We start from the raw sequence: 230,686 nt of genomic DNA on the forward strand, positions 1-230,686 counted from the left end.
AGGGTGATGAGCATAATCCCCACTCGGCGTTTCGCAGCGCGCCATTTGCCCCAGCGGCTCGTCCAGCGCTGAATATTACCGGTGTGAAGACCTCAAATTTCACACCGAGCCAGACCGAAGAAGGCGATTTGCACTACGGTCACGGTGAGGCAGGAACCCACGCACCAGGTATGAGCCAACGCCGTATGCTGGAAGTGGAAATTGACGTACTGGACAAAAACAACCGCCTGGCCGAGCGCAACCGTGCCCGCTTTGCGGCCCGTCAGCATCTGGTGCTGAACCTTGTTTCAAGCCCGGGCTCCGGTAAAACCACGCTGCTGACCGAAACGCTGATGAAGCTGAAAGATAGCGTGCCGTGCGCCGTTATTGAAGGTGACCAGCAGACGGTGAACGATGCTGCCCGTATTCGCGCCACAGGCACGCCCGCCATTCAAGTCAACACCGGTAAAGGTTGCCACCTTGACGCACAAATGATTGCTGACGCTGCGCCGCGTTTGCCGCTTGACGATAACGGCATTCTGTTCATTGAGAACGTCGGCAACCTGGTCTGCCCGGCCAGCTTCGACCTCGGCGAGCGCCATAAAGTGGCCGTGCTTTCCGTCACCGAAGGTGAAGACAAACCGCTGAAATATCCACATATGTTTGCCGCCGCATCGCTGATGCTGCTCAACAAAGTGGATCTGCTACCGTACCTCAATTTTGACGTTGAAAAATGCATCGCCAGCGCCCGGGAAGTGAACCCGGGAATTGAGATTATCCTGATTTCCGCCACCAGTGGTGAAGGGATGGATCAATGGCTCTCCTGGCTGGAGACGCAGCGATGTGCATAGGTGTTCCGGGTCAAATCCGCACCATTGATGGCAACCAGGCCAAAGTCGACGTTTGCGGTATTCAGCGCGACGTCGACCTGACGCTGGTCGGTAGCTGTGATGAACATGGCCAACCGCGCCTCGGCCAGTGGGTACTGGTCCACGTCGGTTTTGCCATGAGCATCATTAATGAAGCTGAAGCGCGCGATACGCTCGACGCGCTGCAAAACATGTTTGACGTTGAGCCGGATGTCGGCGCGTTGCTGTACGGCGAGGAAAAATAAATGCGTTTTGTTGACGAATACCGCGCACCAGAGCAGGTGATGCAACTGATAGAGCACCTGTCTGAACGTGCCGCCCACCTCCCCTACACGGCTGAACGCCCACTGCGCATCATGGAAGTTTGTGGTGGTCATACCCACGCTATCTTCAAATTCGGCCTCGACCAGTTGCTACCGGAAAACGTGGAGTTTATTCATGGTCCGGGTTGCCCGGTTTGCGTTCTGCCGATGGGTAGAATCGACAGCTGTGTAGAAATCGCCAGTCATCCAGAAGTCATTTTCTGCACCTTTGGTGATGCGATGCGCGTCCCGGGTAAGCAAGGCTCCCTGCTGCAAGCCAAGGCGCGCGGTGCAGATATCCGCATCGTCTATTCACCGATGGATGCGCTGAAACTGGCACAGGAAAACCCAACGCGTAAGGTGGTGTTCTTTGGTCTGGGTTTTGAAACCACAATGCCAACGACCGCTATCACTCTGCAACAGGCAAAGCAGCGTGATGTGCAGAACTTTTACTTTTTCTGCCAGCACATCACGCTTATCCCTACGCTGCGCAGCCTGCTGGAACAGCCGGACAACGGTATTGACGCCTTTTTAGCACCAGGCCACGTCAGCATGGTGATTGGCACTGATGCCTATAATTTCATTGCTTCAGACTTCCATCGTCCGTTAGTGGTCGCCGGTTTTGAACCGCTCGATCTCCTGCAAGGCGTGGTGATGTTAATTGAGCAGAAAATTGCCGCGCACAGCCAGGTAGAAAACCAGTACCGTCGCGTGGTACCGGACGCCGGTAACGCGTTAGCGCAACAGGCCATCGCCGAGGTGTTCTGCGTCAATGGCGACAGCGAATGGCGCGGTCTGGGCGTTATCGAATCCTCTGGCGTTCACCTGACGCCTGACTATCAGCGCTTTGATGCCGAAGCCCATTTCCAGCCAGCGCCGCAGCAGGTGTATGACGATCCGCGCGCGCGTTGTGGGGAAGTGCTGACGGGCAGATGTAAACCACATCAGTGCCCATTATTTGGCAAAACGTGTAACCCGGAGACCGCTTTTGGCGCCCTGATGGTCTCCTCAGAAGGCGCATGTGCCGCCTGGTATCAGTATCGTCAGCAGGAGTGTGAAGCATGAGCAGCGTACAACTCGCCCACGGTAGCGGCGGTCAGGCTATGCAGCAGTTGATCAACAGTCTGTTTATGGAGGCATTCGCGAATCCGTGGCTGGCGGAACAAGAAGATCAGGCACGTCTGGAACTGGCGCAACTGGTCGCTGAAGGCGATCGTCTGGCGTTTTCAACCGACAGCTATGTTATCGATCCGTTGTTCTTCCCGGGCGGTAATATCGGCAAGCTGGCTATCTGTGGTACGGCTAACGACGTGGCGGTCAGCGGCGCGATCCCGCGCTATCTCTCCTGCGGTTTTATCCTCGAAGAAGGTTTACCAATGGAGACGCTGAAAACCGTCGTTAACAGCATGGCGGCAACCGCGCGCGAAGCGGGTATCGCCATCGTCACCGGCGACACCAAGGTTGTACAGCGCGGCGCGGCGGACAAGCTTTTTATCAACACCGCCGGAATGGGCGCGATCCCCGCCAACATTCACTGGGGCGCACAGACCCTGAGCGTGGGCGATGTGCTGCTGGTCAGCGGTACGCTTGGCGATCACGGCGCAACTATCCTTAACCTGCGCGAACAGTTGGGTCTTGATGGCGAACTGGTCAGCGACTGCGCGGTATTGACGCCGCTTATCCAGACGCTGCGTGATATTCCTGGCGTGAAGGCGCTGCGTGACGCCACCCGTGGCGGCGTGAATGCGGTAACGCATGAATTTGCCGCATCATGCGGGTTTGGTATTGAGCTGTCTGAAGCGGCCCTACCCGTGAAGCCCGCTGTGCGTGGCGTTTGCGAACTGCTGGGACTGGATGCGCTCAACTTTGCTAACGAAGGTAAGCTGGTGATTGCCGTTGAGCGTCAGGCCGCTGAAACGGCGCTTGCCGCGCTGCGCGCGCATCCATTAGGACGCGATGCCGCAATGATTGGCGAAGTGGTAGAACGCAAAGGTGTGCGTCTGGCCGGACTTTACGGCGTGAAACGAACCCTCGATTTACCACACGCCGAACCTTTACCTCGTATATGCTAACTGCCCATTAGCAGCAACGTGTAGGCCGGATAAGCGAAATCGCTATCCGGCAATAATTTACGACTTATACCTATAATTCATTTACCGTTTTCGCACCGTTCTGCGGTGCTTTTCCTGGAAAAGCAATATGTCGTATACACCGATGAGTGACCTCGGACAGCAAGGCCTGTTCGATATTACTCGTACATTATTACAGCAGCCCGATCTCCCGTCTCTTAGCGAGGCGCTTTCGCAGCTGGTCAAGCGTTCAGCGCTGGCCGACTGTGCGGCTATTGTCTTATGGCAGGCACAAACGCAGCGTGCGCGTTATTTTGCGACGCGTGAAAATGGTAAACCCATCGATTACGAAGACGAAACGGTACTGGCCCATGGCCCGGTACGCCGTATTTTGTCTCGCCCCGATGCGCTGCACTGCAACTATCATGAGTTTACGGAAACCTGGCCACAGTTGGCTTCAGGTGGACTGTATTCTGAATTTGGCCACTACTGCCTGCTGCCGCTGGCGGCGGATGGGCGTATCTTTGGCGGTTGCGAGTTCATCCGTAATGAAGATCGTCCATGGAGTGAAAAAGAATATAACCGTCTACAGACCTTCACCCAGATAGTCGGCGTCGTTGCTGAACAAATTCAAAGCAGGGTCAGCAACAACGTCGATTACGATCTGTTGTGCCGCGAGCGTGATAACTTTCGTATCCTGGTCGCCATCACCAATGCGGTACTCTCCCGCCTGGACATTGACGAACTGGTCAGCGAAGTCGCCAAAGAGATCCATCACTACTTCGACATTGATGCCATCAGCATCGTGTTACGCAGCGATCGTAAAAACAAGCTCAGCATTTATTCCACCCACTATCTGGATGAACATCATCCAGCGCACGAACAAAGTGAAGTGGATGAAGCAGGTACGCTTTCCGAACGCGTGTTCAAAAGCAAAGAGATGCTGCTGATTAATCTGAGCGAACGCGATACGCTCGCTCCTTACGAACGGATGCTGTTCGAAACCTGGGGCAACCAGCTACAAACCCTGTGTCTGTTACCGCTGATGTCGGGCAATACGATGCTCGGCGTACTCAAGCTGGCACAGTGCGAAGAGAAAGTTTTCACTACCGCCAACCTCAAGCTATTGCGCCAAATTGCCGAGCGTGTGGCAATTGCCGTGGATAACGCGCTTGCGTATCAGGAGATTCACCGCCTGAAAGAACGTCTGGTAGATGAAAACCTGGCGCTGACTGAACAACTCAACAATGTAGAGAGTGAGTTCGGCGAAATCATTGGCCGCAGCGAAGCGATGTACAGCGTACTCAAGCAGGTCGAAATGGTGGCGCAAAGCGACAGCACCGTCCTGATTCTGGGTGAGACCGGAACGGGTAAAGAGCTGATCGCACGGGCCATTCACAACCTGAGCGGACGTAACGCCCGTCGGATGGTGAAGATGAACTGCGCGGCAATGCCTGCCGGATTACTGGAAAGCGATCTGTTTGGTCATGAGCGCGGCGCGTTTACCGGTGCCAGCACGCAGCGGATTGGTCGTTTCGAACTGGCCGATAAAAGCTCGCTGTTCCTCGACGAAGTGGGCGACATGCCACTGGAGCTACAGCCTAAGCTGCTGCGCGTTTTGCAGGAGCAGGAGTTTGAACGTCTGGGCAGCAATAAACTGATCCAGACCGACGTACGCTTGATCGCCGCCACTAACCGCGATCTGAAAAAGATGGTAGCCGATCGCGAGTTTCGTAACGATCTCTACTATCGACTGAACGTCTTCCCGATCCATCTGCCGCCGCTGCGTGAGCGCCCGGAAGATATTCCGCTGCTGGTAAAAGCCTTTACCTTTAAAATTGCTCGCCGGATGGGGCGCAATATCGACAGCATTCCCGCCGAGGCGCTGCGTACGCTGAGCAGCATGGAGTGGCCGGGCAACGTGCGCGAGCTGGAAAACGTGGTAGAACGTGCGGTTCTGCTTACCCGAGGCAACGTACTGCAACTGTCCCTGCCGGATATTGCCCCTTTGATGCCATCTACGCCTCCGGTGGCAACCGAAGTCGCACAGGACGGCGAAGATGAATACCAGTTGATCATGCGCGTTCTGAAAGAGACCAACGGCGTGGTTGCCGGACCTAAAGGCGCGGCACAACGGCTGGGGCTGAAACGCACCACGTTACTCTCGCGTATGAAACGCCTGGGCATTGATAAGGATGCGCTGGTTTAACGGTTCGCCCGATAGCGCCACGCTTATCGGGCATCTGAATTACTTCTTACGCTGGTATTTCTCTGGCAATTCCGGGACAGGGCGTTTGTCATCAATCAGATGACGTACGGTTAGGATCGGATGACGCCAGAGCATTCTTGGCCCAGCCCAACGCATAATTTGCTTCATCTCTTCGCGTTTGGCAGATTGATAGCAGTGCACCGGACACTGCTTACAGGCCGGTTTTTCCTCACCAAAGACGCACTTATTGAGGCGTTTTTGCGCATAGGCAAACAACGCATCGTAATGCCCCGGCTCGTCTGAAGCCTGCGGACACTGGCTTTCATACAGCGAGATCATTCTCTGGATCGTCATTTTTTCACGTGCAATACGTTTGCCGGACATAATGCCTCCACAATTAAGTTGCATAAATAATACACCTTATCCATAGAGGCAACCAATAGCCGTTAACAATTCCAGGAAGAATGACTAAATTGCCCGGCGTTTATAAGGACGGTAGTGCGGTAGCCAAAAGTTATCGTTGATGCTCTGCAGCAACACCTCGTCGCTTATCTTCTCTGCCACACCGGACTGCTGTGCCGCCTTACCGACCTCAAAAGCAATGCTGCGAGTCACGTCGCAGATTGTCCCAATCTCCGGCAACAGAGCGCCTTCCCCGTTACGAACCAGCGGAGAAGCATCGGCCAGTGCGCAGCTTGCCGCCATCAGCATAGCGTCTGTTATGCGCGTCGCACCACTGGCGATAGCCCCCAGACCGATAGCCGGGAAAACATACACGTTATTACATTGCGCAACCGGAATGGAGCGCCCATTAAATTCAACTGCATCACAGGGGCTGCCGGTCGCGATGATGGCCTGTCCCCTGGTCCAGCGAACAATATCTTCTGGCCGCGCTTCCATTCTCGAGGTGGGATTCGACAGCGGCATAACAATCGGGTGATCGCAGTATTGATACATCGTGCTAATCACCTCCTGCGAGAACAATCCGGCCTGGCCCGACACACCCAGCATCACCGTGGGTTTGACATTATGAATCACCTCCAGTAATGACGGCGCCTGCCCCTCATACTGCCAGTCAGATAAGGCCTCGGGAGGTTGTGCCAGCGGTTGCTGGAAATCCGCTAAAGCATGATTGGTGGTCATCACCAGACCGTCGCGATCCACCATAAAAATTGTCCGTCTGGCTTCAGACTGGCTCATCCCTTCACTGATGCGACAGGCAATGATATGCCGGGCTATGCCACATCCGGCTGCGCCCGCTCCCACAATCACGATCGGTTGCTTGCAGAAATCGCGGCCGCTGCCACGACATGCGGCAAGTAAGGTCGCCAGAGCTACCGACGCAGTGCCCTGAATGTCATCATTAAAGCAGCACAGATCATCGCGATAACGCTCCAGCAGAGGCACTGCGGTATGTTGAGCGAAGTCTTCAAACTGCAGCAAAACGTCAGGCCAGCGCCGTTTTACGGCCGCAATAAACATGCCAATAAATGCGAAGTAGTCTTCACCGGTGATACGCGGATGACGCCAGCCGATATAGCGCGGATCGTCCAGCAGTCGCGTATTGTTCGTCCCGACATCCAGTAGAATGGGGAGCGTATTAGCCGGATTTACCCCGCCACATACGGTATAGAGCGACAGTTTTCCGATAGGGATCCCCATACCGCCTACGCCCTGGTCACCCAGTCCCAGAATGCGTTCGCCATCTGTAACGACGATGACCTTGATATTGTGCCGTGGAATATCATGCAAAATATCGTCAATACGATCGCGATCGGGCCATGAAATAAAGACGCCACGCGCACGACGATATATCCAGGAGAACTTTTCGCAAGCGGCCCCGACTACCGGGGTATAAACGATGGGCAGCATCTCCGGCAGATGCTTTTTCAGCAGGTAATAAAATAACGTTTCGTTGGTATCCTGAATATTACGCAGATAAATATGTCGAGCGTTGTGGGATTCAGCCTCAAGATATTGTTGATACGCCCGCTCGGCTTGTTCATCAATATTCTCAATGGCGCAAGGCAGTAGTCCACTCAGATTAAAGTCATGTCTTTCTTGCTGCGTGAAGCTACTTCCCTTGTTCAATAACGGAGACTCAAGCAGTAACTTCCCCGTAAACGGGACGTATAAAACATCGTTTGTCACGTTGCCATCCATAAATTACAACCAGATAAAAAAATAAGAGCCTGCATTAACAGGCTCTCGGGATTCAAATCAGGACATAGTTGGCAACCAGCATCGCCGCGATACCGGCCAGCGCTGGAAGCAGCGTTCTTCTGACGATCATAAACGGTGAACATTCCCCTGCTTTGCTTACCGCAATAATGATGCCAGCCACAGGAGACATTGAGCGCCCCATTCCCGCCATCAACTGCATTGGCAGAATCATATTGACAGCGCTCTCACCAAATTTTGCCGCAATGGAGGGAGCCAGGCCGGAGAAAGAGAAAAAGGCGGCTACGCCAGAGCCTGTCAGGACGGCGGTGACGCCCACCAGCGCGGTCATCACCAGCGTCATACTGGTAAAACCCAGGCCTGCGTTTTGCACTGACTGCAACAGGTAGTCCACCGCGCCAATTTTCTGCAGCCCCTGGGCATAGATATCCGCACACACCAACAAGGAAACAATACTGGTAAACATGCTGCCCATGCCTTTGAAAAAGACCTGTAACCCTTTACAGCAGTTTTTGAAATCTCGGGTAGCCACCAGTTCGAAGAAAAACGCGACGACCGCGCCAAGGATCATTGCCGTGACCACGTCAATTTTGATGGATTTGATCACCAAAGGGCTAAAGACCAGCACCAGTGCTACAGGCAGGACCGGTAACAACGCGTAAATAGCGGGTGCCTTGCGGCCCTCTTCTTCTGCTTGCACGACGCTTTGCTCGCCTGATATGAAGCCATCCTTTTTGTCGAAATACTTCGCGGTGAAGTAAATCACTACAGCAACGGCCAACATCACCACCACCGCCACCGGCATCTGGTAATGAGCGAAGTAGATAGCGCTTTCCATGCCAGCATGCTTGGCCGCCAGATTCGCAGTACCAACCGCAGGCCCTAGATCCATAAATGCGCACAGACCGATCATCGCGGCTGCAGAAGCTTTACTGACCCCAAGACGAACCAGTACCGGGAAGAATGTCACCAGCAGCAACATCGCCAGCCCCGCCGCACTTGAAATTGCCACGTGCAGAAGCTGTGCGCAGATGTACCCCAACGCGAGGATCAGGTAAGGCGCTTTAATCACCTGTAGCGGACGAATGCACATATTCACCATCGCATTCGACGCTTTGATGTGATCCATATAGCTGGCAAATCCACCCGCCGCCATGATGATAAGACCAATACCCGCAATTTGTGTGGTCAGCGATTCTTTGGCAAAGCTAAAGATGTCCAGCCAGGTTGACCCCGTGGATTTCGCTTTATCATAGAGAATGCTGTTTTCAGGATAAAACAATACGGTAATGGTCAATAATGCCAGTCCAGCGAGTAATAAAACAGTTTGCGGCTGATAGTTTTTTACAATTAACCATGCTGCAATAACTGTTATCACTATTGCTATAATAAACGCTGTCATAATAACAATTCCTATGCCATACAAATTTGGTAGGGTTACCCGTCATATCATCATTGCTTATGTAGGATAGTAAAAAAGCGCCTCCATATATAAGCAGTTATAATATGTACGTAAATTTATCGTATTACACACTCAAATATTGAGATTTAATTGTAATGGGTTGTATGGTTATAAAATACGGGAAAGATATTTTCCCACCCCTTTTTGTGAGTAAGATCGCAACTTATATGAGTATGGTCATATCTTCCAGGAAGAGCTGGATGCGGGTTTCCAGGATATTCATTCAATGATTGACGTCGAAAGCGTATTACCCTATAACAACGTTGATATTCAACAGCAATCGGGTGTTATCCATGTATAATAAAAACACATTAAGTCTGGATGAGTATAACTTACTTACTCTTAATATGGGTGATCTAACTGAATCTGAGTGCCGACTTAATGAGTACATTAATAAACACTTCAATGAACTGCCTTACCATGGCATTGTTGATCTCTCGCAAAATGCGATGGTAAGCAAAGCAACTATTGGCCGATTTTTAAATAAAATGGGGTTTACGGGTTATGCTGCTTTCCGTAAGGCATTAGACATCACGCTGTCAAAAAATAAAATATCCGCACCGTTTGAGAAAAACATCAAACTGCGTAACAATCCTGGGATTACCACTGAAAGTATCGTTACCGATTTCACCTACAAAGTATCAGAATTATTTAATCAATTTAAAAATAATATCGATATTGAGAGCCTTAATGCATTTATCGATCTGGTGCTGAACAACAAACGTCATATTTATGTCGTCGGCCCTTCATCGTCTCATGCCATGGCAACGCATTTTTGTACACTGCTAAAGTACTTCCGCAGTAACATCTCCCTGTTACCGACGGACATCAGCGAACTCCCCAAATGTCTCGTCAACATTGAGGAAGGAGATGTCCTGATTGTTTTCTCTTACTATCGATTTAACCGGGTCGCCCTCAATATTGCAAGATGGTTCAGAAAAAAGAATGCCGCCGTAGTGTTGGTGACCAACTCAGAGGCGAACCCTTACGGTAAGTTCTGCGATCTGCAGTTTGTTCTCCCAAGCGACGTACATTCCATTTTTCAAAGCCGTATTCTTGGCTTCTTTTTTATCGAACTCATTCTACATCTGGCTTATGAGAAAGGAGATAGCGAGGGGAATTTTGCCCAACTGGAAGAATTATTCGTCTTTTTCGAAACATTTTCGGCATCGTCCCACAATACTTAGTGCCACCAACCGCCAGGAGAGCTATCCCTCCCGGCGACATGACGAATCAGGCAATATCTGCGGTTTTCACGCGATCGAACTCAGCGATAGTCTCAGCGATTAACGCGTCGTTAGCCCCGATATATGACAGCGGCTCGCAGGCGGCAGCAATTTCCGCCCCAGATAATGACGCGCGGATTTCCGGGCTAGCCTGTACGATCTCCATGAAGCTGTACTCGCCGGTTGCATGCTTCAGCAGATTTTTTACCAGGTTATAGGCGGACTCTCTGCCAATTTTGGCGGCAAGCTTCATCGTCAGCGACTCAGACATAATAAAGTGCTTTGAGCAGTCAAAATTAGCGCGCATCTTATCTTCATTAACAATGAGATGCGAAAGCAGATTCTTTGCGCGTGTCAGGCTGGTCGATAACGCATTAGAGGCCTCCGGGAGGATCGTCCAGTTTAATACCCGCATTGAGGCAGCTCGTACATCCTGTTGATCCAGCATTGCTGGCGCGCCGGAAGCATACATCCACCCCATTCTTGCCAACGTTTGCACCATATTACTGGCGCGTGGATTAACTTTGTGTGGCATGGTGCTGGATCCGCCACCGCCCTCTCCTTCGAGTACTTCTGCAATCGGCGTGCGTCCCATGGTTTCGACATCGTTGGCCAGACGACACAGCGTGCCGTGAACAAGAGCAAAAAACTGCACAACCTCAACAACCGCATCCTGGCTGGCATTATTAATCCCGCAGGGCACGTTCAGACCCAACGCTAACATCAGCCGCTGGCGCGTTTCCATTCCCTGCTTACCTACAGAAGCCAGATTCCCCACCGCACCGCCAAAAAGTCCGGTTACGGCACGCGGATACAGCTGCTGTAGTCGTGTCAGGTGGCGGTTTATCTCCGCCAGATAACTGCAAACATGAAGCCCCCACGTCGTTGCAGAGGCATCCACCGAATTGGTACGCGCAACCATTACCGTACGCGCGTGTCGTAACGCCATCGCTTTCATGGCTTCGCCAACATCAAGCAATTGCTCACGCAATAGCCGCAGCGTTTGCTGCAATCTCATCGCCATGCCTGAGTCGAGTAAATCCTGAGTGGTGCATCCCCAATGCAGAAACTGACTGACCAGCGGTGTTCCGCTGGCGGAGATCTGATCGATCAGCGGCTTTATCGCCATGCCGACCGTTTGTGTTTCCTGCGCCAAGGCTGGCCAGTCTATCTGTATTTCCCGACAGGTTTGTTCAATTTCAACGGCTGCTTGTTCAGGAATAATTCCCAACTCACTTTGCACTCGAGCGACCGCCGCCTCAAAACGCAACCAACAACGCAGCAGATTGTCGTCAGACCATATTTCCCGCATCTTATCCTGAGTGAACAATGATGAATAAAGGTCAGAATCAAATACCGTTGTTTGCTTCCCGTACATACAGCGCCTCTCCGGCTAGTGAATGCGTGATAATAGAAAATTTGATTAATCAATTTTGCGGGATTTGTCTGCCAAATTATAGGGGAAAATAGTATTCCCACCTCAATAGTAATCATGAGAATACAACATTCCCATTTTCAGCTTTTCTACCCAGTAGAAATGAGACGTACTTCACAGTAATTTTCATGATCATATATTGTTGAGCCGTAACATTTTAAAAGCCCCATAATTAAATATTAGAACCATTAATACAATAGTAAAAACAGAGATATTTATGCGTGAATAATCACATTTTATCACGAGAAAAAATGATTCCCATATCACTACCATTCCTTTTTCACGAACAATTATCCCGCTGTAAACTTTATTTATGGTCAGGAAATCAATGCTGGTTTGAGGGATGATATGAAGCTAAAAAATTATTCACTAATATTACTAATGGGTATGAGTTCCTCGGCGTTCGCCTTAAATGTGTATAATAAAGATGGAAATACGCTGGACATCTATGGCCGCGTTGAGGGTAAAATCGCGAGTGGTCAGAATTCATTTGCTGGCAGTGAAAGCCGAAGCGATTTGGGTGGACGTATAGGTATTTATCTCACGCGAGATTTGGATATTCTGCCAGAGACCAAAATCGTGGGGCGCCTGGAATGGCAGGTGCGTACCGAAAAAAATGATAACAATACCGGTGAAAGCGATATGGAGGCCCGATATTCCTATGTCGGCCTGTCAAACAAAACATGGGGTGAACTGATCACCGGGAGAACCAAAAACCCGTTGTATCAGGTAATGAAAATGACCGATAAATACAAAAATTTCACCCCTAATATCTACAGCTATGGCATTACAACCATTGATGATTCGTACCAGTTCAACCGACAGGACGGCACCGTTCAGTGGAACGCTAAATTTGCCGGCAATGAGATTCAGCTGGCATGGGTCTCCGGTAACGGCAACAGTGATAACGAAGCTCTGGATTACGGCGCGATGGCCAGCTATCGCAAGTCTTTCAAATTTGGCGACTTTAGGATTACACCTGCGATAGCGGCCAGCCGTTATAAACGACAGGACGGCGTAGTGACCACCGATGGACGTAATCAAAACGATCAAATCATGGGAGGATTACAACTCAGTTATAAAGCCTATGAAGTCGCAGTAACCGCATTACGTACGTCTATCTCTCGCGATAACAAAAGCGATAATAATTACAAAGGGATGGATTCGCTCATTTCCTACAACTTTGGCACCGTCAAGGTTCTTACCGGATATAGCTTTTTAAATGAAGATGGTAAAGATATTGCTGAAAAAGAAGACTGGCGTGCTGAAGCGCAATTAACATTGGCTAAAGACACGTGGTTATCATTTACTTACGATAAAGAGTTCGCAAGTAAGAACAAAAAGACCAATGATGATGCGCTTATCGTTGGGCTCCGTTATGATTTCTAAGAGATAAAAAATGAAAAAAATAACATTACTTGCCGCAGCGACGACTTTCGCATTAAGTAGTATCTGTGTTCACGCGGATACGTTATTAGCGCCTTCCGCACATGCGAAAATGGATGGTGAGAATAAAATTGTCGCGCTTTATGGTAACTCTTTCACTTTCTATAACAATAATATTAATACCCGCCTGCGGGATTTGACGCAGTCCTTACTGCCTGATCACGCCAAAGGCTATAAATATCGGGGGATCACGATTTCCAGCGGTCATTTAGGCTGGCAAATTGAGAATATGCGCTATCAGAACACGCTACAGAAATGGGATGTCGTCGTCCTGCAGGGAAACTCAACAGAAACGATTTCAAAGAAAGAAAGTACCCGGCAAAACTTCGTGGACTCTGCAACCCAAATGGCCGAAATGGCGCATAAAGCCGGTGCAAAAGTCGTCTATTTCATGACCTGGCCGAAAAAAGACAAACCCGAAGATAGCCAAAAACTGGCAGATGCTTATCTCTCGATTGCGCAAAAAACGGGGGGATATGTGGCTCCGGTAGGCCTGGCTTTCGAGAAAGCACGTAAAACGCACCCAGAAATTAACCTGTATTATCAAGATGGTGTACACCCTTCGATTTCTGGAACGTATCTCGCCGCCTGTGTATTTTTCGCTACTCTGTATAACCAGTCTCCGGTCGGCGGTGCGCTTCCTATTGATACAGACATGAGCCCTGGCGACGCCAAAGCCTTGCAGCAAGTGGCCTGGGAAACCGTCACTGAGTTCCAGAAGCCATAATCATCGGGTTAGTCTTCCCCCACACGCCGACAATCGTGTCGGCGTAAACGCATTATCCTCATCCATTCCTTAGCGCCCTACGCAAATAAGAATTATTTTCATTTATTTATGCCATGTGCTATATAACATAGCAAAGGCTATATTCGATGATAAATTAACCATTTTGTTGTGAGGGATACTATGCCGCATCTGCCCCATCTGAAATCGTTTCTCCTTGCCAGCGTAATCACGGCGCTGACGCTGTCTCCTGCCTGGGCGAAAGAAAAATTTAAGGTAGTAACCACCTTTACGGTGATTGCCGATATGGCGAGCAATGTGGCGGGAGATGCAGCAGAGGTCAGTTCCATCACCAAACCTGGCGCAGAAATTCACGAATATCAACCAACCCCAGGTGATATTAAACGAGCGCAAGGCGCACAGCTTATTCTCTCCAACGGTCTTAACCTCGAACTATGGTTTGCCCGCTTCTACCAAAATTTGTCCGGCGTACCAGAAGTGATGGTCTCAAACGGCGTCCAGCCAATGGGCATCAGCGAAGGACCGTACAACGGTAAACCAAACCCGCATGCCTGGATGTCAGCGGAGAACGCACTGATCTACGTGGATAACATTCGCGATGCGCTGATGAAATACGATCCGGACAATGCCGCGACCTACCAGAAAAACGCACAGAATTATAAAGCGAAAATCCAGCAGACCCTGGCGCCACTGCATACAGAACTGGTAAAGCTCCCTGCTGATAAACGCTGGCTGGTCACCAGTGAAGGCGCATTCTCCTACCTGGCACGTGATAACGGCCTGAAAGAGCTGTATCTGTGGCCGATCAATGCCGATCAGCAAGGTACGCCGAAGCAGGTACGCAAGGTAATCGATGCGATCAGAGAGCATCATATCCCAACGGTATTTAGCGAAAGCACCGTGTCCGACAAACCAGCGCGTCAGGTTGCCCGTGAGTCTGGCGCGTATTACGGCGGCGTGCTGTATGTCGATTCGCTCAGCGCTGCCGATGGTCCGGTACCGACCTATCTGGATTTACTGCGCGTCACCACGCAAACCATTGTTAACGGCATCAACAAGGGTCTGGAGAGACAACCATGAGTCACTCTGCGATTACCGTAAATCAGGTTACGGTGACGTATCGCAACGGTCATACCGCATTGCGGGACGCCACTTTTCAGGTTCCGGGCGGCTCAATTGCCGCTCTGGTCGGCGTCAACGGGTCGGGAAAATCAACGCTTTTTAAAGCGCTGATGGGTTTTGTCCGCCTGGCGCAAGGGGAAATCTCAATTCTGCAACAGCCGGTAAATAAGGCGCTCAAACAGAATCTGATCGCCTATGTCCCTCAGTCAGAAGAGGTGGACTGGTCGTTTCCGGTACTGGTGGAAGATGTGGTGATGATGGGACGCTTTGGCCATATGGGCTGGCTGCGTCGACCAAAACAGATCGACCACGCCTGCGTGGATGCGGCGCTGGCGCGGGTTGATATGCTGGACTATCGCCATCGTCAGATAGGTGAACTGTCCGGTGGGCAGAAAAAGCGAGTTTTTCTGGCAAGGGCCATCGCACAGGACGGACAGGTTATTTTACTGGATGAACCCTTCACCGGCGTGGATGTAAAAACCGAGGCCCGGATCATCGACCTGCTGCGTGAACTGCGTGATGAAGGTCGAACCATGCTGGTCTCTACCCATAATCTGGGATCCGTCACCGAGTTTTGTGATTACACGGTGATGATTAAGGGCACGGTGCTGGCAAGTGGACCAACCGATACCACCTTTACCCCCGAGAATCTCGAGCTGGCATTCAGCGGCGTACTGCGTCACGTTGCGCTGAGCGGCGGCGAACAACACGTGATTACCGACGATGAACGCCCGTTTATTTCGCGACGTGCGGCAAGCGAGGGGGAATAATCATGAACTGGCTGACAGAGCCGTTTAGTTACCAGTATATGCTCAACGCCATGTGGGTCTCGGCGATGGTCGGCGGCCTGTGCGCGTTTCTCTCCTGCTATTTGATGCTCAAAGGCTGGTCGCTGATCGGCGATGCGCTGTCGCACTCTATTGTTCCGGGCGTGGCAGGCGCTTATATGTTAGGGCTTCCCTTCGCGCTTGGCGCATTCCTTTCCGGCGGCCTGGCAGCGGGCAGTATGCTGTTTCTTAATCAGCGTTCACGCCTGAAGGAAGATGCGATTATCGGGCTGATTTTTTCGTCTTTCTTCGGTATCGGGCTGTTTATGGTGTCGCTCAATCCGATGTCGGTGAACATCCAGACCATTATTCTCGGTAATATCCTGGCAATTGCGCCGGAAGATATTCTGCAACTGGCCATCATCGGGGTTATCTCGCTGACTATCCTGTTTTTGAAGTGGAAAGATCTGATGGTGGTCTTTTTTGATGAAAACCACGCGCGCTCTATCGGTTTGAATCCGGGGCGTTTAAAACTGCTGTTTTTTACGCTGCTCTCCGTTTCCACAGTCGCCGCACTGCAAACCGTCGGTGCATTTCTGGTGATTTGCCTGGTGGTTACGCCCGGAGCGACGGCCTGGCTGCTGACCGATCGTTTTCCACGCCTGCTCACCATCGCCGTAGCTATCGGCAGCCTGACCAGCTTTTTCGGCGCCTGGCTGAGCTACTGGCTGGACGGCGCAACCGGCGGAATTATCGTCGTTCTGCAAACATTGCTGTTCCTGCTGGCATTTGTCTTCGCACCAAAACATGGTCTGCTGGCGAATCGCCGACGCGCCCGACTGGTGAACAAGGAGTCAGTATGATCTTAACAACGCTATTAGAACCCTTTCAGTTTAGCTTTATGGTCAATGCGCTGGTTATCTCCACCATTGTCGCCGTGCCCTGCGCGCTGCTGTCGGTATTTTTAGTACTCAAAGGCTGGGCGCTGATGGGCGATGCCATGAGCCATGCGGTTTTTCCAGGGATCGTTCTGGCTTATATCGCAGGCATCCCGCTGGCAATTGGCGCATTTGTCGCTGGATTGTTCTGCGCGATAGCAACCGGATACCTCGACGATAACAGCCGCATTAAGCGCGACACCATCATGGGCATTGTTTTCTCCGGGATGTTCGGTGCGGGACTGGTGCTGTATGTTTCCATTCAGTCGGAAGTGCATCTGGATCATATTCTGTTCGGCGATATGCTCGGTATATCACTGACCGATATCATGCAAACAACGGCGATCGCTTTGGGGATCGCGCTTATTATTGGGCTTAAGTGGAAAGATCTGCTACTGCATGCATTCGATCCGCATCAGGCAAAGGCCAGTGGGCTTAACACCCCCTTACTGCACTACGGCCTGTTGTGCATGATCGCCCTGACGATTGTCGCCACGCTAAAATCTGTCGGGATTATTTTGTCGATTTCTTTACTGATTGCTCCCGGCGCCATCGCGATCTTAATGACGCGAAAATTTTCTCACGCCTTGTGGCTGGCGGTGGTGATGTCGGTCATTACCTCATTTATGGGGGTGTATCTGTCATTTTTCATCGACAGCGCACCGGCTCCCACCATCGTCGTATTATTTTCCCTGCTGTTTGTGATTACTTTTATTTATGCAACCCTGCGCGATCGCCGTTTAGAACGGCAACGCCTGCATGATGTATAAATAATGATCCATAATATGTCAGCTAATGATGTTTATGCCTCTAGAGCCTCGTTTCCACATCCTGACGGGTATTATCGTTATTCCATAAGATAAAAAAGAGCAACCACGAAATGAAAGAGTAATTTGATACAAACTTCACCGGCCACACCACAATGGTAAATTAGGGTGTGGCATTGATACTTGAAGTTCATCTGTTAAAGATAAAGAAATCGACTCATTAACCAGTTTTTAATTAACTATCTAATTTTATGATCATTATTTCTCCACTCACTGAAGAAATATAATCTGCAGGTTTATAGATAAATCCATACAACATCGGCAAAGCTCATATCACACCCCAGAAAATAATTAATAATTTTTTATTAAGCCATACTAGTGCGGGTTATGGCTCCAAAATCCTTCGCCGCACCAAACACCCCATAACTGAACCATATATACACTCTAAGCATTCACGTACGCTCTTTGAGCTGCCTGGGCAGACATTAATCTCAAAGGTTAAATTACATCAACATCATTATTTAGCCTGCACTTCGGGAAATGATATCAGGCATAAAAGCAATACTGAGAGGTACTCGTCCCATATCATTAAAAGATGAAATTTAACGCTTCACAAGCAAATAAACAAAGAATAAAAAACTATAATCTCCAATTTTTTCGAATTATATGGCTAGAAAAATAAAAATACTGTTTCATGTCCGTCATCCAATCCGACCTGTAACCAGGCTCATTAATCAGGAAAGTTAATATGACGTTAAGAAAGACATACATGAAACTTGCTCTGGCTATTTTGTTCGAAATATTTGCAACAACTATGCTGGTCCTTTCTGAAGGATTTACTCGCATCCTTCCTTCTATTTTATCCATAATAGGGTATGGGCTTTGCTATTATATCCTAACTTATGTATTTCGCAGAATGCACCTTGGCGTTGCTTATGCGATCTGGTCTGGTGTGGGTATCGTCGCAGTAAATATAATTGGCGTGTTAAATTTCGGCTATACAATAAGTGGCGGCCACTTACTGGGCATGTGGTTAATCGTCGCCGGAGTTATTGTTATTAATTTTTCCGCAAAATATAAAACGATGGAAAACACATGATTCAAATAATACTCATGAGTACAACATGGTTATTTATTGCCATTCTTACTGAAGTTTTTGGTACCGCCATGCTACCCAAAACCCGACATTTTCGGAGACTCGCCCCAACCATATTTTGTGCGTTAAGTTACGTAGTTTGTTTTTATGCCCTGGGGCAAGCAATGAAATTAATGACACCAGGTATCGCTTACGCAATCTGGTGTGGTATGGGCACAGTATTAATTACTGTGATAAGTAGTATTTATTACGACATGCATACCAGCATATTTGAAAAAGCAGGTATTGCACTGATCCTGAGTGGCACGCTGCTGATGGGATTTGCATAAAAGGAGTTATTAAATGGAAAAGCAACTTACCGATCGTATTGACGCCCTGAAAGCCCAATATTTCAGCGCAAAGCCGTTTATCTCTGTTTCAAGGGCACAGGCGGTTACAGAGGTCTATAAAAACAACCCCGGGCTGGATCTGATTATGTTACGGGCACTTGCCTTTCGGCGCGCCTGCGAACGGGCACCTTTATGGATTGCCGAGAATGAGCTTATTATCAGCCACCCGGCAGGCGGTCCGCGCGGTGGAGAAGTATCACCTGAGCTCAGCTGGCGCTGGGTAGCTGAAGAACTGGATACCGTAAAAGAGCGTAAACAGGATCCCTATCAGATAAGTGACAGCGCAAAGCGTATTCTCAGAGAAGAAATCTTCCCTTTTTGGCGCGGTCGCTCGCTGGATGAAATCGCGGAAACTCAACTCCGTCATGCAGGCCTCTGGGAATGGTGCAATGAATACGGCGTCTGCGACGTAACCATTAAAACCCAGAATGGCGGAGGTGATACCTGTCCGGGTTACGACACGTTATTACTGACAGAAGGTATGGGCGGTTTGCGTGACAGGGCTATTCACGCAATTGAACAGCTAAGTTTAACCTGCGCAGAAGATATGGAACGCCACCAATTTTATCTGGCAACGAAAGAGACCTGCGATGCGGTGATCCATTACGCCCATCGTTACAGCGACTACGCCGCACAACTGGCTGATGAACAAACCGATCCTCAACGCAGAGTAGAATTGAACCGTCTCGCTGACATTTGTCGCCGTGTACCTGAACACGCGCCGCGTAATTTTTATGAGGCGCTTCAGTCCCTGTGGATTGTACAGTCTCTGTTTTGTCTTGAAGAAAACCAGACCGGTATTTCACTGGGACGCGTCGATCAGTATCTCTGGCCATTACTGGAGCGTGACCTGGCAGAAGGGACATTGACTCATGCCCACGCAGAAGAATTACTGTGTTGCTGGATGATTAAAATGGCAGAGAGTTTGTGGATCTGTAGTGAGTCTACAGCAAAATATTTCGCTGGATATCAACCATTTATCAATATGGTTGTTGGCGGGCAAAAACGTGAGGGCGGCGATGCTACTAATCAGCTGACAATGATGATTATGGCCTGCTCACGGAAATTGAAAATTTATCAACCCAGCCTGGCTGTAAGGATACATAACCAGTCGCCGTGGCACTATCTGCGGGAAATTGTGGAAGTTATCCGCGGGGGAACGGGTTTTCCGGCCTGCCATTTCGATGACGCGCATATCAAAATGATGCTGCGCAAGGGATTTGATTATGAAGATGCACGTGATTATTGCCTGATGGGCTGTGTTGAGCCTCAAAAGTCCGGAAAAATGTATCAATGGACATCTGTAGGCTATACCACGTTTACTCGGCCACTGGAACTGGCGTTTAGTAATGGTTATGGGCCACAGGGTGAGCGTATCGGTCCTCAGACCGGCGAACTGACAGAGATGACCAGTTACAACGATTTTGAAGCGGCAGTAAAACAGCAACTGGCGGCTATTACGGCTAAAGCGGCCCAAGCCACACTCATCATTCAGAAGTTGCACAGACAGTATGCCCCAAAACCGCTTATTTCCTGCCTGATTGAGGGATGCCTGGAAAAAGGTCGCGATGTTACCGCGGGCGGAGCGTGGTTAAACAACGGCCCCGGGCTTATCTGGACAGGTCTGGCTGATTTAGCGAACGGGTTGATGGCCATTAAAAAAGTGGTGTATGAGCAAGAGCAGGTCACTTTGTCTGAGCTGGATGAAGTGTTGAAAGCCAATTTTGTTGGGCATGAAGCGCTTCGCCAGCGCTGCCTGCGAGCACCGAAATACGGCAATGATATTGCAGAAGTTGACGAACTGGCGCGTTCCCTTATTCATTACACTGAGCAAGAGCATCGCCGCTATCACATGCTTTATGGCCGCTTCACGCATGGCACGCTATCTATTTCAAATAATACGCCGTTCGGACTGGCAACCGGTGCGTTACCTGGCGGCAGACTGGCTCATAAACCTCTGGCCGACGGAATAAGCCCATCGCAGCAAACCGATATCAATGGCCCGACGGCAGTGATTAACTCGGTGAGCAGGATAAACGTTGAAGAGATGGAAATCGGTATGGTGCATAACCTCAAACTAATGCACGGTATGTTGGAAAGCGATGAAGGCATTAATCAACTGATTAACCTGCTTCGCACCGCCAGTATGCTTGGTAATGGGCAAATGCAGTTTAGCTACGTCGATAATGAAGAGCTGAAGCGCGCGCAGGCACGTCCGGAGGAGTATCCGAATTTGATGATTCGTGTGGCCGGATATAGCGCATTTTTTGTTGAACTCAGCCGTGAGGTGCAGGATGAAATCATTAGCCGTACCGTTCAACATGAATGCTGAGCCGCTAACAGGCCGCGTCTTTAATATTCAGCGCTTCTCGTTACATGATGGCCCGGGTATTCGCAGCGTCGTATTCCTTAAAGGATGTCAGATGAGCTGTATTTGGTGCGCGAATCCCGAAGGATTGCGTCAGGATAATGACGTGCTGTGGCGTGCCAGTAGTTGCCAGCACTGCGGGGCCTGCGTTGATGCCTGCCAGAAAGGTATTCATCAGTGGAGTAATAAGAATCACGTTATTGATCCCAGTATGTCGTGTGATGGCTGCCGTCTTTGTGAAGAAGCTTGCCCGTCCCAGGCGCTTAAGATTGTCGGACGTCAGATGTCAGTTGATGAGGTACATCAAGAGGTCGTAAAAGATGTAGCTTATTATCAGTTATCAGGAGGAGGCGTTACGCTCAGCGGCGGTGAAGTGATGCTTCAACCGGATTTTGCAGTCCAGGTACTACAAAACTTACGCCGGGAGGGTATCCATACCGCGGTGGAAACGGCAGGGTTCGCCCCCTGGTCAGCGGTTGAGAAAGTCAGCACTGTGGCTGATCTGGTGCTCTATGATCTCAAGCTGGCGGATGACACACTTCATCAACGATTTACCGGGGTCAGTAATATCCGTATTTTACGCAATCTTGAAAAATTACTGACGTTGAATACTCCAGTACGCCTGAGGATCCCAGTAATTCCCGGCGTTAACGATTCATCACATGAAATAAATAATATGCTCCTGCTTATCAGCAATCTTACTGCCGGAAAGACATCTTTTCAGGGTATTGATTTATTGCCTTACCATGCTTACGGCGTACAAAAATACTCACTGCTGGGACGCGATTACCCGGCCAGTACTATTATCAGGAAGGGTACAGAAAGTAATGGCGCAACATTCCTTCAGATTGCAAAAGACAGAGGAATCTCCGCTACGCTTTCAACCAGCCTGGTGGGTTAAAAGAACTGTGCCGCAATTGCACAACTTTGGCTTAACAACATTACTCATTTTTTCAGCAAACTGTCTGTTATCTGTAGTGATTTTGCTTATAAGCTAATAACTGAGAATATTACTACTTCGGGCTAAATTCATTAGCAACTGTTAAATTCGTTAATAATTACCAGTTATATTGATGAGAATTTTCATAAATGTAACCAATGTACGGGAGGCAATTTAGCGCATAATCACCCGGATATCTGTGTTATAATTTTCTGTAATAACGCAGGTATCTGGTAATTGCCAATATGATTTTTTTAATTGCGGAGAAAATAAAGTTTAATCCAGAGGATGGATCGCTAACCCATTGCGCCACAAAGGAAACGGTAAAACTCACCCTAACGGCCAGCCGCTTGCTGGAAACCCTATTAAGGGCGTCAGAAGGGATACTATCACGTGAGAAATTATTAACTATGGTCTGGGACGATTATGGTTTACAGGCGTCCAATAGCAGCCTTAATCAGTATATCAGTATCTTACGTCGCGCATTATCTGCATTCGGCTGTGAAGAACTGATAATTACTGTACCGAAGATGGGGTTCAGGCTAAATCCTGACATCACACTTCAGTTAACCCAGACAGTGCCGCTCAGTATACCTGAACAGGTCACTTCTCAACGTACCGGGAAACTGTTTTCTTTAAAAAATGCGTACCTCACGATGATTATCGTTCTGACATTATTCATTTGCGGTGCGATCGTTTTTTTTAATACCGTCTCATCGGTCAGTACCAGTCACTACCCGTTGTATAAAGACAGTCTGGCGACCGGGTGCGAGGTGGTGTATATGAAAAATCTGAGTGAGCGAGATCGGGAGAAAGCCAGGAAGAATATTGCTGCCATTCTTAAGGACAATGCCGCCACCTGCGGCCCTGAACAAAAGGTGATATTTGACAGCAATGACTCCTTTACCGCGCAAAGCGCCGGGCGCACCCTTTTTTCGCTTTGCACAGCAGGAAAAAATAATCAAATTATCGCGTGTGACAACGTCTACTACCACAACTGGAAGCAATCATGAAAATTAAATGGGTAGTGTGCATGGGTCTTGTCCTGATTGCTGTCTGCCTGGGTGTTTCATTTAACTATGCCCATGGAATCAGTAACTTCAAATGTACGAATCAGTCACGCTATCGTATAACAAGAAATTCAGTGGTATATGATTTCTATGTTAAGCAAACCATTCAATTATATGAAGATAATACGGGTTTTATTTCATTTAATGGTAAGGTTTTGGGAGGCGATGTAACACAAAGCGTGAGCCGTAAAATTCTTCTGCGGGATGGTCATCAGATAGATAACCATACTCTCCAGTACCAGAATGACGGCGTTCGCAGATTACCGGCAGATCATGTTGAGGATGATATTTTTCAAATCTTACTGGCAGAAGTCAGCGGTGATGACGCAACCCTGATTTTTGAGCGAGAAAGAATTGATAACCACGCCTGGCTTATCGGTAATCCGGATGCCTGGGTTCTCACTTGTGTTGAATATTAAAACAATAAAAGCGTGACTGCAGAGTTAAATAATTAAACCTGTAATGACATTAAATCACGTCCTTTGTTTTAATATTAAATCACAGCAGTATTAAACAACATCCTGAATTTACCATACCATGTACCAGTGGCTACCCCTCATTACGGTTGCGGATACGGTATTAATTAAAAATTACATATTAAAGAATCTGTTAAGTATTAGTGAGATTGGAATTCACAATTTATCAGAGATCCGGTTTCATCTAAATATAACATTGTTATATACACAGTGATATTGAAGGCGGCGAATGAAATTTCACCAATAAGAATTTGAATTAACTTGTCCATTCCTCCGGAGTAAGGACCGTGTTGTATCTGTTTCTTCTTGTACGACAAGAATGCATGTAACTAGCGGAAAAACTAAAGGAAGTTATATACCAACCAAACTGAGTCTGCATTGTGTCAGCCTCTGGCTGGCATTCTGCTTTCATTCGCTCACATATATAACCCTACAAAATTAATTACATCATTATCGCTGAGGATATAAAATTGGCTCGTTATTTACCCCTGATTATCTTTGCCGTTTTTTTAATTACAGCGTGCGAGCAGAAAGAAATAGATTTACCCATTCAGCCTCGCACAATTAAAGTTGTGGAGGTGGGAAAGTCTGAAAAGGCCCGTCAACGTATTCTCCCCGCAAGAATTGAGTACAGTGATTCCACCGCACTATCTTTTGAACGCTCGGGCCGTATTGAATGGCTTGATATCCGCCAGGGAACTCCAGTGGCGAAAGGACAAGTGATCGCCCGGCTCTCTAGCGATGAAGCCCGGCAACGGGTAAAAGAACGGCAGACCACCGCCGACCTCGCACAGCGACAGTTTGAACGCTTCCAGGCATTGTCTGCGCGCCATGCCGTCTCACGTGATGAGATGGATGTACAACGTGCCAAAAGAGATGCTGCAAACGCGGCGCTACAGATCGCTCGTGAAGAACTGAACCAAATGATACTCACCGCCCCGTTCTCCGGTATCGCTGTCAGTGTAAATGCTCGAAGCCATCAGGTTGCGACAGCCGGACAAACTATCGCCACTCTGGCTCGCACCGACATGCTCGATGTGGCATTCAGCGTACCGGAAAACCTGTTTACCGCAATGGACATTCGCAATGTGACCTATCGACCACTGGTGCAAATCACTGCACTGCCTGGCCGCCAGTTTCAGGCTGATTACAAAGAGCACTCGGCTAGCAGCAACAATAACACGCTCACCTGGAAGATGATTTTAACCATGCCACGACCGTCTGACTTCCCTGCTGTTGCTGGGGTCAGTGGTACGGTCACCATCGATCTGTCAAAACTGCCAGTCAGTACCTTGCGTGAAAAGCTGGTCGTGCCAGTTGAAGCTGTGTTTAACCCGGACAACAGCCCACTCAATCACCCCCACGTCTGGGTGGTAAAGGGCAGCGGCGAGCAGCTTACGCTGGAAGAACGCAGTGTAACCACTGGTGAACTCACCGAGGGCGGTATCGTAATAACCCACGGTCTAACAAACGGTGAGCGGGTGGTCGCTGCCGGGGTGAATGAAATACATGCTCAGCAGCAGGTCCGTATCTGGACACGTGAAGGGGGACTGTAATGGATATCTCCCGACAGTTTATTAATAATCCCGTCCGTGTCTGGCTGCTCATTCTGTTACTAGGTATCGGCGGTATTTTTGCACTACTTAACATCGGTCGTCTTGAAGATCCAGAGTTTGCTATTAAAAGCGCCGTGGTTGTTACCCTCTATCCAGGGGCATCCGCCGAGCAAGTAGAAGAAGAAGTAACACTGCCACTGGAAAAAGCCCTGCAGCAACTGCCCTATCTGGATAACATCAGTTCGATTTCATCCAACGGGATGTCGCAAATCACAGTGAACATCGCTTCGCACTACCACTCGGATAAATTACCCCAAATCTGGGACGAATTACGTCGTCGGGTAGGTGATGCAGGACGCGTATTTCCGCCTGGTGTCATGCAGCCTTTCGTAAACGATGATTTTGGCGATGTTTTTGGATTTTTCTTCTCAATTTCCGGTGACAATTTCAGCAATAAAGAGCTTGCACAATATGCCGAACAGCTGCGACGTGAGCTGGTACTGGTGCCTGGCGTAGGCAAGGTCATGACCGGAGGAATCATAACGTCACAGATCAATGTAGAGGTGTCACTGATAAAAATGGCTGCGCGCGGCATCACGCCGGCTCAGCTATCCGCTGCGCTGAGTCGACTGAATGTTGTGTCAAACGCTGGGGTGATAAAATCTGGTACAGAATCAATCCGTATACATTCCACTGGCGAATTCGAAAATCTTGATGAACTGGGCCATCTACTTGTTAGCCCAGCGGGTGACAGCGCCAGCACACGCCTGAAAGATATAGCCACACTCACGCGCGGTCTCGCTGATTCGCCCTCCAGCATTTATCACGCCAACGGTCAACCCGCCGTGATGATGGGGGTATCATTTATACCCGGCGTGAATGTGATTGACGTGGGACAAGCGCTGAAATCTAAGTTACTACAGATGTCTGAGGAAAAACCCGCCGGTATACAGATCGGTGTATTTTACGACCAGTCTGCTGAAGTGGCATCTTCAGTAAATGGCTTTCTTACTAATTTTCTAATGGCGCTAACGATAGTCATCGGAATATTGGTGATATTCATGGGGCTGAGCAGCGGCATTATTATAGCCCTGTCATTAGCGCTCAATGTGCTGGGCACGTTGTTTATTATGTATCTGTGGGGACTTGAGCTTCAGCGCATCTCCCTGGGGGCGCTGATAATCGCGCTGAGTATGCTGGTAGATAATGCGATAGTGGTTGTGGAGGGATTACTCATTTCGCGTCAGCAGGGCGTGTCAGGGGTAAAAGCGCTAAACTTAATTATTCGGCGATCCGCACTTCCGCTGTTGGGAGCCACAATTATTGCTATCCTGGCATTTGCTCCTATTGGCCTGTCACAGGACTCAACGGGCGAATACTGTAAATCGCTGTTTCAGGTATTGTTAATTTCACTGATGCTGAGCTGGTTCACGGCCCTAACCATTACGCCAGCACTGGTTAAATGGTGGCTATTTAAAACCGAATCCCCTCTTAAGCAGCCATCAGAATTCGCTCCCTATAGTGGCAGTTTTTACCGACTCTATCAGCGTATCCTGAATACACTGTTGGCACACAAAACAGCCACACTTTCAGTCATGGCAGTACTGCTGGCGTTGGCAATCTGGGGCTTTGGCTCGGTACGACAAAATTTCTTTCCTTCAGCCAGTACACCGATTTTTTTTGTGGATCTGTGGCTACCTTATGGTTCGGACATCACCTCCACGGAAAAGATGGCTAGTGATATTGAAAAAATAATTGACGGTCGCCCGGGCGTGGTTTCCACGGTGTCAACGATAGGTCATGGCAGCATGCGGTTTATCCTGACTTACAACGGTCAGCGCCAGTACAGCAATTACGCACAAATCATGGTAAGAATGGACAATGAGCGCAATATTGGGGTACTGACGAGCCAGTTGGATACCGTTATCGCGCAGGATTACCCGCAGGTCAATGCCAGTACCAATCGCGTGATGTTTGGCCCTGCGGGCAGTAGCAGTATTGAGGTACGCATCAGAGGGACAGCGCCCGATATCATGCGCCAGATTGCCAGCAAAGTAAGTACTATTCTGGCCGACAATCGCGATACCAGTAGTGTAAGTAACGACTGGCAAAACCGCAGTAAAGTCATTCGCCCACAATATAATCCAGTGCTCGGTCAAGAGTTAGGTGTGGATAAAAAAGAAGTAGATGACGCGTTGGAAATGAATTTTTCCGGCAGTCGCATCGGGCTATATCGCGAAGGCACGGATATGATGCCGATAGTGGTGCGTCCGCCCGAAAACGAGCGGCATGACATTAATCATCTTAATAATGTCCAGGTCTGGAGCCAAAATCAGCAACGCTACATTCCGCTCAGTAACGTGGTCGATGGGTTCATATTACAGTGGGAAAATCCACTGATTCTGCGTCGCGATCGCAGCAGGGTTATGACCATCATGACCAACCCTGACCCACTGAGCAATGCCACTTCCGCCGATATTCTGGCACGCGTTCGCCCACAGATTGAACAGATTCCGTTGCCGCACGGTTACAACATTACGTGGGGAGGAGATGCGGAAAGTTCAAGCGAGGCACAGCAAGGCCTGTTCTCTACCCTGCCGTTAGGTTATCTGGTGATGTTCACCATTACCGTGTTGATGTTTAGTTCGCTGAAAAATGCTTTCGCCATCTGGCTTACCGTGCCGCTGGCATTAATTGGCGTCACAACAGGGTTTTTACTTATCGACATTCCGTTTGGCTTTATGGCCCTGATAGGTTTGCTGAGTCTGAGTGGAATGTTGATCCGTAACGGGATTGTCCTGGTTGAGGAGATTGAGCATCAGAAACAGGTGAAGCCGCAACATGAAGCGCTTATATCCGCCGCCACTTCACGTTTACGTCCTGTTCTGCTCACAACCTTCACCACTGTACTGGGTTTCGCGCCGCTGCTGAGGGATGTCTTTTTTCAGGGCATGGCCGTGGTTGTTATGTTTGGTCTGGGTTTTGCGACAATCCTTACCTTAATGGTTCTGCCGGTCCTCTATGACTGCCTGCACCGTCCGGAGACACCATGAAACATCACGGGGTAAATGTTAAAAATCGACAGGCTGCTTGTCGTTTACAGGAGAACAGACGTCAATGCATCAGAGCGGGTTAAAATCATTAACGCCCCTTATTCAGGGGCTACTTTTGCTGACATGTTTGACCATACTATTGGCTGGATTGCACATGGCAGCACCACTGGTTAATCAGGTCCTCCTGGCGCTGTTTCTCGCCGTGATGCTTGATCCACTGATCGAACGCCTGGAGAAACACGGACTCCCTCGACTCCTTACTTCGCTATCAGTGATTGTGGCTCTGCTGTTACTGATCGTTATTATCATCGGCTCGCTCAGCGCCTCAGCACCGGGGTTAATTCAGCTCAGTCGCCTGGCATCGGTTCAGATCGCCACCCAGCTTCATGCTCTGACATTTTTTCTGAGCGAGGCGGGTATTTTCCTTTCCACCAATCTGGTGCTTAGTTTCATCGATACCAGTGCCATACTTCGTCTGATAACCAGCCAGCTGTCGCTGATTCCGGGCATGTTGTCCTGGTGGCTGATGGTATTTCTTATGCTGCTATTTATGTTGTACGAACTGCCAGTGTTAAAAACCACTCTGCGCACCACTCAACATCGTTCGGGTGTGATCCGTGCGCTGCTGGAAGGCATACAAAGCGTGATCGTTTATGCACGCGTAAAAACGCTGACGGGATTGCTCGGTGGCCTGGTTGTCTGGGCCGCCGCCTGGCTACTGGGTTTAAAGTTTGCTTTTCTCTGGGGCATGCTGATGTTTATTTTCAATTATGTCCCGGTGCTCGGCTCCTTACTTGCCGCGATTCCGCCGGTCCTTCAGACGATGATCTTTTTCGATATACAGGCCGGCCTGTTGGTCGCTGGATTTTTCGTGGTGCTAAACCTTTCCCTGAGTTCAGTGATGGAACCACTTATGCTCGGCAAACGGTTGAATTTACCACTGACGGTTCAACTACTGGCATTCCTGATCTGGCAGGCACTACTTGGCATAACTGGAGCTATACTGGCCATTCCACTCACCTTTTTACTGAAAAAAGTGTGGCAAGCATTGCAAGCATTACGTGAACTGGAATGACGTATATATGCAGACGAGAGAAGTTGTGGAAAGTTACCAATTTTAAACTGAATAAGTTTACCAGTCGGGGACTCGCGTAACGTTAGAAAAAAGACTTCATCCTGGTGGCACCAGATGAGAGACGTAAACCACGATTTTCGCCTACGTCAGCTTCATCTTTGCCACCAGGCTTCATCATTTTTACCGCTTTAAACGAAAGTGGCTTTCCCTCTTGTTTTCCTGCCATAAAGACTCCGTTATCATGCACCTCATACCGTCATGAAATCCTACTGTTAACTGTAGGATTTCATGATATTCGATGAGACAACGTGAAACCTAATGATAACCATAAAATTCACTAACTCATTAAAAATTAAGAAATATGGACATCACACTCCAATGAGTACAATAGAAAACCTAGACTCTCACACGCCGATGATGCAGCAGTATCTCAAGCTGAAGGCTCAGCATCCGGAAATACTGCTTTTTTACCGCATGGGCGACTTTTACGAACTGTTTTATGACGATGCGAAACGCGCGTCTCAGCTGCTTGATATCTCCCTGACCAAACGCGGCGCATCAGCAGGCGAGCCTATCCCGATGGCGGGCATTCCTCACCATGCGGTCGAGAACTACCTCGCCAAGCTGGTTAATCAGGGTGAATCTGTCGCTATTTGTGAGCAGATTGGCGATCCGGCAACCAGTAAAGGTCCGGTTGAGCGCAAAGTGGTGCGTATCGTCACGCCTGGCACCATCAGTGATGAAGCGCTGCTGCAAGAACGCCAGGACAACCTGCTGGCCGCTATCTGGCAAGACAGTAAAGGTTACGGCTACGCCACGCTGGATATCAGCTCCGGGCGTTTTCGCGTCAGCGAACCGGCCGACCGCGAGACCATGGCCGCAGAATTGCAGCGCACCAATCCCGCTGAACTGCTGTATGCCGAAGATTTCGCTGAAATCTCACTGATTGAGGGGCGTCGCGGATTACGCCGTCGTCCACTTTGGGAATTTGAAATCGATACTGCTCGCCAGCAGCTGAACTTGCAGTTTGGCACGCGGGATCTGATTGGTTTTGGCGTGGAAAACGCCCCGCGCGGATTATGTGCTGCTGGCTGTCTGCTGCAATACGTAAAAGATACCCAGCGCACCTCGCTGCCGCATATTCGTTCCATCACCATGGAACGTCAACAGGACAGCATCATTATGGATGCCGCCACGCGCCGCAATCTGGAAATTACCCAGAACCTGGCGGGTGGCGTTGAAAACACGCTGGCTTCAGTACTCGACTGCACCGTGACGCCGATGGGCAGCCGTATGCTCAAGCGCTGGCTGCATATGCCGGTCCGTGACACCAAAGTCCTTACCGAGCGTCAACAGACTATCGGCGCGCTACAGGATTCCACCAGTGAATTGCAACCCGTGCTGCGTCAGGTAGGCGATCTGGAACGTATCCTGGCGCGTTTGGCCCTGCGTACTGCGCGTCCGCGCGATCTGGCCCGTATGCGTCATGCCTTCCAGCAATTACCGGAACTGCGCGCGCAACTGGAAAGTGTAGACAGTGCCCCCGTGCAGATGCTGCGCGAGAAAATGGGTGAGTTTGCAGAGCTGCGTGAACTGCTGGAACGCGCCGTTGTGGAAGCTCCGCCAGTGCTGGTTCGCGACGGTGGCGTCATCGCCCCGGGCTATAACGAAGAACTGGACGAGTGGCGAGCGCTGGCTGATGGCGCAACTGACTATCTGGACAGACTGGAAATCCGTGAGCGCGAGCGCACCGGTCTGGATACGCTGAAGGTTGGGTTTAACGCCGTTCATGGCTACTACATTCAGATCAGTCGCGGGCAGAGCCATCTGGCGCCGATTAACTATGTGCGTCGCCAGACGCTGAAAAACGCTGAACGCTACATTATTCCGGAACTGAAAGAGTACGAAGATAAAGTTCTGACGTCAAAAGGCAAAGCACTGGCGCTGGAAAAACAGCTGTACGATGAGCTGTTCGACATGCTGTTGCCGCACCTGGCTGATTTGCAACAGAGCGCCAGCGCGCTGGCGGAGCTGGACGTACTGGTCAACCTTGCAGAACGCGCTTATACCCTGAATTACACCTGCCCGACCTTCACCGATAAACCCGGCATTCGTATTACTGAGGGACGTCATCCGGTGGTTGAACAGGTGCTAACCGAGCCGTTTATCGCCAACCCGCTTAACCTCTCGCCTCAGCGACGGATGCTGATCATCACCGGTCCGAATATGGGGGGTAAAAGTACCTATATGCGCCAGACCGCGTTGATTGCGCTGTTGGCCTACATCGGTAGCTACGTTCCGGCGCAGAAAGTGGAAATAGGCCCGATCGATCGGATCTTTACCCGCGTGGGCGCGGCGGATGATCTGGCATCCGGTCGTTCTACCTTTATGGTAGAAATGACCGAAACCGCCAACATTCTGCATAACGCCACCGAGAACAGCCTGGTACTGATGGATGAGATTGGACGCGGCACCTCCACCTACGACGGCCTGTCGCTGGCATGGGCATGCGCGGAAAACCTGGCCAATAAAATCAAAGCATTAACGTTGTTTGCCACCCACTACTTCGAACTGACTCAGTTACCGGAAAAAATGGAAGGCGTCGCGAATGTGCATCTGGATGCATTAGAGCACGGCGATACCATCGCCTTCATGCACAGCGTACAGGATGGTGCGGCGAGCAAGAGCTATGGTCTGGCAGTAGCAGCCCTGGCTGGCGTGCCGAAAGAGGTTATTAAACGCGCGCGGCAAAAACTGCGCGAACTGGAAAGCATTGCGCCAAACGTTGCTGCGACCCAGGTCGATGGAACACAGATGTCGCTGCTTTCAGTGCCTGAAGAAACCTCGCCCGCCGTTGAAGCGCTGGAAAACCTCGACCCGGATTCACTAACGCCTCGCCAGGCGCTGGAGTGGATCTACCGGTTGAAAAGTCTGGTGTAACGTTGTAATGCCCGATGGCGCTTTGCTTATCGGGCCTACGGCAACGCGAGAATGGGTGCAAGAGGACGAAACCAGACCATCAAGACGCGGGGTTTCCCCCGCGTTGTTGCTACTTCTTACTTCTTCGGTTCGTAAGCGAGAACAGCTTTAAACTCCATACCACGTTCTTTAATACTTAACTCGCACAACGAATCTCGCACCATTAACGTGAATCCCAGCGCCGTAAAACACAGCACTACAATTGCCACAAGGGCATATTTTGTCAGCATGTCTTGCCTCCCTGCAAAGAAGAGACTAACATCCAAATTGTTCAGGTTTGTACGCTAGCCTCAGGTTGATAGAACTATCTCCTGGGGCTTTTGTCTTTCCGGGACCTTACAAATGCTCAAAGCCCAGAAAGCCTCAAGCACCCGCCGCTATTCTATTCCCGATGCCGCTGTAATAAATCAATTTATCAATACGTTACGAGTCTGCTCGCAAAAAAAGACCCGGAATCCCAGGCCTTCAGTATTAGCGCTTACCTTCCGCCAGCAGCGGTGGGATACTCGGCACCATCGGTGCGTCATCCATATCTTTTTGCGTCATACGAAATGCCTCCGGGTAGTGCTCGCGACTGGTACGACGTAGCGGTTCGGTATTACGCCAGGTGTACAGACAATGCTGGCACTGATATACCGTCCAGACACCTTTTACCGGCGAGTTTGCCATCACTTCAATATGTTCATCGGCACAACGTGGACAAATCATCTGCTACTCCTTATTTACGGTTGGCCAGCATGGCGGTCAGTTTTTCTGCCCAGGCTTTCGTTTCCGGTAAATCACATACCGGCTGGCTGTAGTGCCCACGGTTATCCGGCGCAACCGGCGTGGTAGCATCAATAATTAACTTGTCGGTAATCCCCGCCGGACTGGAACCCGGATCAAGCTCCAGCACCGACATATTCGGCAGTTGCACCAGATCGCCCGCCGGATTGACCTTCGAAGACAGCGCCCACATCACCTGCGGCAGGTTGAACGGGTCAACATCCTCATCAACCATAATCACCATTTTCACGTAACCCAGGCCATGCGGCGTCGTCATTGCGCGCAGCCCCACCGCGCGGGCAAAGCCGCCGTAGCGTTTTTTGGTGGAGATAATCGCCAGCAAACCGTGGGTGTACATGGCATTCACCGCCTGCACTTCCGGGAACTCGGCTTTCAGCTGTTGATACAGCGGTACGCAGGTTGCCGGCCCCATCAGGTAGTCAATCTCCGTCCACGGCATCCCCAGATATAGCGATTCAAAAATCGGTTTGGTGCGATAAGAGACTTTATCGATACGTACGACCGTCATATTACGTCCACCGGAATAGTGCCCGGTAAACTCGCCAAATGGCCCTTCGATTTCACGCTTACGGCTTTCAATGACCCCTTCGAGGATCACTTCCGAACCCCAAGGTACGTCAAAGCCGGTAAGCGGTGCGGTAGCGATCGGGTACGGGCTTTCACGCAGCGCTCCCGCCATTTCGTATTCCGACTGATCGTACTTCAGCGGCGTGGCCCCCATCAGGGTGATGATAGGATCGTTACCCAGCGTGATGGCAATCGGAAGATCTTCACCGCGCTCTTCAGCTTTATGCAGATGCAGCGCGATATCATGCATCGGCACCGGCTGCAGGCCAAGCTTGCGTTTGCCCTTCACTTCCATACGATAAATGCCGACGTTCTGTTTGCCGAAGTTGTCCGGATCCAACGGATCGCGCGACACCACGCAGGCTTTATCAAGATAGAAACCGCCGTCACCATCGTTCAGACGAAACAGCGGCAGAATATCAAACAGGTTGATCTCCTCACCATCAACACAGTTTTCAGCCCACGTCGGGTTGGCACGACGCTCCGGTGTAACCGGAAATTTATCCCAACGGCGAATAAACTCATCAATTTGTTTTTTCACCGGCGTATTGGGCGGCAGGCCTAATGAAATGGCATGATTCTGCCATGAGCCGATGGTATTCATCGCCACGCGGGCGTCGGTAAAACCACGAATATTGTCAAACCACAGCGCTGGCGCACCATCACCAATACGTCCGGTCGCGTTAGCCGCCGCAGCCAGATCCGGCTCAGCGTTGACTTCTTCACTGATTTTCAGCAATTGTCCCTGGTCGTCCAGCGCTTGTAAAAAGCTGCGCAAATCATCAAATGCCATTATTCATTCTCCTGTGAAAAATTCTGCGCCTGCCGTAAACCCTGCCAGCGACGGGCGTTTGGATGCTCCAGACCAAACTGATCGAGCACACGCGCAACGATATGCTGAGTGATGTCATCGACCGTTTGCGGGTGGTTGTAAAACGCGGGCATCGGCGGGACCATCGCCACGCCCATGCGGGAAAGTGCGAGCATGTTTTCCAGATGAATAGTGCTGAGCGGCATTTCACGCGGAACCAGAACCAGCTTGCGCCCTTCTTTCAGCACCACATCAGCAGCGCGCCCCACCAGTCCTTCCGCGTAGCCTGCTCGAATACCGGCCAGCGTTTTCATACTGCAGGGGATAATGATCATGCCGTCAGTACGAAACGATCCTGAGGATATGGTCGCCGACTGGTCCGCCGGGTTGTGGCAATAATCGGCCAACGCCGACACATCACGGACGCTGTATGGTGTTTCCAGTTCAATGGTGGTTTTGGCCCACTTTGACAGCACCAGATGGGTTTCTACCCCCGGTATTTCCCGCAGTGCCAACAATAGCGACACACCAAGCGGTGCGCCGGTCGCCCCGGTCATTCCTACAATCAGTCTCATTTCGCCCTCAATTTTGTTCGTGTACGAACATTTTGATTAAAATACTCCCTCGATGCATTCCGGACAAGAGCACCTCGCACAGATTGCTAAAGCAGCAATGGTTAAACTATGACGCGTTACCCGTTAAGATAGAGACTGACAGATATTCCGGAGCTCTCATGCCGTTAAGAAACACAGCCTTTCACCTTTTACGTCAGCTTTTTCAGCAACATACGGCTCGCTGGCAACATGAATTACCGGATCTGACCAAACCGCAGTATGCGGTGATGCGCGCCATTGCCGAGCATCCCGGCATTGAGCAGGTCGCCCTGACCGAAGCCGCAGTCTGTACCAAGGCAACGCTTGCGGAAATGCTGAGCCGGATGGAAAAACGGGAGTTGGTCAGACGTGAACACGACCCGGCGGATAAGCGTCGGCGATTTGTTTATTTGACCGCGCAAGGAGAAGCATTACTGACCAGCGCAACCCCGTTAGGCGATAGCGTGGATGATGAGTTTCTGGGGCGATTATCTGATGAAGAACGTGAGCAGTTCACACGTCTGGTGCGTAAGATGATGAACTAATCTGTCGGATGGCGACATAAATGTCTTATCCGGCCTACAAAGTCCGGCTCCCCATAGGTCTGATAAACGCAGTGCCATCAGGCAACAAACATAGAAAAAGGCCAGTCTCAATGAGACTGGCCTTTCTTGATAGAACTTGTGCTTACTCGCGGAACAGCGCTTCGATATTCAGTCCCTGAGTCTGCAGGATTTCACGCAGACGACGCAGACCTTCAACCTGAATCTGGCGAACACGTTCACGGGTGAGGCCAATTTCGCGGCCCACATCTTCCAGTGTCGCAGCTTCATACCCCAGCAGACCAAAGCGACGTGCCAGTACCTCACGCTGTTTGGCGTTCAGTTCGAACAGCCATTTGACGATGCTCTGTTTCATATCATCGTCTTGCGTGGTGTCTTCCGGGCCGTTTTCCTTTTCATCGGCCAGAATATCCAGCAACGCTTTTTCGGAATCGCCACCCAGCGGGGTGTCTACCGAGGTAATACGCTCGTTGAGTCGGAGCATACGGCTGACGTCATCAACCGGTTTGTCCAGTTGTTCAGCAATCTCTTCTGCGCTCGGTTCGTGGTCCAGTTTATGCGACAACTCACGCGCGGTACGCAGATAGACGTTCAGCTCTTTTACAATGTGAATTGGCAGTCGGATCGTACGGGTTTGGTTCATTATCGCCCGTTCGATCGTCTGGCGGATCCACCAGGTTGCGTATGTTGAGAAGCGGAACCCGCGTTCCGGGTCAAACTTCTCGACTGCACGGATCAGTCCCAGATTGCCCTCTTCAATCAGGTCCAGCAATGCCAGACCACGATTGCCATAACGACGAGCAATTTTCACCACCAGACGCAGGTTACTTTCAATCATGCGACGGCGGGATGCGACATCCCCACGCAGTGCGCGACGCGCAAAATAAACTTCTTCTTCGGCTGTTAACAGTGGTGAATAACCAATCTCACCAAGGTAAAGCTGAGTCGCGTCCAACACACGCTGTGTGGCCCCCTGCGATAACAGCTCTTCTTCAGCCAGGTCGTTATCACTGGGTTCCTCTTCACTCAAGGCTTTTTCATCAAAAGCCTCTACTCCGTTCTCATCAAATTCCGCATCTTCATTTAAATCATGAACTTTCAGCGTATTCTGACTCATAAAGGTGGCTCCTACCCGTGATCCCTAACGGAACTAGCACGTGAAAGCCTGGTTCCGCCGAATTATCGCTGCGGTAAATAACGCAGCGGGTTTACGGATTTCCCCTTGTAACGAATTTCAAAATGCAAGCGTGTTGAACTGGTTCCGGTACTACCCATGGTAGCTATTTTCTGCCCCGCCTTGATTTCTTGTTGTTCCCGGACCAGCATTGTATCGTTATGGGCGTAGGCACTCAGGTAATCATCGTTATGTTTGATGATAATAAGATTACCGTAACCACGCAGCGCGTTACCGGCATAGACGACGCGTCCATCTGCGGTCGCGACAATAGCCTGTCCCTTGCTGCCTGCAATGTCGATCCCTTTATTGCCACCTTCGGTAGCCGCAAAGTTTTCGATCACTTTGCCGTCGGTCGGCCAGCGCCAGGTAGAGATTGGCGAGCTGGTTGACGTTGAGCTTGCAGTTGATTCGGTTGCGCTAACTGCCGGAGCCGTTACAGGCGCTGTGACCACAGTCCCAGCAGGCTTGTTGTTCGGCAACATTTTATTAGCACTTTGTTCACCTGAATCCTCAGAATACGTAATTGTTGGTTTCGAAGCAACAGCAACGGTGGAATTTTGTGCAGGGTTGGTCACAACTCCTTGCTGTGCTGCATCCGCCTGGGTGATGGCATTTCCACCGGTAATCGGTGCGCCAGACGCATTGCCCACTTGCAGAGTTTGACCGACATTCAGGCCATACGGGGCCGGAACGTTATTGCGTTGTGCGAGATCACGGAAATCGTTCCCGGTAATCCAGGCAATATAGAAAAGGGTATCGCCTTTCTTAACAGTATAGGTACTGCCGCCCGTATAGCTACCTTTCGGAATGTTCCCATACTTACGGTTGTACACAATACGACCGTTTTCCATCTGCACAGGTTGTTCCGCAACAGGCTGGATCTGTGTTGACTGTGTGGTCGGACGCTGCACCGGCTGGATCTGCGGCGTTTGCTGTACTGTCGACGTCGAGCCCATTTTTGGTGGAGGCGTAATCAGCATACCGGAATTGGTGTTCGTTGATGCACCGCCATCAACCGAACTGACCGGTGCAGGTGGATTCGAGGTATTTGAACAACCTGCCAGCCATAATGAAACCAGTGACAATGCCGCAATGCGGCGAACGGTAAATTTGTGGCTTCCCGCGCTCATTTATCCCCCAGGAAAATTTGGTTAAAACCAGTGACGTAATCACCGTGCAAGGCATCGGACTGGGCACTGGAAACGTGACCACGATACGCTTACTAATTCCAGAATATCCAGGAAAACTCCAGGTATTCAGAGCCTGTATCTACGCAAGCTCCCCTTTTACTAAGGGAACGAAGCGTACGGCCTCCACGGTATCGATAATAAATTCGCCTCCCCGACGACGCACCCGTTTCAGAAACTGGTGCTCGTCACCCACGGGTAAGACGAGAATGCCGCCTTCATCCAACTGCATCATCAATGCGGTTGGGATCTCAGGCGGCGCTGCCGTAACAATGATAGCGTCAAACGGGGCTCGCGCTTGCCAGCCTTGCCATCCATCACCATGACGGGTAGAAACATTATGTAAATCAAGCTGTTTAAGTCGACGACGCGCCTGCCACTGCAAACCTTTAATGCGCTCAACAGAGCACACATGGTGCACCAGGTGCGCCAGAATCGCCGTTTGGTAGCCAGAGCCAGTACCAATTTCCAGCACCCGGGACTGTGGCGTTAACTCCAGCAGCTCGGTCATCCGCGCAACCATATAGGGCTGCGAAATCGTCTGCCCCTGACCAATCGGCAGGGCAATATTGTCCCAGGCCTTATGTTCAAACGCCTCATCAATGAATTTTTCACGCGGCACGGCGGCAAGTGCATCGAGAACAAGCTCATCTCTGATGCCCTGCGCACGTAATTGTTCAAGAAGAGTGTGTACGCGTCTGCTTACCATTGCGTGTCGGCTCCCACGCTGTCTAACCAGTCAGAAACAACTTCATGCGCGCCGTATGCGGTTAAATCGACATGCAGCGGCGTGATGGAAACATAGCCTTCATCGACGGCGGCAAAATCAGTATCCGGTCCGGCGTCGCACTTTTCGCCCGGTGGCCCGATCCAGTACAGCGTATTACCGCGCGGGTCCTGCTGTGGTATCACCTGATCTGCAGGATGGCGACTACCGCAGCGGGTAACGCGGATACCTTTAATCTGATCCAGCGGTAAATCCGGCACGTTGATATTCAAAATGCGCCCGGTGCGCAGCGGTTCACGACTCAGCGCCCGTAAGATACGGCAGGTTACTGCGGCAGCAGTATCGTAGTGTTTATGCCCATCAAGTGAGACAGCCAGCGCAGGGAAGCCCAGGTGACGACCTTCCATCGCCGCCGCAACGGTACCGGAATAGATAACATCATCGCCGAGATTAGGACCTGCGTTAATACCAGACACAACAATGTCCGGACGCGGACGCATTAATGCGTTAACGCCCAGATAGACGCAATCGGTAGGTGTACCCATTTGTACGGCGATATCACCGTTATCATAGGTGAACGTGCGAAGTGAGGATTCCAGCGTCAGCGAGTTGGACGCGCCACTGCGGTTACGATCCGGGGCAACCACCTGTACGTCAGCAAACTCACGCAGCGCTTTCGCCAGCGTTTGTATACCGGGTGCGTGAACCCCATCATCGTTACTCAGCAATATACGCATAATCACCCATTGTGTTAATAAGTTCCCTTACAACACTGGTGGCGAAGCTACCTGCCGGTAGCCAGAAACGTAACTCAACGGTTACGTCATCCCACCAGTTCCAGCTTAATTGTTGTGGATACAGCAACATAGCGCGACGCGACGCGTCGACTTTCTCGCGCAATAACAGAGACTGCAGCGCGGTTTCATCAGCAACAGCGGCTTCTTCAAACGCCAGCGCGTCGCGTTGAGTTCCCCACTCACCGCTGCCCGGCAATGCCGCTGTAATCATCAATTCTTTCTCATCGACGCGACGCTGTAATTCAGTTTGTTCTTCCTGTGTAGCGACAAACCAGCTTCCGCGCCCCGATAATTGTAGCGCATCGCCGTCAACAACTTGATTAAAGTCTGTTTTTTTCAGGCGTTCACTGACTATCTGATTAAACAACGCGCTACGGGCCGCCGACAACCAAAAACTGCGTTTATTGCGATCGCGCACCGGCGCATCGCTTTGCGCCCAGCGCAGCGCCCCTTGCAGGTTGCTGCCGCCGATACCAAAACGCTGAGCGCCAAAATAGTTCGGTACGCCGCGCTCGTTAATTGCCTGCAAACGCGCTTCAACATCATTTCGCTCGCTCACTTCACGCAACACCAGCGTAAATTCGTTGCCTTTCAGCGCCCCTAAACGCAGCTTACGCTTGTGGCGCGCGTACTCCAGCACTTTACAGCCTTCAAGCTCAAATTTGCTTAAATCAGGCATCGCATTGCCCGGCACACGCGCACACAGCCACTGTTCCGTGACCGCATGCTTGTCTTTCTGGCCAGCAAAGCTCACTTCGCGGGCATGAATTTTCAGGAATTTCGCCAGTGCGTCAGCCACAAAACGGGTGTTACAACCGTTTTTCAGGATACGCACCAAAATGTGCTCGCCTTCGCCATCGGGTTCGAAGCCTAAATCTTCGACGACGACAAAGTCTTCCGGATTCGCTTTCAGAACGCCATGGCCTTGTGGTTTGCCATGGAGATACGTCAGATCTTCAAACGCAGTCATTTCGTTGCCTTAATGAGTAACGCCACCGCTTCACAGGCAATCCCTTCCCCACGCCCGGTAAAACCGAGTTTTTCCGTGGTGGTCGCTTTCACGTTAACATCATCCATATGGCAGCCGAGGTCTTCGGCAATAAACACACGCATTTGTGGAATGTGCGGCAGCATCTTCGGCGCCTGGGCAATAATTGTCACATCCACATTACCAAGCGTATAGCCTTTGGCCTGAATACGCCGCCAGGCTTCACGCAATAATTCACGACTATCTGCACCTTTAAAGGCCGGGTCGGTGTCCGGGAATAGCTTACCGATATCCCCCAGCGCAGCCGCGCCCAGCAGAGCATCGGTTAACGCGTGTAACGCCACGTCACCATCAGAATGCGCCAGCAATCCTTTTTCATATGGGATGCGCACACCACCAATGATAATTGGGCCAACTCCTCCAAAAGCGTGTACGTCGAAACCGTGTCCAATTCGCATTATGCCTTCTCCTGATATACACAGCGTCCTCCAGGCAGCCTGAAGGATGATGTATCTAGATAGTTCGGGTCAGATAAAATTCCGCCAGCGCCAGATCTTCCGGGCGGGTGACTTTGATGTTGTCAGCACGTCCTTCGACCAGCTGCGGATGAAAGCCGCAATATTCCAGCGCCGAAGCTTCGTCTGTAATAGTTGCACCTTCGTTGAGTGCACGTGTCAGGCAATCGTGCAATAACTCGCGCGGGAAAAACTGCGGCGTCAACGCATGCCATAAATCGGTGCGATCGACCGTATGGGCGATGTCTGTTCGCCCCGGCTCCGCGCGTTTCATTGTGTCGCGTACCGGTGCGGCAAGTATCCCGCCGGTACGGCTGGACTCGCTGATTGCCAGCAAACGGGCCAAATCATCCTGGTGCAGGCACGGACGCGCGGCGTCATGCACCAGCACCCAACGGGCCTCCCCTGCGGCTTGCAAACCGGCAAGGACAGAATCGGCACGCTCGTTGCCGCCATCCACCACCGTAATTTGCGGGTGCGCAGCAAGTGGAAGTTGGGCAAAGCGACTGTCGCCTGGGCTGATAGCGATGACGACTCGCGTCACCCGGGGATGAGCCAGCAGCGCATCAACCGAGTGTTCAAGAATGGTTTTATTGCCAATAGAGAGGTACTGCTTAGGACACTCTGTTTGCATTCGGCGGCCAAACCCGGCAGCCGGCACCACGGCGCAAACGTCCAATAAAGTGGCTGCCATGTTAAATCCCTGGACGGTTTATCGATTGTTTTGCCCTGCAGTCTGAGCGCGTTTAGACGCGTCAGGCACCAGACGATAAAAGGTTTCGCCCGGCTTAGTCATACTGAGTTCGTTGCGCGCACGCTCCTCAATAGCCTCTTGTCCGCCATTGAGATCGTCAATTTCGGCAAAGAGCTGATCGTTACGCGCTTTAAGTTTCGCGTTTGTAGCTTGCTGCGCAGCAACATCATCGTTGACGCGACTATAGTCATGTATGCCGTTCTTACCGAACCACAGCGAATACTGCAGCCAGACTAATAAAGCCAGCAACAGCAGCGTTAGTTTACCCATCCTGCCCCCTGAAAAACGGCATTAATATCCCATAACTTCCGCAGACAACTTTACATCAACGGTCGGGAATGCCGCGACAACGCGGGCAAATGTACCACATTTGCCCGTTGTTACGTATACCCCGTGTAAGGAGAACATAATCTCATTGTTGGTTACGGTTTGAATTATGACCAGAGAGTGAACAACGTCGGCGATTGTTAAAAAAAGGCGTTTGCCTAACCCAATAACCATAAAAATAGTGCGCCAAACATCGCCCCAACCACCAGCAGGGTACAGGTAATGCTCAGCAGCAACCTCCCCTTCAATAGCGAGTGCAAGGCAATACCCGCGACAATCGCCACGGGCAGCAATGCGAGGAAAAAGGGCCAGGTATAAATGAAGAAAAACAGTGTATTAGGGCCATACATCAGACACGGGAATCCCAGCGCCAACAACCACGCGATAAAACCGACCACGGCCCCCGGTAGTGACCAGGTGGTTTCGTCGTCGGCGGCGAAGGTATCTGACTCTGTAATAGTAATGTTATGGCTGTTACGCATATCTAATCCTGTGACCGTGACTGACCGGGCATGTGAGCTCGGGTGTCTCAGGATCTGATAATATCTTCCTGCCTCAGCAGGTCTAATAATTGGGGTACCAAATTTGTTACCAATTGTTCACCATCAAGATGAATCTCTGGCGATTCAGGCGCTTCGTATACCGAATCAATTCCGGTGAAATTGCGTAACTCACCCGCCCGCGCTTTTTTATACAGACCTTTTGGATCGCGTGCTTCACACGTTGCTAATGGCGTATCGACAAAAACTTCAATAAAACGCCCTTCGCCAACTCGCTCACGAACCATTTTGCGCTCAGCGCGATGCGGTGAGATAAAGGCGGTCAACACCACAAGTCCCGCATCCACCATCAGGTTAGCCACTTCACCAACCCGGCGAATATTCTCCTTACGATCGGCATCACTAAATCCAAGATCGCTGCACAAGCCGTGACGCACGTTATCGCCATCCAAGAGATAAGTACTCACCCCCAGCTTATGCAACGCTTCTTCAAGCGCCCCTGCTACCGTGGATTTACCGGAACCAGACAACCCGGTAAACCACAGTACAACACCACGATGGCCGTGGCGTTGTTCCCGCTGTTGCGGTGTAACAGGATGGGCATGCCAGACGACGTTTTCGTCATGCAGCGCCATTATTTTCCTCCCAGCAGATCGCGCGCACCCCAGTGTGGGAAGTGGCGACGCACCAGTGCATTAAGCTCCAGCTCAAACGCGCTGAACTGAGAAGCCGCGGCGTGCTCCTGAACAAGTGGCTCACGCACCAGTCCCGCGCCAACGGTAACGTTGGTCAGGCGGTCAATAATTATCAGCCCGCCCGTCACCGGGTTCTGCTGATAGGTATCCAGCACCAGCGGCTCATCAAAGGTCAGATTAACCAGACCGATGCCGTTTAGCGGTAGCGCTTCAACGTCACGTTGGGTCAGGTTGTTTATATCGACCTGATATTGCACGCTATCAACGCGTGCGCGGGTCTTCTTGCCTGCGACTTTGATGTCGTAGCTTTGTCCAGGCGACAGCGGTTGTTCCGCCATCCAAACCACATCAATGGCAGCGCTTTGAACCGCCGGCAACGCCTCACCGGCATCAAGTAACAGGTCACCCCGGCTGATATCGATCTCATCTTTCAGCACCAGGGTGATCGCTTCACCTGCATGCGCTTCCTGTAAATCGCCATCAAAGGTCACGATCCGCGCTACGCTGGACTCAACGCCGGACGGCAGCACTTTGACGCGCTGCCCGACCTTCACGCTACCGGAGGCCAGCGTTCCGGCATAACCACGAAAATCCAGATTCGGTCGGTTCACATACTGCACCGGGAAGCGCATCGGCTGAGTATCAATACTGCGCTGGATCTCAACGGTTTCCAGCACTTCCAGCAGCGTCGGACCGCTGTACCACGGCATACTGGCGCTTTGCGAAGCCACGTTATCGCCTTCCAGCGCAGAGAGCGGCACAAACCGGATATCCAGGTTACCCGGAAGTTGTTCAGCAAAAGTAAGATAGTCTTCGCGAATGCGATTAAATGTCTCTTCGCTAAAGTCCACCAGATCCATTTTGTTGATCGCCACCACCAGGTGTTTGATCCCAAGCAGCGTGGAGATAAAGCTGTGACGACGAGTCTGATCCAGCACACCTTTACGCGCATCGATCAATAGGATCGCCAGGTCGCAGGTCGACGCACCGGTCGCCATGTTACGGGTGTACTGTTCATGCCCGGGAGTGTCCGCAATAATAAATTTGCGCTTCTCGGTAGAGAAATAACGGTAAGCCACGTCGATGGTGATGCCCTGCTCGCGCTCGGCCTGTAAGCCGTCAACCAATAACGCCAGATCAAGCTTTTCGCCCTGAGTGCCGTGACGTTTACTGTCATTGTGCAGCGATGAAAGCTGGTCTTCATAAATCTGACGCGTGTCGTGCAGCAGGCGACCAATCAGGGTGCTTTTCCCGTCATCCACGCTACCGCAGGTTAAAAAGCGCAGCAGACTTTTGTGTTGCTGGGCAACCATCCAGGCTTCAACGCCGCCTTCATTAGCAATTTGTTGTGCAAGTGTCGTATTCATGGCGGCTCCTTAGAAATACCCCTGACGTTTCTTCAGCTCCATGGAGCCCGCCTGGTCGCGGTCAATCACGCGGCCCTGACGTTCACTGGTGGTTGAGACCAGCATCTCTTCGATAATTTCCGGCAGCGTCTGCGCATTCGATTCCACCGCGCCCGTCAGCGGCCAGCAGCCGAGCGTACGGAAACGTACCATGCGTTTTTTAATCACTTCCCCGGGTTGCAGATCGATTCTGTCGTCATCAATCATCATCAACATGCCGTCGCGTTCAAGCACCGGACGCTCCGCCGCCAGATACAGTGGCACGATGTCGATATTTTCCAGCCAGATGTACTGCCAGATATCCTGTTCGGTCCAGTTGGAGAGCGGAAAGACGCGAATACTTTCGCCTTTGTTAATTTGTCCGTTGTAGTTGTGCCACAGCTCCGGGCGCTGATTTTTAGGATCCCAGCGATGAAAACGATCGCGGAAAGAGTAAATACGCTCTTTGGCACGTGATTTCTCTTCGTCACGACGAGCACCGCCAAACGCGGCATCAAAACCGTATTTATTGAGCGCCTGCTTCAGCCCTTCGGTTTTCATAATGTCGGTATGCTTGGCGCTGCCGTGAACGAACGGGTTGATGCCCATCGCCATCCCTTCCGGGTTTTTATGCACCAGCAGTTCGCAGCCGTAGGCTTTCGCCGTACGGTCACGAAACGCGTACATTTCGCTGAATTTCCAGCCGGTATCAACGTGCAGTAATGGGAACGGCAGCGTGCCTGGATAAAACGCTTTACGCGCCAGATGCAGCATTACGCTGGAATCTTTGCCGATGGAATACATCATCACCGGATTAGAAAACTCGGCGGCCACCTCACGAATGATATGGATGCTTTCCGCTTCCAGTTGCCGCAGGTGGGTAAGTCGTTTTTGATCCATAACCGTTCCTATGTAATGCCGTTATTTTGCTAACGATGCTCAGATAACCTGACTATAGGGAGGGCAAGAGGGCGAATGAAATTACGAATTGGAATGAGTAGTTCCTCAAAGGAATAACGATCCGGAAAAGCAAATATCAAAAAGTGCTTAAGCTACCGGATTTCGGGCATTTAGGAGCAAATGAAATTGTTTTACCTCGATCACAGTTTCATACTAGCGGCTGAAAATTTCTGCTTGGTATTTAAGGACTCATTATGTTTTCCGCAACGCGCCACCTTATTGCTGCCATGGCGCTCGGCGCGTGTTTTATCCTTCCTGCACAGGCAACATCCTCCAAACCTGGCGATATCGCAAATACCCAGGCTCGATATATCGCAACGTTTTTCCCGGGCCGCGTGACGGGATCTCCGGCTGAAATGTTATCTGCTGATTATATACGTCAGCAATTTCAGCAGATGGGCTACAGCAGTGATATTCGGACGTTTAATAGCCGTTATGTTTATACCGCCAAAAATAACCGTAAAAACTGGCATAACGTAACAGGAAGCACCGTTATTGCAGCACATGAAGGTAAAGCGCCGCAGCAGATTATTATTATGGCGCATCTCGACACCTACGCTGCACAAAGCGATGCCGATTCAGATGCCAATCTGGGTGGATTAACCCTGCAAGGGATCGACGACAACGCCGCAGGTGTTGGCGTGATGCTGGAACTGGCGGAAAAACTCAAAGACGTGCCGACGCAGTACGGCATCCGATTTATCGCCACCAGCGGCGAGGAAGAAGGCAAACTGGGCGCGGAGAACATCCTGAAGCGAATGAGCGCCGCCGAGAAGAAAAACACGCTGCTGGTTATCAACCTCGATAACCTGATTGTCGGTGATAAGCTCTATTTCAACAGCGGTAAGAAAACCCCGGAAGCGGTGCGAAAACTAACGCGCGACCGGGCACTGGCTATCGCGCATAGTCGCGGCATTGTAGCCAGCACCAATCCAGGCCTGAACAAAGACTATCCGAAGGGAACAGGATGTTGTAACGATGCGGAGGTCTTCGACGACGCGGGTATTGCTGTGCTCTCCGTTGAAGCGACCAACTGGAACCTGGGCAAGAAAGATGGCTACCAACAGCGCGCCAAAAGCGCCTCGTTCCCGTCTGGCAACAGCTGGCATGATGTGCGACTGGATAACCAGCAGCATATCGATAAAGCCTTACCGGGCCGGATAGAGCGCCGTAGCCGCGACGTAGTACGCATTATGCTGCCGCTGGTAAAAGAACTGGCGAAAGCAGGTAAATCCTGAAGAAGAAGCCCGGTAATAAGTAAACGTTACCGGGCTTTTAACAGTTAGCCTTCGTGCAGCCCGCACTCTCTTTTCAGCCCAAAGAACCGCGTCTCTTCTTCCGCCATTCCCGGCTCCCATTTGCGGGTGGTATGGGTATCGCCGACTGACAGATAGCCCTGATCCCACAGTGGATGGTACTTCAGACCATGCTTTTGCAGATACTGGTAAACCGTACGGTTGTCCCAGTCGATGATCGGCAGAACTTTAAACACACCACGCTGAATAGCCAGCACCGGTAAATGCGCACGACTGCCCGATTGCTCACGGCGCAGACCGGCAAACCAGGTTTGCGCGTCGAGTTCCTGTAGCGCCCGGTTCATCGGCTCGACTTTGTTGATGTCATTGTATTTTTCAATGCCCTCAACGCCCTGCTCCCACAGTTTGCCATAGCGCGCTTCCTGCCAGGCCGCACTTTCCTTCGCCCGGTAGACTTGCAGATTAAGCTTGAGCTTGTCCGTTAACTCGTCAATAAACTGGTAGGTTTCCGGGAACAGATAACCGGTATCGGTGAGGATCACCGGGATCTCCGGGCGAACCTGATTTACCAGGTGCAGGCTCACTGCCGCCTGAATACCAAAACTTGATGACAGTACATATTCGCCAGGCAGGTTTTCCAGCGCCCACGCCACGCGATCCTCGGCGCTCAATTTTTCCAGTTGGTCGTTGGTTTGCGCCAACGCCATAACGCGTTCAACTTTCGGCAGTTCGTTCAACGCGTTGAGATCGAGTTTGGACATAAGTTCCTCACTGTTTGCCTTGCCTGATGGCGCTGCGTTTATCAGGTCTGCCGATTCAGCAGACCCGATAAGTCAATTTCACATTATTCCCAGAAATCCCGGGCAGGATCGAGCACCGGGCGAATAATGCCCGCACGCACCGTAAAGTCACCGAAGCCTTCACCCGCTTCGCGCTCTTTCGCCCAGCGCCCAATCAGTTCATCCAGCGATGCCAGAATTTCCGGCTCGGTGATGTTCTCTTTAAACATCCGGGGAATGCGAGTTCCAATACGGTTGCCCCCTAAATGGAGGTTGTAACGTCCGGGCGCTTTCCCCACCAGACCAACTTCCGCCAGCATCGCGCGGCCGCAACCGTTCGGGCAGCCAGTCACACGCATGACAATATTTTCATCACTCAGGCTGTGCTTCGCCATCAGCGTGTCGATGTTGTCGATAAACGTTGGCAGGAAGCGCTCGGCCTCAGCCATCGCCAGCGGGCAGGTTGGGAACGACACGCAGGCCATCGAGTTTTCACGCTGCGGAGTGACCGCATTCATTAAGCCACTCTTCTGCGCAATCTTCTCGATCTTCGCCTTTTCACTCTCAGGAACACCTGCAATGATCAGGTTCTGGTTCGCGGTAATACGGAACTCACCTTTGTGGATCTTCGCGATCTCAAGCAGACCGGTTTTCAACGGACGGCCCGGATAATCCAGGATACGGCCGTTTTCAATAAACAGCGTCAGATGCCATTTATTGTCGATCCCTTTCACCCAGCCGATACGATCGCCGCGACCGGTGAACTCGTACGGGCGGATAGGCTCAAACTTGATCCCCGCGCGGCGCTCAACTTCAGCTTTAAAGGTCTCAACGCCTACGCGTTCCAGCGTGTATTTGGTTTTGGCGTTTTTACGATCGGTACGGTTACCCCAGTCACGCTGAGTCGTCACCACCGCTTCCGCCACGGCCAGTGTATGCTCAAGCGGCAGATAACCAAATTCGCTTGCCGTCCGGGCGTAAGTTTTCTTATTGCCATGCTCAATGGACAAACCGCCGCCCACCAGCAGGTTAAAGCCCACCAGCTTGCCGTTTTCCGCAATCGCCACGAAGTTCATGTCGTTGGCATGCAGATCGATGTCGTTCTGCGGTGGGATCACCACCGTGGTTTTAAACTTACGCGGCAGATAGGTTTGACCGAGGATCGGCTCCTCGTCAGTGGTCGCAACTTTTTCCTGATCAAGCCAGATCTCTGCATAGGCGCGGGTGCGCGGCAGCAGATGTTCGGAGATCTTTTTCGCCCACTCGTAGGCTTCGGCGTGCAGCTCAGATTCATACGGGTTGGAGGTACACAGCACGTTACGGTTCATATCGTTGGCGGTCGCCAGTGCGTCCAGGCCGACGGAGTGCAGCATTTGGTGTACCGGTTTAACGTTCTTCTTCAGAATGCCGTGAAACTGGAAGGTCTGACGGTTGGTCAGACGAATGCTGCCGTAAATAGTGTTGTCATGGGCGAACTTGTCGATCGCCTGCCACTGTTTGGTGGTGATCACTCCACCCGGCAGACGACAGCGCAGCAGCATCGCGTGACGCGGCTCCAGCTTTTGCTCGGCACGTTCGGCGCGAATATCGCGGTCGTCCTGCTGGTACATACCGTGAAAACGGATCAGCAAGAAGTTGTCGCCTTTAAACCCGCCGGTCAGGCCGTCGTTTAAATCTTCGGCAATGGTACCGCGCAGATAGTTGCTTTCCAGCTTCATACGCTCAGCGTCGGACAGTTTGCCTTCGACCACCAATGGTCCTGGATGTTTTTCGCTCATTAGTAGACATCTCGCTGATAACGGCGCTCAATGCGCAGCTCACTTAAAAATTCATCCGCCGCTTCGATATCCATACCACCGAATTCGGCAATCACTTCCAACAACGCCTGCTCAACGTCTTTCGCCATACGATTGGCATCGCCGCAGACATAAATGTGGGCACCGTCGTTAATCCAGCGCCACAGTTCCGCGCCCTGTTGGCGCAGTTTATCTTGTACGTAGACTTTTTCTTTTTGATCGCGGGACCAGGCGAGATCGATACGGCTCAGTACGCCCTCTTTGACGTAACGCTGCCATTCCACCTGATACAGGAAATCTTCGGTAAAGTGCGGGTTACCGAAAAACAGCCAGTTTTTGCCTTCGGCTCCATCAGCCGCACGCTGCTGCATGAAAGCACGGAACGGTGCAATTCCCGTACCCGGGCCAATCATAATCACCGGCGTCTGCGGGTTTGACGGCAGGCGGAAATTGTCGTTGTGTTCAATGAACACGCGGACTTCACCTTCTTCTTCCACGCGGTCGGCGAGGAAACTGGAAGCACCACCAGCACGGGCGCGACCTTCTATTTCATAACGCACCACGCCCACGGTGACGTGCACTTCGCTTTCCACTTCCGCCTGAGAAGAGGCAATGGAGTACAAACGCGGCGTCAACGGACGCAGAAGATCAACTAACGCCTGAGCATCCAGTTGCGCCGGGGAAAAGCGCACCATATCGACGATGGGCGTGGTGGCGGCATAATGCTGCAACTGTGCTTTGTCACCCACTAACGGCAGCAATGTTTCGCTGCGGGTTAAGGTGGCATAGTTCTCCACGATATTGCCGGTATTCACCGTCAGCTCGAAATGCCACTGCAACGCTTCAGCGAGCGACAAGGTTTTGCCTTCAACCGTCACCGGTTCATCACCTTTCAGCCACAGCAGTTCAACCAGCTCTTTGACCAGCGCCGGGTCGTTCTGATACCACACGCCCAGCGCGTCGCCCGGCTGATAGCGCAGACCGGAATCGCCAAGGTCGATTTCGATATGGCGGACATCTTTTTCCGAATTACGGCCGGTAATTTTCTGATTCACCGCAAGCGACGCCGTCAGCGGCGCTTCTTTGGTGTACGGACTGGTGTGTACTTCATTTACTGCACCGCTCGCGGCAACTTGCACAGACGGTACCGCAGGCGCACGTGCTTTCAGGACATCAACCAAACGGGCACGCCACTGCGCGGCGGCGGCCTGGTATTCCACGTCGGCATCGACGCGGTCGAGCAGACGTTCACCGCCCAGCTCGGCCAGTTTCGCATCGAAGTCTTTTCCTGACTGACAGAAAAACTCATAGGAGGTGTCGCCAAGACCAAACACGGCAAAAGCGGTGTTATTGAGCTTTGGCGCTTTTTTCGAGAACAGGAATTTATGCAACGCCACAGCTTCTTCCGCCGGTTCACCTTCCCCTTGCGTCGACGCCACCACGATCAGCAGTTTTTCATTGGCGATTTGTTTGAATTTATAGTCGCCAGCGTTGATCAGAGTGACGTTGAGCTTCGCGGCGATCAGATCATCGCGCAGGGCTTCCGCCACACGACGCGCATTACCGGTTTGCGAGGCGGAGATAAGCGTAATGCCTGGCATTTCAGCGACAGGCGCAAGCGCCACTGCATTGCTACCAGGCTGCTGATTCAGCACGCCCCAAAAATAGCCAGAAACCCACGCAAGCTGTGCGGGAGTGAAATCGGTCGTGGCTGCCTGAAGGCGTGCCAGTTGCTCCGGGTTTAGCGGTAGCAGAGCGGAAGGTGGGGCCTGTGTCGTCATGCGTTGTCATGTTCCAGTAAGCAAAGCGGATTTCAGCAATAAAACCCAAACTGAAGATAAGGTTAACGGCGGGGATAGTAACAATTAAAGAAGGGATAGAAATAACAAATAACCAAATGGACTAACCTGTTTTAGTTATAGTCATTAACGACAAAAACGATTTAATAACTATATGATATTTAAATAGTTATTAAACATTAACAGTGTAAATATGACGTTCTGATGCTTAGCGCCCTTTTAACTAATGATAAAAATTGTGCTTTACGGTACCCTACGGCGGTTTTTCGCATTCTTGAGAGTAAATAATGTCCACCACCTTGTTTAAAGATTTCACCTTCGAAGCCGCTCACCGCCTGCCGCACGTACCGGAAGGGCATAAGTGTGGCCGCCTGCATGGTCACTCATTTATGGTGCGTCTTGAAATTACCGGTGAAGTCGATCCGCATACCGGTTGGATCATGGATTTTGCTGAGTTAAAAGCCGCGTTTAAGCCGACTTACGACAGACTCGATCACTACTATTTGAACGATATTCCTGGCTTAGAAAATCCAACCAGTGAAGTGCTGGCCAAATGGATTTGGGATCAGATTAAACCTGTGGTCCCTCTGCTAAGTGCTGTAATGGTGAAAGAAACCTGCACAGCAGGCTGCGTGTACCGCGGCGAGTGATTGTAGGCTTGCCGGATGGCAATGCGTCTTATCCGGCCTGCAACAAGCAACAAACTCTGGCCGGGTAAGCGAAACGCTCCCGGCACAGTTATCAGGCAATATTCAGATATTTATGGGTTTGCATCGACAGACGCCAGTTGCGCGCAATACAGGTATCAATACACAAACGCGTCGCATCTTCTTTCTGGCTGATTGGCTGTAAGGCGATGATTCGTGGTTTGTCGTCGCTCAACGTCGCCAGCAGTTCATCCAGCGCTTCAATATCGCGAACGCGACCAACCGGATGTTTGATTTCATTCGCGCGCTCCAGCGCCTGCGACAGCACATCATAACCGCCACGCATATTTACCTTCGGCGATACGGTCACCCAGGTATTCGGCGTACAGCGTACTTCGTGGGTACCACTGGTTTCAATCTGGCAGCTAAAGCCGTTCTTTTCCAGCAGGTCAGTCAGCGGCATCAGGTCATGAATGCAGGGCTCGCCGCCGGTGATCACCACGTGACGGGCGGTATACCCCTGACGCGAAATGACCGCCAGCAGATCCTCACTGCTCGCCGCCCCCCATTTGTCGCTTTCTTTGGTCTTGGCCAGGATGCTGTACAGGGAGACTTCCCGATCCTCAAGCTTATCCCAGGTGTGTTTGGTATCGCACCAGGCACAGCCAACCGGGCATCCCTGTAAACGAATAAAAATGGCGGGGACGCCGGTAAAGTAACCCTCACCTTGCAGGGTCTGGAACATCTCGTTAATCGGGTACTGCATAGCGCTCTCAATATGGGGATAAACGATAATTATCGCAGATCCCCGCCAAAGTATCATGCCCCATCGATGCTTTACGAGGCGATCGCCGCGACAAAGCGTGCCGTTATCTGCTGCGGACGCGTGATCGCGCCACCAACCACCACGGTATGGGCACCTAATTCCAGGCATCGTGCGGCACGTTCCGGAGTATCGACGTTTCCTTCTGCCACGACAGGTACGCTGACCGCCGCCAATACCTCACGTAAAAAACCGCAGTCGTTTTCCGCCAGCACATGCCCGGCAGTGTCAGCGGTATAGCCGTAGAGCGTGGTGCCCACGCAGTCAAAACCCAGACGCTCAGCTGTCACCGCTTCGTCTATGGTGGCGATATCCGCCATCAGCAGCACAGACGGGTAGCGAGCGCGGATTTGCATAACTAATTCTTCCAGCGTTTGTCCTCCTGGGCGCGGGCGCGCTGTCGCATCCAGAGCAATAATCTCCGGCTCAACGGTCATTAGCTCATCCACTTCCTTGAGGGTGGCCGTGATAAACACATCGCTACCCGGATAATCGCGCTTGATAATCCCAATCACCGGCAGGGAGACGCTCTCTTTGATCGCGCGAATGTCCACCACGCTGTTCGCACGAATACCTACAGCACCTCCCTGCGCTGCCGCCAGCGCCATACGCGACATAATAAACGGACTGTGCAGGGGCTCATTTTCCAGCGCCTGGCAGGAGACGATTAATTTACCTTTCAGGGAATCCAGTACAGTTTTCATTACGATAAGATCTCTTCGACTTCGTTTTTGATGATGGTGACATGCGGGCCATAAATCACCTGAACCCCGTTGCCGCGAATAATTACGCCACGCGCTCCGGTCGCTTTCAGCGCCGCTTCATCGACCTTGCTACTCTCTTTTACCGTCACGCGCAGACGTGTGGCGCAACAGTCCACCTCTTCCAGATTCTCTTTACCTCCCAGTCCGGCAATCACAGCCGCAGCACGCTCACTTTGCGGCAGGCCGGATTCAGTCGGTGCTGCGTTTTCACGACCAGGCGTCAACCAGTTAAAGCGGTTAATCAAATAGCGGAAGGTGAAGTAGTAAAGGAAGAACCACGGGATCCCCACCATAGGGACGTACATCCAGTTGGTTTTAGCTTCCCCCTGTAGCACACCGAAGAGGAGGAAATCGATAAGCCCACCCGAAAAGGTTTGCCCGATGGTGATATGTAAAATATGTGCCATCATAAACGCCAGACCATCGAAGAAGGCGTGAATGACGTATAACACAGGTGCGACAAACAGGAAGGAGAACTCGATAGGCTCAGTGATCCCCGTCAGGAAAGAGGTCAGGGCCGCAGACAACAGCAGTCCGGCGACAAGCTTTCTGTTCTCTGGTTTGGCAGTATGGTACATCGCAAGACATGCGCCAAGCAGGCCAAACATCATGGTGATAAAGCGCCCGGACATAAAGCGCGAGGTGCCCGCATAGAACTGCTGCGTATTCGGATCGGCAAGTTGCGCGAAGAAAATACGCTGCGTGCCTTCAACCAACTGGCCGTTGACGATTTCACTCCCGCCAAGCGCTGTGGTCCAGAACGGTAAATAAAAGATATGGTGTAACCCCAGTGGGCCAAGCATACGCAGGATGAAGCCGTACAACAGCGTACCCAGATAACCGGTCGCATCCACCAGACCACCCAGTCCAAAAATGAGTTTCTGGAAATGCGGCCAAACCACCGTCATGACCGCACCCACTACAATCGCGGCAAGGGAGCTAATAATCGGCACAAAGCGCGAACCGCTGAAGAAACCAAGGAACTGAGGCAGCGAGACTTTATTGAAACGGCTATGCAGCGCGCAGGTGACAAGCCCAATCACCACCCCACCAAATACGCCTGTTTCCAGCGTCTGAATACCCAGCGTCATCCCCTGGCCTACGGCACCGGGATTCTCGTGCGCCAGCGTTCCGTTGAGTGTCAATAAAGCGTTGATGGTGGCGTTCATCACCAGAAATGCCAGCAATGCAGCAAGCCCGGCGGTGCCTTTATCCGTTTTCGCCAGTCCTACTGCCACACCCACCGCAAAAAGCACCGACAGGTTGGCAAACACAATAGAACCTGCGCTGGTCATGATCGTGAAGATTGCCTGTAACCAGTCAACGTCCAAAAACGGATACGCCGTCAATGTGTTTGGATTCGACAGTGCGCCGCCAATCCCTAGCAACAGCCCCGCAGCGGGCAGTACCGCAATCGGCAGCATGAACGATTTGCCGAACCGCTGTGCCTTTTCAAACCATGCGCCCGATGAGGCGCCGCTAAACATTTGCATCATTTTTTCATCTCCCCGATTAATGATGAAAATTTTTACCATAATTATTTTTATAAATGAAAATTATCATCAAAAACCAGGAAGCCGATCATACTTTTTTAAAATGACTGGCATCTCTCCCCTGCTTTCCGCCACACTATCAGCAGAGAAACGCATTAAGGATTTTGCATGTCAGAAAATGAAAACCTGCTGCTGAGATTGCGCCAGGGCGTTGACGGATATAGCCGAACACAGCAGAAGCTGGGAGAGTTTGTGCTTAGTGATCCGGCAAAAGTTGTCTACCTGACGATTACCGAACTGGCGCGTGAAAGCGACACCAGCGAGGCGAGCGTCACACGTCTGTGCCGCACGCTTGGGTGTAAGGGTTATAACGAATTCAAAATGGCGCTGGCTCTCGATCTCCAGCAAGGACAGCCGGTAGAGCACAGCGGGGATGAAATTGACAATGTGGTCAATGAATCCGTGCAAGCGCTGCAGGACACAGCAAAGTTACTCGACAGGACATTACTGGAATCCGCCGCTCTGGCGCTACATCAGGCTCAGTCGGTACAGATTTATGGCGTAGCGGCCAGCGCTATTCTGGGGGAGTATTTACATTACAAACTCCTGCGCCTCGGCAAACCCGCGCAACTGTTCAGCGACATGCACCGCGCAGCCATGAATGCCACTACGCTTAGCAAAAATACGCTCGTGGTAGCGATCTCCAGTTCAGGCTCCACGCGCGATCTGCTGCATGTCGTGAAACTGGCGCGTAAGCAAGGCGTGCGCGTACTGGCGCTGAGTAATACGCCGCGCAGTCCGCTGGCCTCGCTGAGCGATATTCAACTGGTCGCAGCCAAACCAGAAGGTCCGTTGAGTGCTGGTGCGCTAAACGCCAAGGTGGGTGTGATGCTGTTGGTAGAACTTCTCACCACGTCGCTGATTGCGCTGGATGAAAAGTATAGTGATGTGAGCCAGCAAACCGCCAGCGCAACACTTCCTCTACTGCTTTAAAAGCATAAAAAAACCCGCCGCAGCGGGTTTTTACGTTAAGAGTTAAAGAACAGGATTACGCCTGACCTTTGATCTCTTTACGACCGTTGTACGGTGCTTGTTCACCCAGAGCTTCTTCGATACGAATCAGCTGGTTGTACTTAGCAACGCGGTCAGAACGGCTCATAGAACCAGTTTTGATCTGGCCTGCAGCGGTACCAACAGCCAGGTCAGCGATGGTAGCATCTTCAGTTTCGCCAGAACGGTGAGAGATGACAGCGGTGTAGCCAGCATCTTTCGCCATTTTGATCGCAGCCAGAGTTTCGGTCAGAGAACCGATCTGGTTGAATTTGATCAGGATGGAGTTAACGATGCCTTTTTCGATGCCTTCTTTCAGGATCTTGGTGTTGGTTACGAACAGATCGTCACCAACCAGCTGGATTTTGTCGCCCAGTACTTTAGTCTGGTATGCGAAACCGTCCCAGTCAGACTCGTCCAGACCATCTTCGATGGACACGATCGGGTACTGTTTGGTCAGTTCTTCCAGGAAGTGAGTGAATTCTTCGGAGGTGAACGCTTTGTTGCCTTCGCCAGCCAGAACGTATTTACCGTCTTTGTAGAATTCAGAAGCTGCACAGTCCATCGCCAGAGTGATGTCTTTGCCCAGCTCGTAGCCAGCTGCTTTAACCGCTTCAGCGATTACAGCCAGAGCTTCAGCGTTGGAACCCAGGTTCGGCGCGTAGCCGCCTTCGTCACCAACTGCAGTGTTCATACCTTTAGCTTTCAGAACTTTAGCCAGGTTGTGGAACACTTCAGAACCCATACGAACGGCTTCTTTCAGAGTCTTAGCGCCAACCGGCTGAATCATGAATTCCTGGATGTCGACGTTGTTGTCAGCGTGCTCACCACCGTTGATGATGTTCATCATCGGAACCGGCATGGAGTATTTACCCGGAGTACCGTTCAGTTCAGCGATGTGTGCATACAGCGGCAGGCCTTTAGCAGCAGCTGCTGCTTTGGCGTTCGCCAGGGACACAGCCAGGATGGCGTTTGCACCGAAGTTGGATTTGTTTTCAGTACCGTCCAGATCGATCATGATCTTGTCGATGCCAGCCTGATCTTTAGCATCTTTACCCAGCAGAGCCTGAGCAATTGGGCCGTTAACAGCTGCAACAGCTTTCAGTACGCCTTTACCCATGAAACGGGATTTGTCGCCATCGCGCAGTTCCAGTGCTTCGCGGGAACCAGTAGAAGCACCTGACGGAGCTGCTGCCATACCAACGAAACCACCTTCCAGGTGTACTTCGGCTTCAACAGTCGGGTTACCACGGGAGTCGATGATTTCACGACCGATGATTTTAACGATTTTGGACATTAGATTTTCCTCAGTACAAGTTAAACTAAAACTCCAGACAAACAATGCACCCTGATGGGTGCATTGCCGTTCTAACTTATTTACTTCTTACTTCGCCTGACGCTTCTGATGTTCACTGGCGGCTTTCACAAAGCCGGCAAACAGCGGGTGCCCATCACGTGGCGTGGAAGTAAATTCCGGGTGGAACTGACAGGCCACGAACCACGGATGATTCGGTACCTCAATGATCTCGACCAACTGATCATCACCGGAACGGCCTGCAATACGCAGACCCGCAGCTTCAATCTGTTTCAACAGCATATTGTTGACTTCGTAACGGTGGCGGTGGCGTTCAACAATTGTCGGCGCACCGTACAGTTGACGAACCAGGCTATCGTCGCTCAACTGACACTGCTGCGCACCAAGACGCATAGTGCCGCCCAGATCGCTCTTCTCGGTACGGACTTCGACGTTGCCGTCTTCATCGCGCCATTCGGTAATCAGGGCCACCACCGGGTACTTACAGTCTGGCACAAATTCCGTGGAGTTGGCGTTGTCCATACCCACTACGTTACGTGCAAACTCAATCAACGCAACCTGCATACCCAGGCAAATGCCCAGATAAGGAATATTGTTCTCACGCGCAAAGCGCGCCGTCGCGATTTTACCTTCAACACCACGGTAGCCGAAGCCGCCAGGGATCAGGATTGCATCAAGACCTTTCAGGATCTCAACGCCACGCGTTTCGACATCTTGTGAATCGATCAGCTTGATATTGACGGTGACACGATTCTTCAGACCGCCATGCTTCAGCGCTTCGATAACTGATTTATAGGCATCCGGCAGTTCAATGTACTTGCCGACCATACCGATAGTCACTTCGCCTGCCGGATTCGCTTCTTCGTAGATAACCTGTTCCCATTCTGACAGATTAGCTTCCGGACAGTTCAAGCTGAATCGTTTACAAATATAATCGTCAAGGCCCTGAGATTTCAACAGGCCCGGGATTTTATAGATGGAATCGACATCTTTCAGAGAAATCACCGCTTTTTCCGGAACGTTACAGAACAATGCAATTTTTGCACGTTCATTAGCCGGAACTGCGCGATCGGAGCGGCAAATCAGGATATCTGGCTGAATACCGATAGAAAGCAGCTCTTTTACAGAGTGCTGGGTCGGTTTAGTTTTGACTTCACCTGCCGCCGCCATGTACGGAACCAGCGTCAGATGCATAAACAGCGTGTGCTCGCGACCAATTTCTACGGCCATCTGGCGAATCGCTTCAAGGAACGGCAGAGATTCGATATCCCCAACGGTTCCGCCGATTTCGACCAGAACAACATCATGACCTTCACCGCCTTCCAGAACTCGCTCTTTAATGGCATTCGTGATGTGCGGGATAACCTGAACGGTCGCGCCCAGGTAGTCGCCACGGCGTTCTTTACGCAGAACGTCGGAGTAGATACGACCGGTAGTGAAGTTGTTGCGGCGGCTCATTTTGGTACGAATGAAGCGCTCATAGTGACCCAGGTCCAGGTCGGTTTCAGCGCCGTCTTCGGTAACGAACACTTCCCCGTGTTGGATTGGGCTCATAGTACCTGGATCGACGTTGATGTACGGATCCAGTTTCATCATGGTTACATTGAGGCCACGGGCTTCAAGAATGGCTGCCAGGGAGGCTGCGGCAATGCCTTTTCCCAGAGAGGATACGACCCCGCCGGTCACAAAAATATAGTTCGTTGTCATGCTGGACCTGAGAAGTTAGGGTGAAACGATGGAATTACCAAGACGGGAAAGTAGTATACCCGAACATGACGAGCGCCACAAACTTTCATTATTCCTCCTCTTCACCAGGCTCACATTAACATCGGGAGTGAGAAAATAGCCCCTTTGGGGTAAATGTTTTTGACGTAAATCAAGCGCTTGTTATTTAAAAAATCACACAAATCGCCCTTGACCGACGAAATCCCTTAGAGATCAATTTCCTGCCGTTTTACCTGTTGCCAGACTTCTTCCATAGTTTCCAGATCAACACCAGTCATTTCCAGACCTCGAGCCGCCACAATTCGCTCAACCTCACGAAAACGCCGCTCAAACTTCTCGTTCGCTTTCTGCAATGCGGTCTCTGCTTTAGTGCCTAAATGCCGGGCCATATTGACCGTGGCAAACAGCAGATCGCCCATTTCCTCCTCCAGTTTAGCCTGGTCGACAACAGCCTGCTTCGCCTCAAACATGACTTCGTCGATCTCTTCGTAAACCTTGTCGACAACCGGTCCTAATGTTTTCCAGTCGAAGCCAACATTTGAGCAGCGTTTCTGGATTTTTTGGGCGCGCATTAATGCCGGTAAACTACGGGGAATATCGTCGAGCGCGGAATGCTGCGCCTTCTCAGCACGTTCTTCGGTTTTGATTTGCTCCCAACGGGTAAGCACCTCGGTGCTGTTACTGGCAGAAACATCAGCAAAAACATGCGGGTGGCGGCGTTCAAGCTTATCGCTTATCGCAGCGCAAATATCATCAAAGTTGAAGCGCCCTTCTTCCTGAGCCATCTGGGCGTAAAACACCACCTGGAACAGCAGATCCCCCAACTCTCCACGCAGGTCGTCGAAGTCTTCTCGCGCAATCGCGTCCAGCACTTCATAAGTTTCTTCGAGGGTATAAGGAGCAATAGTGGCGAATGTCTGCTCTTTGTCCCACGGACAGCCGTTCTCCGGGTCGCGCAGGCGCTGCATAATACCGAGCAGTCGGTCGATTTGATTCATTGGAATATCCTGAAATTTCAATACAGTAGGCCGGATAAGGCGACATCCGGCAACATAGCAATGCCTGATGGCAACGCTAACGCGTCTTATCAGGCCTACAAGGTTATCCGGCCTACATAATGATTAATTACCGTGCAGACGACGTGCGTCGATCACATCCGGTACCTGGTTCAGCTTGCCGAGCACGCGCCCGAGCACCTGCAGGTTGTAGATTTCGATGGTCATATCAATGGTGGCAAGCTGTTGTTTGGTATCACTCCGGCTGGCAACTCCCAGCACGTTTACCTTCTCGTTGGCGAGAATCGTGGTGATATCACGTAACAAGCCACTGCGATCGTTGGCCTGGACGCGAACCACCAGCGAATACCCTGCAGAGTAACTTTCGCCCCAGACCGCATCAACAATACGTTCCGGCGCATGGGAACGCAGCTCAGTCAGCTGTTCACAATCCGCCCGGTGCACGGAAATACCGCGTCCCTGGGTAATAAACCCGACAATCTCATCGCCTGGAATCGGCTGGCAGCAGCGAGCGATGTGGTGCATCAGGTTACCTACCCCTTCCACCACGACACGACCGTCGTCTTTACGGCGACTTTGCGGTGCGTGCGTTTTCTGCTGAAGCTGTTTCAGCGCGGCGGCATCCTGTTCGGCAGCGCTTGGCTTATTAAACTGCGCCTGCAGGAAATTCACCATCTGGTTGAGGCGGATGTCTCCTCCGCCAATCGCCGCCAACAGTTCATCCAGCTCATTGAAACTGTAGCGCGGCAGCAGATGTTTTTCCGCTTCTTTCAGGCTGATGCCTAAATGCGCCAGTTCATCGTCGAGGATCTGGCGACCTGCAAGAATGTTCTTATCACGGTCCTGTTTACGGAACCAGGCGTGGATCTTCGAACGCCCACGACTGGTGGTTACATAGCCAAGGTTAGGGTTCAACCAGTCGCGGCTTGGGTTTGGCTGTTTCTGGGTGATAATTTCAATTTGATCGCCCATCTGTAGTTGGTAGGTAAACGGTACGATGCGTCCACCAATTTTCGCGCCAATGCAACGATGCCCCACATCACTATGAATGTGGTAAGCAAAATCGAGCGGCGTGGAGCCTGCTGGCAGATCCACAACGTCGCCTTTCGGTGTAAAGACGTACACGCGGTCATCAAAGACCTGGCTACGAACTTCATCCAGCATTTCACCGGAATCTGCCATCTCTTCCTGCCAGGCGATCAGCTTACGCAGCCATGCAATACGATCTTCATGACCAGAGCGCGCGGCGCCTGAAGCAGTGCCCTCTTTGTACTTCCAGTGTGCCGCGACGCCCAGTTCGGCATCTTCGTGCATCTGTTTAGTACGGATCTGAATTTCAATAGTTTTCCCACCCGGCCCCAGCACAACCGTATGGATTGACTGGTAGCCGTTGGGTTTCGGGTTCGCGACGTAGTCATCAAACTCATCCGGCAGATGGCGATAGTGAGTATGTACTATCCCGAGCGCGGCATAGCAGTCCTGTAAACGCTCTGCCACGATACGCACTGCGCGCACATCGAACAGTTCATCGAAGGCCAACTGCTTTTTCTGCATTTTGCGCCAGATGCTGTAGATATGCTTCGGACGCCCGTACACTTCAGCTTTGACGCCTTCCGTTTTCATCTCTGAGCGCAAATGACCAACGAACTCATCAATGTAATGCTCCCTGTCGATACGACGTTCATGCAGCAGCTTGGCAATGCGTTTGTATTCAGCCGGGTGCAGATAACGGAAGCAGTAATCTTCCAGCTCCCATTTTAATTGCCCGATTCCCAAACGGTTGGCCAGCGGTGCATAGATATTGGTGCACTCTTTTGCCGCCAGAACGCGTTCATCTTCCGGCGCGTCTTTCACTTCACGCAGATGGGCAATCCGCTCTGCCAGCTTGATGACCACACAGCGGAAGTCATCTACCATTGCCAGCAGCATGCGGCGGACGTTATCGACCTGCTCGGAAGAAACTGAATCGGTATGCGTGGCTTTAAGCTGGCGTATCGCCGCCATATCACGCACGCCGTGGATAAGATGAACAATGGATTTGCCCACGCTCTCGCGCAGGATGTCTTCACTTACCACGTTGGCATCAGCCAGAGGGAACAGCATTGCTGCACGCAGCGTGTCGATATCCATGCTCAACATGGAGAGAATTTCTACCATCTCCACGCCACGCCACAGCAGCAGATCCGCATCCGGATGCCCCTGTGTCTGCTGGAGGCAGTACGCCCAGGTTTCGGCTAAGCGTTCACACGACTGCTGGCTGGAGATCCCCAGACTCGCGATCCATTTCTTGGGATCAAACTCACCAGCTTTATTTAAATGTGCACTTCTTACCGCAACCATCGTCCTCTCCTTAAGGGGCATGGCCTGTCGAAGTCGACAAGCCGAACCCATTGTCTTTCACACAGCATTACAAGGCGAAATCCAATGGGTATTAAGTTCATTACAAACGCTCAAACAGGACCATTGATTCCAGGTGTCCAGTGTGCGGGAACATATCGAGCATCGCCAGCCGCCGGATGGCATATCCCGCATTGAGCAAAGCATCGCTGTCACGAGCCAGCGTTGCCGGGTTACAGGATACATAAACAACGCGTATAGGTTCTAATTTTATAATATGTTGCATCACACCTGCAGCCCCCGCACGCGCAGGATCGAGCAAAACTTTGTCGAATCCGTTTTTCGCCCACGGCTGCCGGGTAACATCTTCCTCAAGGTTCTCATGAAAGAATGTCACATTGTGTAATCCGTTATTCAGCGCATTCTCCCGACCTTTTCCAACCAGCGCCGGAACACCTTCCACGCCAACCACGCTTGCTGCTCGAGTTGCCAGCGGCAGGGTAAAATTACCCATTCCACAGAACAGATCGAGTACGCGATCTTCAGGTTGCACATCGAGCCATTCCAGCGCACGGGCCACCATTTGTTGGTTTACCCCTTCGTTAACCTGAATAAAATCGCGCGGGCTGAAGGTTAACCGTAGTCCATTTGAGTCATACCAGGGCGATTCTTCTGATATTGATTCCAGTATCTCGCTTTGCGGGGCCAGAAACAAAGACAGCCCCAGAGAATGCGAAAAGCATTCCAGTTTTTCTTTATCCGCTGCACTTAATGGCGCCGTGTGGCGCAAAATCATCAGGGTTCCGCTCCCTGCCTGCACCAGTTCAACATGTCCAAGGTGGCGTAACCCTTGAAGACTTTCCAGACACGCCCTGAGATGGGGCAATAACGCTTCAAGCTGGGGCACCAAAACAGGGCATTGTTTGACATCGATAATGTCGCTGGAGCCTGATTTACGAAACCCCATCTGCAATTTTTGTTCTTTTGGCCGATAGTTCAGGCTCAATCGGGCACGACGACGATAGCCCCACGGCGTATCAGCTATAACATCCGACACGTCACATTTCATTAAACGCGACAACGCCGCGCTTTTACTACGCTGCTGTAACGAGATGCTGGCATGCTGCTGCTGGCAACCGCCGCATACGCCAAAATGCGGGCAACGTGGCACTTCACGCTCAGGGCTGTTGTTCAAACGTCGTTTTACTTGCGCGCGGGCGAACTGTTTTTTATCTTCGGTAATCACCACCTCGGCGCTTTCCTGGGGTAGCAATTCCGGTATAAACAACGCTTTTCCGTTATGGCGAGCGACGCCCTGACCAAAAGGATCGAGGTCATTGACGGTAACGGTTATGATCTGACGCGTCGTCACGCGTCGTTTTGCAGAGTAGAATTGCGCCATCGACGAGATATTTCTCTATTTAACAGTGTGACCCTAATTGTCCCATAACGGAACTCCATGACCAACTACAGCCTGCGCGCACGCATGATGATTCTGATCCTGGCCCCGACCGTCCTGATAGGTTTGTTGCTCAGTATCTTTTTTGTTGTGCATCGCTATAACGACTTGCAGCGTCAACTGGAAGATGCTGGTGCCAGCATCATAGAACCACTCGCGGTCTCCAGCGAATATGGCATGAACCTGCAAAACAGGGAATCTATCGGCCAGCTTATCAGCGTGCTGCATCGTCGCCATTCCGATATCGTGCGGGCAATTTCTGTTTATGACGAAAATAACCGACTGTTCGTCACCTCTAATTTTCATCTCGATCCGTCTGAAATGCAGTTGGCGACAGGTTCACCGTTTCCCCGTAAGCTGAGCGTCACCCGGCACGGGGATATCATGATCCTGCGTACCCCGATTATATCGGAAAGCTATTCACCAGATGAATCCGCCGTAAGCGATGCGAAAAACACCAAAAATATGCTGGGGTATGTGGCGCTTGAGCTGGATCTTAAGTCCGTGCGATTGCAGCAGTACAAAGAGATCTTTATCTCCAGTGTAATGATGCTGTTTTGTATTGGTATTGCGTTAATTTTTGGCTGGCGTCTGATGCGAGACGTAACCGGCCCGATTCGCAATATGGTGAATACCGTTGACCGAATTCGTAGAGGACAGCTCGACAGCCGCGTGGAAGGTTTCATGCTGGGCGAGCTGGATATGCTCAAAAATGGTATCAACTCGATGGCGATGTCACTTGCGGCTTACCATGAAGAGATGCAGCACAACATCGATCAGGCCACCTCTGACCTGCGTGAAACGCTGGAGCAGATGGAAATCCAGAACGTCGAACTGGATCTGGCGAAGAAACGCGCCCAGGAAGCGGCGCGTATTAAGTCTGAGTTTCTGGCTAACATGTCGCACGAACTGCGAACACCGCTGAATGGCGTGATTGGCTTCACCCGTCTTACGCTAAAAACCGAGCTCAACACCACGCAGCGCGATCACCTGAATACCATTGAACGCTCGGCTAACAATCTGCTGGCTATCATCAATGATGTACTCGACTTCTCCAAACTTGAGGCGGGCAAGCTGATTCTGGAAAGCATTCCCTTCCCGCTGCGCAGCACGCTGGATGACGTCGTTACGCTGTTAGCGCATTCATCCCATGATAAAGGGCTTGAGCTGACGCTGAATATTAAGAATGACGTGCCGGACAACGTCATCGGCGATCCGCTGCGCTTACAGCAGGTAATCACTAATCTGGTTGGCAATGCCATCAAATTTACCGAAGGCGGCAATATCGACATTCTGGTCGAGAAGCGCGCCCTTAGTAACACGAAAGTGCAGATTGAAGTACAAATCCGCGATACCGGAATTGGTATTCCTGAGCGCGATCAGTCACGCTTGTTCCAGGCCTTCCGCCAGGCGGATGCCAGTATTTCCCGCCGCCACGGCGGTACCGGGCTGGGCCTGGTCATTACGCAAAAACTGGTCAACGAAATGGGCGGGGATATCTCCTTCCATAGTCAACCGAACCGGGGTTCCACGTTCTGGTTCCATATCAGCCTCGATCTTAACCCTAACGTTCTCGTTGACCGCTCAACCACGCTCTGCCTGGCCGGTAAACGACTGGCCTACGTCGAACCGAACGCCACTGCCGCACAGTGCACGTTAGATATCTTGAGCGAAACGCCGTTGGAGGTGATTTACAGCCCTTCATTCTCTGGGCTGCCGAAGGATCACTACGATATTCTGCTGCTCGGCATTCCGGTCACTTTACGCGAACCGCTCACCATGCAGCATGAGCGGCTGGCAAACGCTGCGGCGATGACCGACTTTTTGTTACTGGCCCTGCCTTGCCATGCGCAGATTAACGCCGAGAAGTTAAAACAGGGCGGCGCGGCGGCATGTCTGTTGAAACCTCTCACCTCAACTCGCTTACTGCCTGCGCTGACAGAGTATTGTCAGGTGAATCACAGCGCGGATCCGCTGCTGTTAGACGATAGCAAAATCGCGATGACCGTTATGGCGGTAGACGACAACCCGGCGAACCTCAAGCTGATTGGCGCACTGTTGGAAGATAAGGTGCAGCACGTCGTGCTCTGCGACAGTGGGCATCAAGCGGTGGATCGCGCCAGACAAATGCAATTTGATCTGATCCTGATGGATATTCAGATGCCAGACATGGACGGCATTCGCGCTTGTGAGCTAATCCACCAGCTTCCTCATCAACAGCAGACACCGGTCATTGCGGTCACCGCACACGCCATGGCCGGGCAGAAAGAGAAGCTGCTCAGCGCCGGGATGAACGATTACCTGGCGAAGCCTATCGAGGAAGATAAGCTGCATAATCTGCTGTTACGCTACAAACCCGGCGCAAGCACAGCGCTTAGGGCGATCGCCGTTGAACCCGTTGAGCCGGTCGTCAATCCGAATACCACACTCGACTGGCAGTTAGCATTAAGACAAGCCGCAGGTAAAAACGATTTGGCGCGGGATATGCTGCAAATGCTGCTCGATTTTCTGCCCGAAGTACGTAACAAAATTGAAGAACAGCTGGTCGGTGAAAACCCTGAAGGGCTGGTGGATATGATCCACAAGCTGCACGGCAGCTGCGGTTATAGCGGCGTTCCCCGCATGAAAAACCTGTGTCAGCTTATTGAGCAGCAATTACGTAGCGGGACCAAGGAAGAAGAGCTGGAGCCTGAGTTTTTAGAGCTTCTGGATGAAATGGACAACGTTGCGCGCGAAGCGAAGAAGTTGTTGGGGTAATATTCGCAGGAAGGCGGCGTGACCGCCTTATCCAACCTACAACTCAGCGTAATTGCTGCCCGGCTTTAAGCGTTGCGGCCACGTTTCGCGCCGTCATTCGTACGTTGTCGCTCGCGTTCTTTAGCGCCTCATCCAGGGTACAGATGGTATAGATGACACTGAAAACCGCATCCAGCCCATGCTCGTGGACCACACCGACATCCGCCGTCAGGCTACCGGCAATGCCGATAACCGGTTTGTTGTAACGCTTTGCGACCTTCGCCACGCCAACCGGAACCTTACCGTGAATGGTCTGACTATCAATGCGCCCTTCACCCGTTACCACTAAATCCGCATCCGCAACGCAGGCGTCAAGGTGCAACGCATCCGTTACTATCTCAATACCGCAGCGCAACTGTGCGCCGCAAAACGCATATAGCGCCGCCCCCATACCACCAGCGGCGCCACCGCCGGCCAGATCCAGCACGTTGACGTCCAGATCGCGGACAATGAGTTGCGCATAGTGCGTGAGTGCCCGATCCAGGCGGGAAATCATCTCCGGCGTCGCCCCTTTTTGCGGGCCAAAAACCGCAGAAGCGCCCTCTTCACCGGTCAACGGATTAGTCACGTCGCAAGCCACTTCAATACGACACGCAGCAAGTCGCTGGTCTAACTGAGAAATATCAATCCGAGCGAGCGATTCGAGGCCAGCCCCGCCATGGGCAATATCGTTATTTTGCGTATCCAGCAATTTTGCTCCCAGCGCTTGCACCATCCCGGCACCGCCATCATTGGTGGCACTTCCGCCAATTCCAATGATGATATGCTCAACGCCAGCGTCCAACGCATGACGGATTAACTCCCCGGTTCCCCAGGATGTCGTTTTCAGCGGATCGCGTAACCCCGCAGGAACCTGTTCCAGTCCGCTGGCGGCCGCCATTTCGATAAACGCCGAGCGCTCATCACCGGATAAACCATAAAATGCCTGAATTGTGTTGCCCAAAGGGCCGGTAACATCAACATGCACAAGGTGACCTTGCGTTGCGGCAACCATCGCTTCGACCGTTCCTTCACCGCCATCTGCAACCGGAATCTTCACGTAATCCGCATCAGGCCAGATCTCACGAAACCCCTGCTCAATAGCCGTTGCCACTTCAAGCGCACTCAAACTTTCCTTATAGGAATCCGGTGCGATTACTATTTTCATAAAGCATCCTTACGCATGTTGACTGTGTTAAGCATATACCAGGATAAAAACCGCCCCTCAATGGGAGCGGTCCCAGCCCACTTAGCGTACCATGCACGGACGCTTATTATCAAACGTCCAGTTCGGGATCAGATACTGCATTCCCATCGCATCATCACGCGCCCCCAGTCCATGTTGCTGGTACAGCTCATGCGCTTTCATGACCTGATCCATATCCAGCTCCACGCCCAGACCCGGTTTTGCCGGAACCTGCACCATGCCGCCTTTGATTTCAAATGGCTCTTTGGTCAGGCGTTGATTGCCTTCCTGCCAGATCCAGTGGGTGTCGATCGCGGTAATTTTGCCCGGAGCCGCTGCCGCGACATGCGTAAACATCGCCAGCGAAATATCAAAGTGGTTGTTGGAGTGCGATCCCCAGGTCAACCCAAACTCATGGCACATTTGCGCCACGCGGACAGAACCCTGCATGGTCCAGAAGTGCGGGTCCGCCAGTGGGATATCCACGGACTGCAGCGACAGCGTATGCCCCATCTGACGCCAGTCGGTGGCGATCATGTTGGTGGCGGTCGGCAGACCGGTAGCGCGGCGGAATTCCGCCATCACTTCACGACCAGAGAAGCCCTGCTCGGCGCCACACGGATCTTCCGCATAGGCCAGAGAACCCTTCAGATATTTGCCGATCTTAATCGCTTCATTTAGCGACCACGCGCCGTTCGGATCCAGCGTGACGCGGGCCTGCGGGAAACGCTTCGCCAGCGCAACGATAGATTCCGCTTCCTCAACACCTGCCAGCACGCCGCCTTTCAGTTTAAAGTCGTTGAAACCATACTTCTCATACGCAGCTTCCGCCAGGCGCACTACCGCATCCGGGGTCATCGCCTCTTCATGACGCAGACGATACCAGTCGCACTTCTCATCCGGCTGACTCTGGTACGGCAGCGGCGTTGCCTTACGGTTACCGACAAAGAACAGATAACCCAACATTTCAACTTCGCTACGCTGCTGTCCATCCCCCAGCAGAGAGGCGACGTTTACGCCCAGATGCTGACCTAACAGATCCAACATGGCCGCTTCGATCCCAGTAACCACATGAATAGTGGTACGTAAATCAAAGGTCTGCAAACCGCGACCGCCCGCATCACGATCGGCAAAAGTATTGCGTACCGCATTCAGCACGTTTTTGTATTCACCTAACGTTTTGCCTACCACCAGCGGGATCGCATCTTCCAGCGTTTTGCGGATTTTTTCTCCGCCGGGAATTTCACCCACGCCGGTATGACCGGAGTTATCTTTAATAATCACAATATTGCGCGTGAAGAATGGAGCATGTGCGCCGCTCAGGTTCATCAGCATACTGTCATGACCCGCAACCGGAATAACCTGCATAGAGGTAACCAATGGGGTAGAAAATTGTGCGCTCATAATTAAGTCCTTATTCAAAATTAGTGGCGGCCGAAAACGGGACGTTTACGGTCAAAAGTCCATCCGGGGATCAGATACTGCATTGGGCCTGCGTCATTACGCGCGCCGCCGGGCAGTCTCTTGTAGGCTTCATGAGTCTTGTTAACCTGATCCCAGTCCAGCTCTACGCCCAGTCCAGGCGCGTCAGGAACAGCAATTTTCCCGTTCTTAATCTCCAGCGGATTTTTGGTCAGACGGCAATCGCCCTCCTGCCAGATCCAGTGGGTGTCGATAGCCGTCGGGTTGCCCGGCGCAGCGGCGCCAACGTGGGTGAACATCGCCAGCGAAATATCAAAATGATTGTTAGAGTGGCAGCCCCAGGTCAGTCCCCAGTCATCGCATAACTGTGCCACGCGTACCGCGCCGGAAAGGGTCCAGAAGTGCGGATCGGCCAGCGGAATATCTACTGAGTTCAGCATCACCGCATGGCCCATTTCACGCCAGTTGGTGGCTATCATGTTGGTTGCTACCGGTAGACCGGTTGCACGGCGGAACTCGGCCATCACTTCGCGGCCAGAAAAACCCTGTTCAGCGCCGCATGGATCTTCGGCGTAGGTCAGAACATCGTTCAGCCCTTTACACAGGGAGATGGCTTCATCCAGCAACCAGGCACCGTTGGGATCAACCGTAATACGCGCATCCGGGAAGCATTTTTTCAGCGCACGAACGGTGTCGATTTCCTGCTCGCCAGGCAGTACACCACCTTTGAGTTTGAAATCTTTAAAGCCGTAGCGATCCTGCGAAGCCTGAGCCAGACGTACCACCGCCTCACTGTTCATCGCTTGCTGGTGACGCAGGTGATACCACTCATGGTTTCCCGGCGTGCTTTCCAGATACGGTAACTCGGTCTTTGTGCGATCGCCCACGTAGAACAGATAGCCGAGTACGGTGACCGCATCGCGCTGCTTGCCCGGCCCTAACAGTTCACAAACCGGCACGTTCAGCGCCTTACCCAGCAGGTCGAGCAGCGCCGCTTCCAGCGCCGCTACCGCATTGACCCGCAGTTCAAAGGTCCAGGCGCCTTTGCCGAAGGTGTCAAAATCAGCGGCCTGGTTGCCTTTATGCACCTGCTGTACCACCTTATTCAGGCGCGCAACTTCCTGACCCAATACCATCGGGATAGCGTCAACCAGCGTCTGATAAATCACCTCGCCGCCCGGCGCTTCACCGACGCCGGTATTGCCGGCGTTATCGGTAAGAACCACAATATTGCGGGTGAAATATGCATTGTGCGCACCGCCAATATTGAGCAGCATGCTGTCATGACCGGCCACCGGGATGACCTTCATATCGGTAATAACGGGACTCGATTGTGTTGTCATCATCATTGTCCTGCGACAGGTTTCAGTTCGATACGTTTAATATCGCCCACCAGTACCAGATAGCTCACCACCGCAATCAACGCATGCACCCCGACGTAAATCAACGCGCCGTTAAACGAGCCGGTGGTCCCTACGATGTAGCCGATAGCAATTGGCGTGACGATACCGGAGATATTGCCAAACATGTTGAACAAACCGCCGCTCAGACCGCTGATCTCTTTAGGTGCAGTATCAGCCATCACCGCCCATCCCAACGCACCGATACCTTTGCCGAAGAAGGCCAGCGCCATAAAGCCGATGATCATCCACTCCACGTTGACGTAGTTACAGAACACCATCACCATCGACAGCAGCATGCCGAGTACGATTGGCGTTTTACGGGCGATATTTAGCGAACCGGTACGGCGCATCAGCCAGTCGGAAATAATGCCGCCGAGCACGCCGCCGGCGAATCCGCAAATGGCCGGGACCGAAGCGACAAAACCGGCTTTCAAAATCGACATACCGCGAGCCTGCACCAGATAAACCGGGAACCAGGTGATAAAGAAGTAGGTCAGCGCGTTAATGCAGTATTGCCCGATGTAAATACCGATCATCATCCGTGAGCCCAGCAGCTGTTTGATTTGCCCCCACTTCACGCTGAACGGCACTTTAGCTTTGGCGGCCGCCTGATCCATATTGATCAGCGCCCCGCCTTCAGCAATGTACTCCAGCTCTTTTTGGTTTACGCCCGGGTGCTGGTTTGGTTCATGAATCACCTTCAGCCAGATAAAGCTGATAACAATCCCGAGGCCGCCCATAAAGAAGAACACATGCGACCAGCCCACTTCGTGGGTCAGCCACCCCATGATTGGCGCAAAAATAACGGTGGCAAAGTACTGCGCAGAGTTAAAGATTGCGACCGCCGTGCCCCTCTCCTGTGCCGGGAACCATGCCGCAACTATACGACTATTACCGGGGAAGGAAGGTGCTTCAGCTAAACCGACAAGGAATCGCAACGTAAACAACGCAACGATAATGCCGAAGCCGCTAAAGATATCGACGAAGCCTTGCAGCAGGGTAAACATGGACCAGATAAAGATGGACCAGAAATAAACACGTTTTGAACCGAAGCGGTCAAGCAACCAGCCGCCAGGGATCTGGCCGATAACATAGGCCCATGAGAAAGCGGAGAATACATAACCCATCCCTACCGCATCCAGACCAATGTCTTTGGCCATCTCCGAACCAGCAATGGATAAGGTGGCGCGATCGCCGTAGTTGAAGGATGTGACGATAAACAACATCACCACTATCCAGTAGCGAGCGTTAGTGCGTTTTTCAGCGCTGCTCGCCGCCTGACTTAATGAACTCATTGTTGCACTCCTGAATCTTGGCTTTCGCCAGTTCATTCTGTACAGCACCTGTAGGGTGATCAGAATGAGAGGTTAGTGTGTGGCAGTTTTGGTACAGCTCAGGGCCGTTTTATTCTGACTCGCTGCCTTTTCGGGAACTGACGGGAAAAGTATATGAAGGAGTGGCTCTTACCCTCACCGTGCATGAACACAACATTCGGGAGGCAGTAAGAAGTTGTTTGGGGCATAAGCCCAAAGCAGTGGAAGTTAGTTCACGTAATTGGGGTTTTATTGCCGGGTGGCGGCTTCGCCTGACCCGGCCTACGGTTCAAATGGGGGTTGTATGCCCGTACGGGCGAGAGATTATTTGAGCAAGGTTCCCCAGTTTTCTACCCAAGGGTTGGATTCGCTTTCCGGTTCAGGATGTTCGCTGGCGTCAATCAGCAACATTTCACCCACGCGCTGTGCGCTTTGCTCCTGCAACAGCGCATCAAACTGTTTGCCACCATTGCAGAAATTAACGTAGCTGCTGTCGCCCAGCGCAATGACTCCGTAATGCAGATTTGGCTGGAAACCGAGATTATCTTTGATCCCCTGAAACAGCGGCACGATGCTATCGGGCAGATCGCCCTGCCCGGTCGTTGAGGTCACCACCAGCACATATTTATCCTGATATGCCTGCCAGTCGCTAAGCTCCGGATCTTCAAACACCGTGGCTTTATGACCCTGTGCCGTCAAAATGGCCTCGGCCTCTTCGGCAACCAGCAGCGCGTTTCCGTACATTGTGCCGACAAAAATTCCAATTTCCGCCATAACCGTAATCTCCTGGGACTTAAGAATCTATCTGCTCATCCTGACCTGACCGCTCGACGAACTCAACCCTTTCATTCTCAGGGAGAAGTCCACGCCAGCCAAATTGTGACAATGCCTGCATCCAGACGTCATCCAGCCCGGCGCGAATAACCAGAGGCTCACCGGTGAATGGATGCGTCAGCGCAAGCTGGCTGGCATGCAGCATTAATCGCTGACAACCGAAATGCTCTGCGGCGCTGCGGTTTTGCCGTAAATCACCGTGCTTGCTGTCGCCAATTATCGGATGGCGTAAGTGGGCCAGATGGCGCCTGAGCTGGTGTTTCCGACCGGTTTTAGGAGCCAGCTCCACCAGTCCATAACGGGTGGTCGGATAACGCCCGGTCGCTACCGGCATTTCTACCGTTGCCAGGCCGCGATAATGGGTGACGGCAGGCTGCGGGCCTTTATCATCGCGGGCAAACTTATCGGCAATCTTATCCAGCTCTTCGACCAACGGGTAATCCAGCACGGCATCATCCATCAGCCAGCCACGCACAATCGCATGATAGCGTTTCTGAATTTGATGATGTTCAAACTGCTGAGACAACAAACGCCCGGCTTCGCTGGACAGTCCCATCAGCAGCACACCGGAGGTTGGTCTGTCGAGTCGATGGGCGGTAAAAACGTGCTGACCAATTTGGTCTCGCACCGTTTGCATCACCACCACTTTCTCATCCCGGTCGAGCCAACTGCGGTGAACCAACCAGCCCGAAGGTTTATTGACTGCAACCAGCCATTCGTCCTGATAAAGAATTTCCAGCATCAGGCGTTATCACTGGTAAACAGCGCATCCAGCTCCTGCAATGCCGCCAGGAGAATGTCGCGTTGCGGATGATCGGCTGCTAGCGCCATTTCGTAATACGGTGCAACGGCAAAAGCCTGCGGAAGCGGCTGCGCGTTATCGAGTAGCGTATGCATGCGGGGAATCAACACCCACTGCAGCCACTCGACCGGCTCCATGGTATCCATACAAAAAGGCTGCGTACTGGTAAACAGATGCTCTGCTGGCTCATCCATCCGCCAGTGATTATGTTCACGCAGTAGCGCTTCAAGTGCGTGTAACTGCTGGCGCACACGGTCATGAGTCGTCATGAAATAAACCTCAATGATGAAAAATCTGGCGCGAAGAATAGCACTAGTGGAGGGAAATAAAAAAAGGGAGCACTGTAAAAAAACAGTGCTCCCGGTTCGTTTCGCAGCATTCCAGCTACTTTTAGTGCTCCCTGCTCATCCGTGACAACTTTTCCTGTGGTCTTGCGACCTTGTTCATCCTGAACTTTTGCATCCTGCTCACATCACCCCGATGTGAAAACTTCATCCTGAAGTATCCTGGCCATCCTGACCCGCCGAACATCCTGACCGGCTCTCATTCTCCGTCCTGGAGGTGTCCTTTAACGCATCCAGCGTCTTCCTCTTTGCTTCGTCCTGAAGCCTGTCCTTGCAACACCGTCCTGGTGTATCCAGGTGAAGAGCCATCATCCTGATGTTCTCTTCGTTGTGCGACTCCTTGTCGACAGATATAGAATCGCCTGTTTCGCTTTGTCTTACAAGATGCTTACAGGCTTACCCTTACGATTATTTTCGTATGAAAGTTGACAATAAAAGACTAACCAATTGAATAATAATAAATTATTATTTTATTAATTCATTAAGTCTTTACTTATCACCTGGCAATGTCCTACAGGGTTTGTAAGAGATCTCTCACAAGATTCAGGGCAAACAGGATTACAGAACTGGCTTAAGTTGAGTGAGGAATTCCGCAAGTGAGGCCGCCAGCACCGTTCGTTTACGGGTTCCCAGCGTTTCTTTGCACACTTCACCGGACAGATTGCACACCGAAATGACGTCAAGCTCATTATCTTGTGTGGCAATAAAAAGCGTAGGCGAAAGCTTAAGTCGCTTTTGCGTAACCAAGTGACCAATCAGGTTTTCCTGAACGCGCCTGAAGTCATCTTCACTCCAGGTCTGCAGCAGCGTCAGCTTTTCATCCGCAAACTGCGCGTGCATATCCCCGGCAAACTGGGTGGTGTAAAAAGCGTGAGCGGCAGGTTGTACCACAATATCAAAGGCCCGTTCAACCGCATTGAGGTTTTTTTCGCCGACAAAAGGCTGAGGCTGCCAAAATACCGCATCGTCTGTGGAAGAAATGATGCACGGAGAAGGTACGCCATACAGCTCTTCACTGAGTGGCCAACTGTTGTTTTTTTCATGCCATGCGTCGCAATAACGCGTCGTAAAGGCTACCAACGCCTGCGCTGTCAATTCGTCCACTGATTTCTCTCTTCACAAAAGCCAGGATACACTTGTCGCATAGTGTATCTGGTTTATGACGGTGAAACATGTCCTCTTATGAAAATCATCAGGCGCTTGACGGCCTGACTCTAGGTAAATCAACGGATTACCGAGACAATTACGATGCAAGTCTGTTGCAGGGCGTTCCGCGCAGCCTGAACCGCGATCCGCTGGATTTAAAGGCCGATACCCTGCCTTTTCACGGTGCAGATATCTGGACGCTGTATGAACTGTCGTGGCTGAATACCAACGGCTTACCGCAGGTCGCAGTCGGTCACGTGGAACTGGATTACACCAGCGTAAATCTGATTGAATCGAAAAGCTTTAAGCTTTACCTGAACAGTTTTAATCAGACGCGTTTTGATTCCTGGGATGCGGTACGTCAGACACTGGAAAACGATCTTCGCGCCTGCGCTCAGGGCGATGTCAGCGTGGCGCTGTACCGCCTTGACGAACTGGAAGGGCAGCCGATAGCCCACTTTAACGGCACCTGTATCGACAATCAGGATATCGTCATCGATAACTACCAGTTCAGCACTGTGTATCTGGAAAATGCCGTGAGCGGTGAAAAGGCAGTGGAAGAGACACTGGTCAGTCATCTACTGAAATCCAACTGTCTGATTACCCATCAGCCCGACTGGGGCTCCATACAAATTCAGTATCGCGGACGGAAAATCGACAGGGAGAAGCTGCTGCGTTATCTGGTCTCCTTCCGCCACCATAATGAATTTCACGAGCAGTGTGTGGAACGCATTTTCAATGACATTCTGCGCTTCTGCCAGCCGGAGAAACTGAGCGTTTACGCACGCTACACGCGACGTGGTGGCCTGGACATTAACCCATGGCGCACCAACACCGATTTCACTCCGGCAACCGGTCGTCTGGTGCGTCAGTAATCTTTTTTCTCAATTTTGCGTGTCGGATTCCGCGCACAAGGTTGTGAAAGGTCATAAGCCAGGGCTATTGTAATCACAGGGAATGACGTGTTGCGTCCCATAAGGAGTTTACTTGATTACACATATTAGCCCGCTTGGCTCAATGGACATGTTGTCGCAGCTGGAAGTCGATATGCTTAAACGCACGGCCAGCAGCGACCTGTATCAACTGTTTCGTAACTGTTCGCTTGCCGTTCTGAACTCCGGCAGTTTGACCGACAACAGTAAAGAACTGCTGTCACGCTTTGAAAGTTTCGATATTAACGTACTGCGCCGCGAACGGGGCGTGAAGCTGGAACTGATCAACCCACCTGAAGATGCGTTTGTTGATGGACGCATTATTCGTGCGCTACAGGCTAACCTGTTTGCCGTGCTGCGCGACATTCTGTTCGTCAATGGCCAGATCCATAACGCCGGTCGTTTTCAGCATCTGGATCTCGAAAGCTCGGTGCATATTACCAACCTGGTATTCTCGATCCTGCGTAATGCCCGGGCGCTGCACGTTGGTGAAGCGCCGAACATGGTCGTCTGCTGGGGCGGTCACTCAATCAACGAAAATGAGTACCTGTACGCTCGTCGCGTCGGCACCCAGTTGGGCCTGCGCGAACTGAACATCTGTACCGGCTGCGGTCCAGGGGCGATGGAAGCGCCAATGAAAGGCGCTGCGGTAGGCCACGCCCAGCAACGATACAAAGACAGCCGCTTTATTGGCATGACCGAACCGTCAATCATCGCCGCTGAACCGCCTAACCCGCTGGTAAACGAACTGATCATCATGCCGGACATTGAAAAACGTCTGGAAGCGTTCGTGCGTATCGCCCACGGTATTATCATCTTCCCGGGTGGCGTAGGGACAGCAGAAGAGCTGCTGTATCTGCTGGGGATCCTGATGAATCCGGCCAACAAAGATCAGGTACTACCGCTGATCCTGACCGGACCAAAAGAGAGTGCGGATTACTTCCGCGTGCTGGACGAATTTATCGTGCACACGCTGGGGGAAGATGCGCGTCGCCACTATCGCATTATCATTGACGATGCGGCAGAAGTGGCGCGTCTGATGAAAAAAGCGATGCCTCTGGTGAAAGAAAACCGTCGCGACACAGGTGATGCTTACAGCTTTAACTGGTCGATTCGTATCGCGCCCGATCTGCAAATGCCGTTCGAACCGTCCCATGAAAACATGGCCAACCTGAAGCTGTACCCGGATCAACCCGTTGAAGTATTGGCCGCCGATTTACGTCGTGCATTCTCCGGTATTGTGGCAGGTAACGTGAAGGAAGTCGGCATCCGCGCTATTGAAGAGTTTGGCCCGTACAAAATCCACGGTGACCGCGAAATGATGCGCCGCATGGACGATCTCCTGCAGGGCTTTGTTGCACAACATCGTATGAAGTTACCAGGCTCTGCGTATATCCCTTGCTACGAGATCTGCGCCTAACCTCCAACAGCCGCCAGCAAATGCTATTGCGGTGACAGTTTTGTCCATATCAAAGCCGGGTTTGGCGCATTTGCCTCCCGGCTTTTTTTAGTGATACCAGTCACATAGCTCTGACAATCATATAAATACCAGTGATGATTCATTAAAAACAGCGCACCACGCAAACGATTACCTTGAAAAACCAACCGTGATTTATCTTAGTAAATTATTATTAGTCGCCGAAATCATCTAAAAACAACAGTTTTTACAGCTGAACACGCCTATCTTCGCGCCTTCGCTTTCATGAGATATGTCGTTAATGTTAGCCTTCGCGCCCGTAAATTCGCTTTGACTATTTTTTAACAGATTAATGGCCCAAATTTATCCACATAAAAGGTGGATTATTGCATTTGGGATCCCGATCACTGATACATTCATTACTAAAATGTATCTTTCCGCCCGAAAATTATTACGGCGAAAAATTATATAAAAATCGCTCAACGAATTTCGATTTACAGCCGGGTACTTTCTCATTGGATTGACCTCAAACCCGGCTTTTTAAGCTTCCTCCAGGAGAAATAGATGGAAAACACTCAAACCGGCACTATCGTTACGGGCCAGACCCGCAGCGCATGGCGCAAGACAGACACCATGTGGATGCTGGGCCTTTACGGCACGGCGATTGGCGCGGGTGTATTGTTCCTGCCGATCAACGCAGGCGTAGGCGGTATGATCCCGCTGATCATCATGGCGATCCTTGCCTTCCCAATGACCTTCTTTGCACACCGCGGTCTGACTCGCTTTGTGCTGTCCGGTAAAAATCCGGGTGAAGACATCACCGAAGTTGTAGAAGAACACTTCGGCGTTGGCGCAGGTAAACTGATTACCCTGCTCTACTTCTTCGCTATCTACCCGATTCTGTTGGTTTACAGCGTAGCAATCACCAATACCGTTGAAAGCTTCCTGACCCATCAGCTGGCGATTACTCCTCCGCCGCGTGCAATCCTGTCTCTGATCCTGATTGTCGGCATGATGACCATCGTGCGCTTCGGTGAGCAGATGATCGTTAAGGCGATGAGCATCCTGGTATTCCCGTTCGTTGCGGCTCTGATGCTGCTGGCGCTGTATCTGATCCCTCAGTGGAGCGGTGCGATTCTGGAAACTATGTCTTTTGACTCTGCGGCAACCACCGGGAACGGCCTGCTGTTGACCCTGTGGCTGGCGATTCCGGTAATGGTGTTCTCCTTCAACCACTCCCCGATCATCTCCTCCTTCGCCGTGGCGAAGCGTGAAGAGTACGGTGATGAAGCTGAGAAGAAATGCTCCAAGATTCTGGCATTCGCTCACATCATGATGGTACTGACCGTTATGTTCTTCGTCTTCAGCTGTGTATTCAGCCTGACCCCGGCGGACCTGGCAGCAGCAAAAGAGCAGAACATCTCGATTCTGTCTTACCTGGCGAACCACTTTAACGCGCCGATTATTGCCTGGATGGCACCGATCATCGCGATTATCGCTATCACCAAATCCTTCCTCGGCCACTACCTGGGCGCACGTGAAGGCTTCAACGGGATGGTGATTAAGTCTCTGCGCGGCAAAGGCAAATCCATCGAAATCAACAAACTGAACAAAATCACTGCACTGTTCATGCTGGTAACCACCTGGATTGTGGCGACGCTGAACCCGAGCATCCTCGGTATGATTGAGACCCTGGGTGGCCCAATCATCGCGATGATTCTGTTCCTGATGCCGATGTATGCCATCCAGAAAGTTCCGGCAATGCGTAAGTACAGCGGCCATATCAGCAACGTCTTCGTTGTGATTATGGGCCTGATCGCTATCTCCGCTATTTTCTACTCTCTGTTCAGTTAATTCCCCTGCGCCGCTCTTCGGGGCGGCGCATCTCGATACACAATGGACGCCTCATGATTAGCGTATTCGATATTTTCAAAATCGGCATTGGCCCTTCCAGCTCCCACACTGTTGGCCCGATGAAAGCAGGCAAACAATTCACGGATGACCTGATTGCACGCGGAATTCTCACTGACGTAACCCGCGTAGTGGTTGATGTCTATGGCTCTTTATCTCTGACGGGAAAAGGTCACCATACCGACATCGCGATTATTATGGGCCTGGCGGGTAATCTGCCGGATACCGTAGACATTGATGCCATCCCTTCATTTATCCAGGATGTGAATACTCATGGGCGTTTGCTGCTGGCAGGCGGTCAACATGAGGTCGAGTTCCCGGTCGACAAGTGCATGAATTTCCATGCGGACAATCTGTCCCTGCACGAAAACGGAATGCGTATTACCGCACTGGCAGGCGAAAAAGCCATTTACAGCCAGACTTACTATTCCATTGGCGGTGGTTTCATCGTTGATGAAGAACATTTTGGTTTACCGAATAACTCTCCGGTAAACGTGCCGTATCCGTATAAATCCGCAGCTGATTTGCAACGTCATTGCCAGGAAACCGGCCTGTCACTTTCCGGTCTGATGATGCAAAACGAACTGGCCCTACACAGCAAAGAAGAGCTGGAACAGCACTTTGCTAACGTCTGGGAAGTGATGCGTAGCGGGATTGAGCGCGGCATCACCACCGAAGGTGTATTGCCGGGCAAACTGCGCGTCCCGCGTCGTGCTGCTGCGCTGCGTCGCATGCTGGTCAGCAGCGACAAAACCACCACTGACCCGATGGCGGTTGTTGACTGGATCAACATGTTCGCGCTGGCCGTGAACGAAGAAAACGCAGCAGGTGGACGTGTAGTTACCGCGCCAACCAACGGTGCATGCGGGATTGTTCCTGCCGTACTGGCGTATTACGACAAGTTTATCCGTGAAGTGAACGCTAACTCGCTGGCACGCTACATGCTGGTCGCGAGCGCCATTGGTTCACTGTATAAGATGAACGCCTCTATCTCTGGTGCCGAAGTCGGCTGTCAGGGTGAAGTTGGCGTGGCCTGCTCCATGGCAGCGGCTGGTCTGGCTGAACTGCTGGGTGGTAGTCCAATGCAGGTGTGCATCGCGGCAGAAATCGGTATGGAACATAACCTGGGTCTGACCTGCGATCCGGTTGCCGGCCAGGTACAGGTACCGTGCATTGAGCGTAACGCGATCGCGTCCGTGAAAGCGGTGAACGCCGCACGTATGGCGCTGCGCCGTACCAGTGAGCCACGCGTGTGCCTCGATAAAGTTATCGAGACCATGTACGAAACCGGTAAAGACATGAATGCCAAATACCGCGAAACATCTCGCGGCGGTTTGGCAATGAAAATTGTCACCTGCGATTAAGTCCCACCCCATTGCCGGATGGCGCAAGCTTATCCGGCCTACAGTGCCGTATTCATTTGTAGGCCGGATAAGGCTTCAGCCGCTATCCGGCAAAATGTTGTATCAGATCTTCGCCTCCACTCGCCGTGAATGTTACCCTACAGACTGATTTGTTAGGGAGAACACCGTGGCCGTCCATCTGCTCATTGTCGATGCACTGAATCTTATCCGCCGAATTCACGCCGTACAGGGCTCCCCCTGCGTGGAGACGTGCCAGCACGCGCTCGATCAGTTGATTGTGCACAGTCAGCCCACACACGCCGTGGCGGTATTTGATGACGAAGCGCGCAACAGCGGCTGGCGTCACCAACGCTTACCTGACTACAAAGCCGGTCGCCCGCCAATGCCTGACGATTTACACAAGGAAATGCCCGCCTTACGCGCCGCTTTTGAACAGCGCGGTGTCTGCTGCTGGGAATCCAGCGGGAATGAAGCCGATGATTTAGCCGCAACTCTGGCGGTGAAAGTTAGCCAGGCCGGACATCAGGCAACCATCGTCTCAACCGATAAAGGCTATTGTCAGCTACTCTCCCCAACACTGCGTATTCGCGATTATTTCCAGAAACGCTGGCTGGATGCGCCGTTTATCGAGAAAGAGTTCGGCGTACTGCCGCAACAGTTGCCTGATTACTGGGGACTGGCAGGGATCAGCAGTTCTAAGATACCTGGGGTTGCCGGTATTGGTCCTAAAAGCGCCACACAATTGTTGACGCAGTTTCCAACGCTGGAAGCACTGTATGAACATCTGGATGACGTACCGGAGAAATGGCGCAAGAAACTCGAAGAACATCGGGAAATGGCGTTTTTGTGCCGCGATATCGCGCGGCTGCAAACGGACTTACATATCGACGGAAACCTACAGCAGCTACGGCTGGCACGGTAGTCTTATTTTCGGATGGCGCTGCGCTTATCCGGCCTACTTAACGTATAACCCTGTAGGCCAGATAAACGCCAGGTGATTACCAGGCAGTATGGTACAGCTCGACGATATCCCCAAGGCTCGCTTCACGCGGATTTCCCCCGGTACAAACATCGTCAAATGCGGCTTGCGCCAATGCAGGAATATCCTCTTTACGGACGCCAACATCGCGTAAATGCAGGGGGATCCCTACATCGCGGTTAAGGGCGAAGACGGCATCCACTGCCGCTTTACGTGCTTGCGCCAATGTCAGCCCTTCAACCTTAACCCCCATTACCCGGGCGATATCGCGGAATTTTTCCCCAGTGAATTCGGCGTTATAGTGCATCACGTGCGGCAGCAAAATAGCATTCGCTACGCCATGCGGCGTGTTATAAAACGCGCCTAACGGGTGTGCCATGCCATGCACTAATCCCAGACCTACGTTGGAAAAGCCCATCCCGGCTACGTATTGGCCCAGCGCCATCGCTTCACCCGCCTGGCTGTCACCCGTAACGGAACCGCGTAATGACCCGGCAATAATTTCGATGGCTTTAATGTGCAGCGCATCGGTAAGCGCCCACGCTGCCCGGGTGATGTAACCTTCAATGGCATGAGTCAGTGCATCTACCCCAGTAGCCGCTTTTAACGCAGCAGGCATGCCGTCCATCATATCAGCATCGATGAACGCCACCTGCGGGATGTCATGTGGATCGACACAAACAAACTTGCGCCGATTTTCTTCGTCGGTGATCACGTAGTTAATGGTCACTTCCGCCGCCGTTCCCGCGGTGGTTGGGATAGCCATAACCGGCACACTTGGGTTGCGTGTCGGCGATAACCCTTCAAGGCTGCGTACATCAGCAAACTCAGGATTATTATTGATAATGCCAATCGCTTTACAGGTATCCTGCGGGGAGCCTCCGCCGATTGCTATCAGATAGTCTGCGCCGCTTTGCTGAAAGACACTCAATCCTTCCTGCACTACCGCAATGGTTGGATTAGGAATAACGCCTGAATAGATTTCCCATGCCAGACCTGCAGCATCCATTCGGGAAGTCACTTTCTCAACAACGCCGCACTGCACCAGATTTTTATCAGTTACAATCAACGCCTTGCGATAACCGCGACGAATAACTTCATCGGTTAATGCGCCAACAGCCCCCCGGCCAAACCATGCCGTTTCATTCAGAATCATTCTGTTCGCCATTGTATTTCTCCTTTTCGCTATGCGAAATTACTCTTCAATGCGTAATCCGTAAGATTTGAATTTCTCCAGCACAATAGCGATCTCCTCGTCATCCAGCACCGGCACCGGGTCAACAATCGCCAGCGTGCTCAGGTACAGACGGGCCAGAACTTCCACTTCATGCGCCAACCACAGTGCTTTTTCCAAATTCGCTTCGCAAGCAATCAACCCATGGTGCTGTAAAAGCGTTGCCTTACGGTTTTTCAGGGCGACGCTCACATGCTCTGACAGCTCTCGTGTACCAAACGTCGCATAAGGCGCACACGGAATAGAGTTCCCCCCCGCCGCTGCAATCATGTAGTGAATTGCCGGGATAGGGCGATTAAGAATTGAAACGGCCGTGCAGTGTACGGCATGGTTATGGACAACCGCATTGGCATCCGGACGCGTCTGGTATGCCGCCAGGTGAAAACGCCATTCACTGGAGGGTAATTGTCCTTTATCATATTTCCCGTCGTTATCTACATACACGATCATGTTTTCAGTAAGTCTTTCGTAAGGAATACCGCTGGGCGTGATCAGCATCCCGTTTTCATAACGCGCACTCACATTTCCCGCCGTCCCCTGATTCAATCCAAGGCTGGTCATTTCCAGACAGGTTTCAATGATTTCTCGCGACAAACGCATTCTTTCCATAATGATTCTCCGGGTACAGTTTCCCCTCGTCTTTATTGCGAAAAATGCAGCCGCAGAATAAGACGGGTCAGGTTTTAGGTACAGGCAGCCACTGAACGTATTTATTCAGATTCAGTTGGCCGATTTATTTATAGCGAAATATTAAGGTTGTCTTACGCGCTTAATAAGTTTCATCTCAACTTTTACAGTTTCTTTAATTGGGTGATCATCAATAGCACTCATCATCATATCGAATGCTTTTTCCGCCCAGACATTTTCATCCTGTTGCATTGACCAGACATTATTGGCGAGGAATCCCAGCATTGGGTGTTCATCGAATGTCCCAATATTAATTTCCGGTGGAATTGTGCCCAAACGATTACGAATAGCGTTAATGGCCCCCTCCAGTACCGGTAATGATGAGGCGATAAACGCCTGCGGACAGCCCTGTTCGCCGATCAACTCATCCATCAGTCGATAACCACCTTCAGGTGTGTTGTCCGGACCTTCGCGCACCCAATCTCTATGTGAAATACCATTATTGTTCAATGCATTAAGATAACCTTGCAAACGATCACCAATGCTGGGTAATCCGGTATCCCCCACTAAAAACCAGATTGGCGACTTTCCAGCGTCAAACAGACTCTGCGTCAATTTCTCGCCGCCCAAGATGTTATGACTTTCTACCAGTGCGTTATCGGTATACTTAAAATCACGGTCAAGTAACACCATCGGTTTTCTGACCTGACGTAAATGGTGTTGCTGATTCTCTAACGTTGAGGGGACAATAAAAAGGCCATCGACATTACGGGCGATTAACGCTTTGGTCAGTTTATTTTCGTAATCAACATCGTCATAGGTACAGCTGATCGTTAACTGATAACCTGAACGACGACAGCGTTGCTCAAGTTTTTCTGCGAGTGTGGCAAAAAAGACGTTGGAAATATTGGGTACAATCAATCCCAAAGTATCCGTTTTATTTAATTTCAGGCTACGTGCTGAATGGTTAATGACGTAACCATAGCGCTCGACATATTCATTAATACGCGTTTGGGTTTTGACACTGATTCGATATTGCTCTGCTTTCCCGTTCAGCACCAGTCGTACGGTCGTAACCGATAAATTCAGATCGCTGGCTATCTGTTCTACTGTTTTAGCCATCTATATGCCCCAGTCCACATCCAAAAACGTCAATCTACAATCATAAAAGTATTTTAAACTTTTGTCTTACTGCATAAGTTGGTTAATCGCCTGCTGCTGATCCCACAGCATCAGATAAGCCTGGTATTTGCGATCATAGAAGTTCCGCCGCGCCGGGTTCGCCTTAATCACCTCGCCCGATCGAACCATCGCCCGGCATGCGGACGGTATAGTTGCCCACGCGCCGCATGCTACCGCGCCAGTGATAGCCGCACCTAACGTCACCGCATCCTCTTCCTGCATAAGATGAATATCGCATCCGGTAGCATCGGCATATTCTCTCATCCACAGTGGGTTATGCGTTGCGCCGCCGCACAGCGTCAGTCGGGAAATGGTGTGACCGTTTTCACGCATCACTTCCATAATATGCCGCGTACCGCAGGCGATCGCCTGTAATGTCGCCAGGTACAGGCGAGCTACCTGCATCTCGCCTCGTTCCAGCGTCAAACCACAGATGCTGCCTCGAGCATCGGGCCGTGCGCGCGGCGAACGATTACCGTGGTGATCGGCAAGCACATGCAGATAACGACCAGGCTCAGACTCCTGCTCCTCAAGTGCGGCAACCCATTCATTAACTAAAACAATGGGATGGCAGCCCCGGGCCTCAGCTTTGTGAAACAGCTCAGCACTGGCTCCTGATTCCTGAAGCGTCCAGTCGACTAACGCCCCAGCAGCACTCTGCCCCCCTTCCGTCAGCCAGTAGCCTGGCAGCATGGCTGACCAATAAGGCCCCCAAACACCTGGCGTATGAATTTCCTGCTCGCTGCACAGCATATGGCAATTTGACGTTCCGCTAATCAGCGCCAACGTCCCCTCAGGCTCAACCCCGGCAAGCGCAACTCCGCCAGCATGGGCATCAATCATACCGCTGGCGACGACCACTGCAGTCGTCAGCCCCAGCGCCTGGGCCGAATCGCTGCTAAGCGTTCCAACGCCAGCGCCTGGCGGAAGAATACGCGACGGGATTTTGCCCAACAAATCCGTTAATCCAACGGCGTCGAGCAGGGAGTGGCTGAAGCGTTGTTCATGTGCCAGATAGTTCCATTTACAGGTCAGCGTGCACAGTCCTGCAACATCATTAGCGGTAGCTTTAGAGACCAGAAAGTCCGCCAGATCGTAGAAGCGATGTGCGCTCTCCCAGGTGGCTGGAAAATGTTTTTTCAGCCATAGCACTTTGGGAAGCTCCATTTCGACGCTGACTTCACCGCCAACGTAGCGTAGAGACGGATCCTGCGTGGCGTTAATACGCTGCGTCTCCTGCGACGCACGATGATCCATCCACATGATGATGTTATGGTCTGACGGTTCGCCTGGTGAAACCGCCAGGCCCCGCCCCTGTTCATCCAGTACCACCAATGAACAGGTGGCATCAAATCCCAATGAGCGAATATCCTCAATACAAACCCCGGATGACGACACCGCCTCCTTCACTGCCTGGCAAACCTGCTGCCAGATTTCTGCAGATGACTGCTCAACCCGCTCAGGACCGGGTCGAAACTGCAAGATGGGGCGTGTCGCAAAAGCCAGCCGTGTGCCACTGGCATCAAAGACACCAGCCCTGACGCTGGCGGAACCGACATCCACACCGAGGAAATATCCACTGCCCATAGTAACTCCCTGACGCTGGCTAATGATGGGGCGAGTACCTCGCCCCAACGGTCTTATTTTTTACCAAATGGGTGTAACAATTTGTCAATTTCCGGGGTATCAATGTTCTTCGCACTGACAAATTTCACCGGAATATCAATTTCTTTCGGTACAGACTGACCCGATACCGCTGCATTCAGCGTCTTGATACCCTGGTAGCCAATCTGATAAGCGTCCTGCACCACAAATCCCTGAATCACTCCGGACTTCAGGAAGGCAATAATTGCCTCTGTGCTATCAAAACCAATCACTTTCACTTTGCCTTTCAGGTTCTGACTATCAATAGCGTTTGCTACGCCCAGCGTTGAACCTTCATTCGTGCCATAAATCCCTGCAATATCAGGATTGGCCTGGATCATATCGATGGTTTTATCCATCGCCTTTTGCGGATCGCCATCACTGTACTGGACCGGTAGCACCTGAATATCCGGATATTTCTCCTTCATACGGGCAATAAACCCTTCCGAACGCTCAATCGCTGAGGAGGTCCCCGCTACGTGCGCAATAATGCCAACTTTTCCTTTGCTGCCCACTTCCGCTGCCAGCGCATCTGCGGCTTCTGCACCGGCTTTACGGTTATTCGTGGCGACAAAGCTCACCGGAATATCGGAATTCACGCCGGAGTCAAACGTCACAACTTTAATGCCGCGTGAATTTGCGGTCTCAACTAATGGCGCAAGCGCATTGGCATCTAACGCTGCCAGTAATAATCCATTGGGTTTTTGCGCCATCGCGTTTTCAACCAACTGAATCTGCTCAGCAATTTGAGTTTCATCCGCCGGGCCAACATAGCTGGTTTTATCGCCCAACTCTTTTGCTGCCGCTTCCGTCCCCATTTTCACGGTTTGCCAGAATTCATGCTGGAAACCTTTACTGACCACCGGAAGGTTCATATCTTTAGCCAATACGCTGGATGTCATACAGGCCAGCAGGGATAACGCATAGACAAAATTCCTGGTTCTCATTGTTTTACTCCGTTCTGAGTGAGTCACCCTAAACGTCAGGGTTATGATGCCCCGTGACTTCCGGGAGCGTAAATCAACGAATTTTTTTGCGTAATGTATCGAGATAAACCGCGGCAATGACCACCACGCCCATGGCAACCATTTGCCAGAACTGGGAAACGCCCATCAGGTTCAGACCATTCTTCAGCACGCTCATAATGAATGCGCCGATGATCGTGCCGCCGATGGTGCCAATTCCGCCCATCAGGCTCGTACCGCCAATAACAACCGCCGCGATAGCTTCCAGCTCATACCCCACGCCGACCGTTGGTTGTCCTGAGTTCAAACGAGAAGCCAGAATCACCCCGGCAATCCCAGTCAGCAGACCACAAAAGGCGTAGACGAAAATTTTGACGCGCTGAACTTTAATACCGGAAAGATGTGCGGCTACCTCATTGCTACCCACGGCGTAAACATAGCGACCAATCACCGTTTTCTTCAGGATGTAGGCGGCAATTAACGCCACCACCACCAGGTAAAAAACGGGATAAGGCAGCACATCAAACAAACGTCCCTGGGCCAGCATTTTGAAGGTGGGGTAATCAGCGAAATAAATCGCACGACCATCGGTCATCACCATATTGATGCCTCTGACTGACATCATCAGGCCCAGCGTGGCGATAAAAGGCGGGATAGTCATTTTGGTGACCAGCAGGCCGTTGATATAGCCGCATAATCCCCCGGCCAGCACCCCCGCCAGAATACATACGGGCAGAGGCAATCCCAGCGTGGCGCTGATGCCTACCGCAACACCAGAAAAGGCCACTACCGAGCCAAGAGAAAGATCGATTCCTGAAGTGATAATGACAAAGGTAACGCCAATCGCCATGATGCCAATCACTGACGTTTGCAAGGCAATTGTCATGATGTTTTCAGTGTTAAAGAAAAATGGCGAACCAAAACTAAAAAATATTACTAAAATAATCAGACTCAAAAGCGGCGCAAGGCGCATTAAAAGTTCTTTGTTAATTTTTATTTTCTTATTATTGCTGTCTGAAGAGGTTACAGAGATAGTCATAAATTAGTCCTCTAACGTCGCGTATTGCATGATTTTTTCTTGTGTGGCGTCATCAGAAGCTAACTCCCCGGTAATACGTCCATTACGCATAACCAAAATGCGATCGCACATACCCAGCACTTCCGGTAATTCAGAGGAAATCATGATAATTGACTTCCCTTTTGCCACCAGTCGATTCATTAATTCATAAATTTCAAGTTTGGCCCCCACATCAATACCGCGAGTGGGTTCGTCAAAGATGAGAATATCGGTATCTTTACATACCCATCTGGCAATAATAATTTTCTGCTGATTACCGCCACTTAAATTCAGTGCAGCCTGCTCTAAATGTGGTGTTTTAATCCGTAGAGCTTTAACCTGTTCCTCGCTGGTTTTCTGACAACGTTTGCTGTCCACATTGCCATAGCGGTCAGAATATTCAGGATAATTGCCCAACATAATATTACGCTCAACGGACAGTCCTAATGCCAGCCCCTCTTTTTTTCTGTCCTCGGTTAAATAGCTGATACCCTGTTGGATAGCATCAGGAATATCTTTAATTACCGTCACTTTTCCGTTTAGCTTGAGGGTACCGCCATCAATGGGATCCGCGCCAAAAATCGCCCGCGCCAGCTCGGTACGCCCTGCGCCCATCAGACCGGCAAAGCCCAATATTTCGCCCTGATACAGGGTGAAATCAATGTTGTTCAGTACACCATTGCGAGTCAGACCGCTGACTTCCAACACCGGCTTACGTTGAGCCAAAGGTCCACGGCGAGGATAGATATTGCCGAGGTCCCGCCCAACCATCATGGCAATCAGGTCGCTAATTTTAACCGCATCATAATCTACAGTGGCAATAAACTGACCATCACGCATCACCGTAGCGCGATCGGCTATCAGCGCCAGTTCTTCCAGTCTGTGCGAGATATAAACAATGCCCGTTCCCTGTTCTTTCAGCAAACGGGTCACCTGAAATAAGCTGTCGATTTCCGTTTCCGTCAGTGCCGCCGTCGGTTCATCCATAATAAGGATCTTAGCATTCACCGATATCGCTTTAGCAATCTCAACCATTTGTTGTTGCGCGACGGTCAGATCGGCCACCAGCGTTTCTGGGGAGATATTCAGGTTTAATTTTTGCAAAATATCGATAGCAGCCTGTCGCTGTTGTTTTTCATCCAGACGCCAGCGGTTATTTTTGCAAAACTCCCTGCCAATAAAAATATTTTCTTCTACCGTGAGTTCAGGGAAAAGATTAAATTCCTGGTGAATAATCGTGATACCTGCGCTTTGTGCGCTCAACGGGTTCGCAAAAGAAACAGATTGCCCTTCAAAAATAATATCTCCTTCATCAGGCTGATAAACACCGGATAAAATCTTCATCAACGTAGACTTTCCTGCGCCATTCTCACCCAGCAGCGCATGAACCTCGCCTTTGCGTAAAGCAAAATCCACATTACTCAACGCTAATACGCCGGGAAAACGTTTCGTAATATGACTCATCTGTAAAAATGTTTCAGACATTGCTGCTTTCCTCAATATACAGAAACTGCAATCAGTGAATCAGGCGAAAAAACGTTGCCAGGAAGCCATCGTCACCGTTAATGCGAATACTACTTATACGTTCATATGCGTTTCATCAATCATGCTAACTCGAGTTAGCGAAGTGCCTTTTAAAGCTATTTTAGCTACTCAAATTAGCCAAATCATTTGGTTTAAATCTGTGACGCTGAACAAACAATTTATTGCAACTACTTAATTTAAAAGAATTTATACAAAAATATGCGTTCTGGTTTATTTGACACAGATCGAATTTTAACCACTTCTCGTGAAGCCTCTCACAGTTCCACAACAAAAAAGTTGTGCAAAAAACTCTCTAATACCTAAGCTAACTCGAGTTAGCAAAAATGAATTATTCAGCCAACTGCGACGGTGGTGTTCAACATCCGCTTTTGCAGCACGGCATAAAGTGAGATGAGGAACCTCGAATGAAAAAAAATAGCTTACCGAAAATTGGCATTCGTCCGGTGATTGATGGGCGCCGTATGGGTGTTCGTGAATCGCTCGAAGAGCAAACCATGAATATGGCTAAAGCCACCGCTGCGCTGATCGCTGAGAAACTTCGTCACGCCTGCGGCGCGCAAATTGAATGTGTCATTGCCGACACCTGTATCGCCGGGATGGCGGAATCTGCCGCCTGCGAAGAAAAATTCAGCAGCCTGAATGTGGGCGTGACCATCACAGTGACCCCATGCTGGTGCTACGGTAGCGAAACCATCGACATGGATCCAATGCGGCCGAAAGCTATCTGGGGTTTCAACGGTACAGAACGTCCGGGGGCCGTTTATCTGGCCGCCGCGCTGGCTGCGCATAATCAAAAAGGACTTCCTGCCTTCTCTATTTACGGCCATGACGTACAGGACGCCGGCGACACCACGATCCCTGCCGATGTGGAAGAAAAATTGCTGCGCTTTGCCCGCGCGGGCTTAGCCGTCGCCGGTATGAAAGGCAAAACCTACCTGTCCGTAGGCGGCGTTTCAATGGGTATTGCCGGCTCTATTGTCGATCATAACTTCTTTGAATCCTGGCTGGGAATGAAAGTTCAACCCGTTGATATGACCGAACTGCGTCGTCGCATCGACCAAAAAATCTATGACGAAGCTGAGCTGGAAATGGCGCTGGCATGGGCGGACAAAAACTTCCGCTACGGCGAGGATCAGAACGCGCAGCAATATAAGCGCAATGCAGAACAGAGCCGTACGGTGCTGAAAGAGAGTCTGCTAATGGCCATGTGCATTCGCGACATGATGCAGGGTAACCAGAAGCTGGCCGACAAAGGTCGGGTTGAAGAGTCGCTGGGATACAACGCGATTGCCGCAGGCTTCCAGGGCCAGCGTCACTGGACCGATCAATATCCGAATGGTGATACCGCCGAAGCGCTGCTCAACAGCTCCTTTGACTGGAATGGCATACGCGAACCGTTCGTTGTCGCCACCGAAAACGACAGCCTGAACGGCGTGGCGATGCTGTTCGGCCATCAACTCACCGGCACGGCGCAGGTCTTTGCCGATGTGCGCACCTACTGGTCGCCAGAAGCGGTGGAGCGTGTCACGGGTAAACCGCTGACCGGCCTTGCTGAGCACGGCATTATTCACCTGATTAACTCCGGCTCGGCAGCACTGGACGGCTCCTGCAAACAGCGCGACGACGCAGGGAAACCGACCATGAAACCGCACTGGGAAATCTCGCAAAAAGAGGTCGATGATTGCCTGGCGGCAACCGAATGGTGTCCGGCTATTCACGAATACTTCCGCGGCGGCGGCTACTCCTCTCGCTTCCTGACCGAGGGCGGCGTGCCGTTCACCATGACTCGCATCAACATCATCAAGGGCCTGGGGCCGGTACTGCAAATCGCAGAAGGCTGGAGCGTGGAATTACCGGAAGATATGCATGACCAGCTCGATGCGCGCACCAACTCTACCTGGCCGACCACCTGGTTTGCCCCGCGCTTAACCGGTAAAGGCCCGTTCAGCGATGTCTATTCGGTTATGGCTAACTGGGGCGCAAACCACGGAGTGCTGACAATTGGTCACGTGGGCGCAGACTTTATCACTCTGGCCGCCATGCTGCGTATCCCGGTTTGCATGCACAACGTGGAAGACGAGAAAATTTACCGTCCTTCAGCCTGGGCAGCCCACGGAATGGATACGGAAGGCCAGGATTATCGCGCCTGCCAGAACTACGGTCCGCTGTATAAGCGTTAAACATCGAGCAATTGCCTGATGGTGGCGCTTACGCGTCTTATCAGGCCTACGAAGCGCACGGTTTTGTAGGCTGGATAAGGCGAAGCCGCCATCCGGCAATAGGTAATCTCCCAGGAGCAATTATGAAACAAGAGGTTATCCTGGTCCTCGACTGTGGCGCGACCAACGTGCGGGCCATAGCCGTTGACCGTCAGGGAAAAATTATCGCCCGCGCCTCTACGCCCAACGCCAGTGATATTGCCGCGGAGAACGGTATCTGGCATCAGTGGTCGCTGGAAGCCATTTTGCAACGCTTCGCCGGCTGCTGTCAGCGGCTCTCCACGCAACTGGCCAATTGCCGTATCTGCGGGATCGCCGTCACCACCTTCGGCGTAGACGGTGCGCTGGTCGATCAACACGGCAGGCAGTTATATCCGGTAATCAGTTGGAAGTGCCCACGCACCGCAGCAGTAATGGAAAATATCCATCGCTACATGTCACCGCAGCAGTTGCAGGAAATCTCCGGCGTCGGCGCGTTTAGCTTTAACACGCTGTATAAACTGGTGTGGCTGAAAGAAAACCATCCACAATTACTGGAACAGGCGCACGCCTGGCTGTTTATCTCATCGCTTATCAACCACCGTTTAACCGGCGAGTTCACCACAGATATCACCATGGCGGGCACCAGCCAGATGCTGAACATCCAGCAGCGCGATTTCAGTGATGACATTTTGCAGGCGACCGGCATACCGCGCCGACTGTTTCCACGGCTGGTGGAAGCGGGCGAACAGATTGGGGTACTGCAAAACGAGGCCGCCAGCCTGCTCGGGCTACCAGTGGGTATTCCTGTGATATCTGCCGGGCACGACACGCAGTTTGCGCTCTTTGGCGCAGGAGCTCAGCCAGACGAACCGGTGCTCTCTTCCGGTACATGGGAAATTCTGATGGTACGCAGCGCACAGGTGGACACCTCTCTGCTCAGCCATTATGCGGGTTCCACCTGTGAATTAGACAGTCAGGTCGGGCTGTATAATCCCGGCATGCAGTGGCTGGCTTCCGGCGTGCTTGAATGGGTGCGTAAGCTGTTTTGGACTGCCGAATCGCCCTGGCAAACGCTGATTGACGAAGCCCGGTCCATTCCTGCTGGCGCAGAAGGCGTCAAGATGCACTGCGACCTGCTGACCTCTCAGAATGCGGGTTGGCAAGGGGTTACGCTCAATACCACCCGCGGGCATTTTTATCGCGCCGCACTGGAAGGGCTGACAGAACAGTTGCAGCGGAATTTACACACGCTGGAAAAAATCGGTCATTTCCAGGCCACTGAATTGTTATTGGTTGGCGGGGGAAGCCGTAACGCATTGTGGAACCAGATTAAAGCTAATGTGCTTGGGATCCCTGTCAAAGTGCTGGATGACGCCGAAACCACCGTCGCAGGCGCCGCGATGTTTGCCTGGTCAGGCATTAGGGAATTTCCCTCACCGGAACAGGCCCGTGCACAGGTGCGCTACCAGTACCGTTACTTCTATCCGCAAACCGAATCCGAACTGACAGGAGTCGAGTAACATGCTCAAAACAATATCCCCCTTAATTTCCCCCGACCTGCTGAAGGTGCTGGCTGAAATGGGTCACGGCGATGAGATTATCTTTTCCGATGCTCATTTTCCGGCTCATAGCATGGGACCGCAGGTGATTCGCGCCGACGGCCTGCTGGTCAGCGACCTGCTGCAGGCGATTATTCCGCTTTTTGAACTGGACAGCTACGCCCCACCGCTGGTGATGATGGCCGCTGTAGAAGGCGACGCTCTCGATCCTGACGTCGAGGCTCGCTATCGACAGGCGCTTTCATTGCAGGCCCCCTGTCCAGACATCACGCGTATTGACCGTTATGCCTTTTACGAACGAGCGCAAAAGGCGTTTGCAATCGTTATCACAGGAGAGCGGGCAAAGTACGGGAATATTCTTTTAAAAAAAGGGGTAACGCCGTAATCTCTGGTCAGAATGCCCGTCTGGTACGGGCATTTATCATCAGATGAGGATCTGAACATGAAAGCGGCGCGCCAGCAGGCAATCGTAGATCTGCTTACCCACCACAAAAGCCTGACAACTGAAGCCCTGTCTTTGCAGCTAAACGTTAGCAAAGAGACCATCCGCCGCGATCTCAGTGAATTACAAACCCAGGGCAAGGTGCTACGCAATCACGGGCGGGCCAAGGCTATTCATCGGGAAAATCAGGACAGTGGCGACCCGTTCCATATACGACTAAAAAGCCACTATGCCCACAAAGCAAATATTGCCCGCGAAGCGCTGGCATGGATCGAAGAAGGTATGGTGATAGCTTTAGACGCCAGCTCAACATGCTGGTACCTGGCGCGACAGCTACCGGACATCAACATTCACGTTTTTACCAACAGCCAGCCCATCTGCCAGGAATTGGCTAAACGTGAACACATTCAGCTTATCAGCTCCGGCGGTCGCCTTGAGCGCAAATACGGTTGCTACGTTAATCCCTCGCTTATCTCGCAGCTTAAATCCCTCGATATTGACCTGTTTATTTTTTCCTGCGAAGGGATCAATAGCGACGGCGCGCTCTGGGACTCAAATGCAACCAACGCAGACTTCAAATCCATTCTGCTTAAGCGCGCATCGCAATCTTTATTGTTGATCGATAAAAGTAAATTTAATCGTTCGGGAGAGGCCAGAATTGGGCATCTGGATGATGTGACGCATATTGTTTCAGATACACAGCTGATTGAATCAATCCAGGCCGAATAGGGCGATTTCGCCGCCATCCAACCTGGATTGTAGCCTTATCGCTCGTCGCGACGACCGCCAACGGCCGCCCACAGACGACGTACGTGAACGGTTACTTCTTCACGGTCATGATACAACTGACGCGCCTGAATTTGGGCATTTACGCCATGTTCATCAAGCTGGGCCTGAATATAAGCCAGGTTCTGTGATACCTCTTCGTAGCGTTTTTTCATCGGCAGCTTGAGGTTGAATATTGTCTCACGACACCAGCCGTTGACCAGCCATTGTGCCATCAGCGCGGCAACCTTCGCCGGCTTCTCCACCATATCGCAGACCATCCACGAAATATTGTTGCGATTCGGACGGTATTTAAATCCGTCTTCACGCAGCCAGGTAACCTGTCCGGTATCCATCAGGCTTTGCGCCATTGGACCGTTATCCACCGAGTAAACCCACATGTTGCGTTTAACCAGCTGATAGGTCCATCCGCCCGGGCAGGCCCCTAAATCCACCGCATACATTCCGTTCGCCAGACGCTCATCCCATTCATCGGCAGGGATAAACACGTGCAGCGCTTCTTCCAGCTTCAGCGTTGAGCGGCTCGGCGCATCGGCCGGGAATTTGAGTCGCGGAATACCCATGTAGAACGGTGAGTTATTGTCAGGCCAGGAATAACCGGTATAACAACAGCCAGGGGCGATAAAGAAAACATGAACCACCGGACGTTTCGGCGTTTCATATTTTGCCAGTACGCCCGCTTCACGCAGCGCCGCGCGCAGCGGTACGGTAAATTTACGGCAGAACTTAACCAGCTCTTTGCTTTCATTGGTGTCGGCGACTTCGACACGCAGATCGCCACCCTTTTCCACCACGCCCTGCAGCATGCCAACGATCGGCGTAATGCGGTCTTCCGGCGGTAAATATTGCAGCAGTTCGCCCACCACAAACATTTGACGGGCAAAAATCAGTGAGCTAAACGGCAGCTCTTTCACTAGCTTTTCGGCATCATCCTGCTGATAGCATTCGAAGATGACGTAACCCGCATTGTCTTTCACGCGGGCAAAACCGAAGATTTCCCGGCGCCCTGCTTTATCCGTAATTTCTGCGGCGCACTCTTTTTCAAAACCCGGGCGACACAACAACACAACCTTATTCATGGCTAACGCCCTTACGTTTCAATCTAATAGCACCCACTAACATCAGCGCCCAGCCCACAAGGAAGCTGAAACCGCCGACGGGGGTAACAAACGCCCACAGGCGTAAATGAGAGAGCGCAAGGCAATACAGGCTGCCGCTAAACAGCACCGTTCCTAATGCCAGAAACACGCTACTCCAGTAAAACCAAATGCTAATGCGTCGCTGCATGGCGACGGCCAGGCCAAAGATAGCCAACGTATGGAACGCTTGATACTCAAGGCCAGTCTGGATCCACCCCATCTCAACGACACCGAGGGTTTTACTCAGAACATGTGCCCCAAAGGCACCCAACGCCACAAAGATAAAGCCACTTACGGCGGCAAAAATCAGCATAAAACGGCTGGTCATGTGAATACCCTACGTAAATTATTGTTCATAACGAAAGCGGAATTTTTCTTGTTCCGTGGCCGCTTTAGCCAAAATCCACTGACGGAAGGCGGCTATTTTACCCAGTTCTGCCTGACTGTCATGACAAACCAGATAAAATGCGTTTTTGCTGACCAGAACATCGTTAAACGGACAGACCAGACGTCCGGCTTCTATTTCGGACTGCGCCATGACGTTATTAGCCAGCGCAATCCCCTGTCCATGGATAGCAGCCTGTAGCACCATGGCGCTATGGCTGAAGATAGGTCCCTGCTGTACGTTGATATGATTCAGGCCAAGCTGGCGCGTATAGGCTTGCCAGTCACGGCGCGACGCATCGTGCAATAATGTGTGTTTAGCCAGATCGTCGGGCGTCTTCAACGGTTTATCACCGGTGAGTAATAGCGGCGAGCAGACCGGCAATAAATATTCTGCGTACAATTTTTCAACGCGCAGACCCGGCCAGTTGCCGCGTCCGTAGAAAATCGCCACATCTACATCGTCCGCCAGTTTGTCTTCCTGACGGTCCACCGCCTGGATCCTGACATCGATTCCCGGATAAGCTGAGTTAAAGCTAGAGAGTCTGGGCACCAGCCATTGGATCGCAAAACTGGGCAATAAACTGACGGTAAGTGCACCTTTTGCACTACGTGCCTGAAGTTTACGCGTCGCGTCGGTTAATTGCGAAAAAATCTCTTTGATGTCGAGGAAGTAGCTTTGGCCTTCTTCCGTTAACAGCAAAGATCGATTGCGTCGACGAAACAGCTTCAGCCCCAGGAAATCCTCAAGAGACTTGATTTGATGACTTACTGCGGCCTGCGTCACAAAAAGCTCTTCTGCTGCGCGAGTAAAGCTCAAATGACGCGCTGCAGCATCAAAAACACGCAACGCATTTAAGGGTGGTAATCGTTTTGACATGACTTTTAGGCTTTGATGTTAAATGAATTTAACAATTAGCTAACAGGCTGTAACCTATTAGTTTTTTTATCTGAGCCATTATAAATTGTCCGTTGAGGTTCTACCAGCAAATACCTATAGTGGCGGCACTTCCTGAAGCCGGAACGAAAAGTTTTATCGGAATGCGTGTTCTGGTGGGCTTTTGGCTTACGGTTGTGATGTTGTGTTGTTGTGTTTGCAATTGGTCTGCGATTCAGACCATGGTAGCAAAGCTACCCTTTTTCACTTCCTGTACATTTACCCTGTCTGTCCATAGTGATTAATGTAGCACCGCCAAATTGCGGTGCTTTTTTTTGTCCGACTCTTTGTCGATGGATGACCGGTTAGTTATCCAGTTCTACCATCTCTTTCACGTCAGTGCGGTTAATCTGCTGTTTGTTGCCGTTAGCGTCTTTATACGAAATCATCCCCGTTTCATTATCGGTCTGTGGCTTACCGTCAGCTACGATTGATCGACCATCGTTGGTATGCATCACGTAATTCGAACCGGAACAGGCGCTCAGGGCAAAAGTCAGCATACAGGCAGAGATAATTGCGGCAGTCTTTTTCATCTTCTTCTCCTTAAAGCGATTTATGCTATTAAAAACACACTCCGTAACAGGCAAAATTGCTCGCCTAACGCTATTTAGCATAAGACACTGAGCGGGCTTTGCCAGGATATCCAGAGTATTCCGATGGTTAGCGCAACCCTTGTATCAATGCCCTTTTTGCGCCACGATCTGTTTACTGAACTGAGGAATACCATGAACGCTTTTAACCCCGCGCAGTTTCGCGCACAATTTCCCGCACTCAACGATGCTGGCGTCTATCTCGACAGCGCTGCTACGGCGCTGAAGCCACAGGCGGTGATTGAGGCTACCCACCAGTTTTATAGCCTGAGCGCCGGAAACGTCCATCGCAGCCAGTTTGCTGAAGCCCAGCGCCTGACCGCACGCTATGAAGCCGCGCGGGAAAAAGTCGCAAGCCTGATTAATGCGCCGGATGAAAAAACCATCGTCTGGACCCGCGGCACAACGGAAGCGATCAACATGGTTGCTCAAAGCTATGCGCGTCCACGCCTTCAGCCGGGTGATGAGATTATCGTTAGCGCAGCGGAACATCACGCCAACCTCGTGCCCTGGCTGATGGTCGCGGAGCAAACGGGGGCTAAGGTCGTCAAACTCCCACTCACCCCCGATTTATTGCCAGACGTTGAGCGCCTCACGCAACTCATTACCCCGCGCAGCCGCATTCTGGCACTCGGGCAAATGTCGAACGTCACCGGTGGCTGCCCGGATCTGGCCCGCGCCATCACGCTCGCCCATGCGGCTGGCATGGTGGTGATGGTTGATGGTGCCCAGGGGATTGTCCATTTTCCTGCCGACGTACAACAGTTAGATATTGATTTCTATGCGTTCTCGGGCCACAAGCTGTATGGTCCAACCGGCATTGGCGTGCTGTACGGTAAGCCTGGATTACTGGAAGCTATGTCACCGTGGCTCGGCGGCGGAAAGATGATTAGCGAAGTCAGCTTCGACGGTTTCACCACCCAGGCAGCCCCATGGAAGCTGGAGGCCGGTACGCCTAACGTTGCTGGCGTTATCGGGCTAAGCGCAGCGCTCGAATGGCTGGCGGACGTCGACGTTGCACAGGCCGAAAACTGGAGCCGGGGTCTGGCGACGCTGGCAGAAGATGCGCTGGCGAAACGCCCCGGCTTTCGGTCCTTCCGCTGCCAGGATTCCAGTCTGTTAGCCTTTGATTTCTCGGGTGTTCATCACAGCGATATGGTTACGCTATTGGCCGAATATGGCATTGCGCTGCGCGCGGGGCAACACTGCGCGCAACCGTTACTGGCAGAACTGGGCGTATCCGGGACACTACGCGCCTCATTTGCCCCTTATAATACACAAAGCGATGTGGATGCGTTGGTCGCAGCCGTCGACCGCGCGCTGGAAATATTGGTGGATTAATGACAAGCCCTCTGTTCGCCGGACACCCGTTTGGCACAACCGTAACCGAAGAGACGTTACGCAATACCTTTATCCCGCTCACTCAGTGGGAAGATAAATATCGTCAGCTGATACTGCTGGGTAAGCAGTTGCCGGCACTTCCGGATGCGCTAAAAGCACAGGCCAAAGAAATCGCGGGCTGTGAAAACCGCGTCTGGCTGGGGCATACTCTTCATGAGAATGGCACTCTGCATTTCTTTGGTGACAGCGAAGGTCGAATAGTACGCGGGCTGTTGGCGGTATTACTCACCGCGGTCGAAGGTAAAACGGCCGCCGAGTTACTGGCGCATTCACCAATGGAATTATTTGACGAGCTGGGTTTACGCGCGCAGCTCAGCGCCTCGCGTAGCCAGGGGCTACATGCTCTTAACGAGGCAATTATCGAGGCTGCCCAGAAAGCCGGATGACGGCGCTGATGTATCTTATCCGGCCTACAACACCGCACAAACCGTAGGTCGGATAAGCATAGCGCCATCCGACACAATCAGGGCTGGCGCGCCGCTTTGGCCATCATCTTCTTCAGCGCATGGGAGACGGCAACAAAACCAAAGGTGGCGGTCACCATCGTGGCCGCGCCAAACCCGGATGCGCAATCCATACGTTTCGGCCCTTCCGCCGTCGCTTTCATCGCACATACCGAGCCATCTGCCTGCGGGTACACCAGCGCTTCGGTCGAGAACACACAGTCCACGCCCAGCTTGCCTTTGCTGTTTTTCACCACGCCAAAATCGCTTTTCAGCCGCTCACGTAGCTTGGCCGCCAACGGATCCTGGATGGTTTTTGCCAAATCAACGACCTGAATCTGCGTAGGATCAATCTGTCCGCCCGCACCACCGGTGGTCACCAGCGGAATTTTGTTACGCCGACAGTACGCGATCAGTGCCGCTTTTGGACGCACGCTATCAATCGCATCAATGACATACGAAAATCCTGCACTCATATATTCAGCAACGTTATCCGGCGTGACAAAATCATCAACCACGTTCACCCGGCACTCCGGGTTAATCTGGCGGATACGTTCAGCCATCACTTCAGCTTTTGCCTGGCCGACGTTATCGCGTAAAGCATGGATCTGGCGGTTAGTATTGGTGACACACACATCATCCATATCGATGAGCGTGATGGCGCCAATGCCGGTTCGTGCCAGCGCTTCCGCCGCCCATGACCCCACTCCGCCAATCCCAACCACGCAAACGTGCGATTGGGCAAACAGTTGCAGCGCATTTTCGCCATACAGACGCGCCGTACCGCCAAAACGCTGACGCCAGGCATCACTTATAACCACAGACATAACACCTCAAATTCATTAATACTACGCAGTATGGCTGCCGGATGGCGCTTCGCTTATCCGGCCTACGCGCTAATTTGTAGGCCTGATAAGGCTAGCCGCCATCAGGCAACTAGCCGCTAAATACGTTACCCGCACCCGGCGCGGTTTTCAGCACCCACACGCGTCCGTAGTGATTATACCACCCGGCACGGTGTCCGGCGTCTGCGCCAATACCCTGATAGATGTCGAAGTGCTGTCCTTTTATCGCCCCGCCCACATCCAACGCCACCATCAGACGCAGTTCGTACTGGCCGGTAAACTTGCCGTTATTGTCCAGTAACGGGACTTCCGCCAGTAACGTTGTGCCCGCAGGAATGATACTGCGGTCAGAAGCCACGGATGCGCGGCCAATCAACGGTACCGCGCTGGCCCCTTTCACCGGAGCAAAAGATTGTGGTTTAAAGAAGACAAACGATGGGTTCTGCTCCAGCAGCTCACGCACTTCGGCTTCGCTGTGCGTTTCACCCCAATGACGAATAGCCTGCATCGACATATCTTCTTTTTTCACTTCGCCACGGTCGATAAGCACTTTACCGATACTGCGATAGGCGTGGCCGTTTTTCCCGGCATAGCTAAAGAAGTTAAGCGGGCTGCCATCGCCAAAATCGATGTAACCACTGCCCTGAACATCCATAATGAAGTTATCCATCAGGGAGTTGCTGTACGCCAGAATATAATTGTCGCTCAGGGCGCCCGCATAAATCTCGGCACGGCTTGGTAAGCGCCCACGTTTTGGCGGCATGCGATAGATAGGGTACTGAAATTCGCCCTGACGCGTATGGCGCGCCTGGATAACCGGCGTGTAGTAACCCGTAAACTGGACGTTACCGTAGTTGTCCGCCCCTTCCATTTGCCATGCATCAATACCAAACTGGCGCATACTGCGCGTATCGCCACCCGCACGTAACCACTCCTGGATAGCGTTGTAAACGTTGCTCTGGTTACCGTACAAACGTGGCGATGCACTGCGAATTTGATTAACCTGCTCGGCGAAATCACCGGCATTGATTGGCGCGCCAATCGCATCAGGCTGGTTCACCAGTGAGAAAGGCTGGGTAAATTTCCCGTCTTTATACTGCTGCCCACGATCGGTGGGTTTTGAGGAACACGCGGCGAGCATCGCGACTACTGCTCCCGCCAGAAGATATTTTGCCCAACGTCCTTTCATTGTTCTCGTCTTATGTTGCCTGAATGCGAGACGAAGATAACAAACCCCCGAACCTAATGAAATGCGTATACCTACCCGAACGCAAATTTTGCGCAAAAAACAGTCCAGAATGCGTTGTTTTTGTTCGTTTTCACCCTAAAAACGTGATCAAGGTGAAAAAAGGGTTGCATGAAATCATTAGCAGAGTATAGTGCGCATCCACGGACGCGGGGTGGAGCAGCCTGGTAGCTCGTCGGGCTCATAACCCGAAGGTCGTCAGTTCAAATCTGGCCCCCGCAACCAATTAAAATCAGAAGCAGTAACGTTACTCGATGGAAGAGTAATGACGGACGCGGGGTGGAGCAGCCTGGTAGCTCGTCGGGCTCATAACCCGAAGGTCGTCGGTTCAAATCCGGCCCCCGCAACCAATTAAAATCTGATGTAATATTTTTGCAAAGTAGTTCAAATCACAGCAAGGTGGCGACGCAGTGAATCCTTAGGAGCTTACTCCAGTAAGTGACTGAGGTGAAAGAGGAAAGCCAACGCAGATGTGGTTTGAAATACGAAGCGAAAAGACGGACGCGGGGTGGAGCAGCCTGGTAGCTCGTCGGGCTCATAACCCGAAGGTCGTCGGTTCAAATCCGGCCCCCGCAACCAACATAGTTTGTTAAGGCTATTAAATAAGACCTTAAAAAATAAAACCGCAAAAGCGTTTCGCTTTATGCGGTTTTTTTGTGTCTGCCGTTCTGTCATCCGCCCGTATCGATCAAAGGCACAGGCAGTGGTCGTTCATTGGGGTTAATAGTAGCTGACGTTAATAGTAGCGGTAGCCTCGAATTTCCCATTCCTTAGCGGCGTACCGTCGGGCTCAAGATATAAGTAAATACGATCAGAGGCATCAAACTCTTTCGGCGCGGAAGTGTACGGGCCACTAATGTCTCCGTTCCCCGAAAGAGCATCAATGATAAGGGGATTGTCAAAAGTATAAAGCGCCACACCAAAACCGCTGGCGGCATCATCACCAGCCAGTTTGTTTAGCAACAAATGCTGGTCAGAACTCACCGGATTCCCATTACTCAGTATACGAGTCTCAATTTTAGTCGTCATCTTGCAGTTATTGTTACTAACACGTATCTCTTGATACGGCCCATTTTTAACTCCCCCCGTTCCGCCATAGAGCAAAAAGTTAAACGAACCAAAATCGACTTTTGACCTGTCAATAGACAAGTTACAAGTGGTTGGCGTAATCGGAATGGCAGGGGAATTAAAACGAAACCCTTTCATAACATTACTAAAGCCCACTTTAAAATACGTAGTGTTCACTGCCACGATCTGGCTCTTTTTTACCTTATCACCATAGCTTCCCCCCGCATACCATAATTCGGCCTGAAACTCCCACCTTGCGCCATTAAGCTGGGCAGGCGTCGCGGTGAACATCCCCCCTTTTTTAAGATGCCCCGAAACGCTTCCACTGCCATCACCATAGGTCACGGTGTACCAGAATCCATAACCAAATCCATCGGCGATGCCGCCTATCAGCAAACCACCATCAGGCATCGTTTCAGGCAGTGAACCCGAAGAAAAACCATCCCCCGATACGGTGATGGCGGTTCCCGTGGACGGATTACAGGTGGAAATGACCGGTCCGCCAACCAGCACCGAACTTTGGAATAACTGCTGCAAATTTGTGCTTGTCAGCGTGACCGCCGTTACGGGCGACGATGCCATAGTTTGATCAATATATGTTCCCGTTGGCGTGGTAAATGCACAACTCGCCAATGCGCTGCGAACGCCACATAAGCCCAGCAATAACAGCATGATAAATCCATATTTTTTCAGCATGACATATCCTTTTTATTCATACGCTGCGGTCACGGAAACTTTCGCTGCATACAATCCGCTTGCGACGCCACTTTCACCGTTGCCCACTTTCTGAAAACGCGCCGCGAAATGGAAGACTTGTTCACTATTCGTAGCAATTTGATTAGTGAATATAATTTCATCCAGCAGGACATTTCTTGCGCTGGCGCCATCCGTATTAAAAATAACAATGCCAACGTTGGTACTGTTTTGTAAATAATCGCTGAATACGCCATCGATAATAGGTCCGGCACCTATATTACGAAGCGTTAAACGCATTGTTCTGGATATTGACGCCGTTTCGCTGCCACAGTTGGTGAGCGTAATATTAAACGGCGTATAGATATCTCCTCCACTGTAATCAGTAGGGGTTAAAGCGTTCAATACACCGCCGGCAGCAAACTGGCTTATATGTGTATCAGGAAGGGTTATCTCCTGTGCAACACTAACATTACATACGGGTAATACGGTTGTTGCCGTTACAGTAACATCCATCGTGGGTGCAGCAATAAACGTTTCTGCCGCCAGCGCTGGAGAAGACAGGATTAACGTGAACAGGTAAGGAAGATAATAGCGCATGATAACCCCAGGTATTTAGTTATAACGGACAATGATTTGAAACGATTCCTCGAAATAACCAGAGCTCATTGTAGCCCCCCCAAAGGCTGCCATAATATATATATCGTAAATCGTGAAATACCCCTCACCATTACTATTCAACGTCATATCCCTCTCGCTGTTGAATGTAATAAAATCTCCCTTGACTCGATCCTTAATTTTTAATCCCAACATTGTCCCCATCCCGAGGCATGTTTTATGGGGATCTGAACAGAGATCAGCACTATTTATGGAAAAAGTCACCTTTGCTTTATTAAGCATATTGTCACAACCAGTTAAAAATATACCTAAAGGACGGTTATAACGTTCATCATTCAAATCCAGATCACGCGCTATAATCTGACCAAAATCAATAACGAGAGACTTTCCTCCCAGATTACTCTCTCCCCCTAAAGAAACATTGCACGAAGGAGTTTGAAGAGTTGCGGTAAAGGTTACATCAACCGTCTTGGTACTCCCCATACATTTCAACGGATCACTTTTTGCCAGGCAATCAGCAAAAGCAGCAGCGCTAAAGCAAAATGAACACAGGCCTAATACTACATGGCGAAAAATTCGATGATGGATCATGGCGTCACCTTCACGCTGGTTGAGGACATCCGGCAGCGCAGACCGGAGATAAGCGGCGTTTTACCGATCATGCTGGCATTGCCATCTAACTGATAGCTCACCTGACAGCGGCTTTCTGCGCCGCTGCCCCAAATGACGGAGAGCGTACCGCTGTCATCCATGCCGCGCACAAAGGCAATCCCCGCCTGGCCTACGGTGCCGACCGAGCTGCCAGCACTATCCTGCACATCTGCCGCCAGCGGAATAAACCCGCCATCGTCGCGCATCAGTTCCAGCATAAACGCTTTACGGGCGTCGGTTTCGATATCCACACGCACCAGCGCCCCGCTGGTCGGCACCACGACACCGGTGGTATTACTAATCGCCACATCGTTTTCCATCGTGTCAATATTCAGACCGACGGTGTTTTCCCGGTAGGGACTCAGGCTGGTGACGACCATATTGCCAAAACCGTCTATCTGCCCATTGCCCATTGAGGCGGACGCGCCTTTCGCCCCGCTGGCGTGCACCAGCGCCATCGTCGAGTCTGGCGTTAAATAGCCGGAGGCCAGCGTCAGCCCGCCGCTGTGCAGCACCACGCCACCGGTTGTACTTAGCGAGTACTGTTGATCGCCGTTAAGCCCCTGCGTCGCCGATAATGAGGTGGTGCTGTACGCGCCGTTGCGCGTCACCCAACTGCCTATCGTGGTGAGGTCTTCGCTGTCTTTGTTGCGGCTGCTCGTGGTGTTCAGGGAGTAGTTATACATATTGTCCCGAGAACTCCCTGTCGCCATCGCGCTGACGCTGTCATTACCTTTAAAGTCGCTACTGCTGTTGACGCTCATACTGGAGAATGGACGATAGTCCACGCTGGAGCCTGACCCCAACGGAATAGAGAAACCCAGGTTGATGCTATCGTCTTCTTCGCCAAATTCGTCATAGCTGCGCTGGGCGGAAATGCTGTAACTCACGCTCCCCACAGAGTTGCTATAACCTACGGAATACTGCGAGGTATTGCCATCATCGCCCCAATAGCTACGCCAGGTCCCGTTCAGATAAAACGAGCCATAACTTTCACCATTGATAGTCACATCCTGATAGACGTTGGCCTGTATCTCATTGCGCGTGCGTGTATAGGCATGATATGCCTCCTGCGTCGTGGTGTTTTTATCGGAAGCATAATTATTCAGCGTATTTTTGAGCGATAGCGCATCGTTCATCGACATGTAGTTTTCAGAGGAAAAACGATAGCCGACCACGCTGAAGGTGGTCCCCGTCGCCGTGAAATTTTTACTGTAGTTAAGGCTGTAACTCTGCCCTTTTAAGGTGCCAACGTCATCGGCGGTGGTTTGTGAGTGCGTCACGTCGAATGAAAACGCCCCAATGCTGGTGTTCATTGCTACGCCGAGCATTCCGGCGGTGTATAAGTTGTCTGCCATTTGCACACCGCCGTAGGCGGTAAACATATTGCTCAGACCGTAAGAGGCGGTGGCGACTCCCGCCCACAGCGTTTCATCAACCGTGTCTTTATCCACCGTGCCGATACCGATATCCCAGTCCACTTCACCAGGACGCAGTAAATGGGCAATAGAGGCATAGGGCATAGAAAATACGCGCGTACTGCCATCAGACTCCTCAACGGTAACATCCAGATCGCTGCCGTTTTGTGCGGCATAGTAGTCGCTGATGGCGAACGGCCCCGGAGGGACGGTGATCTGCGTAACAATACGACCTTCCTGGCGTACCGTCACTTTGGCATTGCTGTTCGCGACGCCGCGAATCACCGGCACATAGCTGTTAGCCGACGGATCCATCTGTGCATCGTTGTAAAGGTGCACACCGTCCAGCGAAACGGAGTCCATCATGTTGGCGTTGGTGCGTACCTCCCCCGCTTCCAGTTTTGCGCGCAGCGGCACAATGTCGCGTGCAATAAAAAGATCGTAGCTGCTGTACTCTCCGCCGTTATCGTTATCCCAGTTGTATGCGCCATTTGAGCGTAAACGCCATGCGCCAAGGTTCAAACCCAACATCAACCCGGAGTAAAAGGTGTCCTGCGTGGTATTGTCGCTTTTGGAATGCCAGGCGTTGGCGTTATAGGAGAGCAACGCCATCGGGATCCCGGAATCCCAACGCGAAGGAGGAATATAGCCGGCAGGATGACTGACCAGATAGACCTGCGGGATGGTTACATTCAGCTCCTGCGTCAATGGGTCGTAGCGGCTGGATGACTTCGGCAGGGTGGCAGCCAGATCATAACAGCCATCCTCATCCTCCTGATTTAGCGGCTCGGGATCCACACTGAGCTGTTCCAGCAGCGCATGGGTAAAACACGCCGACGCATAATCCGTATTGTTTTCGTGAAAAGTCAGCGGAGTTTTGAACATTTCCTTGCCATTAAGGAAAACTTTAACGTTGTATGTTCCGGCAAGAACAGGATTACCACGTGAAAAACGCTTCAGGTCAAGTTGGCTGCCCGCATCACCCATTAAAAAGGCGTCACTAAACTCCACCATTTCGGTGCTGGCGCTTTCATCGGGCGTACCTTCATCTGCCTGTGCGGATGTCAGCGAAAAAAAGCCAGTCAGAAACGTCGATAAATAAATAGATCGTGATAATCGGCGCACCATCATTCCCTTTTAATTAATAATCCTGTTACTCTGCGGGTACTTTTTTATTTAACCGTTTTGACGACTTCCGCATCCGCACCGTAATCATTCAACGCAACCCATGACACTTTATTAACGGAAGTCGTGGTTAATTGCGGTACGACAAAGCGTTCCTCACTAAAAGGACTCAGCATTTTCGGTTTGTAGTCATATTTTTTCGCCCCTGCCCACACCGCGCCGCCAATCAGTGAGAGATAATAAGGCGAGTCGTTTTTCAGGACGATCGCCACGTTACCCGCGTCATTGACCAGCGACCACTTAACATTATTTAAACCATCAATAAAGCTGCCCTTCAATGAGGCCGGACGATAAAAGAATTTAATCCGCGAACGTAAAGCCAGATTAAGTTTGCTTTTCCCTTCCGCATTCTTATCTTTAGGTGGAATTTCCAGCACGTTAAACCAAAAAATACTCTCTTTATCCTGCGCTAACGCCTTACCGGTCCAGGTAATACGCACGCTCTGGCCTTTTTGTGGATCAAGACGCGAGACGGGGGGAGTGACAATAAACGGTAGCTTCATTTTAGCCGGATCGCCGTTTTCATTACCGTCATCCAGCCAGGATTGGACCAATAAAGGCGACCTGCCCTCATTTACCATTTTTACCGTTACTTCTTTCGCCGATTCAGGGTAAATGACCCGCGTTCCCTGAATCACCACGCTGGCCAGTGATGAAGTTGTAGTGAGCGTCATCAAACACGCAATAAATAGCGAACATGAATACCTTTTCATATAAATCCCTTTGACAGAAACAATATTTTTACACTATGCAAATCTGATATATAAACCAACCAAATATATTTTAGCTATTTTATTCAACATTAATAATTACGGTAGCATCGGCAGTAACAATGCCCGCGCCGGGCGTACCGTAGGCGATATAACCGACTGAATAGGTTGACGCCCAGTTAAAGCAGACTCGTTCACCTTCCTCTAATTTATAACAACGGCCGCGATCTACATATTCATAATCTTTTCGGCTACCCGTCTGGAAATTCACGACTGAGCCCGGTGGTGTTGATTGATCCTGTACCAGGAAACCAACGTTTACCGCGCCTGATAAGGCGGTATTTTTTAACGCATAGGTTGCAGGGTCGGTCTCTCCGCTCGTCACCCAACGAATATTCGGATAATATTGTTCGGCCTGAGTGCACTCAGAACGTATAGCGAAACTCTTTTGATGCAGCGCGCCTGAAGTCGCCCCCTGAAGTTCCTTCAGGGAAGCCGTCTCTAACGCAATAGTGGTGCTGCTCACGCCATCCACCTCGACCCATACTTTACATTGTGTGGGTATAGGCTCGACGAAAGCCGAAACAACAATTTCAGGCGTCTGTACCGTGTCGTAAACCGGCGCTGCACCATAAACACAGAAAGCCATCAGAGACAAAAGGAATGGTAAATATTTCATTTTCTTCCCCTGTTACTCAAATGTGGCAGTAAACATAATAGAAGCTTGCAGGAAACCGTAGTTCACGTTCACACCGTAAGGCACGACACCCACTATAAAATTAAAATCAGCCCTTTTTACATCGCCATCCTGGACAAGGGTCTGCGTATTTTCCGCCGTGCTAAAATCAATCATCATATTCTGATCGGTATCTTTAAAAACGAAGCCAAACTGATTATTTCTATCTTCAGATTTTATTGCGAGGGTGGCGGCATCAACCTCCTGCGATGTACTTATTTTTCCTGTCACTGTTGACGCCTTATATCCGGACGGGCAGGAAACGCGGAAATAATAATCTCCCGCATTCGATACCCAAGTAATATCACCTATGGCTGGCAGAGTATCGATCACGAGCCCGCCGACATAAAGAGCACTTAATGGTGTTCCCGTGTAGGAATAAAGTTCCACCTTACAAGTTAACTCCGTCACCCGACCGGTAAATTCATATTCCACCGTATCGGCAGCACGCGCTGAATTAACCCACGCCAGCCCAGACAGCAGCAGAACAATTAATTTATTCACAGACGCTCCGTCAGGCATAGGTCAGGGTAAAGGTCGCCGCCGCATGTACGTCGCCCTTTTCCGGCACACCATAAGGCATATAACCCACTTCAAACTTAAATGAGGCGCTGTCCTCATTGCTAAAAGCTAACGTGAACTGCTGCGTTGCACTGAAATCAACAACAGTATCGGTAATTTTATCTTTAATTTGTAGGCCGACATATTTTGCGCCAGTCGTATCGGTAATCGTATTTTTTAAATGAACAGAAAAATTGGAACCTTCGATCTCCCCGTCAGTGGTAAATTTTCCCGTCACTTCATGCCAGTTTGAAGGTGAAGAACAACTGACATTAATCGTAAATTCCTTCGGCGAAACAGGAAAGCTTCGTGCATCATGTAATGCCTGTGTGGTCACCTCCTCCAACGCTATCGAAGTACCGTCTCCCGGCGTTTGTACGGTACAGGTTGTGCTATAAATACGCCCCTGCACAATAAGTTCCGCATCAGGGGCAACCGCAGCCAGCGCCCCTTGCCCGTTTAACAGACCGAATATCATCAGGAGCAACAATAACGGTTTTCCTTTACGCATACGCCCTCCCTCCTGGATGAAAAAGCAGGGCTCAACGGCCCTGCCTGACATTATTTTGATATTACTGATACGTTGCGATAAACATGGCGTCAGCTGCAACCAGACCGCCGCTGACGGTGCCGGTTTTCAGGTAGCCAACGTTGTAGTTAAACAGCATTGGCGCCGCAGTATCGATCACTTTCGCCTGGCGATCCGCGGTGGTAAACGTCTGGACTGCATTGCTGCTGTCTTTGTTTTGCACCTGGAAACCAACCCCTTGCGCACCCGCAGCAGAAACGTCGGTGTTATCCAGCGCAGAAGTGCTGGCATTAACCGCTGTTCCTTTTGCAGCCGCCAGATAGCCTGTTACAGTGGCATAGCTCGCACCGGTAATTTTGTCTTTGGAACCCTGGGCCGTACAATCCAGAGAGACTGTGAAGTCTTTTTTCATTACCGAGTCAGTGGTGGCTGCCGAGACGGTCTTAACGTCAGTCGGATCCAGTTGCACTGAAGTTCCTCCCCCTAAAAGCGCTGCCGTACAGATGTTAGTCTGTACTTCACCGGCAAAGTGAATATCCGCAGAGTCCTGATCGCCCGCAAAAGCGCTTCCTGCAAATGCCATAGCAATGGCTGCAATAGTAAATTTTTTCATTTTTTTCCCTTGGTGATAAATATCCAATACCATAATTTATGGTGTCTGCATTCCTACCAGAGGTGATGCGATAAAATTATATCCCAAGTGAAGAGACACTATGTGCCAGAAAACATCATTAGATTTATTTTTAGGAAAACATCAATATGAAATAATTATCAGTTAATAAATAAAATAACACCACCAAATAATTAAAAATAAACTTCAAACAGATGTATTAATTTTAAAATTATATAATCAACAAGATACTTTATGAATATATGTTATCTGTAATTTATCCGATAATAATAAATGAACCTGTAAATAGTCCTACTATAATATTTCGTCCTGGACAATCATTCGTTATATCGCATCAGAATGCCAGGACGTGTATTTATCCCCTTCTCGCCAGCGTCGCCCCATCGGCAAAATAGGCTTTAATCCCTGCCAGAATCGACTCTGCAACTTCCTGCTGGAAGGTCGCCGTTTTGAGTTTGCGCTCTTCCTCAACGTTACTGATAAATGCCGTTTCGACCAGAATGGACGGGATATCCGGCGCTTTCAGTACCGCAAACCCGGCCTGTTCAACTTGGTTCTTATGCAGGTTGTTGATTTTACCAAGCTTATTCAATACCGCTTTACCAAACTTCAGGCTGTCGGCGATGGTCAGCGACTGCACCATGTCAAACATGGTGTGGTCGACGTAACGGTCACCGCTCTTACTGACGCCACCAATGAGATCCGAGGCGTTCTGGGTCTGCGCCAGATATTTCGCTGCGGTACTGGTCGCGCCTTTGGTCGAGAGCGCAAACACCGAAGAACCGCTGGGTTGTCGACTGGTAAAGGCATCGGCGTGAATAGAGACAAACAGGTCTGCGCGCTGCTTCTGCGCTTTTGCCACACGGACTTTAAGCGGAATGAAAATATCTTCATTTCGCGTCATAAAGACCTTCATGTTGCCCTCTTTCTCTATGAGAGCTCGCAGACGGCGGGCAATCTGCAGTACCACATCTTTTTCACGCGTCTTGTATTTCCCCACCGCACCGGAGTCTTCCCCGCCGTGGCCCGGATCCAACATAATGACAATGGGGCGATCGCGTCCCGCTTTGCCCGGCTGTGGGCCACTCTGCGCAGGCGGTACCTGTTTATCCAGATCGCCCCTGTTGTAATCTTCCAGCAATGCCAGCAGCGGATCCTGAACATCCTGGGCATTTGCGGGATAGAGATCCATCACCAGACGTTCTTTAAAGCCCGCCACCGGTGCCAGGGCAAAAAGTTGCGGCTTCACATTCTGTTTCAGCTCGAACACCATCCGTACGGTCTTTGGATCAAACTGGCCAACGCGCGCCGACTTAATATACGGATCGTCAGGACGAATCTGCGCTCCCATGCCCTTGAGCACCGAATTCAAATTAACGTCTTCAATATCCACAACCACACGCTCAGGATTACTCAGGGCAAACTGTTTGTATTTCAGCAGACGGTTAGATTCTACCGTGACGCGGGTATAGCTGGACGCAGGCCAGATACGTACGGCAACGACCTGACTCGCGGCAGCCAGACCCACCTGGCTGACGCTTAAAAGCCACATAGCACCCGCACCTTTCAGTAAACGGCGGCGACTGATTGCTGAGTTGGATCCCGACATGCTTCTCCCGAGCAAAAGAAATCTTTTTAGAGGTAATACGTAAAACGTCCGAATTGACAGGAAACTTTAGCGAATGACGCATAATCTGTCATCTATAAAAGGGTAAACATTCTTTTTATATTCACGGTATTACTGATAAAAATCTTCAGCATGGGTAAAAATTACGCTTGCGCACAGAACCAAAACAGAATAAAAATACACAAATTACGAATAATCATGCAATGAGGGTGTGCCGTGGTGAAGGAGCGTAGAACCGAACTGGTACAGGGATTCCGCCATTCTGTTCCCTATATCAATACCCATCGGGGAAAAACGTTTGTCATTATGCTGGGCGGTGAAGCCATCGAGCATGAAAACTTTTCCAGTATCGTCAATGACATTGGTCTTCTTCATAGCCTCGGCATCCGCCTGGTCGTGGTCTATGGCGCTCGACCGCAGATTGATGCCAATCTTGCGGCGCATCATCATGAGCCGGTGTACCACAAAAACACGCGCGTCACCGATGCGAAAACCCTGGAGCTGGTCAAACAGGCTGCAGGGCTACTTCAGCTTGATATTACCGCCCGCCTGTCGATGAGCCTGAATAATACGCCATTGCAGGGTGCACACATCAATGTGGTCAGCGGTAATTTTATTATCTCCCAGCCGCTGGGCGTTGATGACGGCGTAGATTACTGCCATAGCGGGCGTATTCGTCGCATCGATGAAGATGCCATTCACCGCCAGTTAGATAGCGGCGCGATTGTGTTGATGGGCCCGGTCGCCGTTTCCGTCACTGGTGAGAGCTTTAATCTGACGTCAGAAGAGGTCGCCACGCAGCTGGCTATCAAACTGAAGGCAGAGAAAATGATCGGTTTTTGCTCGTCTCAGGGTGTCACCAACGATGATGGCGATATTATTTCCGAGTTGTTTCCTAACGAAGCTCAGGCTCGCGTTGAGTTGCAGGAAGAGAAAGGCGATTACAGCTCCGGTACGGTGCGTTTCCTGCGCGGAGCAGTGAAAGCCTGTCGCAGTGGCGTACGCCGCTGCCATCTGATCAGCTATCAGGAAGATGGCGCCTTGTTGCAAGAACTGTTCTCCCGCGACGGCATCGGTACGCAGATCGTGATGGAAAGCGCCGAGCAGATCCGTCGCGCTACCATCAACGATATCGGCGGGATTCTGGAGCTTATCCGCCCGCTGGAACAGCAAGGTATTCTGGTCCGCCGCTCGCGCGAGCAGTTGGAAATGGAGATCGACAAATTCACGATTATTCAGCGTGATAACCTGACTATCGCCTGTGCCGCTCTGTACCCTTTCCCGGAAGAGAGAATTGGCGAAATGGCGTGCGTAGCGGTACATCCGGACTACCGTAGCTCGTCGCGCGGGGAAGTGTTGCTGGAACGGATCGCCGCGCAGGCCCGGCAAATGGGGCTGAGCAAGCTGTTCGTGCTGACCACGCGCAGCATTCACTGGTTTCAGGAGCGAGGCTTCACGCCGGTAGATATCGACCTGCTGCCGGAAAGCAAAAAAGAGATGTACAACTATCAGCGGCGGTCAAAAGTGCTGATGGCGGATTTGGCATAGGCGTGGTTGCCGGATGCGGCATAAAGTTCGCTGGCACATCTTTGGTATGCAGATCGTAGGCCTGATCAGACGCGATAGCGTCGCCATCAGGCACACAGCCGGATGGCGCTGACGCTTATCCGGCCTACATCATGCCATCATTAAACAACGCCGACAATCCGCTGCGGCGTTCGGTTCGGGTGGCAATGGCGCCACTCAATATCCGCTCATCAGCATACAGCGACAAACGACGGCGCGCGCGGGTAACGGCGGTATAGACCAGCTCGCGAGTCACCACAGGTGAATGCTGGTTGGGTAAAATCAACGCCGCGTGGTCAAACTCAGATCCCTGCGATTTGTGCACCGTCATTGCCCAGGTGGTTTCATGTTCAGGCAAGCGGCTGGGCTGGACCGATTTGATAGAACCGCCCGGCAGCGCAAACCACACCCTCAGACCCTGCCCACGATCCAGGGCAATGCCAATATCACCGTTAAATAATCCCAGCGAACTGTCATTGCGCGCGATCATCACTGGCCTTCCCTCATACCAGCGGCTATGCGTCGAACGGTGAATTTTGCGTTTTTGCGCCATCACCTGCTCAATGCGTTCATTCAAACCACCCACGCCAAACGGTCCTTCCCGCAGGGCACACAATAGCTGATACTCATTGAAGGCCTGAATGACAGCATCCGGCTCGGCGCGCTCGCGCAGTAAATCCAGATAGTGACCATAACCAGCCAGCGCTTCCTCCAGCATCGCAGCGTAATCTTCGCTGCTGTGCAGAGCGCGTTTTTCGATGTCGCCAAATCCCTGCTGGAAGACCGTTTTTATCGCGGCTTTGTCACCACGATTAATCGCCGCAGCCAACTGACCGATTCCGGAATCGCTACCGAAACGGTAGCTCTTTTGCAGCAGGCACAAACTGTCGCGCAGAGCAGCCGCCTGAGTTCCCGAACCAGCCGGAATAGTGGTTTCAGTCAGACGACTAAGCTGGCGGGCACGCTCTGGGGTAAAACCATCACCGACGAAAGCACAGATATCCCCCAGTACCGCCCCCGCTTCAACAGAAGCGAGCTGGTCGCGATCGCCCAGAAAAATCACCCGCCCGTGTGGCGGTAGCGCATCGATAAGGCGCGACATCATCGGCAAATCGATCATCGAGGCTTCATCCACTACCAGCACGTCAAGATGCAGCGGGTTTCCTGCATGATGCCGCAAGCGTTGGCTACCAGGCTGAGCGCCTAATAATCGATGCAGCGTACTGGCATCATCGGGAATGCGCTTCTTTTGCTCATCGGTCAGCGGCAGTTCACGCAACGCCGCGCCCAGCGAGGCGGTCAGACGTGCTGCTGCTTTTCCCGTGGGCGCCGCCAGGCGAATACGACAGCGTTCACCGTCCGCCATCTGAATCAACGCCGCCAGAAGCCTCGCCACCGTTGTTGTTTTTCCGGTCCCCGGTCCGCCGGAGATCACCGATATACGCCGGGTGAGCGCGACAGCAGCGGCCACTTTTTGCCAGTTAACGCCTTCAACGGGCGGAAACAGCGCTGCCAGCGTGTGGGTCAGCCGTTGTTCATCCACCTCAATGGCGTAGTTAACTTCACCGAAAAAGCGCGCCACCGCGCGTTCGTTATGCCACATCCGGTTCAGATACAAACGATCGCCGTACAGCACCAGCGGTGTGGGCTGCTCGCCACGGCTTACCGCCCCGGAGGCCAGCAGGCATTCCGCCCAGTCTTCGGGCTCTCCCGCTTCAGCGAGCCAGGCGCTTAACAGAGGATGGGCGTCCTCACTTCGGGATAGACGCGAAAGCGGTAAGCAGACGTGCCCTTCTCCTGCTTCACGGCTGAGCAACGCCGCTGCCAGCGCAACGGCAGGGTTATCATTTCCGGCAACCGCCAGCGCGAACTGGGCATCCAGAGGGCGGAGCTGCTTTTGCTCAACGGCTTCCAGTAATCGTTTCTGGATTGTCATGACATCTCCTCCAGCGGCACACCGGCAAACAACTCGTCCATCAAAGCGATTAACTCTCCGTCAGGTCGGGTCGCATAAATTCCCTGCTGCGGATTTTCACGGTCAACGCCACGCAGGAAGAGATAGATAACTCCGCCAAAATGGCGTTCATAATCGTAATCAGCAATGCGATGGCGCAAGTAGCGATGCAGCGCCAGGGTATAAAGTTGATACTGCAGGTCGTAGCGATGCGCCTGCATGGCAGAGGCCATCGCTTGCTGCGTATAGGCGGAGCTGTCTTCACCCAGCCAGTTCGATTTGTAATCGAGCAGGTAATAGCGCCCCTGATGGCGGAATACCAGGTCAATAAAGCCTTTTAGCATGCCGCGCACCTGCATAAAGTCCAACGCAGGGCACCCCGCCGAGAGCGGATCGTACTGACGAATCAACGCATCAAGTTGGTTGGCCATCAGCGGCTGCGAAATCGGCAGATAAAACTCCATCTCCACCTGTTTTTCTCGCGCGGAAAGCTGGCTCAAACTCACGCCCGTCTCGTTGAGAGGCGCCTGCAAAATGGCGTCCAGCCATTCGGTCAAAACCGGCGTCCAGTGCGCGTCATAACCGCCCAACGCCAGTTGCTCCTCGACCCAATGCGGATCCACCGGTTGCGTAAAATCGAGATTTTCAAACAGGCTATGCAAGAACGTACCCGGCGAAGCGCCGCGCGGGAACTGATGCGGTGTGAGTCCTGATTCTTCAATAACCTCACCGACGCCTGCGGCATCGATATCCAGTCGAGGGATCAGATCCTGCGCAATACCATGTCCACGCTGTTGCAGACCGGAATAACTGGTCACGCGCCAGCTATCGCCGGGCGTACGCTGCAGTATTTTTGCACTCAGTTCACTGCTAACAGACTGCGCAACCTGCCAGGGTTCGCCGTCAGGCTGCGCGGGAATCTGGCAGGCAATATCGTCGCAGCACAGCGCTTCAATCGCGCCACGCAGACCCGCGGCATCCATCGGCTCGCCTTTTTGCAACAGGCGACCAAGGGCGCTCTGATGCACATCGGTATCCCCTTTTTTATCGCCCCGACGTCGTACCAACGGCGCAACGCCAAGGCTGCAGTGCCATACCGAACGGGTTAGCGCGACATACAGCAAACGCAGGTCTTCCGCCAGACGTTCCGCTTCTGCCAGCTCAACGCTCTCCTCGGCATCGCTGAGATCCAGCACCGCTTCAAAGGAGCTGCGATCGTGGTAGAAAGCCTGATCCTGGACGCGGAAATTGGTGATAAATGGCAGCCAGACCAGCGGATATTCCAGCCCTTTCGATTTATGGATGGTGACGATTTTAACCAAATGCTTGTCGCTTTCGAGCCTGAGCTGCTGACTGGACGCATTGCTGTCGGGTTCAAGAATATGCTGGGACAACCAGCGCACCAGCGCATGCTCGCTTTCCAGCTGCGAGCCCGCTTCCTGCAACAGTTCGCTGATATGTAAAATGTCGGTCAGTCGACGTTCGCCCCCCGCCGTCGCCAGCAGGTTCTCCGCAATCTGGCGGGCAGCCATCAGCGCGCGCAGCATCGGCATCACGCCGCGTTTATGCCAGATCTGACGATAACCATCGAACTCCTCGACCACCGCATCCCAGGCATTTTCGTCGTTATTTAACGCTTCAAGATCCTGCGCATTCAGCCCCATCATTGAGGTCGCCAGCGCGCTACGCAGCGTGTTCTCACGCTCCGGCGTCATCACCGCCTGCAGCACCCACAGCAACTCCTGCGCTTCCAGCGTTTCAAATACGCTGTCACGGTTAGAGAGGTAGACGGAGGGAATGGCCAGTTGCGTCAGCGCATCGCGGACCAGCGCCGCTTCCTGGCGGCTACGTACCAGTACGCTGATGTCCGACGCGCGTACCGGGCTGGATGCTTTGCCACTGACCAGTTGCGCAGCGCCAGAATGTCCGGCCTTAAGCCAGTCGCGAATTTGCGTGGCGCACACCTGCGCCATGTAGTTCTGATAGTCGCCTACGCCACAGCTTTCCCCTTCCATCAGCCACATACTCATGGCTGGCTGCGTTTCACCGTGTAAAACAAACTGAAGCGACTGGTTTTTTTCTGCGAATTTTACCGGGCTGAAGGGGATTTCGCGGAACATAAAGGCGTCGTCCATCTGGCTGAAAAGCGTATTCACGCTATTGACCATGCCAGGGGCCGAACGCCAGTTGGTATCAAGCGTATAGTGTGCGCTGACTTCGCTGCGCGCCTTCATATAGGTGAAGATATCCGCACCGCGAAACGCGTAAATCGCCTGTTTTGGATCGCCAATCAGCAGAAGTGCGGTATCCGGCTGATGCTGCCAGATCCGACGAAAAATACGGTACTGCTGCGGATCGGTATCCTGGAATTCATCGATCATGGCAACCGGAAAACGGGTGCGAATAGCCGTCGCCAGCGCATCGCCGCTTTCACTGCGCAACGCTGCATCCAGACGGCTGAGCATATCGTCAAAACCCAGCTCGCCGCGGCGGCGTTTCTCCTCGGCAACCGCCGCGCGGATCTCCGCCAGCGCCCGGGTGATCACCAGATCGCGCAGGGTTAACGGTTCGCTAAGCAGTTCATCAATAGCGACGAAAAGCGGGTGCTGAGGAGTTATCCCGCCCGCTTTGGTTCGCTCTTCTAAAAAGCGCTGGGAGAATTTCTCCAACGCATCAGGCAACTGATAGCTTTGGGTTTCTTCCTGCGCCCATGCGCTGATCTTTTCGATCCACTTACCCTGGTTAGCGCGATTAAATTTACGCCGATCGATCCCGGAGGCTTCCAGCAGACCATCCAGCTCATCAACAGAATCACGCCATTGCTGCTTGATCTGGTTAATGCGTGCAAGAATTTGTTCATGCCGGGAGGCCAGCGTTTCGTCATCGGGCGGAGGAGCCTTGATAACCGGTGCTTCCCCTTGCAGATAGCGATCGATATCTCTCAGCAGCGCCTGCGGCCCTTTCCACGTTTCAAAAACCACCTGCGCAATGTCGCGGGGCAACGGGTAGCAGTGCCGACGCCAGAAGTCCGCGCAGGCCTGATAGCGCAGCAGCGATTCATCCTCTATCAGTTGCTGTTCGAACAACATGCCAGACTCAAAGGCGTTAAGGCTGAGCATACGCTGACAAAAACCGTGGATGGTAAACACCGCCGCTTCATCCATCTGTCTTTCAGCCAATAACAGCCACTGAGCAGCCTGTTTTTTATCGGCAATTTCATCTAACAAACGGGCATATAGCGGGTTGTCGGTGGTTTCACGCAGGCAGGCAATTCGCAGTTCATGAATGTTGCTACGAATTCGACCGCGCAACTCTTCGGTAGCCGCCTCAGTGAAGGTGACTACCAGCAGTTCTTCGACGGTCAGAGGACGAGGAAAGGCGGCAGAGCCGCCCAGTCCAAGCAGTAAACGTAAATACAGGGCGGCGATGGTAAAGGTTTTACCGGTGCCCGCAGAGGCTTCAATCAGACGCTCGCCCGTCAGGGGCAAACGCAGTGGATCAAGGGACTCAGCGGCATCATTCATTCTTATCACTCATCAGGGGTAAGGTTTGCTGCAACGCGCTGACGGTCTGCCACACTTTCCAGCCTTCCGGGTGCACATATTCTGCTTGCCCGTTCTGACTGCCGGAAACCTGTGACAATATCGCCATGCCTTGCGGCTCAACCACCGCCTGATGGAAGAAGTCGGCAAGTTTTTGCGGCGTCAGCAGTTTAATCTGAGCCACTATTTTATCACGTGAATCGAAGTGCATATTGCCGCGATCAAAATCTTTGCTTAACTGTGAGGCTTCTGCCCCCAGCGTTTGCGGCGCCTGCAGCATTTGCGCAATAATCGCCTGCTGAATTTGCGCGAACTCTTCAGGTTTCATCGCCCGCAGCTTCGCTTCCGCCGTCGGGAAGAACGCTTTATAACGCTCCCAGAGGTAAGACGGCTGCTTATCACTGCTTTGCAGCAGGAACCCCATTCCCCACTGACGGCCAACGCTCATCGGGAAAGCAAATACGGCGTAACCTAACTGTTCTTCAGTACGCAGTTGATTGTAGAACCACGGCTGAACAATCTGCCCCAACATGGCGCTGTAGGCTGAACTGGCGTATTCATCGTATCCGGTTGGCACAAATACCGCCGCCAATGCTGAATCCGTGCTGCTGCCTGCTTTTTCAAAGATGACGGACTGCTTCTTGTCCACCACCACATCTTTGTTGCGACACCACTGTGACCCGTTCGCACCAAGCTGTTTTTGGATATCCCACGCCATGCTCGTTGTCTGAGCTTCGCTCATATTGCCAATGACCAGGAATTCAGGTCGCGCCCCGGTTTTTAAGGCGTCGCGGTAGGTCATCACCTCTTTCAGGGTGATGGAAGGCAGCAACTGACGGCGCTCATCACGTGAAAAATAAGGCACCTGAGAAAGCATCTGCACCGGCATAATAGCCTGATCGTAGGCTTTACCCTTTTCTGCGGAATCCATCATCTGGGCATACCAGGATTTCGCCTGTTCCAGTTGTTCATCCGTTGAGGTATAGCTGAAATAGCCGCTCAGCAGCGCCTGAAAAAGCTGCGGCAAACGTTGGGTGTAGCCGTTGGCGTTAAGCATCAACCCATTGTTAGCGTTGGTAGAGAAACCAATTCCACCTACCGATGCCTGGTTACTTAACTGATCGAGCGCAATCCCCGCCAGGTAATCGTTAAGTGCGAATAAGACCTGGTTGCGGGCGCTGTCCATGGCTTTCGGGTTACGCAGGATCACGCTGACGTCAGCCTTCGGCTCGCTGGCAAAGTACTGGCTCGGGGCATACACCACGCGTAAATCCGGCTCATCAACAATCAGCTCCGGATGAGCATATTTTTTATCCGTCTTAATCAGCGTGAAATCATCCGGAATGTAGGGGTTCACCTCCGGTAACGACAGCGCAATGCCCTGTGCTTTTTGCTGCCAGTCGGCAAAGGTTTTGTCGCTGATTTTATCCACCTGGTAAGGCGCATCGACAAAATAAGCGGTTTTATTATGCGGCTCTTTCGCGCTGATATACCAGATACGTGCATTCTGCGGCGTCATCATTGCCAGACGTTGCTCAACAGCTTTCGCATCGTACTGGTCAGCAATATTCACCGCATCCAGCGTATGCTCGACGGGAACGCGGATCATGGTATCAGCCAGCCATTCCACGTAGTCCATATCACGGGTGATGGAGGGATAACGGAAATCGAGATCCAGCACATGCGCCAGCTCGTCAAAATAGCGTTTATCGACGCCTTTCTCGCGTAACAAATTGAGGTAGCTAAAGATTGCCGCGACAACTTCATCGCGATTCGCCAGCCCCTTGTCGGTTAACGTCGCGGAAATGGCTAACACGCCGCTGTTCCCGTTGACCACCGGATCGGAGTCTGCGCGAATACCTTCAACCAAGCCCTGCTTTTGCAGCCAGTCAGACAATGTGCCCGGACTACGATTGCCAATCAGGTAGGTCACCAGCTCATCGGTTTTACTGCGGAACTGCGCGCTGTTGTTATCAATACGAAACTCGACGCGCAATACTTTACGCGGCATTGCCGGAACATAGTGGATGATGATGCCCTTTTGCGCATCAGTGACGACCGGTACGGTAATTTCAGGCTTTTCGATATTTCTGTTCGGCACGCGCCCAAAGGTGTCAGCCGCTATCCGCGCCAGCTCTGGCAGCGGTTTATTGCTATAAATCACCGCCTTCATCAGGTTCGCGGAGTAGTACTTTTCATGAAATTTTTGTAACGCCTGTACCACCGGGTTGCCCGGTTTGTCGCTTAATGTCTCTAGATTCCCGCCAGAGAAACGCGAGCCAGGGTGCGCCGGGTTGATAGTCTCAGCGCTCACCTGCGCCATACGCATCCCGTCTCGGGTACGCGCCAGCGTCAGCTCGGAGTTAACCGCGTTACGCTCACGGTCGGCATATTTTTTATCCAACAATGGATCGGCAATAGCATCCGCCAGGCGATCCACCGCCCCCACCAACGCGTCGTTTTCGACTTCAAGATAGAAGGCCGTACGATAAGGCGCAGTGCTGGCATTGTGGCTACCGCCGTGCATTTTCAGAAATTCAGCCAGGCTGTCCGGCTGCGGGTATTTTTTCGAGCCCATCAGGCACATGTGTTCGAGATAGTGCGCCAGCCCCTGATGATCGTCCGGATCTTCCAGCGAGCCCACGGGAACTACCAGTGCAGAAAGGGATTTCACGGCCTGAGGATCGGATACCAGCAGCACAACCATGCCGTTATCAAGGCGCACGGCCTGATACTGGCGGGTATCTTTATCGCTTTTACGGATGGTTTCAGCTAAAGGCTGCCAACCGGTATCTGCCTGACTTACGGGAACCCAAAGGGCGACGAACAACAGTAATGCGCTGAACCAGGTGCTGCGGGGCATTCACAAACCTCATCATTAACGTATTCACCTGTTCACTACAAACCACGCATAAATACATGGTCTGAACAGGGCAAGACTATGTGCTGAACGAGCCAGCATCTTCTCTTTGTAAGAATCAGTCCGTGACAGAATGCGCATCATAGTGGAAGCTATCGAATTGCGCAATTTTTATACAGCCATCATGACTGATTGAAGCGAAAAATCGGTAACAGGTAGCGTTGAGACTGTAAAACAATAGTCTCCAGCGTATCAGCATCCAGTTGACGCCAAAGACGCTGATACCAGATATCATCACCTTCGCCACGTACTATCATGTTGCCTTCATAGGCTTGCAGAAACTTACTGCGCGCTTTTTGCAACGTTGCATCGTCATCTAACATGGCATCATTTGCGGCGTCATAACAGGTTTTTATCCATGCACCGCCGCTTTCGGGCAATACCAGCAATGGTGACGACATGCCTTCCCGATACCCCTCAATGAGTTGCGACAGATACAGCAACGCCTGTTCTGCATCCAGCGGCGGAAAACGCCATTCCCCGTCTTTACGCAGGAATAATCGGCTCTCTCCCGTACCGCCACTCGCACAATAGACAAGATGTTCCAGCCAAAGTTGCACGCCCTGCGCAATGCTGATCAAAGATGGGCGCCAGCGCAACAAACCGTCCTCTTGTACCTGCGGCAACCAACCGGTGATTTGTACGCCGTTACAGTTAAGATCGATTTCCATGCTCTGACAGGGCTGACGACAGGCGATAATACGCTCAGCCAGCGACTGCATCTCCTGACGCTGCGTATCCCACAGAATTTCGCCAAACGGCCCATAGGGTAGCGTGCCCGCCGCACGAAAACGGCGGAACAGTCGTTCAGCGTCGTTCTCTTCAACCAGTGTATTAAGCAATTGCTGATTAAGCTGATAGCGGGTTAATCCTTCAAGGGTGAAAGGCTCCGTGTCCGGGATCTCACTCTCTTCAGAACGGAAGTTGACCCTCAGACGCATCTGGAAAAAGGCGCGTACCGGATGTGCCCAAAATCGCTGCAGTGTTTCCAGCGTTAGCGTTTCTGGCATTTCAAAAGGAAGAGGCTGCACAAAATCCGTGTGCGCTTTTCCTGACAGGCTCGCCGCAGGTAGCCATTCCCGGGCATAGCTTTGCTGTTCGCCTGGTAGATAGTTTTGCGCATCAAAGGGCATACGGGTATGCAAACGGGTAATGTGCGCTTTTACCCTTGTCTCGCTTTGATCGCAGGTCAACAATTCGTCACCCGGCAGATAATGGCTTTGCCCAATGTAGTCCATCAGTTCTTGCACCAGCACCGACGGGAAGCGCTCGCTGTTATCCTGGATAGAGCGGCCAATGTAGCTGATGTAGAGCGTCTGCTGTGCCGAAATCAATGCTTCGAGGAACAGATAGCGGTCATCATCACGACGGCTGCGATCGCCCCGCATCGGTTTTTGACTCATTAAATCAAAGCCCAGCGGCGCAAGCTGGCGTGGATAAACGCCATCGTTCATACCCAGCAGGCACACCACTTTGAACGGAATGGAGCGCATCGGCATCAGCGTACAAATGTTAACGGGACCCGCCAGGAAGCGCTGGCTGATGCGTTCCTGATCAAGGCGCTGGGCCAGCTCATCACGTAACAGAGAGAGCGGTATAGCATCGCCGTACTCGGCCCCTAAACCTTCAGTGATAATAGCCTGCCACTGCTGTTCAATCAGCGTCATCGCCGCTTCGGTATCCGCGTCCGGCAGGAAGAAATCATTAAGCATTTCCCGACAAACAGGTAGCCACTCTTCCAGCGGTCGTTCCTGCGCTAACCCTCTACGCCAGAGATTAAGCTGCATCAGCAACGAGGCCAGATGTCCTACCAGCTCGGCAATCAAACCGCTGGACTCATCGTAAGGCAATACCGATTGCCACTCGCCCTGCGCGCTTTCCATCGCGTAGCCGAGCAGCATACGCGTTAAACCAAATTGCCAGGTATGCTGACCTGTAGGCGGAAGTTCCAGTTCACGCACGTTATCGTCGTCAATTCCCCAACGAATCCCGGATTCATTGACCCATAAGCGAAGATAGCGCAACCCTTCTTCATCAATGTTGAAACGCGCCGCCAGCACGGGGACATCCAGTAACGCCAGGACATCCTCTGAGACAAAACGGCTATCCGGTAGAGACAGCAGACTAATAAAAGCCTGTAAGACGGGATGGGACTGGCGTGCCCGACGGTCGGAAATCGCATAAGGTAAGTAACGCTCGGCTGGTGCACTGCCAAAGACCGACTGAATGAATGGGCTGTAGCTGTCGATGTCCGCCACCATCACGATAATATCGCGCGGCGTCAGCGTTGGGTCCGCTTCCAGCATGGCCAACAGCCGGTCATGCAGAATTTCCACCTCGCGCTGTGGGCTATGGCAGACATGGAAAGTCACGCTGGTATCGTTCAGATCAAGCCGGCGTTTATTGTCACTACGGGAATATTCTTCCAGCGTGACGCCCGCCACGGCATGGCTTTCGAGTTCCAGAATATCCGATTGAATATTATGCAAAAGGTTGTCAGGCGTAATGTCGACAAACGCATCCAGTTCCTGACTATTTTCCAGCTCCGAAAGCAAATAAATGTAATCACGCCCCAGCTTGCCCCACGAGGCCAGCATCGGGTTGCCCACATCCTGTTCCCCATCGCTGTTAAATAATCCTTCGGCTTTCTGGTTATCACGAAACAGCGGCAGGTGCCGTTCTTCAAAGCTGTGCCGACGCTGACGCGCCATAAGCTTCGCCAGCCAGGCAGGATCTTTAATATCTCCCCAGTAGTAGCGACAAGGGTTGGTAAACAGCAGATGAATATCGATGTGCTTACCCAGCGCTTGCAATGCCTGCAAATAAACCGGCGGCAGCGCCGAAATGCCGCAAATAAAGACGCGAGAAGGCAGTCCCTGCGGGCACTCGGACGCGTTTTCCAACGTCTGAATAAATCGTTGGTATAAATTGGCACGATGCCAACGCGGCTGGCCCAACTCCGCGGTGTATTCCACCAGCGCTTTCCACAACGGTGCCTGCCAGGCCTGAGACTCGCCGAGTCCCTCAACCAGTCGCCCCGCTTCCCACTGGGTCAACCAGTCAGGGCGGTAGACTAAATACTGGTCGAAAAGGTCAGCCGCGCGCGAGGAAAGCTGAAAAAGCTTACGTTTATCGGTGTCGTCCGTCAGATAGTGGCGCAGCAATGCAAAGTCATCGCCATCCAGTAATTGCGGCAACAGCGTCATCAACTTCCAGCTCATGCTCTGTTTGCTGAACGCGCTCTCTTTCGGGATATCCGGCAGCACGCGCACAAACATATCCCAGATAAAACTCGCGGGCAGCGGAAAATCGATATTGGCGGCAATACTAAACTTCTGTGCAAGAGTCATTTGTAACCACTGCGCCATACCGGTACTTTGAACCAGGATCATCTCAGGTTCAAAGGGGTCGTCCAGCCGCTCGCGCTCAACGATAAACTCCATTAACGCTTCCAGCACATCCAGACGGTTGGAGTGGTAGACCCTTAACATAGCGACTCCTGACTACAGACGATTCGGGCAATGCAGACGCGTCATCTGACCCTGCCTGCCGAGGGGTGAAGAAATTATGACGTTGATGCTGACACATCCCGCTCTCGTTGTCTGCATTCGGTTAACCTGCCAGTTCACAGGCGATGAAAACTGGTACAGCTGGCTTTGCTGCCAGGCGTGACGCCAGAGTTGTTGATACTGGTTTCTGATAATAAAGCTGTTCATTAGCACCCGCTGGTATCCTGACAACGCGGTCACAATCATGATCATCAGTACCATTGCCAGCATCACTTCCGGCAGACTAAAGCCACGGTGACTGTTCAGGGGATCTGGCATAACGTCTGCTCCTTAAGCGGACAAAAATCGCTCCAGCCATGCGCCGAGAATTCTATGTTGCCATCAATAACCGCCCCCTGACGCCATAAAAATACTCCTTCATAGTGGGCGATTAGCAGCACGAAATTATTGGTAAGCAGGCGCAGGCAAACCGCGGCATTCTGCGTGGGATCGCGCCGACACTGTACGACGGGTTGTAAGCGCCAGGGTTGTATACGCCCCCATTCCATCGCGGATTGCACTACCGCCTGACGCTGCAGCGCCTGACTTTGTGTGGACACACGCGCAGCAAAACTAGCCTCCTGTCTGCTAACGCCTTGCAGCAGCAGACTACCGAGCACCAGCAGCAACAGGACCATTGCCAGAGAGGATACGCCTCGCTCACGGTTCACAGGTTGAATCCCGTAACGCTGTAGACCGCTTCAACAACTTTTTGTGGTTCGTCATTGCTCACTCCACGCAAACGCAGCGTAAGAAGCGGGGAATATCCGCTAAAATTCAGCCGTTCAACCTGGAATGCCTGAATCTGGATGGTAGTCTGATCGGTCATTTTCTCCCATCCTTTTCCAGTACAGCCGGTGGCTCCACGCAGGGTTTCCAATGCCTTGTCCTGTAAACGAAACCCGATAGCATCAGCCTCTTTCGCGGAACTGCTCTCCCAAACGCCGTTGCCGTTGGCATCCCAGCGTGCAATGACACAGTCCCCCTTAGCCGATATCACCAGTCCCTCTCCGACACAGTTTCCTCGGCAATATCCCGCCCGTTGAAGATGCTTCGCCACGGTGTAGGCCCGCTGCCATATTTCATCTTCCAGCGCTAACTGGCGCGTGTTACGCAGAATCTCTCGCTGTAGCGCCGGTAAAAATCGTGCTGAACTAAGTAATAAAATACTGCTAATCGCCATGGCAATGAGCACCTCCAGCAGTGAAAATCCCCGTTCGTTTACTGACATAATCTGGCCTCATCGCGCTCACAAAGCCTGATTCGCCCCCAGCCAGACACCACCACGCGCCATTCCCCTGCCGCATTTTTCAGGCGTATATGTCCGGCCCATGCCGTATTGCGCAGTCCAAAAAAAGCCAGTGAAGGCGTGATATCTGCCATTTCGACATCAGCCCAGAGTGGCGCAAATATCAACGGTGAAACAGGCTGACACGAAGCTTGTGATGTCGCTGAGCTTGCCAGACACCATGTCCCCCCTTCGCGGAGCACGTTGATGACGTGATCACGATTGCGCCAGTTAGCATCTTCACGCAGTTGCAGCAGGTAGTCCCGCACCTGGCAGGCGGTCTGCCACAGCCGCTGTTGCTGCTGCCAGCGCTGCCAACCATACAGCCCAGATGCACCAAGCGCCGCGACGATCAGCATCGCAATCAGGGTTTCGAGAAGCGTGTAACCTTGTTGTTTTTTCATGTCGCCAGTATGGCGTGAGGAAAATGAATAACGAGCGGGAAATTCGGTTTCTACGGCGAGCTACGGGAAATATTCGTCGCGTTGCAGACCGTTGCACTATTTCAGGAATGTTGGCCGAATAACGTGATTTTAGACAAAAAAAACCGACGCTCACGGGCGTCGGTTGTGTCAGCATAAAGCTGGTTAGATAGCCACCGGCGCTTTAATACCCGGGTGCGGATCGTAGCCTTCAATTTCGAAGTCTTCGAAGCGATAGTCAAAGATAGATTCAGGCTTACGTTTGATAACCAGTTTCGGCAACGCGCGAGGTTCACGGCTAAGCTGCAGATGCGTTTGATCCATATGATTGCTGTACAGGTGCGTGTCGCCACCGGTCCAGACAAAATCACCCACTTCCAGATCACACTGCTGCGCCATCATGTGTACCAGCAAAGCGTAGCTGGCAATGTTAAACGGCAGGCCGAGGAACACATCGCACGAACGCTGATACAGCTGACAGGAGAGCTTGCCATCCGCGACGTAAAACTGGAAGAACGCATGGCACGGTGCCAGCGCCATTTTATCCAGCTCACCGACGTTCCATGCAGAAACGATAATGCGGCGAGAGTCCGGGTCATTTTTAAGCTGGTTTAACACGGTGGTGATCTGGTCAATATGGCGACCATCTGGCGTAGGCCACGCGCGCCACTGTTTACCATAAACCGGGCCTAAATTACCGTTTTCATCCGCCCATTCATCCCAGATTGAGACGTTGTTTTCATGCAGGTAGGCAACGTTAGTGTCGCCCTGCAAAAACCACAGCAGCTCATGAATGATCGAGCGTAAATGGCAGCGTTTCGTCGTAACCAGCGGGAACCCTTCCTGCAGATTAAAACGCATCTGATGACCAAAAATGGAAAGCGTTCCGGTTCCGGTACGGTCGTTTTTCTGTGTGCCTTCATCCAGCACTTTTTGCATCAGTTCTAAATACTGTTTCATGGTTCCTCAGGAAACGTGTTGCTGTGGGCTGCGGCGGTACGCCCAAACCATCATAATAATGCCTGCGACAATCATCGGGATAGAGAGGATCTGCCCCATGCTGATGTACTGTACCCAGGTGCCAGTAAACTGCGCATCCGGCTGGCGGAAGAATTCAACGATAATACGAAACGCACCATAACCAATCAGGAACAGACCGGATACCGAGCCCATTGGACGCGGCTTACGAATGTACAGGTTGAGAATGATAAACAGCACAACACCCTCGAGCGCCATCTCATAAAGCTGTGAGGCGTGGCGCGGCAGCGAGCCGTAGGTATCAAAAATAGACTGCCATTGCGGGTTAGATTGCAGCAGTAAAATATCTTCGGTACGGGAGCCCGGGAACAGCATGGCGTACTTGAAGTTCGGGTCAACGCGTCCCCACAGCTCACCATTGATAAAGTTACCCAGACGCCCTGCACCCAGACCAAACGGAATCAGCGGGGCAATGAAATCAGAAACCTGGAAGAACGAACGTTTGGTGCGTTTGGCGAAGATAATCATCACCAGGATCACACCGATAAGTCCACCGTGGAAGGACATACCGCCGTCCCAGACGCGGAACAGATACAGGGGATTATCGAGGAATAACTCGAAGTTATAGAACAGTACGTAACCAATACGCCCACCGAGGAAAACCCCGAGGAAGCCCGCATACAGTAAGTTTTCTACTTCATTTTTGGTCCAGCCACTGCCCGGGCGATTAGCGCGGCGCGTCGCCAGCCACATCGCAAAAATAAACCCCACCAAATACATTAAGCCGTACCAGTGAAGCGCGACGGGTCCGATTGAGAAAATGACCGGATCGAAATCCGGAAAATGCAGATAGCTACTGGTCATCTGTCACCACAAGTTCTTGTTATTTCGCTGAAGTCAGACAGCAATTGATAAGCGCGCCTGCATAATGCAGGCGCTCCAAAGGTGCGAATGATAGCACAAGGGGTTAGAAGCGGATGCCGGGAAGATGTAAAAGATCTGTATAAGTAATCTTTACCCCGTAATGCCTGATGACGCTACGCTTATCAGGCCTACAATCCCCCGCGAATCAACCCCCCCATGCCGCGGCGCTCCATAAAGGCCGCTACCTGATGGCGTACCTCAGCCGCCATCTGCGCTTCCAGGCTGCGCTGCGCCAGCGTTTGCGCCTCATCAAAATCGATATGACGCAGCAGATATTTTACGCGAGCGACAGAACGACCGTTCATCGACAAATGACGGAAACCCAGGCCGATCAGAATAGCCACGCACATCGGGTCGCCCGCCATTTCACCGCACAGGCGTAAATCGATACCGCTTCTTTCGGCTTCCTGCGCAATCATCGCCAGCGCACGTAACATCCCCGGATGCAGACTGTCATAAATGCTGGCTACCCGTGTGTTGTTACGATCGACGGCCAGTATGTACTGGGTAAGATCGTTGGTTCCGACCGAGATAAAGTCAATCCGGTTTGTCAGATGCGGCAACATGAACACCATCGACGGAACTTCCAGCATGATGCCAATACGCGGTTTCGGGATCTCGTAACCGATCATCTCCTCCACTTCGCGTCCGGCGCGTTCAATCAAACGTCGCGCTTCGTCCACTTCATCAATGCTGGTTACCATCGGCAGCAAAATGCTGAGGTTACCGGTTGCCGCGTTGGCACGCAGCATGGCGCGAACCTGGATCAAAAAGATCTCTGGCTGATCGAGCGTTATGCGGATCCCTCGCCAGCCAAGGCACGGGTTCTCTTCACTGATCGGCATGTAGGGCAGCTGTTTATCGGCACCGACATCCAGCGTACGTAGGGTCACCGGCTTGTCGTTAAACATTTGCAGCATGCCCTGATACTGCGCAACCTGTTCTTCTTCCGAAGGAAAACCGCTTTGCAGCATGAACGGGATTTCGGTGCGATACAGGCCAATACCGTCGATCCTGCTACCCAGCTTTTCTTCATGTTCCGGGCTGAGACCCGCATTGAGCATCACCTTCACGCGCTCGCCGCTTTTCAACTGTGCTGGCTGGTTGACGTCGTCTTCCGCCAGGCGGCTCAGCTCAATTTCTTCACTGATAAGACGCTGGTATTCCTGAATCAATACCGGTTCCGGATCGACCAGCAGTTCACCGCGATAACCGTCCACCACCAGCGTGCGGCGATGCAGCACCGACGGCTGGATATCGGCCCCCATAACGGTAGGGATACCCAGCGCACGAACCATAATTGCCGCATGAGAGTTGGCTGCGCCGTCCCGGACAACCACGCCGACTAACCGGTCCTGAGGAAGCTCCGCCAGCGTGGTCGCCGAAAGTTCATCCGCCACCAGTACGAAGCGTTCCGGCCAGGCATTCGGCCCCTGGATAGAGTCGTCAAGGTGGAACAGCAGACGCTGGCCGAGCGCGCGTAAATCTCCGGCCCGCTCTTTGAGGTAGTTATCGCTCAGCGCGGCAAATTGTTCGGCAAACTTTTCAATGATCGTTTTAACCGCCCACTCGGCCACTGAACCGTTATCCACTTCCGCAAACAGTTCGCGGCGCAGACGGGTATCGGAAAGCAAGTGCGAGTAAAGATCAAAGATCGCCGCCGTTTCTTTCTGCGCCCCAGCGGTAAAACGCTTGCTGTAGCGGCGGAATTCGTTCGCCGCCTCTTCCAACGCACCGGTCAGTCGCTCGCGCTCAAGCACCGGATCCAGCGTTGAAGCCTGATAGACCTGCTCCATCAGCGGCAGCGTCGCATCCTGCCAGCCTTCAGCTATTGCCACGCCGGGGGCGGCAGGCAATGCACGGATGCGCGTTTGCCGGTATTGACCGAACAGCGCGTTTAGTTGCGACTGCGAAAGTATGGCCGCCATTTGCGTGGCGAGCGTGACGAGGAAAGACTCTTCACTTTCATCGTACTGACGCAGTTCACGCTGCTGCACCACCAGCACACCTAAAAGCTGGCGACGCTGAATGATCGGTACGCCTAAGAATGCACGAAAACGCTCTTCTTTTACCGAAGGTATGTATTTAAAGCTGGGATGCTTTTGCGCATCGGCGAGGTTGATAGGTTCCGCCAGCCTGCCAACCAGGCCAACGATACCTTCATCAAACGCGAGTGCGACAGTGCGACCACGTGGTTTTTTCAGTCCCCGGGTCGCCATGAGGTAATAACAACGTCGATCGTGATCGGCCAGATAAACCGAACAGACCTCTGTATCCATCGCAAGACAGATGTCGGTAACCAGTATATTGAGCGCTTCATTCAGACGCGGAGCACTGGCCACCTTTTCGACTATTTCGCGCAGGCGGGTGAGCATAATTTGCGTAGCTTAACCTCTTTTACGTCTGTACGCAGGTGTACTTTGCGGCTTAGGAGTGCTCTCCTGAAGCGCCATGACAACACTTGCGAATTCTTTCATCACCCTGCGATAGACATCGCGTTTAAATGACACCACCTGTCGAACCGGATACCAGTAACTCACCCAGCGCCAGCCGTCGAACTCAGGTGTACTGCTGGTTTGCATATTGATTTCAGCATCGCTGCTGACCAATTGCAGAAGAAACCACTTTTGTTTCTGGCCGATACAAACCGGCTTCGTGTCCCAACGCACCAAACGTTTCGGTAACTTGTAACGCAACCAGTTACGAGTAGAAGCAAGGATCCGTACATCTTTACGACTGAGACCCACTTCTTCAAAGAGTTCCCGGTACATCGCCTGCTCTGCTGTCTCTCCTGCGTTGATCCCACCTTGTGGAAATTGCCAGGAGTGCTGACCAAATCGCCGGGCCCACATGACCTGCCCCTGGCGGTTACAAATTACTATCCCTACATTCGGGCGGTAGCCATCGTCATCAATCACCGGACTACCTCAACATAAACCTTATATACAAACGATTGTTTCACACTCCTGAGGGGCGGTAAACCACTCTGTTAAGGGTGCGATATTCTAATAACAATTGAATAACTCACAGTTAAAGGCCGAGTTATAAACAGAAGAAGGGCAAGCAAGGCGATTTTATTCACCTTTTCTGTGGATATAGTTGTGAAGAAGTACGGAATTACTATGGGAAAACCCAGAACAGTCCGAATAAGACATTCGTCACAGAGTAAAAATAGTCTTATACATTCATAAAGTTAAAACTGATCCACGCAGATAAACACACAGAAATGTGATGTACATCACTCATACGATCTTCACGCTGATGAAAGATCGACCAGCGTCGGTTTTATCCACAGATTATGCCAATAAGTTAGGCACAATTTGTGTGAAAATTCGATTTTCGTCGCACGTCAAGGCTGTAAATTGAAACAGTAGTGGGGGTTTTTCACAGTTATCCCATCTTTCTGTGGATAACATGGTGTAAGATCCTGTTCATTGTCAGTGACCAGAATTGGAAAACCCGCTTCGCTGTTGCGCAACTCTGCAAACGTGAATCTAAAAACCAATATAAATCATATAATTGAATAAAGCATGTGGAAAAAGATAAACTCTGTCCACACGGTATAAAATCATTGCTTATTTTTTCACCTAAGGGTTAACCCGATGCCAGAACTCCGTCCGTTGCTTTCTCCCCCTGAATCTGAAGCCCAGTTGCTGAGCCAGGCACGACAGCTTTCGGGCTACGCGTTAGGAGAATTAGCGGCAATGGCGGGAATCGTTACGCCGAAGGATCTTAAGCGCGATAAAGGCTGGATTGGCGTGCTACTGGAAATCTGGCTCGGTGCCAGCGCGGGCAGTAAACCAGAGCAGGATTTTGCGGCGCTGGGCGTGGAGCTGAAAACGATCCCTGTGGACAGTCTTGGCAGACCGCTGGAAACCACCTTTGTGTGCGTGGCACCGTTAACCGGCAATACCGGCGTCACCTGGGAAACCAGCCATGTACGGCACAAACTCAAACGCGTTCTGTGGATCCCGGTAGAAGGCGAACGCAGCATCCCGCTGGCTGAGCGCCGCGTCGGCTCTCCCCTGCTGTGGAGCCCGAATGAAGAAGAGGACCAGCAATTGCGTCTGGACTGGGAAGAATTAATGGACATGATTGTGTTAGGTCATGTCGAACGCATCACCGCTCGCCATGGGGAAGTACTGCAACTGCGTCCTAAAGCCGCCAACGCCCGCGCGCTTACCGAGGCCATTGGCGCCAACGGCGAGCCCATCCTGACCCTGCCACGCGGCTTTTACCTGAAAAAGAACTTCACCCGCGCATTGCTTGAGCGACATTTCTTGTTCCAGGCGCAATAGGCACCGCCCGGCCTTTCACCCGCCGCGTTACGAGCCTATAATTACCGCTTCTTTTTTTTGGCAGGACTTTGTTCGATGTTATTTGCATGGATAACCGATCCTAACGCCTGGCTTGCGCTCGGTACGCTGACGCTGCTGGAGATCGTTCTTGGGATCGACAATATTATTTTCCTTTCTCTGGTTGTAGCCAAACTCCCGACAGCGCAACGCAATCATGCCCGACGTATTGGGCTGGCGGCGGCGATGATCATGCGTCTGGCTCTGCTGGCTTCTATCGCCTGGGTAACGCGACTGACAAACCCGCTATTCGAGTTGTTTGGCGAGGCAATATCAGCACGCGACCTGATCCTTCTGCTGGGGGGATTGTTCCTGATCTGGAAAGCCAGCAAGGAGATCCACGAATCCATTGAAGGTGAGGAAGAGGGGTTAAAAACCCGCGTATCTTCTTTCCTGGGCGCGATTGTGCAGATCATGTTGTTAGACATTATCTTCAGCCTGGATTCCGTGATTACTGCGGTTGGTTTGTCCGATCATCTGTTTATCATGATGGCGGCAGTAGTGATTGCCGTAGGCGTGATGATGTTTGCTGCTCGCCCAATTGGTGAGTTTGTCGATCGTCACCCTTCAGTAAAAATGCTGGCGCTCTCGTTTCTGATTCTGGTCGGTTTTACGCTGATTCTGGAAAGTTTCGACGTCCACGTTCCGAAAGGATATATCTATTTCGCCATGTTCTTCTCTATCGCGGTAGAGACCCTGAACCTGTGGCGTAATAAAAAAAATCCGCTCTGATGAAATCCATCGCTCCCTGCAAGGGGAGCGAATGCCCACCACACCTACCCCTTCTCACAGTTTAAGATTTTACTGCTTTCACCCTGCACAACTTCGCGTTATTACTAAACTATTGTCAGACGCAGGCCATGTGAGGATAAGCAGATGAAAAAATGGGCAGTTTTGATTTCCGCCGTAGGACTGGCTTTTGCCGTTTCCGGATGCAGCAGCGATTATGTAATGGCGACAAAAGATGGTCGAATGATCCTGACCGATGGAAAACCAGAAATTGACGATGATACCGGTCTGGTGAGCTATCACGACCAGCAGGGCAATGCGATGCAGATTAACCGCGATGATGTGTCCCAAATCATTGAACGCTGATGGTTGAGGTCAGCAGCGCGCTGGCCTTAACAATTTTACTTCCCTTTTTCGCTTCCCTCAGCCATTTTTATAATCCTTATGTCGTGATTATAAAAAGGAAACGGCTATGCAATATCACCGTATACCCCACAGCTCGCTGGAAGTCAGTACACTGGGGCTGGGCACAATGACGTTTGGTGAACAAAACAGCGAAGCCGACGCACATGCACAGCTCGATTATGCCGTAGCACAGGGCATTAATTTGATCGACGTTGCCGAGATGTATCCGGTACCGCCGCGTCCTGAAACCCAGGGTCTCACCGAAACCTACGTAGGTAACTGGCTCGCCAAACACGGCAGCCGTGAAAAGCTGATCGTCGCTTCTAAGGTCAGTGGACCATCACGCAACAACGACAGCGGCATCCGCCCGAATCAGGCGCTGGATCGTAAAAATATCCGTGAAGCGCTGCACGACAGCCTGAAAAGACTGCAAACCGATTACCTGGATCTGTATCAGGTTCACTGGCCGCAGCGCCCGACCAACTGCTTTGGTAAGTTAGGCTACAGCTGGACAGACTCCGCGCCGGTCGTTTCCCTGCTGGATACGCTGGACGCATTGGCAGAGTTTCAGCGCGCCGGGAAAATTCGCTACATCGGCGTTTCTAATGAAACAGCTTTTGGCGTGATGCGCTATCTGCACCTGGCGGACAAACACGATCTGCCACGCATCGCCACCATCCAGAACCCCTACAGCCTGCTGAACCGCAGCTTTGAGGTTGGACTGGCAGAAGTGAGCCAGTATGAAGGCGTTGAACTGCTGGCCTACTCTTGCCTGGGCTTCGGTACATTAACCGGGAAATACCTGAACGGCGCGAAACCTGCCGGTGCACGCAATACGCTGTTTAGCCGTTTCACGCGCTACAGCGGCGAGCAGACGCAGAAAGCCGTTGCGGCCTATGTGGATATCGCGAAACGCCATAATCTGGATCCTGCGCAAATGGCGCTGGCATTCGTGCGTCGTCAGCCGTTTGTCGCCAGCACTTTGCTGGGCGCCACGACCATGGAGCAGCTAAAAACCAACGTTGAAAGTCTGCATCTGGAGTTGAGCGAGGAAGTGCTGGCAGAGATTGAAGCGGTGCATCAGGTGTATACCTATCCTGCACCTTAACAGTTAGCGCCTGATGGCGCTGCGCTTATCAGGCCTACAGACAGCGTTCCCTGTAGGCCTGGTTGCAACAGCATATAACAGACTAATGGCGGCGCTGCCAAATCCACAGCGCCGCAATCGCCAGCGCAAACAGCGCACCGAACCCAATACCAATCGCTACCGCCGGGATCCCCACCAGCACCGCCAGTGAGTAAATACCCAACATCAACAGCATCGCGCTGTTTTCACCCAGGTTCTGCACCGCAATCGCATTACCTGCGCCGACGCTTTTCTTACCCCGCTCCTGCAGTAACGCATTCAGCGGCACCACAAAGAACCCACCACACACGCCGATAAGCATCAGCAATGCGTAGGCCGGAAGCAGCGAATGTTGAAGAGAAAAAATCAGCACCACGACGCCAATCAGGATCCCCGCAGGCATACAGCGCGACACGGTTTCCAGCGTCACCAGCTTCGCAGCCGCCCCCGCGCCGACGACAATCCCGATCGCTACCATGGCATTGAGATAGGTCGGCGTGGCGTTATCGGTGATGCCGAGCGCCACCGGAACCCACAGTACCAGCAGAAAACGCAGCGTAACGCCCGCCCCCCAAAAAAGGCTGGTTCCCACCAACGAGAAGCGTGTTTCACCGTTGCGCCACAGCGAAGAGGCGGCACAGAAGAAACTGCGCGTCATTTTCCCCAGATGCCAGGACTGGCCAGGGCGAGCCGCGGCCAGTTTCGGGATATACAGGTTAGCGACCACTGCGCCAGCATAGGCCAGCGCACAGGCAGAAAGCGCGGCAATCACGTGCCAGTCGGCCAGAACGCCACCGGCGACAGAACCGAGCAAAATCGCGGCAATGGTGGAAGCTTCCATCAGGCCGTTGGCTTTCACCAGTTTGTCGCCGGTGGTCAGTTCACCGAGAATGCCATACTTGGCCGGTGAATACGCCGCCGCGCCAATCCCCACTAGCGTATACCCGAGAAACGGATTAATGCCGAAGCAAATACTTGCCGCACCCAGCAGTTTCAGGGAGTTCGCGAACATCATCACTCTGCCTTTGGCAAAGCTATCCGCCACCTGTCCAACAAACGGCGCAAACAGAATGTAAGCACCCACAAACACCATTTGCAGGATAGGCTGGCTCCAGTCCGGATAAAATTGCTCCTTCAGCAACGCCAGCGTAGCAAACAGCAACGCGTTATCGCCAAACGCTGACAGAAACTGCGCGGCGATAACGGACATCATCCCTTTGGACCAGATTGACGTGTTAGTGTGCACTGACTCACTCATGTTGTTTTTCCGGCTCATCGACCCAGCTTTTCAGCGTAACAAAATCCGGCTTACCGCTGCCGAGTAATGGGAGTTGCTTCAGGTGGCGTATATCACGCGGTACGGCGAGTTCAGGTACGCCGTGTGCCCGCGCATACTGCTGGAGTTTTTCACGCGTGAGTTCGCTATCAGTGGTAAACAGCACCAGCGCCTCACCTTTGCTGGCATCACTCTTGATCGCAGTGGCGTGCATTTTGTCTGCTGACACCGCCAACGCCAGTTGCTCAACCATTTCCAGCGACACCATCTCTCCGGCAATTTTAGCAAAACGCTTAGCGCGCCCCTGAATCTGTACAAAGCCGTTTTCATCAAAGCGTACGATGTCTCCGGTGTCATACCAGCCGCGCTCAATCTCACCTTGCGCATTCTCTGCCGTTGGCACCTCCAGCACCCCAGGTTTTTCGACGCGCAAATAGCCGCTCATAATATTAGGGCCTTTCAGCTGTAAACGCCCACCGTCCTCAATTCCCGGAACGGCCAACAGTCGAGCATCCATACCAGGCAAGATGCGCCCTACCGTTCCCGATTTTGCCGCCATCGGTACGTTAATCGACACCACCGGCGCACATTCCGTCACCCCATAGCCCTCAAGGACACGCAGGCCAAATTTCTCCTGCCACAGTTGCTTTGTGCTGTCCTGCAGTTTTTCCGCTCCCGCAACCACATAGCGCAGGCGATGGAAATCGTAAGGATGCGCGAAACGCGCGTAGTTGCCGAGGAACGTTGACGTACCAAACAACACGGTGCAGTTCCGGTCGTATACCAGCTCTGGCACAATGCGGTAATGCAGCGGGCTGGGATAAAGAAACACTTCTGCGCCAGTCAGTAGCGGCGTGAATAATCCCACCGTTAGCCCAAAGGAGTGGAACAGCGGCAGCGCCGACATAAAGCGGTCATCGGCGGTGAAATCGGCAATCGTTTTAATCTGCTCAACGTTCGCCAGAATGCTTTTATGACTGTGAACCACGCCTTTCGGATGGCCTTCTGAACCGGAGGTAAAGAGGATCACCGCAGCGTCTTCCGGCTGCTGCTTCACCTGCGCCAGATGCGGTGCCAGCAGATGTGAGAAAATCCACAGCTTATCGCTAAAGGTCACATCGGCTTTCAAGTCCTCCAGATACACCCAACGCACCTGGGTGAGCTGTTCTGGTAAATGCCAGAGTTTGCCTTTATCGAGAAACTGTCGGGATGTGAAGATCGTCTTTATTTCAGACGCAGTAATGGCGCTGGTTAATCCTTTCACACCCGCGGTGTAGTTCATCATGGCTGGAATGCGTCGACGCGCAATGGCGCCAAAAATGACCGCCGCGCTGATTCCCGCATTTGGCAGCATCAGGCCGATTCTTTCACCCTCGGTGCTGTATTTTTCCAGAATACGCGCGACAAACAGCGTTTTCGTCAGCAGTTTGCAGTAGCTGTCCGGAGTGAAATTAATATCTTCAATGCAGTTTTTGCCTGCGCCAAAACGGTATTTCGCCGCCAGCAGCGACTCGTAGAGCGTCTCACGCGGACGAACCGCCATGCGTGCTTCCATCATAATTTGATGCAGCATCTCTCCGACGATTTTACGGCGATCGCGAGCTCGCGGTGCTTCCGGCATCGGCAGTTGTGTCGGCGGTAGGATGTGTAAGCGGATGCGCGGGAAGAATCGCTGTTTAACCAGACCTTTCAGGCGACTAAAGCGGGAAAGCTCCGCGCCTTCGATGCGCACAGGAACCACCGTGGCCCCTGACTTTGCCGCGACAAACCCGGCGCCGTCATAGATTTTCATCAATGAACCGGTGGTCGAAATACGCCCTTCCGGGAAGATAACCACCGGGCGGCCCTGTTCGACCAGACGAACCAGATGTTTAATCGACATCGGTTTGGTTGGATCTAACGGTACGAAATCAATCAACGGGGTTAGCCAGCGCATATACCATTGCTGGCTGATCGAGGTGTAAACAGCGAAGACGGGACGAATCGGTAAAAAGAGCGCCAACAGGATGCCGTCTATAAATGAAACATGGTTGGGAGTGATTAGAACGCGTTCTCCCTGTAGCGCGCTGACATCGCCCGTGACGCGAACGCGGAAAAGCACGCGAAACAGATTACGAAAAAAGCCAAATAGCATCTCAACTCCCTGTGCCATTAATTATATAAACATCAATGGTGGGAGAGTATACGAGTTGGGGAATAGGCGCGACAGGTAACTGTTAAATACAATTCGAAAAAAAACCTGCGCATCCGCGCAGGTTGGTGCAAGAGACAGGTACGAAGTGCGTACCGAATAATCTCACCAATCAATACCTCTGGGATCTTGATTGTGGTCGTCAGCAGCCAGATACGCCAGTGCGAAAACGCAAAGGAATGAACCCAAATGCAACGAGTTGTGTAAATTATCGGTTACTGTTACAGATAGGCTGAAGGTAAAAAAAAACCTGCGCATCTGCGCAGGCTGGTGTAATTCTAGTGATCAACCCGAAAGTTGATTTCACCTATCAATACCTCTGGGATCTCAACTCTAGCAATCTGCTCAGTTCCCTCACCAGCGAACAATCGCAACAGCACATCGCAAAGTGTAAGCAAAAATTAGCATTTTCTATTTTCTGTCTTACTTCGCTCGTGTGCGCTCACATTTGCGACGTTCTGACGGGCAATCTGCTTGAACAGCCAGCCATTTTCCGTAACACTGACGGAATGTAAGCGTTTACCCACAACAGGTACTATCATGGCGACCATAAAGGATGTAGCCCGACTAGCAGGTGTATCAGTCGCCACCGTTTCTCGAGTGATTAATGATTCCCCTAAAGCCAGCGAAGCATCGCGCCTGGCTGTAACGAGTGCAATGGAATCTCTCAGCTACCACCCCAACGCCAATGCGCGTGCGCTGGCACAACAATCCACAGAGACCATCGGTCTGGTCGTTGGTGATGTGTCCGATCCATTCTTTGGGGCAATGGTTAAAGCTGTCGAGCAGGTGGCCTATAACACCGGTAATTTTTTACTGATTGGCAACGGCTACCATAACGAACAGAAGGAACGACAGGCGATTGAACAGCTCATTCGCCACCGCTGCGCAGCCCTTGTTGTCCACGCAAAAATCATCCCGGATGCTGAGCTGGCATCACTAATGAAGCAAATCCCCGGCATGGTATTAATTAACCGAATTCTGCCAGGATTCGAACAACGCTGCGTTGCCCTTGATGACCGTTTCGGCGCATGGCTCGCGACCCGGCACCTCATTCAACAGGGCCATACACGCATTGGCTATCTGTGTTCCAATCACACAATTTCAGATGCGGAAGATCGTCTGCAAGGCTATTACGACGCGCTGGCAGAGAGCAATATACCGGTCAGCGATCGCCTGGTAACGTTTGGTGAACCGGATGAAAGCGGCGGTGAACAGGCGATGACCGAGTTACTTGGTCGTGGCAAAAACTTCACTGCGGTAGCCTGCTACAACGACTCAATGGCGGCTGGTGCCATGGGCGTATTAAATGATAACGGCATTGATGTACCGGGAGAAATCTCGCTGATTGGTTTTGATGATGTGCTGGTTTCCCGCTACGTGCGCCCGCGTCTGACCACGGTGCGCTATCCGATCGTGACGATGGCAACCCAGGCTGCCGAACTGGCGCTCGCGCTGGCGGAGAAGCGCCCCGTGCCTGAAATTACCCACGTTTTTAACCCAACTCTGGTGCGTCGCCATTCCGTTTCGACGCTGACAGAGCCGGGGAATTCATCGTCAAACGATTAACCAGGATAGCGTTATGACTACGATGTTGGACGTTTCACGACACGCAGGCGTCTCAAAAGCGACCGTTTCGCGCGTACTGAATGGCACGGGTCAGGTAAAAGAGAGCACGCGCCAGAAAGTGTTTAAGGCCATGCAGGCACTTGATTATCGGCCTAATTTTTTAGCACGATCTTTGGCAAACCGCACCAGCAACAGCATTGGTCTGGTGGTTTCTACATTTGATGGATTCTACTTTGGCCGGCTGCTGCAACAGGCTTCACGCCAGACGGAATCTCACGGCAAGCAGTTGATCGTCACCGACGGACACGACACACCAGAGCGTGAGCAGGAAGCCGTGCAAATGCTGGCGGACAGGCAGTGCGACGCCATTATTCTCTATACCCGCTATATGAGTGAAAAAGAGATAATGTCGCTGATGAACAGCATCGCTATGCCCTTGCTGGTCATCAACCGTGATGTAAGCCAGGCCCGCGATCGCGCGATTTTCTTTGAACAGGAAGACGCGGCCTATCAGGCGGTCAATTATCTTATCTCCCAGGGCCATAGCGATATTGCTTGTATCACTGTGCCAGGCCATACCCCGACCGGTAAATCCCGCCTGATGGGGTATCGTAAAGCGCTGGAAAAAAACGGTATTCCCTGGGATCCCGACAAGGTCAAATACGGCGACTCCACGATGACACGAGGCTATGAAGCCTGTCGTGAACTGCTGGAGGAAGGGGTGAAATTCAGCGCACTGTTCGCCTGTAACGATGACATGGCATTGGGCGCATCAAAAGCGTTACATCAGGCCGGGCTGAGGATCCCAACGGACGTCTCACTGTTTGGTTTTGATGATGCACCCAGCGCCAAATGGCTGGAGCCGGGGCTGTCTACCGTTTATCTGCCGATTGATACCATGATAACCACGGCAATCGACCAGGCTATCCGGCTGGCCAACGGCGAGAGCGTCGAGCCAATCCCACCGTTTACCGGCAAACTAGTACTACGTGACTCAGTAACGCTCGGGCCGTACTTTAAGTAATTAAATGCCGGATGGCGGCACAAGTGCCTTATCCGGCCAACAGCGCCCACAGTTAATTTCGTAGGCCGGATAAACGTAGCGCCATCCGGCATTTCACCACGCTGTAATCAGATTAATTCCAGCGCTAACAGCTCATCAATGGTCTGGCGACGGCGAATCAGCCGCGCCACGCCGTTATCGAACAAAATCTCCGGCAGCAGAGGACGGCTATTGTAGTTTGACGACATTGACGCGCCGTACGCCCCGGTATCGTGCAAGACCAGATAATCACCCGGCACCACCGCAGGCAACAGACGGGTTTCCACATTTCCGCCCTCCTGCTGGGTAAACACGTCGCCAGATTCGCACAGCGGCCCGGCCACCACGGTTTCCCGTTGCGGGGCGTGTTCCAGAGACCGACCATCCCCAGCCAGCGCGGAGATATGGTGATAGCTGCCGTACATCGCCGGGCGCATCAGATCGTTGAAGCCCGCATCGATCAGCACAAAGTGACGGCTACCCATCTCTTTTACGCTGCGTACCTGTGCTACCAGCACGCCGGCTTCCGCGACCAGAAAACGACCCGGCTCTATCTCAAGCGCGACCGGGTGCCCCAGGTATTTAGCAATCTGCTCACGCGCAGCGTTCCACAATCCAAAGTAGTGATCGGTATCGATCGCCTCTTCACCTTCGCGATACGGGATTGATAAACCGCCGCCCGCAGAGATCGCCTCCAGATCCTGATCAAATTCAATTACCTGACGCACCATCGCACCACACACCTGCTCCAGATGCGCGTAGTCCACACCGGAGCCAATATGCATATGAATCCCCACCAGCTTCAGCTTGTAGCGCTGAATCACCTCCAGCGCCGCGGGAAGATCGCTATACCAGATCCCGTGCTTGCTGTTTTCGCCGCCGGTATTGGTTTTCTGACTGTGTCCATGCCCAAAGCCAGGGTTTACGCGTAGCCACACGCGATGGCCCGGCGAGACCTGACCCAGTTGTTCCAGCATATCCACTGAACCGGCATTTACCGGAATGCTCAATTCATGCACCCGGGCGAGCGTCGCGTCATCGATCATATCGGCGGTAAAGACTATCTCATCTTTTCCTGGCTCAAAGCCCGCAGCCAGCGCACGTTCAATTTCGCCCAGCGAGACGGAATCCACCTTCACGCCCTGCTCGCGCATCAGGCGCAGAATATGAATATTCGAGCATGCCTTCTGGGCAAAACGCACCACGTCAAACTGGCTCAGTTTGGCAATCTGCGCGCGGATAATCTGCGCATCATAGACCCACACCGGGCAGCCGAATTCGGCAGGCAGGCGCAGCAGGTTGTCGGCGGTCAGGTCAGTGTCTGTGTTGTTGAGTGGGCGTGGCATGGTGTGCTCCGGTATTGGCTTTTTTATGATTACGCCACAGCCCGAAAAGAATAAAAAATATCGTTTTATCGTGAGTCTATGCAAAAATGATATGGATTGGTTCATTCGAGGATTGCCCATGCCCGCCGTTAACCTGCGACACATCGAAATTTTTCACGCCATCATGACGGCAGGCAATCTGACGGAAGCCGCGCGCATGCTACATACCTCGCAGCCCACCGTCAGTCGGGAACTGGCCCGATTCGAGAAAGTACTGGGATTAACGCTGTTTGAACGCACGCGTGGCCGGCTGCACCCAACCGTGCAAGGGTTACGTCTGTTTGAAGAGGTGCAACGTTCGTGGTATGGCCTGGACAGAATTGTGAGCGCCGCCGAAAGCCTGCGCGAGTTTCGCCAGGGCGAATTGTCGATTGTTTGCCTGCCGGTATTCTCACAGTCCTTTTTACCACCACTGCTGCAGCCATTCCTCGCACGCTATCCGCAGGTCAATATTCAGATAGTGCCGCAGGAGTCACCGCTGCTGGAAGAGTGGCTGTCGGCGCAGCGCCACGATCTGGGGTTAACGGAAACGCTGCATACGCCAGCCGGAACAAAACGCACCGAATTGCTGGCGCTGGATGAAGTGTGTGTGCTGCCCCAGGGGCATCCGCTGACTAAGAAAGCGGTGTTAACGCCGCAGGATTTTCAGGGGGAAAACTACATCAGCCTGTCACGGACCGACAGTTACCGTCAGCTACTGGATAGCCTGTTTAATGAGCACCAGGTGAAGCGCCGTATGGTGATTGAAACCCATAGCGCCGCTTCAATTTGTGCAATGGTGCGGGCAGGCGTGGGGATCTCGGTGGTAAACCCACTGACCGCGCTGGATTACGCCAGTAGCGGGATCGTCATCCGCCGCTTCAGTATTTCGGTACCCTTTACGGTCAGCCTGATTCACCCACTTCATCGCCCCGCCTCGGCGCTGGTTGATGCTTTTACGGCGCATCTGCAGGACCATCTACCAAGTCTTATTGACCCGCTGGAGGCTATTTTGCATCCACAACCGAAAGCATAAATGCCACCGCATCTTGCGCATGGATTGCCGCGGTGTCGAAAACCGGTAGTGGGCTTAGCTCGGCGGGAACCAGCAGACCAATCTCAGTACAGCCAAATATCACCCCTTGCGCCCCCTGGTTCGCCAGTTGGTCGATGACGCCCAGGTAATAATCGCGGGAAGCCTCGCTGAACTCACCGAGACACAGCTCATCGAAAATAATCTGGTTTATTTTCTGACGGTCATCAGCTTCAGGAATCAGCGTGCTAATGCCAAATTCAGTCTGTAAACGACCGCGGTAAAAATCCTGTTCCATGGTGTAGCGCGTACCCAGTAGCGCCACGTTGCTCATCTGCTGCTTTTGTATCGCCCGCCCCGTCGCATCGGCAATATGCAGGAACGGCACATCACAGGCGCTTTCAATCGCCTCAGCAACTTTGTGCATGGTATTGGTACACAGCACAATCCCTTGCGCTCCGGCTTGCTGTAGCGCTGTGGCGGCCTGCGCGAGGATCTCACCGGCTCGCTGCCAGTCACCGCTTGACTGACAGACTTCAATCTCATGAAAATCCACGCTGTGCAGCAGGATCTGCGCTGAATGCAGGCCGCCCAGGCGCTGTTTTACCCCTTCATTAATGAGTCGATAATAAGGAATGGTAGATTCCCAGCTCATACCGCCTAACAGACCGATCGTTTTCATCATTTCCCCTGACTCGTTGTTGTCTCTCCAGTGAACCAAAGATGTGATCAACTTTCCACATATGTTGGCGTGCATTTCTTTTTTTAATTTTCTGATATAGGTTTAATGAAACATTGTTTTAATTAATTACAGGAAGGCCGGATGTTTATTTTTCATAAAGAGACCACGCTTGACGATCTGGGCAATGGCGTTACCCGGCGCATTCTTGCTCACGACGGTAACATGATGGCGGTTGAGGTGAACTTCGAGCAAGGCGCGATTGGCCCGATGCACAATCATCCGCACGAGCAGCTGACTTACGTGTTGTCCGGTGAGTTTGAATTTACCATCGGCGAAGAAAAGCATGTCGTTAGGGCGGGCGATACCCTGTATAAACAACCCAACATTATGCATGGCTGCGTCTGTTTAAAACCGGGAACGCTGCTGGATACCTTTACGCCCATACGCGAAGATTTTCTACACGGGTAAAGCGCTAAATAAAAAAGCCGGGTATCGCTTACCCGGCCTACATGAGACGTCATCCGACACTCCGTCTCAACATTTACACCCCAATATCTCTTAACTTCTCACCTGCCATCAGCTTACGTTCGATATGCTCAAGCGTGACGTTTTTGGTTTCTGGAATCAGCCAGAACGTAATACCGATAAACACGACGTTCAGCGCAGTATATAGCCAGAACGTACCAGCCGCGCCAATGCTATCGAGCAGCGTCAGGAACGTTGCACCAATGATCATGTTCGACACCCAGTTGGTGGTAGTGGAACAGGTAATACCAAAATCGCGGCATTTCAGCGGCTGAATTTCCGAACACAGGATCCACACCACCGGCGCGGCGCTCATTGCGTAGCCGGCAATACACATCATCGTCATGCCAACTGACAGCCAGGATAGTCCACTGGAAGCCGTGCCGTTATCAAACTGCATCAGGCAATATCCGAGCACCAGCGTCCCGATGGCCATTACGCTGAACCCAATTTTCAGCGCCGGTTTACGTCCTGCTTTGTCGACCGTGAAGACGGCAATAAAGGTAGCGAACATAAACGTTAAGCCAACCACCAGCGTGGCAATCATCTGCTGCTCTGTGGTGGTAAAACCCGCCATTTTGAAAATGCGCGGCGCGTAATACATGATGATGTTCATCCCGGTGAACTGCTGCATCGCCTGCAGTAACATCCCAAGAAAAACTGCGCGGCGCACGTTACGGTTAATTTTAAACAGCGCCCAACCACCCTGCTTCAGCTTCAAGCTTTCACGGATTTCGTTCAGCTCATCGCGGGCCTTTTCTGAGGTATCACGCAGCATGCGCAATACTTCTTCAGCTTCAATGTGGCGACCTTTTTCCGCCAGCCAGCGCGGGCTATTGGGCAGGAACACAACCAGAATAATCAGCAATACAGCCGGAAGCGCCAGCACGCCCAGCATAGCGCGCCAGTTACCGCTGTAGCTGAACGCGGTATCAGACAAAAAGGCCAGAACGATGCCCAACGTCACCATCAGCTGATACATACTGATCATCTTGCCACGCACGTTTTCGCTTGCCATTTCAGAGAGATAGAGCGGTGCGGTGTAAGAGGCGATCCCCACCGCAACGCCCAGTACCACGCGGGCAAAAATGAGCATTTCTACGCTGGAGGCAAACGCCGAGCCCAGAGATCCGACGACGAAAAGGATCGCCCCCGCCATCAGACTGTATTTACGTCCCAGGCGGAATGACAGCCAACCGTTAAACAGCGCACCAATTGCCGCGCCCAGCATCATGCTGCTGACCACCCACTCCTGCAGGCGGCTGGTCAACACAAAGTGATCGGTGATGAAAGGCAACGCCCCGGCAATCACGCCAATATCCAGGCCGAATAACAACCCTGCGACAGCCGCAGAGATAGAAACAAACATATTCATACGTCGCGTATCGCGCACTGAGCGCGGCGCTAAAGCAGCATCATTATTTATTGAGACCATTTTTTCCTGCCAGATACAGAGTAACCATGCCATTGAAAGTAAGGGATCCCTTGCAGGAAGCGTCAGGCGGGAAACGGCAAAAACATGGATTAAATAGCTACACCACATCGTTATGTGATGGATATTCCAATTTTAAAATTTACCGACAATCACTCAATTAAATTTAATTTATTGATATTAAAGAATATTAAAAACAATAAATTGATACGTATGAAATTTAATATGGAATAATTTATAACCACAATATGGATTTTAATGATTCAAAAGTAAAAAAAACCCTGCCATTTAGCAGGGTTTGTTGGCTCTGGAAAGCAATTAACGCGCCAGCCAGCCGCCGTCTACCGCAACGGTATAGCCGTTGATATAGTCAGATGCGCTGGACGCCAGGAACACGACAGGCCCCATCAGGTCGCTCGGCAGACCCCAACGCCCCGCCGGAATACGATCGAGGATTTCTGCGCTACGCTGCTCATCAGCACGCAGCTGTTGAGTGTTATTCGTCGCCATGTAACCCGGTGCAATCGCGTTGACGTTGATGTTATGTTTTGCCCACTCGTTCGCCATCAGACGGGTAACACCCATTACGCCGCTTTTAGACGCGGTGTAAGACGGCACGCGGATCCCGCCCTGGAAGGAAAGCATAGAGGCGATGTTGATAATTTTACCGCCGTTACCCTGGGCGATAAAGTGCTTCGCCGCGGCCTGAGACATAAAGAACACGCTCTTAATGTTCAGGTTCATCACGTCATCCCAGTCTTTTTCGCTGAAATCGATCGCATCGTCACGACGGATAAGACCCGCGTTGTTGACCAGAATATCGATATGGCCGAATTCTGCCACTGCGCGCTCCAGCAGCGCCGGAATACCGTCGATTTGACGCAGATCGGCGGTCAGGCTTAAAAAACGGCGGCCCAGTGCGGTCACACGTTCGATGGTTTCTGTCGGTTCAACAATGTTGATACCGACGATATCGCAGCCCGCTTCCGCCAGGCCCAGCGCCATACCCTGACCCAGACCGGTGTCACAACCGGTCACAACGGCGACTTTACCTTCAAGAGAGAATGCATTCAAAATCATTGTAAATCCTTAATTTTTATAATGCCCGCCGCAGCAGGCACGGCTGTCGCCCGCAACTAGCGCAGATCTTTTACTGCAACATGGTCCATATCATCAAAGACCTGGTTTTCGCCGACCATGCCCCAAATGAACGTATACGCTTTTGTGCCGACACCGGAGTGAATAGACCAGCTTGGAGAAATCACCGCCTGCTCATTGTGCATCACAATATGACGCGTTTCCTGAGGCTGCCCCATCATGTGGAAGACGCAGGTATCTTCTTCCATATTGAAGTAGAAATAGACTTCCATACGACGTTCATGGGTATGACACGGCATGGTGTTCCACAGGTTACCCGGTGCCAGTTCAGTCAGACCCATGCTCAACTGGCAGGTTTCCAGAACATCCGGCACAAAGTATTTGTTGATGGTACGACGGTTACTGGTGAGGTTATCGCCCAGCGTCACTGGCGCAACGTCTGCAGGCGTGACTTTCTTAGTTGGGTAAGTCGTGTGGGCCGGCGCGCAGTTGTAGTAAAACTTCGCCGGTTTTGTCGTATCAATACTGGCAAATACCACCTCTTTTGCCCCTTTTCCGACGTACAGCGCGTCGCGATGGCCAATTTCATAGCACTGACCGTCAACGGTAATCGTGCCCGGGCCGCCGATATTGATCACACCCAGCTCACGACGTTCGAGGAAATAGGTTACGCCCAGCTGTTTGCCGACTTCGCCACCCACAGAGACGGTTTTGGCCACTGGCATAATGCCGCCAACAATGATGCGGTCGATGTGGCTGTAGACCATGGTGTATTCATCTGCGACAAACACTTCTTCGACCAAAAACTCATTACGCAGCCCCTGAGTGTCCAGGGTTTTCGCATGCGCACTATGGATGCTTTGTCTTACGTCCACATTTACCTCCAGTGATAAATTGACCGTGAATGCTTAAACGAATAGCAAAACGCTGTTCCGTTTTATCTTATGCACTCATGATATTCCTCCCTGAATGTGTTTTCAATTATAAATAAAACGATGTTTCACTTTTTTCGCATCTTATTATCAAAAGTGTAAGTGCGATCACGCTAGCGCGTATGAATAGCGAAATGGACCTTAATAAAATGATTGAATAACAATACGATAAATTTATTTATTCATTAGGGGCGGGGATAAAAAATGGAAAATTCAGCCGCGATGATCAGTCGAAAAGACACCTTTTCTAACAAAGTGCGCAGTTAATCACATGAAATGAAACAATGTTTTGATAAATTGACTGTGTTTAGAGTGTATGTTTCTGTAACTGGCCTTGCCCTCCTGCTGGAGGGCTTTTTTACAGGTGCAGGGAAAACACGTAGAAAGGCGTTTAAGACGGTAAATGTAAGATCGTTAATCTCGTTCGATAGCGAGCGCCACCCCCTGACCACCACCGATACACAGCGTTGCCAGGCCCTTATGCGCCCGACGCTTCACCATTTCATGCACTAGCGAAACCAGAATTCGGCAGCCAGATGCGCCAATCGGGTGACCGAGCGCAATGGCTCCGCCGTTAACATTCACCCGCCGTTCATCCCACTCCAGCATTTTCCCAACGGATAATGCCTGCGCGGCGAAGGCCTCATTAGCTTCGATAAGATCAACATCAGCCAGTTGCCAGCCCACACGCTCAAGGCAGCGGCGCGTCGCATACACTGGCGCAATCCCCATGAGCGCAGGGTCGACCCCGACGCTGGCAAAGGCGCGAATACGGGCCAGTACAGGTAAGTTCAACTCTTGCGCCTTGGCCTCGCTCATCATCATCACCGCAGCGGCGCCGTCATTGATGGATGACGCGTTACCTGCCGTTACCGAACCGAGCCTGTCAAAGGTAGGATCCAGACGCGCCAGCCCTTCGGCGCTGGCATCGGTACGGGGCTGCTCGTCGGTATCCACCACCAATGATTGCCCATTACGCTGTGTTACCACCGGCACGATTTCATCTTTAAAGCGTCCAGCATCAATTGCCATCCGCGCTTTGTGCTGCGAGTGCAGCGCGTAGGCATCCTGCAATTCGCGGCTAATGCCGTATTCTCGCGCCAGGTTTTCCGCGGTAACGCCCATGTGATAATCGTTGAAGGCATCCCACAGACCGTCATGTACCAGGCTGTCGACCAGTTGGCTGTTCCCCAGCTGTGCGCCGGTGCGGCTATCGGTAAGGACATGCGGGGCACGGCTCATATTCTCTTGCCCGCCCGCAATCACAATGTCGGCTTCGCCGCACTGGATAGCCTGGGTCGCCAGATGCAGCGCTTTCAGGCCCGAACCGCAGACATCGTTAATGGTGATGGCGGAAACGGTATTGGGTAGCCCACCATTGATGGCAGACTGACGCGCCGGATTCTGCCCGGCACCTGCGGTAAGCACCTGACCGAGGATCACTTCATCCACAGCATGAACGTCCACGCCTGTGCGTTCCAGTAAAGCCCTGACCACCATGCTGCCTAATTCAACGGCAGAATGGCGCGCCAGCGTCCCCTGGAAGCAACCAATCGGTGTCCTTAACGCCCCGACTATCACAACCTCTTTCATCACCACCTCAGCGCAAAATAACACCGCAATAGTAGATGATTGTTAAAAAGAGTTATCAAGGTTGTTTAAAAACGGTGATTTTTATCACAAAGGAAATTCGTATCATTTATTGGTCATCTGAACGCCACTCTGCTGTAAATGGTCGCGCAGCCAACTTCCCGCCACGCCAGGCGGTGATTTCTTATTCCACAACAGATCGATAGAGATAGCCTTTGGCCAGCCGGGCAGCTTTAATTGAACCAATGGTTTTTCTGCCGCAAACTCCTCCACCAGCGCACACGGGAGCGCGCACCAGCCGAATCCCTGAACAGCCATACTTAGCAATAACAGGTAGTTAGGAGCCGACCAGACGGGACCGCGCGCCACGTTAGTCCCGCTTTCCAGATAGGTATTCAGACGCAGCTCGCGCCAGGTATGCAGCTGTTCCCACTGCAGTTTTTCTTGAGCCGCCAAAGGATGCGATACCGCCACGTATAATCCCATCCAGGTTTGCATCGGCAGACGCGTAACGCCCATGTCGGTCGGGTAATCCTCCCGCGCTTCGATCAACCCCACCTGAGCACGTCCTTTTTGCAGCAGATCGATCACGTCCTCGTCTTCGCCAATCAGACATTCAAACTCAGTATGGGGAAACTTGCGGTCAAACTGCACCATCAACTCTTCCAGCACATCCGGATGCAGCGTGTCTGACAACACGAAGGTCAGACGCGCTTCCGTTTCACCCGACAGCGAAATCGCCGCCTCGTCCAGACGATCGCTCGCTGACAGAATGGCCTGCACATAACCCATTTTGCGCAGCCGCCGGGCCGCAGCAGAAAATGAGCCGCAGGAAACGGTCTCTACAAATGCCGTTAACGCTTCAGGAGAGTAACGCATGAACTATCTACTTTATCGATGGGTACTATCTTTTAGATATCACATAAAACGATAAAATTGCCACCATTCCGTTATCCGGGCATCAAAGAAGGTTTTAGGTTATGCAACACGATACTGTCCAACGCCGCTCGTTAGTAGAGCGTATTTTTCATGCCGTCTGCTTTGAAGGCATTGCCACCGCTGTTCTTGCACCAACCACCGCATGGTTGATGCAGCGCTCGGTGCTGGAAATGGGCGGACTGACCATTCTTCTCGCCACTACAGCGATGATCTGGAATATCATTTATAACGCCCTGTTTGACCGTCTGTGGCCGTCGCACCTGGTAAAACGTACGGCGAAAGTGCGAGCATTTCACGCCTTAGGTTTTGAGAGTGGTTTTATTGTGATTGGGGTGAGCATCGTGGCGTATGTGCTGAACGTCAGCCTGTTTCAGGCATTCACGCTGGAAATAGGTTTCTTCCTGTTCTTCCTGCCGTATACCATGTTCTATAACTGGGCTTATGACACGTTACGCGAGCGTGTTATGAAGCGTCGCCAGCAGCGCGTTACTGCCTGATAATTAAAATAATAGTCGGAATTTTCTCGGTTCCGGCTATTCATCCATTCACCAGCCCGCTCGTTCACACCTCCCCCAGCCCCTGCCATTTGTGGTAAATTGCGCTTCTTTTTGTTTATTTTATAGTTGATACGTTCAAATAATGTCGAAATTTTGGTCAAAAGAAGAGACTCTCTGGAGCTTCGCACTATATGGGACTGCCGTCGGCGCAGGAACCCTATTCCTCCCCATACAGCTGGGTTCTGCAGGTGCGGTGGTATTGTTTATCACCGCTCTCGTCGCCTGGCCTTTAACCTACTGGCCGCACAAGGCGCTGTGCCAGTTTATCCTGTCTTCAAAAACGTCGGCTGGTGAGGGGATCACTGGCGCGGTTACACACTACTACGGCAAGAAGATTGGCAGCCTGATCACCACCCTCTATTTTATTGCCTTCTTTGTGGTGGTACTGATCTACGCCGTGGCGATAACCAACTCACTCACCGAACAGCTGGCAAAACATATCGAGATAGATCTTCGCGTGCGTATGCTGGTCAGTCTGGGCGTAGTACTGGTGCTGAATTTAATTTTTCTGATGGGTCGACAAGCCACCATCCGGGTGATGGGCTTTCTGGTGTTCCCGCTCATCGCGTATTTTTTATTCCTTTCGCTCTACCTGACCGGAAGCTGGCAGCCAACGTTACTCACCGGCCAGATGTCTGTCGATCAGCACACGCTTCATCAGGTTTGGATATCTATTCCCGTGATGGTTTTCGCTTTTAGCCATACGCCAATTATCTCCACGTTCGCCATCGACAGAAGAGAGAAATACGGCGAGCAGGCCATGGGTAAATGCAAAAAAATCATGAAGGTAGCCTACGTCATCATCTGCCTGAGCGTGCTGTTTTTCGTTTTCAGCTGTTTGCTTTCGATTCCGACAAACTATATCGAGGATGCAAAAAATGAAGGCGTGACCATTCTGTCAGCACTATCGATGATGCCTAACGCACCGGCATGGCTGTCGATTTCTGGGATCATCGTTGCCGTCGTAGCGATGTCAAAATCGTTCCTTGGCACCTACTTTGGCGTGATTGAAGGGGCAACGGAGGTAGTAAAAACATCGTTGCATCAGGTGGGTGTGAAGAAAAGCCGGGCCTTTAACCGCGCCCTGTCCATCATGCTGGTCTCGGCTATCACGTTTATCATCTGCTGCATTAATCCTAATGCTATTTCAATGATTTACGCGATTAGTGGGCCGCTGATTGCCATGATTCTGTTTATCATGCCGACATTGTCTACCTATCTGATCCCGGCGCTGAAGCCATACCGTTCAGTGGGTAACCTGATCACCCTGATTGTCGGTCTGCTGTGCGTATCTGTGATGTTTTTTGGCTAGAACGTGTTGCTTAACGGCTCATTCCATCACGTGGATGAGCCGTTAAACTGGCTTATTTGATGTACGAATCCAGTACTTTCAGAATCACATCCAAATCTTCTTCGCGCTTAATTTCATCGCCCTGATGCACAATGTGCTCGGTCAGATGACCTTTAATCACTTCGCGCATTAATCCATTTACCGCCCCGCGGATCGCCGCTATTTGCTGCAATACCGCCGCGCATTCATGCGGTTCATCCAGCATGGTTTTCAACGCCGCTACCTGCCCCTGAATCTTGCTGGTTCGGGCTTTCAGCTTTTGTTTGTCGCGGATCGTATGTGACATAACTTTACCTTTTTAACGTCTGGCTATAGGGACAATACCATCGACATTCTACTGGGGGGTAGTATTTGATACTGGGGGGGAGTAGAATCAGGCGAAATTAAACAACTAAGAATCATTCTCATGGGTGAGTTTTCTACGCTTCTTCAGCAAGGCAACGCCTGGTTTTTCATTCCCAGCGCGATTCTATTAGGTGTGTTGCACGGTCTGGAACCAGGGCATTCCAAGACGATGATGGCGGCCTTTATTATTGCTATTAAGGGGACCATCAAACAGGCGGTGATGCTGGGGCTGGCAGCAACGCTGTCGCATACCGCCGTAGTATGGCTGATTGCGCTCGGTGGGATGTATATCAGCAAAGCGTTTACCGCCCAGGCCGTTGAGCCCTGGCTGCAATTTGTCTCGGCGATAATTATTCTCGGGACCGCATTCTGGATGTTCTGGCGAACCTGGCAGGGAGAGCAGAACTGGCTGGCCCAGACGCATCACGACCACGATCACGGACATCACCACCACCATGTTCATGACGACTATCACCACCATCATCATGATCACGATGACGATCATCACCATCATCATGACCACGATCATAACCATGCCGCGTTAGCAGGGCTGAGCGAGGGTTCGAAAGAGTATCAGGATGCCCACGAACGGGCGCATGCCACCGATATTCAGCGCCGCTTTGCGGGCAAAGAGGTCACCAACGGCCAAATATTACTGTTCGGTCTGACCGGTGGGCTGATCCCGTGCCCAGCTGCCATTACGGTGCTGCTGATATGCATCCAGCTCAAAGCCTTCACGCTGGGCGCCACCATGGTGCTGTGCTTCAGCCTCGGGCTGGCGCTGACACTGGTAACGGTGGGCGTGGGTGCGGCAATCAGCGTGCAGCAGGCGGCCAAGCGTTGGAGCGGATTTAACACACTGGCACGCAAAGCGCCCTATTTTTCCAGCGTGCTCATTGCAATGGTCGGCTTATATATGGGGATTCACGGCTATATGGGGATCGTCGGTTAATATATGGGAGCGCAGCAGCGATAGCCGCTGCGCGGAAAACCAAACTAGCTTGCGACATTCCCCCACACCTGTTGCCCTTTATGGAAGGTCGCAGTGCGTGGGGAGATTCGCGCGACCGCTTCCGCTGAGCATGAGGCATCTACCAGCACAAAGCTGGCTTCATCCTGCGCTTTCGGCCAGACGCGCTCACCTTTATCGTTAAGCGGCAGCACATCACCGGTAGCGAGGAACAGCGCCCGCGACAGGTTGAGTTCATTCGGGCGAATATAGAGCTGCGCGTACAGATTCGCCTTCTCCAGCATGTCTCCCAGGCCGTACGGCGACCAGTGGTCAATCACGCTGTCGGTCCCGGTAATCACTTCCACGCCTTTGTCGCGCAGCTGTTTTAGCGGCATGTGCATCGTGCCAATCGGCACCGTCGAGGCAATGGTAATCTGCTGCGCCGCCATGCGGGTTGCGAGTTCATCCACCTGCTGTTCGTTCAGCGTAGACAGCGCAAACGCGTGGCTGATGGTCAGTTTGCCCTTTAACTGCAGCGTTTTCTCCACCGTTTCTACCATGTAATTCACCGCCGCCACGCCCGCCGGACTGGTTTCATGCAGATGGATATCCACGCCTTTGTTGTAATCGAGCGCAATCTGGAACATGGTATCGAGTGATTTTTCCATCGCCCCATCCACGCTGGCTGGGTCCAGACCGCCGACATAATGCGCTCCCGCCTGCATCGCTTCACGCATTAGCGGTTCAGATTTTGATAACAGCAGACCATGCTGTGGAAATGCCACAATTTCGCAGGCAAAACCCGGCTGGCGACGCGCCAGCACCGCCTGCAGGTTCTCCAGGTTTTTCAGTCCGGAAACCGGTTCTATGTTGCAGTGGCTGCGGGCAATCGAGGTACCTTTTGATTGCAGCAGATCGATCAGCTTTTCCGCGCGCTCCTGGGTGTAAGGCTGGAGTTCAGGCAGCAGCTTTTGTTCCAGGCGGATCATATCCTGAATGGTGGTGCCCGCCGGACGGTTCAGCGAACGCCAGGGACCGCCGTAAAAGGTTTTATCCAGATGGATATGCATGTCGCGCATGGCGGGCAGCATCAGCTTTCCACCCGCATCGTAGTGCGGCAGCGTCGCATCCGGATGCTGCTTATTCTCGCGCAGCGCAACTATTTTCCCGTCCTGGATTTCAACGGTTTGCAGCGCGGTACGGGTGTGCACCACCACTGAGCTTTCGTAATCAAACCCCGCTTCCAGCAGGACGTTATCCAGGTAATAGTGCTTATCGTTAATCGTCATTGTGCTCTTCGACCCGCAGGTGTTCCCGACAGAATTAGCAGCATACGCGACCGGGGCGACTGCGCCAAACAGCGCGGCAGCAGTGACCATTTTTCCGCTCTGGCTTAAAAATTCACGGCGGCTGTTACTTTCCTTCATTCGCATCTCCTCTCAGGAATGGACAATATGGGTGCCCGTTTCGCCGCGCAGTGCGGCGGGCAGGCATTCCGGCGTGGTGATGATCACTCGTTTACCGCCATGCTCCAGAAACGCCAGGCTGGCAACAATCTTGGGTAACATGCTGCCCGGCGGGAAATGTCCCTCCTGCATGTAACGGGTCATCGTGGCGACATCCACCGTATCCAGCGCCTGCTGGTTAGGTTTGCCAAAATGAATACAGACCTGCTCGACGCCGGTGGTGATCACCAGAATGTCGGCACGGATTTCCTGTGCCAGCAACGCCGTGGAGAGATCTTTATCAATCACCGCATCCACGCTCTGGTAATCCCCCTGATTGCTACGCACCACCGGGATGCCACCACCACCCGCACCAATCACTACAAACCCCTGCTGGGTCAGCGTTTTGATCGCCTCTGCTTCAACAATACGTTTTGGTTCAGGGGAAGCCACAACCCGGCGGTAGCCACGCCCCGAATCCTCAACAAAGCGCCAGCCTGGATTGACCCGTAGCAACTCATCGCGCTGCGCTGCACTAAAGAACGCCCCGATAGGCTTGGTCGGGTTAGCAAAACCGGGATCGTTTTTGTCGACCTCCACCTGCGTGACCACCGTGACCGCCTTCTGCTCGCCGCGTCGTGCCAGACGGTTGTTCAGCGCCTGTTGGATCAAATAGCCGATGCCCCCCTGCGTATCGGCGACGCAGTTTGCCAGCGGGGTAAGCGGCAACCCTTCACGCTCATGCGCGATTTCCGCACGTCGGAGATCCAGCCCCACCTGCGGCCCGTTACCGTGCGTCAGCACAATGTTGTAGTCCGATGCCAACATCTCCAGCACCGTATCCGCCACCGCCTTCACCGCTTCAGCCTGGTGCTCAATCGACTGGCTGGCGTTATCTTTGATAATGCTGTTGCCGCCAATGGCAACGACCACAAGTTCTTTCATAGTGTTATCTTCCGCTTACAGGCGATTCAGGTCGTTTTCGTCGGTTCCTGCTCAGGCGCAGTCACCGCTTCACGGCTATCAAGAACATGCTTGAGGACAAACATGCCGCTCATCATCAGGTAGGCCACAACAAACATCATCGAGCTGCCCTCAGCAAAGCCAACTGCCGGGGAGTGGATCACGCCAAACAGCGATAACAGTGCCCCAAAGGCTGCGGCAATCGCCCCGCGCAGCGGCTTATTCATAATGGCGAAGATAGCGACGCAGCCCCACAGCATGCTGGCCAGCGGCGCACCGCTTCCCAGATGCACCAGTCCGTCGTAATAGACACCTTTGCTGTGCAGTAAGTCGCTACCCAGTTTCCCCGCGGATGTTCCGGCGGCGCCCATCACGCTGTTAACGATGGTCAATGCCCAGTTAGCGATCCACGGGAACAGGCAGATGAAGATGACAGGAACCTCGACTTTGGGCGTTTCTCGCACCACCTGGTTGGCGGTCACCACACCGATAAACACCAGAATCGGCACTATCGCAGTCATCGGAATAATGGCGAGCATAAACGCGCCCAGGCCAAACAGCGGTACCAGGAACATGGTGATGCCTGAAGCGAGGGTATAGCCGATGCTGGCGCCCATCGCTTTCCAGCCCGCATGCCCAACATACACGGTCACCGGGAACGGGTTGCCCAGCATGCAGCCAAGCATGGAGGCAAAGCCGTTCGCCATCATCACCTTGCGGGTGTTGTACTCATCCCCCGCCGCGTGCGCACTTTCAATGTTCTCAAGGTCGAAAATGTAGTTCGCCAGACCCAGAGGAACCGCAGAAGCCAGATACGGCAGTGCATGCGGCAAACCTTGCAGGAAGCTGTCGACATGAATTTCCGGCGGGTTGAAGCCAAAGGAAGACATCGACGCTTTAATGGCTTCCGGGCTTTGTAAACCGGAGATCCACGCCAGGGCCGTACCGGCAATCAGCAGCAGCAAGCCGGTAGGAATGCGGGCAAAAATCGGCTTCTTACCGAACCAGTTAATGAAGATCAGCAACAGGACGATGAAGGAGACGGTTGGCGCTTCGAATGCCTGCAGCATCGGGTTCATCGCCAGCAGCAACAGTCCCAGGCCGGACAGACAAGAAAGCAGTACCGTACGTGGAATCATCTTGCGGATGGTCTCGCCCAGGAAGGAGCCGCCGACCAGGATCAACGCTTCGACAAAGCACCACACCAGGGCTATCTGGATAGCAAAGTTGGCATCTTTGGTTTGCTGATAAACCGGCATCAGTACCAGGAAGGTTACGGTAAAGATTGACGGTGCGCTCGGTCCGGACGGCAGCGCCGTCACATCTTTACGCCCGGTGTGTTTTGCCATCTGCAGGCCAAACCAGGCGTAGCAGACGCTGGCCACCAGCACCGCCAGACCAAAGGCAGGCGCAATGCGACCATAGACAATTTCGGTAGGGATCCCGACGACAAAAATGAGCAGCCCCATCATTGTCAGCAGGTTAGTCAGGTTGTTGGTCATCAGCCCAAAGTAAGCTGCCCAGTCACCACGTTTCCATTCTAGTTTTATGCTGTTCATGGAATATCCTTAACAGGTTAAGCATCGTTTGCGATCGCGGAGATCGCCCAGCCCTGCAGGTAAGCAACGTTTTTCGCTTCGCTACTGTGGGGCTAACCGCGTTAGCCCCGATTGTTGTTATTGGCAGTAGCGGTCGCGCCAGTTGAGGATCGCCTTTTCAAAACAGGCGAACGGCGGGTGGACTATTCCGGCGCCGATCATGCCGATCCCCGCATCTTTGTGCGCAATTGCGGTGTTAATCACCGGCAGAATGCCGGTGCTGCCCACGCGCGTAATATCGATAGCGGTCGGTACGCCCATAAAACCAAGCAGCGGAATGGTGACGTTGGGGTTTTCGCCGAGAGTGATTTCACGCATCTGGCGAGAGAAATCAACGGCCTCTTCGACCGTACCCCCCACCAGTGCCACGATGGCCGGCGCCGTCGCCATGGCGAAACCGCCAATGCCGTAGGTTTCGGTGATCGCGCTATCGCCAATATCACGTCCGGAATCTTCCGGCTTGTAGCCCGCAAACATCGGGCCAATCACCTGCTGCGCCGGACCGGTAAACCACTGACCCGGTAAGCCGCTGATGCGCAGACCGAACTCAACGCCGTTTCGCGCCATCGTCGTCACCACGGTGCTGTATTCAATGCCGTGGGCGGCGTCCATTGCGGCTTTACACATCGCCATCCAGGTCGGCCCGGAGAAGTAATCGCTGCTGAGGACGAACTCGAACACCTCACGCTGCTGCTCAACCGGATAACCGGTCTGAATAATCCACGGCGTCAGCGCCTGAATCAGCAGCGCCGTCCCGGCGTTGTTACGGTTATGGCACTCATCGCCCATGTGTAGCGCCTGCGCCAACATCAGGCGCAGATCGATTTCGCCCGCCAGCTTCATGGCGTCGCGCAGCATCGGTCCCAGCACATCACGCATCCAGTTCAGACGATCAATAACGCTCTGATCGTTCGCGCCCATACGCAGGATCTTCGCCATCTGCTCGCTCATATTGGTATATGCGCGGTTGCCGTAGGTTTTGTTCTCAACGATGTGCATAAACATCGACGCTGACGTCACACCCGCCATCGAGCCAACGCAGTCATGCTCGTGACATGGTGAGAAGATAATTTCACCCGAGGCGGCCAGTTCGGCAGCTTCATCCAGATCTTTCGCCAGTCCTTCAAACACCAGCGCCCCGGTTACCGCGCCCTTCATTGCACCGCACATTTTTTCCCAGCGGATTGGCGGCCCGGCGTGCAGGATGGTGTTGCGGGTCATCCCCGGCACGACATTGATTGCCTGGTCATAGCCAATCAGCACCGGATGCGACTGAATAATACGTTCCAGCGCCTGCTGGTTAGCGGCAGCGATTTTGTCTGCCAGCGGCGAATCGGCAATCTCGTCCAGTGCAGCAACCACCTGCATGTTGCCCTGGCCCGGCGGCGTCCAGTCGAGTTGGGTCACCGGAACGTTCTGCTTTTTCAGGTCATCGCTGAACATCGCGATACCGACATTAATCACATTCAGCGGCTGGTTAAACAGTGTCTGGCTCATCAGGCTTCCTCCCCTTTACAGATAAATTCACGCGCCAGCAATCCGGTGTTGGTGCTACTGCTCGCCCAGATAACGCCCGCATCAGTCAGCATCTGACATTGTTTTTCCAGCGACGGCGTATCAAGATCGGTTCCCAGCACATAGCCGAGAATCTCAAGCGGACGACCGTCTGAGGCGGCGATCGCTTTGGCTTCAACGATCGCGTCGAGCATCACGCCAACTGGATCTTCATGCGATCCAAAACCAAGGACGAAGTCCATCACGATCACGCCGACTTCAGGATCGCGCGCTTCCTGCAACAGACGACTAATGCGGTTGGTGGGATCGATCATCGGGTGCGGTTTACCGTTGGTAAAATCGTCATCACCGAAATCGAGGAAGGTATGCGCCACGCTGCGGTTGATATCTTGCAGGCGGAACGCCGGATCCGGATGAATGTTGCTGTAAACTTCGGCATGTTTTTCCATGGCAGCAAACATCGCCTCATCGCACAACGTGCCACCGCAGAACAAGCCACGGATGTACTTTTGTTGCGGGGTCAGACGGGCGCGAACCTCTTCAATCAGCGGCCAGTTGAGCGGATGCAGATCCAGGCTCTCTTTTTTCACGCCGGTCAGCAGTACCGCTTTCAACGCCGCCTCTTTAGTACCGCGGGCAAACTGTAGGCCTTTTTCATCCGCAGGCGCGGCTTCACGTCCGAGGAAACACACCACCACGGGCTTATGACAGGCGCGCGCACGTTCCAGCACCTTGCGCGCCACCGCTGGCGCAGGAGGTTTGGAGATAAGCGCGATGATCTCAGTTTGCGGATCGGCCTCCAGCATGCCAATCGCGTCAAGCATCATCAGGCCGCCAATCTTCTCACTCAGATCGCGTCCACCGGTGCCAATCAGTTGAGAAATTCCGCCGCCAAACTCGTGAATGCGTACGCTCAGCTCCTGGCTACCGGTACCGGACGCACCAATAATTCCGATGTTGCCGCGACGCACTGCGTTGCCAAAACACAGCGCCGCGCCGTTAATGATGGCGGTTCCGCAGTCTGGCCCCATCATCAACAGTCCTTTTTCGTGCGCCAGTTGCTTAAGCGTCAGCTCGTCTTCAAGAGAGACGTTGTCAGAGAACAACATCACGTTGAGGTTATTTTGCAGCGCCTGACGCGCTTCACGCGCGGCAAACAGGCCATTGACCGAGATCACCGCCAGGTTGCTGTCGGGAACGTGCTTCTTCGCGCTGGCGAGCGTGGCATAGCGCGCTTCGTGCTGGCCACCCTGCTCTTTATGCGTAAACAGATCGTCAATCGCCACCAGCGTTTGCGCGTTTGCTTCGTCGCTCGCGCCTTTAATGACAATCATCAGATCGCCACTCTTCGCCTCTTCCAGCTCAGGCGTGAGCAGGCCGAGATTCTTCAGCACGCCCTTATTCATTTCTGTCGCCATAGCCACGAACGCCTGCTCAACACCATCGAGCTTATTTGCGCGCGTGGAGATAGACATCAGTGAGACAGAATCAAAATACGTGTTCTTTTTAACAACTATCCTGATCGACATAATTCCCTCCGGACCTGTGGCTCAGGGCGCAGGCATCCGCCATGCCATACAGCATGTCGCAGCCAGAACTTGAGCCAATATTTTTAATGTCAGTAATATATTGCGTAGAAACGGGTTGTTGCTCAGTAATAAATTGGTTCAGCAGCCGTCCAACGCTTTCCCGATAACGCTGATGAAAAGCTTCCTCTAACGTTATTTTGCTGAGTAGCGTCGTATTATTTCCGGCATATTGTAAAGCTGCTAAAAAATCTTCACGATATTTCCTCAGCGGATGTCCGGGAATAAATAGAATAGTGCTTAGGCCCACTAAATAATCATCCGATGAGGGCGTCAGACCAATCCCCAGACCAATTAAATGGCTGACCGCTGTAGAGATATTTTCTCCTGTACGCAACGCCGTCAGTAATGTTTGTCGGCGGTTGTGTAATTGACGGGTGATTTCCTGAAAAAACGGATTGTCACCCTGATACAGAAATAATGTGTCGTCGCTTCTTAGCTGTTGGCGGATAACCTCTTCCCAATGCTGCCAGCCGACTGCGGCAAGACTTGCTGCATCAGATGTCCACCGTGGTATTCGCCACAGCAGGCAACCGGCGGTTTCTATCCATTTATCATTGCCAACAACTATTCCCGACCCGCTAAAATTGACCAGCTCACCGGGATGAAACAGGTCTTCACAATGCGTCAGCGCCAGCCGACAGCTGTTAGGTGCGTTATCACAATCTTCACTCAGTAACGTCAGCAACCGCTGCTGTTCAGGTATCAACAGGTTTACCGCGTGGGAAAAAACCTGTTCAACCCGCCCCGTTCCCCGGAAAGTGAGAAACGCGCTGTCTGCGGTTAGCGCCCGTACGCATCGCCGTGATGGCGTAGCGATAATGGCGCTCCTGTGTCAGGCTCCGGCCGCAATCAGCAGCTCGGCAATTTCGTGGTACCCTTTCTCTCGCGCCAGTTCCAGCGGGGTTTTACCGTATTTATCCGTCATGTGCGGATTTGCGCCATGGTCGAGCAGCAGCTTAACGATCTCCTGCTGCTTCGCGCCACCGTCATTAAGTACGATGGCTTCCAGGAGCGGCGTCCAGCCAACAAAATTAGTATGGTTGACATTGATATCGGTACGCAGCAGCAGCTCACGCACGATCTCAACATGGCCTTTTTCGCTGGCTGGCGTAATACCGACACCGCCAAAACGGCTCAGACAATTAAGGTCAGGGTTAGCCGGTAATACCGTACGCAACAGCGTTAAATCATTCGTCAAGCAGCTAATCAGGAAGGGGTTAAAACAAGTTTGATCTTGTTTATTAATATCGGCACCCTCAGCAATCAATAAAGAAACACAGTCATAATGTTTATTCAGGCTGGCAATAATAATGGCAGTACGCCCCTGGCGGTTAGTGGCATTAATATCCACATTTTTTGCCAGACAGGATTTTAATCCATCGGCATTGCCCTGTTCTGCCGCCAGCAGAAATTCAGTAATGAGTTCTTTCTCTGACATAATCGCTCTCCTGCAGTTTTTTAGACTTTTTAAATATCCGATAACCTGAGAATAGCAACAGAGTGCAGAGAATAACATCCGCTTAAATTTCATTCATCGTAAGCGCATCGATTATTGAATCAATTTTAACAATGAGAACAAAACGTGCTGTAGTGCAATCTTTCCCTTATGGCTGGGACCCTTTTAGCCACTAATCAGTAGTCCGGTGAATCAGGCGGTATGCTGCACGGATAGCGGCCTGCAATTAAAATACAGAAGTGTGATTGCCTTCAAATCAAATGTAAAACTAGTGTTAAATTTTGTTCAAAACTGATTGCTCTGTATAAGGATTACAAATACATTCAACAATCATCGTGTTGCGGATGCGCATTGTCGCCGGAGGGGAGAAAGATGAATTCAATATTTACCGAGGAAAACCTGCTGGCGTTTACGATGGCAGCCCGCTACAGCAGCTTTAGCAAGGCGGCTGAAGAGCTTGGCTTAACCACATCTGCAATTAGTTACACCATTAAGCGCATGGAAATGGGTCTCGACGTGGTGCTGTTTACCCGCAGTACTCGCAGCATTGAACTGACCGAGTCCGGGCGCTACCTGTTTCGCAAGGCGACCGACCTGCTCAACGATTTCCACGCCATCAAGCGCAGCATTGATACCATCGCTCAGGGCATTGAAGCCCGGGTACGCATCTGCATTAACCAGCTGTTGTATACCCCTCAACATACAGCGCGGCTGCTGCAGGTACTCAAGAAACAGTTTCCAACCTGCCAGATAACCGTCACCACCGAGGTGTATAACGGCGTCTGGGATTCGATCATCAACAACCTGGCTAATATCGCCATTGGCGCGCCCGATACGTTACTGGATGGCGGCGGAATTGATTACACCGAGATCGGCGCGATCCGTTGGTCGTTTGCGATTGCCCCGGATCATCCCCTCGCCTTTATGCCGGAACCCATTTCTGAGAGCCAGTTACGCCTGTACCCGAACATCATGGTGGAAGACACCGCACACACCATCAACAAGAAGGTCGGCTGGCTGTTACACGGACAGGAGTCGATTCTGGTTCCCGATTTTAATACCAAGTGCCAGTGCCAGATCCTGGGTGAAGGCATCGGTTTTCTGCCGGACTACATGGTGCGCGAGGCGATGGAAAAGTCGTTGCTGGTGACGCGGCAGATCCACAACCCGCGTCAGGATTCACGAATGCTGTTGGCCACCCAGCATTCGGCAACCGGTCGTGTAACTCAGTGGATTAAAAAAGAGTTTGGGCCACAAGGGATACTGACGGGGATTTATCAGGATCTGCTGCATCGGGAGTGATGAACCGGATGGCTGTTATACCTTCCGGTACACATAAGATGATCAGGCGCGGATATCGTCGTACTCGCGGGTTTTATCAAATTCATGTTTGGCAAACGGGCACAGCGGAATAACTTTGCGGTTTTCAGCGCGCATCTTCTCTACCACTTTCGCCACCAGCTGTTTGCCGACGCCCTGACCTTTCAGGCTGGGGTCGACATCGGTATGTTCAATGATGCTCAGATGCTCGCCCGTCGGCACAAATACAATCTCGGCAACCTGGTTGCCCTCAGCATCATTGACATAAAACTTGTTGTGGCCTGCAAGAATTTCCATGGTCCCCTCACTCATTTCTGGCGATATTTCAGCGCACCGCTCGGACAGGTATCGATGACCTTGATGACCGTCTCGACATCCACTTCATCCGGAATGATCCACGGTTTACGTTTCAGGTTAAACAGTTTCGCGCTTCCCCGCACGCAATTGCCCGAATGCTGACATATCGCCGTGTTGAAATAGACGTCAATCTTCTCGCCGGTATAGGCCCGGTAACCTGCATCCAGTAGTTCCTTATCCACGACATTGCCTCACATTTTTTTATTGTCTGGGTCTAATCATAGACCTATGCGAGGCTGAAGGAAGCTGCTGAAAGCAGAAATATCACTCGGGCCTTTTCTGCAACAACGGCTGCTGCTCTGGTGGCAAATACTCCAGCATCGCAGGCGTTGGCGGCGGGAGGCGGTTATCGGCAATATCCCTATCCACATCGATATGACTGATTTCGCCATTCTCATGATGGTGGACCGTCAGCACCCTCGCCTTGTTCAGTTCCGTAACCAGCTCCCGGGTAATACGCAAACTTTCTGCCAGCTCATGGTCTTCCAGCCCGGGTCTGCGACTGCGGCGTTCCACCCGAAAACGAAACTGGTTGTACTTAGCCCAGCCAATCAGCACCAGGCCGTTGACCAGGGCGACAAGGATATAAAACGTGACCGTATCCAGCGTGGTGAAAAAGGGTCGCACCCCCATATACGGTGAATGCGCCAGGGCCGTGATCAACCCTTTATAGATCAGGTATAAGAAACCAACCCAGGCGATGAGCGTCAACAACACATCGATAATGCGAGGCAGCAGACGCCGCTCCGTAAAGATCAGTGGCTGATTCACGATTCGATCCTCCCAATTCCACGGTCAGGACTCACCCAACGCGCTCTGCCGCGTTTGCGTTTGAGCATCACTTTCGGGAACGCGACCAGTGTGGTGAACAGGCTTAGCATCCAGTACACCACCGGGAACCAGATAATCCAGAACAACGAGGCGCCAATGCCTTTTTCATAACGTCGTTCAATCATCAGGCTCACCGCAAACTGCAGCAAGCACACCACGCCGAGGATAAGTCCGGTAAAGGCTGGCGGGAACAGATGCTGCACATACAGCGAGTCCGGCATCGGGATCATCAGCCCTAACAGGAACAGCACGATACTGATCGCATAGGCAAACGACCAGGCGGTAGAAAAACAAAACTCAAGAAACAGCGGCCACATGCGACGGAACTCCCACGACCACAGACGACGCATGTTAACGATAAACACCTCTGCACCACCCTGCGCCCAGCGCAAACGCTGCTTCCACAACCCTTTTAACGTTTCAGGCATCAGGATCCAACACAGTGCGCGCGGCTCAAAGAATACCGACCAGTGGCGCAATTGCAGCTTCCAACTGATATCGATATCTTCAGTGATCATGTCCGGGCTCCAGTAACCGACCTCGGCCAGCGCGCGACGACGAAACGCCGCAACTACGCCTGAAACGGTAAAGATCTGCCCATAGACTCGTTGAGTACGCTTAATTAAGCCGATAATGGAAGAGAACTCACCGACCTGCACACGGCCGATTAACGTAGAGCGGGTTCGAATACGCGGATTCCCCGTCACCGCACCAACGCGCGGGAACTGGATCAGTGGAGCCACAATATAGGCAACGGCATCACGATCCAGTAACGCATCGCCATCAATGCACACCAGGTAATCGCTGCGCGCCGCGGCCGCACCGGTCTTGAGCGCCAGCGCTTTGCCCTGGTTTTCAGCCAGATGAATCACCCGCAGGCTGGGGTATTCCACTGCCAGTTGTTCCAGCACGTCGTGAGTGTCATCCGTTGAACCATCGTTGATGGCAATCACTTCGATATTCTTATATCGCTGTGCCAGTGCGGCCTCAATGGTTTCACGCGCGTTGATCCCTTCGTTAAAACAGGGGATCAGAATGGAAACCAGTGGATTCCCCGGCAGGGTCGGTGGTGGCGTGTCATCTCCCCATTTCCAGTGACGTTCACGGTAAAACCAGAAATAGACTCCGCCGCTTATCCACAAAGCAGACATGAACAAAGGCCAGAAGAAGACGAAGTTCAACATCACTTCACCTGTAAAGATGACAGCCACGCCAAACGGCAGGCTGAACATCAGGCAAAGTATCAGGAAAGCAATAATGCGATCGGTCATTTTTGCGGATACCAGTATGAGGAGAACGTCGAGCGAATCTCTGACATCTCAGGTTTGTCGCTGATGAAATCATCCGGGTAATAGCCGTAGTTACCTGCACCGCTTAATTTCAGCTGGCGCATCCATTCGGCTATTTGTTTTCCGCTGATTTCAGCCTGATCCCCGGATTTACGCCAGTCTCGTGCCTGCAGTTCAAACACGGTTTTATCCAGCGCCCCAGGGTTTTGTGCAACGGCATTCACCAGTCGGTCAAGCCATGCGTTGGCATCATTGGCCGGGATCTGTTCCATGAATGGCATCGCCATCGGCGCCGTCCAGTCATAGGTATTGAGGAAATCATTCAGGTTTTGTGCAAACCAGGCTTCACTTTCAGGCTCCAGTACCGGCATGGCGTAAATATTGCGCGCAGTTTGCACCTGTGGACCGCGAATATTACGCACAGACTGGGTCAGCTGTTTGGTGAAGTCGATCAGCATCTTACTTTTCAGGCGCGTCCAGCGCTCGAACGCCTGAGGATTATTACGTATTTGCTCGATACTGCCCGGAAGCCCTGCGGCACGGTAGGCGGCTAACGCATCCGGTGACGCATCTTCAAAGTCCGTCAGGAAAGCATCGTCATGAAACAAAATACCTTTGAAGCTGGCGTGTTTCGCCAGGTCTTCATAGATTTCAGTGATGCGCTGACGCGCTTCGCTGCTCCAGGGTGAAAGGCGGACATAGTTCTCGTGATTGATAGCAGTACGTCCCGTTTTCGGATCCCATGCGGTTACGCGTGGAATAGACGCGTCGAGATCGAAAGCCAGAACCGGCATCCAGGCATATACCGTCACCCCTGCCCGCGTTTGTAGTTGCCAGGAGATATAGTTAAAGAGATCGGCACGCATCGGCAGCCAGCGGTTGGGGAAATAGACCTCACGAATATTCCCGTCGCCTTGCGGATCGGCGTACGCCTGCAGGAAGACATGAGAAATACGCATGTCATAAACGCGCTGGATCAGCTTATCGATATTTCGCTTCTGCTGAGCAGGGTCCTTGTCATATACGTAATCCAGATCGACATGCATCACGCGCATCGTCTGTGGCTCACGGACCTGAGCGACCTGACTGGCAAAGCGCTTAAGGGATGGGTTATCAGAGATCAGCACGCGCGGAATATCATCGAGAAACGCGGCATTCGCCAACCCTTCATTAAGCGTAAAGGCCATCTTATAGCCATGCTCTTTGGCCAGGTTTAACGTCGTGCCGTTGGCTGCGCCGTACGGCCATACCCACGCGCGCGGCGATTTCCCTGTCACCGATTTTATCTTGTTAGTGATCAGAGAAATATCCGTGTTTATACGTCGCGTGTACTGTTCGTCCGTTTCGTAAGTGCCGGTTTTCTTATCATACAGGCGGTTCGCTACAGCTGGCTCTTTACTCCCCTGTGGATTGGCCTCAGCGCCAAAGTGCGAGTTCCAGGTGTGCGCACCGACTTCCACCAACGGCGATTTCCCCATTTCTTCGACCATTTTCCAGGTCGCGAATTTATCTCGCGCTGTCATTAAGCCGCCAAAATCGACTTTTTTGTTGGCTGGCGCATCAACCCAACTGCCTACTGGCGCCCAGAGCGCAGGCCAGTTGTAGGCTTTCAGCAATGGCCAGACGCGGGTATAAAAACTGCTATACCCGTCATCAAAGGTGAGTAATACCGCTTTTTCCGGCAGTACAATTTTACCGTCATGGGCATCCAGAATTTGCTGCACGCTGATCGGCTGATAGCCATTATCACGCAGCCAGGCCATTTGGTCGCTCAACGCGCTGGTACGCACGGAGAGGTAACGCTGGTCGGCAGCACCATCTTCAACATCGTGATAACCCAGTACCAGGAAACTATTTTTCGGCCACTGATGATCCGCCGTCAGCGGTGTTCTCTCCCCAGGAGGAACATAGCGAGGCGTTGTATTGTGCGCGCTGCTGCACGCGGTAATCATCAACCAGCCAGCGATTAATGCGCTAAGCCACAGGCATCTTTTCAGCATGAACAATCCTTAAAACCTGACATTTAAATCGAAAGCGAGGGAGATATTCCGCTCACGTTTACCGTCATAGGGGCGTTTATCCCAAATCAGCATCACCCCGCCATCTACGACGTTGTTCCATTTAAGCCGTTGTCCGTATCCTACCTGGACGATAGCGCCTGCATCTTCACCTTGCTGCCAGTAGCCACCTACGCCTGCCAGACCTTGCTGCGTCCAGACGGTATCATAGTGGCGGTAAAGAACCTGCTCTGCGCTCAGGCCAGGGACAACCGAAAAATCACTCTTCGGGTTGTAATACGGCACATTCTCTTTGGTGTTGGTGCTCCCGCCAATGCCCGGCGTAAAGTCCAGCGTGAAGCGAGGCGTGGTCCAGATGCGCTCTTTTCCGCTGAGTCCGTATTCGATGCGATCGTTACCGTCTGAGAAATGTGATGCAGCAAACGACAGTTGATATTCACGTCGTTCGTTTTGATACCAGCGAACGAACATATCGCCGCCGTTGGCATACACACCGCTACGCAGCGCGCGCAATGGCGTATTACGCGACAAGCGCTCGGCCGAACCGCCTACGCGCCAGTTGTCATTAAAGTCATGCCAGCCGGATAGACGCCCACCAATCTTCTGACCATCGCCATAATTTCGGCCAGACACTTCCATTTCCGCCCAGTAATCACGGGAAGTCCATTCTGCACCCGCCGCCAGATCGCGGCTGATGCCCTTCCCTTCCTCAAATTCACCGGTAGCGAAGTTGAATCCAGTAAACAGTCGCCAGTTGTCATTAATCGGCGGACTGTAAATAGCCGTGTTGATGTTGAAGTCATTCTTACCGCTGACCGGGCTATCGGACGAGATCCCCTGCGTGCCGCTAATGCGCACTTCCGACATTTTGTGGACATCACGAATACGCGCGAGGCGCAGCGTCGCTTCATCATCCGGGCTACGGGCAATAACGTCATCCGTCAGTTCATCGACCTGCTTCCATTCCTGGAGATCCAGCGCAACGTAAGCCTGCTGACGCTCCAGCTCCAGGTTGCTTGGCTCAATCACTTCCGCCAGCTTAAGCTCTTTCTCCGCCGCATGCGGCAATCCACGCGCTTCAAGCACAGAGGCATAGGAAATGCGCAGTCCCTGGTTACCGGAGCCTGTTCGTGCCAGATGCTCTGCGAGCTTTTCTGCCTCTGGCAGTTCATTGGCAGCGATATGATATTGCGTCAGCAGCGACTGTCCGAGCAGCCAGTTATCGTTAGGCTGCGGCGTTGGCGAGCCATAGATACGCCGCAGATACGGACTTTCTTTGATCAAATCATCGACTTGTTTTTTGGCAGCATCGAAGTTTTCATTATCAATGTGTGCATAGAACAGATCTTGTTGATCCTCTGGACTGAGCGGCGTCACCGGAATAGGCCCATTCGGGTAGTAGATGCTCGCCAACATCGCTTCGGTTTTTTCCGGCTGACGCTCGCTTAACCATGCTGATGCCACCCAACGTTTTGCGTAGTTTGGTACTTCGCCGCTTGCGGAAAGGGACTCATATTCCTCGATCACTTCGGCAGTACGTTTACGCACCAATAGGGCACCCATACGGTCTATTCTCGCCCGGCGGACATCATTCTGCGCAGACGGCTCATCTTTCCAGGCCGCCAACAACTGGTCATAACGGGCCAGCGCTTTATCTGCTACGATAAAACGTTCTTCTTCATTACGTGCGGACGTATAAGAGGATCGGACCATTTCAGCCGCCGCATCAAGCTCAAGGCGACGCTTCACCGGATCTGCCGTGGGTACGACTTCCGCCATATTTAAGGCTGGTCCGGAAACACGGTTCGCTGACAGCGCAGACAGCAGCGTGGATTTTGCATTTTTGTTGCCAGGATCGACGTCATCCGCCTGGCTGGCAACCAACAGCGCGTCCCAGTTTTTCCCCTGAGAGTGATAGACATAGGCAAGTAGCGCATCGGAATCAGCCCCCGGATGCGCCTGAGCCCATTTATTCGCTTCGGTAAGGGCTTGCTGATTGTAGCGCGCATCTGCCAGCGTCATTATCCAGCCGGTGCGTACATCCACGTTATCAGGTTCTTCCTGTAAAACGCGTTCCCACACCGCCAATGAATCATTCCAGTTTTTCTGGTTACGATACGCACGCGCTGCGGCGACTTTTCCCCGTGCAGGCACATCCATCTGACCACGATACCGCTGCCAGATTTCAATTGTTGTTTTATCGTTGTTCTCAACCCAACTAGAAACTTGCAGCCAGTCGGCAACCTGGTTTGGCGTTAGCGCGCTTTTCTTTCCCTGATCCTCAAGGTAGCGCAATAGCGGCGCACTATTCCCCCCCCGCGCTTCAATAACCAAAGCATCATAATCAGATACCGCAGCAGAGATTTGCATAGGGAAAAGAATGCTGGCCGTAAATAAACAGCTTACGGACTTAAAACGTTTAATGAAGTTGGCATGTCGACGCATACTGAACATATCTGCCCTTATATCTTACATCAGAGTAAAAATAAGCGTTTTCAATAAGTTAAGGTCAATCCCTGACGATTGCCGACCATGTAAGATGCACTGCCGCTTATTTCGTAATAGGGTTATAAAGCAATTAATTCTTTCGTCTTATTGACTACCCGCACCGCGTCCTCTAATCGTTGAGCAGGAGGCATAAACTCGGGAATTTTATCACTCCATGTAGTTCATGGCTACGTAATAAGAAAAGTCTTAGTCAAAAAAGTATTTTAGACTAAATAATCCTAATACTCTTGGGATTGAATTCTGGATTTAAACAAAGTTTGCCCGGTGACATAATGTGACGATGCTTACTATTGCTGGTTAGCATAGCTACACCGCGCAACTGTTTGCATGGTAACTATTTTGAGAGATGAATAGAGAAAAATCTGATAATAGGCTCTCTGCTAACAACAAAATATAACTTAATTTTTAGGGCTCAAACAGGGCCAATGAAATGAAAATAAGAGTACAGGCGCAAGAAGAATTAGATACAGAAACAACACATTGAAATCAAATAACTTTCTTCATCATTTTTCGAAACCTACCATAATTGGTATTTGGATACACGCTCGAAGACGTGCACGAATAATTGTGTATTACTCTGCGCGTTAATGTATTTACCAACCTTGCGTATTATTGACAACATCAACCACAATCAATTATTTCCCCTTACAATATGAAAGCCTATTAGCATTGCAAGCAACTGTTCGAAGCATAATTTTTTGCACTTACCTTCCCCTCAGTCTTTCAGATAATCTGGGCAAAGACGCCAATGGGAGCCGGTCAATGAAAATCGTTAACGCAGAAGAAAAGCACATCCCCGCCATACGCGATATTTATGCACATCATGTTCTTCACGGTACCGGCAGCTTTGAAACCGACCCGCCGGATGCTCACCAGATGTTTGCTCGTCTGGAAAAAATCCGCAGCCTCGGGCTGCCGTGGGTCGTCGCGCTACAGGAAGGTAAGGTCATCGGGTATTGCTACCTCACCCGCTATCGCGAGCGTTATGCCTACCGCTATACCCTTGAGGATTCGATTTATATTGCTCCAACGGCTCAGCGTCAGGGTGTAGGAAAAGCTTTACTGCGTCATGTGATCGGCTGGGCTGAAGCACAGGGCTATCGGCAACTGATTGCCATCGTCGGCGACAGCAATAATCAGGGATCGTTAAAAGTCCATCAGCAGGCCGGATTTACGGAAATCGGCACACTGAAAAACATTGGCTTCAAACATGGACTATGGCTCGACACGGTATTGCTACAACGTAATCTGGGTGAAGGTAACAGCACACTGCCACCGGATTTCGGTGTCGCTATTTAACATTGTTGGTACGATTTGATGATGCGTGCGACGCTGGAAGACTGGTTGGATAACCTGAAACGTAAGGCACCTGAAGATTTGGGCTTGTGGCTGGTTGGACGGCAGGAGGAAAACATATCCCTCACGCAAATGATGGATGAATATCTGCTATTTACCGGCCACTAATATCAGTTCCGATCTGTGCCTAACCGTTTTACTCCTGGGAAAAAAAGCAGAGCTACTCCCCACATTTTCTCAATGATGCTCCCCCTTTATCCAAAATGTTCAGGGGCAAGGCCCATTCACTATTGGTATTTATTGGAAGATACAGTATATTTCTATAATTCCGGAAATATAGAAATGAGATACAAATGGAGCTTTCGAAAGCAGCAGAAACCCTGAAAGAGCTGGGTCATCCTACGCGCCTATGCGTGTACAGAGAGTTGGTTAAAGCCGGGCATGAAGGGCTACCGGTTGGCGAACTGCAGAAGCGGCTCGAAATCCCTGCCTCTACGCTGAGCCATCATCTTTCCTCGCTGATATCAGTCTCTCTGGTACACCAGGAGCGCCAGGGCAGAACGCTCTTTTGCCACGCCCGATATGAAAACCTTGAGGCTCTGATTACCTTCCTGACAGAAGAATGCTGCTCAGGGACTAACAACTGCCTCACCCTGCCCCAGAAGACGGAGAAATAAAATGACAGGTGATCTTAAGAATGTTGATTCGGGTTTGTTCGACACCTCAATCACAGAGGCAAGATTCGGTGTTCCTGCCGTTCCCCATCAGCCGCGAATCCTCATGCTATACGGCTCTGTACGTGAGCGCTCTTATAGCCGATTGGCAACGGAAGAAGCGGCAAGGTTACTAACAGCCATGGGCGCAGAGGTTCGGATCTTCAATCCCTCAGGATTGCCTCTTCCTGATGATGCGCCTGACTCGCATCCTAAAGTCATGGAACTGCGCGAGCTGGTTCGTTGGTCCGAAGGGATGGTGTGGTGTTCCCCTGAACGCCATGGTGCGATGACCGGCATTATGAAAGCCCAGATTGATTGGATACCGTTAGCAGAAGGCGCTGTTCGCCCTTCGCAGGGTAAGACATTGGCCGTTATGCAGGTCTGCGGTGGCTCTCAGTCCTTCAATGCCGTTAACCAGATGCGTATTCTTGGCCGCTGGATGCGGATGATCACCATCCCAAATCAGTCCTCAGTGGCAAAAGCCTGGCAGGAGTTTGATGAAGATGGTCGAATGAAACCGTCGTCTTATTACGACCGCATCGTGGATGTAATGGAAGAACTGGTGAAATTTACTCTGCTGACCCGAGGTAACTCAGCCTATCTCGTTGATCGCTACAGCGAACGAAAAGAGTCTGCAGAAGAACTTTCCCGGCGGGTTAATCAGAGCAAAATTTGAGGGCTGGTATGAGTGATATAACAGCATTCAACAACTGCATGAGCGTGTTCTGGCGACAACATGAAGCCGAACTATCTCGCTTTTTGACATCGAAGACAGGTGATAGCGAAAAAGCAGCAGACCTTCTACAAGAGCTATTCCTGCGTGCCCGCGCTCATTCAGACAGTTTCTGCAAGATGGATAATCCGCGAGCCTGGCTGTATCGGGCGGCGAAGAATCTGCTGATTGATGAGTACCGCACCACCAGGGAATTCGTTGAGCTGGAAGAAGATGCCCCATTAACTGATGCATCCCCTGATGCAATCTCAACGCTGGATATTTGCCTGCCTGAAACATTGCAGGCATTACCTGAAGATGAGCGGTGGTTGATTGAAGAATCCGACCTTAACCGGCGTCCCCAGCAGTCCCTGGCCGATGAACTGGGAATCACGCTTACGGCGTTTAAATCCCGACTACTTCGGGCCAGAAAACACCTGAAAGAGATGATGACAAAACTTTGTCAGATTGAGGCGGATGACACTTCTTCCGTCTGCTGCCACAAAAAAATGAATTAATCGCGCATCTTTTCCCCACCACCTTCGTTTACCTCAGTGTAAAGCCAAATGACTAAACACTGAGGTAAACAGTCCATGTCAAAAATTGAGATCTTTGAAGCAGCAGGCTGCTGCGCAACCAGTAGCGTTGTAGTCAGTGACGAAGCCGTCAAATGGAACGCCAGCGCCGAATGGGCGAAAAAGAATGGCGTTGATATACAGCGCTACAGCCTTGCGAAGAACCCGCAGCAGTTCCTGAATTCGCCAGTCATTAAAGAGTTTCTGAACACATCAGGGATGGAGTCCCTCCCTGTCACCTTGCTCGACGGCAAACTCGTGATGGCAGGCAAACTCCCGACTCGTGAAGATATCGCCCGTTGGGCAGGTATTCCGCTTAGTCAGGACTGGAGTGAAGACAGCGCGCAACCACGCTGCTGCTGCATTCCACATATGCCTTAATTCCAGAGGAGCTATAACTGATGAATATGCCATTTTTAAAAGACATTCCCCCGTTCATCTTCTTCACTGGCAAAGGTGGCGTGGGTAAAACATCCCTGGCCTGTGCTACTGCGGTATGGCTGGCCGATCAGGGTAAGAGAACGCTTCTGGTGAGTACCGATCCGGCTTCCAATGTCGGCCAGGTATTTAGCCAGACTATAGGCCACCGAATCACAGATATCAGTACAGTAGAAAATCTTGCGGCGATGGAAGTTGACCCGATGGCTGCTGCACAAGCCTATCGTAACCGAGTGCTCGACCCGGTTCGCGGGCTGATGCCAGCCGAGGTGGTCAGCAGTATTGAAGAGCAGCTCTCTGGCTCATGCACCACGGAAATCGCGGCATTTGATGAGTTTACTGGTCTTCTTACTAACCATGAGTTGCGGGAAAATTATGACCATATCGTATTTGATACTGCGCCAACCGGTCATACCATCCGCATGCTTGAGTTGCCGGGAGCCTGGAGCGGTTATCTGGAAGCGAATCCCGATGCTGCCGCTAATCTCGGGCCTCTGGTAGGGCTGGAGAAACAACAGCACCAGTACTCAGATGCGGTTAAAGCGTTGTCTGATGCAGCACTCACGCGCTTAGTTTTGGTTGCACGTGCTCAGGCTTCAACGCTGAAAGAGGTATCCCATACGCACGATGAGCTGTCTGTTATCGGTTTGCAGCATCAGCACCTTGCCATCAATGGTGTACTGCCGCCGTTTGTGGGTGAAAAAGATCCACTGGGGCAAAGTATTCTGGCTCGGGAAGAAAAAGCACTACAGGCAATGCCTGATAATCTGGCTAATCTTCCCCGCTCGCAGCTGTATCTTAAGCCATTTAATCTGGTCGGTCTGGAAGCCCTGCGTGAGTTATTTACACAGAGCAAAGCCTCGCTGCCGCTCCCTGCGACAACGCAAAACACTCTGGATTTACCAAAACTTGCTTCACTGGTGGATGAACTCAGCCTGACAGGTAAAGGTCTGGTCATGACGATGGGTAAAGGCGGAGTGGGCAAAACGACTATTGCGGCATCAGTCGCGGTATCGCTGGCTAAACGCGGCCATAAAGTCCACCTGACCACATCCGATCCGGCAGCACATCTGTCTTACACGCTGGATGCCTCACTGCCAAATCTGCAGGTCAGCCGTATCGACCCGAAGGTAGAGACAGAACGTTATCGCCGTTTTGTACTGGAAAATCAGGGCAAAGGATTAGACGCTGAGGGGCTGGCGGTGCTGGAGGAAGATCTCCGCTCGCCATGTACTGAAGAGATCGCCGTCTTCCAGGCATTCTCGCGGATCATCAAAGAGGCAGACGACCATTTTGTCATTATGGACACCGCGCCAACGGGTCACACACTTCTGCTACTGGATGCAACAGGAGCCTATCACCGGGAAATGGTGCGCCAGATGGGGCAAACGCATGATCATGTGTTGACACCAATGATGCAATTGCAGGACCCGGAGAAGACGAAGGTGATTATCGTGACGCTTGCCGAAACGACACCTGTACTGGAAGCAGCTAACCTGCAGCAGGATCTGCGTCGAGCTGGCATCGAGCCGTGGGCATGGGTTGTTAATAACAGCCTGGCAGCTACTGAACCGTCTTCGCCTTTCCTGAAGACCAGGGCGAACCGCGAGCTGCCTCTCATCTCTAATGTGGAAGAGCAGTATGCAAAGCGTATTGCATTAACAGCGCTACAGAGCGAAGAGCCGGTTGGTATTGACCTGCTGGAAGAAATGACGAAGTAACAATAAAGGGGGCATTTGCCCCCTTTATCTTTATTTCAGTCTTTTACCTGCATCATCAACCACTTTTTCACCATCTTCCTTGGTGAAAGCCGCTTTCTGAGCATCTGGAAGGATATCCAGAACCACCTCCGAAGGACGGCAAAGTTTAGTTCCCAGTGGCGTCACTACAATCGGACGGTTAATCAGAATCGGATGTTGCAACATAAAGTCGATTAGCTGGTCGTCAGTAAATTTATCATCTGCAAGACCCAGTTCCTCATACGGTTCGACGTTCTTACGCAGCAAAGCCCGAACGGAAATGCCCATATCTGCAATGAGTTTGACCAACTCATCGCGTGACGGTGGATTTTCAAGGTAATGAATAACGGTCGGTTCATTACCGCTGTTGCGGATCATCTCCAGCGTATTACGCGACGTGCCGCAGGCCGGGTTGTGATAAATAGTGATGTTGCTCATATCAGTATCTCGTTACAAAGTGAAAGAGAGACGTAGCGCCAGCGCGGCCAGCGTTACAAACAGCACAGGCAGAGTCATGATAATCCCGGTGCGGAAATAATATCCCCAGGTAATGGTCATATTCTTCTGTGAAAGGACATGCAGCCAGAGCAGCGTTGCCAGGCTACCAATAGGTGTAATTTTCGGGCCCAGATCGCAGCCAATCACATTGGCGTAGATCATCGCCTCTTTAATAACGCCAGTTGCGGTGCTGCCATCAATAGAAAGAGCGCCAACCAGCACCGTAGGCATATTGTTCATGATGGAAGACAGGAAAGCCGTCAGGAAGCCAGTACCCAGCGTCGCAGCCCAGAGTCCTTTATCCGCCAGTACGTTCAGCACACCAGAAAGGTATTCGGTTAGCCCGGCGTTGCGCAGGCCGTAGACCACCAGGTACATCCCCAATGAGAAGATGACTATCTGCCATGGCGCACCGCGCAGCACTTTACCGGTGTTAATGGCATGGCCTCGTTTAGCTACCACAAACAGGATCACAGCGCCAACAGCCGCAATCGCGCTAACGGGAATACCGAGCGGCTCGAGGACAAAGAACCCTACCAGAAGAAGGATCAACACAATCCAGCCGGTTCTGAAGGTTGCCAGATCTTTAATCGCCTTTGCCGGTGCTTTCAGGAGAGCCAGGTCGTAAGTGGGCGGGATATCTTTGCGGAAGAACAGATGCAGCATCACCAGCGTGGCGATAATAGCGGCAATATCCACCGGCACCATTACCGACGCATACTCGGTGAAGCCCAGACCAAAGAAGTCCGCCGAGACGATATTCACCAGATTCGACACGATAAGCGGCAGGCTGGCCGTATCGGCAATAAACCCGGCGGCCATGACAAAGGCCAGGGTCGTGCCTTTACTGAAACCTAATGCCAGCAGCATGGCGATGACTATCGGCGTCAGAATCAGTGCCGCACCATCGTTGGCAAACAGTGCCGCCACCGCCGCACCGAGCAGAACAATATACGTAAAGAGCAAACGTCCACGACCGTTACCCCAGCGGGAAACGTGCAGCGCTGCCCATTCGAAAAAACCGGATTCATCGAGCAGCAGGCTGATAATAATTACGGCAATAAAGGTCGCCGTCGCGTTCCAGACGATATTCCACACCACCGGAATATCCCCCACATGCACAACGCCAGATATCAGAGCCAGTCCCGCGCCCAGCATTGCACTCCAGCCGATCCCTAATCCCTTTGGTTGCCAGATAACCAAAACAATGGTCAGGACAAAAATAGCGCCTGCCAGTAACATAAAACCTCCTGACAGGGCGACTTTGCCGCCCTGTATATGCCAAAAAATTAACTCATCAACTCTCTGAGCTTTTCAATACCGGCGGGCTCTGACGCCAGCACCGGAACAAGCGCTATACGCTCAGCGTGCTGATTCTTAACAGCCTCAATCTGAGGCCGTTCCTGCCGGGCGCGCTGGCAAAGCAACGGAGAACGCGTATCCGCAATGGAAAGGCTGTTATTGATAATCCAGCCCCACGGATGAATCCCCGCTCTTTCAAGGTCAGCCTGCAGGTTTGCCGCTTCCAGTACCGGTGTGGTTTCAGGGAGCGTAACCAGCAGAACTTTGGTTCTATCCGGATCCTGAAGCTGCATCATTGGGGTAGTAAAATGACCTTTATTCCCCATTTTTTTGGCAATCTCTCGGTGGTAAGCCCCGGTCGCATCCAGCAACAAAAGCGTGTGTCCCGTAGGGGCGGTATCCATAACAACAAACCGCTTACTCGCTTCACGAATCACGCGGGAAAAGGCCTGAAACACGGCAATTTCTTCAGTACAGGGAGAGCGTAAATCTTCTTCAAGTAGCCGTTTCCCTGCTTCGTCCAGATCTCTTCCCTTCGTCTCAAGGACATGCTGGCGATAGCGTTCGGTTTCATCATGTGGATTGATTCTACTGACCTGAAGATTTTTGAGGCTACCGTTCAGCGTTGTACTCAGGTGCGCAGCAGGATCAGAGGTCGTGAGATGCACGTTAAACCCCATGTCTGCCAGCCTGACGGCGATAGCCGCAGCCATCGTGGTTTTCCCTACACCGCCTTTACCCATCAGCATAATCAGGCCGTGTTCACTGCGAGCGATATCATCGACCAGACCAGAGAGCGATAAATTTTCAGGCGTGTACTGGACGTTCGTTACCGGGAGCGGTAATGCCTCAGAACCGGTATCCAGCAGTCCCTTCAATGCTGAAACACCAACCATATTGACTGGCTGTAGTAATAGGGTATCTGTCGGTAGCCCAGATAAACCGGAAGGAAGATTTGCCAGTGCCTCCTGCTCACGTTGCCATATCGCAGCGGCCAGGGCGTCATGTTCAGCTTCGGCTTTAGGCAGCACACCATTAATAACCAGGTACTGGTTTTTCAGGCCAATTACGGCGAGTTCTTCATGGGTGCGGGCGACTTCCTGCAGCGTCGATTTCTGCAGTCGTGCAACCAGAACCAGGCGGGTACGTTCAGGATCGGATAACGCCTCTACCGCATGAGCATACTGCTCACGCTGCTTTTCCAGCCCGGCCATTGGGCCAAGACAGGAAGCTCCGTCCGGGTTACTCTCAATGAAGCTACTCCAGGCACCGGGAAGCTGGAGAAGGCGAATCGTGTGGCCCGTCGGCGCTGTATCAAAAATGATGTGATCGAAGCGGGTCAGCAGGGAAGCGTCTGTTAATAAGCCGGTAAACTCATCAAACGCCGCAATCTCAGTGGTACAGGCTCCTGAAAGCTGCTCGCTGATACTGTTAACAACGTCATCAGGCAGAAGACCTTTGATAGGATCAACGATTCTGGCGCGGTATTGCTGGGCGGCTTCCTGCGGGTCAATCTCCAGAGCAGAAAGCCCAGGAACTGCTGTCACAGGGCGAATGGTGTTACCGATAGCCTGATCGAATACTTGGCCGACATTAGAGGCAGGATCGGTACTGACCAGCAAAACCCGCTTACCCTGTTCAGCCAGACGGATAGCCGTCGCACAGGAAATAGACGTTTTTCCTACGCCTCCCTTACCGGTAAAAAACAGATAAGGTGGGATATTCTGTAAGAATTTCATATGTCCTCCTGACATATTCAGCAACAGGAAGTATTACCACCACAACAGCTGGTGGGAGCTAACCCTACCTTCTCCAGCGGAATACCGAACCAGCGAGCCAGCTCAGCGCGTTTTGGATATCGCCCTGCCATCACCGTTTCACCATCCAACAGCAGTAGCGGAAGCCCTTCTGCTCCAGATGCTTCGAGGAATGCTTTCGCTTTCTCATTGTGAACAAAGCTCATGGGCTGCTGCGCCAGGTTAAAACGTTCGATCTGGACCCCACGCCCTTTAAGCCACTGCACATCGGCAGAGAAATCAACCAGAACCTGATCGACATCTGAGCCACATATACCGGTACTGCAGCACATTGCCGGGTCAAACACCGTTAACGTTTTCATTCTGAATACCTCACATTTGAAAAATCATATATGTTTAGGAAAATTTTTTAGATGCAAACAGCCTTACCGCTACCAGAGCAGTTTGCCGATGCCAGTTTACGGGCGATGGCCTGTACGTCGTCCTGTTGGCTTAGCCAGGCCTGCTCAATCACCTGAGCGGCCCAGGAAGGAATATGCGGGGATAAGCGGTAGTGAACCCATTTCCCCTGCTTGCGATCCAGCAATAGGCCACTTTCCCGAAGCATTGCAAGATGGCGGGAGATTTTGGGCTGTGACTGTTCTAGCGCAGTGCAAAGGTCGCACACGCACAGCTCTCCCATCTCTCTGAGCAGCAGTACGATCCCTAGACGGGTTTCATCGGAGAGGTTTTTGAAGAGTTGTAATGCTGATAATTGTGGCATAAGCCCTCCTGCTATTATCTCGCAGTTTCTCTCTATAACACTGCAATGTCAAAAATTATATTTGAATTTTCATATATGAAAGAAGCAAAAGTTCTCTCTAGGTCTTGTATGGAAAACGAGATAGTCTAAAGTAACCCTCTATATTAAAGAAGCCCTGAAGACATTCACAGGGCACATTCTGTTAGAGTTAAATACACAGCAATTGCAAAGTTGCTGTATTAAGCTAGAGGTAGCGCCCAAAGTTCTTCAAGGTTCACATCGTCGCTGCTGGGTCGATGCTGTTTCAAGAGCGGGTCAATTTTCAATATCATTGGAAGATCAAAAGCGGTACCAGTGACTACGCAGCAGCCCTTGGCTAGAGTCGGTATGAGAGCCTTAGAACTGGAATCTAACGTGCTAATAGTATTATCTAGCAGCATAAGGTCGCGGTCGTTAACCAATCGGTGTATGAAGAAATTGTGAATCTGGGAAACAATAGTAGGTGAAATGTCCGCAGGCCGCTGACTAGATAGTGTGAGGTATACGCCATACTTGCGTCCCTCCTTAATTATTTCTTCAAAGAGTTCAAGCCGATAGTCTTTCCAGATTTCATGTGTAGTGGCACAACGCAAAGCAGAACAAGCGAAGATGCCTATAGCTACAGATTTCATTTTCAGTGCAGCCACTCTACGCAGCAAAGGCCACGCTGTCACCCGTAACACCGTGTTTGCTGAATTTGGGAAGATGGGAAGGAGAGCGGGATTCTCTAACGTGGGATGCCATACACCACGTAAAAGCCGTGGGCGCGTGATGTTCGATGCTGGGGTGGCTATAGAGACAATCGCCCATTTCCTGGGACAAACAGATCCACGGTCAACGATGTATTACATCGGGTATGGTCAGGACGTGCAGGACGATTTAATAGAGGAGTTTTCTTTAGAATGGTGATCAACATGAAACGCTTGATTGTGCTGACGCTGGCGCTATTACCAACCCTCGCCCACGCAGGGAGCACATTAACTTTGACGGATGAAGAGGAGACAGACAACGCGAAGATTTGCGTATACAGCAACGCCAATTATACGGAGACAGTGACGATCAGACCGTCCGAACAGTGCAAATACACAAAGACATTTGATAATATAACCCCATAATAGTATCCATTATGAAGGTATACACTATGTCTGATGAAAAAACTGATAGCTCATCGTCATCACAATCATTGACAGCAGCGGCCCAAGTTGCAAAAGATCTGATGGAACTTGCAAAGAACGATGATAATACAAAAGTAGCTTCAAAGAACTTTGGTGAATCGGCCGTAATAATTAGCAAAACCGTCAAAAACTGCTTGCTACCATTAGCCGCTATTAATTTTGGCATTGATAAAGCTAAATTATATTTCGAGAAGAACTTCAAGAAGGATTTAGAAGAAAAAACGCAATCAATCCCTGCTGAAAATATAGTTGAGCCAAAAGCATCGATTGCTGGCCCTGCCTTACAAGGATTAGCATTCTGTCACGAAGAGGTTAATCTCAAAGAAATGTATCTGAACCTTGTAAGTTCTGCTATGAACTCTGACAAGGCAGAAGATACACATCCGGCATTTGTTGAGATTATCAAACAACTGACCAGCTTAGAAGCTCATTTGCTGCGACTATATTTAAATGATAGTGCACCAAAAGGTATTGGGAGAGTACTATATCAAAAACAAGGCACTATTGGCTACATTGTGGGATACACACATATATTGCCAATATCAAGTAACACACAACCATATTACAATAAAAATATACCGTCTTATATTGAGAACTGGATCAGATTGGGGCTTATTGAAGTTAAATACGATCTGCATTTAGATGGTCATGAAGAAGCCTACAATGCCTTAAAAGAGAGGGATGAGTACTTAAAAGATGATTTGGGGTTAGGTACCGAGTATCCAAAAATCCTTGGCAAAGGCTTAATGAAAAGAACTCCATTCGGTGCTCAATTTGCGGATATTGTTGGATTGACAAATTGATGAGGCAAATCAACTTTGATTCGTTTTTAGATAACCGAATTGAATGTTAATTAAACAAAGCAGGAGCAAAAGCCTCTCCTCCTGCATATTAATAAAACATGTTTACTATCGTTCAATTAGTTCTAAGTCTGCAATTTTAACGCCACCAGAAGATAGTAGTGCATTATTTTGTCTGTCAACTTTCAGCCTTTCGGCTCTAAACCCAATTGGAAAAGTAAACTCATCGTTGATTATTTGAACCATACCAACCTTAACATTGTCATCGGATACAAAGTACTCACCCATGATATGTCCACTGAACGGGAGAGGATAGTCTTTGAGCTGCTTAATTGAATAAGTTTTGTATGACCCATTTTTATCGAAATAAAAGTTCATGCTCATGATCTCCTTACACTTTGAACTCAATTTCTTGATCGTCAAATTCCCCTTTACGAGAAATTTTGATAGAAAATCGTTTGAACGTTTTGAAAAATTCCTCAAGAGTCATTTCTACTCTTTCTCTGCGTAAGCCGTGCTGTTCGTCAGTTACATACGCCTCAACATCAAAGAAACGCTCTGCTGAATAAAATGAAATTCCTTTAACAATCTCATCTTGCTTGAGGATTCCCTTTACTCTCAAGAACTCGCTAAAGTCGTTTTGGTCTGCGCCATCCGCTGCAACGCTCCCTTTCCAATCATCGTACTGTGCAGAAGCCTTAAAGTATTCTTTTTCCATCTTTTTTATCCTTTGCTGTGGTTAGTCAATGGTAGCGTAGCGCAGATTTTGGACAATACAAGCCATAAAGCCCCGTTAGTGGTACAAGCAGCAAGCGGAGCGACTTCATCAGATTGTCAGAGGGATCACACCTTATCAGGGTGCTAGTGTACCGTTAGGAGCGTGAGCGAAGCGCTGGCAGAGCCTGCATATCGTGTGCAGGTACGTTTAGCCACAAGGCCGCACATCGGGCTTAAATGCGCGTGATCAGTCTGTCGATGACATAACAATGCCTGGCTGGGCTTTTAATTCACGTTTTGCTATCGCGGTGTGAGGATGCAACTGCCGCCAACGCTGAGTTATACTGTCATCTCACCATGTAACTTAGCGTGACAGTTACCAAGGGCGGATCACAATGGTAGAACCCATAGGCGATTAAAATAGGTAACTATTTAAGTTGCTGATAGAGAAGGCTTTTAAGGCTTCTCCACAAGGGGAGAGATCTGGAGCGGGCGAAGGGAATCGAAACTCTGTTTCATTTTTCCATAACGCGACGGTCATAGAATCAACATAGTAACTATTATTGATACTTGATTGCGAGATTTTAGAGGATCAATCTCATGACAATCAAGGGCCAGGAGTATCTTTATCTTTCACCGGACGGCGTTTGGCAGTTTCAAATCTACGTTCCTGCTTACATGCGCCACATGTTCGGCGGGAAGCGCCTCTACCGGAAAAGCACTGGTACAAGAGACATTTACAAGGCTCGACACTTCCGCAATCACATGCTGGTAGAGTGGAACAACCTGAAAGAACAATTCAAGCCAGATACAGAGGACAGGCGCATCCAGCTTGCGATCACTTCCCTGCACTCACAGATCCGCAAGAATAAAAACAAACCCCTGATTGAGGAGCGAGCCAGTTCTATTCCTCACTTGTGCCTATTACGTGACGAATACGCCACTGCTTACCGGGATCGGCGTTCACTGTCCACACTGAGCAAATCGGCGCGAGCCGTGGAGGTTTTTCTCCAGAGTATCGGGAAAGTTGATATCAGTTTGGATCAGATAGGACGGCGGCTGGTTACGGATTTCATCGAAGAACAGCAGAAACGCGACGTAGCAGGGCAGACGCTGCAAAACTGGTTAACGTCACTGGGAAGCCTCTATGAGTTTGCCAAACGTCGCTACGACGCTATAGCGCCGCTTAATCCGTTTCACGGCATGAACCTCGAAGCACGGCGCACTATTGAGAGCTACCAGCCGTTTGAATGGCATCAACTATCTACCCTGCTCAACGAAGCAGACGAAGAACTACGAGCCGTCATTCTGATCGGTTTGTTCTCTGGTGCAAGGCTGGACGAAATCGCCAGCTTGAAAAAATCAGATGTTGTTATAGTGGAAGGGATACAGACTTTCTTCATTAGCAAATCGAAAACGAAAGCAGGGGTTAGGCACATACCGATCCACGCTTTTCTGATCGGTATGGTGGATTATTATCTGAGTTTGAACACTGGAGATTACCTGTTACCACAGGCTAACAAGATTGAACGCAAAGACGGGAAAAAGGGGCCGTTCTATTCCCAGGCATTCACCCGCTTACGGCGTCGCGTAGTGCCTATGGCTACAGATCGCCAATGCTTTCACAGTTTGAGGGGGCATTTTATCACGTGTCTTGACCGTGCCGGAGTACCCGAACAGCGTATAGGCTACATCACGGGGCACTCTTCCCAAGCCGCAGCCACAGAAGCATTCAAGACATACAGCGCGGGGTGTTCCATGAAAGAATTGTCCGACTATGTGGAAATGGTGGATTATCCAGAGATCATCTTCCCTGAAACGGAAAAAGGGGCGTAAGCCCCTTATTTATAAACAAATTGATTAGATTAATAAGCTATTGTTTATGAATAATACACGCTAATTCTTGCTTTACGAACAAAGCAAGATTAAATAGTAACAAAAAAGCATCAAAGCCATAACACTAAAACCCAAAAAAACCCATCAAATTCAGTAGGTTACACACTTAAATAACAGAAACCATTATTGATTTTTTGTTACAAAGACCACATTATGAATGAACCTATGTAGAAATTTAAGGTGTTTGTTATGGATACTACATTCATTGCTGAACCTATAGTAAGCATTGACGAAAAGTTGTTGGGCGTTGAGCTTCTCACTCGCTTCATTTCCCCAGATGGACGCCCCCTTCATCCTGAGTTCGTAATTTCATCTTGGGATTTAGATAGGAAACGGCTTTTCCTATACGAACAATGCGGAAACATTGCCAGTATGCAAAAGTGGTTCGAACGAAAGAATCTATTTTGTACACTGAACATTGATCAGCAAATGGCTTTTCTGATACGTCATGACTACATACTTAGACAAACTTTCGAATCGATGCCATTCATCAAACTTGAGCTTTCTGAGAATTTCCTAGGTTTAGATAAAGGATTAAAAAACCCCTTGTTAAAGGCACTGAGCCAGGGTGTAAATGGGCTATGGCTCGATGACCTTGGCGCAGGAAACGCGAATGTAGTTAGTTTGATGGAAGGATACTTTGAGGTTGTAAAAGTAGATCGCTGCTTCTTTAATCAGCAGGTGCAGAAACCAACCTTCTACCCGCTGATTGCTTCCATTCAAAAACACTGCGGCAAAGTTATTATCGAAGGGATTGAGAATCGAGAACATTTGGGAATACTGCGTGAGGTGGGGATTTGGGGATTACAGGGGTATCTTATTAAATCTGTCCCTTTTAAAAATGTGGATTCATTGCTGTAGTGTTGAAACCATCACCCCTTTGATGTATCACCCACCTGTAGACGATTGACCGGACGACATTTGCAGCGTTAGCGACTGAGCAAAGCTGGCTTGAGAAGCTCTCGCCTGGAAATCAATGTAATCGCTTAATCTTGAGCTATCGCTGGCGATAGTGAGCGGTACGGATGCCTCAAGATTTAGATTGAATGTAGGATTCACCGTGTACACTGGCGCATTGCCGCTGCTGAGTGACATTGCGGAACCACGAAGAGAATCAACATTTAGGCTGTATTGATTTGCCGCTGTTCCAGCATTACCGCCACCAACGCCCAACCAATCCATGATAGCTGGCCCCACTGAACGAGTATTGAAGCCCGTCTTATCCTGAATCCAATCCGCTGTAGCATTCGCAGAACCACCCACAGCACCATCGTAGAGGGCCTGGGCCGCTGGCTTATCGCTATTAGTGAACCACTGAGGGAAACGGGAGCGAAGCCCTTCATTCAGATCAGACACTACGCCGGAAATCTCACCAACAAAGCCCGTCACCTGTTTAGCCAGATCTCCTAATCCCTCTCCAAGCATTCCAGCCGATTCGGTGATAACTTGCGTGTTTTTAACAAGCTCGTCGCCACCGTCAGCGAAGCCTTTCATAAAGCCAGTGAATAGACTGTTATCAACACCATTCACCAGATTACCCATTGCAACGGACAGATCGCCGTAAGCGTAGGCTTGTTTGATCTGCTCGTCGTCCAGCGTCTGACCGCTATCAATGTAGTGGTTTACTGAATTTGGCCACCTGAACAGAGGTGATATGCTCACCTCAGAACATTACAGGTGCCTCAATGAAAAAAAGAAATTTCAGCGCAGAGTTTAAACGTGAATCCGCTCAACTGGTCCTTGATCAGAACTACACCGTTGCAGCTGCGGCCAGTGCTATGGATGTGGGTCTTTCTACCATGACGCGATGGGTAAAGCAGTTGCGGGATGAACGACAGGGCAAAATACCTAAAGCCTCCCCTATAACCCCGGAACAGATTGAAATACGTGAGCTGAAGAAAAAGCTACAACGCATTGAAATGGAAAACGACATATTAAAAAAGGCTACCGCGCTCTTGATGTCAGACTCCCTGAACAATTCTCGTTAATCGGGAAACTCAGAGCGCAGTATCCTGTGGTCACACTCTGCCACGTGTTCGGGGTTCATCGCAGTAGCTACAAATACTGGGAGAAAAGCGCCGAAAAGCCAGACGGCTGGCGAGCTGTGTTACGCAGCCAGGTTCGGGAGCTGCATAACATCAGCCATGGCTCTGCTGGCGCAAGAAGTATCGCCATTATGGCAACCCTGAGAGGCTTCAGAATGGGACGCTGGCTTGCTGGCAGGCTCATGAAAGAACTGGGGCTGGTGAGTTGTCAGCAGCCTACCCACCGGTATAAACGTGTTGGTCATGAACACATCGCTATCCCGAATCGCCTTGAGCGACAGTTCGCAGTGACAGAACCTAACCAGGTGTGGTGCGGCGATGTGACGTACATCTGGACAGGCAAGCGTTGGGCTTACCTTGCAGTTGTTCTCGATCTGTTCGCAAGGAAACCAGTGGGCTGGGCAATGTCATTCTCGCCGGATAGCAAGCTGACCATCAGAGCGCTGGAAATGGCGTGGGAAGCTCGCGGTAAACCAGTCGGAGTGATGTTCCACAGTGACCAGGGTAGCCACTATACAAGCAGGCAGTTCCGGCAGTTACTGTGGCGTTGCCAGATCAGGCAGAGTATGAGCCGACGTGGAAACTGTTGGGACAACAGCCCGATGGAACGCTTCTTCCGTAGTCTGAAAAACGAGTGGGTGCCAGTGACAGGTTATATAAACTTTAGCGATGCTGCTCATGCGATCACAGACTATATCGTCGGGTATTACAGCTCGCTAAGGCCGCATGACTATAACGGTGGGTTGCCCCCAAACGAATCGGAAAACCGATACTGGAAAAACTCTAAAGCCGTGGCCAGTTTTAGTTGACCACTACAGTATCTTCGTTCAGTAGATAAAGATTGGTCATAATCCTCCTGGTTAAAATGGTATTGGGTCGCAATCGTCGTAGATTGCCGTTGTTCGCGGTGTAAATACTTCTGTCCTTCCGGTGTATTCAGATACCACTCTGGAAAGAAGTTGGTAGGCTGCTTCCTCATCGCCCATTGTCTCTTTTAGCCCCCATGCCACAGCGGCATCAGTGGGATCGCCATTCGTTTTGTAAATAGCTACACCGCCCCAGGGAAGCTCTGGCTTGTCCTGCTGAATGAGGATCGTTGGTGTTGATTGATAATCAGGGTCATCCCAGACACATGGAATGTCATCCCGATCAGGAACTAAATGTTCCTCTGCGGCCTTAACTGGTTCAGGGGCTGGCACTTCGTCAGACACTACTACAGGCTGCGCTGTTAGCGCTTCTGGTGGGGTAATGTGAGCATCAATTAGCGGGAGTGCTCGTAATTCCTTATTTCTCCGTCCTTCGATTTTGGTTCTGGTAATGAGTCCAATTAATTCCATCTGTTCGATCAGGTCGTTTGTCTTTGGTCGAGATAACCTGCAAACTTTTGCAAGATCGCTTTGTTCCTCGTAACAAACACCGCCGGATTTCTCCCAGTCTGCTACGTAACAATACAATTTTTGCATGCTGGCGCTGAACTTCACTCTTCCTTTTTCAAGAAGAGGGGAATAGATAAATGGGATTTCTTTGAAGTAATGCGGAATGTTGAGTGTGCGATCTCTCGTTACGCCGTCTTTGTCTGTGTACTGGTAATCTGCCTTAATCTGGGCGAGGGTTTTTGCCATTGTTGTTTGCTCCTATGTATGCTCAGTAAATTACGAATGCTCTTCATTTGGTTTTCTCCGCTTCTCATTCGTGGGGGGTGGGTTAACGCTGGAACGTAGTTATTACGCGCCAGCCTTCGAGTATTTGACCGCCAGACTTTGGCATTCCTCAAGAAGAAGTGCGCTTACGCTCATTTTTCGGCGCTTTGCTTCTTTGAACAGAATCTGGAATGTGTCATCCGGGATCATTAACGATGTGGACGGCGGTAATTTGGTTTTCTTCTCGATCATACTGGTTTCTCCTTCTGGGTTATTCGTTGGTTGTCGTATCAGCCTGTTCAGCTTTCCACTGATCGTAAAGTTCGATCCCCTTACGTAATCGTTCAGCATGTTCTAAGTAACCTTGACGCTGTGCTGCTGCTCTCTGGCTGTTCATTGCCTTGCGGGTCTTATCACCTGCTTTCAGAGCATCGAAGACAAGCTCTGGATTGAAATACTTAATGTTGGTTCTCCTTGCGTTAGATACACGGAAACACCATCCAGGAAGAACGTTATTAACGTTGCCTGATAGTGCAGTGTGATCTGGATTGTTTGGGTCAGGCTGGATGCCTAAGAAGAGGACGGATGAATGCTTTCATCACCCGACAAAACTTACTATAACATGAAATGATTTCAATGTCAACAGGTAGGTGTTAATTTTTCCCATTACAGATAATAGCACACCTTCCCTGTTGCGATCAACCTCTGTCTTCCATCATAAAACGCGCTGTATCGCGCTATAAGAGGTTTGCATACACATGCACTACATCGGTACTCCCTGCGCCGTTTAAATCGCCCTACGGGCTTCCTGTGCGTTCCGGTGTGTCATGGGCCACCCTCTGGCATTTATTCCCGAAACCAATAGCACAACTACAGACGGATAACGGTAGTTATCAGGATGGTAGGTGTTGGTATTGGATTGAGGCTTAGTGAACCGTAGCACGGTGAGCTTTAGCCCTGCTGCTCTACCTTCGAGAATGAGCACGACTACGGACAACAGGACGTAGGAGGGGTTAATTGTCGTTAGGTAGAGTTGGCATGTGGACGATTACACGTAGTGTAGTTGGGTACATGGTTACATACCGCGCACAGCGCAATGGTATTCGTCAACGGCGAAAGCGATCTCTTGCCGATGGCAAATAATCATTCGTGCCTGACGTTCGTCAGAAACGAAGTTTGCACGAGTCCAGAAGGTACAGAGAATGCTGTCGCTTGTTCCATGAGCGGTACGGGGCTGACCGAGGAGCCAACCAAAGGCGAAACAGGTCACTTGCCCGGAGAGTACCGAGCAGGGACAACGACAAAAGAATTAAAAGATAGTCTTATTAATTAGTAGTCTTGTTTAATCTTATAGTGTGCCGTTTCGTTACTTTAAAAGTACCAAAACGTTACTTTCGTTATGATCTCGAGTACCAAAACGTTACTTTCAGTTACCCATTGGTGCAGATGCCCATCATTTTGATGTATGCCGAAAGTAACAAAATGGTACTTTCAGCCCTTCACCCAACGGTAAATCGTCGCCCTGCTCACTGCGTACCGTCCACGCAACAACACCTAAGATTAATCCGACTAAAGCAGCGGTTAATAACGGTAAACCCGGCGGTAATAGGCAGGTAATGATCAAGGGTAAATGTAGCCTAAGTTAAACTTTCAACTTATAATTCATAATCACTTAACTTTGTTGAAGTCTTACGCTGTGCGACTTACAGCGATCATTGTGGACAATGTACACTTTCACCTGTGCAACATTTGTTGAACGAGTTTTCTCATTTTATTGTTATAATGTAACAATTCGCTTTTTTCCATGCTGAAACCCGCCAATTGGTTAGCATTCTAATCGTTTCTTAGGGGAAACAATTCAGATGGGAATCATTATCATCTACGGTGCAATATCCCTACCTCAAGGTTCTGTAGAAATGTGAGATAGAATACCTAACCTATTGATTTATTTGATACGCTACGCTTTATCTTCGCCCTTCGCCTCTCTGGTATGCAATGAATCTGCATAAACCGTGCATAGCCTCGCCAGGATTTGGCAACGTTCAAACATCTATTTAGACTTGCCAACATCATGATTTTGTTAATGATATTCCGTATTTGTGCGAGTTTTGAACAGGGGGGGCCGTGCTTATTCGCGTTCAGTAGTGCTGGAAATGGCGCAGCCCTCAACCACCCCACGTAAAATTGTGAGATTGAATAGTTGTAACTTATTGAAAATGATCATAATCTTATTTCACAGTGTCAATAATGATGGAGATAAGTAGATGGCGACCACGAAGATAATCACCCAGGCAGAGGCGTTTAAGCTGATAGGCTGGCTTGAGAGTCATAACAAACAGCTATTCGCAGATGTAGCGATCACTATGGCCTCTTTATGTTTACGGGTAGGTGACACGGTGAATTTGAAGTTCAGCCAGTTCAAGGAGGGAAATACGCTGGAAGTGCTGGAGAGTAAGACGGGCAAGAAGAAGGAAATCATAGTCCCTGCGAAGGTGTGGGAGATTGTAGGACGTCGCCGCCAGGCATTCCCGAAAGACGAATATGTTTTCACGTCACACAGCAATCGTGCATCAGGAAAAGCCCCTGTCAGCCGTGAACAGGTGAACCGTGAGATCAAACAGGCTGCGGAGAATGTGGGGATCAAAGGAACAGTTGGATGCCATTCTTTTCGCAAGTTTTCTGCCACACAGGTGTGGGAGAAGTCTAACGGGAATTTGGCTTTAGCAATGAAAGCGCTGAACCACTCAGATCCTAAAGTCACCATGAACTATTTGAAGATTGACGTTAAAAGCGTGGGCGCTGCCCTTGCAAACATTTGGGAGTGATACCGATGAAAAACAGCTTACTGGTGCTGTCATTATTACCAGCCCTGGCAAATGCCGGACAAATAACCCTTGTTCTTAGTGACGAACAGGAAACAGACAACGCGCGGATTTGCGTTTATAGCAACGCCAATTATACAGAGACAGTGACGATCAGACCGTCGCAGCAATGCCGCTACACAATGACCTTTGAAGAGGAGTAATGAGTATGGAGATTATAGAGATGAACGAACACACAACCGCTTTCAGCCCTATTGAGAGCGAAGAAGAATTGAAATTCGCCGTAGCATTTTTGGACATGTGGCAGAGAAGCCAGGAGCACGGCGTGAACTTTGAACAGGTGTTGAAAGATGCAATTCAACAAGCAACACCGAACGAGGATCGTAAATGGGTGAGTATCAAATGACTAACAGTTACGGATTGAAAACGCCTGAACAATGGCAACAAGAAAGTATTCTTACCCTGCTGTTTCATTACGATCACGTTGAAGCCTGTTTCATGGCTGATTCAAGCAAGGAGCTACCAGAGGATCACGACTGGAACAGAGCGGAGGAGTATTTAGAAAGCCTGATAGAATGGCTGGCTGGTTATACGGACGAAAGCGAGGTGAGAAAGGCTATCGAGTGTTACAGCATCAAAGGCAGTGAAGAGCAAACAGAATTTTTCTTAGGTGCAATTCTCGGAGATGAGTATTGAAAAAGGAAGAAGAGCTAATCACCAGCTTTATCTGGTGTGGTGCTACGGTGTGCGTTTATACGCAGGTAGTAAAGTTTGCAGGGACGACGATACAGCGTCACCTGTTACCAACAAACCTTAGAAGAGCAGTTGATCAGCAAGTGGCAGGGGCCGCCAACCACCAAGAAGCCAGCCCCCGCCGTATTCAACATTCCCAACGGAGAGAAGGAAATGCAGAACAGCAGCATTATGGCGTTAGCGCTCGCGCTGTGCAACGCAGAACAAGGTCAAGCGGTTAAAGTACCAGCAATGACAGGAAGCCAGCTTCATTTGCTTATGATGTGGCTACGGGCTTTGAGAAGATAATTCGAGGGGGCGTAACGCCCCCTTTTGTTACTAATGTGCTACTTACTCACTGTAAATAATTTTCAGGTCAAATAATGCAACCATTATTTTAAGTCTGGATGAGTTATGATTATTTTACTCATGTTATTTAATTCATTTTGGAGAAGTAGACAATCACTGTATTTCTCAGTAAATGCTAACACGCCTACAACCGTATCTTTTTCATAAGCCACTACAAAGAGATTATTGTATGAACCTTTTAATGTTGCAAAGGCACTCCATTCAAATTTAAGCCCAGCATCCTTGAAAGGATCTATAATGCTTTTCTGATAAGCCATACAGTTATCTCTTGGTAGAAATAATGGGCTTACATGATTCCACCGCAAAACATCGTTAGAATCTTCTTTCAAGCTGATTAGATCAAGAGGTCTTTTTTTATGTTCCACTGGCAAAGGAATCTTTTCGCTGTGGTCAATAGCTAACAGTCCTCCATCTGCACCAACCTGTTGATACCAATGAACTATAGCATTTCCTTTATCATCGTCTTTCCAACATCCCACGATAGCAACCTTGGGAAATAACTTCCAACTTGGGATCGTTGCTACTTTTTGGTTTTTATCAAGAGAGCAAACCTCTTCACTTAACACTGCATCTCCCTCAGAGGAAGTTACATAGATGTTCGCGTAAGATAAAAATGAAATCATTAATAGTGTGATTGTAATTATAACTTTCATCATTCCCTCTATTTTAATCCCTGTCACAGCACAGATAAATTACAAACCTTTTGTTTTAAGGAAATTTAAAAAATCAATACGTTGAGAGTTGCTAAGAGGGATCAACTTTTCCACTTGATTTAAAAAGAACTCAGCATCATCTCCCAAGAATGCTTGGACATTTTGAGGAGCGTTTTCCCCTGCCATTACAAGAGTAAAATAAGAAGACATTGTAAGAACCTTAACAAAACATCCTGGAACCAATTCTAAGGTATCGCTCATAAATCCTCGCTGTATGAAGTGGAATTAATGATAGATGAATTATACCCTTTTCTACTCGCATTCGAATTAAAAGGCAATACAAGCCTAATGCCCGTTGGTGGTAAGACAACGTGCGGAGCCGTTAGGCGACTTCATCAGGGTTATGTCAGACAGTGAAGTTTATCAGGATGACCATGTACCCGAAGGAGCGAGGCCGAACCGCTGGCAGAGCCGGATCTGTAGCTACCGGAGCATCACCACCATAAAACCTGTTTATTCCCTGCAACGTCATCTCGACGTGTGGCATGTGGGAGCATCGGCAAAAAATGCGCTTCACTGTAAGGTTATGAGAAGTGCGATCCGTCGCTGCCTGGTGTAGGCTTTGCGTTCATTGTTGGACTATCGCGGTAAGAACTTGAAACCACCGCCGACGATTGGCTAAACTCTCATTTCACCGAGTAACCATTCGTGACAAGTGTCAAAGTAGTGAACTATGGTAGAACGCCTCAGCATGTTAGTAAGCACTACTGCGTAACATGCTGGCAGAGCAGCATTTTAGAATGCTTGCTCCACAAGGGGAGATTCTGGAGCGGGCGAAGGGCTTATAACAAATATCGATAACCCCAGATATATAGCCATCCTGTGAGTTTGCAAAATTAGTTCTATACACATTTCTATACACATTCACTATTCGCTTGACTCCGATTCGATTGCCGATAGTCCCCTCCCATACATAGAAAGTTCTTTGTTGCTGAATGCCTCATCTAGAGACCCGAATCTGGATCAAATGAATGCCCGGTACGTATCATCGGAAGTCTTCTATGTGTACTTAAAAAGCGTTAGTTCAGTTGGTTCAGTTGGTTCAATTTGTAAAAATTATTGTTTTTAAAAGCATTATTCCCAAAAAGTGAACCAACACACCCCATTTTTGAACCAACATAAAGAGGCCGTGAACCAACACGCCGCTTAAAAACCGCTATTCAGGGAGGTAGTTAGGGCGGAATCCACCAGCACAGGGCTTGTCTGTTGCGGGCTGGAGCCGATCACATAGCAGGCCGCGGCGACGGTTTGTTTCATCGGTAAACAGGGCCAGTCATCAATTTCGCGATACCGCCTGAATAAGGCTGTACCCTCTGCCAACTGGCGCTTCAACTCGCGCAGTTCTACCGGTTCGAGCTGGTGGCCGTCATGCCCGAGCTTAGCAATGGTCAGTAACCCTATCTCGCGTAGCGCCATGTCATCTCTCCCTGCTGGTGGTGATCAGCATTGTTCTGCCCGCCAGGAGATACTTCACTGGCTGGTGCCGTTATGCGTTAAGCCTATGCGTTAACTCCGTCGGCTATGCGTTAAGTTGCCGCTCTGAAATGCCGATTTCGCTGGCAACCCGCCTGGCAACCTCACGTTTGGCAACCGCTTATTCCGGCTGCCGGACCGGTGACCAACTTCTGGTATCCCTCCTCGTACCTGCTGTTCTGGTGAAGCCCAGAGTGGAAACCTCGTATTTGGATGTCACATTTTCGCTGCTGACTGGCTGCCCACCCATTAACAAAAGCGCATTTTTCAGTAAGGCGTTTTTGCCCGGTAGTTATACATATATCTAGTGCCACTTTTTCAGTAAAAGTGACCCTATGAGTTCTGTTCCATAGTGCCACTTTTTAAAAAAGTGACCCTATGTTGCTTCTACATAGGGTCACTTATGGATGAAAAGTGACCCTATGTAATAACCACCAGGAGGGATTATGAAACGAGCAATCGGAAAAAAAGAGTTAATGAACATGGTTCCGCTGTCTATGAGTACGATCGACAGATTGGAACACAAAGGGCAATTTCCAAGGCGATGGTACATCACAGATAAACGCTGCGCATGGAATGCGGATGAAGTTGAGTGCTGGCTTGATGAACGGCAGGCAACACGCCCAGCAGAATACCAAGGAAAAAAGCCGCCTGTTAAGCTACGCATTTATCAGCCAGAAAACACGACTCTTAAGTGGCACCATGGCACCTGAAATTTCTACTCGTAGTATGTTTAACCGGCAGCGCCGGTTCTGCAAATGTCTACGCGATATCCAGCCCCACGCGCAGTACATAAACAGCATGGCTGGTAAGTTCTGATGACGATGGCGCAGGGACGCGCCTATAAAATAATCATTGGCGATGTGACGTAGATTCGCGTAAGATTACCTTAAAGGTAAAAAGTCAGTCGGTTAGGGAGGTGAGTATGGTCCAGATAGCTGATAAAAGAAAAGGTAAAGAAAGACCGGGTCGACCATCGATCCGTCGTTCTCCTGAGTATAAGGCGAAACTGAGCGCTGCTTCCGATCTTCTCGCTGCAAAAATGGAAGAGAAGCGTTTAGCATGGGAAATAAAATAGTTCGCTCCGAATTGATTAAAGAAGCAATTATTGAAGATCCTTTGGTACGCCTTCCCATAGATGAGTTTGAAGAATACAAACTCATCTGCTTGGATGAGGGAAAAATACCTGCCCCACCTGAACCTGAACAGCATGAGTACGTTTCTTACATAGACACAATCGGAAGGGATAAGTACTTCAGGAAACCAACCGAAGCGAGAGCTGAGGAACTTTTTCATGCTCATGTTTGGCAAGAGGGTTGTTGCTGGGGAGAGGGTGACGATTTACTAATTCAATGGGCCTGCACAAGTAATAGTTACGTTGTGTATTCCTATTTTGTTGATATTGATGATGATCATCATATCTATATAATTGATTATTGTAAGGATAAAGCTCACGACCTGATTGAAGACAAGCAACAGGTATCCATATGGACTGAGCAAGCTAAACAGTATCGATTACAACATATTAAGCCCGCATAGCGGGCTTTTTTGTGGCTGAAATCTGAGCGCAGAGATACAATCTTCAGGCCACGTATAAGTGGCCTACACATGGAAAGAAAAAATGAAAAAAGCATTAGCGGTTCTGTTTGTTCTGTTGTCTTTGGGTTCTGCTACACAAGCTTTTGCTGGAAACTGCCAGCATGACAGCGATACGGCTTCGGATGGATCACGCTGCGGTGGTCGTTCTGCTGACTCTCGTCCTGGCGGGCGTTAAAAAATTAAGGCCGCTTCGGCGGCCTTTGTGACATGTCACGCTATTTATTGCCGTTCAGCTTTGGCGGCTCTTTACAACGAAACGATGCCTGCATAGCAGCTATGACTAAGCTTTCAGCTGAGTTCACTCTCTGGTCCGGATTATCATTTAAGTATTTATAAACGACATCGGCATATGTCTGTAAACGACCATTAGGCTCACAAAAAACCTGAGCCCCTTCATTACCATAGGCATCAATCATTGATGCTACATATCCTATGAATACGCCAGCCTGAAGCTGATTATCAGACGTACGGCGCCCACCTTGTTCAGCTTTTTTATACTCCTGAGCATATAGGTATAGCTGTTGGCCATCATAAAACTTCGCTTCTGCAGGGGCTAAAAATGAGCAGAAAAGAGCGCAGGCAATATATTTGGCATTCATTATTATTTCCCTAACATGAATTGCGACGGTGGTAACATAAAGGTATTACCCTGATCTTTCTGTACACGCTGCTCATAGCGCTCAAGAGAACCAGGTGATAACCATTCCTGCATGCGGTTCAGAATAAGATAGTCCATTCCCTGACGTACACCAAGCAGATTGAGGAACGGTGTATGGTTGATACCGAAACGGAGAAAATCTCCGGCCTTTGCATCACCATCTCGGGCCTGCAGATACAGGTTCCTTAGCTGATCTACATCTCCGACGAATGGCCCTGCCAGGCTGGATGCCATGCCCCCACCAAAACGATTATATTCGCCGAAAAGGAAATCCCCCATCAGGCCGGCGCCGCCGCCTTGAGCCATCGCTGCCATGACTGATTTATGATCCAGCGGGCGCGGTGTTTGCCCCTTGGCCATGAGTTTTGCCTGCATGGACAGATATCCAAAGGCTGTCATCCATACGAACAACTGAGCAAAGCCCTGCCATTCACCATTACCTGCAAATATCGCTTTGGCCAGCGCCGGGAACTTACTCTGCCCCAATGCCGCTGGTGTGTAACCACGACCATATAATTCCCTTCCCAGGGTATTTTGCATAAACGACGCAGTGAAAGATTTGAACTGCATCATCATGCGAACGGCTTCACCAACCGGTGTGCCTGGTACAGTGCCAAATTTGATTAGCGCATTTGTTCGCGCCCCGGGTTCGGACATAGCAACCTGAATGCGATCGAGATAGTAACCCCGGAGTTTACCTGCAAGGGTTTCCCGAGCATTGGCGATAGCCGCTGCACTGGCTTTGATGTTCTGAGTCGCAAGATATTTTTCAATGTCGGGATCGGGGATAAACTGAACACCATTAGGCGTCATATGACTGTTACCATTCAGTTCGTCCATCTGCATATTACGGAATACCGACCACTCATGTTCACCGATACCACTTATTTCAAGTACACGGCGGAGTTCGGAGTTCAGCTTTGAAAACTCACTGCCAGCATTACGCGCCATCCAGTTGGACATGATAAGGCCGGCGCCCGAACGCCCGTTTTCGGTCCACCAGTTAAGCAAGTTGTATTTGAAAAACTTCTGCTGAAGACGGGCTATTTTCCCGGGGACAGAAGTATCTCCCGAAAATTTGGAGATCACTTCATTGCGCACTGCATCAAAACCGATTCCCATATAACTGAGGATTTCTTTTTTCTCTTCGCTGCTGTAGCCCTGCAACTTGGCCACAAGGTTTTTACTCATCGCCTCATAGATATTCATGCCCTGATATCGCATTTCCATGGACATGTTGCCTATATCATTAAGGGATGAAAGCGTTGCGCTCCCCAGTTTAGTCATTCCCTCAACTGCTCGAATACTGGCGCCCATTTTTGCCAGGGTTGCGTTCCCTGGGATATTGGTAAGCCCCATGACCTCATCAAGCTGCTGTTTGAGCATACGGAACTGGCCGTTAAGATCAGCCACTGCCGCGGGGTCATTTGTCTTTTTAATACGCTGCAACTGGTCATCAAAAAGACGCTGAAACATGTGCTCAGGGTTTGTTCCGAGTACCCGCATCAGACCGGTTGTTTTTGCTGCACTATCCAGAGAGGCAATGACAGACTCGCGAATATTCCCGGCGCCGTACAGTTTGTTGTATTCGAACCAGGCATCACCACCGGGCTTAAAAATGAGTTCACGCTCCTGGCTGGCTCGTTTGGCTATATTGGATCCGCCACCTTTGAAGCCCTTCAGCCATTCTGAGGCGGGCTTGTAAGTCAGGTGTGTTCCCGATGCCAGGTTGTTATAGACGTTTTGTAGGTACTCTTCGCGATTAGCTATGCCTTCAAAAGTGCCATCATCCAGCCGCGGCAAAATAAAATCACGCCATCCCTCATATCCTGCGGCTCTGATTTTGTACATGTCGTGGCTCTGGCGAGTGATATATCCCGCCAGCTTACCTACCCATGCGCCGGCTCGATTTTTATCAAGACGCGTGACTTCATTCCACTTCATTATAACTTTGCCAAGTGCTATCGCCTCTTTAGGGAGACCACCGGTAGACTCTCGGCGCCCCATACGGTCAATAGCTCGGGCTATATCAAGATCGTACTCACCAGATGAAAAAGCTTTTTCGTAACCTGTTTTATCGATGTCGTGAAAGAAACCACCGTTGTATTTACCGCTCAGTTGCTCCTGCTCCCTAGCTACTGATTCACGGGTTCCGGCCGCATATTCATTACGCCCGACCAGAATGGAAGATAGAGTGATATCAGGGCGATCTGCTGCGCCTTTGCCAAAACGAGTATTGTTGAGAAAGGCCGAGTGTTTTTTGTAAAGACGGAGGTTGATCAGCTTCTGCTGAGTTTCAATGGCTTTTGCCAGCCTCTCGGATTTCATTAACTCCTCAGCAGCCTGCAGCGCAGCCCCCTCATTTGAAATAGCAGCATTCTCAGCTTTGATTCGCGCTATCGTATCATCCATGTTGTTAAATAAACTCTGCATCTCTTCATCGGTCAGGGTACGACCGGCGGCATCATTTACTGTTTTTTCGCATGCGGTGAGAAAAATATTATTAGCCATTTAGTTTCCCTATACGGCACATGGCCGCAGCTTTGATTGCTTTTTCCATGGAGGTATCAGCGGCCTCATGGTCAACCTGTTTCATTAATGCGGCAAACTCTGGATCATCAGAAGAAATAGCTTTGTTAATCTGGCGCGTATAATTCAGGTTATCTTCTGCTTGCCTCAATGCGTCATCAGTAGTCCCTGATTCACCAGCGGACTTTATCTGGTTATCAGCTGAAGCACTGGCCGCCACATCGTCTTGTGCAGCCGGAATGCGGCGAGGCAAAGACAGATCCTCAATAGCTGTAATCTTTTTCTTCGGGTCTGCCAGGTTGAGAAACGGCTCGATATTTACATCTTCTCCTCTGCGCATTTGCGCTACTGCCGATCGCATAGCTTGATTGCGCACCATCCAGTCCGCATCACCCAACTTCTGAGCTGCACTTTTGACACCTTGCGCAACCGGGGATTGTCGGAGTGACAAGCGGATCTCATCGGCTCGCCGGGAGACTTGCTGTGCAAGCGGTTCGGGAAGTTCCCCGCGGGAGATAGATGCCAGTTCCTGCGCCGCTCTGGCACCGTCCTGGTGTTCTCCAATACGAGAATTCAGTTGTTCTACCTCTGCCTGTAACTGCTGGCGGCGGTTATCAAGTTCAGCCTGCGCCGCTGCACGCGCTTCCCTGAACTTCATCCTTTGCCCCTGATACTGTTTAGTAAGCTCGGGCAACGATGCATCAAGAGAGCCAATATCTCTGGTTAGGCTTTCAACCTGGCGCTGAAGTTCACCAACACCTGTTATCTGCCGTGATGCCAACTCCTGAAGATTATCGGCATAAGAAGGGACAACATCGTTATAAGCCGTTTGCTGCGTATAGTTCTCGCGGTAATGATCGATGCTTCTGGCCAGGTCATCTGCCGGCGCTCTTGCGAGGTATGTTGGCGAATCAGGAAATATGCCAGGTCGCATAACGAATGGTTCCGCCACCGGTGATTCGATGGGGAGACCATTTTCCGGAGATGGCGACTTTTCGGTTGCTGCACCTGGCACCTCATTTACCCGTGAAGTGGACATATCACGGGCTCGAAGCGCATCAGCCACAATCCCACCACCAGCGTGAAGAATACCACCGCCAATTGTTCCAAAAAGAAAGTTGGAAGCGTAGTCCCCCATAGTGAAATCATTGCCCTGGGCAGCCTGACCATCTGCGACCAGCGGCATTGTTGCCGCTGTCTGAACCGCACCATATGCACTTCCTTGTAGAAAACGCTGTCCAGCACGCCCAAGAAGTGTTGCAGCTCTAGCCTCACCGACAAAGGGAATAAGCCCAATAGCAATGTTCCCCGGATCGGCAATGTTTCCGGCCAGATTGGCCATAAATTTAAGCGGTGTTGCTATAGTACCTGATGGGGAACCCTGCAGGATCTGCTGGCGATTAAGGTGAGCCTGATGGTCTTGGATGACCGCATCAATATAGGGTTTTGTTAACCCCGACGTAGGAATGTTGATTGACTCGATTTTATGCTCACTGAAGAGGCGTTTTGCATCCTCTTGGCTGTATCGTTCTGCGACCGGATCCATGTTCAATCTGGCAAGGCGGGACTCTTCACCCCACGAAACAATTGGCCCTTCGTTGAATCCTTCAGAAACAGACGCGCCAAGCGAACGTAATAGTGGCTGCTCGCCCTCGACTGGCAAGGGGTTGTTGCTGAGCGGTGCGCCAGTATAGAACGCCATTATTTGCCTCCTAGCGTATTAAGAGCATCGCGTAATGTATTTGACGTGTTATCAGCCTCTTTTTGAGGTAGCGGACTTGTCGCATCCTGTCCCTGGAGCACCCTGAAGGCATCGGACATAGTGGCATTAACATTTGGTGTGTAGAACTCAGATGGTGGAGTAACTTTGCGTTTTTCACCCATCCAGTTAAGAACTGCGCCGGTTGAACTCGGCTTTGCAATTCCAGATTTACTGGCATCGGCAAAGCTCACTCGAATAGGAGAACCATGCTGATCCAGAATAGGAGTGCCGTTCACTGTCAGATAAACACCTTGTTCATTTTCGTCTGTCACCCATTCGGCGCTATTCTGTATCTGCGCAAGGTTGTTCGCGGCATTCTGCTCTGGCGTCATTGCTGGGTTATAAAACAGACTCCGGCTGCCAATATCATCTACCTTGAGACCGTTAACGATATTACTCAGACCGTCGGTAACATTATTCTCTTTTAGTCCCAAGCTGTTAGGCATTCGCCATGTATCGTTGACCGTATAATGATCGCCGATCATTTTCTTATAGGCTTTTTCTGTCGCAGCCTGAGCATCTTCCCCTGATGCCATGTAGTAATAAGCCAGACGCTTACCTTGCTCGTTGATATCAGCAAGTGTTTCAGCTCCACCTTGTCGCTGTAGGCTAAACGTTGGTGATGCTGCAGCGATTAGAGAGTTCCAAGCTGCATCAACACCTTTAGCTTGTTCGCCAGAGTTCTTCTTCAGCTCTTCTGTCTTCACATTACGGATGGTAAACAGGGTGTCAGCTGCGTTAGCATCGTTTATTGCTGTTGCGACCCTTACAGCCGCTTTTGTTTTGGGCTGCAACTGTGCGACAACTGAATCACCATATCGGCCAAAGCCAGCGATAATCCCCTTCAGGTCAGAAAAATTCATATTTCCGCTATCAACTTTTGCCGATATTCCGTCAACTATACTTGCTGGTAATACACTTTTACTTCGGATCCCAAGCCGGTCTTTTTCTGCCTGAATGCGTGAAATCAGATATTCACCAGTAACCTGATTATTCTGATATTCCTGGAAGGCTGATTGCACTACCGGAGAATATTGCTGTAACCAAGTACCAGGGTCAGACTCACGGGCATCATGAACCTGCTGAAATTTTGATACAGCAGAAGCATAGAGCTCGCTCTTATATTTGTAATCCGGTTCGCCCTGTTGGGGTTGTATGGACTGAATGGCAGCAAGGCCTTGCTGAGAATTGCCTTTAACGATGCTCTGGTAGACGGGCTGCAAACTCATGGCTTGCCGATATTGTTGATAAGTTTTCTCGAGCTGCATGCGCTCTACAGGTGTAGCCTGTAAAGGCATAACGGCAATCCATTCATGCGCAGAAATAGGGGGAACTGTCTTACCCGCTTCCAACTGAGCCAGATCGTCCTGCATACGGCTTTGTAGCGCTACACGGCCAGATGACGCTTGCATATCGTACAATCCTGTCATTCGGCTCATCATTTGAGATTTGTTTGCAGCATTCATCGCATTCCAGGAAGGGAGGTTGGTAAGGCTTTCCATCGTTGCATTACCAGGGATAGCGCCAGCACTACCAGTTACATTAGCCACATAGTTGCGGGTTTCCTCAAATGGAATTGCTGCAGCGAATTGCGCATTAGATACCTGCCCCGTACGCGGATCGCCAATTTGTTTAATCCACCCATCAACAGCACTGGGTCCGGCGTTATACGCCGCCACCGCCAGCACTGGGTTATTGTCGTACTTCTTCATCTGCGCACTGAAATATGCCTGGCCCAATTGCATGTTATATCGTGGGTCATTGAGCCATTTATCACGATCCCAAGGAACACCAGCCAAGCTGGCAGCCTCTGGACCAGTGGACTCCATTACCTGAGCAGCCCCCACGGCACCTTTCGGTGAAACCAGCGGAGAACCGTCTTTTGCGTACTGATTACCACCACTCTCCTGCCAGATCATTGCAGAGAATAACTGAGATTGGTCGGGAGAATCCGTTACGCTTATTTTCCCACCTGGCCCCAGTAGTTGTTGATAAACATTTGCAAATGCTGCTTCTGTCGCCTTCTGCCCGGCGCTCTCACGCCATTGAACCCAGTTTGATTCTATTTCTTCAGGGCTTTGTCCATGCGCTTGGCCATAAGCCATAATTGAGGCTCTGGCATTCAAAGCTGATTGGTTGAACAACTGTGGATTAGATATTGCTTGCTGAGCTTGCAAGGATAAATAACCGTCTTGCTGACCGGACTCATACTGTCTACGTTGTCCTAATTCATACCGCTCTGCTTGAGTGGCAAATTGTATTCGCTGTTGTTGAGCATGCTTTAAAAAAACATTTCGTGCGGACTCAGGCAGCGTGCCAGCAATAGTTTGCATCTCGTTATCAAATTTCTGGATATACCCAGGAGCCTGACCAATGGCATTTTTTCCCTGGAGAGTCATCAGACCTTCCTTAGGATCATCCATCAATCCGCTTCCAACAGCATAAAGTCTTTGAGTTGCATCTTGAGTCAGTGCAAGGTCCGCTTGCTGCTTTGCCTGTCCAAACACACCAATCGCCTGGTTACCGACGTTAACAAGGGCATCGGTGATATTTGGTTGATTGAACGTCTGAAAACCTCCGGTCTGAACTCCGCGGCTTTCAACCTGACGGCCTTGTACCGTTGGCACTATTGGCATAACAAGACCTCCTTATGGTTTGCTTTTTTGGATAAAACATAACGTATCCAAAACACCGCATGGATAATCCGGAATAAATGATTGAGCAACTCTGTAGACGGTGATGTAACGCTGAAGTAACTCTAAAATGGACAGGCGTTCTTCAGGTGGTAATTTATCAGCCAGTGTTTGAACTTCCTGCAGCAACTCTTCGTCAGTGATATTCGTTTTCATAGTTACCTTTATTAACCCCAAAACACTTAACATCTGTATGAATACCGGGGAATTAGTTGAATTGCTTTAGCATCAATAAGTTGGTGCTTTTACCCCAAATGCTGTTGCAATGCTTTGTCCACCAGTCCCCGAGCGATTTCATGGATAGTAGGTGCAACACCGATACCTGATTGCTGGCGCTGCTGTTCCTGAATTTTTCGGATTGCCTGAATCTGTGCCTCGCTGAGCAAGACCGGTTTGACGGACTGTTTCGACATAACCACCTCCTGATATTTATGAAGTTATTATAATTTCACAAAATGAAATATTCATTGTCTTTATTGCAATTAATGAAATAACAAATTTGATCGTTACCAGAAAGAGGGTTAATTAGTTAGCAAACAATGTAAGAATGAGTAGGAGTCACAGGCAGAACACACAATTTCTGCCATACATAACCAGAACATGCCATTTCTGCCTATAAATCAGATATGGACATATTAGTCGTGACATTTTTGTGAGAAGAGTACGTCTATTGTTACGTGGAAATATTTGTGAGAAAGATCTACCCGCATGGTTAGTTCTTGTTTTTGGGATTGAGCATCGATTCTGCTGCTCTTTTTGACGATTCTTGCTTAGAAGTAAATCGCTTAAGGATATCGGGGCCAGTAAGACTTAAAACGACAGTTAAGAGCTGCCATAACGTGAGGAATACCAGCAATCCGTAAGATAGTCCTCTGAAAACTGTTTTGTGCTCCATTACCCAATCAAATTGCTTTAATAACGGAGCACCAATGCCGACGAGCAGTACAGCTGCGAGGATAGCTGTCGAATGAACAATAGGAGTAAAGAGGTTATGGATCCCTGCACCACCACCGCTCGAATCTCCTCCACGAAAAGATTTTTTTAATCTTTCTGGATAGATAATCGCAAACCATGCCCCAACGACAGCAAAAATTATCGATGCTGTAGTTCTAAGTGCTTCAAACAAAGGCCACTGAATGGAAAAAGTTATATGCCGGCCAAAGTATCCTGCTCCTGATACAAGAGCAAGTATACAAATGAACAACATCACTTTTGCTTTCATTATAAGCCTGACCCCCTCAAGATTAGATCTTTCTTCGCCCGTAGTTCGACGAGTAAAGATTGTAAGTTGACGATTTCATCGTTTTCTCTCTCGATACGAACATCAAATTGTGTCCTAGAGAGCGAATTACTTAACCAATATGTCTTGCTTGGTTCCCCTTTAAAGACAAAACCATAATCGTTCACTTCAGATGGGTCATTATCCCAATCCAAAATCATTTGATTTACATCAGCAAGACCTACATCTGGGGATACAATATATTTTACCTTAGTTGATACCCCTGGTCCTTGCTGGGCACCAACATGCAATTTATCCAATAATTTTTGCCATAAATCCAAATCGGGGTGACGGTTAAGATCTAATTCGATAACTCTTTCTATTTTACTGATAAAGTTAGCTTTTTGCCTTATTTCTTCGTGCTTACCCGGATTTTTTATCAAATTGGCATTGAATCTAGGGTAGTAATGCTTACGCTCTTCTTGATCATCATTTACATCTAACATGTACCCAGTGACTTTAAGTTCATGTGAACCGTCATCAAGTTCAATGACCTCCGCTTTAGCATGTTCAGAAGATTGTTTTAAAAAACACTGGATATACTTTTGTAGGGTAGCCTGCGCCGTCACCTTATTGTGCAACTTTACTGTGGCCATGAGATTTCTGTCAGCAATAAACCAAAAGTAAGTAGCAAACCCGGGAATAGTTCTTTCACGAATAGGGTTCATTATCACTTCCGGATCAGCTCCATAAACTGCATCCTCACTCAAAGAAGGCATGCGCTGACCATTACTTGGAACTTCGTTCCAGAGCAGTAACAGCCAATCATCACCAACATTCTTAGAATCAACTAGGTATGCAGGATATCGCTCTTCATCAGCCTCAAAAGTCTTTGTTTCTTTAAGGACTTTTTCTGCTGCCCAGCAATTCAAATCAATAAGAGTTTCACTTAAAGAACCAAATTCTGGAACCGATGCTCCCGCACGATAAAAACCGGCATTTCTGACATTGTAGAAAGTGAATGTGGCTTTCTCTGTGATCATAAATCTCAACCTTGAGTAATCGGAAAAGACTTAATTTACAATCAAAAAGGAATGTCTGTTAGCTGTGATTATGAACAGTAATGACTGTATAAAAACACAGTAAAACACAAAATGCAAGTCTGGATCTATACGGGCGCATAGCAACGAACCGAGGACACCTTTAAGGTACGAATTAATAAAGTACTTACCTCGCCATCAAAAATTATCATACGGTTGCGTCTGCTCCCATCCTTCATATCCAGTACCAGTAGTAGGTATCGGTTCCTGTGCACGGCGTAGCGCATCGATTGCCTGCCCCTGCTGGCCTTTCTTCCCGCTCGGCCGAGCTGTTCTGGCGCTGATCACGCTGTCAGCAATCACCTGATATCCGGTCTGAGTGCCACCGTCATTGCCGGTCCACTGATTCACCTGCATATTTCCCGCTACGCTCACCAAATCGCCTTTCTGATGCTTCGCCAGCGCCTGGGCTTGCCTACCGAACGCCGTGACCGCCAGCCAGAAGGTAGCCTCACCGTTTTCTGCTTTCTGGCACGGAAGCGTAACCGCCATCCGGGTAAATGCCATCGGGTTACCGTTGTTGGTCGTGCGGCTCTGCACATCCGCCACCAGCCGCCCGTATGCTGAAATTTGTGCTGTCATCGTCTTTTACCTGCCTGTAATGCTGAAATACGGGGTTTGTGTTGGTTCAAAAAGGTCATTTGTTGGTTCAGTGTTGGTTCAACTTTTGAGAGTGAACTCTTAAATAACAGCCACATAAAAACACTGAACCAACTGAACCAACTGAACCAACACCTAAACTACGCACATGAGAGAGTCACTTACTCTGGCTGGCTCCCCTCCGGCTGATACTGGATCACGTAAACATTGATCTGTCGGCCATCAATTCGCGGAGACTTACGCTGGTACCCCCGACCGGTATTTGGCGGCGTCAGCATCCCGGCGTTTTTCAGCACCTCAGCAAACATCTTCGCGTTGAACCCATGCGCTATCTCTTTTTCGAAAGCTGCGGGGAAGGTGTAGAACACCACAGGATCAGCTTCATGCCCTCCCTTCTGGCGGTACCCTGCCAGGTTGGCAATTGGCAGGCTGCTCGGGTCATACGGGAATGGCGCAAACCGGCTGAGGCCGTGAGCATTGAGGAATGCTTCGGTCTGCTCGATGATCTGCTGATGCTCTTTGTTCCCGGTACCGAATTCCCGAATCCAGGCATTGAAGCTGTACTGTATAGCATCACGGCATGTTTGCTCATCCCAGCCGGTGATCACCCGCCCGGCCATAAGTGCAGCCTCAAGAATGGCGAAACGCGCCCCTACACGATGTACCTGCTCCCCATAGTCGGCCGGAATAATCCCACGCCAGCGCGCCTCTGCCTCCCGCACCGCTTTAACAGCTTGCTGCTGATGGTCAGCCAGCCACTGAACCCATGCACGGCCAGCAGCACCGTGGTGGCTCTGATACGCATCTTTCAGCGCATCGGCATGGTGTTTGCCGCTTTCATAACCGTGGAAGCGAACAGCTTTACAGAGTGGGATATTAAGCAGACGCACCAGTTGCCCGGCCTTTGCCTTGCGCCCGACACCGGCAATGAATGTCTCCAGATCCACCTCTCCTGTGCTAATGGCTACAGTGCGCCAGCGTTTCAGCTCGCGGTTCCCGCCCTCTTTGGCTCCCTGCAGTTTCCCGGTGCCGTTGAACAGCGCATAAGCAGATTTATATACCTCCGCTGGGTCCGCGCCCTGGCCTATTTCATCCAGAGGCATAAGCGCGTCATTGTGTGCGGCAGCTTCGTTCGCCAGCCCCAGCGCAGTGCCGTACCACGTCAGACGCAGCACATCAGGATTACCGTACAGACTGGCCGCCACGTTAGCAGTGGTGGTCTTACCGGCGCTCGACTGCTCATAGAAATGGATCCCGAACCCGTCGGCTCCGGCGAGGCCAATCAGCGGGGCCGCTAGTGCCGCAGCAACACCCGTCATCATGGAATAATTGCCTCCGGCCAGATGCGCCACGCTGTCACGCCAGCCCTCAGTTGTGCCGCTGGTGGTGTAGCCTGATGCGGCAGAACTGCGGCCGTTAAAAAGAACCGGTATCTCTGGTGTGCCGATAATGTCGCCGTCAGGCATTAAATATGCGCCACACTGCCAGCCTGTAGCCTGAGCAATACGCCAGATCTCCCCTTTATGGGCCTGACTCTGAAGCCAGTCAGCCAGCGTCGCGCGCAAGCCGCTTTTGGTGGTGACGTACAGGCCGCCAGCTTTGAGTGTTCGCCACCCCTCCCTTTCGCCAATGTCAGCTAGGGGGATCGCTTGCGTCGTTTCTTCCTTCGCACCCAGCGCCCGCCAGCGCAGCACCAGATATCGCGTTCTGTTGTCATCAATGCCCACACCAACCACTTCCAGCGCGGAACAAAGCAGGCTCTCTACTTCGGTGATCTCCCCACCTTTTTCTTTAGGCTCAACCCAGTAAAGGCCATTGCGGCGACTGTCCACATAGGGCTTCTGTGTGTTGCGTTTCTGGCTGGCGCTATCTGCCGCGGTCACTTCAGGTAACACAAATACATCCTCTACCTGTGGTTGATACAGTGATTTACTGAACGCGGCGCGAGTATCGGCAATACCGTTGCGCTGGCGCAAATCGTCCCAGTCGGCTTTAAACTCGCCTTCAGGCAACGCCACCCACCCGTCAACGGCCTGGGCGGCTTTCTCTGCGCTGATGCGCCCGGTGTTTACCTTCAGTTTGCCCCGGTCATCCGTCTCACCCTCTGCATGCCAGTCGTTATCCGCCGCAATGATGATCTGCGCCTCCGGGTACTGGCTTCGCATCGCCAGCGCCACTGGCTTCAGGTTTCCGGCATTAATCGCAGCCATCGTCAGCGCGTCCGAGCGGATCTGGTGGGCAGTAAGAGCCGTCGCCAGCCCCTCGGCAATAATCACTACCTGCGGATCCAACACCGCATTCACGGCATGCCAGGAGCCGGTAAGGGCAGAGCCTGAAATAAGGCGCTTGCCGCCGTCTGGTGCGATAATTTGCACAGCAGTGGTGGTACCAGCGTTGCCCGTCAGAGACATCATTAGGGAGCCATCAGGCAGGACGGGGAAAACAAAGCCAACCAAACCGCGCGCAGTCAGGTAAGCAGGCTCTCCCGGCAACACCTGGGCGGTTAGTTTGTCCAGGCTAGCAGCGAACCTCGCCGCCATACCCTGACGTTCTACGGCCTGCCGCTGCTCACGTTCGGCCCGGCGCTGCGCCAACAGTGATACTTCCTTTCCGGTTGGTCTGTGCAGGGTCTGTACATCCAACCCCAGCGCATCGGCCACCAACTGAGCGGCCTGAGTGGCATCACAACTGTTAACCTTCTTCACCAGCTCCAATCCGTCTCCGGCACCACAGGCATTACAGAAGTGCGCACCACGGCCGTCGTCATCGAAGCGAAAGCGATCTTTGCCACCACATGCCGGACAGGCGACCTGTGCGCGGGGCGAGGTAGGAACCTCGATCCCCATCAGCGAAAGTACGTCCGGCCAGCGACCACGGGCCGCCTCGGATACTTGGCGGATCATGTCGATGTTACGCATCATCATTCCCCATCCTCAATACGCTCATTATGCTGAAGCTTATTCAACAATCTCGTGCCAATAAGCTCTGCAGCATCAATCAAATAGCTCTTGGTATGAGGATCGTTAACCTGATTAACGGTCCGAAGAATTGCCAAAACACATTCAGTTTCGTGTGTCATTTCATCGAAAAGAAAGGGTTTGTCAGAATCGAAAGAATTGTCAGTTTGCATAGACCACCTCCGATAAACGAACGCGGCCAACAAAAAAGGTGACGTGTTCTCGTGCTAGGGTGCGACGAGCGTCACGCTCAGTCTCAGCAGCAACATGGTGAAGAATAGGCTTGATTGTCAGACAATCTCGGCGAACAGCGGCGATAATCCAAATGAATTGCGAATTTTGGGTAGGGGTATTAGCCATGGTGGCAACCTCCGATAACTGATGTTTATAACCACCACCGGAAACGCCAATTTCGCTGGTGGTGAACTGAGCAGGGTTGGCGTAACCGGCGTTATCGGAAACCGGCGCTTCTGAAGAAGCCCCCACCCAGCCCACCATAATTTTGGGAGCGGCACGGATTATACCCGCAACGCTAAAAAAATGATGCACTGAATTAACAACATAAAAAAAGACGCTAGGCGCGTCATATGTCGCCGATAACATTACTAGGACGCCAATCCTGACACCAGATTTTGCTGGTGTCCTATAAACATAGACGAGGTAAGGGACAAACGGCAAGCCATTTTTCGGCATAGGGTGCAAAATGTGATTTATGGCATTTTTACGCATGACCTACCCCCAGAATGGCGTTGCCGCTCATAAGGCTGGCGAATGCCTCCATGCGCTTAGCTACCTCCCTTACCGCATCTGTCGGGGTCATGCCGCTATTAATGGCTTCATGAAATGCGGCCTGCTCAATTTTCTGCATAACGATCAGTACACCTAGCTGCTGCGCATCAGCGAAGCCACGTTTACCATCTGACAGGCCAGCAACGCGGTTTTCAGCACGCGCCAGATTGATGTAGTGATGTCGCTGCGCCCCCAGTGCTTTTAAGCCATCACGGCTTTCATGATAACCGGGCAGATATTCCCGACGTACAGGCTGGGTGGCACGACGATTGGTGAATGCCTTAGTGACATCCAGCTTGAACTGGTTAACACGCTCAGGATCACGCCCACGGATGATACGCAGCAAATAGTCGAGTTGAGGCTCATTCAGCAGATAGCTGATCTCAGGACGCCCACGCTTACGACCGGCTTTTCCCGATTTCAAATCGGGTAATTCCTGGAGGGACTGACGGGGCAGCGATCCCAGCTCACGGAATCTATCCTGGTGCGATTTAATCGTCGCGCCCAGGCTTTGATGCTGTATTCCGGCGCGCTCCGAAATGATGCGGGAATCAATGCGCGGCTCAGATTTATGATTTATTAAAATGTCATTCTGGCTGGCTTCAGGTTGAGCGAGGCCCTGACCGGATAAGGTCATATTATTCAGTTTCATTTTCAGGCTCCGTTATTCGGTAGTATTACGACGCTTTTTCAGGATGAGATGTACACTGACAGGCTGAAACTATAATCAGCAGCAAAATTCATATGCACAACAGCCTGATTCACTACGTTATGGCGCTTGGTCGCATGGGGATTTTTCATTTCCATTACGCCACCTCACCACGCGATTCAGCGATGCGCTGATTAATCCATTCATCAATTTCACTCTCGATGAATGCGATAGATCGGGAGCCGATTTTCACGGAGGCTGGAAACTTTTTTTGACTCATGAGACGGTAAAGCCATGCTTTGCTATAGCCTGTGCGCCGTTGTACTTCGGAAAGACGGATAAACTTTAGAGACATATGCACCTCAATATACGACTATGGACAGAGGTAGAATGAGGTATATATATTTTTTTTGAAATACCAAAAAACCTGCTAAAAAAGCTTAGTTTGACATGACAAGTAAGAGGCTTTTTTTGGCAACTATGTCATGTCAAAGATAAACGTTCGAGGTGGAACTTTGTCTCAAAACCAATCTACTTCTTGGCTTCTTGAACATATGCAGCTCTTGCCGAATCTCTTACTTCCACTGCTTTGCATAAGGATTCCCAGCATCGCTGGATAGTTTTTCTTTCAATGTCGTTCTCTATGAATGCTGAACGGGTAAATCTATAAACAGCAGATACGCAATTTCCTTCACCATACTCCATAAAAATCTTAAGGAGTTCCGTAACAAGAGCGCGTTCAGAAAGTGTTTCATCATTTCTGTTTGTCACTATAAAATCAGATACGTTATCAGCAATCATTAAATCCCATTCCAGATCGGTGATTAGTTTCCTGCTCCCATCAAATACATACTTAAAAACAAATTCACTCTCTATTTCAGCCAACTGCTTCAACAATGTTTTATATTTACTAATGGAATCAGCACCATTGGCATAAGCAATACGAAGCTCTCCAGAAATGTAACCATACATGATTGCAATCAACCGCTCATGAAAACGAAGATAAGCATGATTAAAAACATTAATTTCTTCTTTACTAAAGTCATAAAGTTCTTTCCAATAACCATACGACCGATTATCTTCTGATTTTTTAAGACGCCCAGCTAAAACTCTATACTTGGCGTATCTGACTGGATCAATTGTGCTTTCAAATGGAATATTAGATTTAGTTAAAGATTGTTTAATATATTTATCAGAGCGAATAGCATTCCATACATCATTACAGGAAACTAAACTTTCTTTGGGTAGGTATTCAGTAATACCTTTATCAATGATAGACAAATACTCATGAAAATCATCATGTGTTTTAATCAGGCCATGTACTGCGCCAGGGTGTATAGGCGCTCTTCCATTATAAAAGCTTAATTGGGTACATAAGTGTCTTCTTGGCACCCATAATAATTCCTTGCGACGAATAGTCGATATAGCCTTATGGCAATTTTTTAACGAATCTGTATTCAACATCACGCCACCTCGCGCCCTCTGATTTTGGCGGCTATGCCAGCCCGCAGAGGTGTACGGGTTTTCGGGGATCAGCCTAGACATAGCCTATTCTTTGTTCGTCTACTGAAGTCTACTACCGTCAATTAATACTGTCTATTCATACAGTAAGGCACTTTTCCCAAACGAGCCGTGCACCACATTTTCACCATTCTCCAGTGCCTCCATATAGTCGGCATACCACTGAAGCATTTCCCGGCGGCCGTCCAGATACTGGGCATGGTTGTACGTCCCACGAATTGAGTTTTTATCAACGTGGGCAAGCTGCGTTTCAATCCATGCGGTGTTATAGCCCTGCTCGTGGAGAATCGTGCTCATGGTGTGGCGGAAGCCATGACCGGTCACCCTTCCGGCGTATCCAATGCGACGGATCAGGACGTTCATTGCCATCTCGCTCATTGGTTTGCTGTGCTGAATCCTGCCGGGGAAAATAAACCGATAATTGCCGGTGATTAGGTGCAGTTGTTCCAGGATGGCGATCGCCTGGTCGGATAATGGCACACAGTGAGGGCGCCGCTTTTTCATGCGTGCTGGTGGCACCTCCCACAGACGTTTATCGAAATCTATTTCAGTCCACTCGCCCTGGCGTAGTTCGCCCGGGCGTAACCCGGTAAGAACCTGCAGGCGCATCGCCAGCTTCACAACAGAACTGCCGCTATACGTGTTCAGCGTGCGGAAGAACTCGGGGAGTTCGTCAGTGGTGAGAAAAGCGTAATGCTCTTTCTTATGAGGAGCAAAGGCACTGGCCAGATCCGGCGCCGGGTTATAATCAGCCCGGCCAGTAACAATGGCGTACCGCCACACCTCGCCGCAACGTTGTCTCACCTTCCTGAGTTTCTCTGTTGCGCCCCGCTCATCCAACTTCGAGAGAACGGCCATGAGCTCCATAGGTTTGATATCGGCGATCGGTCGTCGGCCGATAAGTGGGAAAACGTCAGCCTCAAAGGTTTTCATCATCTCTTCGCCGTAGGACTCAGACCAGCGGTCAATGCGCTTGGCGTACCACTCACGGGCGATCGCCTCGAAGGTGTTTTCGTTGCGGCCCTGCTTCGCCAGCTTATCTTCTTTGCGGACATCGCTGGGATTAATGCCACCAGCAACCTGCTTGCGGGCATCATCGCGTTTGAGCCTGGCATCATTCAGGGTTACATCGGGATAAGTGCCCAGCGAAATCATTTTGGCCTTACCATCGAAGCGGTAACGGAAACGCCACCCTCTCGATCCGTTCGGCTCGATTAACAGAGAGAGGCCATTGCCATCATTGAGTGTATAGGACTTCTCACGCGGCTTAGAACGCCTGATTTCAAGGTCTGTGAGGGGCATTGTGTATAGTTCCAAAGTGTAGAGCGCGGGCTATACGCATTACTATACACATGAATGTATAGATTTGAGTAGACGTTAGTTTACGTCAAAATACGGAGATATTAGCGGAAGCCTTGTGATTACTGGTTTTGATTGACTTGAGTAGACGTTAAAAGAAGTGTGTTTGGAGCGGGCGAAGGGAATCGAACCCTCGTATAGAGCTTGGGAAGCTCTCGTTCTACCATTGAACTACGCCCGCATTGAAGTGCGTAAGGGATTATAAACCTTACGCTCTTCTTGGCAAGGGACTAACCGACTGACTGGCGATTAATTCACCGTCAGCATTTTGGCTTACTCCCCTGCGGCGGTAAATAACGCAGTGGATCGATAGCCGTTGCCCGGTAGCGGATTTGGAAATGCAGGCGCACCGTCGTCGCATCCGAGCTGCCCATCGTCGCTATCTTCTGCCCGGCCTTCACGTTTTGACCGTTGTTCACCAGCATGGTGTCATTATGCGCATACGCAGTGATGTAGTCCTCACTGTGCTTAATCATGATGAGATTACCGTAGCCCCGCAGCTGATTACCGACATAAACCACCTTCCCTGCTCCGGCCGCATAAATCGGCGTACCGCGCGCAGCCGAGATATCGATGCCCTTATTGCCGCCGTCCGCCGTAGAATAAGGCAGGATCACCTTACCGCTGGCAGGCCACTGCCAGCAACGTTGCCCTACTGGTGGCCAGGACGACTGCGGCACAGAAGAAGATGGTCTGACTGCCGCCGTTTTGGTTGAGGATTTCTTGGTTGTTTTGCCAGATCCAGAACTGGTTTTCGCGCCGCCGCTGACCTTCAGCTTTTGCCCCACTTCAATGGTATAGGGCGGTGAAATATTATTCAGGCGAGCGATCTCTTTCACGCTGGTACCGGTGGCGCGCGAAATACGGTATAGCGTATCTCCCCGCTTCACGGTATACACGGAGCCGGAATAACTTCCTGTATCAGACGACTTGCTCCCGGAACAGCCCGCTAACAGCAGACCGACACACAGCAGCATCACGATACCCAGGCCATTTTTCTTCAGGCGTCCTGCACTCAAAACAATACCTCGCAACATTTTCAGACGCTTTATCATAGCAGCCAGAAACTGGATGCCAAATCATATCGCGCAACGAACCGGCAGCTCTGGCATTTCACACCCTCTGTTAATCACTCTGACTTAATTAAGCATATAATGTAAGTGCTTAAGATTGATGGTGGACGCTATGCGACAGGAACATGTCATTTTATTGAATGAGCAGGAGCAACCCTGCGGAACGCTGGAAAAGTATGCGGCGCATACCGCCACAACCCCCCTGCACTCCGCTTTCTCGTGCTGGATATTTAACGAGCAGGGCCAACTGCTGGTCACCCGCCGTTCGCTGCACAAAAAAGCCTGGCCAGGTGTCTGGACCAACTCTGTCTGCGGTCACCCGCAGTTGGGTGAAACCAACGAAGTCGCTATTGTCCGCCGGGCTCGCTTCGAACTGGGTGCAGACATCGACTTGCTCACCCCCGTATACGCTGATTTTCGTTATCGCGCCACAGACCCGAGTGGGATAGTTGAAAACGAAGTATGTCCGGTTTATGCCGCACATATCGTCAGTGAGCTACAGCTAAACCCAGATGAAGTGATGGATTGCCAGTGGAGCAATCTTGAGAATGTCTTAAGCGGGATTGACGCGACGCCGTGGGCTTTCAGTCCGTGGATGGTAATGCAGGTTGCAAACAAAGAAGCGCGTGCGCTGTTGCAGAATTACTGCCAACAAATTATTGCCTGATGGCGCTACGTTTATCTGGCCTACATAACGAATCGTAGGCCGGATAAGGCGTCAGCCGCCATCCGGCATTTCACATCTTACTTAACCGGGCGCATCGCCGGGAACAGGATCACGTCACGGATGGTGTGGCTGTTGGTGAACAGCATAACCATACGGTCGATACCAATGCCCAGACCCGCAGTCGGCGGCAGACCGTGTTCCAGAGCGGTAACGTAGTCTTCGTCGTAGAACATCGCTTCGTCATCACCCGCATCTTTGGCGTTAACCTGATCCTGGAAACGCTGCGCCTGATCCTCGGCATCGTTCAGCTCGCTGAAGCCGTTACCGATCTCACGTCCGCCGATGAAGAATTCGAAGCGATCGGTGATTTCCGGGTTTTCGTCATTACGACGCGCCAGCGGAGAAACTTCTGCCGGGTACTCGGTAATGAAGGTTGGTTGAATCAGGTGCGCTTCTGCAACTTCTTCAAAGATCTCGGTCACGATACGGCCCAGACCCCAGCTCTTCTCAACTTTGATGCCGATAGATTCAGCAATCGCTTTTGCAGAATCGAAGTTATCCAGATCGGCCATGTTGGTTTCCGGACGGTATTTCTGAATCGCTTCGCGCATGGTCAGTTTTTCAAACGGCTTACCAAAGTCGAAGACTTCTTCACCGTAAGGCACTTCAGTCGTTCCCAGAACGTTCTGCGCCAACGTACGGAACAGAGATTCAGTCAGTTCGATGAGATCTTTGTAGTCCGCATAAGCCATGTAGAGTTCCATCATGGTGAACTCTGGGTTATGGCGAACAGAGATGCCTTCGTTACGGAAGTTACGGTTAATTTCGAATACGCGTTCGAAGCCGCCAACCACCAGACGCTTGAGGTAAAGTTCCGGCGCGATACGCAGGTACATGTCCAGATCCAGCGCGTTATGATGAGTGATAAACGGACGCGCAGCCGCACCGCCTGGGATCACCTGCATCATCGGGGTTTCTACTTCCATAAAGCCGCGAGCAACCATGAACTGACGAATGCCAGCCATAATCTGTGAACGCACTTTAAAGGTATTGCGGGATTCATCGTTAGAGATGAGATCCAGGTAACGTTGACGATAGCGCGCTTCCTGATCCTGCAGACCGTGGAATTTGTCCGGCAGCGGGCGCAGCGCTTTGGTCAGCAGACGCAGTTCGGTGCAGTGGATAGACAGCTCACCGGTCTTGGTCTTGAACAACTTACCTTTCGCGCCGAGGATATCGCCCAGATCCCATTTTTTGAACTGCTCGTTGTAGACGCCTTCCGGCAGGTCATCGCGAGCAACGTACAGCTGAATACGGCCGCCAACGTCCTGCAGCGTAACGAATGATGCTTTACCCATAATACGACGGGTCATCATACGGCCAGCAACGGATACCTCAATGTTCAGCGCTTCCAGCTCTTCGTTTTCTTTCGCGTCGAAGTCAGCATGCAGTTGGTCTGAGGTATGATCGCGACGGAAATCGTTCGGGAACGGGATCCCCTGCTCACGCAGGCTCGCCAGCTTCTCACGGCGCGTTTTCAGTTCATTGTTAAGGTCGGCTACCGCGTCAGCGCCCTGTACGTGTTGTTCAGACATGTTGGTTCCTCATAACCCTGCTTTCAAACTTGCTTCGATAAATTGATCCAGGCTGCCATCCAGCACCGCCTGCGTGTTACGGGTTTCAACCCCGGTACGCAGATCTTTGATGCGGGAGTCATCAAGGACATAAGAACGAATCTGGCTACCCCAGCCGATATCTGACTTGGTGTCTTCCATCGCCTGTTTCTCGGCATTCTTCTTCTGCATTTCCAGTTCATAAAGCTTCGCTTTCATCTGCTTCATGGCCTGGTCTTTGTTCTTGTGCTGGGAACGGTCGTTCTGACACTGCGTCACAATCCCGGTCGGGATGTGGGTAATACGCACCGCAGATTCCGTACGGTTAACGTGCTGACCGCCTGCACCGGAGGCACGGTAAACGTCAATACGCAGGTCCGCCGGGTTGATATCGATATCAATATCATCGTCAACTTCCGGATAAACAAACGCCGAACTGAACGACGTATGGCGACGTCCGCCGGAGTCGAACGGACTCTTACGTACCAGGCGGTGTACGCCGGTTTCAGTACGCAGCCAACCGTAAGCATATTCACCAGCAATTCTGATGGTCACGGATTTAATACCCGCGACTTCACCTTCAGACTCTTCAATGATTTCAGTCTTAAAGCCGCGCGCTTCAGCCCAACGCAGATACATGCGCATCAGCATGCTTGCCCAGTCCTGCGCTTCCGTACCGCCAGAACCTGCCTGAATATCGAGATAGCAATCCGCGCTGTCATATTCACCGGAGAACATACGACGAAATTCCAGCTGGGCCAGCTTATCTTCCAGCGTATCGAGTTCTGCTACGGCTTCGTTAAAGGTTTCTTCGTCGTCGGCCTCTACAGCCAGTTCCAGCAGGCCGGAGACATCTTCCAGGCCCTGGCTCATCTGATCGAGCGTATCAACGATGGCCTCAAGGGAGGAACGCTCTTTGCCCAGCGCCTGAGCGCGTTCGGGTTCGTTCCACACGTCCGGCTGTTCCAGCTCGGCGTTTACTTCTTCCAGACGCTCTTTCTTGGCATCATAGTCAAAGATACCCCCTAAGAACGTCAGAGCGCTCCGTGAGGTCCTGAATGCGGTTATTTACCGGATTAATTTCAAACATTGTCTGATTTCTTTTATTGGACTAGTCAAAATGCGGTGATAAGAGCGGGATTGTAACTAATCCACGCCCTTTTTTATAGCGATTAGTGACGCTAAAGTGGCCAGATATTGTCGATTATAATCTGCAAGCTGCGGTTGCCGCGAAACTCGTTAATATCCAGTTTGTAGGCAAGCTGAACTTCGCGCACGCCGTTGTCCGGCCAGCAGGTGGTATCGACATTAAACGCAATACCGTCCAGCAGCGGACCACCGCCCACGGGCTCGACCATCACCTTCAGATGACGCTCACCGACCAGACGCTGCTGGAGCAAACGGAAATGCCCGTCAAACAGCGGTTCCGGGAACATTTGCCCCCACGGTCCGGCATCACGCAGCATTTGTGCGATCTCCATGGTCATCTCCGCCGCGCTCAGTGGGCCATCCGACACCACTTCACCTTGCAGTAAGGCAGGATCCAGCCACTCGGTTACCAGCTCGCCAAAACGCTGCTGGAAACGCTCAAACTGCGCCTCTTCAAGCGATAAACCCGCCGCCATGGCGTGACCGCCAAACTTGAGGATCATGCCCGGATAAAGGGTGTCCAGGCGCTCCAGCGCATCGCGCATGTGCAGCCCCTGAATCGAACGCCCGGATCCTTTGAGAGTACCGTCACCTGCCGGGGCAAACGCTATTACTGGGCGATGGAATCGCTCTTTAATACGCGATGCCAGAATCCCCACAACGCCCTGATGCCACTCAGGATGATACATTGCCAGGCCGCCCGGTAGTGTATCGCTACTGCGTTCCAGCTTTTCACACAAAGTCAGTGCTTCGGCCTGCATACCCTGCTCGATCTCTTTGCGCGTCTGGTTGAGCGCATCAAGCTCATTGGCCAGCACACGCGCTTCGCCAATGTTGTCGCACAGCAACAGCGCCACACCAACGGACATATCGTCCAGACGGCCCGCCGCATTCAGCCGTGGCCCCAGGGCAAAACCTAAATCACTGGCTGCCAGCTTTAGGGGGTCGCGATTGGAAATCTCCAGCAGCGCTTTAATACCAGGGCGGCACTTTCCGGCACGAATGCGGCTTAAGCCTTGCCACGTCAGAATACGGTTATTGGCATCCAGCGGGACCACGTCCGCCACCGTGCCAAGTGCAACCAGATCGAGCAAATCCGCCAGGTTCGGCGGTGCAATGCCGCTTTCATCAAACCAGCCTTTGTCACGCAGGAAAGTACGCAGCGCCAGCATCAGATAGAAGGCTACACCAACGCCTGCCAGCGATTTCGACGGGAACTCACAGTCGGGCAGGTTAGGATTAATGATTGCCTCTGCGCCCGGCAGCGTATCCCCTGGCAGGTGGTGATCGGTCACAACGACCGGGATCCCCAACGTTCTGGCATGTTCGACACCCGCGTGAGACGAGATGCCGTTGTCTACGGTGACAATCAGCTGAGCGCCCCGGGCATGGGCCTGATCAACGACTTCCGGGCTTAAACCATAACCGTCTTCAAAACGATTTGGCACCAGGTAGTCAACGTTACTGCAGCCCAACGCGCGCATCGCCAGGATGCTTAGCGCCGTGCTGGTCGCACCATCAGCGTCAAAATCGCCGACAACGATGATTCGGGTTCCTTCGCGAAAGGCGTTGTAGAGGATCTCAACCGCTTTTTCGACGCCGTTCAAATGCTGCCACGGCAGCATGCCTTTCACGCTACGCTCAATCTCCTGCGCGCTACGTACACCCCGGCTGGCGTATAAACGGCGCAGCAGTGGCGGCAAGTCTGCAGGTAGCTCGGCGGTCTCGTCGGCCTCACGCCGACGAAGTTGTATCTGTTGTTTCACGCGAATTATTTACCGCTGGTTTGTTTTGCATGTGCGTCGAGGAATTCTTTCATCTCTTTCGGGCCCTGATAGCCAGGTACGACATAGCCATTGCTCAGCACAATCGCCGGTGTACCGCTGACGCCAAACTGTACGCCCAGCGCATAGTGGTTAGCGATATCCACATCACAGGTCGCCGCTTTTACACCCTTGCCAGTCATCGCGTCGTCAAAGGCTTTGTTTTTGTCCTTAGCACACCAGATAGACTTCATGTCCTGCTCAGCCTGGCTGTCCAGCCCCTGACGTGGGAAGGCCAGATAACGTACGGTGATCCCCAACGCATTGTAATCTTTCATCTCTTCATGCAGCTTGTGGCAGTAACCACAAGTGATGTCGGTGAAAACGGTAATGACGTGTTTTTCCTGCGGCGCTTTGTAGATGATCATCTCTTTTTCCAGCGCGTTCAGATGCTTCATCAGCAGTTGGTTGGTGACGTTCACCGGACTTGCGCCGCTCACGTCATACATCGGTCCCTGAATAATATGTTTACCGTCTTCAGTTACGTACAGCACGCCGCTATTGGTTAGTACGGTTTTCATGCCCGCAACCGGAGCAGGTTGAATCTCGGTGCTCTGCACACCCAGCTTTGCTAATGACTGGCGAATTGCCGCGTCGTCTGCATGTACCATGCCGGAAAACGCCGTCGCCAGCAGGGTGAACATCATAAAACGTTTTTTCATAGCCTATCCTATCCTGTCCTGTCAGCACTCACGCTCGCGGGTGATGCTGTTGATGTAGTTGCCGCAAGCGCTCCGTTGCGACATGAGTATAAATTTGCGTTGTCGAGAGATCGCTATGCCCCAGTAGCATCTGCACCACGCGCAGATCTGCGCCATGGTTGAGCAGATGCGTGGCAAATGCGTGCCGCAGGACGTGCGGTGACAGCTTTTCGCTGTCGATTCCCGCCAACACAGCATAGTGTTTGATACGATGCCAGAAGGTCTGACGGGTCATCTGTTGCGCCCGCTGACTAGGAAACAGCACATCAATCGATACGCCGTTGAGCAACCATGGACGCCCATGCTCCAGGTATGTTTCCAGCCAGTACACTGCCTCCTCTCCCAACGGGACAAGGCGCTCTTTGTTACCTTTACCGATCACCCGTACCACGCCCTGACGCAGGCTGACGTCACTCATCGTCAGTCCTACCAGTTCAGACACGCGCAGGCCCGTTGCATACAACACTTCCAGCATGGCTTTGTCGCGTAGCTCCAGCGGTTGATCGATAAGCGGCGCCTGCAGCAGTCGTTCTACCTGCGCTTCGCTGAGATCTTTGGGCAGACGCTGCGGAAGTTTAGGTGATGCAAGCGAGGCGCTGGGGTCATCTTCGCGATATTTTTCGCGGTACAGATGCTGAAAAAAACGTCGCGTCGCACTGAGCAAACGTGCAGAACTGGTGGCTTTATACCCTCCATCCATCCGCTCAGCCAGCAAGGCTTGCAGATCATCACTTTGCGCGGTCGCAAGCGAAGCGCCGCGGTGATGTAACCATTCCACAAGCATGGTCAGATCGCGACGATACGCACTTAATGTGTTTTCCGCCAGATTTCGTTCCAGCCACAGGGCATCAAGAAACTGCTCGATGCGCGCCAGATCCTGTTCCACTCGCGCCCCTTATTCCACTCTCATTTTTGATGCATTATGCCTCATTGTGCCGGGATTGCGGCGATTCTGTTACACTACCCGCAACGCTACAGCAGAATTGAGATGTTTACGTCATGAACATGGGTCTTTTTTACGGTTCCAGCACCTGCTACACCGAAATGGCAGCAGAAAAAATCCGCGATATCCTGGGTCCCGAACTGGTGACACTGCACAACCTCAAAGACGATTGCCCGACCCTAATGGAGCAGTATGACGTGCTCATTTTGGGCATCCCAACCTGGGATTTCGGTGAAATTCAGGAGGACTGGGAAGCTGTCTGGGAGCAACTGGACGACCTCAACCTGGAAGGAAAGATTGTCGCACTTTACGGTATGGGCGATCAGTTGGGATACGGTGAATGGTTCCTGGATGCACTGGGTATGTTGCACGATAAACTGATCACCAAAGGTGTAAAGTTTGTCGGCTACTGGCCCACCGAAGGCTACGAATTCACCAGCGATAAACCCGTCATTGCCGATGGACAGCTGTTTGTTGGTTTGGCGCTGGATGAAACGAACCAGTACGATCTCAGCGATGAACGCATTCAGGCCTGGTGCGAGCAAATTCTTGGCGAAATGGCCGAGCACTGGTCCTGAATTTCTGCCGACTGACGGCTAAGGTCGCAACCTTACCGTCAGTACTACTTCTGCTTCGCCTTTTGCAGCATCAACCGCCGTAAATCCCGCCACTCTGCATCATCCATACTGTCTGCCGCCAGCCACAAATGTTGACGTTTTCCGGCATCAGAGCGCAAACGCAGCATCATGCCTGTTTTAACCATCCAGGGGGCGCTAACGATAGACCACTCTTGCCCTTGCCAGCGCAGACGACCATCCATCAACAGCCGAATCTCACCCTGACAGGCGTTGATTCGACGCTGACTGCGAACGCTATCGAATACCACCAGAGAGAGCAAAACCAGCCATAATGGGGTGTAGCTCAATGGCCAGGGCATCAATAAAATAAACACCGCGACCAGCCCATGAATTAGCAGTGAAAGCCACTGCGCGCGCCATGATACGCGTAAATCAGATTGCCACTGGACCACGTTCCCGATTCCGTGTCTGGATAAGTCGCACCATCTGCTCCAGCTCAGCATCAGCTGGTTTCCCATGATTCATCAACCAGTTAAATAAATCTGGATCATCACATTCTAGCAGACGGATAAAGATACGTTTTTCTTCGTCACTTAAGCTGTCATATTCATGTTCGAAAAACGGCATGATCGAGATGTCCAGCTCGCGCATACCGCGGCGGCATGCCCAATGAATACGTGCTTTGTTGTTAATATCCATGTTCTTCTCCCTGTCTCGCGAAAACGAAGTATCCCGCTATTGTAACGTGTTTTTCCCGCTCTTTTACGGGAATATCAGTAAACTGAAGCTCGCTCGCTAAATAAAACCTTATTAAGCCAAAGGATTCACCATTTTTTGATGTTTCCTCGCAAAGCTCAATATATGGCACAAATAGCCTGTTTAAACCGCTTGCAATGGGCCATAGCTCTTTTACCATTAGTCATTATCACTGCGTTAAGCAAATCAGGACATTATTATGGCTTTTACATCTTTTCCTCCTCGCCAGCCTTTCGCGTCAACGCGTTTGCCTCTGACGCTAATGACGCTCGATGACTGGGCGCTCGCCACCATCACCGGTGTCGACAGTGAGAAGTATATTCAGGGTCAGGTCACAGCGGATGTCAGCCAGATGACCGAGAATCAGCACCTGTTAGCTGCACATTGTGACGCCAAAGGTAAAATGTGGAGCAACCTGCGTCTGTTCCGACAGGGTGACGGTTTTGCATGGCTTGAGCGCCGTAGCCTGCGTGATGCGCAGCTCACCGAGCTGAAAAAATACGCGGTCTTCTCGAAGGTGGCGATTGCCCCGGATGACGAGCGTGTCCTGCTGGGCGTAGCGGGATTCCAGGCACGTGCAGCGCTGGCCAATCTCTTTAGCGAATTACCGAACAGTGATAAGCAGGTCATTACCGAAGGTGCCTCCACGGTATTGTGGTTCGAACACCCTGCTGAACGTTTTCTGCTGATCGTTGATGCCACCACAGCAGAAACCTTGGTTGAAAAGCTGCGTGGCGAAGCAGAGTTAAATAACAGCCAGCAGTGGCTGGCGCTGGATATCGAAGCGGGTATCCCCGTTATTGATACAGCCAACAGTGCACAGTTTATTCCACAGGCTACCAATCTGCAGGCTCTGGGTGGGATCAGCTTTAAAAAAGGCTGCTACACCGGTCAGGAAATGGTTGCTCGTGCAAAATTCCGCGGAGCCAATAAACGCGCCATGTGGACTTTGGCGGGTGCCGCCGGTCGAGTACCGGAAGCTGGCGAAGACCTTGAATTAAAAATGGGCGAGAACTGGCGTCGTACCGGTACCGTACTTGCCGCAGTAAAACTGGCCGATGGTCAGGTACTGGTGCAGGTTGTGATGAATAACGACATGGAGGCCGACAGCGTGTTCCGCGTTCGTGACGACGCAAAAACGCTGCAAATCGTACCGCTGCCGTATTCGCTGGAAGAGTAAATGAATAATGCCTGATTGCGATGCGTCTATCAGGCATGCTGGCTTTTGTTTTGTAGGCCGGATAAGGCGCTAGCCTCCATCCGGCGTCAATGATTACGCCTGACCAACGTAGAGATAGATCGCCAGGAAGTGGCAAACGCTGCCGCCCAGCACAAAGCCGTGCCAGATCGCATGGTTGTAAGGAATGCGCTTACAGACGTAGAAAATAACGCCCAGAGAATACACCACACCGCCAACAGCCAGCAACGTCACGCCTCCCGCTGCCAACTTAACCGCCAGTTGATACACCACAATCAGCGATAGCCAGCCCATTGTCAGGTAGGTTACCAGCGACAGAACCTTAAATCGGTGCGCAATGGTCAGTTTGAATAAAATACCGATCAGCGCCAGGCTCCAGATAACAATCATCAGTCCACGTGCCAGCGGCGAATCAAGCCCCACCAGCAGAAATGGCGTGTAGGTCCCGGCAATCAGCAGATAAATCGCACAGTGGTCAAATTTTTTCAGCCAGATTTTCGCTCTCTGATGGGGGATCGCGTGATACAAAGTTGAGGCGAGGAACAGCAGGATCATGCTGCCGCCGTACAGGCTATAGCTGGTAATGGCCATAGCGCTGGCGTTGGTATCTACTGCCTGGACCAGTAATAACACCAGTCCGACAATCCCAAACACCAGCCCGATACCGTGACTGATGCTATTGGCTATTTCCTCTGCCAACGAATATCCCTGCGCGATTAATGGCTTCTGAACCATAAGTTACTCCCCAGAAACGAACACTTTCGTTATTGCGCCTCTAGCGTAACTGAGAATGGTTCCAGTGAACACCTGTTAGCTAAAATAAATATCACATTAATATTAATCCTTTAAAATCATTGTGTTGAAAGTGATTTTTCAACTAACAGATGTTTCTTTAAATCAAAGGCATTTAAAATCAATCACATAAAATTGCGTCTGATTCGGATAAATCTCGGCAATCACATGTTTAAGTTCTTCAAGCGTCATGTTTTCCTGCTGGGCATGTTTATCCGTTAGCGTATCCAGCGTGACGGTTGAGGTGCCAACAACCTCAATCGTGCAAAAGTAACCGTCATCTTCGAAGCGCCCAACCCGTAAAATGTCCCCGGCTTTGAAGTGTGATTCGGACTCGTCACGAATGGTGATGGTCTTGCGTCCGGCCAGAATGTCATCCTGGAAACGCTGAAAAAAAGTGATGTCATTTGGCTGCATGTTATTATTCCCTGTAGATGAAGTCTGATGAGTGAGTTTTGCCATTGTGAGTATGTTCTCCCACGCTGCCATCGCCAGTCTCAACAATCTTGAGATGCTGGTCTACAACTATGTCATCAAAAACCGTGACAAAGTCATGTACATGACCATTCGCGAACTGGCCGATGCCGTGGGTGTTTCCACTACCACCGTACTGCGCTTTTGCCGCAAGCTTAAATGTGAGGGTTACTCAGAATTTCGCGTGCGCTTCAAATTATATTTAGAGCAGAATGAACCGCAACAGGCTAATTTCGGTGCCAGCGAAATTATCAGTTTCTTTAAAGGCGTCAATAACGACGAATTCGATAAACTGCTCGATCAGGCTGTTGATATTATATTATCGTCCGAACGTATTATATTCGTCGGAGCGGGAACGTCTGGAGCGCTGGCAAAATATGGCGCACGTTTTTTCTCAAACGTCGGTAAATTCAGTAATCACATTGACGATCCTTATTTCCCGGTCACTAACGACATGGCCAGAAACGCGCTGGCGATCGTGCTTTCCGTATCTGGTGAAACAGAAGAGATCCTGCGCTTTGCCAGCCAGTTCAGTCTGCACAACTGTAAGGTTCTGTCGGTCACCAGCCATGAACACTCTCGCCTGGCGAAACTCGCCGACTTTAACCTCTCCTGGCATGTTCCACAAACACGTATTGCCGGGGTATACGATATAACCACGCAGATCCCCGTTATTTATATTCTGGAATCACTCGGTCGCAAGCTGGCGAAAAGAATAGCGTAAAAAAACAATCTGTTTTTTTGATGTAACAAATCACATTTACGCTATTTTGTTATATCGTGACATTTATCTTTCCTTTGTTAGACTCAAAATCAGATTGTATTAATTTGAGACTGAGCGCAGATGAAAAAACTTACCTTACCAAACGATTTTTTATGGGGCGGCGCGGTTGCGGCGCACCAGGTTGAAGGCGGCTGGAACAAAGGTGGCAAAGGCCCCAGCATTTGCGACGTACTGACCGGAGGGGCACACGGTGTTCCGCGAGAAATCACTCAGGAAGTTGAGCCCGGTAAGTACTACCCCAACCACGAAGCTGTCGATTTTTACAGTCATTACAAAGAAGACATCAAGCTGTTTGCCGAGATGGGGTTCAAATGCTTCCGTACCTCCATCGCCTGGACCCGTATCTTCCCCAAAGGGGACGAAATCCAACCGAATGAAGAAGGGCTAAAGTTCTACGACGACATGTTCGATGAACTGCTGAAGTACAACATTGAACCAGTCATCACCCTTTCCCACTTTGAAATGCCGCTGCACCTGGTTCAACAGTACGGTAGCTGGACCAATCGTAAAGTCGTCGATTTCTTTGTCCGTTTTGCTGAAGTCGTTTTTGAGCGCTATAAGCACAAGGTCAAATACTGGATGACCTTCAATGAGATCAACAACCAGCGTAACTGGCGCGCGCCGCTGTTTGGCTATTGCTGCTCCGGCGTGGTGTATACCGAGCATGAAAACCCTGAAGAGACTATGTACCAGGTGCTGCATCACCAGTTCGTGGCCAGCGCGCTGGCGGTAAAGGCGGCACGTCGCATCAACCCGGAAATGAAAGTCGGCTGCATGCTGGCGATGGTGCCACTGTATCCGTTCTCCTGTAAGCCTGAGGATGTAATGTTCGCGCAGGAATCGATGCGTGAGCGCTACGTTTTCACTGACGTTCAGCTGCGCGGCTACTATCCATCATATGTACTGAACGAGTGGGAACGCCGCGAATTCAACATCCAAATAGAAGCCGGCGATGAGCAAATCCTGCGTGAAGGCACCTGTGACTATCTCGGATTCAGTTACTACATGACCAACGCGGTAAAAGCGGAAGGCGGCAGCGGCGATGCCATTTCTGGTTTTGAGGGCAGCGTACCGAACCCGCACGTAAAAGCCTCCGACTGGGGCTGGCAGATTGACCCCGTCGGTCTACGCTATGCCTTATGTGAGCTGTATGAACGCTACCAGAAGCCGCTGTTTATCGTTGAAAACGGGTTTGGCGCTTATGACAAAGTAGAAGAAGACGGCAGCATCAACGACGACTATCGCATCGACTATCTGCGCGCCCACATCGAAGAAATGATGAAAGCGGTGACCTATGATGGCGTAGACCTGATGGGCTACACGCCATGGGGCTGCATCGACTGCGTATCGTTTACCACCGGTCAGTACAGCAAACGTTACGGCTTTATCTACGTGAACAAACATGACGACGGCACCGGCGATATGTCACGTTCACGGAAGAAGAGTTTTGACTGGTACAAAGAGGTGATTGCCAGCAACGGCGAGAATCTGTAATTTTTTGCCGGATGGCGGCGTAAACGCCTTATCCAGCCTACAGGTTATACTCCCGTAGGCTGGATAAACGCAGCGCTATCCGGCAATTAAATCCCTACTTCCCGCCTGCCAGTTCCAGAAAACTGCCCGTTACGTAAGATGCCTTCTCGCTCAACAGCCAGGTAATTGCCTGCGCGACTTCTTCCGGCTGCCCGCCACGCTGCATAGGCAACATAGATTTCACGCGTTCGACTCTTCCCGGCTCGCCGCCTGATGCGTGCATTTCAGTGTAGATAAGACCTGGTCGCACGCAGTTTACGCGGATCCCTTGCGCCGCAACCTCCAGCGCCAGGCCGGTGGTGAGCGTGTCCACAGCGCCTTTCGAGGCCGCGTAATCAACATATTCGAATGGCGCACCAAGCCGCGATGCCGCCGAAGAGACATTTACAATCGATCCACCCTGACCGCCGTGCTTGAACGACATGCGCTTTACCGCTTCCCGACAGCACAGAAAATAGCCGGTAACGTTGGTTGCCAGTACGCGATTAATTCTTTCGGCGGTTAAGTTTTCGACCGTGCTTTGCTCAAACAAGATCCCGGCATTATTCACCAGGGCAGTCAGCTGCTCGCCTTCACGGTCAATAGACTCAAACATTGCCACCACCTGGCTTTCATCACTGATATCCGCACGCAAAGCAAATGCTTTGCCGCCTGCAGCGACGATGTTGTTCACCACCTCGGTTGCCGCACGAATATTGTGATGAAAATTCACGGCGACCGTGTAACCCTCTTGCGCCAGTTGCAGCGCGGTTGCTCGACCAATGCCACGACTGCCGCCCGTCACCAATGCTATAGCCATAACGTTTCTCCTAAAAAATAAAGGCGCCGAAGCGCCTTTAAAAGATAGTTGAATCA

213 protein-coding genes, 4 tRNA genes and 2 pseudogenes (1 of these 219 running past the window's edge) are annotated in these 230,686 nt (G+C 51.3%); 80 read left to right on the forward strand and 139 right to left on the reverse strand.

What is annotated here, in order from left to right; translation table 11 throughout:
• The 5 genes from hypB to flhA all read left to right on the forward strand — a co-directional run.
• Positions 1-830 carry the 3' portion of a hydrogenase nickel incorporation protein HypB gene (hypB, locus tag G4551_RS18460; protein ID WP_003037409.1) on the forward strand. Its footprint begins 43 nt before the window's first position, so the window shows 830 of its 873 coding nt (coding positions 44-873); its start codon lies off the left edge, out of view; its stop codon occupies positions 828-830.
• On the forward strand, positions 821-1,093 hold the full coding sequence (gene hypC, locus G4551_RS18465) for a hydrogenase 3 maturation protein HypC (RefSeq protein ID WP_003037411.1): 273 nt from the start codon (positions 821-823) through the stop codon (positions 1,091-1,093). Before hypB ends, hypC begins: the two co-directional genes overlap by 10 nt.
• On the forward strand, positions 1,094-2,215 hold the full coding sequence (hypD, locus tag G4551_RS18470; protein ID WP_003037413.1) for a hydrogenase formation protein HypD: 1,122 nt from the start codon (positions 1,094-1,096) through the stop codon (positions 2,213-2,215).
• Positions 2,212-3,222: a hydrogenase expression/formation protein HypE gene (hypE, locus tag G4551_RS18475; protein WP_003037416.1), complete on the forward strand. Its 1,011-nt coding sequence runs from the start codon at positions 2,212-2,214 to the stop codon at positions 3,220-3,222. Before hypD ends, hypE begins: the two co-directional genes overlap by 4 nt.
• Before the next feature lie 127 nt (positions 3,223-3,349).
• A complete protein-coding gene (flhA, locus tag G4551_RS18480) occupies positions 3,350-5,428 on the forward strand; it encodes a formate hydrogenlyase transcriptional activator FlhA (RefSeq protein ID WP_003840276.1) in 2,079 nt (692 codons plus the stop codon).
• Between the two features lie 39 nt (positions 5,429-5,467).
• Here the strand turns inward: flhA and G4551_RS18485 are convergent, their stop codons facing one another.
• From G4551_RS18485 to dcuC, 3 genes are all read right to left on the reverse strand, one after another.
• Complete coding sequence (locus tag G4551_RS18485; protein ID WP_003840278.1) at positions 5,468-5,812, reverse strand: nitrous oxide-stimulated promoter family protein; 345 nt, start codon at positions 5,810-5,812, stop codon at positions 5,468-5,470.
• A gap of 84 nt (positions 5,813-5,896) precedes the next feature.
• Positions 5,897-7,591 (reverse strand): NAD-dependent malic enzyme, encoded by a 1,695-nt coding sequence (locus tag G4551_RS18490; RefSeq protein ID WP_003840279.1) that lies wholly within the window; start codon positions 7,589-7,591, stop codon positions 5,897-5,899.
• A gap of 52 nt (positions 7,592-7,643) precedes the next feature.
• Entirely contained in the window at positions 7,644-9,011 is a 1,368-nt protein-coding gene (gene dcuC, locus G4551_RS18495; protein ID WP_003840282.1) for a C4-dicarboxylate transporter DcuC, read from the reverse strand.
• A 353-nt stretch (positions 9,012-9,364) separates the two neighbouring features.
• Between dcuC and G4551_RS18500 the strand changes: the two genes are divergently transcribed.
• The gene (locus tag G4551_RS18500) at positions 9,365-10,258 is read left to right on the forward strand and encodes a MurR/RpiR family transcriptional regulator (protein ID WP_003840284.1); all 894 of its coding nucleotides are present in this window, start codon (positions 9,365-9,367) and stop codon (positions 10,256-10,258) included.
• 46 nt (positions 10,259-10,304) lie between these two features.
• Here G4551_RS18500 and G4551_RS18505 read toward each other — a convergent pair whose 3' ends face one another.
• Entirely contained in the window at positions 10,305-11,675 is a 1,371-nt protein-coding gene (locus G4551_RS18505; protein WP_003840287.1) for a class-II fumarase/aspartase family protein, read from the reverse strand.
• Between the two features lie 405 nt (positions 11,676-12,080).
• On the opposite strand from G4551_RS18505, the gene G4551_RS18510 reads away from it, so the two are divergent.
• The 15 genes from G4551_RS18510 to G4551_RS18580 all read left to right on the forward strand — a co-directional run bounded on the left by G4551_RS18510 (position 12,081) and on the right by G4551_RS18580 (position 29,540).
• Positions 12,081-13,121 (forward strand): porin, encoded by a 1,041-nt coding sequence (locus G4551_RS18510; RefSeq protein ID WP_016150891.1) that lies wholly within the window; start codon positions 12,081-12,083, stop codon positions 13,119-13,121.
• Between the two features lie 10 nt (positions 13,122-13,131).
• Positions 13,132-13,905 (forward strand): SGNH/GDSL hydrolase family protein, encoded by a 774-nt coding sequence (locus G4551_RS18515; protein WP_003840292.1) that lies wholly within the window; start codon positions 13,132-13,134, stop codon positions 13,903-13,905.
• A gap of 180 nt (positions 13,906-14,085) precedes the next feature.
• A complete protein-coding gene (locus tag G4551_RS18520) occupies positions 14,086-15,003 on the forward strand; it encodes a metal ABC transporter substrate-binding protein (RefSeq protein WP_003840294.1) in 918 nt (305 codons plus the stop codon).
• A complete protein-coding gene (gene sitB / locus G4551_RS18525; RefSeq protein WP_003840297.1) occupies positions 15,000-15,815 on the forward strand; it encodes an iron/manganese ABC transporter ATP-binding protein SitB in 816 nt (271 codons plus the stop codon). Before G4551_RS18520 ends, sitB begins: the two co-directional genes overlap by 4 nt.
• A 2-nt stretch (positions 15,816-15,817) precedes the next feature.
• Positions 15,818-16,675: an iron/manganese ABC transporter permease subunit SitC gene (gene sitC / locus G4551_RS18530; RefSeq protein ID WP_003037433.1), complete on the forward strand. Its 858-nt coding sequence runs from the start codon at positions 15,818-15,820 to the stop codon at positions 16,673-16,675.
• Complete coding sequence (gene sitD / locus G4551_RS18535) at positions 16,672-17,520, forward strand: iron/manganese ABC transporter permease subunit SitD (protein WP_003840300.1); 849 nt, start codon at positions 16,672-16,674, stop codon at positions 17,518-17,520. Before sitC ends, sitD begins: the two co-directional genes overlap by 4 nt.
• A gap of 766 nt (positions 17,521-18,286) precedes the next feature.
• A complete protein-coding gene (locus G4551_RS18540; protein ID WP_231501067.1) occupies positions 18,287-18,616 on the forward strand; it encodes a DMT family transporter in 330 nt (109 codons plus the stop codon).
• Entirely contained in the window at positions 18,613-18,942 is a 330-nt protein-coding gene (locus tag G4551_RS18545; protein ID WP_008322725.1) for a DMT family transporter, read from the forward strand. The genes G4551_RS18540 and G4551_RS18545 overlap by 4 nt, the downstream gene beginning before the upstream one ends.
• Before the next feature lie 13 nt (positions 18,943-18,955).
• Positions 18,956-21,334 carry a choline trimethylamine-lyase gene (gene cutC / locus G4551_RS18550; RefSeq protein ID WP_003840305.1) on the forward strand — a complete coding sequence of 793 codons (2,379 nt, stop codon included), beginning with the start codon at positions 18,956-18,958 and terminating at the stop codon, positions 21,332-21,334.
• Entirely contained in the window at positions 21,297-22,271 is a 975-nt protein-coding gene (locus tag G4551_RS18555) for a glycyl-radical enzyme activating protein (protein ID WP_003037447.1), read from the forward strand. Before cutC ends, G4551_RS18555 begins: the two co-directional genes overlap by 38 nt.
• Before the next feature lie 284 nt (positions 22,272-22,555).
• Complete coding sequence (locus G4551_RS18560; RefSeq protein WP_003840308.1) at positions 22,556-23,323, forward strand: winged helix-turn-helix domain-containing protein; 768 nt, start codon at positions 22,556-22,558, stop codon at positions 23,321-23,323.
• Positions 23,320-23,799, forward strand: coding sequence for a hypothetical protein (locus G4551_RS18565; protein WP_003840309.1), 480 nt, complete (start codon positions 23,320-23,322; stop codon positions 23,797-23,799). The genes G4551_RS18560 and G4551_RS18565 overlap by 4 nt, the downstream gene beginning before the upstream one ends.
• Before the next feature lie 527 nt (positions 23,800-24,326).
• A complete protein-coding gene (locus G4551_RS18570) occupies positions 24,327-25,412 on the forward strand; it encodes an efflux RND transporter periplasmic adaptor subunit (protein ID WP_003034211.1) in 1,086 nt (361 codons plus the stop codon).
• A complete protein-coding gene (locus G4551_RS18575; RefSeq protein WP_003034209.1) occupies positions 25,412-28,465 on the forward strand; it encodes an efflux RND transporter permease subunit in 3,054 nt (1,017 codons plus the stop codon). The genes G4551_RS18570 and G4551_RS18575 overlap by 1 nt, the downstream gene beginning before the upstream one ends.
• A gap of 64 nt (positions 28,466-28,529) precedes the next feature.
• Entirely contained in the window at positions 28,530-29,540 is a 1,011-nt protein-coding gene (locus G4551_RS18580) for an AI-2E family transporter (protein WP_032941179.1), read from the forward strand.
• Between the two features lie 82 nt (positions 29,541-29,622).
• Here G4551_RS18580 and G4551_RS18585 read toward each other — a convergent pair whose 3' ends face one another.
• Complete coding sequence (locus tag G4551_RS18585; protein ID WP_003034206.1) at positions 29,623-29,766, reverse strand: hypothetical protein; 144 nt, start codon at positions 29,764-29,766, stop codon at positions 29,623-29,625.
• Positions 29,767-29,918: 152 nt separating this feature from the next.
• On the opposite strand from G4551_RS18585, the gene mutS reads away from it, so the two are divergent.
• Positions 29,919-32,480: a DNA mismatch repair protein MutS gene (mutS, locus tag G4551_RS18590; protein WP_003840315.1), complete on the forward strand. Its 2,562-nt coding sequence runs from the start codon at positions 29,919-29,921 to the stop codon at positions 32,478-32,480.
• 116 nt (positions 32,481-32,596) lie between these two features.
• On the opposite strand, the gene G4551_RS18595 is transcribed toward mutS, so the two are convergent.
• The 4 genes from G4551_RS18595 to G4551_RS18610 form a co-directional block, all read right to left on the reverse strand.
• A complete protein-coding gene (locus G4551_RS18595; protein WP_003034202.1) occupies positions 32,597-32,749 on the reverse strand; it encodes a Hok/Gef family protein in 153 nt (50 codons plus the stop codon).
• A gap of 241 nt (positions 32,750-32,990) precedes the next feature.
• The gene (locus tag G4551_RS18600; protein WP_003840317.1) at positions 32,991-33,227 is read right to left on the reverse strand and encodes a non-oxidative hydroxyarylic acid decarboxylases subunit D; all 237 of its coding nucleotides are present in this window, start codon (positions 33,225-33,227) and stop codon (positions 32,991-32,993) included.
• Between the two features lie 10 nt (positions 33,228-33,237).
• A complete protein-coding gene (locus G4551_RS18605) occupies positions 33,238-34,665 on the reverse strand; it encodes a non-oxidative hydroxyarylic acid decarboxylases subunit C (protein ID WP_003034198.1) in 1,428 nt (475 codons plus the stop codon).
• Positions 34,665-35,258: a non-oxidative hydroxyarylic acid decarboxylases subunit B gene (locus G4551_RS18610; protein WP_003840320.1), complete on the reverse strand. Its 594-nt coding sequence runs from the start codon at positions 35,256-35,258 to the stop codon at positions 34,665-34,667. The genes G4551_RS18605 and G4551_RS18610 overlap by 1 nt, the downstream gene beginning before the upstream one ends.
• Positions 35,259-35,416: 158 nt before the next feature.
• Here G4551_RS18610 and G4551_RS18615 point away from each other — a divergent pair, with 158 nt between their 5' ends.
• The gene (locus G4551_RS18615) at positions 35,417-35,821 is read left to right on the forward strand and encodes a MarR family winged helix-turn-helix transcriptional regulator (RefSeq protein ID WP_003840322.1); all 405 of its coding nucleotides are present in this window, start codon (positions 35,417-35,419) and stop codon (positions 35,819-35,821) included.
• A gap of 142 nt (positions 35,822-35,963) precedes the next feature.
• Here G4551_RS18615 and rpoS read toward each other — a convergent pair whose 3' ends face one another.
• From rpoS to cysD, 12 genes are all read right to left on the reverse strand, one after another.
• Positions 35,964-36,956, reverse strand: coding sequence for an RNA polymerase sigma factor RpoS (rpoS, locus tag G4551_RS18620; protein ID WP_000081498.1), 993 nt, complete (start codon positions 36,954-36,956; stop codon positions 35,964-35,966).
• Between the two features lie 62 nt (positions 36,957-37,018).
• A complete protein-coding gene (nlpD, locus tag G4551_RS18625; RefSeq protein WP_223232897.1) occupies positions 37,019-38,101 on the reverse strand; it encodes a murein hydrolase activator NlpD in 1,083 nt (360 codons plus the stop codon).
• 184 nt (positions 38,102-38,285) lie between these two features.
• Positions 38,286-38,912, reverse strand: a complete 627-nt coding sequence (locus G4551_RS18630; protein WP_003034172.1) for a protein-L-isoaspartate(D-aspartate) O-methyltransferase — start codon at positions 38,910-38,912, stop codon at positions 38,286-38,288.
• The gene (gene surE / locus G4551_RS18635; protein ID WP_003825728.1) at positions 38,906-39,667 is read right to left on the reverse strand and encodes a 5'/3'-nucleotidase SurE; all 762 of its coding nucleotides are present in this window, start codon (positions 39,665-39,667) and stop codon (positions 38,906-38,908) included. The genes G4551_RS18630 and surE overlap by 7 nt, the downstream gene beginning before the upstream one ends.
• A complete protein-coding gene (gene truD, locus G4551_RS18640) occupies positions 39,648-40,697 on the reverse strand; it encodes a tRNA pseudouridine(13) synthase TruD (RefSeq protein WP_003840327.1) in 1,050 nt (349 codons plus the stop codon). The genes surE and truD overlap by 20 nt, the downstream gene beginning before the upstream one ends.
• Positions 40,694-41,173: a 2-C-methyl-D-erythritol 2,4-cyclodiphosphate synthase gene (ispF, locus tag G4551_RS18645; RefSeq protein ID WP_003034167.1), complete on the reverse strand. Its 480-nt coding sequence runs from the start codon at positions 41,171-41,173 to the stop codon at positions 40,694-40,696. The genes truD and ispF overlap by 4 nt, the downstream gene beginning before the upstream one ends.
• Positions 41,174-41,228: 55 nt before the next feature.
• Entirely contained in the window at positions 41,229-41,924 is a 696-nt protein-coding gene (ispD, locus tag G4551_RS18650; RefSeq protein ID WP_003840328.1) for a 2-C-methyl-D-erythritol 4-phosphate cytidylyltransferase, read from the reverse strand.
• A gap of 18 nt (positions 41,925-41,942) precedes the next feature.
• Positions 41,943-42,254, reverse strand: a complete 312-nt coding sequence (gene ftsB, locus G4551_RS18655; protein ID WP_003034163.1) for a cell division protein FtsB — start codon at positions 42,252-42,254, stop codon at positions 41,943-41,945.
• A gap of 215 nt (positions 42,255-42,469) precedes the next feature.
• Complete coding sequence (locus G4551_RS18660; RefSeq protein ID WP_003034160.1) at positions 42,470-42,793, reverse strand: DUF3561 family protein; 324 nt, start codon at positions 42,791-42,793, stop codon at positions 42,470-42,472.
• 47 nt (positions 42,794-42,840) lie between these two features.
• A complete protein-coding gene (cysC, locus tag G4551_RS18665; protein ID WP_003034157.1) occupies positions 42,841-43,446 on the reverse strand; it encodes an adenylyl-sulfate kinase in 606 nt (201 codons plus the stop codon).
• On the reverse strand, positions 43,446-44,873 hold the full coding sequence (cysN, locus tag G4551_RS18670) for a sulfate adenylyltransferase subunit CysN (RefSeq protein ID WP_003840331.1): 1,428 nt from the start codon (positions 44,871-44,873) through the stop codon (positions 43,446-43,448). Before cysN ends, cysC begins: the two co-directional genes overlap by 1 nt.
• A 9-nt stretch (positions 44,874-44,882) precedes the next feature.
• Positions 44,883-45,791 (reverse strand): sulfate adenylyltransferase subunit CysD, encoded by a 909-nt coding sequence (gene cysD / locus G4551_RS18675; protein WP_003840333.1) that lies wholly within the window; start codon positions 45,789-45,791, stop codon positions 44,883-44,885.
• Between the two features lie 254 nt (positions 45,792-46,045).
• On the opposite strand from cysD, the gene G4551_RS18680 reads away from it, so the two are divergent.
• On the forward strand, positions 46,046-47,089 hold the full coding sequence (locus tag G4551_RS18680; RefSeq protein ID WP_003034151.1) for an aminopeptidase: 1,044 nt from the start codon (positions 46,046-46,048) through the stop codon (positions 47,087-47,089).
• Between the two features lie 44 nt (positions 47,090-47,133).
• Here G4551_RS18680 and cysH read toward each other — a convergent pair whose 3' ends face one another.
• The 3 genes from cysH to cysJ all read right to left on the reverse strand — a co-directional run bounded on the left by cysH (position 47,134) and on the right by cysJ (position 51,463).
• The gene (gene cysH, locus G4551_RS18685; protein WP_003840335.1) at positions 47,134-47,868 is read right to left on the reverse strand and encodes a phosphoadenosine phosphosulfate reductase; all 735 of its coding nucleotides are present in this window, start codon (positions 47,866-47,868) and stop codon (positions 47,134-47,136) included.
• A gap of 83 nt (positions 47,869-47,951) precedes the next feature.
• Positions 47,952-49,664 carry an assimilatory sulfite reductase (NADPH) hemoprotein subunit gene (cysI, locus tag G4551_RS18690; RefSeq protein WP_003034148.1) on the reverse strand — a complete coding sequence of 571 codons (1,713 nt, stop codon included), beginning with the start codon at positions 49,662-49,664 and terminating at the stop codon, positions 47,952-47,954.
• Positions 49,664-51,463 carry an NADPH-dependent assimilatory sulfite reductase flavoprotein subunit gene (gene cysJ / locus G4551_RS18695; protein ID WP_003840337.1) on the reverse strand — a complete coding sequence of 600 codons (1,800 nt, stop codon included), beginning with the start codon at positions 51,461-51,463 and terminating at the stop codon, positions 49,664-49,666. Before cysJ ends, cysI begins: the two co-directional genes overlap by 1 nt.
• A 305-nt stretch (positions 51,464-51,768) precedes the next feature.
• Between cysJ and queD the strand changes: the two genes are divergently transcribed.
• Entirely contained in the window at positions 51,769-52,131 is a 363-nt protein-coding gene (queD, locus tag G4551_RS18700; protein WP_003034142.1) for a 6-carboxytetrahydropterin synthase QueD, read from the forward strand.
• A 91-nt stretch (positions 52,132-52,222) separates the two neighbouring features.
• Here queD and queE read toward each other — a convergent pair whose 3' ends face one another.
• The 3 genes from queE to G4551_RS18715 form a co-directional block, all read right to left on the reverse strand.
• Positions 52,223-52,894 carry a 7-carboxy-7-deazaguanine synthase QueE gene (gene queE, locus G4551_RS18705; RefSeq protein ID WP_003034139.1) on the reverse strand — a complete coding sequence of 224 codons (672 nt, stop codon included), beginning with the start codon at positions 52,892-52,894 and terminating at the stop codon, positions 52,223-52,225.
• 71 nt (positions 52,895-52,965) lie between these two features.
• Complete coding sequence (locus tag G4551_RS18710) at positions 52,966-53,655, reverse strand: N-acetylmannosamine-6-phosphate 2-epimerase (protein ID WP_003840340.1); 690 nt, start codon at positions 53,653-53,655, stop codon at positions 52,966-52,968.
• Positions 53,655-55,211 carry a maltose/glucose-specific PTS transporter subunit IIC gene (locus G4551_RS18715; protein ID WP_003034134.1) on the reverse strand — a complete coding sequence of 519 codons (1,557 nt, stop codon included), beginning with the start codon at positions 55,209-55,211 and terminating at the stop codon, positions 53,655-53,657. Before G4551_RS18715 ends, G4551_RS18710 begins: the two co-directional genes overlap by 1 nt.
• Positions 55,212-55,376: 165 nt before the next feature.
• Here G4551_RS18715 and G4551_RS18720 point away from each other — a divergent pair, with 165 nt between their 5' ends.
• Positions 55,377-56,201, forward strand: coding sequence for a MurR/RpiR family transcriptional regulator (locus G4551_RS18720; protein WP_003034131.1), 825 nt, complete (start codon positions 55,377-55,379; stop codon positions 56,199-56,201).
• Between the two features lie 55 nt (positions 56,202-56,256).
• Here the strand turns inward: G4551_RS18720 and eno are convergent, their stop codons facing one another.
• From eno to rlmD, 5 genes are all read right to left on the reverse strand, one after another.
• Positions 56,257-57,555 (reverse strand): phosphopyruvate hydratase, encoded by a 1,299-nt coding sequence (gene eno / locus G4551_RS18725; RefSeq protein WP_003034129.1) that lies wholly within the window; start codon positions 57,553-57,555, stop codon positions 56,257-56,259.
• Between the two features lie 87 nt (positions 57,556-57,642).
• A complete protein-coding gene (gene pyrG, locus G4551_RS18730) occupies positions 57,643-59,280 on the reverse strand; it encodes a glutamine hydrolyzing CTP synthase (protein WP_003034127.1) in 1,638 nt (545 codons plus the stop codon).
• 224 nt (positions 59,281-59,504) lie between these two features.
• The gene (mazG, locus tag G4551_RS18735; protein ID WP_003840346.1) at positions 59,505-60,296 is read right to left on the reverse strand and encodes a nucleoside triphosphate pyrophosphohydrolase; all 792 of its coding nucleotides are present in this window, start codon (positions 60,294-60,296) and stop codon (positions 59,505-59,507) included.
• Positions 60,297-60,419: 123 nt separating this feature from the next.
• A complete protein-coding gene (gene relA, locus G4551_RS18740) occupies positions 60,420-62,654 on the reverse strand; it encodes a GTP diphosphokinase (protein ID WP_003034123.1) in 2,235 nt (744 codons plus the stop codon).
• A 100-nt stretch (positions 62,655-62,754) separates the two neighbouring features.
• Entirely contained in the window at positions 62,755-64,053 is a 1,299-nt protein-coding gene (gene rlmD / locus G4551_RS18745; RefSeq protein WP_003840347.1) for a 23S rRNA (uracil(1939)-C(5))-methyltransferase RlmD, read from the reverse strand.
• A gap of 57 nt (positions 64,054-64,110) precedes the next feature.
• On the opposite strand from rlmD, the gene barA reads away from it, so the two are divergent.
• On the forward strand, positions 64,111-66,867 hold the full coding sequence (gene barA, locus G4551_RS18750) for a two-component sensor histidine kinase BarA (RefSeq protein WP_003840349.1): 2,757 nt from the start codon (positions 64,111-64,113) through the stop codon (positions 66,865-66,867).
• Between the two features lie 43 nt (positions 66,868-66,910).
• On the opposite strand, the gene G4551_RS18755 is transcribed toward barA, so the two are convergent.
• The 8 genes from G4551_RS18755 to syd all read right to left on the reverse strand — a co-directional run bounded on the left by G4551_RS18755 (position 66,911) and on the right by syd (position 75,293).
• Positions 66,911-68,053, reverse strand: coding sequence for a glycerate kinase (locus G4551_RS18755; protein WP_003034114.1), 1,143 nt, complete (start codon positions 68,051-68,053; stop codon positions 66,911-66,913).
• An 81-nt stretch (positions 68,054-68,134) separates the two neighbouring features.
• Positions 68,135-69,475, reverse strand: a complete 1,341-nt coding sequence (gudD, locus tag G4551_RS18760; protein WP_003840351.1) for a glucarate dehydratase — start codon at positions 69,473-69,475, stop codon at positions 68,135-68,137.
• Between the two features lie 20 nt (positions 69,476-69,495).
• Positions 69,496-70,836 (reverse strand): enolase C-terminal domain-like protein, encoded by a 1,341-nt coding sequence (locus G4551_RS18765; protein ID WP_032941178.1) that lies wholly within the window; start codon positions 70,834-70,836, stop codon positions 69,496-69,498.
• A gap of 2 nt (positions 70,837-70,838) precedes the next feature.
• Entirely contained in the window at positions 70,839-72,191 is a 1,353-nt protein-coding gene (gudP, locus tag G4551_RS18770) for a galactarate/glucarate/glycerate transporter GudP (protein WP_003034105.1), read from the reverse strand.
• A 342-nt stretch (positions 72,192-72,533) separates the two neighbouring features.
• Positions 72,534-72,983: a flavodoxin gene (locus G4551_RS18775; RefSeq protein ID WP_003034096.1), complete on the reverse strand. Its 450-nt coding sequence runs from the start codon at positions 72,981-72,983 to the stop codon at positions 72,534-72,536.
• Between the two features lie 19 nt (positions 72,984-73,002).
• The gene (gene truC, locus G4551_RS18780; RefSeq protein ID WP_003840357.1) at positions 73,003-73,785 is read right to left on the reverse strand and encodes a tRNA pseudouridine(65) synthase TruC; all 783 of its coding nucleotides are present in this window, start codon (positions 73,783-73,785) and stop codon (positions 73,003-73,005) included.
• Complete coding sequence (locus G4551_RS18785; protein ID WP_003034091.1) at positions 73,785-74,114, reverse strand: YqcC family protein; 330 nt, start codon at positions 74,112-74,114, stop codon at positions 73,785-73,787. Before G4551_RS18785 ends, truC begins: the two co-directional genes overlap by 1 nt.
• A 633-nt stretch (positions 74,115-74,747) precedes the next feature.
• Positions 74,748-75,293, reverse strand: a complete 546-nt coding sequence (gene syd, locus G4551_RS18790; RefSeq protein ID WP_003840362.1) for a SecY-interacting protein — start codon at positions 75,291-75,293, stop codon at positions 74,748-74,750.
• Between the two features lie 68 nt (positions 75,294-75,361).
• On the opposite strand from syd, the gene queF reads away from it, so the two are divergent.
• The 5 genes from queF to xni all read left to right on the forward strand — a co-directional run bounded on the left by queF (position 75,362) and on the right by xni (position 81,881).
• The gene (queF, locus tag G4551_RS18795; protein WP_003840364.1) at positions 75,362-76,210 is read left to right on the forward strand and encodes an NADPH-dependent 7-cyano-7-deazaguanine reductase QueF; all 849 of its coding nucleotides are present in this window, start codon (positions 75,362-75,364) and stop codon (positions 76,208-76,210) included.
• Between the two features lie 112 nt (positions 76,211-76,322).
• Positions 76,323-77,687, forward strand: coding sequence for a nucleotide 5'-monophosphate nucleosidase PpnN (gene ppnN / locus G4551_RS18800; RefSeq protein ID WP_003840366.1), 1,365 nt, complete (start codon positions 76,323-76,325; stop codon positions 77,685-77,687).
• 561 nt (positions 77,688-78,248) lie between these two features.
• Positions 78,249-79,538 carry an HAAAP family serine/threonine permease gene (locus G4551_RS18805; RefSeq protein WP_003840368.1) on the forward strand — a complete coding sequence of 430 codons (1,290 nt, stop codon included), beginning with the start codon at positions 78,249-78,251 and terminating at the stop codon, positions 79,536-79,538.
• A 53-nt stretch (positions 79,539-79,591) separates the two neighbouring features.
• The gene (locus tag G4551_RS18810) at positions 79,592-80,959 is read left to right on the forward strand and encodes an L-serine ammonia-lyase (protein WP_003840371.1); all 1,368 of its coding nucleotides are present in this window, start codon (positions 79,592-79,594) and stop codon (positions 80,957-80,959) included.
• Positions 80,960-81,125: 166 nt separating this feature from the next.
• Entirely contained in the window at positions 81,126-81,881 is a 756-nt protein-coding gene (gene xni, locus G4551_RS18815) for a flap endonuclease Xni (protein WP_003840372.1), read from the forward strand.
• 76 nt (positions 81,882-81,957) lie between these two features.
• Here xni and fucO read toward each other — a convergent pair whose 3' ends face one another.
• The 7 genes from fucO to G4551_RS18850 form a co-directional block, all read right to left on the reverse strand.
• A complete protein-coding gene (gene fucO / locus G4551_RS18820) occupies positions 81,958-83,106 on the reverse strand; it encodes a lactaldehyde reductase (RefSeq protein ID WP_003840374.1) in 1,149 nt (382 codons plus the stop codon).
• Positions 83,107-83,133: 27 nt separating this feature from the next.
• Positions 83,134-83,781, reverse strand: coding sequence for an L-fuculose-phosphate aldolase (fucA, locus tag G4551_RS18825; protein WP_003034062.1), 648 nt, complete (start codon positions 83,779-83,781; stop codon positions 83,134-83,136).
• A gap of 141 nt (positions 83,782-83,922) precedes the next feature.
• A complete protein-coding gene (locus tag G4551_RS18830) occupies positions 83,923-84,921 on the reverse strand; it encodes a LacI family DNA-binding transcriptional regulator (RefSeq protein ID WP_003034060.1) in 999 nt (332 codons plus the stop codon).
• 66 nt (positions 84,922-84,987) lie between these two features.
• Complete coding sequence (locus G4551_RS18835) at positions 84,988-86,568, reverse strand: FGGY-family carbohydrate kinase (protein ID WP_003840376.1); 1,581 nt, start codon at positions 86,566-86,568, stop codon at positions 84,988-84,990.
• A gap of 53 nt (positions 86,569-86,621) precedes the next feature.
• On the reverse strand, positions 86,622-87,572 hold the full coding sequence (locus G4551_RS18840) for an ABC transporter substrate-binding protein (protein ID WP_003034057.1): 951 nt from the start codon (positions 87,570-87,572) through the stop codon (positions 86,622-86,624).
• A 73-nt stretch (positions 87,573-87,645) separates the two neighbouring features.
• Complete coding sequence (locus G4551_RS18845; protein WP_003034055.1) at positions 87,646-88,629, reverse strand: ABC transporter permease; 984 nt, start codon at positions 88,627-88,629, stop codon at positions 87,646-87,648.
• A gap of 3 nt (positions 88,630-88,632) precedes the next feature.
• Positions 88,633-90,132: a sugar ABC transporter ATP-binding protein gene (locus G4551_RS18850; protein WP_003034052.1), complete on the reverse strand. Its 1,500-nt coding sequence runs from the start codon at positions 90,130-90,132 to the stop codon at positions 88,633-88,635.
• A 464-nt stretch (positions 90,133-90,596) separates the two neighbouring features.
• On the opposite strand from G4551_RS18850, the gene fucI reads away from it, so the two are divergent.
• From fucI to fucR, 4 genes are all read left to right on the forward strand, one after another.
• Positions 90,597-92,372 (forward strand): L-fucose isomerase, encoded by a 1,776-nt coding sequence (gene fucI, locus G4551_RS18855; protein WP_003840379.1) that lies wholly within the window; start codon positions 90,597-90,599, stop codon positions 92,370-92,372.
• Positions 92,373-92,494: 122 nt separating this feature from the next.
• Positions 92,495-93,913 carry an L-fuculokinase gene (gene fucK / locus G4551_RS18860; protein ID WP_003840381.1) on the forward strand — a complete coding sequence of 473 codons (1,419 nt, stop codon included), beginning with the start codon at positions 92,495-92,497 and terminating at the stop codon, positions 93,911-93,913.
• A gap of 1 nt (position 93,914) precedes the next feature.
• Complete coding sequence (gene fucU / locus G4551_RS18865) at positions 93,915-94,337, forward strand: L-fucose mutarotase (RefSeq protein ID WP_003840383.1); 423 nt, start codon at positions 93,915-93,917, stop codon at positions 94,335-94,337.
• A 57-nt stretch (positions 94,338-94,394) separates the two neighbouring features.
• The gene (fucR, locus tag G4551_RS18870; protein ID WP_003034043.1) at positions 94,395-95,123 is read left to right on the forward strand and encodes an L-fucose operon activator; all 729 of its coding nucleotides are present in this window, start codon (positions 94,395-94,397) and stop codon (positions 95,121-95,123) included.
• A gap of 35 nt (positions 95,124-95,158) precedes the next feature.
• On the opposite strand, the gene rlmM is transcribed toward fucR, so the two are convergent.
• From rlmM to G4551_RS18890, 4 genes are all read right to left on the reverse strand, one after another.
• Positions 95,159-96,259, reverse strand: a complete 1,101-nt coding sequence (gene rlmM / locus G4551_RS18875; RefSeq protein ID WP_003034040.1) for a 23S rRNA (cytidine(2498)-2'-O)-methyltransferase RlmM — start codon at positions 96,257-96,259, stop codon at positions 95,159-95,161.
• Positions 96,252-96,647: a DUF423 domain-containing protein gene (locus G4551_RS18880; protein ID WP_003034037.1), complete on the reverse strand. Its 396-nt coding sequence runs from the start codon at positions 96,645-96,647 to the stop codon at positions 96,252-96,254. The genes rlmM and G4551_RS18880 overlap by 8 nt, the downstream gene beginning before the upstream one ends.
• A gap of 18 nt (positions 96,648-96,665) precedes the next feature.
• On the reverse strand, positions 96,666-97,583 hold the full coding sequence (gcvA, locus tag G4551_RS18885; RefSeq protein WP_003034035.1) for a glycine cleavage system transcriptional regulator GcvA: 918 nt from the start codon (positions 97,581-97,583) through the stop codon (positions 96,666-96,668).
• A gap of 362 nt (positions 97,584-97,945) precedes the next feature.
• Entirely contained in the window at positions 97,946-98,173 is a 228-nt protein-coding gene (locus tag G4551_RS18890) for a YgdI/YgdR family lipoprotein (RefSeq protein ID WP_003840386.1), read from the reverse strand.
• 192 nt (positions 98,174-98,365) lie between these two features.
• Here G4551_RS18890 and csdA point away from each other — a divergent pair, with 192 nt between their 5' ends.
• Positions 98,366-99,571 carry a cysteine desulfurase CsdA gene (csdA, locus tag G4551_RS18895; RefSeq protein ID WP_003840388.1) on the forward strand — a complete coding sequence of 402 codons (1,206 nt, stop codon included), beginning with the start codon at positions 98,366-98,368 and terminating at the stop codon, positions 99,569-99,571.
• Positions 99,571-100,017: a cysteine desulfurase sulfur acceptor subunit CsdE gene (gene csdE / locus G4551_RS18900; protein WP_003840390.1), complete on the forward strand. Its 447-nt coding sequence runs from the start codon at positions 99,571-99,573 to the stop codon at positions 100,015-100,017. Before csdA ends, csdE begins: the two co-directional genes overlap by 1 nt.
• Positions 100,018-100,094: 77 nt before the next feature.
• On the opposite strand, the gene tcdA is transcribed toward csdE, so the two are convergent.
• Positions 100,095-100,901: a tRNA cyclic N6-threonylcarbamoyladenosine(37) synthase TcdA gene (gene tcdA, locus G4551_RS18905; protein WP_003840392.1), complete on the reverse strand. Its 807-nt coding sequence runs from the start codon at positions 100,899-100,901 to the stop codon at positions 100,095-100,097.
• A gap of 109 nt (positions 100,902-101,010) precedes the next feature.
• Positions 101,011-102,108, reverse strand: coding sequence for a murein transglycosylase A (gene mltA, locus G4551_RS18910; RefSeq protein ID WP_003840394.1), 1,098 nt, complete (start codon positions 102,106-102,108; stop codon positions 101,011-101,013).
• Between the two features lie 205 nt (positions 102,109-102,313).
• On the opposite strand from mltA, the gene G4551_RS18915 reads away from it, so the two are divergent.
• The 3 genes from G4551_RS18915 to G4551_RS18925 all read left to right on the forward strand — a co-directional run bounded on the left by G4551_RS18915 (position 102,314) and on the right by G4551_RS18925 (position 102,744).
• Positions 102,314-102,390, forward strand: a tRNA-Met gene (locus G4551_RS18915).
• Positions 102,391-102,438: 48 nt separating this feature from the next.
• Positions 102,439-102,515 (forward strand) — tRNA-Met (locus G4551_RS18920).
• Positions 102,516-102,667: 152 nt separating this feature from the next.
• A tRNA-Met gene (locus tag G4551_RS18925) sits at positions 102,668-102,744 on the forward strand.
• Positions 102,745-102,885: 141 nt separating this feature from the next.
• Here G4551_RS18925 and G4551_RS18930 read toward each other — a convergent pair.
• The 10 genes from G4551_RS18930 to amiC form a co-directional block, all read right to left on the reverse strand.
• Complete coding sequence (locus G4551_RS18930) at positions 102,886-103,929, reverse strand: fimbrial protein (RefSeq protein ID WP_016150919.1); 1,044 nt, start codon at positions 103,927-103,929, stop codon at positions 102,886-102,888.
• A 12-nt stretch (positions 103,930-103,941) separates the two neighbouring features.
• On the reverse strand, positions 103,942-104,526 hold the full coding sequence (locus G4551_RS18935; RefSeq protein WP_003840921.1) for a fimbrial protein: 585 nt from the start codon (positions 104,524-104,526) through the stop codon (positions 103,942-103,944).
• A gap of 15 nt (positions 104,527-104,541) precedes the next feature.
• Positions 104,542-105,135: a fimbrial protein gene (locus G4551_RS18940; RefSeq protein ID WP_003840923.1), complete on the reverse strand. Its 594-nt coding sequence runs from the start codon at positions 105,133-105,135 to the stop codon at positions 104,542-104,544.
• Positions 105,132-107,741, reverse strand: coding sequence for an outer membrane usher protein (locus G4551_RS18945; protein ID WP_226791515.1), 2,610 nt, complete (start codon positions 107,739-107,741; stop codon positions 105,132-105,134). Before G4551_RS18945 ends, G4551_RS18940 begins: the two co-directional genes overlap by 4 nt.
• Before the next feature lie 44 nt (positions 107,742-107,785).
• Positions 107,786-108,472: a fimbrial chaperone gene (locus G4551_RS18950; protein WP_003840927.1), complete on the reverse strand. Its 687-nt coding sequence runs from the start codon at positions 108,470-108,472 to the stop codon at positions 107,786-107,788.
• 118 nt (positions 108,473-108,590) lie between these two features.
• The gene (locus G4551_RS18955) at positions 108,591-109,187 is read right to left on the reverse strand and encodes a fimbrial protein (protein WP_003840930.1); all 597 of its coding nucleotides are present in this window, start codon (positions 109,185-109,187) and stop codon (positions 108,591-108,593) included.
• Positions 109,188-109,199: 12 nt separating this feature from the next.
• Positions 109,200-109,748, reverse strand: coding sequence for a fimbrial protein (locus tag G4551_RS18960; RefSeq protein ID WP_003840932.1), 549 nt, complete (start codon positions 109,746-109,748; stop codon positions 109,200-109,202).
• 10 nt (positions 109,749-109,758) lie between these two features.
• A complete protein-coding gene (locus G4551_RS18965; RefSeq protein WP_003840934.1) occupies positions 109,759-110,316 on the reverse strand; it encodes a fimbrial protein in 558 nt (185 codons plus the stop codon).
• Between the two features lie 61 nt (positions 110,317-110,377).
• Positions 110,378-110,947 carry a fimbrial protein gene (locus tag G4551_RS18970; RefSeq protein WP_016150922.1) on the reverse strand — a complete coding sequence of 190 codons (570 nt, stop codon included), beginning with the start codon at positions 110,945-110,947 and terminating at the stop codon, positions 110,378-110,380.
• A gap of 373 nt (positions 110,948-111,320) precedes the next feature.
• Complete coding sequence (amiC, locus tag G4551_RS18975) at positions 111,321-112,574, reverse strand: N-acetylmuramoyl-L-alanine amidase AmiC (RefSeq protein ID WP_003840937.1); 1,254 nt, start codon at positions 112,572-112,574, stop codon at positions 111,321-111,323.
• Positions 112,575-112,808: 234 nt separating this feature from the next.
• On the opposite strand from amiC, the gene argA reads away from it, so the two are divergent.
• A complete protein-coding gene (gene argA, locus G4551_RS18980) occupies positions 112,809-114,140 on the forward strand; it encodes an amino-acid N-acetyltransferase (protein ID WP_003034012.1) in 1,332 nt (443 codons plus the stop codon).
• 124 nt (positions 114,141-114,264) lie between these two features.
• Here the strand turns inward: argA and recD are convergent, their stop codons facing one another.
• From recD to rppH, 12 genes are all read right to left on the reverse strand, one after another.
• Positions 114,265-116,094: an exodeoxyribonuclease V subunit alpha gene (gene recD, locus G4551_RS18985; RefSeq protein ID WP_003034009.1), complete on the reverse strand. Its 1,830-nt coding sequence runs from the start codon at positions 116,092-116,094 to the stop codon at positions 114,265-114,267.
• Positions 116,091-119,636, reverse strand: a complete 3,546-nt coding sequence (gene recB, locus G4551_RS18990; RefSeq protein ID WP_003840940.1) for an exodeoxyribonuclease V subunit beta — start codon at positions 119,634-119,636, stop codon at positions 116,091-116,093. Before recB ends, recD begins: the two co-directional genes overlap by 4 nt.
• Positions 119,629-122,517, reverse strand: coding sequence for a pitrilysin (gene ptrA, locus G4551_RS18995; RefSeq protein ID WP_003840943.1), 2,889 nt, complete (start codon positions 122,515-122,517; stop codon positions 119,629-119,631). Before ptrA ends, recB begins: the two co-directional genes overlap by 8 nt.
• Before the next feature lie 179 nt (positions 122,518-122,696).
• Positions 122,697-126,065 carry an exodeoxyribonuclease V subunit gamma gene (gene recC, locus G4551_RS19000; RefSeq protein WP_003840945.1) on the reverse strand — a complete coding sequence of 1,123 codons (3,369 nt, stop codon included), beginning with the start codon at positions 126,063-126,065 and terminating at the stop codon, positions 122,697-122,699.
• Between the two features lie 12 nt (positions 126,066-126,077).
• Positions 126,078-126,401, reverse strand: a complete 324-nt coding sequence (locus tag G4551_RS19005) for a prepilin-type N-terminal cleavage/methylation domain-containing protein (RefSeq protein ID WP_003840946.1) — start codon at positions 126,399-126,401, stop codon at positions 126,078-126,080.
• Positions 126,386-126,793 (reverse strand): DUF2509 family protein, encoded by a 408-nt coding sequence (locus G4551_RS19010; RefSeq protein ID WP_003840948.1) that lies wholly within the window; start codon positions 126,791-126,793, stop codon positions 126,386-126,388. Before G4551_RS19010 ends, G4551_RS19005 begins: the two co-directional genes overlap by 16 nt.
• A complete protein-coding gene (locus G4551_RS19015) occupies positions 126,790-127,353 on the reverse strand; it encodes a prepilin peptidase-dependent protein (protein ID WP_003840950.1) in 564 nt (187 codons plus the stop codon). Before G4551_RS19015 ends, G4551_RS19010 begins: the two co-directional genes overlap by 4 nt.
• Positions 127,344-127,814: a prepilin peptidase-dependent protein gene (locus tag G4551_RS19020; protein WP_003033993.1), complete on the reverse strand. Its 471-nt coding sequence runs from the start codon at positions 127,812-127,814 to the stop codon at positions 127,344-127,346. The genes G4551_RS19015 and G4551_RS19020 overlap by 10 nt, the downstream gene beginning before the upstream one ends.
• Positions 127,815-127,997: 183 nt before the next feature.
• Positions 127,998-128,792, reverse strand: coding sequence for a thymidylate synthase (thyA, locus tag G4551_RS19025; protein WP_003033990.1), 795 nt, complete (start codon positions 128,790-128,792; stop codon positions 127,998-128,000).
• A gap of 6 nt (positions 128,793-128,798) precedes the next feature.
• Positions 128,799-129,674 carry a prolipoprotein diacylglyceryl transferase gene (gene lgt / locus G4551_RS19030; RefSeq protein ID WP_003033987.1) on the reverse strand — a complete coding sequence of 292 codons (876 nt, stop codon included), beginning with the start codon at positions 129,672-129,674 and terminating at the stop codon, positions 128,799-128,801.
• Positions 129,675-129,862: 188 nt separating this feature from the next.
• Entirely contained in the window at positions 129,863-132,109 is a 2,247-nt protein-coding gene (gene ptsP / locus G4551_RS19035; RefSeq protein WP_003033984.1) for a phosphoenolpyruvate--protein phosphotransferase, read from the reverse strand.
• Positions 132,110-132,121: 12 nt separating this feature from the next.
• A complete protein-coding gene (rppH, locus tag G4551_RS19040; RefSeq protein ID WP_003033982.1) occupies positions 132,122-132,652 on the reverse strand; it encodes an RNA pyrophosphohydrolase in 531 nt (176 codons plus the stop codon).
• 684 nt (positions 132,653-133,336) lie between these two features.
• Between rppH and mutH the strand changes: the two genes are divergently transcribed.
• From mutH to G4551_RS19060, 4 genes are all read left to right on the forward strand, one after another.
• Positions 133,337-134,032 carry a DNA mismatch repair endonuclease MutH gene (gene mutH, locus G4551_RS19045; protein ID WP_003840955.1) on the forward strand — a complete coding sequence of 232 codons (696 nt, stop codon included), beginning with the start codon at positions 133,337-133,339 and terminating at the stop codon, positions 134,030-134,032.
• 75 nt (positions 134,033-134,107) lie between these two features.
• The gene (locus tag G4551_RS19050; protein WP_003033961.1) at positions 134,108-134,821 is read left to right on the forward strand and encodes a TerC family protein; all 714 of its coding nucleotides are present in this window, start codon (positions 134,108-134,110) and stop codon (positions 134,819-134,821) included.
• A 144-nt stretch (positions 134,822-134,965) separates the two neighbouring features.
• On the forward strand, positions 134,966-135,184 hold the full coding sequence (gene ygdR / locus G4551_RS19055; RefSeq protein WP_000758660.1) for a lipoprotein YgdR: 219 nt from the start codon (positions 134,966-134,968) through the stop codon (positions 135,182-135,184).
• Positions 135,185-135,290: 106 nt separating this feature from the next.
• Positions 135,291-136,331, forward strand: a complete 1,041-nt coding sequence (locus tag G4551_RS19060) for an NADP(H)-dependent aldo-keto reductase (protein ID WP_003033954.1) — start codon at positions 135,291-135,293, stop codon at positions 136,329-136,331.
• Between the two features lie 82 nt (positions 136,332-136,413).
• Here the strand turns inward: G4551_RS19060 and lplT are convergent, their stop codons facing one another.
• On the reverse strand, positions 136,414-137,607 hold the full coding sequence (gene lplT, locus G4551_RS19065) for a lysophospholipid transporter LplT (RefSeq protein ID WP_003033951.1): 1,194 nt from the start codon (positions 137,605-137,607) through the stop codon (positions 136,414-136,416).
• Entirely contained in the window at positions 137,600-139,759 is a 2,160-nt protein-coding gene (gene aas, locus G4551_RS19070; RefSeq protein ID WP_003840958.1) for a bifunctional acyl-ACP--phospholipid O-acyltransferase/long-chain-fatty-acid--ACP ligase, read from the reverse strand. The genes lplT and aas overlap by 8 nt, the downstream gene beginning before the upstream one ends.
• 597 nt (positions 139,760-140,356) lie before the next feature.
• Between aas and galR the strand changes: the two genes are divergently transcribed.
• Complete coding sequence (gene galR, locus G4551_RS19075; RefSeq protein WP_003033945.1) at positions 140,357-141,385, forward strand: HTH-type transcriptional regulator GalR; 1,029 nt, start codon at positions 140,357-140,359, stop codon at positions 141,383-141,385.
• Positions 141,386-141,398: 13 nt separating this feature from the next.
• Positions 141,399-142,409 carry a LacI family DNA-binding transcriptional regulator gene (locus G4551_RS19080; protein WP_003033942.1) on the forward strand — a complete coding sequence of 337 codons (1,011 nt, stop codon included), beginning with the start codon at positions 141,399-141,401 and terminating at the stop codon, positions 142,407-142,409.
• A 107-nt stretch (positions 142,410-142,516) separates the two neighbouring features.
• On the opposite strand, the gene lysA is transcribed toward G4551_RS19080, so the two are convergent.
• Entirely contained in the window at positions 142,517-143,773 is a 1,257-nt protein-coding gene (gene lysA, locus G4551_RS19085) for a diaminopimelate decarboxylase (protein ID WP_003840962.1), read from the reverse strand.
• A gap of 118 nt (positions 143,774-143,891) precedes the next feature.
• Between lysA and G4551_RS19090 the strand changes: the two genes are divergently transcribed.
• Positions 143,892-144,827: a LysR family transcriptional regulator gene (locus tag G4551_RS19090; RefSeq protein WP_003840964.1), complete on the forward strand. Its 936-nt coding sequence runs from the start codon at positions 143,892-143,894 to the stop codon at positions 144,825-144,827.
• Here G4551_RS19090 and G4551_RS19095 read toward each other — a convergent pair.
• Positions 144,799-145,506 (reverse strand): aspartate/glutamate racemase, encoded by a 708-nt coding sequence (locus G4551_RS19095; protein ID WP_003840966.1) that lies wholly within the window; start codon positions 145,504-145,506, stop codon positions 144,799-144,801. The genes G4551_RS19090 and G4551_RS19095 overlap by 29 nt on opposite strands.
• A 141-nt stretch (positions 145,507-145,647) precedes the next feature.
• On the opposite strand from G4551_RS19095, the gene G4551_RS19100 reads away from it, so the two are divergent.
• Positions 145,648-145,974, forward strand: a complete 327-nt coding sequence (locus tag G4551_RS19100; protein WP_003033932.1) for a cupin domain-containing protein — start codon at positions 145,648-145,650, stop codon at positions 145,972-145,974.
• A gap of 73 nt (positions 145,975-146,047) precedes the next feature.
• On the opposite strand, the gene araE is transcribed toward G4551_RS19100, so the two are convergent.
• The 5 genes from araE to G4551_RS19125 form a co-directional block, all read right to left on the reverse strand.
• Positions 146,048-147,466, reverse strand: a complete 1,419-nt coding sequence (gene araE / locus G4551_RS19105) for an arabinose-proton symporter AraE (protein ID WP_003840970.1) — start codon at positions 147,464-147,466, stop codon at positions 146,048-146,050.
• 315 nt (positions 147,467-147,781) lie between these two features.
• Entirely contained in the window at positions 147,782-148,543 is a 762-nt protein-coding gene (gene kduD / locus G4551_RS19110; RefSeq protein ID WP_003033923.1) for a 2-dehydro-3-deoxy-D-gluconate 5-dehydrogenase KduD, read from the reverse strand.
• A gap of 56 nt (positions 148,544-148,599) precedes the next feature.
• Positions 148,600-149,436 (reverse strand): 5-dehydro-4-deoxy-D-glucuronate isomerase, encoded by an 837-nt coding sequence (gene kduI, locus G4551_RS19115; protein WP_003840972.1) that lies wholly within the window; start codon positions 149,434-149,436, stop codon positions 148,600-148,602.
• Positions 149,437-149,907: 471 nt separating this feature from the next.
• Positions 149,908-151,086 carry an acetyl-CoA C-acetyltransferase gene (locus tag G4551_RS19120; RefSeq protein WP_003033912.1) on the reverse strand — a complete coding sequence of 393 codons (1,179 nt, stop codon included), beginning with the start codon at positions 151,084-151,086 and terminating at the stop codon, positions 149,908-149,910.
• Positions 151,087-151,188: 102 nt separating this feature from the next.
• Positions 151,189-151,962, reverse strand: coding sequence for a LysR family transcriptional regulator (locus G4551_RS19125; RefSeq protein ID WP_003840975.1), 774 nt, complete (start codon positions 151,960-151,962; stop codon positions 151,189-151,191).
• 101 nt (positions 151,963-152,063) lie between these two features.
• Between G4551_RS19125 and G4551_RS19130 the strand changes: the two genes are divergently transcribed.
• Together G4551_RS19130 and G4551_RS19135 are read left to right on the forward strand one after the other, a co-directional pair.
• Complete coding sequence (locus tag G4551_RS19130; RefSeq protein ID WP_003840976.1) at positions 152,064-152,519, forward strand: multidrug/biocide efflux PACE transporter; 456 nt, start codon at positions 152,064-152,066, stop codon at positions 152,517-152,519.
• Between the two features lie 142 nt (positions 152,520-152,661).
• On the forward strand, positions 152,662-153,891 hold the full coding sequence (locus G4551_RS19135) for an amino acid permease (protein WP_003840979.1): 1,230 nt from the start codon (positions 152,662-152,664) through the stop codon (positions 153,889-153,891).
• A 52-nt stretch (positions 153,892-153,943) separates the two neighbouring features.
• On the opposite strand, the gene rcnR is transcribed toward G4551_RS19135, so the two are convergent.
• Positions 153,944-154,216 carry a Ni(II)/Co(II)-binding transcriptional repressor RcnR gene (rcnR, locus tag G4551_RS19140; protein WP_003033900.1) on the reverse strand — a complete coding sequence of 91 codons (273 nt, stop codon included), beginning with the start codon at positions 154,214-154,216 and terminating at the stop codon, positions 153,944-153,946.
• Positions 154,217-154,336: 120 nt separating this feature from the next.
• Here rcnR and G4551_RS19145 point away from each other — a divergent pair, with 120 nt between their 5' ends.
• On the forward strand, positions 154,337-155,227 hold the full coding sequence (locus G4551_RS19145) for a nickel/cobalt efflux protein RcnA (RefSeq protein ID WP_003840982.1): 891 nt from the start codon (positions 154,337-154,339) through the stop codon (positions 155,225-155,227).
• 44 nt (positions 155,228-155,271) lie between these two features.
• Here the strand turns inward: G4551_RS19145 and G4551_RS19150 are convergent, their stop codons facing one another.
• The 7 genes from G4551_RS19150 to G4551_RS19180 form a co-directional block, all read right to left on the reverse strand.
• Positions 155,272-156,654 (reverse strand): amidohydrolase family protein, encoded by a 1,383-nt coding sequence (locus tag G4551_RS19150; RefSeq protein WP_003840983.1) that lies wholly within the window; start codon positions 156,652-156,654, stop codon positions 155,272-155,274.
• Positions 156,655-156,666: 12 nt separating this feature from the next.
• Entirely contained in the window at positions 156,667-157,617 is a 951-nt protein-coding gene (locus G4551_RS19155) for a carbamate kinase family protein (RefSeq protein WP_003840985.1), read from the reverse strand.
• A gap of 26 nt (positions 157,618-157,643) precedes the next feature.
• Positions 157,644-159,194 (reverse strand): hypothetical protein, encoded by a 1,551-nt coding sequence (locus tag G4551_RS19160; protein WP_003840986.1) that lies wholly within the window; start codon positions 159,192-159,194, stop codon positions 157,644-157,646.
• 117 nt (positions 159,195-159,311) lie between these two features.
• Positions 159,312-160,730, reverse strand: a complete 1,419-nt coding sequence (locus G4551_RS19165; RefSeq protein ID WP_003033887.1) for a YlbE family protein — start codon at positions 160,728-160,730, stop codon at positions 159,312-159,314.
• Positions 160,730-162,277 carry an acyl-CoA synthetase FdrA gene (fdrA, locus tag G4551_RS19170; RefSeq protein WP_003840988.1) on the reverse strand — a complete coding sequence of 516 codons (1,548 nt, stop codon included), beginning with the start codon at positions 162,275-162,277 and terminating at the stop codon, positions 160,730-160,732. The genes G4551_RS19165 and fdrA overlap by 1 nt, the downstream gene beginning before the upstream one ends.
• Complete coding sequence (locus G4551_RS19175; RefSeq protein WP_003840990.1) at positions 162,255-163,043, reverse strand: oxamate carbamoyltransferase subunit AllH family protein; 789 nt, start codon at positions 163,041-163,043, stop codon at positions 162,255-162,257. The genes fdrA and G4551_RS19175 overlap by 23 nt, the downstream gene beginning before the upstream one ends.
• 126 nt (positions 163,044-163,169) lie before the next feature.
• Positions 163,170-163,775, reverse strand: coding sequence for an ankyrin repeat domain-containing protein (locus G4551_RS19180; protein ID WP_003033877.1), 606 nt, complete (start codon positions 163,773-163,775; stop codon positions 163,170-163,172).
• A 390-nt stretch (positions 163,776-164,165) separates the two neighbouring features.
• Here G4551_RS19180 and G4551_RS19185 point away from each other — a divergent pair, with 390 nt between their 5' ends.
• On the forward strand, positions 164,166-165,095 hold the full coding sequence (locus tag G4551_RS19185) for a LysR substrate-binding domain-containing protein (RefSeq protein ID WP_003033874.1): 930 nt from the start codon (positions 164,166-164,168) through the stop codon (positions 165,093-165,095).
• Positions 165,096-165,137: 42 nt separating this feature from the next.
• Here the strand turns inward: G4551_RS19185 and G4551_RS19190 are convergent, their stop codons facing one another.
• From G4551_RS19190 to pgaA, 6 genes are all read right to left on the reverse strand, one after another.
• Positions 165,138-165,410, reverse strand: coding sequence for a GNAT family N-acetyltransferase (locus tag G4551_RS19190; RefSeq protein ID WP_003033869.1), 273 nt, complete (start codon positions 165,408-165,410; stop codon positions 165,138-165,140).
• Between the two features lie 11 nt (positions 165,411-165,421).
• Positions 165,422-165,652 carry a 4Fe-4S mono-cluster protein YjdI gene (gene yjdI / locus G4551_RS19195; protein ID WP_003033864.1) on the reverse strand — a complete coding sequence of 77 codons (231 nt, stop codon included), beginning with the start codon at positions 165,650-165,652 and terminating at the stop codon, positions 165,422-165,424.
• Positions 165,653-165,734: 82 nt separating this feature from the next.
• Positions 165,735-166,241, reverse strand: coding sequence for a poly-beta-1,6-N-acetyl-D-glucosamine biosynthesis protein PgaD (pgaD, locus tag G4551_RS19200; RefSeq protein WP_003840995.1), 507 nt, complete (start codon positions 166,239-166,241; stop codon positions 165,735-165,737).
• Positions 166,238-167,572 carry a poly-beta-1,6-N-acetyl-D-glucosamine synthase gene (gene pgaC, locus G4551_RS19205; protein WP_003033859.1) on the reverse strand — a complete coding sequence of 445 codons (1,335 nt, stop codon included), beginning with the start codon at positions 167,570-167,572 and terminating at the stop codon, positions 166,238-166,240. The genes pgaD and pgaC overlap by 4 nt, the downstream gene beginning before the upstream one ends.
• Positions 167,569-169,590 carry a poly-beta-1,6-N-acetyl-D-glucosamine N-deacetylase PgaB gene (gene pgaB / locus G4551_RS19210; RefSeq protein ID WP_003840997.1) on the reverse strand — a complete coding sequence of 674 codons (2,022 nt, stop codon included), beginning with the start codon at positions 169,588-169,590 and terminating at the stop codon, positions 167,569-167,571. The genes pgaC and pgaB overlap by 4 nt, the downstream gene beginning before the upstream one ends.
• A 9-nt stretch (positions 169,591-169,599) precedes the next feature.
• The gene (pgaA, locus tag G4551_RS19215; RefSeq protein WP_003840999.1) at positions 169,600-172,062 is read right to left on the reverse strand and encodes a poly-beta-1,6 N-acetyl-D-glucosamine export porin PgaA; all 2,463 of its coding nucleotides are present in this window, start codon (positions 172,060-172,062) and stop codon (positions 169,600-169,602) included.
• Positions 172,063-172,878: 816 nt separating this feature from the next.
• Here pgaA and G4551_RS19220 point away from each other — a divergent pair.
• From G4551_RS19220 to arsA (G4551_RS19250), 7 genes are all read left to right on the forward strand, one after another.
• Complete coding sequence (locus G4551_RS19220) at positions 172,879-173,415, forward strand: GNAT family N-acetyltransferase (RefSeq protein WP_003841001.1); 537 nt, start codon at positions 172,879-172,881, stop codon at positions 173,413-173,415.
• Positions 173,416-173,433: 18 nt separating this feature from the next.
• Complete coding sequence (locus G4551_RS19225; RefSeq protein ID WP_003841003.1) at positions 173,434-173,580, forward strand: hypothetical protein; 147 nt, start codon at positions 173,434-173,436, stop codon at positions 173,578-173,580.
• A gap of 185 nt (positions 173,581-173,765) precedes the next feature.
• Positions 173,766-174,089, forward strand: coding sequence for an ArsR/SmtB family transcription factor (locus G4551_RS19230; RefSeq protein ID WP_003841005.1), 324 nt, complete (start codon positions 173,766-173,768; stop codon positions 174,087-174,089).
• A gap of 1 nt (position 174,090) precedes the next feature.
• The gene (gene arsH, locus G4551_RS19235) at positions 174,091-174,804 is read left to right on the forward strand and encodes an arsenical resistance protein ArsH (protein WP_003841007.1); all 714 of its coding nucleotides are present in this window, start codon (positions 174,091-174,093) and stop codon (positions 174,802-174,804) included.
• Positions 174,805-174,812: 8 nt separating this feature from the next.
• Positions 174,813-175,358: a sigma-70 family RNA polymerase sigma factor gene (locus G4551_RS19240; protein ID WP_032941175.1), complete on the forward strand. Its 546-nt coding sequence runs from the start codon at positions 174,813-174,815 to the stop codon at positions 175,356-175,358.
• 75 nt (positions 175,359-175,433) lie between these two features.
• Entirely contained in the window at positions 175,434-175,796 is a 363-nt protein-coding gene (locus G4551_RS19245) for an arsenic metallochaperone ArsD family protein (RefSeq protein ID WP_003841010.1), read from the forward strand.
• A gap of 20 nt (positions 175,797-175,816) precedes the next feature.
• On the forward strand, positions 175,817-177,574 hold the full coding sequence (arsA, locus tag G4551_RS19250; RefSeq protein ID WP_032941174.1) for an arsenical pump-driving ATPase: 1,758 nt from the start codon (positions 175,817-175,819) through the stop codon (positions 177,572-177,574).
• A gap of 30 nt (positions 177,575-177,604) precedes the next feature.
• Here arsA (G4551_RS19250) and arsC read toward each other — a convergent pair whose 3' ends face one another.
• From arsC to G4551_RS23895, 6 genes and pseudogenes are all read right to left on the reverse strand, one after another.
• The gene (gene arsC / locus G4551_RS19255; protein WP_003841014.1) at positions 177,605-178,030 is read right to left on the reverse strand and encodes a glutaredoxin-dependent arsenate reductase; all 426 of its coding nucleotides are present in this window, start codon (positions 178,028-178,030) and stop codon (positions 177,605-177,607) included.
• 12 nt (positions 178,031-178,042) lie between these two features.
• Positions 178,043-179,332: an arsenite efflux transporter membrane subunit ArsB gene (arsB, locus tag G4551_RS19260; protein ID WP_003841016.1), complete on the reverse strand. Its 1,290-nt coding sequence runs from the start codon at positions 179,330-179,332 to the stop codon at positions 178,043-178,045.
• A gap of 47 nt (positions 179,333-179,379) precedes the next feature.
• Positions 179,380-181,131, reverse strand: coding sequence for an arsenite efflux transporter ATPase subunit ArsA (gene arsA, locus G4551_RS19265; RefSeq protein WP_003841018.1), 1,752 nt, complete (start codon positions 181,129-181,131; stop codon positions 179,380-179,382).
• Between the two features lie 17 nt (positions 181,132-181,148).
• Positions 181,149-181,511 (reverse strand): arsenite efflux transporter metallochaperone ArsD, encoded by a 363-nt coding sequence (gene arsD, locus G4551_RS19270; protein WP_003841020.1) that lies wholly within the window; start codon positions 181,509-181,511, stop codon positions 181,149-181,151.
• 47 nt (positions 181,512-181,558) lie between these two features.
• Positions 181,559-181,912 (reverse strand): As(III)-sensing metalloregulatory transcriptional repressor ArsR, encoded by a 354-nt coding sequence (gene arsR / locus G4551_RS19275; protein WP_003841023.1) that lies wholly within the window; start codon positions 181,910-181,912, stop codon positions 181,559-181,561.
• Positions 181,913-182,130: 218 nt separating this feature from the next.
• A pseudogene (locus G4551_RS23895) lies at positions 182,131-182,502 on the reverse strand (ATP-binding protein); the annotation flags it as partial.
• Positions 182,503-182,506: 4 nt separating this feature from the next.
• Here G4551_RS23895 and G4551_RS19285 point away from each other — a divergent pair.
• The 3 genes and pseudogenes from G4551_RS19285 to G4551_RS19290 form a co-directional block, all read left to right on the forward strand.
• Positions 182,507-182,839: pseudogene (locus tag G4551_RS19285) on the forward strand (tyrosine-type recombinase/integrase); the annotation flags it as partial.
• Positions 182,833-183,045, forward strand: a complete 213-nt coding sequence (locus G4551_RS24075) for a hypothetical protein (RefSeq protein ID WP_003841028.1) — start codon at positions 182,833-182,835, stop codon at positions 183,043-183,045. The pseudogene G4551_RS19285 and the gene G4551_RS24075, both read left to right, overlap by 7 nt.
• A 26-nt stretch (positions 183,046-183,071) precedes the next feature.
• Positions 183,072-183,908: a DUF4393 domain-containing protein gene (locus G4551_RS19290; protein WP_003841030.1), complete on the forward strand. Its 837-nt coding sequence runs from the start codon at positions 183,072-183,074 to the stop codon at positions 183,906-183,908.
• Between the two features lie 105 nt (positions 183,909-184,013).
• Here G4551_RS19290 and G4551_RS19295 read toward each other — a convergent pair whose 3' ends face one another.
• Positions 184,014-184,289: a hypothetical protein gene (locus tag G4551_RS19295; protein WP_134855960.1), complete on the reverse strand. Its 276-nt coding sequence runs from the start codon at positions 184,287-184,289 to the stop codon at positions 184,014-184,016.
• Positions 184,290-184,296: 7 nt separating this feature from the next.
• On the reverse strand, positions 184,297-184,623 hold the full coding sequence (locus tag G4551_RS19300; RefSeq protein WP_003841034.1) for a hypothetical protein: 327 nt from the start codon (positions 184,621-184,623) through the stop codon (positions 184,297-184,299).
• A gap of 599 nt (positions 184,624-185,222) precedes the next feature.
• Between G4551_RS19300 and G4551_RS19305 the strand changes: the two genes are divergently transcribed.
• Both G4551_RS19305 and G4551_RS19310 read left to right on the forward strand, forming a co-directional pair.
• Positions 185,223-186,458, forward strand: coding sequence for a tyrosine-type recombinase/integrase (locus G4551_RS19305; RefSeq protein ID WP_003033850.1), 1,236 nt, complete (start codon positions 185,223-185,225; stop codon positions 186,456-186,458).
• Between the two features lie 249 nt (positions 186,459-186,707).
• A complete protein-coding gene (locus G4551_RS19310; protein ID WP_003033848.1) occupies positions 186,708-187,379 on the forward strand; it encodes an EAL domain-containing protein in 672 nt (223 codons plus the stop codon).
• A 27-nt stretch (positions 187,380-187,406) separates the two neighbouring features.
• Here G4551_RS19310 and G4551_RS19315 read toward each other — a convergent pair whose 3' ends face one another.
• The gene (locus tag G4551_RS19315; RefSeq protein WP_237682037.1) at positions 187,407-188,180 is read right to left on the reverse strand and encodes a hypothetical protein; all 774 of its coding nucleotides are present in this window, start codon (positions 188,178-188,180) and stop codon (positions 187,407-187,409) included.
• A gap of 23 nt (positions 188,181-188,203) precedes the next feature.
• On the opposite strand from G4551_RS19315, the gene G4551_RS19320 reads away from it, so the two are divergent.
• A protein-coding gene (locus G4551_RS19320) for an IS3 family transposase (protein ID WP_085951607.1) occupies positions 188,204-189,372 on the forward strand; the annotation gives its coding sequence in 2 pieces (ribosomal slippage) (positions 188,204-188,453 and positions 188,453-189,372; 1,170 coding nt in all).
• Positions 189,373-189,423: 51 nt separating this feature from the next.
• Here G4551_RS19320 and G4551_RS19325 read toward each other — a convergent pair.
• Together G4551_RS19325 and G4551_RS19330 are read right to left on the reverse strand one after the other, a co-directional pair.
• Positions 189,424-190,185, reverse strand: a complete 762-nt coding sequence (locus G4551_RS19325) for a MarR family winged helix-turn-helix transcriptional regulator (protein WP_003838336.1) — start codon at positions 190,183-190,185, stop codon at positions 189,424-189,426.
• A gap of 102 nt (positions 190,186-190,287) precedes the next feature.
• The gene (locus G4551_RS19330; protein WP_162934427.1) at positions 190,288-190,455 is read right to left on the reverse strand and encodes a hypothetical protein; all 168 of its coding nucleotides are present in this window, start codon (positions 190,453-190,455) and stop codon (positions 190,288-190,290) included.
• Positions 190,456-192,467: 2,012 nt separating this feature from the next.
• Here G4551_RS19330 and G4551_RS19335 point away from each other — a divergent pair.
• From G4551_RS19335 to G4551_RS19350, 4 genes are read left to right on the forward strand one after another with little or no spacing between them, the layout of a single operon-like run.
• Positions 192,468-193,028, forward strand: a complete 561-nt coding sequence (locus tag G4551_RS19335) for a tyrosine-type recombinase/integrase (RefSeq protein ID WP_003838335.1) — start codon at positions 192,468-192,470, stop codon at positions 193,026-193,028.
• 5 nt (positions 193,029-193,033) lie between these two features.
• Positions 193,034-193,228: a hypothetical protein gene (locus G4551_RS19340; RefSeq protein WP_003838333.1), complete on the forward strand. Its 195-nt coding sequence runs from the start codon at positions 193,034-193,036 to the stop codon at positions 193,226-193,228.
• Between the two features lie 5 nt (positions 193,229-193,233).
• Positions 193,234-193,431: a hypothetical protein gene (locus tag G4551_RS19345; RefSeq protein WP_003838331.1), complete on the forward strand. Its 198-nt coding sequence runs from the start codon at positions 193,234-193,236 to the stop codon at positions 193,429-193,431.
• The gene (locus G4551_RS19350; RefSeq protein ID WP_170864030.1) at positions 193,413-193,721 is read left to right on the forward strand and encodes a hypothetical protein; all 309 of its coding nucleotides are present in this window, start codon (positions 193,413-193,415) and stop codon (positions 193,719-193,721) included. Before G4551_RS19345 ends, G4551_RS19350 begins: the two co-directional genes overlap by 19 nt.
• 428 nt (positions 193,722-194,149) lie before the next feature.
• On the opposite strand, the gene G4551_RS19355 is transcribed toward G4551_RS19350, so the two are convergent.
• The 3 genes from G4551_RS19355 to G4551_RS19365 form a co-directional block, all read right to left on the reverse strand.
• A complete protein-coding gene (locus tag G4551_RS19355) occupies positions 194,150-194,692 on the reverse strand; it encodes a hypothetical protein (protein ID WP_231501065.1) in 543 nt (180 codons plus the stop codon).
• 126 nt (positions 194,693-194,818) lie between these two features.
• A complete protein-coding gene (locus G4551_RS19360; protein WP_003846405.1) occupies positions 194,819-195,040 on the reverse strand; it encodes a hypothetical protein in 222 nt (73 codons plus the stop codon).
• Between the two features lie 945 nt (positions 195,041-195,985).
• Positions 195,986-196,255 (reverse strand): hypothetical protein, encoded by a 270-nt coding sequence (locus tag G4551_RS19365; RefSeq protein WP_003838325.1) that lies wholly within the window; start codon positions 196,253-196,255, stop codon positions 195,986-195,988.
• Positions 196,256-196,758: 503 nt separating this feature from the next.
• Here G4551_RS19365 and G4551_RS19370 point away from each other — a divergent pair.
• The 4 genes from G4551_RS19370 (at position 196,759) to G4551_RS19385 (ending at position 198,086) form a co-directional block, all read left to right on the forward strand.
• The gene (locus G4551_RS19370; RefSeq protein ID WP_003838323.1) at positions 196,759-197,025 is read left to right on the forward strand and encodes a helix-turn-helix transcriptional regulator; all 267 of its coding nucleotides are present in this window, start codon (positions 196,759-196,761) and stop codon (positions 197,023-197,025) included.
• A 212-nt stretch (positions 197,026-197,237) separates the two neighbouring features.
• On the forward strand, positions 197,238-197,390 hold the full coding sequence (locus tag G4551_RS19375) for a hypothetical protein (protein WP_164091709.1): 153 nt from the start codon (positions 197,238-197,240) through the stop codon (positions 197,388-197,390).
• Complete coding sequence (locus tag G4551_RS19380) at positions 197,375-197,851, forward strand: type II toxin-antitoxin system YafO family toxin (RefSeq protein ID WP_003838321.1); 477 nt, start codon at positions 197,375-197,377, stop codon at positions 197,849-197,851. Before G4551_RS19375 ends, G4551_RS19380 begins: the two co-directional genes overlap by 16 nt.
• Positions 197,852-197,933: 82 nt before the next feature.
• Positions 197,934-198,086 (forward strand): hypothetical protein, encoded by a 153-nt coding sequence (locus G4551_RS19385; RefSeq protein WP_003838319.1) that lies wholly within the window; start codon positions 197,934-197,936, stop codon positions 198,084-198,086.
• Between the two features lie 40 nt (positions 198,087-198,126).
• Here G4551_RS19385 and G4551_RS19390 read toward each other — a convergent pair whose 3' ends face one another.
• The 17 genes from G4551_RS19390 to actS form a co-directional block, all read right to left on the reverse strand.
• Positions 198,127-198,510: a Rap1a/Tai family immunity protein gene (locus G4551_RS19390; RefSeq protein ID WP_003838317.1), complete on the reverse strand. Its 384-nt coding sequence runs from the start codon at positions 198,508-198,510 to the stop codon at positions 198,127-198,129.
• A gap of 2 nt (positions 198,511-198,512) precedes the next feature.
• Positions 198,513-201,080 (reverse strand): hypothetical protein, encoded by a 2,568-nt coding sequence (locus G4551_RS19395; protein WP_003838314.1) that lies wholly within the window; start codon positions 201,078-201,080, stop codon positions 198,513-198,515.
• Complete coding sequence (locus G4551_RS19400) at positions 201,073-202,800, reverse strand: hypothetical protein (RefSeq protein ID WP_003838312.1); 1,728 nt, start codon at positions 202,798-202,800, stop codon at positions 201,073-201,075. The genes G4551_RS19395 and G4551_RS19400 overlap by 8 nt, the downstream gene beginning before the upstream one ends.
• Entirely contained in the window at positions 202,800-205,496 is a 2,697-nt protein-coding gene (locus tag G4551_RS19405; RefSeq protein WP_003838310.1) for a transglycosylase SLT domain-containing protein, read from the reverse strand. The genes G4551_RS19400 and G4551_RS19405 overlap by 1 nt, the downstream gene beginning before the upstream one ends.
• A 12-nt stretch (positions 205,497-205,508) precedes the next feature.
• Positions 205,509-205,709 (reverse strand): hypothetical protein, encoded by a 201-nt coding sequence (locus G4551_RS19410; protein ID WP_003838309.1) that lies wholly within the window; start codon positions 205,707-205,709, stop codon positions 205,509-205,511.
• 89 nt (positions 205,710-205,798) lie between these two features.
• Positions 205,799-205,966: a hypothetical protein gene (locus G4551_RS19415; RefSeq protein WP_003838307.1), complete on the reverse strand. Its 168-nt coding sequence runs from the start codon at positions 205,964-205,966 to the stop codon at positions 205,799-205,801.
• A 299-nt stretch (positions 205,967-206,265) separates the two neighbouring features.
• On the reverse strand, positions 206,266-206,775 hold the full coding sequence (locus G4551_RS19420) for a hypothetical protein (RefSeq protein ID WP_003838306.1): 510 nt from the start codon (positions 206,773-206,775) through the stop codon (positions 206,266-206,268).
• On the reverse strand, positions 206,775-207,815 hold the full coding sequence (locus tag G4551_RS19425) for a hypothetical protein (RefSeq protein WP_003838304.1): 1,041 nt from the start codon (positions 207,813-207,815) through the stop codon (positions 206,775-206,777). The genes G4551_RS19420 and G4551_RS19425 overlap by 1 nt, the downstream gene beginning before the upstream one ends.
• Before the next feature lie 195 nt (positions 207,816-208,010).
• Entirely contained in the window at positions 208,011-208,454 is a 444-nt protein-coding gene (locus tag G4551_RS19430; protein ID WP_003838300.1) for a single-stranded DNA-binding protein, read from the reverse strand.
• Between the two features lie 179 nt (positions 208,455-208,633).
• A complete protein-coding gene (locus G4551_RS19435) occupies positions 208,634-211,390 on the reverse strand; it encodes a TOPRIM and DUF927 domain-containing protein (protein WP_032941138.1) in 2,757 nt (918 codons plus the stop codon).
• Between the two features lie 201 nt (positions 211,391-211,591).
• Positions 211,592-212,158 carry a host cell division inhibitor Icd-like protein gene (locus G4551_RS19440; protein ID WP_100225768.1) on the reverse strand — a complete coding sequence of 189 codons (567 nt, stop codon included), beginning with the start codon at positions 212,156-212,158 and terminating at the stop codon, positions 211,592-211,594.
• Entirely contained in the window at positions 212,151-212,870 is a 720-nt protein-coding gene (locus tag G4551_RS19445; RefSeq protein WP_003838293.1) for a Rha family transcriptional regulator, read from the reverse strand. Before G4551_RS19445 ends, G4551_RS19440 begins: the two co-directional genes overlap by 8 nt.
• A 154-nt stretch (positions 212,871-213,024) precedes the next feature.
• The gene (locus G4551_RS19450) at positions 213,025-213,222 is read right to left on the reverse strand and encodes a helix-turn-helix transcriptional regulator (protein WP_003838291.1); all 198 of its coding nucleotides are present in this window, start codon (positions 213,220-213,222) and stop codon (positions 213,025-213,027) included.
• Positions 213,223-213,398: 176 nt separating this feature from the next.
• Positions 213,399-214,412, reverse strand: coding sequence for a hypothetical protein (locus G4551_RS19455; RefSeq protein ID WP_003838289.1), 1,014 nt, complete (start codon positions 214,410-214,412; stop codon positions 213,399-213,401).
• A 51-nt stretch (positions 214,413-214,463) separates the two neighbouring features.
• Positions 214,464-215,690 carry a tyrosine-type recombinase/integrase gene (locus G4551_RS19460; RefSeq protein WP_003838286.1) on the reverse strand — a complete coding sequence of 409 codons (1,227 nt, stop codon included), beginning with the start codon at positions 215,688-215,690 and terminating at the stop codon, positions 214,464-214,466.
• A gap of 164 nt (positions 215,691-215,854) precedes the next feature.
• Positions 215,855-215,928: transfer RNA gene (locus tag G4551_RS19465), tRNA-Gly, on the reverse strand.
• Between the two features lie 79 nt (positions 215,929-216,007).
• On the reverse strand, positions 216,008-216,766 hold the full coding sequence (gene actS / locus G4551_RS19470) for an amidase activator ActS (protein WP_003026902.1): 759 nt from the start codon (positions 216,764-216,766) through the stop codon (positions 216,008-216,010).
• A 166-nt stretch (positions 216,767-216,932) separates the two neighbouring features.
• Between actS and idi the strand changes: the two genes are divergently transcribed.
• The gene (gene idi / locus G4551_RS19475) at positions 216,933-217,487 is read left to right on the forward strand and encodes an isopentenyl-diphosphate Delta-isomerase (RefSeq protein WP_003838284.1); all 555 of its coding nucleotides are present in this window, start codon (positions 216,933-216,935) and stop codon (positions 217,485-217,487) included.
• A 77-nt stretch (positions 217,488-217,564) separates the two neighbouring features.
• Here the strand turns inward: idi and lysS are convergent, their stop codons facing one another.
• The 5 genes from lysS to xerD all read right to left on the reverse strand — a co-directional run bounded on the left by lysS (position 217,565) and on the right by xerD (position 223,659).
• Positions 217,565-219,082 (reverse strand): lysine--tRNA ligase, encoded by a 1,518-nt coding sequence (gene lysS / locus G4551_RS19480; protein ID WP_003026911.1) that lies wholly within the window; start codon positions 219,080-219,082, stop codon positions 217,565-217,567.
• 9 nt (positions 219,083-219,091) lie between these two features.
• Positions 219,092-220,190, reverse strand: a protein-coding gene (gene prfB, locus G4551_RS19485; protein ID WP_096878465.1) for a peptide chain release factor 2 whose coding sequence is annotated in 2 segments (ribosomal slippage) — positions 219,092-220,114 and positions 220,116-220,190 — 1,098 coding nt in all. Because the reading frame shifts where the segments join, the coding sequence is not laid out codon by codon here.
• A 91-nt stretch (positions 220,191-220,281) separates the two neighbouring features.
• Positions 220,282-222,015: a single-stranded-DNA-specific exonuclease RecJ gene (gene recJ, locus G4551_RS19490; protein ID WP_003838279.1), complete on the reverse strand. Its 1,734-nt coding sequence runs from the start codon at positions 222,013-222,015 to the stop codon at positions 220,282-220,284.
• 5 nt (positions 222,016-222,020) lie between these two features.
• Positions 222,021-222,734 (reverse strand): bifunctional protein-disulfide isomerase/oxidoreductase DsbC, encoded by a 714-nt coding sequence (gene dsbC, locus G4551_RS19495; protein ID WP_003825520.1) that lies wholly within the window; start codon positions 222,732-222,734, stop codon positions 222,021-222,023.
• Between the two features lie 28 nt (positions 222,735-222,762).
• On the reverse strand, positions 222,763-223,659 hold the full coding sequence (gene xerD / locus G4551_RS19500) for a site-specific tyrosine recombinase XerD (RefSeq protein WP_003026928.1): 897 nt from the start codon (positions 223,657-223,659) through the stop codon (positions 222,763-222,765).
• Positions 223,660-223,772: 113 nt separating this feature from the next.
• Between xerD and fldB the strand changes: the two genes are divergently transcribed.
• Complete coding sequence (gene fldB, locus G4551_RS19505; RefSeq protein WP_003838276.1) at positions 223,773-224,294, forward strand: flavodoxin FldB; 522 nt, start codon at positions 223,773-223,775, stop codon at positions 224,292-224,294.
• Positions 224,295-224,338: 44 nt separating this feature from the next.
• Here fldB and G4551_RS19510 read toward each other — a convergent pair whose 3' ends face one another.
• Together G4551_RS19510 and sdhE are read right to left on the reverse strand one after the other, a co-directional pair.
• Positions 224,339-224,746: a protein YgfX gene (locus tag G4551_RS19510; RefSeq protein ID WP_003026936.1), complete on the reverse strand. Its 408-nt coding sequence runs from the start codon at positions 224,744-224,746 to the stop codon at positions 224,339-224,341.
• Positions 224,727-224,993, reverse strand: a complete 267-nt coding sequence (sdhE, locus tag G4551_RS19515; protein ID WP_003026938.1) for an FAD assembly factor SdhE — start codon at positions 224,991-224,993, stop codon at positions 224,727-224,729. Before sdhE ends, G4551_RS19510 begins: the two co-directional genes overlap by 20 nt.
• A gap of 256 nt (positions 224,994-225,249) precedes the next feature.
• Between sdhE and ygfZ the strand changes: the two genes are divergently transcribed.
• Positions 225,250-226,230 (forward strand): tRNA-modifying protein YgfZ, encoded by a 981-nt coding sequence (ygfZ, locus tag G4551_RS19520; RefSeq protein WP_003838269.1) that lies wholly within the window; start codon positions 225,250-225,252, stop codon positions 226,228-226,230.
• A gap of 93 nt (positions 226,231-226,323) precedes the next feature.
• Here ygfZ and trhA read toward each other — a convergent pair whose 3' ends face one another.
• Positions 226,324-226,983, reverse strand: coding sequence for a PAQR family membrane homeostasis protein TrhA (gene trhA, locus G4551_RS19525; RefSeq protein WP_003838267.1), 660 nt, complete (start codon positions 226,981-226,983; stop codon positions 226,324-226,326).
• Between the two features lie 162 nt (positions 226,984-227,145).
• Positions 227,146-227,457: a N(4)-acetylcytidine aminohydrolase gene (yqfB, locus tag G4551_RS19530; protein WP_003026949.1), complete on the reverse strand. Its 312-nt coding sequence runs from the start codon at positions 227,455-227,457 to the stop codon at positions 227,146-227,148.
• Between the two features lie 52 nt (positions 227,458-227,509).
• Between yqfB and G4551_RS19535 the strand changes: the two genes are divergently transcribed.
• Positions 227,510-228,238: a MurR/RpiR family transcriptional regulator gene (locus tag G4551_RS19535; protein ID WP_003838265.1), complete on the forward strand. Its 729-nt coding sequence runs from the start codon at positions 227,510-227,512 to the stop codon at positions 228,236-228,238.
• Positions 228,239-228,358: 120 nt separating this feature from the next.
• Complete coding sequence (gene bglA / locus G4551_RS19540) at positions 228,359-229,792, forward strand: 6-phospho-beta-glucosidase BglA (RefSeq protein WP_003838263.1); 1,434 nt, start codon at positions 228,359-228,361, stop codon at positions 229,790-229,792.
• A gap of 94 nt (positions 229,793-229,886) precedes the next feature.
• On the opposite strand, the gene G4551_RS19545 is transcribed toward bglA, so the two are convergent.
• Positions 229,887-230,630, reverse strand: a complete 744-nt coding sequence (locus G4551_RS19545; protein ID WP_003838262.1) for an SDR family oxidoreductase — start codon at positions 230,628-230,630, stop codon at positions 229,887-229,889.
• Positions 230,631-230,686 lie beyond the last annotated feature (56 nt).

The sequence above is a fragment of the Citrobacter freundii ATCC 8090 = MTCC 1658 = NBRC 12681 genome (assembly GCF_011064845.1).
GTDB classification, from domain to species: domain Bacteria; phylum Pseudomonadota; class Gammaproteobacteria; order Enterobacterales; family Enterobacteriaceae; genus Citrobacter; species Citrobacter freundii.

Coding starts and splice junctions, on each gene's coding strand:
- G4551_RS19335 (WP_003838335.1), top strand. CDS start 192,468: ATGGCGACCACGAAGATAATCACCCAGGCAGAGGCGTTTAAGCTGATA.
- G4551_RS19185 (WP_003033874.1), top strand. CDS start 164,166: ATGAATTCAATATTTACCGAGGAAAACCTGCTGGCGTTTACGATGGCA.
- G4551_RS19420 (WP_003838306.1), bottom strand. CDS start 206,775: ATGAAAGCAAAAGTGATGTTGTTCATTTGTATACTTGCTCTTGTATCA.
- G4551_RS19155 (WP_003840985.1), bottom strand. CDS start 157,617: ATGAAAGAACTTGTGGTCGTTGCCATTGGCGGCAACAGCATTATCAAA.
- G4551_RS18505 (WP_003840287.1), bottom strand. CDS start 11,675: ATGTACGGGAAGCAAACAACGGTATTTGATTCTGACCTTTATTCATCA.
- ygdR (WP_000758660.1), top strand. CDS start 134,966: ATGAAAAAATGGGCAGTTTTGATTTCCGCCGTAGGACTGGCTTTTGCC.
- G4551_RS19380 (WP_003838321.1), top strand. CDS start 197,375: ATGGGAAATAAAATAGTTCGCTCCGAATTGATTAAAGAAGCAATTATT.
- aas (WP_003840958.1), bottom strand. CDS start 139,759: ATGCTATTTGGCTTTTTTCGTAATCTGTTTCGCGTGCTTTTCCGCGTT.
- G4551_RS18830 (WP_003034060.1), bottom strand. CDS start 84,921: ATGGCTAAAACAGTAGAACAGATAGCCAGCGATCTGAATTTATCGGTT.
- G4551_RS19360 (WP_003846405.1), bottom strand. CDS start 195,040: ATGAGCGATACCTTAGAATTGGTTCCAGGATGTTTTGTTAAGGTTCTT.
- recC (WP_003840945.1), bottom strand. CDS start 126,065: ATGTTAAGGGTCTACCACTCCAACCGTCTGGATGTGCTGGAAGCGTTA.
- lplT (WP_003033951.1), bottom strand. CDS start 137,607: ATGAGTGAGTCAGTGCACACTAACACGTCAATCTGGTCCAAAGGGATG.
- G4551_RS18785 (WP_003034091.1), bottom strand. CDS start 74,114: ATGACGACTCATGACCGTGTGCGCCAGCAGTTACACGCACTTGAAGCG.
- G4551_RS18775 (WP_003034096.1), bottom strand. CDS start 72,983: ATGGCGGAAATTGGAATTTTTGTCGGCACAATGTACGGAAACGCGCTG.
- G4551_RS18595 (WP_003034202.1), bottom strand. CDS start 32,749: ATGCTGACAAAATATGCCCTTGTGGCAATTGTAGTGCTGTGTTTTACG.
- sdhE (WP_003026938.1), bottom strand. CDS start 224,993: ATGGATATTAACAACAAAGCACGTATTCATTGGGCATGCCGCCGCGGT.
- G4551_RS19130 (WP_003840976.1), top strand. CDS start 152,064: ATGCAACACGATACTGTCCAACGCCGCTCGTTAGTAGAGCGTATTTTT.
- G4551_RS18510 (WP_016150891.1), top strand. CDS start 12,081: ATGAAGCTAAAAAATTATTCACTAATATTACTAATGGGTATGAGTTCC.
- G4551_RS18755 (WP_003034114.1), bottom strand. CDS start 68,053: ATGAAAATAGTAATCGCACCGGATTCCTATAAGGAAAGTTTGAGTGCG.
- flhA (WP_003840276.1), top strand. CDS start 3,350: ATGTCGTATACACCGATGAGTGACCTCGGACAGCAAGGCCTGTTCGAT.
- G4551_RS19165 (WP_003033887.1), bottom strand. CDS start 160,730: ATGAGCCAGACACTGTTTAACCAGCCGCTGAATGTGATTAATGTCGGT.
- G4551_RS18710 (WP_003840340.1), bottom strand. CDS start 53,655: ATGAAAACTGTACTGGATTCCCTGAAAGGTAAATTAATCGTCTCCTGC.
- ptrA (WP_003840943.1), bottom strand. CDS start 122,517: ATGCCCCGCAGCACCTGGTTCAGCGCATTACTGTTGTTCGTCGCCCTT.
- fucK (WP_003840381.1), top strand. CDS start 92,495: ATGAAACAAGAGGTTATCCTGGTCCTCGACTGTGGCGCGACCAACGTG.
- G4551_RS19095 (WP_003840966.1), bottom strand. CDS start 145,506: ATGAAAACGATCGGTCTGTTAGGCGGTATGAGCTGGGAATCTACCATT.
- G4551_RS18515 (WP_003840292.1), top strand. CDS start 13,132: ATGAAAAAAATAACATTACTTGCCGCAGCGACGACTTTCGCATTAAGT.
- G4551_RS19295 (WP_134855960.1), bottom strand. CDS start 184,289: ATGAGCATGAACTTTTATTTCGATAAAAATGGGTCATACAAAACTTAT.
- gudP (WP_003034105.1), bottom strand. CDS start 72,191: ATGAGTTCATTAAGTCAGGCGGCGAGCAGCGCTGAAAAACGCACTAAC.
- G4551_RS19100 (WP_003033932.1), top strand. CDS start 145,648: ATGTTTATTTTTCATAAAGAGACCACGCTTGACGATCTGGGCAATGGC.
- relA (WP_003034123.1), bottom strand. CDS start 62,654: ATGGTTGCGGTAAGAAGTGCACATTTAAATAAAGCTGGTGAGTTTGAT.
- fldB (WP_003838276.1), top strand. CDS start 223,773: ATGAACATGGGTCTTTTTTACGGTTCCAGCACCTGCTACACCGAAATG.
- G4551_RS19225 (WP_003841003.1), top strand. CDS start 173,434: ATGATGCGTGCGACGCTGGAAGACTGGTTGGATAACCTGAAACGTAAG.
- G4551_RS18850 (WP_003034052.1), bottom strand. CDS start 90,132: ATGTCTGAAACATTTTTACAGATGAGTCATATTACGAAACGTTTTCCC.
- kduD (WP_003033923.1), bottom strand. CDS start 148,543: ATGATTTTGAATGCATTCTCTCTTGAAGGTAAAGTCGCCGTTGTGACC.
- G4551_RS19345 (WP_003838331.1), top strand. CDS start 193,234: ATGGAGATTATAGAGATGAACGAACACACAACCGCTTTCAGCCCTATT.
- hypC (WP_003037411.1), top strand. CDS start 821: ATGTGCATAGGTGTTCCGGGTCAAATCCGCACCATTGATGGCAACCAG.
- truC (WP_003840357.1), bottom strand. CDS start 73,785: ATGCTGGAAATTCTTTATCAGGACGAATGGCTGGTTGCAGTCAATAAA.
- rlmD (WP_003840347.1), bottom strand. CDS start 64,053: ATGGCGCAATTCTACTCTGCAAAACGACGCGTGACGACGCGTCAGATC.
- queF (WP_003840364.1), top strand. CDS start 75,362: ATGTCCTCTTATGAAAATCATCAGGCGCTTGACGGCCTGACTCTAGGT.
- csdA (WP_003840388.1), top strand. CDS start 98,366: ATGAACGCTTTTAACCCCGCGCAGTTTCGCGCACAATTTCCCGCACTC.
- idi (WP_003838284.1), top strand. CDS start 216,933: ATGCGACAGGAACATGTCATTTTATTGAATGAGCAGGAGCAACCCTGC.
- G4551_RS18950 (WP_003840927.1), bottom strand. CDS start 108,472: ATGACGCTCACTACAACTTCATCACTGGCCAGCGTGGTGATTCAGGGA.
- hypD (WP_003037413.1), top strand. CDS start 1,094: ATGCGTTTTGTTGACGAATACCGCGCACCAGAGCAGGTGATGCAACTG.
- queE (WP_003034139.1), bottom strand. CDS start 52,894: ATGCAGTACCCGATTAACGAGATGTTCCAGACCCTGCAAGGTGAGGGT.
- trhA (WP_003838267.1), bottom strand. CDS start 226,983: ATGGTTCAGAAGCCATTAATCGCGCAGGGATATTCGTTGGCAGAGGAA.
- G4551_RS19450 (WP_003838291.1), bottom strand. CDS start 213,222: ATGTCTCTAAAGTTTATCCGTCTTTCCGAAGTACAACGGCGCACAGGC.
- G4551_RS18485 (WP_003840278.1), bottom strand. CDS start 5,812: ATGTCCGGCAAACGTATTGCACGTGAAAAAATGACGATCCAGAGAATG.
- surE (WP_003825728.1), bottom strand. CDS start 39,667: ATGCGTATATTGCTGAGTAACGATGATGGGGTTCACGCACCCGGTATA.
- G4551_RS19300 (WP_003841034.1), bottom strand. CDS start 184,623: ATGGAAAAAGAATACTTTAAGGCTTCTGCACAGTACGATGATTGGAAA.
- tcdA (WP_003840392.1), bottom strand. CDS start 100,901: ATGTCTGTGGTTATAAGTGATGCCTGGCGTCAGCGTTTTGGCGGTACG.
- cutC (WP_003840305.1), top strand. CDS start 18,956: ATGGAAAAGCAACTTACCGATCGTATTGACGCCCTGAAAGCCCAATAT.
- G4551_RS19060 (WP_003033954.1), top strand. CDS start 135,291: ATGCAATATCACCGTATACCCCACAGCTCGCTGGAAGTCAGTACACTG.
- G4551_RS19455 (WP_003838289.1), bottom strand. CDS start 214,412: ATGTCTAGGCTGATCCCCGAAAACCCGTACACCTCTGCGGGCTGGCAT.
- pgaB (WP_003840997.1), bottom strand. CDS start 169,590: ATGCTGAAAAGATGCCTGTGGCTTAGCGCATTAATCGCTGGCTGGTTG.
- pgaA (WP_003840999.1), bottom strand. CDS start 172,062: ATGTTCAGTATGCGTCGACATGCCAACTTCATTAAACGTTTTAAGTCC.
- ispF (WP_003034167.1), bottom strand. CDS start 41,173: ATGCGAATTGGACACGGTTTCGACGTACACGCTTTTGGAGGAGTTGGC.
- G4551_RS19015 (WP_003840950.1), bottom strand. CDS start 127,353: ATGTCAGTAAACGAACGGGGATTTTCACTGCTGGAGGTGCTCATTGCC.
- arsA (WP_003841018.1), bottom strand. CDS start 181,131: ATGAAATTCTTACAGAATATCCCACCTTATCTGTTTTTTACCGGTAAG.
- galR (WP_003033945.1), top strand. CDS start 140,357: ATGGCGACCATAAAGGATGTAGCCCGACTAGCAGGTGTATCAGTCGCC.
- fucR (WP_003034043.1), top strand. CDS start 94,395: ATGAAAGCGGCGCGCCAGCAGGCAATCGTAGATCTGCTTACCCACCAC.
- G4551_RS19125 (WP_003840975.1), bottom strand. CDS start 151,962: ATGCGTTACTCTCCTGAAGCGTTAACGGCATTTGTAGAGACCGTTTCC.
- G4551_RS18560 (WP_003840308.1), top strand. CDS start 22,556: ATGATTTTTTTAATTGCGGAGAAAATAAAGTTTAATCCAGAGGATGGA.
- G4551_RS19415 (WP_003838307.1), bottom strand. CDS start 205,966: ATGTCGAAACAGTCCGTCAAACCGGTCTTGCTCAGCGAGGCACAGATT.
- G4551_RS19310 (WP_003033848.1), top strand. CDS start 186,708: ATGGATACTACATTCATTGCTGAACCTATAGTAAGCATTGACGAAAAG.
- rlmM (WP_003034040.1), bottom strand. CDS start 96,259: ATGAATAAGGTTGTGTTGTTGTGTCGCCCGGGTTTTGAAAAAGAGTGC.
- cysD (WP_003840333.1), bottom strand. CDS start 45,791: ATGGATCAAAAACGACTTACCCACCTGCGGCAACTGGAAGCGGAAAGC.
- G4551_RS18930 (WP_016150919.1), bottom strand. CDS start 103,929: ATGCTGAAAAAATATGGATTTATCATGCTGTTATTGCTGGGCTTATGT.
- G4551_RS19400 (WP_003838312.1), bottom strand. CDS start 202,800: ATGGCGTTCTATACTGGCGCACCGCTCAGCAACAACCCCTTGCCAGTC.
- G4551_RS19135 (WP_003840979.1), top strand. CDS start 152,662: ATGTCGAAATTTTGGTCAAAAGAAGAGACTCTCTGGAGCTTCGCACTA.
- G4551_RS19325 (WP_003838336.1), bottom strand. CDS start 190,185: ATGGCAAAAACCCTCGCCCAGATTAAGGCAGATTACCAGTACACAGAC.
- cysC (WP_003034157.1), bottom strand. CDS start 43,446: ATGGCGCTGCATGACGAAAACGTCGTCTGGCATGCCCATCCTGTTACA.
- G4551_RS19405 (WP_003838310.1), bottom strand. CDS start 205,496: ATGCCAATAGTGCCAACGGTACAAGGCCGTCAGGTTGAAAGCCGCGGA.
- G4551_RS18805 (WP_003840368.1), top strand. CDS start 78,249: ATGGAAAACACTCAAACCGGCACTATCGTTACGGGCCAGACCCGCAGC.
- G4551_RS18585 (WP_003034206.1), bottom strand. CDS start 29,766: ATGGCAGGAAAACAAGAGGGAAAGCCACTTTCGTTTAAAGCGGTAAAA.
- G4551_RS19220 (WP_003841001.1), top strand. CDS start 172,879: ATGAAAATCGTTAACGCAGAAGAAAAGCACATCCCCGCCATACGCGAT.
- arsH (WP_003841007.1), top strand. CDS start 174,091: ATGACAGGTGATCTTAAGAATGTTGATTCGGGTTTGTTCGACACCTCA.
- G4551_RS19535 (WP_003838265.1), top strand. CDS start 227,510: ATGTTCTCCCACGCTGCCATCGCCAGTCTCAACAATCTTGAGATGCTG.
- G4551_RS19120 (WP_003033912.1), bottom strand. CDS start 151,086: ATGAAAGAGGTTGTGATAGTCGGGGCGTTAAGGACACCGATTGGTTGC.
- G4551_RS19005 (WP_003840946.1), bottom strand. CDS start 126,401: ATGCCAGATCCCCTGAACAGTCACCGTGGCTTTAGTCTGCCGGAAGTG.
- G4551_RS19180 (WP_003033877.1), bottom strand. CDS start 163,775: ATGTCAGAGAAAGAACTCATTACTGAATTTCTGCTGGCGGCAGAACAG.
- G4551_RS19240 (WP_032941175.1), top strand. CDS start 174,813: ATGAGTGATATAACAGCATTCAACAACTGCATGAGCGTGTTCTGGCGA.
- G4551_RS18565 (WP_003840309.1), top strand. CDS start 23,320: ATGAAAATTAAATGGGTAGTGTGCATGGGTCTTGTCCTGATTGCTGTC.
- fdrA (WP_003840988.1), bottom strand. CDS start 162,277: ATGTCGATCAGGATAGTTGTTAAAAAGAACACGTATTTTGATTCTGTC.
- G4551_RS18615 (WP_003840322.1), top strand. CDS start 35,417: ATGCCGTTAAGAAACACAGCCTTTCACCTTTTACGTCAGCTTTTTCAG.
- G4551_RS19410 (WP_003838309.1), bottom strand. CDS start 205,709: ATGAAAACGAATATCACTGACGAAGAGTTGCTGCAGGAAGTTCAAACA.
- lysA (WP_003840962.1), bottom strand. CDS start 143,773: ATGCCACGCCCACTCAACAACACAGACACTGACCTGACCGCCGACAAC.
- G4551_RS19370 (WP_003838323.1), top strand. CDS start 196,759: ATGAAACGAGCAATCGGAAAAAAAGAGTTAATGAACATGGTTCCGCTG.
- G4551_RS19290 (WP_003841030.1), top strand. CDS start 183,072: ATGTCTGATGAAAAAACTGATAGCTCATCGTCATCACAATCATTGACA.
- arsA (WP_032941174.1), top strand. CDS start 175,817: ATGAATATGCCATTTTTAAAAGACATTCCCCCGTTCATCTTCTTCACT.
- G4551_RS18835 (WP_003840376.1), bottom strand. CDS start 86,568: ATGGGCAGTGGATATTTCCTCGGTGTGGATGTCGGTTCCGCCAGCGTC.
- sitC (WP_003037433.1), top strand. CDS start 15,818: ATGAACTGGCTGACAGAGCCGTTTAGTTACCAGTATATGCTCAACGCC.
- dsbC (WP_003825520.1), bottom strand. CDS start 222,734: ATGAAAAAACGTTTTATGATGTTCACCCTGCTGGCGACGGCGTTTTCC.
- G4551_RS19330 (WP_162934427.1), bottom strand. CDS start 190,455: ATGATCGAGAAGAAAACCAAATTACCGCCGTCCACATCGTTAATGATC.
- G4551_RS18500 (WP_003840284.1), top strand. CDS start 9,365: ATGTATAATAAAAACACATTAAGTCTGGATGAGTATAACTTACTTACT.
- G4551_RS18580 (WP_032941179.1), top strand. CDS start 28,530: ATGCATCAGAGCGGGTTAAAATCATTAACGCCCCTTATTCAGGGGCTA.
- G4551_RS19375 (WP_164091709.1), top strand. CDS start 197,238: ATGGTCCAGATAGCTGATAAAAGAAAAGGTAAAGAAAGACCGGGTCGA.
- G4551_RS19350 (WP_170864030.1), top strand. CDS start 193,413: ATGGGTGAGTATCAAATGACTAACAGTTACGGATTGAAAACGCCTGAA.
- thyA (WP_003033990.1), bottom strand. CDS start 128,792: ATGAAACAGTATTTAGAACTGATGCAAAAAGTGCTGGATGAAGGCACA.
- truD (WP_003840327.1), bottom strand. CDS start 40,697: ATGACTGCGTTTGAAGATCTGACGTATCTCCATGGCAAACCACAAGGC.
- G4551_RS18765 (WP_032941178.1), bottom strand. CDS start 70,836: ATGACAACACAATCGAGTCCCGTTATTACCGATATGAAGGTCATCCCG.
- sitD (WP_003840300.1), top strand. CDS start 16,672: ATGATCTTAACAACGCTATTAGAACCCTTTCAGTTTAGCTTTATGGTC.
- G4551_RS19050 (WP_003033961.1), top strand. CDS start 134,108: ATGTTATTTGCATGGATAACCGATCCTAACGCCTGGCTTGCGCTCGGT.
- bglA (WP_003838263.1), top strand. CDS start 228,359: ATGAAAAAACTTACCTTACCAAACGATTTTTTATGGGGCGGCGCGGTT.
- G4551_RS19445 (WP_003838293.1), bottom strand. CDS start 212,870: ATGAAACTGAATAATATGACCTTATCCGGTCAGGGCCTCGCTCAACCT.
- dcuC (WP_003840282.1), bottom strand. CDS start 9,011: ATGACAGCGTTTATTATAGCAATAGTGATAACAGTTATTGCAGCATGG.
- pyrG (WP_003034127.1), bottom strand. CDS start 59,280: ATGACAACGAACTATATTTTTGTGACCGGCGGGGTCGTATCCTCTCTG.
- G4551_RS18600 (WP_003840317.1), bottom strand. CDS start 33,227: ATGATTTGTCCACGTTGTGCCGATGAACATATTGAAGTGATGGCAAAC.
- hypE (WP_003037416.1), top strand. CDS start 2,212: ATGAGCAGCGTACAACTCGCCCACGGTAGCGGCGGTCAGGCTATGCAG.
- G4551_RS19340 (WP_003838333.1), top strand. CDS start 193,034: ATGAAAAACAGCTTACTGGTGCTGTCATTATTACCAGCCCTGGCAAAT.
- G4551_RS18575 (WP_003034209.1), top strand. CDS start 25,412: ATGGATATCTCCCGACAGTTTATTAATAATCCCGTCCGTGTCTGGCTG.
- lgt (WP_003033987.1), bottom strand. CDS start 129,674: ATGACCAGTAGCTATCTGCATTTTCCGGATTTCGATCCGGTCATTTTC.
- G4551_RS19160 (WP_003840986.1), bottom strand. CDS start 159,194: ATGAACAGCATAAAACTAGAATGGAAACGTGGTGACTGGGCAGCTTAC.
- cysH (WP_003840335.1), bottom strand. CDS start 47,868: ATGTCCAAACTCGATCTCAACGCGTTGAACGAACTGCCGAAAGTTGAA.
- ygfZ (WP_003838269.1), top strand. CDS start 225,250: ATGGCTTTTACATCTTTTCCTCCTCGCCAGCCTTTCGCGTCAACGCGT.
- G4551_RS18680 (WP_003034151.1), top strand. CDS start 46,046: ATGTTTTCCGCAACGCGCCACCTTATTGCTGCCATGGCGCTCGGCGCG.
- G4551_RS19430 (WP_003838300.1), bottom strand. CDS start 208,454: ATGACAGCACAAATTTCAGCATACGGGCGGCTGGTGGCGGATGTGCAG.
- G4551_RS19150 (WP_003840983.1), bottom strand. CDS start 156,654: ATGAAGGAAAGTAACAGCCGCCGTGAATTTTTAAGCCAGAGCGGAAAA.
- G4551_RS18935 (WP_003840921.1), bottom strand. CDS start 104,526: ATGCGCTATTATCTTCCTTACCTGTTCACGTTAATCCTGTCTTCTCCA.
- G4551_RS18555 (WP_003037447.1), top strand. CDS start 21,297: ATGAAATCATTAGCCGTACCGTTCAACATGAATGCTGAGCCGCTAACA.
- sitB (WP_003840297.1), top strand. CDS start 15,000: ATGAGTCACTCTGCGATTACCGTAAATCAGGTTACGGTGACGTATCGC.
- G4551_RS19395 (WP_003838314.1), bottom strand. CDS start 201,080: ATGGCTAATAATATTTTTCTCACCGCATGCGAAAAAACAGTAAATGAT.
- fucA (WP_003034062.1), bottom strand. CDS start 83,781: ATGGAAAGAATGCGTTTGTCGCGAGAAATCATTGAAACCTGTCTGGAA.
- G4551_RS18970 (WP_016150922.1), bottom strand. CDS start 110,947: ATGAAAAAATTTACTATTGCAGCCATTGCTATGGCATTTGCAGGAAGC.
- arsC (WP_003841014.1), bottom strand. CDS start 178,030: ATGAGCAACATCACTATTTATCACAACCCGGCCTGCGGCACGTCGCGT.
- G4551_RS19440 (WP_100225768.1), bottom strand. CDS start 212,158: ATGCGTAAAAATGCCATAAATCACATTTTGCACCCTATGCCGAAAAAT.
- G4551_RS19145 (WP_003840982.1), top strand. CDS start 154,337: ATGGGTGAGTTTTCTACGCTTCTTCAGCAAGGCAACGCCTGGTTTTTC.
- G4551_RS18520 (WP_003840294.1), top strand. CDS start 14,086: ATGCCGCATCTGCCCCATCTGAAATCGTTTCTCCTTGCCAGCGTAATC.
- G4551_RS18965 (WP_003840934.1), bottom strand. CDS start 110,316: ATGCGTAAAGGAAAACCGTTATTGTTGCTCCTGATGATATTCGGTCTG.
- rcnR (WP_003033900.1), bottom strand. CDS start 154,216: ATGTCACATACGATCCGCGACAAACAAAAGCTGAAAGCCCGAACCAGC.
- G4551_RS19390 (WP_003838317.1), bottom strand. CDS start 198,510: ATGAATGCCAAATATATTGCCTGCGCTCTTTTCTGCTCATTTTTAGCC.
- eno (WP_003034129.1), bottom strand. CDS start 57,555: ATGTCCAAAATCGTTAAAATCATCGGTCGTGAAATCATCGACTCCCGT.
- gudD (WP_003840351.1), bottom strand. CDS start 69,475: ATGAGCGCACAATTTTCTACCCCATTGGTTACCTCTATGCAGGTTATT.
- yqfB (WP_003026949.1), bottom strand. CDS start 227,457: ATGCAGCCAAATGACATCACTTTTTTTCAGCGTTTCCAGGATGACATT.
- cysJ (WP_003840337.1), bottom strand. CDS start 51,463: ATGACGACACAGGCCCCACCTTCCGCTCTGCTACCGCTAAACCCGGAG.
- G4551_RS19305 (WP_003033850.1), top strand. CDS start 185,223: ATGACAATCAAGGGCCAGGAGTATCTTTATCTTTCACCGGACGGCGTT.
- mutH (WP_003840955.1), top strand. CDS start 133,337: ATGCCAGAACTCCGTCCGTTGCTTTCTCCCCCTGAATCTGAAGCCCAG.
- G4551_RS19365 (WP_003838325.1), bottom strand. CDS start 196,255: ATGGCGCTACGCGAGATAGGGTTACTGACCATTGCTAAGCTCGGGCAT.
- cysN (WP_003840331.1), bottom strand. CDS start 44,873: ATGAATACGACACTTGCACAACAAATTGCTAATGAAGGCGGCGTTGAA.
- G4551_RS18840 (WP_003034057.1), bottom strand. CDS start 87,572: ATGAGAACCAGGAATTTTGTCTATGCGTTATCCCTGCTGGCCTGTATG.
- fucI (WP_003840379.1), top strand. CDS start 90,597: ATGAAAAAAAATAGCTTACCGAAAATTGGCATTCGTCCGGTGATTGAT.
- amiC (WP_003840937.1), bottom strand. CDS start 112,574: ATGTCGGGATCCAACTCAGCAATCAGTCGCCGCCGTTTACTGAAAGGT.
- G4551_RS18955 (WP_003840930.1), bottom strand. CDS start 109,187: ATGAAATATTTACCATTCCTTTTGTCTCTGATGGCTTTCTGTGTTTAT.
- gcvA (WP_003034035.1), bottom strand. CDS start 97,583: ATGTCAAAACGATTACCACCCTTAAATGCGTTGCGTGTTTTTGATGCT.
- arsR (WP_003841023.1), bottom strand. CDS start 181,912: ATGCCACAATTATCAGCATTACAACTCTTCAAAAACCTCTCCGATGAA.
- mazG (WP_003840346.1), bottom strand. CDS start 60,296: ATGAATCAAATCGACCGACTGCTCGGTATTATGCAGCGCCTGCGCGAC.
- recB (WP_003840940.1), bottom strand. CDS start 119,636: ATGAATGATGCCGCTGAGTCCCTTGATCCACTGCGTTTGCCCCTGACG.
- G4551_RS19245 (WP_003841010.1), top strand. CDS start 175,434: ATGTCAAAAATTGAGATCTTTGAAGCAGCAGGCTGCTGCGCAACCAGT.
- G4551_RS18715 (WP_003034134.1), bottom strand. CDS start 55,211: ATGATGCAAATGTTTAGCGGCGCCTCATCGGGCGCATGGTTTGAAAAG.
- G4551_RS18720 (WP_003034131.1), top strand. CDS start 55,377: ATGTCAGAAAATGAAAACCTGCTGCTGAGATTGCGCCAGGGCGTTGAC.
- lysS (WP_003026911.1), bottom strand. CDS start 219,082: ATGTCTGAACAACACGTACAGGGCGCTGACGCGGTAGCCGACCTTAAC.
- G4551_RS18610 (WP_003840320.1), bottom strand. CDS start 35,258: ATGAGACTGATTGTAGGAATGACCGGGGCGACCGGCGCACCGCTTGGT.
- G4551_RS18540 (WP_231501067.1), top strand. CDS start 18,287: ATGAAACTTGCTCTGGCTATTTTGTTCGAAATATTTGCAACAACTATG.
- arsD (WP_003841020.1), bottom strand. CDS start 181,511: ATGAAAACGTTAACGGTGTTTGACCCGGCAATGTGCTGCAGTACCGGT.
- G4551_RS18890 (WP_003840386.1), bottom strand. CDS start 98,173: ATGAAAAAGACTGCCGCAATTATCTCTGCCTGTATGCTGACTTTTGCC.
- csdE (WP_003840390.1), top strand. CDS start 99,571: ATGACAAGCCCTCTGTTCGCCGGACACCCGTTTGGCACAACCGTAACC.
- G4551_RS18880 (WP_003034037.1), bottom strand. CDS start 96,647: ATGACCAGCCGTTTTATGCTGATTTTTGCCGCCGTAAGTGGCTTTATC.
- pgaC (WP_003033859.1), bottom strand. CDS start 167,572: ATGACCGATCGCATTATTGCTTTCCTGATACTTTGCCTGATGTTCAGC.
- G4551_RS19385 (WP_003838319.1), top strand. CDS start 197,934: ATGAAAAAAGCATTAGCGGTTCTGTTTGTTCTGTTGTCTTTGGGTTCT.
- ispD (WP_003840328.1), bottom strand. CDS start 41,924: ATGGCAGCCACTTTATTGGACGTTTGCGCCGTGGTGCCGGCTGCCGGG.
- cysI (WP_003034148.1), bottom strand. CDS start 49,664: ATGAGCGAAAAACATCCAGGACCATTGGTGGTCGAAGGCAAACTGTCC.
- barA (WP_003840349.1), top strand. CDS start 64,111: ATGACCAACTACAGCCTGCGCGCACGCATGATGATTCTGATCCTGGCC.
- G4551_RS18945 (WP_226791515.1), bottom strand. CDS start 107,741: ATGGTGCGCCGATTATCACGATCTATTTATTTATCGACGTTTCTGACT.
- G4551_RS19230 (WP_003841005.1), top strand. CDS start 173,766: ATGGAGCTTTCGAAAGCAGCAGAAACCCTGAAAGAGCTGGGTCATCCT.
- mutS (WP_003840315.1), top strand. CDS start 29,919: ATGAGTACAATAGAAAACCTAGACTCTCACACGCCGATGATGCAGCAG.
- G4551_RS18630 (WP_003034172.1), bottom strand. CDS start 38,912: ATGGTAAGCAGACGCGTACACACTCTTCTTGAACAATTACGTGCGCAG.
- ftsB (WP_003034163.1), bottom strand. CDS start 42,254: ATGGGTAAACTAACGCTGCTGTTGCTGGCTTTATTAGTCTGGCTGCAG.
- queD (WP_003034142.1), top strand. CDS start 51,769: ATGTCCACCACCTTGTTTAAAGATTTCACCTTCGAAGCCGCTCACCGC.
- mltA (WP_003840394.1), bottom strand. CDS start 102,108: ATGAAAGGACGTTGGGCAAAATATCTTCTGGCGGGAGCAGTAGTCGCG.
- G4551_RS24075 (WP_003841028.1), top strand. CDS start 182,833: ATGGTGATCAACATGAAACGCTTGATTGTGCTGACGCTGGCGCTATTA.
- G4551_RS19545 (WP_003838262.1), bottom strand. CDS start 230,630: ATGGCTATAGCATTGGTGACGGGCGGCAGTCGTGGCATTGGTCGAGCA.
- G4551_RS18660 (WP_003034160.1), bottom strand. CDS start 42,793: ATGCGTAACAGCCATAACATTACTATTACAGAGTCAGATACCTTCGCC.
- ptsP (WP_003033984.1), bottom strand. CDS start 132,109: ATGCTCACCCGCCTGCGCGAAATAGTCGAAAAGGTGGCCAGTGCTCCG.
- araE (WP_003840970.1), bottom strand. CDS start 147,466: ATGGTCTCAATAAATAATGATGCTGCTTTAGCGCCGCGCTCAGTGCGC.
- fucO (WP_003840374.1), bottom strand. CDS start 83,106: ATGGCGAACAGAATGATTCTGAATGAAACGGCATGGTTTGGCCGGGGG.
- recD (WP_003034009.1), bottom strand. CDS start 116,094: ATGACAATCCAGAAACGATTACTGGAAGCCGTTGAGCAAAAGCAGCTC.
- arsB (WP_003841016.1), bottom strand. CDS start 179,332: ATGTTACTGGCAGGCGCTATTTTTGTCCTGACCATTGTTTTGGTTATC.
- G4551_RS18605 (WP_003034198.1), bottom strand. CDS start 34,665: ATGGCATTTGATGATTTGCGCAGCTTTTTACAAGCGCTGGACGACCAG.
- fucU (WP_003840383.1), top strand. CDS start 93,915: ATGCTCAAAACAATATCCCCCTTAATTTCCCCCGACCTGCTGAAGGTG.
- G4551_RS18490 (WP_003840279.1), bottom strand. CDS start 7,591: ATGGATGGCAACGTGACAAACGATGTTTTATACGTCCCGTTTACGGGG.
- G4551_RS19190 (WP_003033869.1), bottom strand. CDS start 165,410: ATGGAAATTCTTGCAGGCCACAACAAGTTTTATGTCAATGATGCTGAG.
- G4551_RS18810 (WP_003840371.1), top strand. CDS start 79,592: ATGATTAGCGTATTCGATATTTTCAAAATCGGCATTGGCCCTTCCAGC.
- G4551_RS19020 (WP_003033993.1), bottom strand. CDS start 127,814: ATGAAAAAACAACAAGGTTACACGCTTCTCGAAACCCTGATTGCGATG.
- G4551_RS18845 (WP_003034055.1), bottom strand. CDS start 88,629: ATGACTATCTCTGTAACCTCTTCAGACAGCAATAATAAGAAAATAAAA.
- G4551_RS18940 (WP_003840923.1), bottom strand. CDS start 105,135: ATGATCCATCATCGAATTTTTCGCCATGTAGTATTAGGCCTGTGTTCA.
- G4551_RS19425 (WP_003838304.1), bottom strand. CDS start 207,815: ATGATCACAGAGAAAGCCACATTCACTTTCTACAATGTCAGAAATGCC.
- G4551_RS19460 (WP_003838286.1), bottom strand. CDS start 215,690: ATGCCCCTCACAGACCTTGAAATCAGGCGTTCTAAGCCGCGTGAGAAG.
- G4551_RS18545 (WP_008322725.1), top strand. CDS start 18,613: ATGATTCAAATAATACTCATGAGTACAACATGGTTATTTATTGCCATT.
- G4551_RS19090 (WP_003840964.1), top strand. CDS start 143,892: ATGCCCGCCGTTAACCTGCGACACATCGAAATTTTTCACGCCATCATG.
- G4551_RS19080 (WP_003033942.1), top strand. CDS start 141,399: ATGACTACGATGTTGGACGTTTCACGACACGCAGGCGTCTCAAAAGCG.
- rpoS (WP_000081498.1), bottom strand. CDS start 36,956: ATGAGTCAGAATACGCTGAAAGTTCATGATTTAAATGAAGATGCGGAA.
- G4551_RS19435 (WP_032941138.1), bottom strand. CDS start 211,390: ATGCGTAACATCGACATGATCCGCCAAGTATCCGAGGCGGCCCGTGGT.